General features: G+C 35.5%; 165 protein-coding genes, 1 tRNA gene, 6 pseudogenes and 1 other annotated feature (2 of these 173 running past the window's edge). Of the genes and pseudogenes, 42 read left to right on the forward strand and 130 right to left on the reverse strand.

What is annotated here, in order from left to right:
• Together Bccel_RS30190 and Bccel_RS08665 are read left to right on the forward strand one after the other, a co-directional pair.
• Window positions 1-1,963, forward strand: partial view of a glycoside hydrolase family 44 protein gene (locus Bccel_RS30190; protein WP_050753288.1) — the 3' portion only. Its footprint begins 629 nt before the window's first position; only the last 1,963 of its 2,592 coding nucleotides appear in the window; its start codon lies beyond the left edge, outside the window; its stop codon occupies window positions 1,961-1,963.
• A gap of 206 nt (window positions 1,964-2,169) precedes the next feature.
• Window positions 2,170-3,579 (forward strand): glycoside hydrolase family 9 protein, encoded by a 1,410-nt coding sequence (locus tag Bccel_RS08665; RefSeq protein WP_050753289.1) that lies wholly within the window; start codon window positions 2,170-2,172, stop codon window positions 3,577-3,579.
• Window positions 3,580-3,600: 21 nt separating this feature from the next.
• Here the strand turns inward: Bccel_RS08665 and Bccel_RS08670 are convergent, their stop codons facing one another.
• Window positions 3,601-5,364, reverse strand: coding sequence for a histidine kinase N-terminal 7TM domain-containing protein (locus Bccel_RS08670; RefSeq protein WP_036937930.1), 1,764 nt, complete (start codon window positions 5,362-5,364; stop codon window positions 3,601-3,603).
• Window positions 5,365-5,393: 29 nt separating this feature from the next.
• A complete protein-coding gene (locus Bccel_RS08675; protein WP_036937934.1) occupies window positions 5,394-6,026 on the reverse strand; it encodes a response regulator transcription factor in 633 nt (210 codons plus the stop codon).
• A 299-nt stretch (window positions 6,027-6,325) separates the two neighbouring features.
• Between Bccel_RS08675 and Bccel_RS08680 the strand changes: the two genes are divergently transcribed.
• On the forward strand, window positions 6,326-7,639 hold the full coding sequence (locus Bccel_RS08680; protein WP_036937938.1) for a hypothetical protein: 1,314 nt from the start codon (window positions 6,326-6,328) through the stop codon (window positions 7,637-7,639).
• A 239-nt stretch (window positions 7,640-7,878) separates the two neighbouring features.
• On the opposite strand, the gene Bccel_RS08685 is transcribed toward Bccel_RS08680, so the two are convergent.
• From Bccel_RS08685 to Bccel_RS31375, 4 genes are all read right to left on the reverse strand, one after another.
• Complete coding sequence (locus Bccel_RS08685; protein WP_036937940.1) at window positions 7,879-9,915, reverse strand: leucine-rich repeat protein; 2,037 nt, start codon at window positions 9,913-9,915, stop codon at window positions 7,879-7,881.
• 361 nt (window positions 9,916-10,276) lie between these two features.
• Window positions 10,277-11,593, reverse strand: coding sequence for a phenylacetate--CoA ligase family protein (locus Bccel_RS08690; RefSeq protein WP_036937942.1), 1,317 nt, complete (start codon window positions 11,591-11,593; stop codon window positions 10,277-10,279).
• Window positions 11,594-11,797: 204 nt separating this feature from the next.
• Window positions 11,798-11,998: a hypothetical protein gene (locus tag Bccel_RS08695; protein WP_036937944.1), complete on the reverse strand. Its 201-nt coding sequence runs from the start codon at window positions 11,996-11,998 to the stop codon at window positions 11,798-11,800.
• A 70-nt stretch (window positions 11,999-12,068) separates the two neighbouring features.
• Complete coding sequence (locus tag Bccel_RS31375; protein ID WP_081926791.1) at window positions 12,069-12,242, reverse strand: Rpn family recombination-promoting nuclease/putative transposase; 174 nt, start codon at window positions 12,240-12,242, stop codon at window positions 12,069-12,071.
• Window positions 12,243-12,720: 478 nt separating this feature from the next.
• Between Bccel_RS31375 and Bccel_RS08700 the strand changes: the two genes are divergently transcribed.
• Genes Bccel_RS08700 through Bccel_RS08715 form a run of 4 tightly spaced genes read left to right on the forward strand, consistent with a single transcriptional unit; the run spans window position 12,721 to window position 16,164 of the window.
• Window positions 12,721-13,989 (forward strand): pentapeptide repeat-containing protein, encoded by a 1,269-nt coding sequence (locus Bccel_RS08700; RefSeq protein WP_036937948.1) that lies wholly within the window; start codon window positions 12,721-12,723, stop codon window positions 13,987-13,989.
• Window positions 13,990-14,007: 18 nt separating this feature from the next.
• A complete protein-coding gene (locus Bccel_RS08705) occupies window positions 14,008-15,081 on the forward strand; it encodes an AHH domain-containing protein (protein WP_036937951.1) in 1,074 nt (357 codons plus the stop codon).
• Entirely contained in the window at window positions 15,078-15,629 is a 552-nt protein-coding gene (locus tag Bccel_RS08710) for an imm11 family protein (protein ID WP_036937956.1), read from the forward strand. Before Bccel_RS08705 ends, Bccel_RS08710 begins: the two co-directional genes overlap by 4 nt.
• Before the next feature lie 10 nt (window positions 15,630-15,639).
• The gene (locus Bccel_RS08715) at window positions 15,640-16,164 is read left to right on the forward strand and encodes a hypothetical protein (RefSeq protein ID WP_036937960.1); all 525 of its coding nucleotides are present in this window, start codon (window positions 15,640-15,642) and stop codon (window positions 16,162-16,164) included.
• A gap of 86 nt (window positions 16,165-16,250) precedes the next feature.
• Here Bccel_RS08715 and Bccel_RS08720 read toward each other — a convergent pair whose 3' ends face one another.
• Window positions 16,251-16,868, reverse strand: a complete 618-nt coding sequence (locus Bccel_RS08720; RefSeq protein ID WP_036937963.1) for an Imm5 family immunity protein — start codon at window positions 16,866-16,868, stop codon at window positions 16,251-16,253.
• Between the two features lie 29 nt (window positions 16,869-16,897).
• Entirely contained in the window at window positions 16,898-17,029 is a 132-nt protein-coding gene (locus tag Bccel_RS32040; RefSeq protein WP_276326222.1) for a hypothetical protein, read from the reverse strand.
• A 246-nt stretch (window positions 17,030-17,275) separates the two neighbouring features.
• Here Bccel_RS32040 and Bccel_RS08725 point away from each other — a divergent pair, with 246 nt between their 5' ends.
• Complete coding sequence (locus Bccel_RS08725) at window positions 17,276-17,635, forward strand: hypothetical protein (RefSeq protein ID WP_050753290.1); 360 nt, start codon at window positions 17,276-17,278, stop codon at window positions 17,633-17,635.
• A gap of 404 nt (window positions 17,636-18,039) precedes the next feature.
• Here the strand turns inward: Bccel_RS08725 and Bccel_RS08730 are convergent, their stop codons facing one another.
• From Bccel_RS08730 to Bccel_RS08805, 15 genes are all read right to left on the reverse strand, one after another.
• Entirely contained in the window at window positions 18,040-19,596 is a 1,557-nt protein-coding gene (locus Bccel_RS08730) for an HAF repeat-containing protein (RefSeq protein ID WP_050753291.1), read from the reverse strand.
• 8 nt (window positions 19,597-19,604) lie between these two features.
• Window positions 19,605-20,096 (reverse strand): carbohydrate binding domain-containing protein, encoded by a 492-nt coding sequence (locus Bccel_RS08735; protein ID WP_036937969.1) that lies wholly within the window; start codon window positions 20,094-20,096, stop codon window positions 19,605-19,607.
• Between the two features lie 211 nt (window positions 20,097-20,307).
• Window positions 20,308-21,474, reverse strand: coding sequence for a Coenzyme F420 hydrogenase/dehydrogenase, beta subunit C-terminal domain (locus tag Bccel_RS08740; RefSeq protein ID WP_050753292.1), 1,167 nt, complete (start codon window positions 21,472-21,474; stop codon window positions 20,308-20,310).
• Window positions 21,475-21,483: 9 nt separating this feature from the next.
• On the reverse strand, window positions 21,484-22,632 hold the full coding sequence (locus Bccel_RS08745) for a polysaccharide pyruvyl transferase family protein (protein WP_036937972.1): 1,149 nt from the start codon (window positions 22,630-22,632) through the stop codon (window positions 21,484-21,486).
• On the reverse strand, window positions 22,629-23,996 hold the full coding sequence (locus Bccel_RS08750) for a glycosyltransferase (protein ID WP_050753293.1): 1,368 nt from the start codon (window positions 23,994-23,996) through the stop codon (window positions 22,629-22,631). The genes Bccel_RS08745 and Bccel_RS08750 overlap by 4 nt, the downstream gene beginning before the upstream one ends.
• Before the next feature lie 359 nt (window positions 23,997-24,355).
• Window positions 24,356-26,908, reverse strand: a complete 2,553-nt coding sequence (locus tag Bccel_RS08760) for a nitroreductase family protein (protein ID WP_036937977.1) — start codon at window positions 26,906-26,908, stop codon at window positions 24,356-24,358.
• 41 nt (window positions 26,909-26,949) lie between these two features.
• The gene (locus Bccel_RS08765; RefSeq protein ID WP_036937979.1) at window positions 26,950-28,152 is read right to left on the reverse strand and encodes a polysaccharide pyruvyl transferase family protein; all 1,203 of its coding nucleotides are present in this window, start codon (window positions 28,150-28,152) and stop codon (window positions 26,950-26,952) included.
• Entirely contained in the window at window positions 28,145-29,395 is a 1,251-nt protein-coding gene (locus Bccel_RS08770) for an O-antigen ligase family protein (RefSeq protein ID WP_036937982.1), read from the reverse strand. Before Bccel_RS08770 ends, Bccel_RS08765 begins: the two co-directional genes overlap by 8 nt.
• A gap of 3 nt (window positions 29,396-29,398) precedes the next feature.
• Window positions 29,399-30,289, reverse strand: coding sequence for a glycosyltransferase family 2 protein (locus Bccel_RS08775; protein ID WP_050753294.1), 891 nt, complete (start codon window positions 30,287-30,289; stop codon window positions 29,399-29,401).
• 39 nt (window positions 30,290-30,328) lie between these two features.
• Window positions 30,329-31,414, reverse strand: a complete 1,086-nt coding sequence (locus Bccel_RS08780) for a glycosyltransferase family 4 protein (RefSeq protein WP_036937984.1) — start codon at window positions 31,412-31,414, stop codon at window positions 30,329-30,331.
• A gap of 79 nt (window positions 31,415-31,493) precedes the next feature.
• Window positions 31,494-32,828 (reverse strand): glycosyltransferase WbsX family protein, encoded by a 1,335-nt coding sequence (locus Bccel_RS08785; RefSeq protein ID WP_050753295.1) that lies wholly within the window; start codon window positions 32,826-32,828, stop codon window positions 31,494-31,496.
• Window positions 32,829-32,856: 28 nt separating this feature from the next.
• Complete coding sequence (locus Bccel_RS08790) at window positions 32,857-33,999, reverse strand: glycosyltransferase (protein ID WP_050753296.1); 1,143 nt, start codon at window positions 33,997-33,999, stop codon at window positions 32,857-32,859.
• Between the two features lie 184 nt (window positions 34,000-34,183).
• A complete protein-coding gene (cps2T, locus tag Bccel_RS08795) occupies window positions 34,184-35,347 on the reverse strand; it encodes a beta 1-4 rhamnosyltransferase Cps2T (protein WP_036937987.1) in 1,164 nt (387 codons plus the stop codon).
• A 231-nt stretch (window positions 35,348-35,578) separates the two neighbouring features.
• Window positions 35,579-36,226 carry a hypothetical protein gene (locus Bccel_RS08800; protein WP_036937991.1) on the reverse strand — a complete coding sequence of 216 codons (648 nt, stop codon included), beginning with the start codon at window positions 36,224-36,226 and terminating at the stop codon, window positions 35,579-35,581.
• An 83-nt stretch (window positions 36,227-36,309) separates the two neighbouring features.
• On the reverse strand, window positions 36,310-37,869 hold the full coding sequence (locus Bccel_RS08805; protein ID WP_036937994.1) for a hypothetical protein: 1,560 nt from the start codon (window positions 37,867-37,869) through the stop codon (window positions 36,310-36,312).
• Window positions 37,870-38,182: 313 nt separating this feature from the next.
• Here Bccel_RS08805 and Bccel_RS08810 point away from each other — a divergent pair, with 313 nt between their 5' ends.
• From Bccel_RS08810 to Bccel_RS32045, 4 genes are all read left to right on the forward strand, one after another.
• Entirely contained in the window at window positions 38,183-38,653 is a 471-nt protein-coding gene (locus Bccel_RS08810) for a VanZ family protein (RefSeq protein ID WP_160317707.1), read from the forward strand.
• 181 nt (window positions 38,654-38,834) lie between these two features.
• Complete coding sequence (locus Bccel_RS08815) at window positions 38,835-40,229, forward strand: mannose-1-phosphate guanylyltransferase/mannose-6-phosphate isomerase (protein ID WP_036937999.1); 1,395 nt, start codon at window positions 38,835-38,837, stop codon at window positions 40,227-40,229.
• A gap of 276 nt (window positions 40,230-40,505) precedes the next feature.
• Window positions 40,506-43,478, forward strand: a complete 2,973-nt coding sequence (locus tag Bccel_RS08820; protein WP_050753297.1) for a CBM35 domain-containing protein — start codon at window positions 40,506-40,508, stop codon at window positions 43,476-43,478.
• Between the two features lie 5 nt (window positions 43,479-43,483).
• Window positions 43,484-43,633, forward strand: a complete 150-nt coding sequence (locus tag Bccel_RS32045; RefSeq protein WP_276326133.1) for a PD-(D/E)XK nuclease family transposase — start codon at window positions 43,484-43,486, stop codon at window positions 43,631-43,633.
• A gap of 105 nt (window positions 43,634-43,738) precedes the next feature.
• Here the strand turns inward: Bccel_RS32045 and Bccel_RS30905 are convergent, their stop codons facing one another.
• From Bccel_RS30905 to Bccel_RS08835, 4 genes are all read right to left on the reverse strand, one after another.
• On the reverse strand, window positions 43,739-44,374 hold the full coding sequence (locus Bccel_RS30905) for a glycosyltransferase (RefSeq protein ID WP_201781950.1): 636 nt from the start codon (window positions 44,372-44,374) through the stop codon (window positions 43,739-43,741).
• Window positions 44,368-44,952 (reverse strand): glycosyltransferase, encoded by a 585-nt coding sequence (locus tag Bccel_RS30910; RefSeq protein WP_201781951.1) that lies wholly within the window; start codon window positions 44,950-44,952, stop codon window positions 44,368-44,370. The genes Bccel_RS30905 and Bccel_RS30910 overlap by 7 nt, the downstream gene beginning before the upstream one ends.
• On the reverse strand, window positions 44,918-46,231 hold the full coding sequence (locus Bccel_RS08830) for a nucleotide sugar dehydrogenase (protein ID WP_036938003.1): 1,314 nt from the start codon (window positions 46,229-46,231) through the stop codon (window positions 44,918-44,920). The genes Bccel_RS30910 and Bccel_RS08830 overlap by 35 nt, the downstream gene beginning before the upstream one ends.
• A gap of 78 nt (window positions 46,232-46,309) precedes the next feature.
• Complete coding sequence (locus Bccel_RS08835) at window positions 46,310-47,545, reverse strand: phenylacetate--CoA ligase family protein (protein WP_036938005.1); 1,236 nt, start codon at window positions 47,543-47,545, stop codon at window positions 46,310-46,312.
• Window positions 47,546-47,980: 435 nt separating this feature from the next.
• Here Bccel_RS08835 and Bccel_RS08840 point away from each other — a divergent pair, with 435 nt between their 5' ends.
• The 6 genes from Bccel_RS08840 (at window position 47,981) to Bccel_RS08865 (ending at window position 53,584) form a co-directional block, all read left to right on the forward strand.
• Window positions 47,981-48,622: a polysaccharide deacetylase family protein gene (locus Bccel_RS08840; RefSeq protein WP_050753298.1), complete on the forward strand. Its 642-nt coding sequence runs from the start codon at window positions 47,981-47,983 to the stop codon at window positions 48,620-48,622.
• Window positions 48,589-49,041 carry a polysaccharide deacetylase family protein gene (locus Bccel_RS08845; RefSeq protein WP_276326241.1) on the forward strand — a complete coding sequence of 151 codons (453 nt, stop codon included), beginning with the start codon at window positions 48,589-48,591 and terminating at the stop codon, window positions 49,039-49,041. The genes Bccel_RS08840 and Bccel_RS08845 overlap by 34 nt, the downstream gene beginning before the upstream one ends.
• Before the next feature lie 15 nt (window positions 49,042-49,056).
• A complete protein-coding gene (locus Bccel_RS08850) occupies window positions 49,057-50,100 on the forward strand; it encodes a glycosyltransferase (RefSeq protein ID WP_036938010.1) in 1,044 nt (347 codons plus the stop codon).
• A gap of 13 nt (window positions 50,101-50,113) precedes the next feature.
• On the forward strand, window positions 50,114-52,066 hold the full coding sequence (locus Bccel_RS08855) for a heparinase II/III family protein (protein ID WP_050753300.1): 1,953 nt from the start codon (window positions 50,114-50,116) through the stop codon (window positions 52,064-52,066).
• 187 nt (window positions 52,067-52,253) lie between these two features.
• A complete protein-coding gene (locus Bccel_RS08860; protein ID WP_036938015.1) occupies window positions 52,254-52,895 on the forward strand; it encodes a CpsD/CapB family tyrosine-protein kinase in 642 nt (213 codons plus the stop codon).
• Window positions 52,896-52,918: 23 nt separating this feature from the next.
• A complete protein-coding gene (locus Bccel_RS08865) occupies window positions 52,919-53,584 on the forward strand; it encodes a YveK family protein (protein ID WP_036938017.1) in 666 nt (221 codons plus the stop codon).
• 25 nt (window positions 53,585-53,609) lie between these two features.
• Here Bccel_RS08865 and Bccel_RS08870 read toward each other — a convergent pair whose 3' ends face one another.
• The 7 genes from Bccel_RS08870 to Bccel_RS08900 all read right to left on the reverse strand — a co-directional run bounded on the left by Bccel_RS08870 (window position 53,610) and on the right by Bccel_RS08900 (window position 61,818).
• Complete coding sequence (locus tag Bccel_RS08870; RefSeq protein ID WP_036938020.1) at window positions 53,610-55,055, reverse strand: O-antigen ligase family protein; 1,446 nt, start codon at window positions 55,053-55,055, stop codon at window positions 53,610-53,612.
• A 36-nt stretch (window positions 55,056-55,091) separates the two neighbouring features.
• Window positions 55,092-56,246, reverse strand: a complete 1,155-nt coding sequence (locus Bccel_RS08875) for a glycosyltransferase family 4 protein (protein WP_036938022.1) — start codon at window positions 56,244-56,246, stop codon at window positions 55,092-55,094.
• A gap of 31 nt (window positions 56,247-56,277) precedes the next feature.
• Complete coding sequence (locus Bccel_RS08880) at window positions 56,278-57,072, reverse strand: DUF2334 domain-containing protein (protein ID WP_050753301.1); 795 nt, start codon at window positions 57,070-57,072, stop codon at window positions 56,278-56,280.
• 33 nt (window positions 57,073-57,105) lie between these two features.
• Window positions 57,106-57,855 (reverse strand): peptidoglycan bridge formation glycyltransferase FemA/FemB family protein, encoded by a 750-nt coding sequence (locus Bccel_RS08885; protein WP_050753302.1) that lies wholly within the window; start codon window positions 57,853-57,855, stop codon window positions 57,106-57,108.
• Window positions 57,856-57,943: 88 nt separating this feature from the next.
• Window positions 57,944-59,068: a glycosyltransferase family 4 protein gene (locus Bccel_RS08890; protein ID WP_036938025.1), complete on the reverse strand. Its 1,125-nt coding sequence runs from the start codon at window positions 59,066-59,068 to the stop codon at window positions 57,944-57,946.
• Window positions 59,069-59,086: 18 nt separating this feature from the next.
• Complete coding sequence (gene murJ / locus Bccel_RS08895) at window positions 59,087-60,649, reverse strand: murein biosynthesis integral membrane protein MurJ (RefSeq protein WP_036938027.1); 1,563 nt, start codon at window positions 60,647-60,649, stop codon at window positions 59,087-59,089.
• Complete coding sequence (locus Bccel_RS08900; RefSeq protein ID WP_036938030.1) at window positions 60,637-61,818, reverse strand: glycosyltransferase family 4 protein; 1,182 nt, start codon at window positions 61,816-61,818, stop codon at window positions 60,637-60,639. Before Bccel_RS08900 ends, murJ begins: the two co-directional genes overlap by 13 nt.
• A gap of 463 nt (window positions 61,819-62,281) precedes the next feature.
• On the opposite strand from Bccel_RS08900, the gene Bccel_RS08905 reads away from it, so the two are divergent.
• Complete coding sequence (locus Bccel_RS08905; protein WP_050753303.1) at window positions 62,282-64,546, forward strand: stalk domain-containing protein; 2,265 nt, start codon at window positions 62,282-62,284, stop codon at window positions 64,544-64,546.
• Window positions 64,547-64,691: 145 nt separating this feature from the next.
• On the opposite strand, the gene Bccel_RS08910 is transcribed toward Bccel_RS08905, so the two are convergent.
• The 14 genes and pseudogenes from Bccel_RS08910 to Bccel_RS08975 all read right to left on the reverse strand — a co-directional run bounded on the left by Bccel_RS08910 (window position 64,692) and on the right by Bccel_RS08975 (window position 82,034).
• Complete coding sequence (locus Bccel_RS08910) at window positions 64,692-65,666, reverse strand: SDR family oxidoreductase (protein ID WP_036938033.1); 975 nt, start codon at window positions 65,664-65,666, stop codon at window positions 64,692-64,694.
• A 5-nt stretch (window positions 65,667-65,671) separates the two neighbouring features.
• Window positions 65,672-66,985 (reverse strand): nucleotide sugar dehydrogenase, encoded by a 1,314-nt coding sequence (locus Bccel_RS08915; RefSeq protein WP_036938035.1) that lies wholly within the window; start codon window positions 66,983-66,985, stop codon window positions 65,672-65,674.
• A 151-nt stretch (window positions 66,986-67,136) separates the two neighbouring features.
• Window positions 67,137-68,534, reverse strand: coding sequence for a sugar transferase (locus tag Bccel_RS08920; RefSeq protein ID WP_036938036.1), 1,398 nt, complete (start codon window positions 68,532-68,534; stop codon window positions 67,137-67,139).
• Window positions 68,535-68,913: 379 nt separating this feature from the next.
• Window positions 68,914-70,308 carry a tyrosine-protein kinase domain-containing protein gene (locus Bccel_RS08925; RefSeq protein ID WP_036938038.1) on the reverse strand — a complete coding sequence of 465 codons (1,395 nt, stop codon included), beginning with the start codon at window positions 70,306-70,308 and terminating at the stop codon, window positions 68,914-68,916.
• A 175-nt stretch (window positions 70,309-70,483) separates the two neighbouring features.
• The gene (locus Bccel_RS08930; RefSeq protein ID WP_036938040.1) at window positions 70,484-71,179 is read right to left on the reverse strand and encodes a hypothetical protein; all 696 of its coding nucleotides are present in this window, start codon (window positions 71,177-71,179) and stop codon (window positions 70,484-70,486) included.
• A 199-nt stretch (window positions 71,180-71,378) separates the two neighbouring features.
• Entirely contained in the window at window positions 71,379-72,155 is a 777-nt protein-coding gene (locus Bccel_RS08935; RefSeq protein ID WP_036938043.1) for a tyrosine-protein phosphatase, read from the reverse strand.
• 112 nt (window positions 72,156-72,267) lie between these two features.
• Entirely contained in the window at window positions 72,268-74,079 is a 1,812-nt protein-coding gene (locus Bccel_RS08940; protein ID WP_036938046.1) for an S-layer homology domain-containing protein, read from the reverse strand.
• Between the two features lie 493 nt (window positions 74,080-74,572).
• A pseudogene (gene larE, locus Bccel_RS08945) lies at window positions 74,573-75,387 on the reverse strand (ATP-dependent sacrificial sulfur transferase LarE).
• Window positions 75,388-75,539: 152 nt separating this feature from the next.
• Window positions 75,540-76,442 carry a pilus assembly protein TadG-related protein gene (locus tag Bccel_RS08950; RefSeq protein ID WP_050753305.1) on the reverse strand — a complete coding sequence of 301 codons (903 nt, stop codon included), beginning with the start codon at window positions 76,440-76,442 and terminating at the stop codon, window positions 75,540-75,542.
• Window positions 76,443-76,576: 134 nt separating this feature from the next.
• Window positions 76,577-77,881 carry an Nramp family divalent metal transporter gene (locus Bccel_RS08955; RefSeq protein ID WP_036938051.1) on the reverse strand — a complete coding sequence of 435 codons (1,305 nt, stop codon included), beginning with the start codon at window positions 77,879-77,881 and terminating at the stop codon, window positions 76,577-76,579.
• Window positions 77,882-78,166: 285 nt separating this feature from the next.
• Window positions 78,167-78,637, reverse strand: coding sequence for a metal-dependent transcriptional regulator (locus tag Bccel_RS08960; protein ID WP_036938055.1), 471 nt, complete (start codon window positions 78,635-78,637; stop codon window positions 78,167-78,169).
• A gap of 36 nt (window positions 78,638-78,673) precedes the next feature.
• A complete protein-coding gene (spoIVA, locus tag Bccel_RS08965; protein ID WP_036938057.1) occupies window positions 78,674-80,152 on the reverse strand; it encodes a stage IV sporulation protein A in 1,479 nt (492 codons plus the stop codon).
• 115 nt (window positions 80,153-80,267) lie between these two features.
• A complete protein-coding gene (locus Bccel_RS08970; RefSeq protein WP_050753306.1) occupies window positions 80,268-80,600 on the reverse strand; it encodes a hypothetical protein in 333 nt (110 codons plus the stop codon).
• A gap of 192 nt (window positions 80,601-80,792) precedes the next feature.
• A complete protein-coding gene (locus tag Bccel_RS08975; RefSeq protein ID WP_036938061.1) occupies window positions 80,793-82,034 on the reverse strand; it encodes an MFS transporter in 1,242 nt (413 codons plus the stop codon).
• Window positions 82,035-82,190: 156 nt separating this feature from the next.
• Between Bccel_RS08975 and Bccel_RS08980 the strand changes: the two genes are divergently transcribed.
• Both Bccel_RS08980 and Bccel_RS08985 read left to right on the forward strand, forming a co-directional pair.
• Window positions 82,191-82,607 (forward strand): EamA family transporter, encoded by a 417-nt coding sequence (locus Bccel_RS08980; protein ID WP_036938064.1) that lies wholly within the window; start codon window positions 82,191-82,193, stop codon window positions 82,605-82,607.
• Between the two features lie 177 nt (window positions 82,608-82,784).
• Window positions 82,785-83,954, forward strand: coding sequence for a class I SAM-dependent rRNA methyltransferase (locus Bccel_RS08985; RefSeq protein WP_036938066.1), 1,170 nt, complete (start codon window positions 82,785-82,787; stop codon window positions 83,952-83,954).
• 106 nt (window positions 83,955-84,060) lie between these two features.
• Here the strand turns inward: Bccel_RS08985 and Bccel_RS08990 are convergent, their stop codons facing one another.
• From Bccel_RS08990 to Bccel_RS09035, 12 genes are all read right to left on the reverse strand, one after another.
• The gene (locus tag Bccel_RS08990; protein WP_036938069.1) at window positions 84,061-85,032 is read right to left on the reverse strand and encodes a stalk domain-containing protein; all 972 of its coding nucleotides are present in this window, start codon (window positions 85,030-85,032) and stop codon (window positions 84,061-84,063) included.
• Window positions 85,033-85,186: 154 nt separating this feature from the next.
• Entirely contained in the window at window positions 85,187-85,918 is a 732-nt protein-coding gene (locus Bccel_RS08995; RefSeq protein ID WP_050753307.1) for a flavodoxin family protein, read from the reverse strand.
• A gap of 471 nt (window positions 85,919-86,389) precedes the next feature.
• The gene (locus tag Bccel_RS30195) at window positions 86,390-86,566 is read right to left on the reverse strand and encodes a hypothetical protein (protein WP_154673437.1); all 177 of its coding nucleotides are present in this window, start codon (window positions 86,564-86,566) and stop codon (window positions 86,390-86,392) included.
• 277 nt (window positions 86,567-86,843) lie between these two features.
• Window positions 86,844-86,917, reverse strand: a tRNA-Val gene (locus Bccel_RS09000).
• Window positions 86,918-86,977: 60 nt separating this feature from the next.
• Window positions 86,978-87,682, reverse strand: a complete 705-nt coding sequence (locus Bccel_RS09005; RefSeq protein WP_036938072.1) for a hypothetical protein — start codon at window positions 87,680-87,682, stop codon at window positions 86,978-86,980.
• Window positions 87,683-88,478: 796 nt separating this feature from the next.
• Window positions 88,479-89,273, reverse strand: a complete 795-nt coding sequence (locus Bccel_RS09010) for a cysteine peptidase family C39 domain-containing protein (RefSeq protein ID WP_036938075.1) — start codon at window positions 89,271-89,273, stop codon at window positions 88,479-88,481.
• A 121-nt stretch (window positions 89,274-89,394) separates the two neighbouring features.
• Window positions 89,395-89,532 carry a hypothetical protein gene (locus tag Bccel_RS32330; protein WP_338053602.1) on the reverse strand — a complete coding sequence of 46 codons (138 nt, stop codon included), beginning with the start codon at window positions 89,530-89,532 and terminating at the stop codon, window positions 89,395-89,397.
• A 137-nt stretch (window positions 89,533-89,669) separates the two neighbouring features.
• A complete protein-coding gene (locus Bccel_RS09015) occupies window positions 89,670-90,689 on the reverse strand; it encodes a glycoside hydrolase family 18 protein (protein WP_338053603.1) in 1,020 nt (339 codons plus the stop codon).
• 250 nt (window positions 90,690-90,939) lie between these two features.
• Window positions 90,940-91,503 (reverse strand): carbohydrate-binding protein, encoded by a 564-nt coding sequence (locus tag Bccel_RS09020; protein ID WP_036938079.1) that lies wholly within the window; start codon window positions 91,501-91,503, stop codon window positions 90,940-90,942.
• Window positions 91,504-91,726: 223 nt separating this feature from the next.
• Window positions 91,727-92,920 carry a class I SAM-dependent methyltransferase gene (locus tag Bccel_RS09025; protein ID WP_036938081.1) on the reverse strand — a complete coding sequence of 398 codons (1,194 nt, stop codon included), beginning with the start codon at window positions 92,918-92,920 and terminating at the stop codon, window positions 91,727-91,729.
• A complete protein-coding gene (locus Bccel_RS09030) occupies window positions 92,913-93,671 on the reverse strand; it encodes a pseudouridine synthase (RefSeq protein WP_036938083.1) in 759 nt (252 codons plus the stop codon). Before Bccel_RS09030 ends, Bccel_RS09025 begins: the two co-directional genes overlap by 8 nt.
• 155 nt (window positions 93,672-93,826) lie before the next feature.
• Window positions 93,827-95,212, reverse strand: a complete 1,386-nt coding sequence (locus Bccel_RS09035) for an RsmF rRNA methyltransferase first C-terminal domain-containing protein (protein ID WP_036938085.1) — start codon at window positions 95,210-95,212, stop codon at window positions 93,827-93,829.
• Between the two features lie 271 nt (window positions 95,213-95,483).
• Between Bccel_RS09035 and Bccel_RS09040 the strand changes: the two genes are divergently transcribed.
• Window positions 95,484-96,113, forward strand: coding sequence for a copper amine oxidase N-terminal domain-containing protein (locus Bccel_RS09040; protein WP_050753308.1), 630 nt, complete (start codon window positions 95,484-95,486; stop codon window positions 96,111-96,113).
• An 80-nt stretch (window positions 96,114-96,193) separates the two neighbouring features.
• On the opposite strand, the gene Bccel_RS09045 is transcribed toward Bccel_RS09040, so the two are convergent.
• Window positions 96,194-96,877 carry a GntR family transcriptional regulator gene (locus Bccel_RS09045; protein WP_036938088.1) on the reverse strand — a complete coding sequence of 228 codons (684 nt, stop codon included), beginning with the start codon at window positions 96,875-96,877 and terminating at the stop codon, window positions 96,194-96,196.
• Window positions 96,878-96,981: 104 nt separating this feature from the next.
• Window positions 96,982-98,360, reverse strand: a pseudogene (locus tag Bccel_RS09050) (2-isopropylmalate synthase).
• Between the two features lie 473 nt (window positions 98,361-98,833).
• Here Bccel_RS09050 and Bccel_RS09055 point away from each other — a divergent pair.
• Window positions 98,834-100,093, forward strand: coding sequence for a methyl-accepting chemotaxis protein (locus Bccel_RS09055; RefSeq protein WP_036938091.1), 1,260 nt, complete (start codon window positions 98,834-98,836; stop codon window positions 100,091-100,093).
• A gap of 111 nt (window positions 100,094-100,204) precedes the next feature.
• On the opposite strand, the gene Bccel_RS09060 is transcribed toward Bccel_RS09055, so the two are convergent.
• Both Bccel_RS09060 and Bccel_RS09065 read right to left on the reverse strand, forming a co-directional pair.
• Window positions 100,205-101,833: a glycoside hydrolase family 9 protein gene (locus tag Bccel_RS09060; protein WP_036938093.1), complete on the reverse strand. Its 1,629-nt coding sequence runs from the start codon at window positions 101,831-101,833 to the stop codon at window positions 100,205-100,207.
• A 345-nt stretch (window positions 101,834-102,178) separates the two neighbouring features.
• On the reverse strand, window positions 102,179-102,715 hold the full coding sequence (locus tag Bccel_RS09065) for an ECF transporter S component (RefSeq protein ID WP_036938096.1): 537 nt from the start codon (window positions 102,713-102,715) through the stop codon (window positions 102,179-102,181).
• A 260-nt stretch (window positions 102,716-102,975) separates the two neighbouring features.
• On the opposite strand from Bccel_RS09065, the gene mgrA reads away from it, so the two are divergent.
• Window positions 102,976-103,983 carry an L-glyceraldehyde 3-phosphate reductase gene (mgrA, locus tag Bccel_RS09070; RefSeq protein ID WP_036938098.1) on the forward strand — a complete coding sequence of 336 codons (1,008 nt, stop codon included), beginning with the start codon at window positions 102,976-102,978 and terminating at the stop codon, window positions 103,981-103,983.
• A 91-nt stretch (window positions 103,984-104,074) separates the two neighbouring features.
• Entirely contained in the window at window positions 104,075-104,380 is a 306-nt protein-coding gene (locus Bccel_RS09075) for a hypothetical protein (protein WP_036938102.1), read from the forward strand.
• A gap of 102 nt (window positions 104,381-104,482) precedes the next feature.
• Here the strand turns inward: Bccel_RS09075 and Bccel_RS09080 are convergent, their stop codons facing one another.
• From Bccel_RS09080 to Bccel_RS09120, 9 genes are all read right to left on the reverse strand, one after another.
• Window positions 104,483-105,367 carry a YegS/Rv2252/BmrU family lipid kinase gene (locus Bccel_RS09080; RefSeq protein WP_036938105.1) on the reverse strand — a complete coding sequence of 295 codons (885 nt, stop codon included), beginning with the start codon at window positions 105,365-105,367 and terminating at the stop codon, window positions 104,483-104,485.
• A gap of 182 nt (window positions 105,368-105,549) precedes the next feature.
• Window positions 105,550-107,844, reverse strand: a complete 2,295-nt coding sequence (gene recJ / locus Bccel_RS09085) for a single-stranded-DNA-specific exonuclease RecJ (protein WP_036938107.1) — start codon at window positions 107,842-107,844, stop codon at window positions 105,550-105,552.
• Window positions 107,845-107,851: 7 nt separating this feature from the next.
• Window positions 107,852-108,664, reverse strand: coding sequence for a PD-(D/E)XK nuclease family protein (locus tag Bccel_RS09090; RefSeq protein ID WP_050753309.1), 813 nt, complete (start codon window positions 108,662-108,664; stop codon window positions 107,852-107,854).
• Window positions 108,665-108,669: 5 nt separating this feature from the next.
• Window positions 108,670-110,928 carry an ATP-dependent helicase gene (locus Bccel_RS09095; RefSeq protein ID WP_036938109.1) on the reverse strand — a complete coding sequence of 753 codons (2,259 nt, stop codon included), beginning with the start codon at window positions 110,926-110,928 and terminating at the stop codon, window positions 108,670-108,672.
• Between the two features lie 179 nt (window positions 110,929-111,107).
• The gene (locus tag Bccel_RS09100) at window positions 111,108-113,462 is read right to left on the reverse strand and encodes a S9 family peptidase (RefSeq protein WP_036938111.1); all 2,355 of its coding nucleotides are present in this window, start codon (window positions 113,460-113,462) and stop codon (window positions 111,108-111,110) included.
• A gap of 197 nt (window positions 113,463-113,659) precedes the next feature.
• Window positions 113,660-114,907: a sensor histidine kinase gene (locus tag Bccel_RS09105; protein WP_036938113.1), complete on the reverse strand. Its 1,248-nt coding sequence runs from the start codon at window positions 114,905-114,907 to the stop codon at window positions 113,660-113,662.
• A gap of 6 nt (window positions 114,908-114,913) precedes the next feature.
• The gene (locus Bccel_RS09110; RefSeq protein WP_036938116.1) at window positions 114,914-115,594 is read right to left on the reverse strand and encodes a response regulator transcription factor; all 681 of its coding nucleotides are present in this window, start codon (window positions 115,592-115,594) and stop codon (window positions 114,914-114,916) included.
• Window positions 115,595-115,683: 89 nt separating this feature from the next.
• Window positions 115,684-118,179 (reverse strand): ABC transporter permease, encoded by a 2,496-nt coding sequence (locus tag Bccel_RS09115; protein ID WP_036938119.1) that lies wholly within the window; start codon window positions 118,177-118,179, stop codon window positions 115,684-115,686.
• On the reverse strand, window positions 118,176-118,859 hold the full coding sequence (locus Bccel_RS09120; protein ID WP_036938123.1) for an ABC transporter ATP-binding protein: 684 nt from the start codon (window positions 118,857-118,859) through the stop codon (window positions 118,176-118,178). Before Bccel_RS09120 ends, Bccel_RS09115 begins: the two co-directional genes overlap by 4 nt.
• A 218-nt stretch (window positions 118,860-119,077) precedes the next feature.
• Here Bccel_RS09120 and Bccel_RS09125 point away from each other — a divergent pair, with 218 nt between their 5' ends.
• The 3 genes from Bccel_RS09125 to Bccel_RS09135 all read left to right on the forward strand — a co-directional run bounded on the left by Bccel_RS09125 (window position 119,078) and on the right by Bccel_RS09135 (window position 121,813).
• Entirely contained in the window at window positions 119,078-119,743 is a 666-nt protein-coding gene (locus Bccel_RS09125; RefSeq protein WP_050753310.1) for a hypothetical protein, read from the forward strand.
• Window positions 119,744-119,948: 205 nt separating this feature from the next.
• On the forward strand, window positions 119,949-121,127 hold the full coding sequence (locus Bccel_RS09130; RefSeq protein WP_242853068.1) for a HAMP domain-containing sensor histidine kinase: 1,179 nt from the start codon (window positions 119,949-119,951) through the stop codon (window positions 121,125-121,127).
• Window positions 121,124-121,813 carry a response regulator transcription factor gene (locus Bccel_RS09135; protein ID WP_036938124.1) on the forward strand — a complete coding sequence of 230 codons (690 nt, stop codon included), beginning with the start codon at window positions 121,124-121,126 and terminating at the stop codon, window positions 121,811-121,813. The genes Bccel_RS09130 and Bccel_RS09135 overlap by 4 nt, the downstream gene beginning before the upstream one ends.
• A gap of 4 nt (window positions 121,814-121,817) precedes the next feature.
• On the opposite strand, the gene Bccel_RS09140 is transcribed toward Bccel_RS09135, so the two are convergent.
• From Bccel_RS09140 to Bccel_RS09165, 6 genes are all read right to left on the reverse strand, one after another.
• A complete protein-coding gene (locus tag Bccel_RS09140) occupies window positions 121,818-122,555 on the reverse strand; it encodes a L,D-transpeptidase (protein WP_050753311.1) in 738 nt (245 codons plus the stop codon).
• Window positions 122,556-122,563: 8 nt separating this feature from the next.
• Window positions 122,564-123,199, reverse strand: a complete 636-nt coding sequence (locus tag Bccel_RS09145) for a YdcF family protein (RefSeq protein ID WP_050753312.1) — start codon at window positions 123,197-123,199, stop codon at window positions 122,564-122,566.
• Entirely contained in the window at window positions 123,168-124,412 is a 1,245-nt protein-coding gene (locus tag Bccel_RS09150; RefSeq protein ID WP_036938127.1) for a TolB family protein, read from the reverse strand. Before Bccel_RS09150 ends, Bccel_RS09145 begins: the two co-directional genes overlap by 32 nt.
• Window positions 124,413-124,763: 351 nt before the next feature.
• Complete coding sequence (locus Bccel_RS09155; protein ID WP_050753313.1) at window positions 124,764-127,358, reverse strand: sugar-binding protein; 2,595 nt, start codon at window positions 127,356-127,358, stop codon at window positions 124,764-124,766.
• Window positions 127,359-127,653: 295 nt separating this feature from the next.
• Window positions 127,654-127,926 carry a hypothetical protein gene (locus Bccel_RS09160; protein ID WP_036938128.1) on the reverse strand — a complete coding sequence of 91 codons (273 nt, stop codon included), beginning with the start codon at window positions 127,924-127,926 and terminating at the stop codon, window positions 127,654-127,656.
• A gap of 92 nt (window positions 127,927-128,018) precedes the next feature.
• The gene (locus Bccel_RS09165) at window positions 128,019-129,230 is read right to left on the reverse strand and encodes a dockerin type I domain-containing protein (RefSeq protein ID WP_036938130.1); all 1,212 of its coding nucleotides are present in this window, start codon (window positions 129,228-129,230) and stop codon (window positions 128,019-128,021) included.
• Window positions 129,231-129,427: 197 nt separating this feature from the next.
• On the opposite strand from Bccel_RS09165, the gene dinB reads away from it, so the two are divergent.
• Together dinB and Bccel_RS30200 are read left to right on the forward strand one after the other, a co-directional pair.
• Window positions 129,428-130,669, forward strand: a complete 1,242-nt coding sequence (dinB, locus tag Bccel_RS09170; RefSeq protein WP_036938132.1) for a DNA polymerase IV — start codon at window positions 129,428-129,430, stop codon at window positions 130,667-130,669.
• A gap of 9 nt (window positions 130,670-130,678) precedes the next feature.
• A complete protein-coding gene (locus Bccel_RS30200) occupies window positions 130,679-130,816 on the forward strand; it encodes a hypothetical protein (RefSeq protein ID WP_154673438.1) in 138 nt (45 codons plus the stop codon).
• 45 nt (window positions 130,817-130,861) lie between these two features.
• Here the strand turns inward: Bccel_RS30200 and Bccel_RS09175 are convergent, their stop codons facing one another.
• The 6 genes from Bccel_RS09175 to Bccel_RS09200 all read right to left on the reverse strand — a co-directional run bounded on the left by Bccel_RS09175 (window position 130,862) and on the right by Bccel_RS09200 (window position 136,009).
• Window positions 130,862-132,586: an ATP-binding protein gene (locus Bccel_RS09175; RefSeq protein ID WP_036938134.1), complete on the reverse strand. Its 1,725-nt coding sequence runs from the start codon at window positions 132,584-132,586 to the stop codon at window positions 130,862-130,864.
• 15 nt (window positions 132,587-132,601) lie between these two features.
• Window positions 132,602-133,297, reverse strand: a complete 696-nt coding sequence (locus Bccel_RS09180) for a response regulator transcription factor (RefSeq protein WP_036938136.1) — start codon at window positions 133,295-133,297, stop codon at window positions 132,602-132,604.
• Window positions 133,298-133,485: 188 nt separating this feature from the next.
• On the reverse strand, window positions 133,486-134,439 hold the full coding sequence (locus tag Bccel_RS09185; RefSeq protein WP_036938139.1) for a stalk domain-containing protein: 954 nt from the start codon (window positions 134,437-134,439) through the stop codon (window positions 133,486-133,488).
• A gap of 368 nt (window positions 134,440-134,807) precedes the next feature.
• Window positions 134,808-135,449, reverse strand: a complete 642-nt coding sequence (locus Bccel_RS09190) for a TraR/DksA C4-type zinc finger protein (protein ID WP_036938141.1) — start codon at window positions 135,447-135,449, stop codon at window positions 134,808-134,810.
• Window positions 135,442-135,642, reverse strand: a complete 201-nt coding sequence (locus tag Bccel_RS31385; protein ID WP_242857000.1) for a DUF5665 domain-containing protein — start codon at window positions 135,640-135,642, stop codon at window positions 135,442-135,444. The genes Bccel_RS09190 and Bccel_RS31385 overlap by 8 nt, the downstream gene beginning before the upstream one ends.
• Before the next feature lie 127 nt (window positions 135,643-135,769).
• Window positions 135,770-136,009: a hypothetical protein gene (locus Bccel_RS09200; protein WP_036938143.1), complete on the reverse strand. Its 240-nt coding sequence runs from the start codon at window positions 136,007-136,009 to the stop codon at window positions 135,770-135,772.
• Window positions 136,010-136,221: 212 nt separating this feature from the next.
• Between Bccel_RS09200 and mtnA the strand changes: the two genes are divergently transcribed.
• Window positions 136,222-137,253: an S-methyl-5-thioribose-1-phosphate isomerase gene (gene mtnA, locus Bccel_RS09205; RefSeq protein WP_036938145.1), complete on the forward strand. Its 1,032-nt coding sequence runs from the start codon at window positions 136,222-136,224 to the stop codon at window positions 137,251-137,253.
• 24 nt (window positions 137,254-137,277) lie between these two features.
• Here mtnA and Bccel_RS09210 read toward each other — a convergent pair whose 3' ends face one another.
• The 11 genes from Bccel_RS09210 to Bccel_RS09260 all read right to left on the reverse strand — a co-directional run bounded on the left by Bccel_RS09210 (window position 137,278) and on the right by Bccel_RS09260 (window position 150,216).
• Window positions 137,278-137,877, reverse strand: a complete 600-nt coding sequence (locus Bccel_RS09210; protein ID WP_152965970.1) for an S-layer homology domain-containing protein — start codon at window positions 137,875-137,877, stop codon at window positions 137,278-137,280.
• Window positions 137,878-137,900: 23 nt separating this feature from the next.
• Window positions 137,901-139,913 carry a leucine-rich repeat domain-containing protein gene (locus Bccel_RS09215; protein WP_050753315.1) on the reverse strand — a complete coding sequence of 671 codons (2,013 nt, stop codon included), beginning with the start codon at window positions 139,911-139,913 and terminating at the stop codon, window positions 137,901-137,903.
• A gap of 362 nt (window positions 139,914-140,275) precedes the next feature.
• Window positions 140,276-141,355: a 3-dehydroquinate synthase gene (gene aroB, locus Bccel_RS09220; RefSeq protein WP_036938150.1), complete on the reverse strand. Its 1,080-nt coding sequence runs from the start codon at window positions 141,353-141,355 to the stop codon at window positions 140,276-140,278.
• A gap of 24 nt (window positions 141,356-141,379) precedes the next feature.
• Complete coding sequence (ileS, locus tag Bccel_RS09225; protein WP_036938153.1) at window positions 141,380-144,169, reverse strand: isoleucine--tRNA ligase; 2,790 nt, start codon at window positions 144,167-144,169, stop codon at window positions 141,380-141,382.
• A 154-nt stretch (window positions 144,170-144,323) separates the two neighbouring features.
• Window positions 144,324-144,563 (reverse strand) — a binding site (T-box leader).
• A 41-nt stretch (window positions 144,564-144,604) separates the two neighbouring features.
• A complete protein-coding gene (locus Bccel_RS09230; RefSeq protein ID WP_036938156.1) occupies window positions 144,605-145,072 on the reverse strand; it encodes a DivIVA domain-containing protein in 468 nt (155 codons plus the stop codon).
• A gap of 15 nt (window positions 145,073-145,087) precedes the next feature.
• Window positions 145,088-145,882 carry a YlmH family RNA-binding protein gene (locus Bccel_RS09235; protein WP_050753316.1) on the reverse strand — a complete coding sequence of 265 codons (795 nt, stop codon included), beginning with the start codon at window positions 145,880-145,882 and terminating at the stop codon, window positions 145,088-145,090.
• A gap of 3 nt (window positions 145,883-145,885) precedes the next feature.
• Window positions 145,886-146,188: a YggT family protein gene (locus Bccel_RS09240; protein ID WP_036938160.1), complete on the reverse strand. Its 303-nt coding sequence runs from the start codon at window positions 146,186-146,188 to the stop codon at window positions 145,886-145,888.
• Window positions 146,189-146,200: 12 nt separating this feature from the next.
• On the reverse strand, window positions 146,201-146,659 hold the full coding sequence (locus Bccel_RS09245) for a cell division protein SepF (RefSeq protein WP_036938163.1): 459 nt from the start codon (window positions 146,657-146,659) through the stop codon (window positions 146,201-146,203).
• Window positions 146,660-146,862: 203 nt separating this feature from the next.
• Window positions 146,863-147,561 (reverse strand): YggS family pyridoxal phosphate-dependent enzyme, encoded by a 699-nt coding sequence (locus Bccel_RS09250; protein ID WP_036938166.1) that lies wholly within the window; start codon window positions 147,559-147,561, stop codon window positions 146,863-146,865.
• Complete coding sequence (locus Bccel_RS09255) at window positions 147,558-148,814, reverse strand: biotin/lipoyl attachment domain-containing protein (RefSeq protein WP_036938168.1); 1,257 nt, start codon at window positions 148,812-148,814, stop codon at window positions 147,558-147,560. Before Bccel_RS09255 ends, Bccel_RS09250 begins: the two co-directional genes overlap by 4 nt.
• Before the next feature lie 109 nt (window positions 148,815-148,923).
• Window positions 148,924-150,216, reverse strand: coding sequence for a methionine gamma-lyase family protein (locus tag Bccel_RS09260; protein ID WP_036938170.1), 1,293 nt, complete (start codon window positions 150,214-150,216; stop codon window positions 148,924-148,926).
• Between the two features lie 355 nt (window positions 150,217-150,571).
• Between Bccel_RS09260 and Bccel_RS09265 the strand changes: the two genes are divergently transcribed.
• Together Bccel_RS09265 and Bccel_RS09270 are read left to right on the forward strand one after the other, a co-directional pair.
• Window positions 150,572-151,477 carry an RluA family pseudouridine synthase gene (locus Bccel_RS09265; RefSeq protein ID WP_036938171.1) on the forward strand — a complete coding sequence of 302 codons (906 nt, stop codon included), beginning with the start codon at window positions 150,572-150,574 and terminating at the stop codon, window positions 151,475-151,477.
• Between the two features lie 187 nt (window positions 151,478-151,664).
• A complete protein-coding gene (locus tag Bccel_RS09270; protein ID WP_036938172.1) occupies window positions 151,665-152,246 on the forward strand; it encodes a MerR family transcriptional regulator in 582 nt (193 codons plus the stop codon).
• A 104-nt stretch (window positions 152,247-152,350) separates the two neighbouring features.
• Here the strand turns inward: Bccel_RS09270 and Bccel_RS09275 are convergent, their stop codons facing one another.
• The 6 genes and pseudogenes from Bccel_RS09275 to Bccel_RS09300 all read right to left on the reverse strand — a co-directional run bounded on the left by Bccel_RS09275 (window position 152,351) and on the right by Bccel_RS09300 (window position 160,271).
• Window positions 152,351-154,495 carry a copper amine oxidase N-terminal domain-containing protein gene (locus Bccel_RS09275; RefSeq protein WP_152965971.1) on the reverse strand — a complete coding sequence of 715 codons (2,145 nt, stop codon included), beginning with the start codon at window positions 154,493-154,495 and terminating at the stop codon, window positions 152,351-152,353.
• Window positions 154,496-154,768: 273 nt separating this feature from the next.
• Window positions 154,769-155,452: a DUF4956 domain-containing protein gene (locus Bccel_RS09280; protein ID WP_036938174.1), complete on the reverse strand. Its 684-nt coding sequence runs from the start codon at window positions 155,450-155,452 to the stop codon at window positions 154,769-154,771.
• A 443-nt stretch (window positions 155,453-155,895) separates the two neighbouring features.
• Window positions 155,896-157,089, reverse strand: a pseudogene (locus Bccel_RS09285) (MFS transporter); the annotation flags it as partial.
• Window positions 157,090-157,135: 46 nt separating this feature from the next.
• Window positions 157,136-157,726 carry a TetR/AcrR family transcriptional regulator gene (locus tag Bccel_RS09290; RefSeq protein ID WP_036938178.1) on the reverse strand — a complete coding sequence of 197 codons (591 nt, stop codon included), beginning with the start codon at window positions 157,724-157,726 and terminating at the stop codon, window positions 157,136-157,138.
• 193 nt (window positions 157,727-157,919) lie between these two features.
• Window positions 157,920-159,062, reverse strand: a complete 1,143-nt coding sequence (gene nspC / locus Bccel_RS09295) for a carboxynorspermidine decarboxylase (RefSeq protein ID WP_036938180.1) — start codon at window positions 159,060-159,062, stop codon at window positions 157,920-157,922.
• 9 nt (window positions 159,063-159,071) lie between these two features.
• Window positions 159,072-160,271: a saccharopine dehydrogenase family protein gene (locus tag Bccel_RS09300; RefSeq protein ID WP_036938183.1), complete on the reverse strand. Its 1,200-nt coding sequence runs from the start codon at window positions 160,269-160,271 to the stop codon at window positions 159,072-159,074.
• Between the two features lie 264 nt (window positions 160,272-160,535).
• Between Bccel_RS09300 and Bccel_RS09305 the strand changes: the two genes are divergently transcribed.
• Together Bccel_RS09305 and Bccel_RS09310 are read left to right on the forward strand one after the other, a co-directional pair.
• Window positions 160,536-161,519 (forward strand): hypothetical protein, encoded by a 984-nt coding sequence (locus Bccel_RS09305; protein ID WP_036938186.1) that lies wholly within the window; start codon window positions 160,536-160,538, stop codon window positions 161,517-161,519.
• Window positions 161,520-161,537: 18 nt separating this feature from the next.
• Window positions 161,538-162,296: a protein-glutamine gamma-glutamyltransferase gene (locus Bccel_RS09310; protein ID WP_036938189.1), complete on the forward strand. Its 759-nt coding sequence runs from the start codon at window positions 161,538-161,540 to the stop codon at window positions 162,294-162,296.
• 19 nt (window positions 162,297-162,315) lie between these two features.
• Here Bccel_RS09310 and Bccel_RS09315 read toward each other — a convergent pair whose 3' ends face one another.
• Complete coding sequence (locus tag Bccel_RS09315; RefSeq protein WP_036938191.1) at window positions 162,316-163,146, reverse strand: Cof-type HAD-IIB family hydrolase; 831 nt, start codon at window positions 163,144-163,146, stop codon at window positions 162,316-162,318.
• 261 nt (window positions 163,147-163,407) lie between these two features.
• Here Bccel_RS09315 and Bccel_RS31390 point away from each other — a divergent pair, with 261 nt between their 5' ends.
• From Bccel_RS31390 to Bccel_RS30205, 6 genes are all read left to right on the forward strand, one after another.
• Window positions 163,408-165,042: a glycoside hydrolase family 9 protein gene (locus Bccel_RS31390; RefSeq protein WP_050753318.1), complete on the forward strand. Its 1,635-nt coding sequence runs from the start codon at window positions 163,408-163,410 to the stop codon at window positions 165,040-165,042.
• Complete coding sequence (locus tag Bccel_RS31395; RefSeq protein WP_242857001.1) at window positions 164,937-165,944, forward strand: cellulose binding domain-containing protein; 1,008 nt, start codon at window positions 164,937-164,939, stop codon at window positions 165,942-165,944. Before Bccel_RS31390 ends, Bccel_RS31395 begins: the two co-directional genes overlap by 106 nt.
• Window positions 165,945-166,168: 224 nt before the next feature.
• The gene (locus Bccel_RS09330) at window positions 166,169-166,957 is read left to right on the forward strand and encodes a nucleotidyltransferase domain-containing protein (RefSeq protein ID WP_036938193.1); all 789 of its coding nucleotides are present in this window, start codon (window positions 166,169-166,171) and stop codon (window positions 166,955-166,957) included.
• A gap of 155 nt (window positions 166,958-167,112) precedes the next feature.
• Entirely contained in the window at window positions 167,113-167,424 is a 312-nt protein-coding gene (locus Bccel_RS09335; RefSeq protein WP_050753320.1) for a hypothetical protein, read from the forward strand.
• A 128-nt stretch (window positions 167,425-167,552) separates the two neighbouring features.
• On the forward strand, window positions 167,553-168,071 hold the full coding sequence (locus Bccel_RS09340) for an SGNH/GDSL hydrolase family protein (protein ID WP_050753321.1): 519 nt from the start codon (window positions 167,553-167,555) through the stop codon (window positions 168,069-168,071).
• A 179-nt stretch (window positions 168,072-168,250) separates the two neighbouring features.
• On the forward strand, window positions 168,251-168,445 hold the full coding sequence (locus tag Bccel_RS30205) for a dockerin type I domain-containing protein (protein ID WP_338053628.1): 195 nt from the start codon (window positions 168,251-168,253) through the stop codon (window positions 168,443-168,445).
• A gap of 128 nt (window positions 168,446-168,573) precedes the next feature.
• Here Bccel_RS30205 and Bccel_RS09345 read toward each other — a convergent pair.
• From Bccel_RS09345 to Bccel_RS09460, 25 genes and pseudogenes are all read right to left on the reverse strand, one after another.
• A pseudogene (locus tag Bccel_RS09345) lies at window positions 168,574-170,445 on the reverse strand ([Fe-Fe] hydrogenase large subunit C-terminal domain-containing protein); the annotation flags it as partial.
• 313 nt (window positions 170,446-170,758) lie between these two features.
• Entirely contained in the window at window positions 170,759-171,334 is a 576-nt protein-coding gene (locus tag Bccel_RS31400) for a DUF4080 domain-containing protein (protein ID WP_242857002.1), read from the reverse strand.
• Between the two features lie 5 nt (window positions 171,335-171,339).
• Window positions 171,340-172,506, reverse strand: a complete 1,167-nt coding sequence (locus tag Bccel_RS09350) for a B12-binding domain-containing radical SAM protein (RefSeq protein ID WP_242857003.1) — start codon at window positions 172,504-172,506, stop codon at window positions 171,340-171,342.
• 56 nt (window positions 172,507-172,562) lie between these two features.
• Entirely contained in the window at window positions 172,563-172,949 is a 387-nt protein-coding gene (gene spoIIIAD / locus Bccel_RS09355; protein WP_036938200.1) for a stage III sporulation protein AD, read from the reverse strand.
• Between the two features lie 91 nt (window positions 172,950-173,040).
• Window positions 173,041-173,235 carry a stage III sporulation protein AC gene (spoIIIAC, locus tag Bccel_RS09360; RefSeq protein ID WP_036938202.1) on the reverse strand — a complete coding sequence of 65 codons (195 nt, stop codon included), beginning with the start codon at window positions 173,233-173,235 and terminating at the stop codon, window positions 173,041-173,043.
• Between the two features lie 77 nt (window positions 173,236-173,312).
• Complete coding sequence (spoIIIAB, locus tag Bccel_RS09365; protein ID WP_036938207.1) at window positions 173,313-173,834, reverse strand: stage III sporulation protein SpoIIIAB; 522 nt, start codon at window positions 173,832-173,834, stop codon at window positions 173,313-173,315.
• Complete coding sequence (gene spoIIIAA / locus Bccel_RS09370) at window positions 173,824-174,840, reverse strand: stage III sporulation protein AA (protein ID WP_036938210.1); 1,017 nt, start codon at window positions 174,838-174,840, stop codon at window positions 173,824-173,826. The genes spoIIIAB and spoIIIAA overlap by 11 nt, the downstream gene beginning before the upstream one ends.
• A 273-nt stretch (window positions 174,841-175,113) precedes the next feature.
• Window positions 175,114-175,527, reverse strand: a complete 414-nt coding sequence (locus Bccel_RS09375) for a CD1247 N-terminal domain-containing protein (protein WP_036938213.1) — start codon at window positions 175,525-175,527, stop codon at window positions 175,114-175,116.
• Window positions 175,528-175,562: 35 nt separating this feature from the next.
• A complete protein-coding gene (gene efp / locus Bccel_RS09380) occupies window positions 175,563-176,120 on the reverse strand; it encodes an elongation factor P (RefSeq protein WP_036938215.1) in 558 nt (185 codons plus the stop codon).
• 229 nt (window positions 176,121-176,349) lie between these two features.
• A complete protein-coding gene (locus tag Bccel_RS09385) occupies window positions 176,350-177,438 on the reverse strand; it encodes a M24 family metallopeptidase (protein ID WP_036938218.1) in 1,089 nt (362 codons plus the stop codon).
• Window positions 177,439-177,536: 98 nt separating this feature from the next.
• Window positions 177,537-177,968 (reverse strand): type II 3-dehydroquinate dehydratase, encoded by a 432-nt coding sequence (aroQ, locus tag Bccel_RS09390; protein WP_036938221.1) that lies wholly within the window; start codon window positions 177,966-177,968, stop codon window positions 177,537-177,539.
• A 3-nt stretch (window positions 177,969-177,971) separates the two neighbouring features.
• Window positions 177,972-178,832, reverse strand: coding sequence for a TIM barrel protein (locus Bccel_RS09395; protein WP_476748355.1), 861 nt, complete (start codon window positions 178,830-178,832; stop codon window positions 177,972-177,974).
• 276 nt (window positions 178,833-179,108) lie between these two features.
• The gene (locus tag Bccel_RS09400) at window positions 179,109-181,439 is read right to left on the reverse strand and encodes a PilX N-terminal domain-containing pilus assembly protein (protein WP_036938227.1); all 2,331 of its coding nucleotides are present in this window, start codon (window positions 181,437-181,439) and stop codon (window positions 179,109-179,111) included.
• A 44-nt stretch (window positions 181,440-181,483) separates the two neighbouring features.
• Window positions 181,484-182,311, reverse strand: coding sequence for a type IV pilus modification PilV family protein (locus tag Bccel_RS09405; RefSeq protein ID WP_036938229.1), 828 nt, complete (start codon window positions 182,309-182,311; stop codon window positions 181,484-181,486).
• Window positions 182,312-182,325: 14 nt separating this feature from the next.
• The gene (locus Bccel_RS09410) at window positions 182,326-183,693 is read right to left on the reverse strand and encodes a hypothetical protein (protein WP_036938231.1); all 1,368 of its coding nucleotides are present in this window, start codon (window positions 183,691-183,693) and stop codon (window positions 182,326-182,328) included.
• 70 nt (window positions 183,694-183,763) lie between these two features.
• Window positions 183,764-184,450, reverse strand: a complete 687-nt coding sequence (locus Bccel_RS09415; protein ID WP_036938235.1) for a PilN domain-containing protein — start codon at window positions 184,448-184,450, stop codon at window positions 183,764-183,766.
• Window positions 184,451-184,466: 16 nt separating this feature from the next.
• Window positions 184,467-184,961: a PilW family protein gene (locus tag Bccel_RS09420; RefSeq protein ID WP_036938238.1), complete on the reverse strand. Its 495-nt coding sequence runs from the start codon at window positions 184,959-184,961 to the stop codon at window positions 184,467-184,469.
• A gap of 27 nt (window positions 184,962-184,988) precedes the next feature.
• Window positions 184,989-186,074: a type IV pilus assembly protein PilM gene (gene pilM / locus Bccel_RS09425; protein ID WP_036938241.1), complete on the reverse strand. Its 1,086-nt coding sequence runs from the start codon at window positions 186,072-186,074 to the stop codon at window positions 184,989-184,991.
• A gap of 27 nt (window positions 186,075-186,101) precedes the next feature.
• The gene (locus Bccel_RS09430) at window positions 186,102-186,890 is read right to left on the reverse strand and encodes a prepilin peptidase (protein ID WP_036938244.1); all 789 of its coding nucleotides are present in this window, start codon (window positions 186,888-186,890) and stop codon (window positions 186,102-186,104) included.
• A gap of 58 nt (window positions 186,891-186,948) precedes the next feature.
• Window positions 186,949-187,383, reverse strand: coding sequence for a type II secretion system protein (locus tag Bccel_RS09435; RefSeq protein WP_050753322.1), 435 nt, complete (start codon window positions 187,381-187,383; stop codon window positions 186,949-186,951).
• 54 nt (window positions 187,384-187,437) lie between these two features.
• The gene (locus Bccel_RS09440; RefSeq protein WP_036938246.1) at window positions 187,438-188,652 is read right to left on the reverse strand and encodes a type II secretion system F family protein; all 1,215 of its coding nucleotides are present in this window, start codon (window positions 188,650-188,652) and stop codon (window positions 187,438-187,440) included.
• Window positions 188,653-188,955: 303 nt separating this feature from the next.
• Window positions 188,956-190,010, reverse strand: a pseudogene (locus Bccel_RS09445) (type IV pilus twitching motility protein PilT).
• Between the two features lie 85 nt (window positions 190,011-190,095).
• A pseudogene (locus tag Bccel_RS09450) lies at window positions 190,096-191,786 on the reverse strand (GspE/PulE family protein).
• 352 nt (window positions 191,787-192,138) lie between these two features.
• A complete protein-coding gene (aroE, locus tag Bccel_RS09455; protein ID WP_242853069.1) occupies window positions 192,139-193,020 on the reverse strand; it encodes a shikimate dehydrogenase in 882 nt (293 codons plus the stop codon).
• A 90-nt stretch (window positions 193,021-193,110) separates the two neighbouring features.
• On the reverse strand, window positions 193,111-193,701 hold the full coding sequence (locus Bccel_RS09460; RefSeq protein ID WP_050753323.1) for a YqeG family HAD IIIA-type phosphatase: 591 nt from the start codon (window positions 193,699-193,701) through the stop codon (window positions 193,111-193,113).
• Between the two features lie 308 nt (window positions 193,702-194,009).
• On the opposite strand from Bccel_RS09460, the gene Bccel_RS09465 reads away from it, so the two are divergent.
• On the forward strand, window positions 194,010-195,083 hold the full coding sequence (locus tag Bccel_RS09465; protein ID WP_036938253.1) for a branched-chain amino acid aminotransferase: 1,074 nt from the start codon (window positions 194,010-194,012) through the stop codon (window positions 195,081-195,083).
• Between the two features lie 77 nt (window positions 195,084-195,160).
• On the opposite strand, the gene Bccel_RS09470 is transcribed toward Bccel_RS09465, so the two are convergent.
• Both Bccel_RS09470 and Bccel_RS09475 read right to left on the reverse strand, forming a co-directional pair.
• Window positions 195,161-195,910, reverse strand: coding sequence for a PilZ domain-containing protein (locus Bccel_RS09470; RefSeq protein WP_036938256.1), 750 nt, complete (start codon window positions 195,908-195,910; stop codon window positions 195,161-195,163).
• A gap of 191 nt (window positions 195,911-196,101) precedes the next feature.
• On the reverse strand, window positions 196,102-230,686 hold the 3' portion of the coding sequence (locus Bccel_RS09475) for a fibronectin type III domain-containing protein (protein WP_050753324.1). Its footprint extends 104 nt past the window's final position; 34,585 of the gene's 34,689 nt are visible here — the last part of the coding sequence; its start codon lies beyond the right edge, outside the window; it ends in the stop codon at window positions 196,102-196,104.

The raw sequence follows: 230,686 nt of genomic DNA on the forward strand, positions 1-230,686 counted from the left end.
ATTAGACAATGAACCTGCTCTGTGGCAAATGACCCACCCTTTGATTCATCCTGAAAAGCCTACTTGTAGCGAGCTTGTAAACAAGAATATAGAGCTTGCAAAGGCGATTAAGGCAGTTGATCCCGGTGCTGAAGTATTTGGTGGTGTTATGTACGGATTTGACGAGTTTAGGAGTTTTCAACTGGCACCTGATTGGGACAGCATAGAAGGAGATTATCCATGGTTCCTCGATTATTATCTGGATAGTATGAAAAAAGCCTCCGATACTAATGGTCAAAGGCTGGTGGATGTGCTTGACCTGCACTGGTATCCGGAAGCAACAGGTGGTGGATCCAGAGTTTGCTATGATCCTTTCGATCCCGACAATATAGATTGTAACAAAGCCCGCCTGCAGGCACCAAGAGGGTTATGGGATCCTACATACAGAGAAGAGAGTTGGATCGGGGATGAGTGTCCGGATGGCATTTCATTAATACCTAGAGTCAAGGAAGCCATAGGTAAATATAACCCCGGAACCAAGCTTGCATTTACAGAGTACAGCTACGGAGGGGATAATCATATTACTGGAGGAATTGCCGAGGCTGATGTTTTGGGGATATTTGGCAAATACGGTGTTCATCTTAGTACTTTCTGGGCATTAAATTATTATTTGCCAGATCGTTCAGATGACGATTACAGCTATGTACAATCAGCTTTTAACCTTTATACAAATTATGACGGTAACGGTTCACAATACGGGGATATGAAAGTCAAATGTGACGATTCTGATACCGTGAACAGTTCTGCTTATGCATCCATTACAGGCAGTGATGATAAGAAACTGCATATTATGGTTCTAAACAAAAATTATACCGATTCTGTGAACTTTAACTTCAACATAAACAGTTCAAGCAACTACTCTTCAGGAAGAATATGGGGCTTTGACTCAAGCAGTGCCGAAATAAAAGAGATGCAGTCCGTTTCAAACATAAAAGACAACAAGTTTACATATTCTGTTCCTCCGCTTACAGTCTTGCATATTGTACTGGAGGATACTCAGGGAAACGATATACCAACACCCACACCAAAACCTTGCCTATATGTAAGTTCTGTCACAGCTAATCCGGGTGAAGATGTTACTTTAAAATTGACAATGAAAGATATGAAGAACGTAGCAGGAATTAAGGCAAACTTGAAATACGATTCAAGTAAATTATCAATTAAAAGCATAGTTTTAGATTCTGATCTGTCCTTGAATGCTTTAAATAAGAATTTATCAGGTGAGATATATTTCAATGGGCTAAATTCAGAGGGTATTACTAAGGATTTGCTGGACATAGCTACTGTCACATTTACAGTTAATTCAAGAATACCAGCAAAACTAATGCCCATAGATCTTCCAATCAAAATTGCTTCTATTGATGCCTGTGATGTAAATGCTCAAAATATTTCAATCAGCTGCAATGACGGAAAAATTACAGTTGTGCCACCGGTTCTACCTGTTGCCGACAATGTAACCTTCACAGGAGAATGTGTAAATGGTCAAAAATTGACTGCCAGCTATACCTATTCAGATGGCAAAAACAGACCGGAATCAGGAACTAAATTCAGGTGGCTTGCTGCTGATCATGGCACAGGGAACTTTACAGAAATTCCAGGTGCTGTAAATAAAACCTTCGTTATAACTAAAAGATATGTTGGAAAGGACATAAAAGTGGAAGTTACACCTGCCAATTCAGAAGTTACCGGCATTGCAGCAACAGGGAACAGTAAATTTAATACTGTTATTCTTATTGGAGATGTAAATAAAGACCGAAAAGTAAACTTTATAGATGCCTTGCTAATACTTCGGTCAATTACAGGCAAGATTATCTTTGACCAGCAGCAGCTAATATCAGCAAATGTGGATGGAACCGAAGGTGTTACAGTAAATGATGCTGTACTTGTGTTAAAGGCTGATATTGATTTGGTCTCATTAAATTAAATTATTTCTGTAATCAGATGCAGGAAACTATCTTGCATCTGATTCAATTCCAGGCATACTTTGAAGGATTGATAAAGATATATATTTCTTAATGTTGACGGTGATCCTATTTGCACAAGAACCGGCTTTCTTTGCAGTCTACGATATGATATAATTCCATCAAGTATGAATTATAAATAAACCCGTTAACTTAAGAGGTATTACTAATGCGTATTCCCAAAAAGAATGAATTAATAATTATGGTTATAATACTGATTAACACCATCGTCATTGCAGTTGCTGTGTTCACCATGTTTTCTCCAAAGGACACCCCATCTTCAATAAAAAAGGCTGACTATCAGGAGGCTTTAAAATATTCAATTTTCTTTTATGATGCCAATAAATGCGGCAGAGATGTTGCAGTCGATAACGTTTTTGACTGGAGAGGCCCCTGTCATGTTGGTGACGGCAAAGATTTGAATCTGGATCTTACCGGGGGTTTTCATGATGGGGGGGATCATGTAAAAGTGGGCATAAACCAGGGATATACTGCTTCCATACTGGGTTGGAACCTGTACACATACAGAGATATATTTGACAGTACCGGGAATACAAAAAAGCTTATATCTACCCTTAAATATTTTACTGACTATTTTCTCAAGTGCCATACAAACGAGTCAACTTTCTATTATGGAATAGGTGATGAAATTGAAGACCACAATTACTGGGGACCTCCGGAAAACCAAAGCCTTGACCGGCCCACTCAATTGGTAGCAGACCTTAATCATCCTGCATCTGATGTGTGCGGTGAGACCTCTGCCGCACTATCACTTATGTATTTGAATTACAGGGATACGGACACCGGTTATGCCGTTAAATGCCTGACGGCTGCAAAAGAATTATACCGGATGGGAAAGGAAAACCGCGGATATGGACAAATACAATCTTCCTACCATTCGGGAAGCTTTTATGATGATTTGTCATGGGCTGCCCTTTGGCTCTATAAGATAGAACATGACAAGCAATACCTAAACGATGCGGAAGAATTCGTAGTTAAAAAGAGCAAGTATAATAACAACCCTTTGAAAAACAAATGGACTCTTTGCTGGGATGATGTTACCCTGGCCTGTCTTGCAGAACTCTACACCATCACCAAAAATCCAGAATACAGGGATGCTCTTGATTATAACCTGAATTACTGGAAAAACGACTTAAAACAGACAAGAGGCGGCTTAAAGTACTTGGATAAGAGTGGGGTTCTAAGATATGCTGCGAATGCATCTTTGATAGCTATGAAATGGTATAAAACCACCAATGACAAGTCTTTAAAGGTATTTGCAAAATCACAAATCGATTATATTCTTGGTGCAAACCCTTCAAAAACCTCATATATCATAGGGTTTGGCAAAAAATATCCCCAAAACGTTTCCCACAGAGCCGCGAACGGATACGATTCAACTGAATGGGATAAACAAAAAAGGTCCAAATATGTTCTTTTAGGAGCTATGGTAAGCGGGCCTTCCGATAAAGATCAGTTTATTGACAATGTGAAAAATTATGAATACACTGAAGCAATTATTGATTTCAATGCAGGTCTGGTTGGTGCTCTTGCGTCTATTATTCAGGATGCCGGTTAATAATATGTACCCGGATAATCGCTATCTTGGAATCTCTACATGTATACTGAAGCCTTTTTCTCCCCCTGAACCGAAAGAAATCCTTCCGTTCAATATGTTGATCCGGTTTTCCATGCCTTGTAATCCCATGTTTTTAACAATGGTATTACATCCGTTGCCGTCATCTATGATATATAGTTCAATAAGCTCCTCATCAAACCTGAGAATGATAATAACATTTTGAGCTTCCCCATGCTTTAACGCGTTAGTCAAGGCTTCTCGGCAGGTATTATATAAAGCAGACCACAGCATATCGTTGATTTCCGAAGGCGGATCGCCCTGAATGGTCAAATCCACTTTGATTCCAGTTGCTTCAAAACCTTCAATCATGGATTGTATGGATTCCAAAAGATTGTTTCTCTGCCGTTTAACTGTAGAAAAGCTGGAAACCATATGTCTTAATTCTGAAAGTCCGTTTTTAGCTATGTTGTATGCACTGTTGATCTTCTCTTTCACAATATTGGTACTGTCTGCAGGTGTTGCTTCACTAACCGGCATACATGCAGTTGTCTTCGGGTATGTCATTTTAATTACCTCAAGCATGGCAACGAGTATCGAAAGGCAGTGTCCCACCGAATCATGGATTTCGCCTGCCATCCTGTTTCTTTCACGGGATGCCGACAGCTCTTCTACAACATTTGCATGCTCTACCAGCTTTGTATACGCTTCGGATAATTTCATATTCTTTTTACTCAATTCATCAGTAAGGTTTTTGTGCTCATGGATATTATAAAACGAAACTACCCATCCAATTAACAGTTTTGTGTGTTTAAGTGGCTGACAGTGAATTTCGTATTGAATTTCATCGTTATATTCGATTATTCCCTTTACTTCCTCCCATGTGCCTTTGCCAATAGCTAAAACAGCCTCCCTGCTCTCATCATTATATTTCCAATTCCTGAGTATAAAATCCGATATATCGGATGCATTACTTTCCAGCAGCTGTTCTTTGTTTTTACCAAGAATTACTTCTAAGATGTTATTGACACTGGCGATTTTCCCTTTCCCGTCAACAACCATAATTCCTTCCTGCAGTCTGTTTACTATTTCGGACAGTGCCATTGGAAGTATATTCATAAACTGGTAGCGGTAAATGGCAATAAAGAAAGTAACAAGTATAATCAGGGTAGCCCCCGGAACTATATCCATATAGTTAAAAGAAAAGTAGACACGAGAACAGTAATATAAAACCGTTATACACTGGGATAATGTGTAACCTGTTGTTATCAGTATGGAAAGCTGTTTAGCCTGCTTTGTAAAAGCATTTCGCATTACTATGATTAATCCTGCAAAATGGTAGACTGATTGAATAATTATTAGAAGCCATAACCCATTGGAATAGATGATCTTTCCCTCTTCATCAAAAAAGTATAATGAGTAATCAGGACCTTTTGTCAAATATATGGTCAGTAATACCATCATAGGAAAAAATATTGCCAGGGTTTTTTTAAGTTGAAGTCTTTGTTTTACCCATGTACTTCGTGAAAAATAAAGATAGAATATAAACCATACGGGACCGAGTGAAAAAGCTGAAATATATTTTAAAATAACAAATAGATAAGCTTTAGAGCCTACATTGAAAACCAACAATATCAGTGTACAGGAAGCCCAGCAAAAGTATAAGGTATGGAGTGCAATAAAGGTTTTCACAAGACCGTTTTTTTGTTTTCGAAGAGCCATGAACACAATAGTCACAAAACAGATCTGTGCTGTAAGAAACGACAGAATAATATCCATCCACGCCATAAAACATTAGACCCTTTCGCTTTTTTTACCTAAATAATTCTATTCTTAGCCGCAAAAGCAACAAGCTGGATTCTGTCATTCAAATTGAATCTTCCCAGAAGGTTATACAACATGTTACGGATAGTTCCCTCCGACAAATAGAGTATTCCTCCGATCTCCTTATAGCTTTTTCCGTCTGCAATCAGCTTGATTACCAATTTCTCTTTTTCTGAAATATTTATTTGTACGGCATCATCTTTAGGAAGTTCGGCATTCCTTCTGGCAAAATTTTCGAGCACCTTGTCCTGAAAAATCCTCAGACCCAAATACACACTTTTGATAGCTTGATGGAGTTCCTGAACCCCTGAATCTTTAGTAATATAGCCGTCAGCTCCGTATCGTATCGCTTTGGATACGCTCTCTTCGTCATCAAACGTTGAAAGAATCATTATTTTTATTGATCTGTATTTTGATTTGATTAGTTTCGTTGTTTCAAAGCCATCCATTTCAGGCATCTTGAGGTCCATGACTATTAAATCAGGACTTTCCTTCTCACAAATCGACAGAATTTCTTTTCCATTTTGTGCAAGCCCTATAACCTGCATTTCAGGATTGCTTTCAATCATAAATTTCAAGCTGTCCCTGAGCATGTGCATATCTTCAGCTATTACAATTCTTATCATTGTTAAAATCCCCATATAATTGATTCTCATTCAATAATATAGGATTTACTCAAATTGTTCAATATAAAAGGGAACGTTTCTTCACATAATTCATAATAGAGTATTCTCTCAAGCCCGATAAAAAATTGCTATATTAATTTCTAAATAATTCCGATAAATGATATAATTAAACAGAAAGATTAGTTGTATTAATTATATTAATGTATATAATCTTTGGTATTATCCTATCGCAAAGGCTTCTCAGATTGCAATCCTTTTTTTGTGTGACTTAATCTTATAATTTCAGGAGGAACAACATTATGCTGAGAAAAGATATTGTTAGAGTTATTTCTATAATGATAGTGTTAATACTTATTTGTGGAAATTGGGTAGGAACATTTGCTGCTTCCCCAAAGGACACTCAAAATCCTATCTCCGCATCAAATGACTACAAGTACGATTCTAAATCAGGCATTTACAAGATCGACAAAACAAAACCATACAGCGTGGAATTCAACTGGGACAACCAATCAATAAAGGGAATCCGTAAAGATCCTCATGGTGTAATCTGCCACGAATACACTTGCTCTCCCAATAACAGCCTTACAGTCACAATGGGTGACAACCTGTCAGGCATCCAGGAGGCCAGGTATTTATGGACAGAGAATAAAGATGTTCCTTCATCTGATATTATGATTCTTGTACATGGATTCCAAACAACTGAAGGCAAGGATGAAAAAAAGAGCTTTACCATTGACATCCATGATCATAAAAACGATTATTCATCCCTAAAAAAAGGACTGTGGTATCTTCATGTATACCTTATAGACAGGGCCGGAAATGAAACAAATACATGTTCTGAGCCGATTTATATCAACAAAGCATATAATCTTAAGATAAACACCATATATGATTTCGGCTGGAAAAAATATTTCAGGAAAGCCGACAACACTCCTACAAAGCTGTCATCAGATGGAATAGGTGTAGAGGATATGCCCGTTTACAAGAATAAGGAAGGCCTGGGTATAAAAATGGGCTACAGTATTGATTTAAGCCTTGATACTGTGGGTCTTGACAAGCCTGACAGCAGAGTTAGGGTTAAGGCGTTATTCTATGGGCTGGATAAGACCAACACCCTTACACCTGTTGATGTGTATGCATGGAATAAGGACGGAAAGCTTATAAATATATCAGATATCAAAAGCGAATATTATACTAAATCCAAGCTCCTAGAATTAAGCCGTAGCAGCATTATTACTCCGGACAATACAAAACCTGACTATAGCACCTGGAAGTTCTCGTATTTCATTCCCTACAATGCCCGTATAGTAAAACATGGTGCCAATGCTCCAGAGCTCAATTATGAAAAGAGGTTCACAAAGCTTTTAGTGGTATTTGACATAATCGGATATAAGGATTATGGAAGCCATACAAAAACATTGGAATTCTCAAAACTGGAAAACGGCTGGTCCCACGGTAATGGGGGCATATATGGCGAGAACTACCCTGTTGACAGCGACCTCCTGACGGAAGAACCACCTTACAGGGATGAACTCAAATACCATGGTCAAGTATTTTGGTATGATCTTAGTCATACAGTTATGGATGATGTTAACAAAGGCAGGAAGTGGTAGGCTGAATTATCCAGATTCAAATTTAATAATAAAAGCCATTAATAGCCATATCCAACACCTCCTTGGGCGAATCATCCAAAAATAAAAGCCACCTGTCCAAAGGTTTACTCATATCCGGCTGTATTTTTCTAAACTTGGGAAGCTCTATAAACCTTACTACTTTTTGATGACGCTGCGGATAGGATAAAAAATAGCCGATTGAGATTTAGTCAATCGGCGGTTTCTTTTGAAACTTTATATTATTCGTCCATATCGCCACTTACAACAACCAAATATGACTCATCAGACCTTACCCATGTCCATGATTTTTCATTATTATATTCTTCAGGTTTACCAAAACCTATTGCATTTGGTGAAACATATAATTTGAAATCACTTTTTGTATTTGTAAAAACACTATTGCCAAAAACGGGTTCATTGCCCAAAAACACCGCATTATTTAACTCACTGCATCCCATAAATACACTATCACCAATACTCTTAAGACTATTGGGCATTATTATAAATTCAAGCATATCACAGCAGTAAAATGCATAATTTCCAATACTTGTGACAGTATCAGGCATTGTAATACTTTTTAGTTTTGTGCAACAGAAAAACGCCCCTTGACCAATGGTTGTTACACCTTCAGGTATTACCACACTTGTAACAAGGCCTTCACAGTTGGAGAATGCCAAATCTCCAATTCCGGTAACATTAACTCCATTAATTGTATCAGGTATAACAACATTTCCACCCAATCCCTTATATTTTATAATGGTTCCTGTGGCAGTATCAAAATCAAAATCTGCTTCATCTGCAGTTTCCGGCATCACTCTTGGATTTAGTGTTGGAGTTGGTGTTGCTGTTGTTGTTGCTGTTGTTGTTGGCGTTGGTATTGGTGTTGCTGTTGCTGTTGGTACTGGATTATAACCATTTATATCATCAGATACAACTACCAAATAAGATTCATAAGGTCTTACCCATTTCCACGATTTTTCATTATTATACGGTTCAGGTTTGCCAAACCCCACTGCATTTGGTGAAATGGTTATCTTGAAATCACTTTTTGTCTTCATAAAAATATCATTACGAACATAAGGTTGATCTCCAAAGAATATAACATTACTTAACTCACTACATCCCATGAATGCACAATCGCCCAAGCTGGCTAATCCTTTTGGTATTATTATTTCGGTAAGACTACTGCAATTACTGAATGCACAATAGCCTATTTTAGTTTGCCCTTCTGCAAATACTATGCTTGTTAGTCCGCTGCACTCAGAGAATGCATGGTCAAATAAACAGGGTGTCCCTTCAAATACCAAACTTTTTACTCCGGTACAACTACCAAATGCAAAAAATCCTATATATGTTACCCCTTTGGGAATTGTCAAACTGGTTAACCCGGTGCAATTTTTAAACGTACCGTCAAAAATACATGTAATTCCCTCAGGAATCGTTATACTTCTTAAAGATCTGCAGCCCAAAAACGCCTCTTCTCCAAGTGTGGTTAGCCCTTTGGGAAGGGATATATCGGTTAGTTTAGTACAGCCTGAAAATGCTCTATCTCTAATTACTGTTACACTTTCTGGAATTGTTACACTAACAAAATCACAACTTATAAATGCACTGGTGCCAATGCCAATAACTTTTACTTCATTTATTTCGCTTGGTATTATAACATTTTCATCAGAACCGTTATAGCCATAAATCATTCCGGTTTGAGCATCAAAATCAAATTCAGCTATATCTTCATAATGTTTATCAGACGCAGGTGTGTTCGTCGGTGTGTTTGTAGGTGTGTTTGTAGGTGTGTTTGTAGGTGTACTTGTTGGTATAGGTGTTGGTGTAGATTTTACATTGGACACTATTACTGTCTTGGACTTAAGAGTCAATTCCGAACCGCTTTCCCCTTTTCCCCTTACGGTTATCTTATGACTTCCATTTTTCAAGGTCTTTGTATCCAGATAATAATGAAAACCTGCGTTTTTATTATTGTATGCAGGATACGCTTTCAATACATCATTCCTTAAATCACCATAAACTGCTGTCCCTTTAACAACTGAATCAACCAGTACTTCCACTTTACTTACTCCACTGCTATCCAGGAACCATCCAGACACTTTATAATTTTCACTTATGGTCTGTTTTTCCTTTGGATAATCAAGATAACCTCGTGGCTGTAAAGCTGCTTTTGTATACCCCGGTGTTGCTGCTAATACAAACACATTACCAGCAAAGGATAATTGGAATATCATGAGTACTGCCAGCATAACTGCCGCTTTCTTTTTCATAAAGATATTCACCCCTATTAATTAAATTTTAGTCATGATCAAAAAAATACTCCGCTATAAATTTCGATCATGTGCTGACTTAACTGGTCAACACCCGCTCATAAGCGGAAGCAATATTTCGCTCATGCCTTAACTCACAATATATATTTAAATGAATTCTAACAAATAAATGTAATACAGTCAAATATTATTAATGTATTGTATGCAAATAACTCAATAAAGTATATTACTAAAATATAAAAAATAAAATATGCCTTTTATGACAGCTTCTATTGCAAAAAAATAGAAATTATGGAGCAGCATACACCATAATTTCCTATCCATCAAAAAGAATTCGTTATAAATACCCCTCCAATAAAAATTAATCGGAATCAATATTGCTTATGAGACCGACAAACTTACCATTTGGTCCTCTTGGTATTTCGCTTACAGTCTCAACTTCAATTTTCATTGTATCTGATGTGTATTTTTTACTTAAATAAATTAAATCTTTGAGATCAGAGTCTGTAAATTTATTATTTGTTACAACTTTTACAATCATTTCACCCTTTTTATTTTGTATGAATTGTGCTTCATCAATGTTATTTGCATAATCCGTAATAAATGAAAGTATGATAATAGGGATTTTTATGCCTTCCGGTGTAATAACATGTTTGCCGCTTCTTCCGTTTATTCTCTCTATTGATCTAAAGGACCTTCCACAACTACATTTTTTTGAAGATAATTCAACAATATCCCCTGTTCTATATCTTAAAAGAGGCATCAAATAATTATTAAGACTGGTTCCCACTACTTCCAACCCCTGCTCGGTTTTAATCAACTCTGTAATTGAATAATCTTCTACTATGTGATATGTTCCTTCTTCACAGTGTGCTATAGCCGAAACCCTCTCTGCCTGTCCATACCAGTCAAAAACCTTGCAGTTAAAAACCTGCTCAATTAATTTTTTTTGTTTATTCCCCAGGTTTTCAGAGGAGGTAAATACCGCTGTTAATTTAAGGGGTTTATTAAATTTATCAAAATATAATGCCATTTGATAAACTATAGAAGGATAGGCATATATAACCTTAGGGTCAAATTCAATTATTTTGTCAATATATAAACTTGCGGTCTCATCATTTAAGTGGTAGGAAGACATTTTAAGCTCCCTGGTAGCCGGTGAATACTTCCAAAAAGGTGGTGTCTTGCATTCTAAAGGAACAATATCTTCACCTCTTAAAGTTACCCTTTTCAAGCTGTAATCCCCTGCATGGAGCCAATTTCTCCATAAGGAAGCATTTTCAAAATTTATGGAATAATAGTCACGGAATAAGGATAATGGAGTACCGGTACTGCCCCCAGTCCGTGCTTTTTTCATGAATACCCTATCAATTAATCTTTTAGAAAGGAACTTATCAAGATTATCTCTTACAATACGCTTTTCCAAAAACGGCAGCTTTTCCAAATCAGATATTTTTGTAATATCATCAGGCTTAAGCTTTAGATTATCAAACAATTCTCTATAGTATGGAACATATTTATAACTATGTTCTATAATTTTTTTTAATTTGATATTGTTATAGTTGTCAAGCTGTTCCATTGAATAAAATTCAGTTTGATTTAGCTCCTTCAGAATTTTATTATATGTAACACCCTTACGGATAAATTGCTTTAAATATGAATTAAAACTATGAAACATTTGTTAAACCCTTCCACAATCCCTAAATATAATTATAAAAACCGATATATTCTATATTATAATATACCATTATAATTATTGCATTATTTATTTTTGCTTCTTAGGGCAACAAACATTTCACTTATTGAATGGTGGAGAAATAATAAAAAGCTAACTTGTTAATCATCAAAGTTAGCTTTTATGAAGTAATATTTTAGTCATTCCTTAATTAAACAATTTTTCAACTTCTTCTCTTGGTAAATCTGTAACTTCAATAATTTTATCTATACTCAATCCCAACACAATAAGCTTTTTAGCTACCTCTATCTTTCCCTCTATCTTTCCTTCTATCTTTCCTTGCTCAATCCCTGCAACTTTTGCCTTTTTCTTCATTTCTTCTATAGTATTTGCTAAATTATAAACCATATTTTCCACCTCCATTGTGTTTGCCTTTTCCAATATTTCATCTATTTTAGGCTGTAATTCTTCTGATATTCTAGGCTTTATTTAGCGGCATTTGATAATCTACTGAAGATTGTAATTCAAGCAAACAATAAAATATAATGTCTCTATCCTTTATTTTTAACCTGTATACTATATCTGACTCTTTTTCTTTAAAATCCTGAAGTACATAACTTTTATTAATCAGTACTGCCTGACTTTCATCTATATCATTTGCCCAACTTTCTTTTCTCTTTTTTTACTTGCCATTTTGTGTTGCCCATTACATCTATATTATAGCATATGGTCAAATTGCTATCAACTTAGGTGATTCCAAAATAATAACTGGTAACTCTATATAAATTATATCATAAAACCAGCTCATTTCAAACGTATGTTCTCTATTTCTTTGTTTATTTTTTACATGTTGAAGTTGAATCCTCAAATAACCTTGCATATAATTTATCAAACATAAACTAAAATACAATAAACAAATGTATATTTTACATCCTCATTGTTAACTCTGGAAATATTTGATATAATCATCATCAGTCATGTTGAAAATATAACTTCCCTTATAATTTCGCTTTCGTGTTTACTTAACTCGTGAACATACGCTCAAAACGGGAACTAATATTTCAATCATGCCTTAATCAAAAAATGATTTATATGATAAGTATTCAGCTTGATGTAAGGAGATAAATTTTATGACTAGAGAAGAAGCATTGGAGCATTTTAAGAAAGAGTATTGTGACAAGTATTTTCTTGATATGGATAAAAAAATAGCTGCATTCATTAAAGAAAACGAAGAAAAGCTACTATTGGAATTTATGGGAAATTTCAGGAATTTATGCTTAAAGGTTAAAGAAATGCAGGATAAAGGCCTAACACCCAAGATAGCATATATAACATATTCTTTTGGTATTGATAATATTAATGGTGAAAGCCAGGAGTATGAAGTTCAGGCATACGGTAAAGAGTGGTTTTTTGAAGATAGTGAAGAATGTAAGATACCGTATGATGTTAGGTGGCTTTATAGTTTTATGGAAGAAACCTATAAAGAACTTTCAGATATAAGCAAGAAATATATCGGACAAATAACAAAGGGCGACCTTGCGGCTGTAAGGAAAGTAGGAGTACTTAGATGTGATATAAGTCTTGTTAAGTTTGCAAAAATTGCAATAGAAAAAGCTGTCGGGATAGATGAATTTAAACTAATTGAAAAGGAAGAAGTATTTGAAATCAGAATCGGAGAATATAAGGGCTTTAATGAAATAATCTACAAAGAGGATATCCGAAAAAAAGACTCAAAAGAAATAGTCGCGTGGCTGGAAGGCAAAAACGGCACATATTCATATGAGATACTCCGTGAATTAGACCTTTCAGGCGGCGATTATGAAAAACTCACCATGCATCACGCAGATTTATCAAAATGTGATTTGTCAAACGCTAACTTTGAAGATGCAAGCCTCATTGGAACAAAATTTATAGCTGCTAAAATAGATAACACCAATTTTAAAAATGCCGTACTAGCTGAATCAAATTTCAATTCGACAGCAATAAAAAATTCAAATTTTCAAGGTTCATCTTTAAGAGCCTCAGATTTGAGTAATACAAAAATTGATGGCTGCAACCTTCAAAATGTAAACTTTTCAAAATCAAAATTATCAAATTGTATCATCAAAAATGCCAATTTAGAAAACGTTAAATTTGTCTTTACATGTTTGGAAAACTCGGATTTGAGTGGACAGGACCTTAGAAATTCAAGATTTTCAATAGCAAATCTTAAAGGTGCAAACTTATCAGATACAGATTTGAGAGGAGTAGAATTTGCAAAGGTTGATTTAACGCAAACAAATTTAGATAATGCCAAATTTGGTCAAAACAAAATCATAGAACTAAAAATACTGGCTAAAGATGCAGCAAAACTCAACGTAACTGAGGAACAAAAAAAAGAACTAATTATTGTTAATTGAATGCTGGGGGGATAGTTTATGGGGAATGATGTTGCAAAAACAGGTGCCTCAAGTGCTGTTCTTGCTGATTTAATAATTTCAAAACCAAAATCAAGAGATGAAGTCAAAGCAGAAATTGAAAAGCGACTAGAAGCATGGAAAGCAGGATTGACCAGTCTTGCAGAAGGTGCTCAAAGGCTCATGAATACTTATCTAGATAAAATGGATGCTCTTGAAGATAGACTCGGTATTGGAGATGATGTCAGCCAGGAAATAGCTGAATTAGAAGCTCGTATAGCAGATCTTCAAGTAAAGAAATACACAAGTGAAGACCTTGAAAAGCAGAGACAAGCAGCACTTCAGAGTGTAATGAAAGATTGGGAAAGCAACGTATGTCCTTTCTGCGGCAGAGTCTTCAGTGATGCAGGCGGCGTTGGAGCTCATTTGAACATAAGCGATAAACAAGTGGAAGAAATGAATACAGCCGCTACCAGAAGCAGCAGTTACGCAAGGACTTTTAAAAATAACAGAGACAAAGAAGGTGGGGAATCAATATCTGGGACTGTAGACGCAGGTCTTAAGAAAGAAGTGGCATATAGTGAGGAGATACATCACCTTATATCTGTAGACCCTTACGCCACTACCCTAAGGCTTTCTAGAGTAGGTAACTTAGCCGGGTTTAATGTTAACGGTATTTCAAACTTAATTGCACTTGCAACAGTAGCTCAAAGCTTCAAAGCTGACCATGGAAAGTCATTTACAAAACTTCCACAGGAAGTCAAAGAGAGAATATATGAATTAATCACAGATAAAACAGGCAATCAAATTCATCAAGGGGCACATGACGGGCCATATGAAGAAAGGTTAATTCAACGGTTATCGGAACTTGAGCAGAAAATTATGAAATTAAGTGAAGGCGGCTGCATTGGGCAGACAAAAGATGGACAAACACAAGCTAAAGATATGTTTGATAGCGAAGTAGCAAAACTTCAGGAAGAGATTAAAAATGATTTGGCAGAATTCGATCCTAAGGAAATTGACCCCGAAACTGCATGGATACTATCTCAGATCAACATGAATATAATTGCTAAGAAAAAGGGAGAAGCAATATGAAAAAGTTTTACACAATTGAATCAGATTTTATGGCACAAGATTACAAAATAAGATTGGGAAGATTGCCTGACAGCATAAACAAGAGAGCTTTCCTTTTGGATGAATGGCAATATATTGATGATTCAAGGGTTTTTTTGCAGTATGAAAAAGTCGGTTCAAGCTTACCTGATGTCTATACATATAATGTTCCACTAGTTTCATCTAAATTCAAAGAGGTACTTGATGATGCCGGCATAACAAATTGTTTCTTTAAACCTGTATGCTTATTTGAAAACAAAGAAGATATAGCAGAATATTATTTGATGCTTGTTGAGCCTCTGGATTGTGTCATATGGGATAAAAGTCAGCATACCGAAGATTGCGGTCTTAGGAAAATTACCGGAGGGTTTGAAATAGATCAAAACAAAGTTGGCAACTTTAGAATATTTAAAATTAAAGATGTTTTAAACAGGTTTTGGATAATCGATGAACACCTCAAAGTCAGGCTTGAAGAAGCAGGAATAAACGCCGCAAGAATTCTGGAAATCGGCGAATATTGGGGTTTATAGGAGTCATTACATGAAAAAGTATTATATTCTTCAAAGCGATAAAAATTTGACAAATGTTATAGAGCCTAAAGGAATTACAAAATCAATCAACCCGGATTATGTGAAGGAGAACAAAATTCAATTCATTAATCCTGAACCCGAACAATTTTATATTGAGCCTAAATCATCCAGCATTTATCCTGACTATATTAAAAAGCCTCTCCCCTTTATCTCAGATAAACTATACAGGATTTTTTTCGGATTAAATATTAACAGCATATTTTACAAGCCTGTTGTTTTTGCCGACGTTAAAAAGATGAAGCAGGACTTGTATTGGCTTATTATACCAAGGAAGATAAATTGCTTGTCAGATAAGACGGAATTCAATGTGGATGGTTCTGTTAACAAGATGGTAATTGATAGCAGTAAAGTTGGCTGCTATAAGGTGTTTAAAGTTAAAGGAATTGCTGAAGATTTTATAATTTTAGATGAAGATATTGTTGCATTGCTTACTGGTGCTAATGCCATAGGATTAAGTTATGTAAAAATATGTTAGAAAAAGACCATACTAAGAATCTGTTAAAATTATTAACATGGTCTTGTTTCTGAATAAAGCTTAATTTAAAAGTGACTCAAGGAATACTATGCTTTGGCGGCAATTAAAACCGCTTCATTCAAATACCAGTTCCAATAATCTCTTCTTTTTTCTATATCATTATCATCGTCACTCCAGTACAAGCCAGATAAAGCTACTGAAGCTGCAAAACTTGCATCCCACAAATCCACATCACGATCTTCTTCATCATCGTCTTTGTCATATGCTTCATCCTCATCATCAACTTCTTCATCAAAAAGAGCAGTTCCGAGCACAAGTGACACACAATTCCCTGCTGCAAAGGGTCTTAATGGCCCACTCTCCAAATTTGTCAAACGAGCACTAAATTCATTAAACATGTTGTAGCATCTTTCCCATGATCTTAACCCATCCATGTATTCCTTCACATATTTTAATATATGTAATGCATCATACTTGTCTGAATAAACCTCCTGCCATATTGGAAGAACTTTTTCGGCACACAAAAAAGCAAGCTTTAGTCTTTTTATTAATGGCTTTGTTATTATAGCTTTTTCTTCATCCATTTCACATGGTCCAAAAGCTGACCAAATCTTTTTTCTATAACTTAAAATTAACCGACCATTAGGTTCATTTTGTAAAGCTTCTTTTGCTTTATTTATTTCTAAATTCAACTTATTATTCATCTAAAAATCTCCTCATTAAATTTACCATCTTAATCCGGAAGGAAAAACATATTTCCATTTTCGTCAAAAAGATTAACTCCTCCAGGCTCAGCTACTATTTGGGTCATGCCATCATTTTTAGTCATGATCAAAAAATAACTTCCGCTATAAATTTCGCTCATGTGTTGACTTAACTCGTCAACACCCGCTCAAAAGCGGAAGTATTTTTTTAATCATACCTTAGCATCCCTTCGAAAAAATTCTCATCAATTACTTGAAAGTCCCGTCCATTTTTTGTTTGTAATTTTTCTGCTTTCTCTACATTTATGTTCCTGTTACATTTCTTGAACCAGTAAAATTTTTATCGTTTGACATTTTCATATCCCCTGTCAATAACTTTATTGGACTGATTATGTTATCTTACTTGAATGTCTATATCAACTTTATCAGATTATTCCATTAGTGCAAATACTTTTAAAATTTATATCTCGGATAAACTATACAGGATTTTTTCCGTTTTAAGTATAAATAGCATGCTTTATAAGCCCATTGTTTTTGCTAATGTAAAAAAGATGAAACAGGACTTGTATTGGCTTTTTATACTGAGAAATATAAATTGCTTGTCAGGTAAATCGGAATTCAATGTGGATGGTTCTGTTAACAAGCTGGTTATTGATAGCAGTAAAGTTGGATGTTATAAGGTATTTAAAGTTAAAGGAATTGCTGAAGATTTTATAATTCTAGATGAAGATATTGTTGTAGCACTTAGTGGTGCTAATGCCACTTGAGTAAGTCATGTGAAAATAGGCTAGGTATTTATATTCACTTACGCATAGGAGTTAATTAATGGGTAATAAAAAAGCAGGCATGGACACGGCTTATAGTTAAAACAGTAAAACACTATAGCTTTGCACAAAAAGTTGATGTTTGACTTAATAGAAGCTTTGGTACACAAAATCAATTTTTTGCAAATCACTATTATCATGCCAACCCCACAACTCACGACTCCATTATTTAAGGTACTAACTTAAAATTAATTCTGCTTTCCTGTTAATATAGTTATAATTTATCAATTTATACAATAAGCATGCAATAAACCTCGCACTATAGCAAAGAAATCCCAAAGAAAATTATATCTCTGGAATTTCTTTGCTACTAGAACAGATAATTTTAATACACTTCTACCTAATCGTCATTCGATAGGTTTTACAGATACTGAATCCAAATACAGCTCAGTGCCTTGCGGCATTGATTCCCCTAAGAAAAATGTAATCCTGCCGTTTGGATCGGTTGTATTTGATTGCATTATATAAGAATACTCAGTCCATTCATTACATACATCTGCAGTAACCGAAGCCGAATATGAAGTCCATGGACTGTTTTCCTTCATTAAAACGATTGACGGTATAAGAAATTCCTTACTAGCCTTAGCTTTGAAGCTTACCTTATAAGTTTTTCCTACTTCTAAATTTAACCCGTATGTATAAAACTGGATGCTGTAGATTCTTGTTCCGCTGCTATTACATGTTATCCTGTATCCTGCGGGAGCCGAATCAAAGTTCATTATATCCCTTTGTCCAGATGCATTTCCACCTGTATCGGTCCATAGATACCATTTTTTTATATTGTCTGAGAAGCTGGGGTTTTTTAGAAGTTCCGGTGTATAATGAGTCATCTGAGTTTCACATATAAAAGCTTTTCCTTTTTTACTTCCAACCATTTGACCTCTATTATTTATATCAGATGCAATTGGTAATAAATCGGGCGAAAAATACATTACTCCATTTTTCCATAGGAATCCACCAAAGTCAGAATCTCCGATAATATCCCCTTTTTCGTTTATACAATAAGCATATGAATTTCTTACTGTAAGAGTCCCTAAATTTTTCATTGCTCCATTTTCCCATATGAACCCATAGCATCTTTCGTCTCCTATAACATAAGAGCGCCCTACAACTTGTCCTTGATCATTTATGTCTTCAGCCTCTGATGTAGTTCCTCCAAGGGTTCCTAAATCTTTCATTACTCCATTCTCATATATAAATGCATGCCATGCACTATTCCCTAAAATATCAAGCCAACCTACAACCTGCCCTTTTTCATTTATGGCATAAGCCTTTGACTGTGACCCTCTTCCTCCAAGAGTTCCTAAATCCTTCATCACTCCATTTTCCCATATAAATGCATGAGATATGCTCTCCCCTGGTAGAGTAGAATATCCTACTATCTGTTCCTTTTCATTAATAGCTAATGCTGCGGCCCACTTTCCACCTAAACTTCCCAAATCTTTCATAACAACATTAGGGAGAAAATTGGGCGTTCTGATTGGAGTATTAGTCGAAATATTTGTAGGTGTAACAGTGGGTGTAAAGTAACCGGTGATGATTTTAAAGTTGTATATCCTAGCAGCTTCCCCGTTGTAGTATGAGGTATATATTTTAATTTCTGTCTCTCCTTGACCCGTAGCTACATATTTCCATACTTCAGCATATACAGTATAACCACTATCATCTTTAAATAATGGCGTTTGTGAGAAACCTCTCTGAGTAAGAACTTTCCCATCTGGACCTGATATAAGTTTACATAAAAACTTGGGGTGATTCATGAAAGATATATGAACTTCCTGACCCAAAGAAACATTAAGAGTTTGACCGTCGTTTTCATATGTAATTATTAATGGATCAATTACCGAACTGGTAACTTCCGTAAAAGAGAATGTGTCAAAATAAATCTTGGCTCCGTCATCCATTTTATTCCCTAAAAAAAGGTTAACCTTGCGTTATAGTCAGTTGTATTTAATATAAAGTATATTTCCTGGGTTGCCCAATCCCCTGCTATTGTTACTGTTTTGCATGGAGCATACGAGTTCCATGGCTTGCAAGATTTCATGAGGTATATCGTTGGATTTGCTATTCCATCTTCACTCTTTGCCCTAAATGTCAGCTTATATTTCTTCCCAACTTCCACTTTTAAGCTTGTTGTATAAAACTGTGCATCTGAAAATATATTTCCTTTTGAAATACAATCAACTCGGTAACTTGCAGGAGCACTATCATAAATTGCTGTATCCCTTACCCCTGAGACTTTTGCAGTTCCCTCTTGACACAAACTCCAATATACTTTATTGACAGTGAAGCTTGGGTTTTGCAGCAATTCGTTTGAAGTATCTGCATAAACTGGCATAAAACCGAAAAGTAAAACTGAGTAGAAAACAATCAGGACCTTTGCAATAAACCTAAAACCTTTCATACTCCTTCCCCCTTCTCTGTTCTCTTTTTTGTGTATTTGTATGGAATTATATTACTCTAATGTAATTATATATAATTAGCATAAAAATTACAAGTACACAATAGAAGCATCTAGAAAGTATAGGCATTGCAGGTTGATCTTCTATGTAAAATATGGCAAATTACTCCAATTAACAATCTTAAGATTTATTACATTTCATCGCTTACACAATTTATGCTCTTCCCAAATAGAACATCATCTTTTTTATATATGCCTTCAATCTATTCTTTAAATAATGTTTTTTCATTTTATGTTTTACAAACAAAAATGCACTCGCAAAACCTTTGTCACTGAGCATGTGAGAAAATAGTGTTTTGTCTTCTTTCGGAATAGGGGAAATGTGTCCACGTATATTAGAAATGGCAATCTTACTTTGATCCAGATTTAACTCTTTTTTAATCATGTTAGATTTAATGTTCTCAAACAAATTATTGCCTTTTTCACTATTAATCGTTAGCAATGACAATCCTTTTCCATAGTATTTCTTTAGTTCATCAATATGGATTCCCCACAAATCACCAATTGTAATATCTCCAATTCTATCCTCATCCTTATATCTACAGGTACTACAGGCCTCCAAAACATTAAACCCATATAAATAAGACTGCATATATGGATCTGCATTCATAACCTGCCTATATACTTTTCCGTTTTCAAATTCAATACATACAGAATAAGAATGCCAACCATACTTCTTATCTCGAAAATTCACAGATGATATTTGGGATTGGTATTTACGACATAGATATTCTTTATATTTTTCCCATGCTGTCGGTGATGGTGCTCCATGACATACAATCTCAACAGTCGTAAGCAAATCTCCATTTCTGCAATTTTTAACCGACAAGAAATTATATAAACCAGAAATTTGGCAGCCCGTTCCCACGAAAAGTGTCACCTTGGCATCATTCAAATCAGAAAGAACGCTTTGAAATATCTTATCTTTACCTAAATCACTCTTAACATACTTACTGCTACATAAATCCATTATTCCACTTATATTATCAACTCTCTTATGTACAACACAAAAATCATTATCAAAAGATGCACCGTAAACAACTCCACCATTCTCTAAAACCGACTCTGCTATGCAACCAAAAACACCACCGGATGAACAACGATCTACATAGGAAGCAGAGTATGCAGCATAATATTTCCTTATCTTGTTTATTGGAACATGCTTAATTACGGGGCATACTTTATCACATAAACCACAACTGCAACACGACGCCCCTCGGTTTTGCTCCAAAAAGCCACCACTTTTATATTCAATTGTTATAGATTTCACCGGACAAACGATTTCACATGCACCGCAGCCATAACACACATTATTATCCATAACTGCCCCCTAGTTAAAAGAATTCCTTAAGAAATGTTCTGACTTTAATCTCTCATCGTTCAGAACAGTCTGAACCTTATTATAATCAATTGTCTTCTTTGAAGCATCACCAATACTATCTTTACTATCAATCAGTCTGTCGCTTAATCCGAACAAATCTAATACATCATAGATTCTCGAATTCATTGAAGCTGCCGAATTCTTTTTGTCGCGTTTAAAAACAAAAAACTGTTTTTGAAAATTAATAGAAAGTGCTACTCCGTGAAAAGAGTCGGTAAAAACATATTCGGCATCGTAAATTAATTTGAGGAACTCTTTAGGACCAGCTTCATTAATTCTTTCTCCACTTCCAGCATTATCTGTTGAAACATACTCCTGCTTTGCATATGGCAGATACAACAAATCCAAATTCTTATCTTTGCAAAAGTCATATATTTTCTCACGGTATTCAATACTGTCTGAGAAGAAATAGCAGAATACATACTTTCTGCGTGCTCTTGAAGTATCAAGAAGAGTTTCCCATTCTTGCTTAGTAATAAGAAATGTCGGATCTATCACAACTTCAACTGATTCAATGCCACTATCTGTCAGCAGTTTTTTTGCAGTTTTTTCTCTAACAGAAACTGATTTAAATCTACTTATATAGGGTATTAATACATCTTTCTCATGTTCAGATAGGACGCTTCGGCTAATACTAGCTGCATAGGATATTTTTTTACTATCACTTTCAGTAAATCCTTGCAAAAATAACAGAAACGCACAGTTTGGGTTCCAGACCTGATCAGAACCGCTTACAAAATAATCAAATTCCCCATCAATATGTCCCAATTCCTCATCCGAAAACACAGATGTACAGGGAATATTCTCTTTTTCAAATTTAAGAAATAGTTCCTTGCGTTTATTTACAATATCTTGTATTTTCTTTCCTGCCAATTTACTCTCTACCTTAAGTAGCAGACGTTTTGCAATTTCTCCAACATTGTACTGTGATAATTTATCCTTTCGACTATGATATACTACATTATTTTCTCCAGAGTATAAAACAACTTTTGCCTCATATCCAAGTCCACATATATAACGTGCCAAAGCGTATGCCTGTAAAACGCCACCATAATTATAGTTGTTATACAGCAACGTCAAGATTCCAATTCTCTTCATTTTTGTTCACTCCCTTTATAAAGAGCTTCTATTTCCGCTTCATGAATAATCATTGTCTTAATGGGAACATTTTCGACAATAAATCTGTTCATCTGCTGGATTTTTTCAGGATTGTCAAATAACTTTTTCAAAATTTGTTGCAACTCATCTTGCGTACGATATATAAAACCCGAACAGTTTGGTTGTATTAAATCCTTGGCACCAACCGTATCGCTCACAATAGCCGGAATCCCATAACTAAAGGCTTCAAGTACTGTGAATCCAAAGGTTTCATTCCATTTGCTGGGCACAACCAAAAAATCCATATCATGCATTACATTAGGAAGTTCACTGTAACTATATGGCTCATGGCATTCTGCATACTCCCTATCGAGCAATCCACTATAGGTAACCAATTTGAAGTTTTTATAATCAGCAGCAAGTGCATCCAAACAATCAACAAGTTCAAAGAACCCTTTTCTTATAGATTGGGGACCAAGATAGCCGATTCTAATTTCTTTGTTTTGAACAATTCCTTTCTTTAAAGCTTTGCGATCTTCTATTTCTCCATTAGAAATTGTCACTACTGTGCCATTCCTAGATACATCAAAATATTGTTCAAAGATTTTCCTGGTATTATTGCTGTTAAAATGAATCACATCCATCTGCTCAAAAATGGATACATAATATTGCCTCAATCTAGCATACTTATTTATATCACTCTGGTTGACTGAGCGTCGGTCAGTTATCCATGAAACAGCTTGATAAGAAGCATTAACGCTCTGAATATGCCGTCTCCTCAATTTCTTGATAATAGACAATTGCTTTATTTGCTTATAGAGTGCTGATTGCATTAATTCTATCTTTTTCTGCGACAAAGCCGTTTTGTTGCACTGAGTGCAATCAATACAAGTCTTTCCCTCTTTACACGCAATGTCGCCAAACATAAAACTACACTTCGGACATAAACCAAAGTAATCATGAGATGTAAATACGGTTCGTACATTTGCCTTTTTTGCTGCTATGATGCATTCCTTTGGCAATCCCATAAGAGTATGCACATGCAAAACATCAAAGCTATTTTTTTTGAAAAACCCCAGAAAAATATCTTCACTTCTAGATTCTATAAATGGCTCTATATCTTTAATGCCATCCAATAAAGGAACTGGCATAGGATTAACAAGCTCATAATTAAAGCAACCTTCTATAGCATTGTGTTTTTTGATGTGCAATGTGCTTTTATCTAATATAGCAAAATGCCCAGGCCACATCAAACCTACTTCATGGCCATTGCCCTTTTCTGCTTTCATCAGATCTATACAATATTTCGTCATCCCACCCGTTCTGAACGGTGGAAAGCCCAAACTGTAATGCAATATTTTCATATTTCAATTACTCCTCTCTGCTGATGAAAGCTTTTCTAGTCAAAATCGCACCTATTTTATAATTTGGTTGATGAATCTATCCTAGAATTCCCAATACTAGTGAATTATCTGGAACACCAAAATTCACAAATGATCCTGGTTGAATATGTACTATATTTCCTATTCTGACACAATTATTTTTAACAATATCTCCATAGTGCAGAATTCTAAAATTATCACCAATTATTGTACTTGCTGGTATAGTCAGCAAATATATTTCTAAATTACTGTGCATAGTCCACGGTTAACATAAAATCGATTAAAACTCATATTCATTTGACTTATCAACCGTGTTGAAGTCATCCACCAGACATCATTCTTTAAAACTTGATTAACGTTTCCTCTACTGAACGTCTCTCAGCAGCAAGCCATTTATTGGATTCTGTAGGATAGCCAAAACCGACCGCGGCAACAATTACTTCATTTTTTGATACTTGTGCGATTTCGTACAACTTTTGAGTATTCGGATGAACAGCTGGAATCTGAAAAATACAACTGCCGATAGCATTGGCATGAAAGCTTTCTACAAGGTAAGATAGATAAATACCACCATTCACATACCACTGCATCGGTTCTGTTACTCCAAACATTAAACGATCTGCAGTCACCAATGCCCAATTTGGCACTTGATCTTCAAATCCTTCGTTTCCAGGAATCAACTGATTGATCTTTGCAACCACTTCCAAATCAGATGTCCAGTAAACTTTTATCGGCTGTCTGTTACATGCACTTGGTGCAAGATTTGCCATCTGAATCACTTTATACATAACATCGTCATCAATTGGCTTTTTCTCATAGGAACGAATGCTGTGTCTACTTTTTAAAAAATAGGTTATACTCTCCATATTTAGATTCTTATAAATCTGAGACATAGATAAAACAACAGTCGTTCCAGCTTTCACATTATCAAACGTAGTAACTGTGCGAATCTTATCAAACTTTCGAATGAGTAATTCTACATCACAATGCTGTTCTACAGAGTATTTCAAGTAGGCATCCAAAATTGCCATAGACTCCACAAAAGCAAAGCGACTAGTATCTCCATTTTCAGCTATATATTTTTCTAACTGCAAAATAAGATTTTCCGCTTTCTCTTTTCCGAATCCTACACGAGGAGTTGGTAGTCCCATTCCCTTTTCTAAAGAATGAGCCAAAAGTAGAAGAATCACTTCATTATTAGTCTCTCCCTTTGATTTATTTCCACCACTTACACAGTATTCTAATTTTATTACTCTCCGTGCAGCTCTTTTTTCGTTCGCGTTCCTTAGAATCCGATTTACTTTTCGCTTAATTTTTTTAACCATACTCAATCTCCTCCTAACTTTAGCTTTCTTGTTCCGTCTTAGCTTCTTCAAAACCATTTTATCAATACGCATATATAGAGATCTAAATACATTTGATTTAAATGTAGCAGCAACGAAAACAATATTAAAGACAACAGTTAGCACAACCGCTCTCAATAGGAATCCTACAAATCCATCAACCGTTATATATGCAGCGATACGATAGCTAATCAAGCCATCTACAATTATAAGTGCACTATAAGTTATGTACATTATAAAGTAATGCAGAACGTTTTTATGGAAAACTCTTCTGTAAATCAAAACTGGGTCAATAATTTCATATGTTAAAAATCTTGAAATTGTAGATGCCCAAAGTATTCCAGCTAATCCAAAATTCATTCCAAGTATAAGAATAAAAACAATATTAAGAATCGCAGCAAAGATCGGCACGTATTTCCCATAAATAAAAAGTCCTGCAGTCGTTCTATAAGTGTAACATGGGAAGTGCATATTTGACATATAATAATATACACAAGCTGCCAACACAGCATCAAAACCAATAATATATTTGCTACCAAGCCAAACACTTACCAACTCAGAAAGGAAAGCACATAAACCTACTGCTGTGAATCCGTAAAACCAGATATTCAGGAAAAACATCTCATTAAACACGGCTTCTTTCTTCTCATCGGTTCCACTTGCATTCAAGTTACCAACACTTGCAACCACAGAATTCATGACTTGGCTACCTACTGTCTTAAAAATGTTAACAAGCATTTTATAATTTGAGTATAAGCCTACTGTAACCACGTTAATTAAAGTTGAGATAAATATTGAATTCGTGCTTTCTAGAACAATTCCGCCAACTTTATAAACTACTAGTGCTTTGATATTCTTAACAATATCTGCAACTTCTGATTTCTGAAGTGGTTTTGTATTCTTATCCTTAAGATAAGGATAGAGTTTATCTGCTTTTAGTGCAACGTAAAAATTATTTAAAAAAGTGCATGCAACAACAATTATCAGATAAATGATAAACTGCTTCGTAATAATTAAGAAAACCGATTGAAGCAGTACCTGTGCAGCAAAGAATACTTGCTGATAAACTTCAATTATATAGTTTTTCTGATCTGCAATAATTAATGACTTCTTATAAACAAAGAAATAAGATAAAACACTATTCAGCAAAAACAGGGAATATAATAGTGTTATGTTTTCTTTGACATATGCGACGTCACCTACAATATATTTCAAAAATGGAATAGCAAGCACACCTAAAATTGCTACAACAATACCAATAACTTGATATGATCTAGCATATAAATGCATCAATGACTTAATCTTTTCCTGATTCCTCTCAGCCAATGGTTTATATAAACTGAAGACCATTGCATTACCTATACCCAACTCTGCAAAAGAAAGTACTGTGAGAATTTCAGTGAACAATCCATTGACACCTAAATACTCAGCACCTAAAACCTTAACAAATACCGTCCGACTGATAAAGCCGAGAATATTTCTGACAAGCTGCATTATTAAAGAAACAGCAGCGTTCTTCATTACATATTCACTTCGAGACTTTTCTACCATAATTAACTCCTTTACCTATTGTCAAAATAAGTAGTACAGCATCATCGTACTACTTCCGATAAGGTATCTCTCAAGATTTCTTTCAATGTATCATGTTTTTCCATGACTTCTTTCAAGCACGTCGATACCTTATTTTGTAGACAATCATATTGCTCCACGAGTTTCAATGTCTTGTCAAGTGCATCCTGGGTAGTCAGTTCTGTCAAATCCACAACATATGGGTAACCTATATTATTATATAGCCCAGAAAACTTTCTACTATATGCAACAGGAATTGTTGCTACACCAGCAGAAAAAGCACCAATCGTCGCATGCATCCTTGAACCGATGAAAACATCCATTGTTGCAATACAATTTTTCGCATCAACTGGAGTACTAAAGGCTTCATGACAAACTACATTTGGATAATCCTTAAATAGCTTTACCGCATCATCTCCGACATGAGGAATTAGATGTATCTCATATTGAGAGTTCTGTGAAAGTATCTGTATCAGCCGCTGAATATATTCATCATAATTGACTTTCAAGCTAGTTTGCAGATTTGTTCCTTCGGTCTTTTGCGAAACAAGCAATCCTGATGGATTTATCCCAACAAGAATAGATTTATTATTTTTGCGGTTCACCTTATCAAATGGTAAACCAAAGGCGAGATCAGTCGTAACCTTAACAGTTTTGTTGCAAAACGATGCAATATATTCTTTTGATTCATAATCTCTTGAAATAACATTTGATGCCTTTTCAATAATACCTTTTGCACGCATCTTCACGATCTCGTCCAGAAAGGGACCATAGGTCTGTGGTCCTAAAATCAAAGGAATCCCCATCTTAACAACAATCTCTTTAATCACTGTCAGTCTAAGGAACCGATCCCTGCCATAAATATCTGTAAAACTATCACCCTGTGTAATATCAATTACCAAATCACATGAATGGATTCTTCTCAACATTCTAATATTCATAGGAGCTTTTTTTACAATTAATTTCCAACATTCAGTATAGCAAAAACCTATAGGAGCAAAGTCTATTCTGCTCACATCAATACTTAAAAATTTTGCAAGCTGAATGTATTTCTCTTTTTGGTATTCATACTCAAAAATGGTATACGAAAATTCATAATTGTTCTCATGGGCAATCATTTCAAGCATTTTCATAAGAGAATATGTTAGAGCAACACAACCCATATTCTCATTACATATCAACCCTCCCATGATTCCTATCCGCACTTTTTTATGTTCCTTATTCATAATATCTGCTCCTCACCAATTCTTCATAATATGCAAACACTGCTACGCAAAAAGGCCATATGAAAATCAAAGCCTGATTAATGCAAAGCAAAGTTGGAGTTGAAAATAAAATGTAAGACATCAGACCTATCAAAAAAGGGTCTGTCCTTTTATCTTTCATATTTTTTCTCAATAGCTTTATCCAATGAATGACAGGCCAGACATAAACTCCAACTGCCAACAAACCTAGCTGAGCAAATAACCCCATAATTCCCGTATCAGCATAATGATAAATGCCATACGGACCAGTACGAATATTCATAAGCATCTGAGACCCCGAGTTAATAATGCCATGTCCAATTAGAGGATTAGCTAAGAACTCACTCCAAAAATACCCAAATGCTCCAGTCCTCGCCAATGTTCCTGCGTATTCTGCACTGCTTGAACTAAAACTAGCCATAAAAATATCTGCTACACCAGTTCCTAATATTGCAATGCCAACAGATATTACAATTAAAATATTTCGAAGCTTCTTTGCAGCCTCAGTTTTGTAGAATAAAAGCACAGCAAATATTGAACCGCCGATTACCAAGTAATACGCCCTTGTCTGCTGAATAAATAATACGCAGTATATGCCTAAAACCAATTGAACTATATGAAACCAACTGTTTTTGTTAATTTTATAACACCATACTTGGCAGAAGTTATATACAACCATTAAGCATCCTACGCTTTTAAGTGTAATACGTATCATATCACTTCTCTCGTATACACTTATATTTAAAAAGACCCTTCCCGCTGTATTATATGCGAAACTTTGAGCTATAAAAATGATATAAGTAATAAACGCAATATAGTTTAAAACTTGAAAGACTCTGTCATAACCATTACTTCTCTTAATGAATCTAAGAAGAGGAAACGCTAGTACAATTAATAAATAATGATTAGCTTCCAATATAACATTATGCAGAATATTATTATAATATCGCAAAGTACTTATAACAATAGCAACTCCGATTGAAACGAATACACAGATGCAGTATTTCTTCATGAAACTCGTTCCATTTTTCCATCCTCCAGCCCATAAAAACAACAAAAAGGATATAATTACAAGTAAACCTTTCTGATACACCCCCCAAATTCTGCTTAGTGAAGATGGTATTTTGATTAGATAAAAGCAATTCACATCTAAAATCGCAAGTAAAACTATAGCAATAATATATACTGCATTAATCTTGCTGATTTTCACTCGTAATTCTTTCATTTCTTACGCCTTCTTCCCAAATTTTTTTCCAAGAAAATCAGACCATGCACCCGCTGCAACAGATATTTTTATACGTTTCCTTAGTACATCTTTTAACGTCTTGATCATTTTGTTGAAATACATAGCAATAACTTGCAATTTAGTACAATACTTGCTAATAAAGATCAAATAATTTCTTGTGTTATAATAATGATATAGATCGCTTCCTTTTCCCGTTGAACGACTCTCTTTGTGGTAAATAACAGACTCTGGGACATAACATATGCGAAAACCATTCTTTTTTATACGTTCACAATAATCCGCATCTTCATAGTATAAAAAGTAATCTTCGCTCATAAGCCCCACCTTCTGGATAACACTTACAGGAATTAACCATAAGCACCCAGTTGCAAACGGAATATACTTTTTTTCATTATGCCGTTCTTCTTCTTTTTTTCCAATCCCATCTATTTTGCATTCACAAAGTTTTGAATCAAAATAACTCCCCCCAAACCAAATCAATTCTCTCTCATCAAAATAATAGATTTTTCCTGTAGCAATACCATTTTCAGAACTTTCATTACAAGCATTAATCAATGGAGAAAGGAAATTCGGTTCAACAACTGTATCGTTGTTTATAATCAAAACATATTCAGGTTTATATTGCAAAGCATGACGTATACCGACATTATTCGCCCCAGCAAACCCAATATTCTGTTTCATATACAAAATATCACACTTTTCATTTCTGATTATATCATCATATTCAACTCGTCCTTTTTGTGAAGCATTATCCACTATAATAATATGAAGATTTTCATAATTTGAGGCAAGTAAACTTTCCACGCACTCCCTAGTATCTTCCACGCCATTATAGTTAACGAGTATTGCACATACCAGTTTTTCCAAGACCAAAAATTCACTCCTCACCTCATGCAATTAATGTTACCTTTATTATAATTGATATATCTCTATAAGCTTGGACACCATTTTCTGAATTGAAAAGCGTTTTAAGACATTATCCCGTATCGCTTCAGGAACATATTCATCATAGTGCTCTATAACATAAATCAACTGCTTAGCAAGCTCAGTATCGTTTCCAGCTTCAAAGACTCTGCCTAATATCTCGTCGTTTACAACTTCATTTAATCCGACCACGTTACTGGCAACACAAGGAATGCCAACTGACATTGCTTCAACAGCAGAGATACCAAATCCTTCATACCTAGAAGGAATACAGAAAATATCAACATTCTCTAATAACTGAGCAATGTTACTAACATTTCCGAGAAAAGACACATAATCACTTACCCCAAGTTCTTGAGCTAGCTTTTGCATTTCACTCATAGCAGAATCATTCGGATTCAGCATACCTCCAGCAAAAAGAACTTGAATGCAATATCCGCTTTCTTTCAACTGTGAGGCAGCTCTAATAAGGACATCTTGTCCCTTTTTGCTAGGTATAAAACGTGCAACATTGACGATTACAATCCGATCCTTATCGAAAACTTTAGTATTTAGCTTTCTGAACTCAGTAAAATCCACACCATTGTATACTCTTTCAATTTTGTTACGTTCAACTCCAGTGCTTGTTATGTTATCGACTACCGCATCAGAAATCGCAATAATTTTATTGCAAATAAGTTTTGCTATCACTTGATCCCTTCTGGGCAAGTCGGTAAAAATATAAGTATCATGAACTGTATAGAAAATTTTAACGTTTGGGCAAAAGACTTTTACTAATAAATAGAAGTTCATTATTGTACCTTGATGAACATGAAGCACTTCGATATGATTTTTCTTTATAAAAGCAATAAGCTGTTTCAGGTATCCTAATTTACGAGCCTTTTTCTCTTTTTTCAGAATTCTCAAGTGTACCCTTGAATCCAATCTCTCTATAAGGGTTGCGTCATATTCTCCAGAAATAATACAAAAGAATGCATTATGACCTTGCTGTACCATCTCGTTAGATACTGTAATTGCCAGATGCTCTACTCCACCTTGGTACAAATCATATAATACATTTAAGACATTCATCATATCACCTTTATCCCTTCGGCAGAATATTGTTTAGGATTGTATAAATAATCAAATCACAAATACAACAATACCAAAGCACTTACCTTTCAATTGTTTTTTCCTGTATAGCCGTTTCAACAACTGCCTCATAAGTAGCCTGTAGATAAGCATATCCATATGCATAATCTGGCTCTAAATACGCTCCCTCGCCCCATTCATTCCAAGCATTAATATAAACTCGTTCTTCTTCCAACTCGTTATTTATTGCCAAACTATGAAAAATATCTTTAAGCCACTCCTTATATAGTGCAGGTGTTGCTCCATGAAAAATGGTCCCCCTTGCATTGCGACGTGCTGTATTATCCCACATAGGCATGACTGCTGGATAACATTTCTCCTGCATTTCAGATAAAAAGAGTTTACGCCGAACCATATCTTGATAATCGTAAACTTTCCCAGAAAAATCTTTTCTTAGTGTGCCTACGGAATCTGATATATCTTTACATTTACGTTCAATACTTCTTGGTTGGAATTCACTTGTTGCATCAAATCCTACTTCAATCCAATTTGTCGTGCTGTTAGCTTCTTTAATAGCAATTAAATAAATATCGCTTCCAATTATAGATTTTGCATAATCTCTCCATCTTTTGAGAACAATTAAAGGCTCTGGAATATGACTGGGTCTATACACTGACAACACTGGTTTACCATTAATTCTGTGATATCTTACATCTTTCATATCGTCGACAACAGCCTCGATAAACTTAGAATAGCTTTCAACCGTTTGTGTTATCTTCATAAGAGCACCAGAATCCGTTCCAGAAAACCGTTTTGTCCAATTTTCATTAGCCCAACAGTAACTAAATTCAATGTCCATGCCCTTATCTTGTAAAAACATATTAAGCGGACGTTCCAGTAACCTAGCCCCATCAAACCAGTAGTAATAAAAACAGAACTCAGTTACACCGTAATTCTTCGCAAGTTCAATTTGGCGATACATATTTTCTTTTAGGCGTAAATCATAGTATCCTAGTTCTCCTGGTTTTCTAGGTTGGTAATGATCAACAAATTGTGGGACTGCTTGGTTTACATTATTCCATTCTGTAGTACCTTTTCCCCACCATTCATCGTTTTGAGGATTGGGATGAAATTGTGTTAGATAATAGGCAACAACTGATCTTTTCGCCTTAATAGGTTGATGTTGCTCAAAAGAACAATACTCTGGAAAACGTTTTCCATACTGATCAAGCACATACAATACATATTTACGCAACCGTGCCTCATCCTCTTTAATTGCAATCGTTCCAATTTTATCTTTTTCTTCTTCCATCCTTATTTTATGTTCAAACCATTTACGCCCTATGGCTTGCTTCACTGCATCACTAATTGGAAGTTTCCAGAATATGTTTTTACATTTCCTCAGTAGAGCTTTCAACAGTTAGACCTCCTATGCAACTCGTATATTAGGACAATACTTCGCTATAAATTCTCTCCATCTCTGCAAAAGAAAAGCATTTATCAAATTTTTTTGCAGTTTCTACACAAGATGGTTTCATATTTTGCCGAACTTCTTCTACTTGCAGTTTTCCAATAGCAACAGCAAATGCATGACTATCAAATGGATCACACAGAAATCCATCAACTCCATTTTCAATATAATCAACAATCCCGTGAACATCTGATGCTACCACAGGTAAACCAGAAGCCAGCATTTCAATACCCGACAAGCCAAGACCTTCTCTTGTAGATGGCATTACTCCAACATCTGCACATTTACAAATTTGTGGAATGTCATCACGCAGCCCCATTAATCTCAAGTCAACTTGCATTTCCTTTGCCAAGCTTTCCAATTCTTCTTTTGTATTTGTGCTTGTCATTGCGTTACCACAAATCATAAATAGTGCATTCGGGATTTTACACTCAGCAAGTGCTTTTATAATAATCTGGTGATTTTTCCTCTGTGACAATTCACCAACAGCTAAAACTAAAAAGTCTTCCTTAGATACACCCAACCTTTTGCGATATTCATCACGATCCACACCCACAGAAATAAACTTTTGAGTATCTACACCTACGCCAGGAATATAGTATACCGATTTGCAATGCATCTTTTGTGCATTAGCATAATCTTCTTTATTAATAGTTATTATTGCATCAGAATATCTTGACATGAAATCTTCTACTGTATGAAACACTAGCCAAGTCTTCTTGCTTGAATGTTTATGGAAATAAAAACCATGGGTAGTATAGATTACTTTTGCCCCTTTTTTTCTCTGCTTTGCACAAGTCATTCTAGCGATAGCTCCGGCAATTGGGGTGTGGCAATGAATAAGATCAAATTTGGTTTGCTTATATAATTCTCTCATCTGTTTGTAAGAAACCAAAGTTTTTCTCGACAAAGGTTTGTTTGATGAGAAATCAATCTGGTGGAATACTACATTCATATCTTTAAAGTATTGTAGCATACATTCTGCACCTGCATGGTTAATGTTTGCAGCACAATGCACCTCATACCCCATTCGTTGTAAAATCAAAATATCATTTGTTAAAAAGCTTTTTATAAACCTTGCAAAAGCTGTTATTATGATTGCTCTTTTTTTCTTCATTACAAACCACCTATAGACACTTTCTCCCTAACTTACGACTATTCAGCAAAAATCCTGCTTCTAGCACTTCTAAGTGAAAAAGCAGGATTTTTCTCAAAGCTGTACTATCAAAACAGAAAATTCCTGTATCTAATCTATATAACGCACTAGCCATCGCTTCATACCCTTATATCTTGTACAAATCTCACTGCACACCATTCAAGAAAACATCCTCATACAAATCCACGATGTGCTCCCAACTATATTCGTCAGATATTCTCTTCTTAGCCTTCACGCCAAGTGCTGCAATTTCTTCTTCACTCATGGCATCAGTTTTTTCGATGATCTTTGCCAAATCACCAAAATCCTTATTCCAATAAATAGCCCCATCTTCGCCAACCTCTCGATTAAAACCAACGTTAAGCAACAAATTAAGGTTGGTGCTGCCTAACGCTTCCAATAAGCTCGGATTGGTCCCCCCCACCTCATGACCATGAAAATAGCCGTAGGCATTTTCACGGATTTTCTTCAAGAGCTCCTGGTCATATACGGTGCCTACAAATTTGATTCTTGGGTCGCTTCTGAAGTGGAGTTTCTGCTCCAGTTCCTCCAAAAAAGCATCATTAGCAGTCGTAATAATGGCAAAATCACGCTTTGATTTTGAGACCATAAACTCGCGTATCATCGTTTCAAAATTATTCTCTGGTACAAATCTACCAACGACCAGATAATAACCTTTAGGAGTCAACCTCTTTGTCTGATACCAACTCAAAAGTCTGGAATCATCACCAGCTAGAATAGATGGCTTTGTGTCAGAACCATATGCAATAAAGGTAGTCTTTGGATGATATTTTTGGTATTCTTTCTGTATGTATTTCTCGATGTTCTTACTATCGCAGATAAGTAAATCTGCATTCTTGATCATCATCCTTTCAGACACTTTCCAATATTTACGAACCAGAACACTCCATTTTTTGCGCATCCATTCATGTCCGTCCGGATTTACATATACTTTGCCACCAAATTTGTGAATTTTGTTCTTATAATGAGCTGCAAAAGGTCCGATTCGACAAGCAAGAATATATACAATCGGATTTTTTATATTATGCTTTTCAATATATTGGCAACATTGTTTCAATGCAATTACATCATAATAGATAGCTTGTGCAGGTCCAATATTAGGAACATTAACTTTAAAACAACGGGCATTCTGGTATTCAAAATCTCCCGTTTCTTCGCTTTTGCATGCTACATGATATTTTATTTCTCTATTATTCTGATGGTACTCTGTCAGCCTGTCTACAAAAGTTTCATATCCGCCATAAGCTCCCGGAATACCTTTCGAGCCAACAATAAACACGTGCTGCATGAATTTTTCCTCCGATAGCTCAAAACTAAAATGTATATATAAACCAACCCATTTTTTATCTTAGTCATACAGGTTAATTTTGTTTCATCCTCAATAATGCAACGTTCTGCAAATGCAGAACCTTGAGTTATAGTATTGAGTAAACCACATACCTATTTTAAATTCATATCAATTGATTGTCAATAGCAAATAGTCCTAATATTTTACATATTTCTCTTTTTGTATATTTTTCTATGAATTTTCGTCAATTTTGTCAACTATTATCTCCAATCTGTCAAAATGAAGATTTAATCTGTCTTTCAAAGGTTCACTAAGTACAAGAGTAATTACTGTACCCACAGATAAATTCTTAAATGAGTAAAAAACATTTGTGTAATTATTGTATATCTGAACCTTCTTTTCAAAAGGTATATCTGATTTAATAATCATATGATCATAAAAATTGTCTTTGTCATCACCGCTTACAAGGCTGCCCTTCTTATGCATTGATATTGGAAGCACCTTTTCCTCCTTCTGGCTCTCTGTCAAAGTAAGTACTATATCTCGTGAATGTATATATATATGATTTTCAGTGAAAGGAGTCTCATTTGCTTTTAGTGAATACTTCCATTGTGCCTTTTGTAACGATATTATTTGCTCCGCTCCAAGAAGCTTGGACAACTTATCTTCATAATACCTTTCGTTAAGCTCATTAATTCTCTTATCTACCGCCTCTATTTTATTTGAAAGCTCTTTATTTTTATCCACGTATGAGTTGCTTACATGAATAGCTCTCTTATCTGCAGCCTTATAGTCAATATAAAATTTGACAGCAATCCCTAGTACTACAGCTAACAAAATAGATAAGGCTATTACTATCCTTTTTTCTTTTCTATGCATAATATACCAATACCCCTTAGTTAACAAACAATCTCAAGAACAAAGCTAGCTTTGTTCTTGAGATTGAGCAAATTTTGATTCTTTTATTTTGAAACAACTATTTCCTTTGTATATGAAGCTATATGAGAACCTGAACTTAAATCCTTTACATATACAATAATCTTATAATCTCTTGCCTGCTTTGGTATCCACATACAAGTATTACTAGGTGAATAATTCTGCAATGTAACCCAGTCAAAATTATCATGTTGAATTCCAATTTTGTACATGAGTTTATCATTTCCTGAAGCATTTACAGTTATTTTTTGAGCCTTCCCCACCTTAAAGCCGCCTTCAACATTGATAGTATCTATTGTTACTTGTGGTATCGACCGATCTAGGATAGTATATGTAAATCTATCTTCAGCCTCATAAGAGCCTGACTTTATATCCTTTATCCTCACCAATATGGTATATTTTCCTGCACTATCAGGTTTCCAACTAAGAATGTTATTTGTTGAGTAATCCTGTAAAACCACAATCCCTTTAGCTTCATGCCTATAAAAAGCATATAAAAGTTCATTTCCGCCTGATCCACGAGCTGTAAACTTCATTGTAGTATTAATATTCTGAACCCGGTCCGGGTGACTCAGCTCAACTGAATCAAGGCTAACGCCTGTAACATCCTTTGTCTCAACCTTATATGTACTTGTACGGAATGCATCGTCAAAATTTGTTGATGAAATGTCTTTTATGTATGCAGAAACTTCATATATACCTGACTTGGGTGAATTCCATGTATACTTGTCACTGGTTTTGTATCCATTAACTATTTGCGGCTTTCTGTACTGTTCACCTATTGTAAACATGTAATTGCTCTTATATTCGCCTCTTGGAGTACTTTCAGTAGCAATCCTGTAGTTTCCGGATTTGCCTACCTGTGTAACATCCAACTTCCTAAACTCAGGGTATGTATAATCATCAGCCTTTATTTCAAATGGCTTGTCTATGGTGTCACATTGGGTTCCCGTAGGATCATTAATATCCAGTATATCTACTTGTAAAGCAAATGTACCTGGATCACTCGGCTTCCAAACAAACAGATTGGACTTGGTGAAGTTTTGCCTTACAACCCACTTTTTACCTTGCTTTACAGTGAAGCTGTAACGTATGTCTTTATTTTTAGTGCCGCTGGCAATAACTTTTACATTAATATTTTGTCCTACGGTTCCATGCCCGTCAATTTCAGCATCTGTTATTACCTTTTCAATTCTCAATACATTAGGATCATGAACAACAATCATATCCATCTTTTGATCAATAAACTTATCTGTTGCTTTGTCCTTAATTCTCACCTGTACATAATATATGCCGTCCTTTTTCTCTTTTGGATTCCAGGTTACAACAGAATTTTCACTATAAGCACTCACAAGCGTCCATCCGCTTGCATCCTGTCCCCATACCTGATACAGCAGATCGTCACTGCTTGGATCTATTGTAATCTTAAGCTTAAGAGGATTTAAACTCATCTGTTTGATATCAATACCTGTTTTATCTTGCGGCTCGGATGTAACAGAAGGTGAAGAAACTGCACTTGATACATTGAAAAACACTGAGCTTACTAGGAATACTACTAAAAACAACCCTACAAAAACTCTTCTCATTTAAAATTCCCCTCCTAAATCTGAAATGATTTTAATTAATAAGCAATAAAAGACTTGCTCAAACGAAAAAGAAAAAGTAAAACATACTACTGAACTGTATATATCTACTATTATTGCAACATTATATTATAAGATATCTTAAAAATCAATATTTATATAAAATGTTTCCATAAAATTACCAGTACACTTTATAAACTTTATAAAAACAAGTTTGAATTTTTGTCAAGTATTAAGTATAATAGTGGTGGCTTATTTGCAATAAAATGCATTTTTGAAGTAATTTACAAATGTAATGAAAGGAACCAATCTTATAATGCTCAAAAATAAGAGAAAACTTTTGCTCTACTTGCTTATTATACCTGCATACCTTCTGCTAATCTATTTCTTCTCACATCAGACGGGCCATACTTCAAATGAAATATCTGAAGGGATGATAAGGCGTGTAGTAGGAAAACTATTTAGCCTTACCGGTAATGAATTAACCGGCAATACATTAGATACTTTAAACTTGCTTTTTAGAAAATTTCTTCACTTTACCGAATACATGATACTGGCTATGCTTTTTTACAGCATGCTTAAAAACTTGCCTTTAAATATCCATAAAAGACTGGCATTTTCAATATTGCCGGCTGTTTTATACTCTGCATCCGATGAGTTTCATCAGTTATTTGTACCGAAAAGAACCGGAAAGATTGCTGATATTCTTATAGATTCATCCGGTGTCATCGCAGGAGCATTGTTGATGTATTATGTTGAAAAGAGAAAAGCAAAAAAAATTGTATAATTTTTCAAAAATTATTGATTTAAGTCTTGAAAAAATATATAATTATTACTGTAATAAAGCCACATTATGAAAATTATAGAAATTATAGAAATAACCAGTTTAAATGCATTGTAATTACAAGCTATACAAGCAAATGGTTATGTATGAAAAGTTTGATTATTTAGTTTCAGGGGAGGTTCATATGAAAATAATTATTCTCGCAGGAGGCGGGGGTACTCGTTTATACCCGTTATCCAGGTCAAATTTTCCTAAGCAGTTTTTAAGTATCGATTCAGACATATCCTTATTGGCAAAAACCATAAACAGGTACAGGTTAATTGTTGATCCTAAGGACATACTTATTGTATCAAACCAAAAGTATCTTTTTCATATTAAAGAAGAGCTGGCTAAATGCAATGCTGAGGATTGTCACATAATTTCAGAGCCATGTCCCAGGAATACCGCACCTGCTATTGCTCTTGCAGTGAAGTATTGTATGGATAAGTTTTCTTCAACCGGTAAAGAGCAGTTTTTTATAGCTCCAGCCGACCACTTGATTGATCCTGAAGAAGACTTTGCTTTGAGGGTTTTGGAATGTATGGATTACACACGTGACGGTAAAATCGTTACTATCGGAGTCAAGCCAACCAAGCCGGAAACCGGATATGGATATATTAAGGCATCCGAAAAGTATAAAAATGGTTTTGAAGTCGAATCTTTTGTTGAAAAGCCCAGTATTGATAAAGCAACTGAGTATCTTGAAAAAGGCAGCTACTATTGGAACGCAGGTATGTATTCATTTACACTGAGTACATTTTTAGAAGAGCTTAAGCAGCATCATGTACAGCTTTACGAATACCTTTCAACCAAGAGCTATGAGCTTTTTATAAAGGATTTCGAAAAGCTGAAAAGTATATCAATTGACTATGCTGTGGCAGAAAAATCTTCAAGAATAGTAACAGTTCCCCTCGACATTTATTGGAATGACGTAGGTTCATGGGATTCCCTTTATGACTACATGGATAAAGACACTGATGGAAACGTTCAGCTTGGGGATTGCAAATCAATTGATTGCAAAAATTCATTGCTTATGTCCAACCAAAGGCTGGTTGCAGCTGTGGGGCTTGAGGATACAATAGTTATAGAAACCGATGATGTTATTATGGTGGCAAAGAAAGGTGAATCGCAAAGGGTTAAGGAGGTTTACGAATCCTTAAAAGACCGAAGCGAAGCCCATGAACACACTACCGCCCATCGCCCGTGGGGATCATACACCATTCTAAGCCAAGGCGAAAAGTTCAAGGTAAAGCTTATAACGGTAAATCCCGGTCAGGCATTAAGCTTGCAGCTTCACAACCATCGCAGCGAGCACTGGGTTGTTACCAGCGGACAGGCCTCTGTTATAATAGGCTGTGATGATGAGCGGGTTATACATAAAAATGAAAGTATTTATGTTCCTAAAGGAACGAAACATAGACTGATGAATAAGAGTGATTCTCTCCTTACTATTATTGAGGTACAAAACGGTGATTATGTGGGAGAAGATGACATTGTAAGGTTTGATGACGTTTATGGAAGGCTGGAATCAGCCTGCTAATGTAGCATATAACACAAACCCTTTGATTTTTGTGGAATAATAAAACAAACAGCCGATAAATTTGTATTTTATTGACTGTTTGTTTATTTTATATTGTATTATGCCCCCTGTTAAGCAACTATTCTACACTGACACATATAAAAATTAGTCTAAAGTCCTATATAAAATCAGCCTTCCTGCATATAGCAAAGATATCCAACCTAACATAAAATATAATTATGATGTTTTTCTTTCTCGATTATCTCCATCAACCATCGAGTACACAGGAGGTACAATATGATTTATTATGCAAAGAAACTCTTTCTGCCATTATTTCTTGCTCTTTTTTTGTCACTTTTCCTCAGTTCCTCATTATATACTTCATTGCCGGCATCTTATGCTGCCCCCGATTTAATAACATCTACGCCTCAAGAAATATCCGATGTACTCTACAACCCATATATGGGATGGGTTCCATGGGCACATACCGGCAACTATTACTCAAAACAGCCATTCAAGCTTGTTTATGCTTCTATTACATGGAGAGAGCTTGAACCGCAAAAAGGCACCTTTGATTTTGCCTCTGTCGAAACACATAACCAGTTTGACTATTGGACCTCAAAAGGTGTTAAGATTATTCTCCAGTTAAATATGGATTACCCTGATGATTTTGAACACACGAATCTTCCCGATTGGCTTTATAATGAGATTGGCGGAGACGGCACCCGGTATAATTACCAAAACGAGAACACAAAAATGGGCTTTAGCCCCAACTATAAAAACCCAATTCTAATATCCTATCACCAAAAACTAATCCAGGCCTTTGCAGCCCGTTATAATAAAGACCCCAGGGTATTCATGATTCTAATAGGAAGCTGCGGTCATTGGGGCGAATGGCACACAACCTATATTGCAAATGTTGATCAACCTGCAGGAATATTTCCTCCTATCCAGTATTCAGACCAATATGCCCAACACTATGCAGATTATTTTACAGATAAACCCCTTGCAATGAGGTATCCATCACAGGTGGGAAAAGATAACAAGATGGGGCTTTTCAATAACTGCTTCGGTGACTATAACCAGACCCAAAGATGGTTTCTGGACTGGATCTATAACGGACACGAGGATTCATACAACCCCGGCTATACTCATCCTACAATGCCCGATTTTTGGCTGAATGCTCCCGCAGGCGGTGAATTCGGTTACTATCCGGGAACCCAATTCCTTCAAGACTCTGCAATGCCTGAGACATTGAGACAGCTTAAGGAAAACCATATCAGCTGGCTTGGTACATGCTGCCCCGTACACCTGGAAGTTGGAGATCCACTTCAGAAAAATATAGACAAGGTTATGGCTTCAATGGGCTACAGATTCGTTCCAACCAGCATCACTCACCAGAGCACTGCCGCAGCAGGTTCCTTTCTTTCACTGAGCATGACTTGGGCAAATAAAGGTGTTGCTCCATTTTACTTCAAATGGCCTTTGGAATTATCGCTAGCCGACAGCAACGGGAATATTGTTGCAAAATATCAGTTCTCGGAGGATATCCGCAAATGGCTGCCCGGGAACAAAACATTTCAAAGTATCTTTCCAATACCCCCAAATCTACCTGATGGAAATTACTCCATTTGTGCAGCAATAATTGATCCTGAGACTGGAAAACCTGGCATTGACCTTGCAATTACAGGAAAAAGAGCTGATGGAAGATACCCTGTTAGCAGCATTATTGTTTCTTCCGGTGCTGTAACAAGCACACCAACTCATACCGCAGCACATACTCCAACATATACTCCTACCCATACTCCAACTGCTACTGCATCTACCCCTGTAGCAACACCTACCCCAGTGCCTACTGCAACATTTACCTCAACATTAACGGCAACACCTGCCGCAACTCCCACTACAGTGCCGCATATGATATATGAAGCCGAAAATGCTTCACTTTCAGGAAATGCACGGGTTGCAAACGATCATCCTGGTTATTCCGGAACAGGTTTTGTTTGTGGATACGGTAACGTAAATGCTGCTGCAACTTTCAAAATAAACATTGCAAAATCCGGACAATATAGGCTTACAGTCAGGTATGCAAATGCCAGCGAAGCTGATAAAACACTAAGTCTGTATAATTCCAGAACATTTATCAAAAGGATAAGCTTTACAAGGACAGTAAATTGGAGCACATGGTCCAATCAATCACTATTGGTAAATTTAAAGGCAGGAACAAATTCAATCATACTGCGAAGAACAAGATCGGACGGAGGTTCGGTTAATATTGATTATATTGGCATTGCAAGTATGAGCACGCCAACTCCAATAAGAACTCCTACAAGAACACCGACTTCTACTGCGACACCTACAAATACTCCTACACCCACAAATACTCCCACACCTACAAATACTGTAACACCGACTTCTACAGCAACACCCACATCTACAGCAACACCCACAAATACTTCAATGCCATCTCCAACAATATTTTCTCAAAAATATGAAGCAGAAAATGCTTCACTTTCAGGAAATGCACAGGTTGCAGATGATCATACAGGTTATTCAGGCAGCGGTTTTATATGCGGGTATGGCAATATTGGTGCAAAGGCTTTGTTTACATTAACTGTACCGCAGGACGGAGACTATTCGGTCAATATCCGTTATGCCAATGCCAGCGAAGCTGATAAATCTCTTAGTATTTATGTTAATGGAATTAAAATAAGGCAAACGTTTTTCACCAGACTTTCCAATTGGGATACATGGGAAAATAATTTGGAAGTGCTCCGCTTAAATAGCGGTATAAACTCTATCTCTCTCCAGAGAGATGATGATGACGGCGGCACGGTGAACCTCGACTATATAACTGTAACCAAGACTTTAGCAGTGTTTTCTCAAAAATATGAAGCAGAAAATGCTTCACTTTCTGGGAATGCAAGATTTGCAGATGATCACACAGGTTATTCAGGAAGCGGTTTTATATGCGGATATGGCAATATTGGTGCAAAGGCTTTGTTTACATTAACTGTACCGCAGGACGGAGACTATTCGGTTAATATTCGTTATTCCAATGCCAGCGAGGCTGACAAATCTCTTAGTATTTATGTTAATGGGATAAAAATAAAACAAACATTTTTTCCCAAACTCTCCAATTGGGATACATGGGAAGATAGTTTGGAAGTGCTCCACTTAAATACTGGTATAAACTCTATTTCTCTCCAGAGAGATGATGATGACGGCGGCACGGTGAACCTCGACTATATAACTGTAACCCAAATCTGAACAAGATTCCTTGGGATTTTGTATTCCAGAGAATATTTGGCAGACAAGAAAATAAAGAGATTCTCATAAGTTTTTTAAACGCAATATTGATGCTTGAAAATGACAGTATTGGAAATAAATTTGATAGAAAAATTTACCGGCCTATCAAAGAGTGAAATTGAGGATTTGAAAATGTAAAAAGCAGTACAAATAAATGCCATGATTATTTTAAACTCATCATGGCATTTACACTATTTCACTTGATATTATAATATTATTTTTTATTTGCCAAAAAAAACTTTTTTATAAGCTCTTATTAAGTTATGCTTTTCTATTTCCCAATTCAGTTCCTTTTCTATTCTCTCTCTGCCTGTTTTACCCATTTTTTTCCTGAGCTCCTCATCATCAAGAAGCACTAGTATTTTCTCTGCCATATCAACGGCATCATTCCTTTTTGCATAAAGCGATGCGTTCCCGGCCGAATATTTGCCTTCAGTAAGGTCAAACTGCACTATGGGTTTTCCTAATGCCATATATTCCATTACCTTATTCATAGTGGATTTGTCATTCATTTCATTGTATTCATCAGGATTAACGCAAACATCAGCTGTATTTAAGTATTCCAGTAGAACCTGGTCCGAAACCCTGCCTGTAAATGTAAAGTAGTTTTCAAGGCATTTTTCCCTTACATACTGCTTGATATTTGAAAGCTCTGTCCCTCCTCCTACACAGGCAAAATGGACATCTTTTCTTTTTTTAACGTTTATTATGTGTTCAGCCGCATCTACAAGATAATTAAGCCCTTCCTGCTTTCCTATAACTCCTACATAACCAACCATGTATTTGCATCCCTTTTTCAGTTCATCAACAGGAGGCACTATTTTAAGTCTTTCAAGACTTGGCCCGCTCCTTACCACAAAAACATCTTCAGGCTTTTTTTGCCCCTTCTCATGGCAATCTCCCTATAGCTATTGTTGGTAGCAATTGAAACTCCTGCACATTTAAAGGTTCTCTTTTCCAAGAAAAGCATTAATTTGTAGAAAAAATCCTTTCTATTATATTTGGCAATATATAATTCCGGATTTATATCATGATGGTCAAAAACAAACTTTTTACCCAAGAGTTTATACGGCCTGGCAACAAGATAAATAAGGTCTGGAGGATTACATGCATGTATAACATCAAACCCTCTTGTAAATAGGCATCTCACAGAAAGAACAAATTCCCAGAAAAGGGCACTTCCATATTCAAGAAGATAACCCAAAGCTCCATCAGCTTCGTATGCCAATTTATGCCTGTAAATTGCTATATCGTCAATTATCTCAAACTTCTTCTCATAACCTTTTCCTGTGGGGCAGATTATTGAAACCTTTGCTCCATAATTCCTAAGTGTTGTGGCCTCTTGCCATACTCTCCTGTCAAAAGGGCATGGCAGGTTTTCAACAATAATAAGTACTTTCTTACCAGCAAATACCTTCGTAGTTTGCTCGTTCATATACCTTATCCCCCATTCTAACCAGGTCAAAGATCATTTGGTCATCTCTGGCCTCTTCAATAATTCTGATAAATTCCGGATCCTTATTTCCAATAATAATAAGCTCTCTGTCCTCCAAAATTTCATCCAAAGAATCCACCATAAGGGCTGATATATGAGGAATATGTTTTTCTATGTAATCCTTGTTCGCACCAACCAGCTTTGCAACATATACGTTCCTGTCATACAGCTTCAAATCATATCCCTTGCCTATTAAAGCTTCAATTATGTCAATCATAGGGCTTTCTCTTAAGTCATCCGTTCCCTCTTTGAAGCTGAATCCGGCTATGCCTATTTTATTTTTGCCTTGTGAAATTATCCGCTTGATTGCAGACTGTATTTGATTGTGATTACTAGGAAGTAAAGAGCTTAAAAGCGGTAGTTCCAAGTCAAGAGTCCTGGCAAGATAGTTTATAGCCCTTAAGTCCTTTGGAAGGCATGAACCGCCAAAAGCAAAACCCGGTTTTAAGTAATAAGTGGATATATTAAGCTTGGTATCTTTCATAAATATGTTCATAACCTCATGACTGTCAAGTCCAATACTTTTACAAATGTGGCCTATTTCATTGGCAAAAGTAATTTTTAAGGCATGAAAATTATTATCAACATACTTAACCATTTCAGCCACTTCAATCTTAGTCTTTATCATAGGACCCGGAAGCCCCTCATAAAGAGAAAGAACCTTTTGAGCTATTTCCTCCGAATCGGAACCTACAACCGTTTTAGGAGGATTATAAAAGTCGAAAACCGCTGTTGATTCCCTGAGAAACTCAGGGTTGAAAACAACATAAAAGCCTTCGTTTTGTTTTTTTCCAGAAGAGCTCTCCAGAATAGGTATTACTATGTTTCTCATTGTCCCCGGCAGCATTGTGCTCCTAAACACAAATATATGAGGACTAACCTTATCCCTTATACTTTTTCCAGCTTCCTCACAAGCATTTTTAAGATATTTTGTATCCAGATTGCCGTTTGGCTCACTTGGAGTACCCACACATATAATAGACAGCTCAGTTTTACCGATAGCTTCTGCTGCATCCACAGTAGCCGATATAAGACCTTTATCCTTGGCATCTTTAAGCATTTCGGGAACATCCTTCTCTACAATAGGACAAATCCCCTCATTGAGCATTTTTACTTTCAAGCTATTCACATCAACGCCAACCACATTATGGTTTCTAGAAGTAAGATAAGCAATAGTTACTACGCCTACATAACCGAGTCCAAATACACTTATATTCAATTGATACACCCCCAAAAAAAATGAAATATTAATGCAAAATATTTATTTGTAAAATATTAGTCGGTTCTATCTGAAAATTTATTTGTGTACTACGTAATTAAGCTTGCCGCTTGGATTTCTTTCCAAACAAGATACGTACTGTATTCTAAACATTCCTTCCGGCAAATGACTTCCAATTGTTTTTATAAGTAACTGTTCATCTTCTTCATTAAAGCACTCTTCCCTGACAATTTTAACAACTATCTTATTGTCTTTGTCAATACAAATCTGTGCTCCATTAATTCTCCTTGCATCTTTGAAAAATGCACAGTAAAGACCTGTTGCTGTTTTAGTATCTGTTCCTGTATGAATAAAATCACCTATTCGCCCATGAATCACTTTTATATTAATTCCCTTGTTTCCGCACGGACATTCTGTTTCGTTAAACTCTACAAGGTCATGGGTATTATACCTTACAAGAGGCATTATTCTGTTATGATATTGTGTACCGGCAATCTCAAAAAGACTGCCATTATATTTACAAAACTCTATATGTGAGTAATTCGGCACTTCATGATAATTTCCATTTGGGCATCTATAAAGTGCTGCCACTCTTTCAGCCTGACCATACCAGTCTTTAACCTGGCATTTGAAGGCTTTTTCTATAGCTTCAATCTGCCAATCAAAAAGCATTTCCGATGAAGTTGCTACAAAATCAAAATGTATATCTTTGTTGTTTTTTATGCAGTACTGTGCCAGAATATATGCCGTTGACGGATATGCCCACAGGCATTTGTTCTTTATCCTGGAAAGCTTCTTAACAGCCATCTCAAGCCCTGCATCGCTTATATGGTATGAAGAAATATACATTTCCTTTATAAATGGGATACACATATAAATCTTATGGGGCTTATATCCGGATCTAAAAATTCTTTCCCCCCTGAACACAACCCTGTATTTGTTTTTCCACCCAAAGTACAGGTTCTGAAAATGCTGCTCGGCTACCATACACCTCAAATCCCTTAAAAAGGAAAAAGGTGTACCTGACGTACCCGCTGTTGAACCCTTGTGCTTAATTTTATATCCATTATTTATGAAATCCAAATGACTGCCTTTTACATCACGCTTGTCGATAAACCTGTATTTGGATATATCATTTCCTTTATTTCTATAAAATTTTATTTTCCCAGAACAGTAAGAGAGGGTATTTTCCAAAGAAGTATTTTGAATCCAATTACCCCAAAAAAGGGAAATTATTAAGCAAAATAATCTCCTTGTAAAAAAATCTATATACTTTTTGAAATAAAACCTTATGATAAATTTGATATCGTCCATATACAACCCTGTGTTCAGAAAAAATAAAACAACTGAAATAACTAATGTTTTATAGTAATTATGATCTATGATTTCTCTATATTTTGTTAATTACTAGATCAAAATTATTTTATAACAAAACTTAACAAAAGTCTACAATTAAAATCACAAGATTTATTTGTTTATATTTTATTTATATTTTATCAAATTAATTGAACTGACAAAAAAAATAGTATATAATTCTCTTGTATACATAAATTGTAATAAAATTATTAGTTTTTTGTATTTATTGTTTTGTATTTATTGTAGGGGAGAATGATTCATATTCGACTGTTAATAACAGATAGGTTATTAACTTTCTTGTCGTTTATTTTCTTCCATATTTTTCAGTAGATTTCAGTTGATTATTTTTCATAAATGAAGATTACTTTATAAAAAGGTTGTGTGATTATAATCATGGTAGAAACAGATATAAAAGAGAAAATCAAGAGATCAGTCAACAAGTTCATATGTTTTATGATTTATTGTACCGGTATTTATTTTATTCTTAAAAAGTTATTTTTAAAAAAGGGTCTTTATATTTTCTTTTACCACAGCTTTGTGGATACAGAAAAATGCAAGAAAGACGGCAGGCTTATATCTTTAAGTTCAGTTGATAGAAAGGCCTTTGAAAGCCAATTGAAATATTTTAAAACGGATTACACCGTGATTACCTTGGATGAAGCCTATGAGCTAATGAAAAGCAACAAGCCCTTGGATAGAAGATACCTTGTTTTAACAATTGATGACGGTTACAAAGACAACTTTATATATGGTTATGAATTATTCAAAAAATATCAAATTTATCCTAACATATATCTTACTGCAAACAATGTAGACAAAAGCACTTATTTATGGCCTGACCTATTAAGAAATATTGTCTATAATTCCCAAAAAGCTCATGTTGATATTGATATATATGACATCCACTACTCTTTCAGCTTAAAAGGAAAGTACAGCAAGATTATTTTCCTTGATTACATAAAGGAAAATATAAAAAATACGATGAAGAAAAAAAATATAGAATACTTGAATATTTATACCAGGTCTTTGATGTAAATGTCGAAAAAAAGTGCGATTTAATGCTGAACTGGGACGAGGTACAAAAGCTTTCTTCAATCGGAGTTACTTTTGGTGCCCACACACTCAACCATCCAATCCTCGGCAATTTGTCCGAGGATGAAGCAACAAATGAAATATACGGATCAAAAGTCCTTATTGAAGAGAGGACAAATAAAAAAGTACGTCATTTTGCTTACCCCAACGGAAGGATTTGTGATATAAATGAGTTCTGTGTAAGCCAGGCTAGAAAGCACTTCGATACAGCAACCACTACAACTCCCGGTATAAATCAACCCGGTGATGACTTGATGAGACTTAAAAGAATTGGACTGGCTTATGATTATAATATTATAGATTTCAAAGTCAAGGTTTTGTATTTTTGCATATTAGAAAGCATTAGGAGGTTTATGAGATGATACAGAGGTTTATTTATGAGTTATAAAGTATATTTTATAGGCCCATCTCTTGATACTCAGGGTGGGATATCATCTGTTCTTAAATTGTACAAGGAGAACTTGACAGGACTGGAAATGGCATTTTTAGGCTCATATTCCGGCAAGAACCGTTTCAGGGATTTATACTGTTTTATATATGCACTTATTAGAACCTTCATAATATGCCTGACGGATAAAAAGGCTATTTTTCATATAAACACGGCATCAAACGGCAGCTATTTTAGAAAATCAATTATCGCAAGGATGTGTTTGTTGTTTGGCAGGAAAGTTATTCTACATATACATGGCGGAGGTTTTATAGATTTTATTGAAAGCTCCAAGCCTCAAAAGAAAAAAGCCATTATTACTTTATTACGCAGAGTTCATCATATAATAGTGCTTTCGGATTTTTGGCTGGAGTCTTACCAAAAATATACAGCTAAAGATAAAATATCGGTATTGTATAACCCTTGCGGTATTATTGATAAGGTTTATAAGCCACGCAGCAACATGAAAACAAGAATACTTTTTGTCGGTGCTATTTGCAAAAACAAAGGGGTTTATGATTTGATCCAATCAGTCAGACCTCTTGATAAAAACAGCTATATTCTTGATCTCTACGGAAACGGAGAGTTAGATCAGGCACGAAGCCTTACAAAGACTTTTGCCCTCACCGATAATATACATATATATGACTGGGTAAGCCGCAGAGAACTGGATGCTGTCTACGAAAGATCCGATATATTGGTATTGCCTTCATATGCCGAAGGAATGCCCATGTGCATATTGGAAGCCATGGGAAAAGGTTTGCCCATTATTGCATCAGATGTTGGAGGTATACCTGATACTATTGTTGACGGACATAACGGATATATTATTTCACCCGGTAATACCAGTGCTCTTAAGGATAAAATCAGCCTGCTTATTTCTGATAAACTCCTTAGGGAGCAAATGGGCAAGGCCAGCCTGGAACTGGCTGCAACCAGATACTCTGTAGAGAAAATTGCAGAGAAATTAAAAAGAATTTATGATTCATTATAAGGGAGAATCTCAAGTGAAAAACATAGGGTTTTTTTATAACAGATTAAAAAGGATGTCAGTTCCTGAAATAGCATATAGGGTAAGGCAAAAAGCAGTAAGCTTAAAAGATAAAAGTGTTAACCCAAATAAGCTGATTAAAAGCTGTTTATCCTCTGACTTGCCATGTAAAAAGCTATTTGACAGAGAAATAGATATCAACGATTTGGATGGTTTTATTAAAAAGGCTGATTTAGTATGCAGCAATGTTTTTGATATTTTCTCACTAAAAAGCTTTTATGTTGGTGAAAAGATCAATTATCACAAGGATTATTCCTCCGGTTTATCAGCCTGTTCAAATAAGTATGCAAAAGACATCAACTACAGGGACAGCTCTAAGATTGGTGATATTAAGTATATCTGGGAGCTAAACAGGCATTTGCATTTACCGATTCTAGCCATGGCCTGGCATAAGACCGGTAACAATAAGTATTTGGATTCATTACAAAGTCAACTAAATGAATGGCTCATTCAAAATCCATTTTTGAGAGGCGTTAACTGGTCAAGCGGCCTTGAGTTGGGTATACGTCTTATTAACTGGACTATATGCTGGCACCTTTTATCAGACCATATAAGCCCTCAATTAAGGCAGGAATGGATCAATTCCATATATCTTCACTGTTGGTATTTAAGCAGAAATTTCAGCAGGTATTCCTCAGCCAATAACCATCTTATCGGTGAAGCCGCAGGTTTGTTTATAGCTTGCACTGCCCTGCCCCAGTTTCCTAATTCTAAAACCTGGCAGAAGAAGGCTTATGATATATTGATAAAGGAATGTGAAAAGCAGAATTATGATGATGGGGTAAACAAAGAGCAAGCCATATCATATCAGCAATTTGTGTTGGACTTTCTCCTTCTTTCAGGCATAATAGGAAAGGCTTACGGTATAAATTTCCCTGCAACGTACTGGAACAGGCTGGAGAAAATGATGGAGTTTCTAGCATCACTGGAAAACTTCCAAGGAGATTTTCCTCAGATTGGTGATGAGGACTTTGGCTTTGTTATAAATATAAACCAAATAGAATATAGCCCATACAGGTCTCTTCTTAACACAGGTGCTTTTATTTTTAACAGGAAGGATTTTTTAAAGGACAATTGGCCTATTGATGACAAAACACTTTTTCTGCTTAATATAGGCGGATTTGCCCCAAGCTGCAAGCCCCAAGAAGCAAAGCCGCTCCGCTTCAGGTTTGATGAAGGCGGTTATTATATTTTAGGAACAGGCCTTAATACCGACAAAGAACAAAAATTGATTTTTGACTGCGGCCCCTTAGGCTATTTATCTCTTGCTGCACACGGTCATGCCGATTCCCTGTCATTCTATTTTTCCGCAGGCGGCATGCCAATATTAGTTGACCCAGGTACATATGCTTATCATGCCAATAAAAAATGGCGTAATTATTTTAGAGGTACTTGTGCACATAATACAGTGGCCATAGATAGTTGCGACCAATCCGTTATCACAGGCAATTTTATGTGGGGTAAACGGGCCAACTCAAAGCTTTTGGGGTACTCTGAACTTACAAGTGTGAAGGGCAGCCATGACGGTTACATACGACTTAATGGAGGTGTAATTCATACCCGGCAGATTTCATATCAAAAGCCATCAAATAAATGGCTCATAGAAGATGAACTGATATCCGAGGATGAACATTTAGCTGAAGTACATTTTCATATTCATCCCAATTGCAGGGTTACTGAGAAAAACAGAAAAATTGTTATTGAATTTGAAAAAGGGATCTGCACATTAGAACCTGATTCAGCTTCAGATATTTCACTGCATCATGGCAAGGAGGAATCTCTCTTAGGATGGTATTCACCTTCATATGACACCAAAATTCCTTGCAGCACACTAAAACTCAAGCGAAAAATCACTAAAGGGACAAACAAGCTACTAACTAGCTTCAGCGTGGAATTTCATATGGATTGACACTTTTTATATAGATAAAAAGTGAATAATCTTTTACATTTGTCTATCGCAAATCACGCTAAAACCATTCGTTATTTGCTCTGTCAAATGTAAGATTATTAACACTTTTAATATAGAAAGAACTTTTAATATATGATAATATAAAATTTGTAACTTTTGGCTGTGTTAAAGCTACAGGAGGAATAACATGGATTTTAAAGAAATAACGAGTGCTCCCATTAATGAAGCTTATAAAGCTTTAAGAACCAACCTGCAGTTCTGCGGATTTATAAAAAAATTCAAGACACTTGCTGTTGTGAGTTCAAATCCAGGTGAAGGCAAGACAACTACCGTATCTAATCTGGCTGTTGTAACTGCAAAGTCTGGGATAAAAGTTTTGGTTATTAATGCGGATTTAAGAAAAGCATCCTATGTACAGGGTTTATCAAACTACATTTCAGGATTTGCGGACCTTAAGGAAATTATAACCCCTTCGAGAATCGAAAATTTGACTTATATCGACAGCGGTTCAAAGCCTCCTAATCCAACGGAGATTTTAAACTCAAAGGTTTTTTCAGATCTTGTTACAGAGCTCAAGTTGGTCTATGACATTATAATAATTGACACTCCTGCAATGGGCAGTGTTATCGATGGTGCCATTGTAGCATCATTAACGGAAGGGACCTTGATTGTTACTTCTCCAAACAAAGTAAGCTTTAATGAATTTGAACGTTTAAAAATACAGCTGGGAAAAGCAAAAGCCAATATTCTTGGAGTAGCTATGAACAATATCCCAAAAGATGAGTACAAAAAGTACTACAATAGATATTATGACATGATTGAATTATAATTTTTAGGGGTTAGGTGAATTATATGAATTATGAAAGATTATTACGACTATTTATAAAAAAGCTTTGGCTTATAATACTTCTGCCTGTTCTAACAGGAGGGTCTGCAGCATTCTATGGTTTTAATTTTATTAAACCCTTATATGAAGCCAGCACTACACTTTATGTTGTCAGTAAGACCAGTACCTCTGTGAATGTGAACCAATATACAGATAATCTCGTCACCTTTGACATGGTAAAGGATTATGAAGAACTAATGAAAAGCGATGCAGTAGTCGGCAAGGTAATAGAGGAATTAGGCTTGCCTTACGATGTAGGCGAATTATCCCAAAAACTCAGTGTGGGATCCAAAAATGATACCCGTATAATGGAAATTGCTGTTTTAGATAACAATCCCAAGCTTGCACAGGATATTGCCAACAAATTTGCAGTGGTATTCATGCTTGAAGCTATAAGGCTCATAAGAGTTGAAAATGTTGATATTGTAGATATAGCCAAACAGCCCAAGACGCCGATTAACTCCAACAAGCCGATAAAATATACATTGCTGGCTATTATGGCAGGTTTTGCAACCGCTGTAGGTGTTATATTCAGTCTTGAGTATTTGAATAATAAAATCAGAACACCTGAAGATATCGAAAAAAAATATGGTATACCTGTTTTAGGCAATATCCCCAATCTAGATATCTAAGACTAAATGAAAAGTGAGAAGTCAATCACTTTTCATTTATAGATTGATCGTTATTTTGGGGATACAGGTAACTTATTGTAAAACCTAGTGCCAGCAACACCTGAATATATGCATTTGTAGCGGCGGGAAACAGGCTTCTTCCGGATAAACCACTGATAAAATACCCTATAGATGCGACTATGATGGCATATATGATGTCTTTATGCAATCGGTTTTCATATAGCTCGTTTGCCACTCCTGCAAGCTTTTTAAGAAGCTTTGTATAAAACAAAATATAGATTACAAGTCCGATAAGGCCGGCATCCAGCACCATTTCAATGTACATATTGTGAGGATGCCCTACTTTTAATATCTTGCCCGATATAAATGCATCAGTCTGTACTATAGAATACCGCCCGCTGCCAAATAACATGACCAAGGGCTTGCTGATATACTCATCAATAAGAGGCTGCCATATATCCTTGGTTCTGCCTGCTGTAATATCATTCATATTGGACATTCCACCACTAAGCCCCATCATAATCCTGTTTATCATGGACCTTGGAATTAGAAATACTCCTGCACAGGTGCCAAAAAACAATAGTGGGGGCAATCTATTTTTCCTTCCGGAAATAATAAAGAAAATTATCGTACACAAAGCAATTACAAGATAAGCAGTTCTCGAATACAAAATAGCAACTGTTGCAAGGGACAGTACCAGGCTGCACTTGATTAAAAAGCTCTTTTTATTCAGTAAAAAGGCAATTGTAACAGGTATTGTTATGATATAAAAATCTGCAATATCATTTCCATGCATGTTAAGACTCTTACCTATCTGATTTCTTACCATTTCAAAATCTGTTTTGTTTTGCACAAAGAATACATAGTTAATTATTATGAATATGGATAAAGCTGTTACTGAAGCAAAAATGCCGTAAAATACCGTCAAAATGTTTTTTTCACTTCTAATATAATAAATAATAAGAACAAACATAAGAAAGAACAATGCAGGCTTTAAAAGGTATGATAATAGATATCTAATTGTATCCAGGTTCTCAATAGCAAAGGCATTAAAATTGTGGAGGAATGTCAATGTTCGCAGGTTGCTAAGTACAAGTATTGCAAATATTATTATACAAAATGACTTTTCCAGCTTTCCAATAGGTTCCGGCTTTCTGCTTGTTACAAACAAAATCAATACCAATATGGAAATTATATTCTGAGGCTTAAAACCCGGTATTCCTCCCAGCTGTATGTTCAAATTTGGAAGTCCCACAAAGGGAATCATCAAAATAAGAACTATGACACCATAGACAGGTTCTTTGATTATTACCAATAGAGTAACACACCCTACTACCATAATCATGCCGGCAATGGGATTAATAATATCCACCATCGTAATAATCGCTACCATCAATATGGTTATTATGAGCTTGAATAAATCTGCCCTTTTTGTTTTTACAAGAAATGATTTAAATTTATTTAATCCCACGATACCTCTGACCACTTTCGTATATTTTAAATTATATTAACGCTCCAATAGCTTTTTTATATTCTCCTTATATTTATCGGCACTTTTTATTATATCATGTTTTTTTCTTACATAATCCAAACAGTTTTTGCCCAGATGCTTGATTTTTGTATCATCAAGACCTTTTATAAAATCAACTGCATCATCGATATTGTTGTTGCATAAATAACCCAAATCATATTTAGTTATGATTTCATCCGGATTTACATTAAATGATAGTATTGGAGTTCCCGCAAGGAAGGATTGGATAAATGAATTGGGAAACCCTTCATATACCGAAGTATTTACAAACACCTTTGCCTTTTCATAATAATCTTGAATTTGAGAAAAAGGTACAAAATCCAATATCTCAACATTTTTAAGCTTTTTAGCTTCACTGACCGCCTTTGTTTTTGTAGCATTATCTCCGGGTATAATTATTACAAACCTTTCATGAGGAAGCCTTGCCGCCAATTCTAAAAACAACTCCGGCCTTTTGTTTTCATCAGATCTCGATACCCATAACGTGAATGCTTTTTCAGTAACATCTGCTTGGTCCTTTATAAAAAATCCATTACTTATTACAACACTTGGAACTTTTATATTTTCATTGAGCATCTTTTGTTGTTTTTCTGTTTGAGCAACAACAAGGCTTGTGCTCTTTAAGGATTTGGTGTATATCCATGATTTAATTCTGCCAAACCTTCCGTTAAACTTAGAACATTGTGCATCGGAATCGCTAGCCATTCTGAATATAACTTTCTTTCTTCTTATTAATTTTCCCAGCAATACCAGTTGGGTTATCATCCCCCCACCGCAAGTGTTTATATATACATCATAGTCCTTTAATACCAGTTCTTTTATGAGGAAAATCTGCCTTAAGATCTTGTATGGAATTGTCTCATATTTTTTGTTATTGGCACCAAAAAGCATTGGCTGGTATTTCAGCTTTCTTACCTTGACCCCATCATATAATTCCAATGGTTTCTGATTATAATCTCCAACACATACTGTGACATCAAAGTCAGGGTCTTCCGCTATTTTTTTTGCCAGGTAATACATGTTTACCTCGGCACCACCAAAGAAAGCATTGCTATTCTTGTTAAAAAGCGGATAGGCAGAAGTGGAAACAAAACAAATCTTTATTTTTTCTTCTCTCTTTAAAACAGACATTTTATTTTCCCCCAAGCAATTGTGCCTTCCTTTATTGCTTCCCGATAATTCTTTTAATCGCTCTTTTAAGCTTTTTAATTATTTCATTTTCATTGAACTTAAGCCTTAGTAAAAAGAAACAGCAGAATATTTTATTAATTAATAACCCTAATACGGTTTGACTGTATTTTGCTGCATCACTAAATGATATAAACTGTGCACCGGATTTTAAGTGTGCTTCTATCTTTTCATATAATGACTCCCTGACAGTATCTGTATGGAGGCATATAGTTACAACCCCTGCAAAAACTCTTTGAGGCTCCCAGAACTGCTGTGGTACAAAAACCATATTGTTGTGCTTATATGGGTATAATGCAATTCCATCAGTTACAGCTTTAAAACCAAGATTGGACAATGCTTTCAAGGTATTGGCATCAAATGAATGGGAAGGTGCCATCCATATATCGGTATATATGCCTTGCCCCTCCAGTATGTCCTTGCCGGCTTTTAATTTATTATATTGCTCATCATATGAGAGGCCTGCAAACTCCGACTGTGCCTTAAAGCCAAACTTGGGCCCTAATATTCCGCCTTCGGAAGTAACATATCTATGTTGAAAACCATGCTGGCAAATTTCGACACTTCCCTCTAACTGAAGCTTTCTTAGTATTTCCCAGAAATCAGGGCTACTTTCTTCAAGCATCAGTTTGGGATCCCTGTTGTCCGGCACCACGCCTAATAGAGGCTTTACATTATATTTTTTGAAAAGATTTATATACTGCCAAAACCTTTTCCAGTTCATTGTGGGAGTGATGTCATCCATCCTGTATATGTATTTTGCGGCCATATCCCCTTACACCTCAAATCCTTTAGTCATTCCTTAACTGACTTCTTTTTTTATAATGGAAAGCAGTATCTTTCCAAGTAATGTCCTTGGCTGGTAAAACTCATATTCCTGTACGATAGTACCGCCGAAACTCTTCTTAAACCTATCTATATTTGCAAGTACCGGATCATCTTTTAATGCCAGTCCGCCAAAATCATAAATTGAGTAGCCTTTCTTTTTAAACTCCAAAATATCCTTCCAGTGGAGCATCCTATTTGCCCTGCCTACCAAATACCGGTACTCCCTATCATCTGTGTTTCTAAATTGCGAACATGAATGCTGTGCCCTCGCTCGATATCCATCAATGATATATGTGTGGTAGCAGCATGTATTTCCACTCTCGTCAAGCATTTGTGTTATTATGAATGATTTTTTATCCAATAGAGATCTGTAGCTTTCCGGATCAATTTCTGCTATTTCTTTAGTCTTAGCAAAAGAGTTATAGAACTCGGAAAATTTCTTTAACTCTTCCATAGTAGGATTTTCATTAAAAATATATTTTAAATTATAATTCCTTGCTTTTGTCAACTCACGCTTAGTATGATCATGAATCTCAGAATAAAGGGTATCCTCATCCTTTGATAAATCTATATGCAAGGTATTCTTTAATTTGCAAGGTTCGTAACTTTTAACCGATTGATAAAATAGTATGATATCCGCATCTGTCATATAACTTGTATAATCTTGTGCATAGTATACTTCTTCAAGCTTTAAAAACAGTTTTCTTTTCTTTAAAACCACCATTTTCATACTCCCCATCTCATGTTAAATTAAAAGTGATAAATGTTAGATTATTAACACTTTTAGTATAGATAAATATATTTTATGTCTGCTATTTTAGCAGCTTTTTTATTATCTCTTCATACTTTAAAGCATTCTTCTCTATGTCGTGATTCTCTTGTATATATTTAATGCCGTTGTTGCCATAAACCTTTATCTTTTCAGAATCAAGATCTTTAATAAACTTTAATGCCAAATCGAAATCATCATTACAGCAAAACCCAATATTATTTTTAGTAAGGAACTCATCAGGGTTAACATTAAAGGATAATATGGGAGTTTTCCCTAAACACGCCTGAATAAAGCTGTTTGGAAATCCTTCAAACTCAGATGTATTAACAAAAAGCTTAGCTTCATCAAAGTACTTTTGTATCTGAAAAAACTCGACATAATCCAGCAACTTTATATTCTTAAGCTTTGATGCCTGTTCCCTGGCCCTATCCTTTACAGGGTCATTCCCGGGAATAATTATTACGAACTGTTCTTCGGGGCATTCTTCAGCCAACCTTATGAAAAGTTCAGGCCTTTTCATATCTACAGCCCGTGATACCCAAAGTATATGTTTCTTATTTGTTATGTCGATATTGTTATCTATGAAAAATCCGTTTTTAATTATTGTACTATCAAGCCCAAGCTTTTTTTTGAGCTCGCTTTTTTGCTTTTCTGTTTGGCTTACAATCACATCGGAATTAAAAAGTCCAAGTCTGTATAATAAATAAAATTTCAGGCCCTTTGCCCTTGCGTGCTTCATATCAATATTTGAATCGCTTGAAATCCTGAAAATTACCTTTTTCCGCTTTATAAACTTGGAGCATAATACAATCATTCCAATAAGCACCCCAGAGGTTGAATTAATAATAACATCACTTTTATTGGAAATTAGAGTCTTAAAAAGATGTAGGTTTTTGGATAAAAAGTAATGCATAGTATTGTACTTATCCATATTTGTATATTTGATTTTTTTAACGGTTATACCATCATAGTGCTCCTCGTCGTTTTGCCCATAATCACCAACATAAAACTCAATATCATATAAACCTTTCTTTGAGAGGTACTTTGCAAGATAAAAAAGATTGACTTCAGCACCTCCGAAAACCCTTTTACAATTAGGATTAAACAGGGGATAGGCACTGTGAAGCATAAAACATATTTTAATTTTTCTTGTTTCAGAAAACATTTTTTCCAACTCCAATAACTATACTTTTTTAAATATAAGCTTTTTAAAATTACTTGTAAAAAACCTGAATATTTTTGTTTCTATCTCTCTACTATCCTTTATAAAAAAGCTTGCAGCAATATAAACAACCATATACACAATGCTGATACACGCTACAGCCCCAAACCTGCCAACAAGGCTGTTAGAGACAAACATGTTTTTTATTGTGTTCCAAATCACGACAGTAATAATTACATTAAATAAAGCATTTTGAAAAATAAATCTGAATATTGCTTTTAGGTCTATAAACTCAAATTGCTTTCTTACAAGGAATGATAAAAACAGCAGCATATAAATGATATTGCTTATCAAAAGGCTTAATGGGTATCCTATATAACCCATTGTATTTACTAATACAAACATTATAGAAAGTGTCAAAACATTGGAGAAAATACTCCATATGAAGCTTATTTTCTGTATCTGCTTGGCAATTATAAGCCTTACAATCATTGAATCAACAAAGAGTGCAGGAAGATTCAAAATAAATAACCTGAAGAAACTTCCGGTTACTTTTACATCATTCTCCGTCATCTTTCCCCAGCCAAATAATATGGAAATTATGTATTCAGCATTCAAAAACATAATAAAGCAAAAGGGCAAAAGGAAAAACAGGCATAATTTAAAGTACTTTAAAAATTCATGATTCATTTCGCCGAATTTCTTCTTTGCATACAAGTCTATAAAATTAAGGCCTATGACTGTTGATATCTGCCCAATAAGTACAGAGGCTACAACTGTATTTATTCTTTGTCCATAATCCATAGCTGTATATACTCCAGCTGCAAATCCTGACAGAAGAAAAATTACAATATAATCATTGGCAATTTTAGTAATCTGGCCAAGAACCACGAATCTTATATTCCTTTTTGCTTGGGTTTCCAGCCTAAAACGCTTAAAGGACAATCGGCATTTGAGTTTAAAAAACAAAAGAAAGTTGACAATAACAAACTGTGCTAAATTTCCCATAAACACGCCCATGGCGAGGCTTAAAACCGACAGCTTGTCTTTAAACACAAGCACAAAGGCAATTATTAAAATATTTTTTAGCATATCTAAAAGCATGGGCAGTGTAAAATATCTGTATGATGTAAAAACATCCAAAATATACTGGTTTATTATAATTAACAAAAATGTAGGAATTATAAAGCGTATTATATCTATGTTATTTTTAATTTCTTCTGTTGAATACTTTAACGCACTATCAAACAATTCAACTGGAAACATGAACAATATGGATGATATAATTGCAGCTGCGATAAAGTAAATTAGATATATGTATGAAATAAAGCCCTTTGATTCATCCTCTGATTTGCTGGTTCGGATATTTATAATGGATGGTACCATGACAGATTGGTTAATTGTGTTTACAAATGAAGTAATGAGCATTATCATCGATAACACACTAAACAATATGTCAGTGCTCCTCTGCATGCCAAAGGAATATGAGATTACTTGTGATTGCAGTAATGTCATTATTTTTGCTATTAAACTCAAAGACATTGAAAAAACAATGGCTTTATTGGTACTCTTTATCTGCAGCATCTATTTTCCTCTTTCTTCGGTGCTTCGATCTTCAGTATGTTGTAAAAAGCATCTTTCATGTTATTTATCCATACATCCCTTGAAAATTCTTTATTAAGTGTTATATAGGCATTGCCGCCTAATATTTTTCTCTTTTCATCATTTCCGGCAAGTTCCAATATCTTCTTGGTAAAATCAACAGTATTTTCAGGCTTTACAAGGTAACCGTTAAATCCATCCTTGATAATTTCTGCCGGTCCTCCAGAAGAATATGCAATAAATGGCAGGGAATAATTGAACGCCTCCAATATGGTATAGCCAAAGGCTTCACCGATTGATGTCAACATGCATATATCCGATATGGAATAATAATCTCCAATATTATTTACATGCCCAGGCATAACAACATAATCCGCTAATCCTTCCTTTATGATTGAACTTCTTATGGAATTATAAAGCACTCCTTGCCCGAGGAATACAAACTGGATGTCTTTCCTTTCTTTAACCACATCCCTGCATATCTTTAAAGCAAGATCATGCCTCTTAATGTCTGTAAAAGAAGCAACCATCAGGATTATAATTTTATCTGAAGCAAGACCTAGAGTTGTCTTCATTTTTAGCTTTTCTTCATATTTAATATCTTTTGGTTCACTTAATTGTAAACCGTTTTTTACTGTTATAATGTTGCTACCTTTAGGTAAAGTAGATGTTATAAAATCTGATACTGATATGTAGTAATCTATAAACAGCTTATAAAACAACTTCTTTAAAGCTGTAAAACGGGTCCCCAGAGAATGCCAATGTTCATTTAACACAGCTTTTTTTCCAAATATGAAGGCATACAGAGCAGAATAATATCTTTCAAAACCAAAGTGTGAATAAACTATATCAATATTATACTTTTTAAAAACCCGGTAAAACAAAATAAAATTTGAAAACATATTATATTTTGATATATTACCTTTATAAAACTCAACACCCTTTTCTCTCAGAAACTTTACATATAAAGGTTCGCTAAGGCATTCCCCGCCTGATACATTTGCATAGCGGTTATACCTTGAATCCATATGCGGTACCAGCCAAATAAACCTTATATTATCATCCCTGTAAGAGGAAAGTTCTATAAAAGATGCCTCAATTTGGCTATAAGTATCAACAACAAACCCTGGAACCAATAAAATATTTTTCATTTAAAAGCCCCTTACCCAAACTTCACTATTTCGCAATAAAACACCCAAATAATAAATATTAAAACAAATATATCAAATGCGTTTCTATGCAATTGTTACAAAAGTTACAATAATAATCAAATATTTTTTTGTTTGTCAGGATTTAAAGGAATGAATATAGAAATTAGAGTAACCTCATTAATCTTGCACATTAACTTAACTAAAAAATGTAATATAATCAATCTTCCGATTTATATGTTACTTAAAAATTGAACTACTCATTCCCTATAAAAAATAATAAAAAATTATTGTAAATTCCTCGTTATTATTTTACATTAAAAATTTACGTATTGCAATATTACACATATAAAAGAATTGAAGTTGAAATTATATTATAATATAATATAATAAAAATATACAAATGGAAATTACCAGACACTCTAGTATTTTGTGTCTTGATATGAATTCACAAGGGGAGAATGATATGAAAATTACTAGGAAAAGCAGTATTATAATTACAACTTTTATTATTGCTATATTGCTTATTACTAATTCCTGTTCCTACAGAAACGGCACTTCAAGCGATACACCAGACAATTCTCCAGACCTTAAAACATTTACTCCCAAAGAAATTGATTCAGTTTTATATAATCCCTTTATGGGTTGGGTACCTTGGGCACATACAGCAACCAACTATGCCGAGCAGCCTTATAAGCTTGTATATGCGTCGGTCACCTGGAAAGAGTTGGAACCCAAATATAAGGGGACTTTTGATTTTGCTTCTGTAGAAAAGAAAAATAATTTCGATTATTGGAAGTCAAAGGGAGTTAAGATAATTCTTCAATTTAATATGGATTACCCCGACAACGTGGAACACGAGGATATTCCCCGTTGGCTTTTTGAAGAAATAGGAGGGGAAAAAGGCGGCACAAGGTACGACTATAATAATGAGCATACAAAAATGGGTTTTAGCCCAGACTATAAAAATCCAAAACTTATACAAAACCATGAAAGATTAATAAAAGAGCTTGCTAAAAGATATGATAATGATCCCAGAATTTTCATGATATTGATAGGAAGCTGCGGACACTGGGGAGAGTGGCATACTACATATATTAGCCCTGATGGAAACCCTGCAGGCATATTCCCTCCCATCAAGTACTCCGATCAATATGCTCAGCACTATGCTGATTACTTTGATAAAAAATTCCTTGCAATGCGTTATCCGAGCCAGGTAGGAAAAGATAACAAATTCGGGCTTTTTAATAATTGTTTTGGAAGTTATGATCAAACTCAAAGATGGTTTCTTGATTGGATATACAAAGGCCATACCGATTCTTACAACCCCGGTTATACCCATCCCGATATGCCTGACTTTTGGCTCAATGCCCCTTCAGGCGGAGAGTTCGGTTATTATCCCGGCCTTCAGTTTCTGGAAGATTCAGCTATGGATGAAACTCTTCGTCAAGCAAAAGAAACTCATGTTTCATGGCTCGGTACATGTTGTCCTGTACATGTTGAAGTAGGTGATAAGCTACAGCCCAATATAGATAAAATGATGAAAACAATGGGGTACAGGTTTGTAATACAATCAGTTACCCATGCAAACACAGTTAAGGCAGGAAGCACTCTGGATATTAATATGGATTGGTATAATAAAGGGGTTGCACCATTTTATTTCAAATGGCCTATTGAGATTTCATTGGCAGATTCATCAGGAAAAATTGTTGCAACAAGTGTCACAGATGATGATATAACTACCATATTGCCAGGAGGACCTACAAGTTTTACTCCGAGTATTCAGGTTCCTTCAAGCTTGCCTACAGGTCAGTATAAATTATGTGTTTCAATACTTGATCCTGATCCTGATCCTGATTCTAAAACTGAAAAAATGCGTCCTGGAGTACAGTTGGCAATTGAAGGCAAACGCAGTGATGGGCGGTATGCCGTAAGTACTGTTAATGTAACTAATAGCAGCGTAACTTCTGCTATTACACCAATATTTTTTTTTACACCCAGCAATAACAGGAATACACCGACTGCTATAGCTACGCCTGCAAATAAAGTTACTCCAACATTGAGAGTTACCCCAACTATTACTACGACTTCAACTATTGGAGCAACTCCGACTATTACTGCGACCCCAACTATCACTGCGACTCCAACCGGTACCTTAACAACTAACAGAACTTCAACTCCTGGAGCAGCTGCCTATATACCGGCAAGCCAACCAACATTATTAGTAGCAGTAACAAATACTCCTTCAGTAATGCTTAATACTCCTATAGCAATATCATTTGAACCGACAAAAACTGACGAAAGTATTAATAACTTCCCTAGCTCAGATATTTTAAACAAAGTTATATCTTTTACACTTAATAGCAATCTATTCCAAGTAGATAATAAAAAGTACAAAATGGATACCACTCCTACCATATATCACAATAGAATGTTTGTACCGATAAGATACCTTTCTGAAGCAACAGGGGCCAACGTTAAATGGATTAAGGCTCAAAAAAGCGTTGTAGTAAAAAGTGGTGATAAAGAATTGAAGCTTTGGATTGCCAAAAACACTGCTACACTTAATGGAAAAACCATTAAAATTGATAAAAATGACCCTAGTGTTTATCCAATAATTGTTAACCCAGGCAGAACAATGCTCCCCCTAAGATTTATCACCGAGAATCTAGGATATAATGTAGAATGGCTATCCCGTACAAAAACAGCTAAACTTACAGCAAAAAAATAGAAAAACAAAAAATATTAATACAAAAAATAAAGGCCTGAAAATAGAACAACTTCTATTCACAGGCCTTTTACAATCTTATTTACAATTAACCAATTAATTTTGACAACCTCATGATTAGTTAACACTTATAAATCTCAATAATATGTTACAAATTTTCCTTATACCAATCAATACATCTTTTAAGTCCATCATCTACGCTAATTTCCGGATTATACCCAATGTACGTCTGTGCCTTCTTAATATCTGCATTTGAGTGCTTAATATCGCCTTTTCTGTCAGGACCATAATCAGGCGTAATGTCCTTCTCAAGAAGTTTTAATATGCTATTATACAAGTCAATCAGATATACTCTTCCTCCATTTGCAATATTGAAAACATCACCGCATGCTTCATCACCTGCAATACATGCCTTCAAGTTAGCCTGAACCACGTTGTCTATATAAGTAAAGTCTCTTGATTGCTTGCCATCACCATTAATCCTTGGTGCCTCGTTATTTATGAGTGCTTTTACAAACAGTGGTATAACAGCAGCGTAAACCGAATTAGCATCCTGCCTTCTGCCAAATACATTGAAATAACGCAGACCAATCGTTTGAAGGCCATAAAGTTCGAAGAAGTTTCTTGCATACAGCTCATTTACCTTCTTGGTAATTGCATACGGAGACAATGGTTTTCCTACCTTATCCTCAACCTTGGGTAGATTAACCTCATCACCATATACTGACGAAGATGATGCATAGACAAATCTTTTTACTGAATTATCCCTTGCAGCAATCATCATGTTTAACATACCTGTTATATTTACATCATTAGATGTTCTTGGATCATCTATTGAACGTGGGACTGAACCTAGTGCAGCTTGATGCAGTACATAATCTGCATTTTTACACGCCTCATTACAAGCTTCGAGATCCCTTATATCCCCTTCAATTAGTTGAAAATTCTCGTTATTCTGCATGTGTAGAATATTTTCTCGTTTTCCTGTTGAGAAATTATCTAAAACTCGTACCCTGTAACCCATATCAAGAAGTGCTTCTGCTATATTTGATCCAATAAATCCGGCACCTCCAGTAACAAGGAAAAGACTGTTCTTTGGGAAAATAATATTATTAAAGCTCATAATTTTTATAACCTCCAATAGCTAAATGTAGATGTTATTGCTTCTTCCCTATCATATAACCCTTTAACATCAACAAGAATATATTTATCATTCCTGTATAGCTTTTTAAGGTCATCTAAGGTTAATGAGCCATACTCATTATGATTTACGGCTACAACTATAGCGTCATAAGATTGATGGCTATCTAAACCGACAAGGTCAATACCATATTCATGTTTTACTTCAGCAACATCAGCATTTGAATCGGTTACCGAAACATCTATACCATATTCCTTAAGCTCATTTACAATATCAATAACCTTGGAATTTCTAACATCAGGAACATTTTCCTTAAATGTAATTCCCATTACAAGTACCTTACTGCCCTTTATCTGAACATCATTTTTTATTAAAAGTTTGACAGTGTTCTCAGCAATATATTTGCCCATTCCATCGTTAATTCTCCGTCCTGCCAATATAACCTGAGGATGATACCCCAATTCCTCCGATTTGTATGTCAGATAATATGGATCTACTCCTATGCAATGTCCACCAACAAGTCCAGGCGAAAACTTCAAAAAGTTCCATTTGGTTCCTGCTGCTTTTAAAACAGCCAAAGTATCAATTCCCATTTTATTAAAAACAATTGAGAGCTCGTTCATAAATGCTATATTTAAATCCCTCTGCGTATTTTCTATAACCTTGGCTGCTTCAGCAACCTTTATGCTTTCAGCCCTATAAACGCCTGCTTTAATAATGAGCTCATACACATTTGCAATAATCTGCAAAGATTCATCATCCATGCCGGAAACTATTTTTGTGATGTTTTCCACAGTATGGACCTTATCACCGGGATTTATTCTCTCAGGTGAGTAACCTACCTTAAAATCTATTCCACATTTAAGACCTGAACATTTCTCAAGTATCGGAACACAAACATCCTCTGTGACACCAGGGTAAACTGTAGACTCATAAACCACAATAGCCCCTTTGCAAAGATTTCTTCCAACTATCTCACTGGCACTCCGAACGGGAAACAAGTCAGGAGTCTTGTCTTTAGCAATAGGAGTAGGAACTGCAACTATTATAAAACTGGAACTCTTTAAATCCTCCTCATTGCATGTGAATTGTACTTTAGTATTCTTCAGTTTCTCGCTTCCTACCTCTTTAGTAACATCTATTCCTTGTTTATATGATTCAATCTTTTTTTCGCTTATGTCGAACCCAATCACATCGGCCTTTTCAGATAAAGAAACTGCCAAAGGCAAGCCAACATATCCTAATCCTACGACAGAAATCTTTTCTTTTCTGTCCCTGATTCTTTCAAATAAATCTCTCAAAATAGCTACCTCCCCTGTAAATATTACATAATATTGTAACATAATAATAACCTTTTATATTATAACACTTTCCTTGACATTAAATAAAGATAAAACACCCAGATTTTGAAGTGTTTTATCCTTGTTATCAAAGTAATTTTTCATTCATGCCTTAATATGCTCCTCTTTTCTTAAAAACTACAAGTACTGTCTTTAATATGATTTTTATGTCCAGAAAAATAGACCACTCATCTATGTACTTGGTATCAAGCCTTACAACTTCATCAAAGTCCATTATACTGCTTCGTCCGGATACCTGCCACATTCCTGTCATACCAGGTTTAATACTTATTCTCCTGCGCTGGTAATTCTCATACTTGCTGACCTCATCAATTGTAGGCGGTCTTGTCCCAACCAGACTCATTTCACCCTTCAATACATTTAAAAACTGGGGCAGCTCATCAATACTGGTTTTTCTAATAAACCCACCAACCTTTGTGATTCTTGGGTCATTTTTCATTTTAAACATCAATCCGCCTTCAACCTGGTTAAACTTCTGCAATTCATCTTTTTTTGCTTCAGCATCCACACACATGGACCTGAATTTGTAAAGCTTGAATGTCCTTCCATTAAGACCTACTCTATTCTGAGCAAAAATAGCCGGACCGAGAGACTCAAGCTTTATAGCTGCAACAGTAAATAATGCAACTATACTTGTAAGCAATATTCCTATTGAGGCCCCAACAATATCCATTAACCTTTTTAGAAAAAGCTGTGCCTGGTTAAGAGATACTGTATCAAAAGTGAGCATTGGAAGTGTTCCAACGTTGCTTATATAAGTCTTTGCAATTTTTAAATCGTATAAATCAAGTATCATTCTAACTGTCAGTCCCATTTCCTCACACATCAGAACGTACTTTTCCACTTCTCCCAGGTAATCTTTAGGAAGTGCAAATATAACTTCATCAACAGCATTATCCTTAATGATTGATTCAAGGTCTTCTATCACCCCTAGCTCAGTATGGCCCTTAAGGGGTTTGTTTTTAGCCCTGACATATCCTAATATGTTTATGTTTATCTTACTTCTTTCAACGTATTCTGTAAACTTTTTAGCAACTCTTGGAGTTCCTACTATAATAACCCTTGATACACGTTGAAGATTCATATGCTTTTCCATAGCAGAATACTTATATAGAAATTTTTCTATGAGTAGAGTAAGAACTATAATTATACAAAATACAACATATAATCCTCTGCTAAATAAATTTTCCTTTATGAAAAACATCATAGCAGCCAGAAAAAGGTCAGATATTATTGCCGAGAAAAGTACAACTCTTAATATTTTGTCATAATTGTAGAAAACAATTTTCTCATATATATTTGCATTACCCATCAAAAATAACCATACAGGAATGTATACAATAAGAATCCAGAAATACTCCTTTATACCAAGGAGATTTGTATACTGTTTTGTGATTAGATAAGAAATAACAAATGTCAAAGTAATTACAATGATATCAACAAATGCTTGAATTATATGACTTGCTGAAAAAATGTTTGCTCTATGCATAGTTCTCTACCCCCTAATATCAGTTAGTAATACCTGATATAATCAATTAAATCCATATTAAATGAGCTTTGGAAACCTTATGGCACTCCAATAAATCTAGACAAGCTTAATAATGAAATAATACACTATTTGTAACAATATAACTGAGGCTAATTCAAATAAACATTGCTGCTCACTTCAGATAATATTACTTCAATTGATCAAACCCTTGTTTCTCTATAATTATTTATTAAGAAAGTAAATAAATGAAATAAAATGTAAAATAGTTCTTCAAACTAAAAGAATAATAAATTAAGATAACTGATAAGCAATAATTACTGTTTTTACATTTTATCACATTATTATACTTTTGAAAATGCTTTTTTTACTTTTTCAAAGTTTATTCATACTTGTAGTAATGGTAATATGCCGATCTACTGTCTATCTTTGTCATAACAATTCCAATGATATTTGCATTTATAGCAGTCAAAGCTTTTTTAGCTCTCTTTGCCATATCAATTCTTGTCTGACCGCCTGCAACAACTACGATTGAACCGTCTGCGATACCAGTTAGTATTGCAGCATCAGTTACTTGTCCTACTGGCGGCGTGTCTATAAAAATAACATCATACTCACTCTTTAGCTTCTCAACTAATTGTCTCATCTTGTCTGAACTCAATATTTCAGAAGGATTTGGAGGTATAGGGCCGCTTGGTATTATAAATAAGTTTTCGATACCTTCCTTATTCTGGATCATTGACTTCTTTAATTCTTTTTCAGTTGCTAAAATATTAGTCAATCCCTCAGTGTTTTTGACGCCAAAATAATGGTGCACTTTGGGCTTTCTCAAATCCGCATCTATAACAAGAACCTTTTTTCCTGATTGAGCTAAAGTTATAGCCAGATTAACAGTTGTTACAGTTTTACCGTCTCCTAACGAAGGACTTGTAAGCAAAATAACCTTCATGTCCTTATCAACACTCTTGTACTGGAGATTTGTACGCAATTCTCTGTAAGCCTCAGATGCTGCTGCCTTCGGGTCATTTGCAGTTATGAGGTTTTTAAGGTATTCTTCTTCAAGCTGTTTCTCATCTTTAGCCTTTTTATTTCCTCTTTTACCGCCTTCAAATGCAGGAACTGTACCAATTACATTCAATCCCAAATGATGTTCAACATCCTCCGGCTTTTTAAACGTATGATCAATAAATTCCAACAAGTATATTAGTGATACCCCTAGAAGAATTCCCAGAAAACCTGCCAAACCCACATTCATTTTTTTGTTTGGCTTAACTGGATCTTTAGGGTCTTTTGCTGTATCTATTACCTTTACATTCTTTACCTCTATTATGTCTGAAGCAAGCTGCATTATAATGGTCCCAAGTTCATTAACAACCTTGGCTGCCAGCTTTGGATCGTAGTCTTCGTAGCTTATCTTAAATATCCTTGAATCTTTAATAGTCATAACATCAACATTATTCTGAAATGCTTTGGCCTCTACACCTAATTGGGATTGAATTTTTTCAGCAACCAGTCTGGACTTTAAAATTTCTCGATAATCTACAACAAGCTGGCTGTTTATCTGTAAATCCAACAGACTCAATGCGCCTATCTTATCCTTTTCCTTACCTAGAAACAAGGTTGTTTCTGCTCTATAAACAGGCTTTAGATAAAATGCCGTAACCGTATAGGCTGCACCTGTTGCAACAACAAGACAGATTAACAATATGTACCATTTCCTTAATAGAATAAGTATCAGTTCTCTTATGTCTACCTCTACAAAATCTTTATCCTGCATTTACAATTCTCCCTCTTCCATTCTAGAAATTGAATTTTAAATAATATAAGATCATTGCTGCCTATAAAATTTTAACGCTATGAAAAAACTTTTACCATATTTCTACATAATCATTACCTCCTAAAAAAACTTGCAGCTTTTTAAATCCAGGAAGTTAAAAAACATTCTATAAACACTACAGCAAATAGCTATATGTATAAAACAACTCCTTTGCCCTTTCATAATCAGATCCCAGCGTTTTTCGCAGATATTCCTTAATTTTATTTGTTGCCTCATCAGTCATTCCATTTTCACTTAAGCCTTGTACATAACCAATATCGATCTTTGAGTATATACGCTTAATATCAGGTACATCTGAAGGATCTATGTCGTTTTTATACTCGTCCAATTTTTTATCAATCCAACTTTTTGGTTCAGATGTATTTTGATCATCCTCTGATTTATCATTAATCGGCTTGGTATCACCGTCATTATTTACACTTTTAGAGGTTGTTTCCTGAGGCTTTTTGCCTTTGTCGTCAACATTTGGGCTCACCTGACTTGTAGCCTTTGGATTAACTGGAACACTTGTATTACTTTTTATACTTTTATCACCTGTACCTACACCTGAGTCTTTGGATTTGGCAGGCGTATTTAACCTATTAGTCTCAAGTTCTTTACCTAATCCTGTCGTATTATTGCTTACGCTTGAATCTTCCTGACCATCTGTCGCATTATCCGGATTGCTGTCATTATCGTTTTTTGTAACATCACTTACTTTAAACTTATTATTCTCAGAAGTACTTGCTTCTCTATTCAGCAAAATCGGCACTATCAATCCTATAGATATAGTCAAAAGAATAGCCATCGTAATTATAATTAACTTCTTCATTATAAATCTCCCTAAAAAGGCACTTACACACTTTGTCTAATAAAAATATAAATCACATGCATCAACAAAAATATTAATAATAAATCACAAATACAAAAAATATATCAAATGTCACACTCTAATTATGGAATAAAATTTCCATTTTGTCAAACTATTGTCATAAAAATATGAGTTTTAAGAGCTAAAAATTATTACAAAGTTAAAGCTTTAATAACTTTTTCAAAAAAAATTTCTTTTCAATAGCAGGAATAATTTTCTCTACTTCACGATTTTCTAAAATCCTTGAAGGATTGATGTTAATAATTTTTTCAGTATTCTCATTACCGATTAGTTCTAATAAAATTTTTGATAATTCTCCAGTTCCCTTAAAACGTTCACTTACGCAATGTGTATCAGTAGCTATAAAATGAACCAATCCTTTTTTCAAAAGAATTTCAGTGAATTTTTTTACATCTTTGCCATACCTACCCATCAAGCTGTCGTAATTAACCTGAATCAAGACTCCATTAGATATAAGTCTCTCTATTAATTTGAAATCCATATTAATTTTTCTGTTTCTTTCAGGATGAGCAAAGATTGGAATATAACCTTCTAACTGAAGTTTATAAAAGATATCTTCCATATATGTGGATATATTATTAAGAGATGTCTCAATAAGTATATACCTGGTGCCGTTCAAAGTAAGAATTTCGTTGGACTTTATTAAATCAATTATATCTGGTGTGATAAACACTTCCATACCAGGCATAATCTCAAACTCAGGGACCTTCTGTAATAAAACTTCATTTAACTGCTGAGTTATATGTGTAACAGAAGCTGCATTAGTTTGATAAGTGCTTCCTACTATGTAATGGGGTGTTGCAATTACTCTGTTGACCCCTCTGCTTTTTAACATGCTGCATACTTGAACGGACTCATCCAATGTCTTTGGTCCATCATCAATGCCCCATAACAAGTGGCAATGAATATCAATCATTTAATCACCTTATTCTTTTGTTATAACCATACAAGGGACAAATCCGCTTGGCCAAATACTCCGATGCTAAGAAATGTCCCTTATATTTTTTATCTGGATTATTATTTCAATATCATTTTTTTGCACTAAGAGTTATGCATTTATCAATTATAGTCATAACTTCAGCTCTTGTAATTTTCTTATTGGGCTTAATAGTATTATCTTCTTTATATCCTTCGATAATTGTTGTTTCAACAGCTTTTGCAACATAACCGAGTGCCCAGGATGGAATGTCCTTTGTATCTTTGAACTTCAAAGCTGTATTCTTTGATGCTTGATACGTAAATGCTTTCATTGCCATAACCAGAAACTCTGAACGTGTTACTTTGTTATTCGCTTTATATGTATTATCAGGGTATCCGGCAACAATTCCTTTATCCAATGCTACCTGAATATATCCATGAGCCCAATCTGGAATAGATTTAATATCTGCAAATTTAAGTTTTGGATTTTTAGAAGGCTCCAAACCAATAGCCTTTATCAATGAAGTAATAACTTCTGCTCTTGTCATATCGATATCAGGTTTAACTGATCCATCCGGATATCCTGCTATTGCTCCATTTTCAATCATGCTGATAATTCTTTCTTCAGCCCAGTGACCAAATATATCACCAAAAGGCCCATATGCTGTACCAGGTACAACCTGACGCGGCTCTATAACAACCTTATCTTTATCCGTATCCTTTACCGTCTCAACCATAACAACGTATTTTATTTTTGACTTATCAACAGCTGTTACAGTATAGAATACAGGATTCTTAAAGTTCTTCTTAACTCCGGACTCCGGTCTGATAGATGCTCCCTTGAACTCAACAACCGGTTCAAGTGTCTTAAGGTCTGTGCCTTCTGGTACTTTAACAACTATTGTATGTATTCTTTCAAATATTACGCCTTTTGAACCCGGAACATTTTTAAAACTAAATGATGTAATTTGCTTTGTTGTTGGTCCTACAACTATTGTAGGTGTTGCAGTAGGTTTGCTTGTTGGTGTTGGTGTTGATGTAGCTGCAGTTGTAGGTGTTGCTGTTGCCACCGTAGTTACAGTAGGTGTTGCAGCTATACCACCGCCTCCGTTACTGCCGCCATTATTGCCAGTTGTAGGTGTTGGAGTTGGTGCTGGAACAAATTGATTTTCATCATATATAAGCGAGTTTTCTTTTTCAAGAAAAGCTTTAAATTCCTTTATCTCATCTCCAACATTAAGTTCATTAAGTATAACCTGCGCTTTATTAAGGAAATCATCTACATTTCCCTTATTAAGTCCATCCTCACGCTCTTCTAAAAATTTTAACAAACCAGATAACAAACCGTTTGTAGTTGCCTTTTTATTTGAATCTAAGATTGCAAAATATATTTTAGATTTATCACCTTTAAAATCATAAACAGTTGATAGTTTATATTCTATTGCCAATTGCTCCAATAAAGTGATAAAAAACTTTGTACCATCATCATTAGATATATCATTTGTTATGGCACTATTAATCCTATTAGCTAAAGTTCTAAACTTTGAGAAATCATCATTTTCAAGTGTATAACCACGTATAACTAATGCACCGATCACTGATTTTTGAACAAAAGTCAAACTTCCAAACGCTTCCTTCAAAATATTTATATCGTTTTCAGTTAAAGTGATTCCAATAACACTTTTGATATTTTCTTGTGCTTCTTTGATACTCATGGTATCGATACTAGTCAAATATTCAGCTGCATCTTTTCTCTTATTTACATCATCTACTGCTAACGCTGCTGTTATGACTTTCTTAATTTGTGATACTTGTGCTGGCGGTTCTTCTGATTCTGAGTAAGCTGTAACAGCTAATGAGCTAAGTGCTAAACAAAGAATAACAACGCAAGACAAGACCCTTTTTGAAATAATTTTTAACATTAAAATACTCCCCTTGTATACTTATACTTAAGTAGTAGCTAACAAACAAAGGACTATACATATTTAATACTAAAAACAATCTGCGAGAATTTTGACAAAATGCCAAGGTTTGTTAATTTGATCGTAAGAAAACTACCCTCAGTAATCAATATATTACGATTATAGCAGATGATATATGCAAATTCAAGAAAAATAATGGATTAAAAAAGAAATTCCTCATTGCTAAAACTATTTTTTAATTGAAATAATGCATAATTCAGCTGTTATAAATTTTTATATTTATTTTACTGATTGATTTCCTAACTATACATATACTACCATAAAATATTTTAACATAAAATTATTTAACGCAACACTCGTATATATCAGCAGACACAAATCCATATTGGCTCAATCAATTACAACCAATTAGGTTCCATCATTCCTGTAAACTGCTGCATAATTCTTTCCTGTGTACGGGCACATAGTAAAAAAAGGCCTCAATCGGCCTTTTTTATAAAGTAAGATTTAATCCTTCATTCATACTTCCGGTTCTGTATCCCTTCAAATCCAGTGCAGTATACTTAAATCCTATTTCCTTAAATCTGTTATAAATCTTTTGTCTTATATCCTTACCAATTATTTTTCAAGTTCTTCCTCATAAACCTCTATTCTTGCAATGTCTCCATGATATCTCACCCTAACCTGGGAAAACCCCAGATCTATCAAAAACTGCTCGGCCAAATCCACCTTCCTAAGACCTTCAACTGTAATTTTTTGACCATATGGAAATCTTGAGGACAGGCATGCAAAAGAAGGTTTATTCCATGTTTTCAACCCTAGCTCCTTGGACAACACTCTGATTTCTTCCTTTGTAAGCATTGCTTCACGAAGAGGACTTACAACTCCATGCTCGGAAACTGCCACAGAACCTGGTCTATAATCCCCTAGATCATCATAGTTTGATCCTTCAGCAAGATACTTTATATTATTGTCTTTAGCAATACCTTTAATTTTGGACATAAGCTCATATTTGCAAAGATAGCATCTGTTGGTGGGATTATCAGTAAACCCTTCAACTTCAAGTTCTTCTGACACTATTACCATATGCCTTATTCCAGTAGAATTAACGAACTCCATAGCTTCATTAAACTCCCGTTCAGGATATGTACTTGAACGTGCTGTAACTGCAAGCACATTAGTACCAAGAACTTCAAAAGCTACCTTCAGCAAAAAGGTGGAATCTACACCTCCAGAAAAAGCAATTGCCACACTTTCCATGTCTTTAAGTCTATTCTTCAGCAAATCCAGTTTTTCATATATATTCATTGTGCTGCTCCATTCATTATCAATTTTGCAAACAGTTATATTTAATACTATTCCTATTTGTTTCATAATATATCAGTAGTATTTGAGTGTCAATACATATATTTCTCATCTGTATTAAAAGTGAATAATCTATTACCTTTATAATATAATAATTACTTAACTAATTTAATCCCATATGTACCAAAGTCCGATATAGTGCTTGATGTCTCTCCATCCATGCAATACGTAATGAATCTCCCTATAACATCAGCTTGCCCTGTGCTTGAATCAATTGTTACCCCTTCAAGAAAAAATGTGGCAAACCCTAAAACCTGTATTGCCTTCTTTCCGTTTACCATAAGAGTGTTAACAACCGGAAGAAAGATTACTCTCGGACAATTCAGGCTGTAGTTATAATAAGTGTCACTACACTGGCTAGTAAGATAATTAATCGCAGTTTGGGTAGATCCCGCTATATTTCCTGTTTCAGTTAATATAATATCACCAACGTTGATAGTTCCGCTATATCCGTTTAATAGATTGCTCTTGTATACATTTGCTCCGTTACCACCTAAACCAATAGGTGCATAATTTCCTGTGGTACCTCCTCCACCGCCTTCTTTAAGGCTATAGCGTTTGCCATAGATAAATGTTTGCTGGACAACAGCTATCGGTCTGACGCCGCTCAATGAAGAAATATTTTCTACTCTTGCTTTTGCAACAGCTTCTATATTCTTTTTCCTAATACCAAATATATTTGCAAAATAATAATCGACATCTTTTGCAGCTGCAACCTCAACCCCTCTATAATCAATATCAATAGTACATGATGCATTTTTGTAGTTCTGATTATTTCTATAGAGGTATTCATAAGCTAAATTTTGTACATTCGTTTTTTCTGTGACCAACTCCTGTGCAGCGGCCAAGGTTGCAGCATCAACAGCTTTGGATAATTTTGCCTTTTCCAGAACAACAACACCAATATCAAGCACGCAAGCAGTAATTCCTAACAAAATCGTAATTGTCAGAATAAGCAAAATTACAGATGAACCCTTTTTACTTTTCAGCAAGCCCATGATAACCCCTCCAATTCCAGATCCTTTAATAAATTAATCGCGATATTAATCACTTTAAATATTAATTCGGCATCCTTTTTATAATAATTGGGGTCCTGGAGTGGTTCTTTAGTACTACTAACGGTCCTATCTTTTTACCAACCCAAAAAAGTTGAAGCCAACAATACCAAATTTGCTGTAACAATAATACTTGTTATTATGCATCCCGCAAAATTGGTTATTGGTTTATTCACAAGGTCACCCATAATATCCTTACGTTTTGTAATAATTAGCATTGGAATTATTGCAAAAGGCAGTATAAAACTCAATACAACCTGGCTCAAAACAAGTGCTTTTATGGGATTTAGTCCTATAAAAATAATTATCATTCCAGGCAGCATGGTTACAAATCTTGTTACATTATCACTAATTTTGATCCCTACAAATCCCTGCATTATTGTCTGGCCAGCCATGGTTCCTACCGCTGAAGATGAAAGCCCTGAAGCAATCAAAGCAAGCCCGAACGCACCGCTTGAAGCAGCACCCAGCAAAGGATACAAAGATTTATGAGCTTCCTCTATGGAATTTACAACTACTCCATTTCTAAAAAATACAGCAGCGGAAACCATAACCATTGAAGCATTTACGATAAAGGCGATATTCATGGCTATAGCTATATCAAACCTCTCCATCTTAAAATGCCTTTTTCTGTCTTCTGCCGTTAAATCTTTATTTCTATGCTGTACAAGTTGAGAGTGTAGATATATTACATGGGGCATTACAGTTGCACCAAGCATCCCTACTGCTATAAGAACTGCTTCACCATTCGGCAGGGACGGCATCAATACATGCAATCCGGCTAAATTCCACTCAGGTTTTGCCAGGAATATCTCAATAGTGTATGATATGCAAATAACAGCCACTAACAATGAAATTATAACTTCCACAAATCTTTGCCCATATTTTCCGATATAGACGATAAAAAAAGTGAGAATTACTGTGATTAAGCCTGCATAAACCATCGGAATACCAAATAGCAGATAAAAGCCAAGAGTACTACCAATAAACTCTGCAAGGTTGGTAGCCATTGCAGCAAGTTCTGCCATAACCCATAAGCACCAGTTTGTTTTTCTTGAAAACACCCTTCCGCACATTTGCGGCAGGTTATATCCTGTGGCAATACCAAGCTTTGCAGATAATGACTGCAAAAATATTGCCATAATATTGCTCCATAATATAACCCATAAAAGGTTATAATTGAATTTAGACCCTCCGCTTATATTTGTCGCAAAATTTCCTGGGTCTATATAAGCGACACTTATTACAAACGCGGGTCCAAGAAACTTCAGCATAGATCTTAAATTCAAAGCATTAGTGCTAAACCCGGCAAGCGGAACACTTTTTTTAATAAGCTGCTCATGCTTGGCATCAACCGCCTCGGCAAAACTTTCTTCATACATTTTAAACACCTCTTTAACTATATGTGTAGATCTTAACTATTCCCTTGAGAATAACTAAACTTGAACTTCCGCTATAATTTTGCTTTAGTGTTGACTTAACTCGTCAACATCCGCGTAAAAAACGGAAGTAATTTTTTATTCATGCCTTAGTCAAGACTAATATTGTTTACTTAATCTACAATATGTGCAAGAGGCCAAATATGTTACTTGCTGCAAAACTTTATAAACTCAGAAATGACAATAAAAAAAGAAACTTGTTAAAAAGTTTCCTTTTTATGAAATGCTCTAATTCAAAGAGAATTTTTCATATTTCTCCTTAATGTCCGGATTATCTCGGAGAAATTTATTAAACTTATCGAATTTATCCAGAGTTGTTGATGAAATATTATGTTCAATAAGCTCTGTTTCAGCAAGTATATCTTCCTTAACACCAAGATTATCAAGGAAATCCTCAATAATAGTATGCCTGTGCAATAAAAATTCTCCAAGTTCCTTTCCATTATCAGTAAGGAAGATTATCCCATACTTTTTATATTCAATTAATCCCAATTTATTTAACTTTTGAACCGCTTTAGTTGCTGATGGAGCTGCTACATTAAGAAGCTCTGCAAGGGTATTTATACGCATATAGCCATCCACCATAACATTCCTGTAAATCATCTCAAGATAGTCTTCCATGGCGGAAGTAAGTAACTTTTTATTATGCTCTAATAACTGATAGCCGCGAACTGTATGAAATTTTGATCCTTCCTCCATAAAATCACTACCTTATATGTACTTAGAATTCCTTAATTACAGTATAATGCAAATTAGACCTCCGCTTCCTTCATTAATGATTTTTGTCAATGTCTCCTGGAGCTTTAATTGTGCATCCTCAGGCATCTTACCCAACTTATTGTTAAGGCCTTCAGTCACCAATTCATGAAGTGATTTTCCAAATATATTGGATTCCCAAAGCTTCTCAGGATCACTTTCAAATTCCTGCAGCAAATAATTTACCAGTTCTTCAGACTGCTTTTCAGTTCCTACCAAAGGAGCAATTTCAGTCTCAATATCCGCACGTATCATATGCACTGAAGGAGCACTTGCCCTAAGCTTTACGCCGAAACGGTTGCCTTGTTTGATAATTTCCGGCACTTCAAGGGAAAGTTCATCAAGCTTTGGAGCCACGACTCCATAGCCCTTCTCCTTTACTTCATGCAAAGCATATTCAAGTCTGTCATATTCCTTCTTTACTCTAACCAGCTCTTTCATTATTCCAATCAGCTTATGTTCTCCTTCAATGCGCATACCTGAAGCTTCGCTGAGTGTATTGTAGAACAATCCATCAACAGCAAAAATATCCACAAACACACTTCCGTCTCCAGGATTAATCCTGTCTATGGAAGCCTTCTTTACAAATTCATATTTCTCAAAAAGAGCCATATTGTTTTTCAGCTCTCTCATTTTTCTGACATCAGCAAAAGTGTCTTTTACAGCATTAATCATATCTGCTTTTATTCTGTTTCCCTCTTCCAATGTCTCAATCCAGGCAGGTATGTTTATGCTTATCTCCGTTACAGGAAATTCATATAATATCCTTTCCAGGATAACACTTATATCTTCTATTCGAAGCTGTGCACAGTTTACATTAACAACAGGCACTTTATATTTATCTTCCAATTCCTCTTTTAACCTGATAGTTTCCGAATCATATGGCTTAATTGAGTTTAAGACAATTACAAAGGGCTTGTTGATTTCCTTAAGCTCATTTATAACCCTTTTCTCGGTTTCAACATACTCCTCCCTTTCCAAATCGGTTATAGTACCATCAGTAGTAACAACAATCCCTATTGTAGAATGTTCGTTTATGACTTTTCTGGTGCCTATTTCCGCTGCCTCTCCAAAAGGAATCTGGTAATCATACCATGGAGTTGTCACCATACGGGGAGCATTGTTTTCAAGATATCCTAATGCACCTTTAACTAAATATCCAACACAATCAATCAATCTTACTTTAAGCTGGATATTTTCATCAACTACTATTTCAACTGCTTCGTTCGGTACAAACTTGGGCTCAGTGGTCATTATAGTACGACCTGCTGCACTCTGTGGGAGTTCATCTCTTGCCCTTTCTTTCTGGTACGAATTCTCTATATTGGGTATAACCAGCAAATCCATAAACTTTTTGATAAATGTTGACTTACCGGTTCTTACTGGTCCCACTACTCCCAGATATATGTCACCCTGTGTTCTTTCAGCTATATTCTGATATATGTTGTATTTCTCCAAACCCAATCCCCCCTACATAATTTACATATAAGCTATAGCTTATTTTGTACTTTGTCTATATAAATATATGCCTGTTATTGGGTTATATTACAAAAATTATACAGAAATTATTTCTTTAATTTTCTTCTATCTGGTTTGAAAGTTTATACCATCTCTGCACACCATTTTCAAGCCTAAAATAATGAATAATATAAGGAACCAAAAGCATCATCATAAATATGTCAAGTAATAAAAATGCAAAATGAGGATGCATTACCGTAATACCGAAAGAAATCATCAGGAACAAACCAAAAAAGAGTGTTACCAGCAAATGAACCAATCGTTCATGCTGCATAAATTCAATCTGCTTTTGATGGTATTGCTTTATATTGCTCCAATCGCAGTTATTATTTTCACTCTCCAGCAGTTTCAGGATGTGTTTCTCATGAGAAATAAGATACTCGTACATAAACGCCTCCACATGTATTAATTTCTTTATTTTACACAATTATACTTTTTATTGATTTATTTAGTTTTTTATGTTATTATATACATATTATTTATTTCCTGTAAATAATTTATAGCTTATTGCAGTTTACCTCACCTTTACCGCTTATTTAGCGGTATTTTTTTGTTCAGAAAATTATGCAGTTTTTTAATTTTAGAATTTTATAACTTTATAGAATACAAATAGAAACAGTAAGATCGCATTTAATAAAAATACAGAGCTTTCAGCAAAGCTTCCGAGCAAGAGATATGCAACAAATACACCTATAATTCTGCCGGCATTATTTATCACATCTCCAATACTCATTACTCTTGCCATATAATTCTTATTTATAACTGACTGGAGTCTGGTTCCAATCAATATACTGCAAAATGCAAGAATTGTCCCTTCAAAAAACTGAAGCATCAATATGGTATAAAGTTTTTCAGTAATGCTATAAAAGAACCATATCCATGAAACTACAATTGCAGAAATAATTATATAAATATCCATCCTTTTATTGATTTTTTTATTCAATAAAAAGGCAAGGAGCATTGCCAAAAAGTTTGTGCCGTTGAAAATGGATATCATAAGCCCCCACTGCCTTTCTGTTATCCTTAAGGTATCGAAAGCAAATGGAAAAAAAGCTATATTTATTGATGCTCCTGTTGAACAAATAACAGTGCTCAAAAAAATTAAGTTCTTTATTTGCGGGACACTTTTAAAATAACTAAAGCCATTCTTTATATCGGCTATTACTCCCACAGTTTTATTTGTTTTTATATTTCTACCTGTATTGCTATCATGAATGTTTTTATTTTTAATAATAAGTATTAGTACAGCTGAAAAAACATATGAGAAGCTATTCACATAAAAAGCTATATCCGTACCAAATTTAACCACAGCCAAACCCGCAGCAACCGGGCCTACAAGAAATGCTACACCTGAAATACCCATTATTAAGGAATTTGTATAAAGCAGCTCACTTTCCCTTACAATACAGATTATTAACTTTCTTTTTGCCGGGTTGTAAAATATATCCACAATAGATAAAACCAGCAACAATACATACAGTTTTTCAGAGCTGTGATTTCCAATAAAGAGCAGAACAATCCCGCTTCTTAGTGCATCCATAATCAGACACACATATTTTGATTTAAACTTATCTCCCAGATACCCTGCAAATGGAGACAATAAAAGACATGGAAGCTGGGATAATATTATTCCAATTATAGCAGATAATCCCGAACCTGTCACCTTGACCAGCATTGTAGTTGATGCGATAAATTGAAATGCATCGCCTATATTGGAAATTACCTGGCCTAATAATATCATAATAAAAGATTTGTTTCTAATAAGACTTTTCAAATTAGTATTTATAATAAACGCATCCCCCGGTAAATTATTGTTAGTCATGATCTTTATATTCTTATTTTAGTCGGTAAGCCTTTATTACCATTTTGCTTCAAATGGAATATTGCTTATGTTTTTATCATATTCTCTCAATGTACCAATGAATACGGATAAAAAAGGATATATAACTATGAGAAGAAAAGGCTCGGGGGGAAAAATATGTCTGTTTTCTTTCTTGCATTATTCGGAATGATATGCTGGGGCATTGCTCCCATTTTTGCAAAGATTGGCCTAAGCAATACAAATCCAACAGCCGGTTTAGCCATTCGCACTTTATTCGCTGCCGGTCTTATATCCAGTTGGGTTATATGCAGTGGTTCTTTACCTCAGTTAAAAAGCATTACACCTAATTCATGGATCCTTATAGGAATTGAAGCTATCCTTGCAACTTTAGTGGGTGATCTGGCCTATTTTGCCGCAATAAAGAAGGGTGAAGTTTCATTTGTTACTATAATAATGTCCAGCTCACCTTTAGTTACTCTGGTTTGTTCAACAGTGTTTCTGGGAGAACAGCTCACATTGTTAAGAGTAGGCGGTGCCCTTCTCATATTACTTGGGATAGTACTTATAATGTAAAAACGGAATCCCTTGCGATTTTGAAACCTTGATTGTTGTGGTGAGAAATTGTGGTGTATAACACACCATAATTTTAATATATTAAATATTTTCAATGTATTTTTTAAAATGCCCATATATATGCTATAATCATTATGCATTATTGATAATGGAACAAATACCATACATGGAGGATTTATGGCAAAAGCATATTTGGTCAAATCAAAAGAAAAAAGGGTGGAATATGGACACCCATGGATATTTAAAAGTGATATTGAAAAAATTGATGGTGATTTTATAGGAGGGGATGTTGTAGATGTCTACAGCAGCAAAAACAAATTTCTCGGAAAAGGTTTTATAAACCCAAAATCACAAATCACCATAAGGATGCTGACTTATGAAGATGAGTCAATAGATTATGGATTCTTATATAAAAGGATTTCCGATGCCTGGGAATACAGAAAAAAAGTAGCTGATCCATTAAGCTGCAGAGTAGTTTTTGCCGAATCGGACTTTCTGCCAGCATTGATAGTGGACAAGTTTTCCGACTATCTTGTGGTTCAAACATTGGCACTAGGCATTGATCGCTATAAAGAACAAATTGTAGATATTTTAAATGATATCATAAAACCGGCTGGAATATTTGAAAGAAATGATGTTCCCGTAAGAGAACTGGAAGGCCTGGATCAAAAAAAGGGATACCTCTCTAAAGAATTTAACACCAAGGTTCTGATGGTTGAAAACGGTGTTAAGTTCAATGTTGATTTGGAAAACGGTCAAAAAACCGGTTTCTTCCTTGATCAGAAGGAGAACAGAGCATCCATAAAGCCCTTTGTAAAAGATGCCAAGGTTCTGGACTGTTTCTGCCATACAGGCTCTTTTGCACTGCATGCAGGTTATTACAATGCCAAAAGTGTTCTCGGAATAGACATATCCGAGCATGCTTCACAGTTTGCATATGAAAATGCTTCACTAAACGGATTGGAAAATGTCTGCCGCTTCGAGACTGCAAACACATTCGATAAGCTAAGAGAGTTTTATGACAATAAGGAAAGGTTTGATACCATCGTTCTAGACCCTCCTGCATTTACCAAAACAAAAGGGGCTGTTGAGGGTGCTGTAAGAGGATACAAAGAAATAAACCTCAGGGCTATGAAAATTATTGAAAGCGGAGGTTACCTGATTACCTGCTCCTGTTCTCACCATGTAGATCCCGACCTGTTCATGGACATAATATACAGCTCTGCCATTGATGCAAAAAGAAAGGTGCGTCTGGTTGAATACAGAACGCAGGCAAAAGACCATCCAATATTACTTGCATCTCCTGAGACCCAGTATCTCAAATGTGCAATTTTACAGATAGTATAGCATACCCATAATTTCCTAAACATTAAAAAAGAGCTGGCAGCATATCATTTCTGATCCGCTGCCAGATTCTATATTATCAATTCGTTTTAAATTCGTTTTAAATTCGTTATTTATTCAGCTCTGCAGCACCCTTAACTTTATAGTTTGTCAAGGATGTTCCATCCCAGTTGAAAAGCATTGTTCCATTCTTAGCATTTGTCATAGCTGAAGAGTTTTGGAAGTTTAATGTAGTTTGCTGCTTCTTTAATACCTTGAAGTTAAATACAGCTACTGAGCCTGTAGACTCAGATTTTCCGCTCTTTTTATAAGCTTCCATATTTATGTATGCAGAACCGTATGTTAAAGTTCCATTAGCCACATCGTTGTTTGCCATTGCTGTCGGTGAAAATTTACCTTTTAAGAGTGTACCTTCGTCTGGAAGGGATGTATCTGTAAAAGCTGCATTTGAAGCAGTGTCTATAGGTTGAATAACTTCAGGATCATATTTGAGGTTTACCTGAAAACCTGCAAAACCATAGAAATTTTTAATATTTACTGTAGCTTTAACAATATCGCCAACTTCTGCATTATTTTTATCAAGAGTTATATAGACTTCAGGAGTATCTATAGTAATCTTTTTTGTTTTTGCATCCCAATTAACTCCCATTTCCATAGCTTCACTTACAAAGCGAAGAGGTACATATGTACGGCCAGTTGCAATCTTGGCTGGAACATCCAACTGAACCTTATTGCCGTTTACTTCGGCATTTTTTTCACCGATTATTATTTTTATGTTCTTTGAACCATCAGGAGCATTCGATGCATAAACATCATCAGTAACTGCAGTTGTGTCTTTAGAATCCCCCTTAATGATAGTAACAGTCTTAGTGCTGGCATCCCAGCCAACCTCTGCCCCTAAAGCTTCAGCTATTGCCCTGAATGGAACCAACGTTCTGCCACCTTCAATAAAAGGTTCAGCATCTTTGAAATCAAGCTTGTCCCCGTCAACAAAGACGGTAATTTGAGAACTTGCCGAAAAACTCATTAAACTTAGTGATAGAATTGCAAAAACAAGAAATATAGAAGTGATCTTTTTCATATAACCTCTCCTTTAGATTAATTTATTAAATTTACATGAGGATAAAAAGACTAACAATATAATTTTATCATTAAATTGCTTCCAAATCAACAAAATAAAGACATACAATTACCTCCAGCATTTTCTTATCCCATGTTTAAATCCAAATAGCATCCTAATCCTCAATCTTATTAATTTTTTTGATCCAACCCTGGTTTTCTGCAAATTTTCTAATCTTTAAAGCTATTTTGTCAAAAAACCTTATGACTTTAATACATAATACCTTAATCCACTTTGTAAATACTATCCTTTTTAGAGTATAAAATTTTGCCTTCCTTTTTATCTTAATATCTTCGATGAGATCTAATCCTACAACTTTTGCTTTGGCTTTTAGTTCTTCATTATCTGCAAGGTCCCCCATAACTACCTTATCGACAGTACTCTCATAAAGTAAACCTGATACTATACCGTTTCCCATAAAGCTGCTATGGCCTAAGGTAGCACAGAACCTGGCTATCTTTTTACTGTTGCTAACAGCACTGGTAGAAACTCCTACTATGTATTTATTCTCGAAAAACCTGTTATTTACACTGGTATAAGCTATTCTGTTAATAAAAGTTTTTATTTGAATAGTGGGTTTTCCGCTATAGTAAGGACTGCCTATAACTATCCCATCTGCATCAAGCATTTTTGCTTTTAACTGCATAAAGTCATCCTCTTGACCCTGACAGTACTCACAGTCCTTTAAATACTTTATGCAGGCAGAACACTCGCCTATAACATAATCCTCCAAATGTAGACTTTCACATTCTGCACCTGCTTCTTTACAAACATCTAAAACCATGTCGATCAGTTTTGCTGTAGAACCGTTCCTGTTTGGACTACCGTTTATAGCAAGAATTTTCATCTATTCCCTCCAGTTGATATGTTACAAACTACATCTTTTATGCCTCATATCTCATTAATCAACTAAATGTCAGCATTAATTACAATCCTTAGAAACTCCCACAATGCACTAATCAGATCAAATCAAAAAATTATTTATTATTTTAACCATAAACCCTATATTAAACGTTGCTTATAATATACGGATTCGTAGTTTTTCTTATAATTCTATATAATTATATCAATAACACTTATTAACTTCAACAAATAATTAGGAGGTTCTACCCGCTTAAATACATTTTTTCTACAAATTAACAAAATTCAAGTATTTTCTTGAAGCAGGTATTAGCTGTTATTATTCTATTTTGCAGAAATTTAAGTTAAAACAGTTCTTAAGAATAAGTGGAAGAAATACTTTTTGTACTTAAGTCTAGTATGGATAATCCCATTGGTAAATTTACATATTGATTTTAATATTGATTTTAATATTATTTCAAACTTTTTTAATGTTTTTTCTATAAGCAACTAAAAGTAATAAACAACCTAGAATCAGTATAACAAAGTTAAGATATGATATGCGTTGGGCAGCTATAGCTGATACTATACTAAATATGATTAATGTACCTCCTGCTGTTGCTATAAAGCTCTTAGGCTTAGCACTTTCACCCATAATAACACCTCTCATGATATTTTTATTATTCATTATGGCCATTTACAGAAGTGTTTAATCCTAATTTATATATATTCGAGAGTTCTTGTAATAAATCCTTTTGATGTACATTTTTCATTCGAAAGTTATATCTTTTTTGTTTTCTTATCCCCCTTACACTTATCCCCTTTCAATAAATTTATTGTCCCATACACAAATGAAGTTTAAGCTTTTGTACAGCAAAAGAAAAAGTCCTCGAAATCGTTTAATTTCAAGGACTTCCACATTTTAATACTGATGGTCACTACTGGAATCGAACCAGTGACCCCTTGCATGTCAAGCAAGTACTCTAACCAGCTGAGCTAAGCGACCAGATACATTTACTATTATATATACCTTTAAATCTTTGTCAAGATAAATTTTTCTGCATAGTTATAGATCTTCTTCCTTTAAATCCAGCTCAAACCCATAATAGAGTAAAGCTATTATTCTTTGAAACATAAACATGGAAATAGAATAAGCAAATGACAAAACAAATGGAAAAATAAGCACCTTGCTTGATGAACCTGCTACCATCAGAGTCAAAAGCAAAAGCACAGTTACAGGAAATAAAAATTTGGCTATTAGGCTTAGTAATCTCATTTTATAACCTATTGTAACATTTTTGCTTGCAATTATCGATTCAAATAAACCGCTACTTTTATCTGATATATAGCAAGGACAAAATATAACAGTTAAATAAATCAATACTGCCGGCAGAAGGAAATATATAGTAATGGAAGCAACAAATAAGACAATATTTATAATTGATGCAGCAAATAAACCGATAAACTTTTCCCAGCCGGGAATCATCATTTCTTTTAAGGAGTATTTTTCCCCTTTTAAGTCTTTGATATATGCTGATAAATAAATTAAATAGCATATATTTGCTATAATCAATCTTATGAATATAAAAACACCTTTATAATAACTCAGTGCTTCAGGAAAAGGAATATATTCGAAGGCAAATAAAACTATTAAGGTTATAACGAATAAAATGGGTGTCAAATACTCATTCTTTATACTATAAAACCTGAATGCTTCGGGTATATAAAACCTTAAATCCTTTATCTTATCTTGGTTTGGCTCGTTGCTCATATTTTTCCCCCACAACATAGGATAACCAATTAACCCAGTTTAATTCTAAATTATTATTATATAAATCATAAAATGTTATGTCAAGGAATTATATGGAAAATAATAAAATCACAATGTGAGAATCCTAGACATAAAAAACACTTTAAGCCTTTTTATCTTAAAGTGTATGTATAATTTAATTAATCTATCATTTTCCACTAATTGGTATAGTATATAAATTCAATCAATATCCGTATCAGCTGTGAATATTAGCTATAGTAATTATAAAATATGTAGAGAGTATGAGCATTACTCCAAATATAAGTGCAATAGTTCTATGATAAATAATTCTTCTAAATCCAAACATAAAACCTGCCTCCTTACAACAAATCCAATCCTCGGGTGTGTAGCATTCACCATAATTTCCTAGAAATAAGCAAAAAACAAATAAATACTTAAGTACAAAAACATCCTCAAATAATAATAATTAATTATAATAAGATTTTTATTTTTTAACTATAAATATTAATGGATATGTGACAAACTAGTTTATTGAAATGGGAATAAAATTGAAGAAGCAAGTGCGAACCCCTGGAGGTCAAAGAAAAGTAGTATTTGAAGCTTTGATAAGTCAATACTATCTAATTTGCAGGGCTCAAAATAATGAATTAATTTCCACTCTATAATTATTGTATCACTTTTTTATAGTTTTTTCAATTGTACATTTAGTCATATTTGCTATTTAACTTTCAAATAGTCCATAAATCATATAAAAAGTTCCGTTTTTATGGTTCCCTCAATAAGAAAAATTAAAACTTCAAATATGTGTAAATTCCAGTAATAATCCCTTGAATTTATAAGCACTTTGCAATTGATCCTTCGAAATCTCAACTCTGCCTACAAGCGGATCACCAATTATAAATTTGTCTCCACTCCTCCCCAAAAAAACAACTACATGTCCAATCCCTGAAACTTCAACATCAAGGATAGCAGGAGCACTGATGCCTTTCAACTCTTTAGATACCTTGCAGCTAACTCCCACCCCATTTTCCCTTGCATATCTTACAATCTGGGAGAGGCTTGTACCAGACCTGCTGGTATATAACAGTTTTGCCATCTGGGCTTCTGTCTTTTTTTGTCCAAAATAATAATGTACAGTAGCCATACATGACGGAGCACATGTGAAACTCTCAGATTGGATGCAAACATTATCTCTCCACTCATTCTTAAAGCCGTTGTAATTTACCATTACAGGAAAATAATTAATATATTGAGGTATAATTATTAATATGCTTATCATGTAAAAGTACTTTTTATACTTATTTAATATAACATTATTTTTGAGGTTTGTTTCATTAATTGCAAAACCAATAAACAATCCTATAAACACTGTTAAAAGCTCTACTCCCTTTACGGCTTTAAGTTCAATCATCCATGCTGGTGTATAGAATACCGGTAATATTAGAATAACAATAGATGGTAGACTCACAAGAAAAAATATTGTCCATAATAAAATTTTAACCTTTTTGTCTTTTGTCTTTTTTGAAACCTTGTTTCCTGCTATAATCATAGCTAATGACAAGGCAATGTTAATCAAAAATTGTATCCCCATATATCTTCCTTTTATCCCCACTAAGTATATTACAAGCAATTAATCTTTAAGTGATTAATCTTTACATTTGCGTATATGCCAAATGCAAGATTAATCACACTTTTCACATTTATGCAATATTTTAGCTATTCCTTAGCACTTTAACTATATTGAACATATTGTCTAACACCTGCCAGTTTTGAGGAAATGACTCGCCTAGTACCCAGTAACTTACTCCTCTTAGCCCATACTCAACTGCTGTCAGGAATTTAGCCCTCACACTTCTTGCATCCTCAAACCAGACTATGTGCTCTTTTCTGTCTTCGTCATAATAATTGAAGTATGGTGACTGAGCTTCTCTATCATATTTTACTATAGAACCGTACCTGGATGCAGTACTTAAAGCTTCCTGCAGACTTATCCTCGGGCAAAAGGCCCTCCCTGTACGAATGGAAGCTTCCAGTCATAACCATATAAAGGCATACCCATCATTATCTTCTTTCTCGGTATTACAGAAACTGCATAATCCAGCACCCTTCTTACTGAATCTATTGGTGCTACAGGTAAAGGCGGCCCTCCTGACCATCCCCACTCATAGGTCATAATTATAACAAAATCCGCTATTTCTCCGTGGGCAGGATAATCATGTGCCTCATACCATTCCCCAGCTTGCTCTGCTGAAGTCTTTGGTGCAAGTGCAGTTGAAAGAACGTAATTATTTGCATGCAATCTATCTGCGGCTTTTCTCAAAAAACTATTGTACAATTCTCTGTCTGCAGGAAAAATTCTCTCAAAATCTACGTTCAACCCATAGAAGCCTTTACTCTTCATTATATCTATTATATTATCCAACAGCTTTTGGGAAACAGCATCATCTGCCAATATTGAGTGTGCAATTTCACTACTGAAATTACCATCACTAAAATTGGTTATTGCCATAAGGGGTGCAGCTTTATAATTTGCTGCTGTGTTCCTAATGGCCGTATCGTTTATATCCTTAATTGTACCATCACTGTTTACCATATAACTAAAAGGAGTAATATAAGTGAGATATTTACCTACCTCATTTACAATTTCAGTCTCTCTTTGGGCTGTAGAAGGCTCAATATAGGCATTAACTTCTATATAACCGTAGTTTTTTCTTAGTTCCGGGATTCTTAATGTCATTCCCACTTGAAGCACATAAGGGTATGATATACCGTTATACTGTGCTAATGCTTCATATCTGATTCCAAATCTGTTTGCGATAGACCAAAGACTATCGCCAGGTCTTACTGTATATGCTGTTTCTGTCGTTGGAATAACCAGTGCCTGACCTATTACAAGAGCAGGAACTTCATATAATTTATTAACAGAACTGATAGAATCCATACTAACTCCAAATCTCCTTGATATGGACCATAAGGAATCTCCAGGCTGTACAACATATATTGTCAATATTTCCACTTCCTAATCAATCTTTCCCATATCATAATATTCACAAGTTGAAAAAATGACAATAATTAATGGTGTAATATACACCATAATTTAATAAACACAAATAAAAAACACTTTATACGTTGATTATCAGCCATTCAAATGTCCAAATAATAGCCATTCACCAACTGTTCTTTAGTATAAAGTGTTTTATCATTTCTATGAATTATATACTTTAAAATTATTTAGTAATTTTTAATCATACCTTAACTTATTTATCTTTTACCGTTTTTGAAGCTTTTGAAGATGGTTTAGTAGAAGCTTTTGCTGTTGATTTAGGATCTTTTTTAGCAGTTGAAGCCGCCTTTGTCTCCTTTATTTCATCAGTAGATTGACTCTTTGACTTAGTTGAACTTTTCTTTTCAGTTGTAGCTTTTGCTGTCTTTTTTACTTCTTTGGGTTCATCTTCATTTTCTTTTTTAGTAGTGGATTTAGCTGTAGACTTTTTTGCAGCTTTCGCCTTTCCTGTAAATACAAACGAGTAATTCATTGATGAGTTATTGTCCCAGTTGTCTGCACTGTCTTTAAATGAAATATTCAGATCATCTGGAAGTGCTATTTTGAATGTCCCTTTAAAAACGCCGTTTTCATTTTCCATTGGTAAAAAGGCTTTATCCAACCACTCTTTACCATACCCAATATGCAGGAAAATCTGATCTGCACCGCTTTTTGCCAATATTCCTTCGTAAGTTATTGTTACCTCGTCCCCAACACTCAAGGAATAGTCGGAAATTAAAACACCGTTTTCTGCATATGGTTGAGAATTTAAACTCATTAAGATCACCTCAACATTAGTATTGTAGTTAATTGCCTAGCATTTCATCCATTCCTTACTGCCTTTTAAACACTGATAAAACCAAACTTAAGTGTTAACGTTATAAAGTTTTCAAAATACACTTACAAATTATGTGCACTGACCTATATTATTATACCATAAATCTAATAAAAAACAAAACATTTTTGTATATGGAATAAATATATATGTCCACATCAACTGTCTAATAAGTCTCAAAACCCTTATATATAACCCTTTCAAGAGTCGGATTTATGCCTAATGCTTCTTTTAATCTTCTATACTCATCCATGGCTTTCCTATTCTCGTTCTGTACTTTCTCCGCAATAAGCATAAGGTTTTTAGGGGTTTCAAGGGGTGAGATATATTCGAGCATAGAAACTTTATATCCCTTTCCCTCCAACAGTAGAGCCCTGATACCATCAGTCAGCACATCTGCCATTCTTGCCTTTAAAATACCATGCTTCAATACCTGGGAGAAAGGCTCATAAGTATATTGATTCAATATTTCTTTTTGGCAGCATGGCACCATAACTACAGCTTCAACATCATTATTCACAGCAACACCTATTGCATGATCGGTTGCAGTATCACATGCATGGAGGCTGATTGCCAGATTTATCTTGTGGTCTGGCCTGTAATTTCCAATATCCATTATTTTGAATTCCATGTTGTTATAACCAAGGTTTGAAGCCATTTTTCTTGAGGCATTAATAACCGTTTCTGAATAGTCTATACCGATAAAATAAGACTTTTTCTTAAGCACCTCAGTTATGTAGTAGTTTAGTACAAATAAAAGATATGACTTTCCGCACCCACAGTCAAGAACTGTAATAGTTTCATTTTTTTCCGAAAGCCTTTTTAATAAACCATTGAGTATTTCAATAAAGTGGTCTATCTGATTGTATTTGCGAATCATATCGTTTTTAACTTTTCCATTATCGCTTAATATTCCAATTTCCTTTAAAACATCGTCAGCTTGACCAATTTTTACCAGGTAATCACGATTGGCAATTTTGGATGTCTCGTTGTGATACATATTCTTCTCATCATCTGTATTTTCTTTAGCATTAGTTTCCTTAACGCTCATTTTTACATTCTTATTATCAGCTTCAATATAGATGGTAGTTCCTCTTTCTTCATATAACACCAGTGCCGTCTCATAATTTTCAGCAAACTTGGCTATCCTTGCAGAGAGCCATTCTATCTCTCCAATTTCAGTCTTACCATTAAAATTTATTTTAAGTTTGCCATTTTCCAAAGAGATGCTTGCCTGATATTCCTTAGTTCCTGACTTAAATTTAACATTTATTCCTTTAAAAAAATCAACTCTGTCCTTTATCCTTTGCTCAAGCCCTGATAAGAAGAGCGACAGCTTTCCAATACTTTGCTTATTCATCTTTATCCTTCTCCTCCAGTCCTTTTCCTGCAGAATTTCTTAAAACAGTCAATTCCTCATCTGTTAGTTCTCTGCACTCACCGGGCTTCAAACTTTCATCAAGTAGTATTCCTCCCATTTCAATTCTCTTTAGAAACTTAACTTCCTTTCCTAAAGCCTCAAACATTCTCTTAACCTGATGAAATTTGCCCTCAACTATGCTAAGCTCAATTTCCGAAATACTTCCAGATCTTATAATATGTAAAAGAGCAGGCATTGTCTTATATCCGTCATCTAGTGTTATACCTTTACTGAATTCATCCTTGTCAGACTCTGTAACATTGCCGTCAATTAAGGCATAATATTTCTTCTTCACATGTTTTTTGGGTGATAACACCTCATGGGCAAGTTCGCCATCGTTAGTCATTATGAGCAGTCCTTCCGTGTCAATATCAAGCCTGCCAACAGGAAAAAGGTCGTAGTGCAAAACCTCCTCCGGCATAAGCTCAACCACTGTTTTGTGTCTTTGATCAAATGTTGCACTTATAACACCCTGAGGCTTATTTAACATAAGGTATATAAACTCTTTATAGTTTAAAACCTCACCGTTAATTTCAATGACACTTGAATTAGGATCAACGTGAATACCACTGTCCCGTGCAACCTGCCCATCTACTTTTATCAAACCGTTTTTAACCATTGCCTTTATTTCTTTTCTTGTCCCATATCCAAAATTGGAAACAATTTTGTCCAAACGCTGCGTATTTCTCATTATTGGTCCTGCTTTCTGTAAAGTTTATTTTGGAAGTAATATTTCGATCATGACTTAGTCATGTCGAAAATATAACTTCCCGTATAATTTCGCTTTCGTGTTCACTTAGCTCGTGAACACACGCTCAAAACGGGAAGTAATATTTCGATCATGACTTAACACATTCTTCTCCATCCCTTGGGGTACTGGTTCTTTATGACTCCCCCACTGCATTTGGCCCAACCCAAAGTATACCCGTCAACACAAACGCAGGTTAACCCATCATCCTGTTCTTCCCTTATAAGTGTTTCGCCCTTTAAATAGCTTAACACCTCGTTTGATGATGAGCTAAGTTCTAATACATTATTAATATCTTCTTTTTTCAAAGAAATAACCATGGAATGGGAAGGGTTAAATTTCCCTTTGTTAAACTCACCTAAATACCAACCGAATTTGGCAATCTTAAGTCCATCAAGGGACGGGGTTTCAAATGGCAGGCAGTACAAATGACTTCCCATCAGTTCAAACCTTCCTTTTATTTCACAATTAAAATTATTTGCTGTGAATCTGAAAAACTCATCCAATAAAGCCTTATCCAGCTTTCCAGAGGCATTCATCCCTAGCCTGTCATGTTTTCCATCATCGTCAATACTTTCGCCTTTTCTAAGCATTGCTGTAAAGTGGCCTTCACCATCCAGCTTGTGGGGCCACAGTCTGGAAGTCTTTAATAAACTTATGTCTCCATCAGACCACTCGGGCCTCCCGTCATCTATACCTCCACACTTGGGAACATCACATATTGTATAGTCGCTGTGCTTTTGCAAAAACTCTGAAATCATCATTTCATCCTCTTCTGGAGAAAATGTACAGGTAGAATAAATCAAATATCCACCAGGCTTTAAGAGCTTATCTGCACTTTCCAGAATATCTCTTTGCATTACAGCACATTTGTCGGATTTAAAATTGCTCCAGCTTCTCTGGGCTTCCTCATCCTTTCTGAACATACCCTCACCTGAACAGGGGGCATCTACCAGCACCTTGTCAAAGAAGGCACCAAACCTTCTTGCCAGATTATCCGGAGTTTCATTGGTAACTACAGCATTCTTAATCCCGCACAATTCAATGTTCTTTACCAACGCCTTTACCCTGTCGGCATTTATATCATTTGAAACCAAAATTCCTTTTCCTTCTAATCCTGCTGCCAGCTGAACAGATTTTCCTCCAGGTGCCGCACATAAGTCAAGGATGCGTTCACCAGGCCTGGCATCAGCTACAAATCCGGGATACATGGCACTAGGCTCCTGAATATAATAAAGCCCTGCATTATAATATGGATGCTTTCCGGGAGAGTAGTCTCCACTGTAATAAAAACCATCTTTTGTCCAGGGTATTGGTGTAAGCTTAAATGGAGAAATTTTTATAAAATCCTCAATACTTACTTTTAAGGTATTTATTCTTAATCCATAAAACCTGGGTTTTTCAAAGGAATTCATGAAGAGTTTGTATTCCTCTTCACCCAAAAGGTTTTTCATTTTTTCCAAAAACTCTAAAGGTAATTTCATATATAGCTCCTATAAGATTATCTTAAGATTATATTTGCCAAGTTAATTTTCATTATTTGTCCAAAACTGCCCATGCAAATTTTCAATATATTATAACATATAATGCACCAGCAGTTACAATTCAATATTATAAGTAATTAACCTTATAATGTATATTATTTATTATTAAAATAAAAAGGAATTTTAATTATGTCTGTAGAAATTTAAGAGTGTGTAGAAAGTGATTAATATTAATATAAGTAAACCATTTAATCCGGAAGGGGTATTTTTTATGAAAAGAGTTATACCTTTTGTTGTGATTTTATTCCTTTTTATAACTGTTGTAGTATCTGCTGAGAACCTCAATAAGTACAACGGATATGATATTGTCAAAGTAAATATCAATAATAAGGAACTTAGTCTTGATGTTCCAGCCATTATAATGAATGGAAGGACTCTTTTACCTTTAAGAAAAGTAGCTGAGGCTGTAAATGGTATAGTTACATGGGATGGTGCCAGTAGAACCGCCAGTATATTAAAACCTCAAGTAAATATCATTTTTGCTGAAACTAAAGACGGGTCTACTGTATCCGGAGAATTATCCGAAATCATTCCATTTTGGACAGCAAATGACAGATACTTATCCCATATAAGCATAGGTGGTTTACCAACCGGAAAATATGTATTATACTGTGGAATTTACAAATCTGATAAAAACAATAATATAGACTTAACCGCTCCAATAGACACCAAACCGGAATACACTATAAACGCAGCCGGTCCAAATACACCTGCCTGGTTTGCTCTTGCATGGGACAAGGCTAATATTAAGGAAGCCGGGGTATATTCATTTGTTGTTAATCTAAAGGATAATGAAGGCAATTTTAACCCCATTGCCATATACAATATGGAACTTAAATAAGGAATCACTAAAATGTTAAATACATAAAAAAACCGGGAACTGTAAAAAGTTACCCGGTTTTTTTTAATCATTGATAAGTCTTAAATTTCCTGAGTTTCACTAATTTGCTTTATAAGGTTGATACTTGCATTCCTTACATGTTCAGTAGTAAGACTTTCTGCCATATCTGCGTTACCTTCACTGATAGCCTTAAATATGGCCTTATGCTCTAAAAGAGCCTTCTGTGCCCTTCCAGGAGAACTTATTGATATGTTCCGAGCCCGTCGTATATAAAGATGGAATGTTCCAAGCATAAATACCAGCGGCTTACTTTTACTTGCCTTGAATATCATTTCATGGAATTTTGTATCAAGCCTTAGTACTTGCTCGGTGTCGTTCTTAATAGTATAAAATTCCTCCAAATCAAGGCACTCTCTCAATTCACTTACTTCATCCGCTGTTATGTTTTCCGCTGCCCATCTGGCAGCAAGACCTTCTATCATCATTCTTATGGCATATATATCCTTAATATCCTTCGTTGAAACACCGGTAACCACAGCACCTTTATTTGGTATAGACTGTACAAGCCCTTCAAGCTCAAGCTGCCTAAGAGCCTCCCTTATTGGAGTTCTGCTAACTCCCAGGTCCTCAGAAAGTCTTGTTTCAATAAGACTATCCCCAGGCTGATATTTACCGTTTAGGATATCATTTTGAATCTGACTGAATACTTTGCCTCTTAACGAATGTAAAATGCTATCACTTTCGTTATGTTCAATTTTTGACATTTGTGCCCTCCCTCTTTGAAGAGCCATTAACCAAATTACATTAAAGTGGTTTCTGACACCCTTGATAATTGTAAAGTTCTGTCACAATACCTGATTATATGCCTTTATAGTGCAAGATCCAATATTTCAGGTGTAAGCTCGCCTATAGCTTCTAAAAGCTCATCATCTCCTATAGCCGTAACACGTCCGTCTTTATATTGATCATCAATCCAATCTTTTAGCTTTGCAACTCTTTCATCCTTTTTATCGATCTTTTTGACACCTGAAAGTCCAAAGTAGGTGTTAATCCAATGTGCTATTCCAGCAAGACCTGAGTGGGAATTTATTGCAACACCAACTGGCCTATTTAAGAACTTGCTTGTGTCAAATATGTTATAGATTTCCTCATCCTTCAAAAGTCCATCTGCATGAATTCCAGCTTGTGTTACATTAAAATGCTTTCCTACAAACGGAGTACGTGAAGGAATTGAATAGCCTATTTCCTTTTCGTAATATTCAGCTATTTCAGTAATTACTGTAGTATCCATTCCATCGGTTGTTCCCCTTAGCTGTGCATACTCAATAACCATTGCTTCTAAAGGTGTATTTCCTGTTCTTTCCCCGATACCAAGAAGAGAGCAGTTAACGCTCGATGCTCCATGCATCCAGGCAATGGCAGAATTGGATACAGCTTTGTAGAAATCATTATGCCCGTGCCATTCTATAAGTTCACTTGGGAAACCGGCATGATGCCGCAAACCATATATAATTCCAGGTACACTTCTCGGAAGTGCCGCACCTGAATACGATACACCATAACCTAATGTATCACATGCACGTATTTTAATAGGAATACCACTTTCGTCCATAAGCTTTTTGAGTTCTAATGCAAATGGAACTACAAATCCATAAAAATCGGCTCTTGTAATATCTTCAAAATGGCAGCGTGGCTTTATTCCTACATCTATAGCACTCTTTATAATGCCCATATAATGTTCTAACGCTTGCCTTCTCGTCATATTAAGCTTTTTGAATATATGGTAGTCTGAGCAGCTTACTAAAATACCGCTTTCTTCATACCCATATCCCTTGCAAGTATAAAGTCACTTTTGGTAGCCCTTATCCAGCTCGTTACTTCAGGATACTTATAGCCCCTCTCCATACATTTATAAACCGCTTGCTTATCCCTATCACTATATAGAAAAAACTCACTTTGCCGTATAATACCCTTAGGTCCGCCTAGTTTATGTAACATATCAAAAAGAGTTACAATCTGCTCAACAGTATAAGGGGCTCTTGATTGTTGGCCGTCTCTAAAGGTTGTATCTGTTATCCATATTTCATCTGCTGGAAACATTGGAACCCTTCTATGGTTGAATGCACACTTTGGTATCTCATCATAGCTGAATATTTCTCTGTAAAGGTTAGGTTCCGAAATATCCTGAAGACTATACTTATATTGAGTTTGTTCTAATGTATTTGTTTTTTTATTAAATTCAATCATTTAAAAACCCCCTTTTTGAATTTGCCAATTTTATACTATATATAATACAAGTAAATAATTGCATTAGGCATTATACTCTTTGTATAATTGTATACAATTATACAACTCATGTCAATACATTAATTTGGTAAGCCCTTTCAAGTATCTTTATTTTTTAAAGGAAGTTATTTCTTTTAACGCAAGAAGGATTTTTAATTTTTTTATCGAATTAATTTAATATATATTTAGTGATAAATATTTTACTTAATATGAAAAGTGCTTAATCTTATACATTTATCTATAACAAATCAAGCTACCCCGTTCGTTATTATACTCTAACAAATATAAAAATGTAAGATTAATAATACTTTTCACATTATTACCTTTAATCAAAAGTCATTTCTAACATTTCACAAGAAACTCTATTATTCTACTTTAAAGCAACGAAGCATGGAAACTATCATATTAAAATTAATAGGTACGGAGGTAATATTATGTTAAAAGATCAAGTTTTAAAATTTTTCCGTCTTGTATTCATTTTATCTGTTATTATTGGTATTGGTGCATTTCTATTAAGCAATTTTGTATTCAAAAACAATACTGTTGTTTCATTAATTATCTTTTTATTTGCATCTGTCGGTTCCTCGATTATTACAGAACTTGCAATTCGTATAAAACTCAAAAAATTGGTAAATTCATTTTCCCATGAGCTGGAAATAATTAAAAATGGGGATATTTCTCATATAATTGAATCCCATAGCTTCGAAAACTTAAAAGGTGTTGCTACATCAGTCAACTCAGTTTTTACTGATATTCGTTTACTGATTGAAAGCTTCTTCTCATTGTCTACTTCCATTATAGCAGCATCAGGAAGAGTAAGCAAAACAGCCCAGGAAGCCGCTGCTGCCATGGAGGAAATAGCAAAAACCGTAGATGAAATTGCCAAGGGTGCATCAGATCAAGCTGCAGATGCACAACAAGGCGTCTCAATGGTAGAAAAGCTTTCTGAACAAATCACCTTTGTGTATGAAAGTTATACCGGTATAATAAATGAAACCAACAAAATTAATGAACTTAATTCAATTGGTTTAGATGCCGTCAGTACCCTTCGTGATAAGTCTTCACTTAACTTTGAATCTTCACAAAAAATATTCTCGGTTATAGAAAAATTAACCACAACTACTCAAGACATAGGACTTTTTGTTGAGTCAATTGAAAACATCGCAGAACAGACAAACCTCCTTGCACTTAATGCGGCCATTGAAGCAGCAAGAGCCGGTGATGCAGGTATGGGATTTGCCGTTGTTGCAGAAGAGGTTAGAAAACTTGCAGATCAAAGCAGAAAATCAACTGAAGAAATTATCGGATTGATGCAGAATATCAAGGAAGAATCACAGCTTGCCCTTAAAGCTATGGATATAATGAAAAAAATATCTCAGGAACAGAACAGTGCAGTAAACATGACCGATAATGCCTTTACCAACATAGCAGGTGCTATTACAGGGATAGTACAAAAAATTAATGAAGTAAATAATTCCGTAACCAGAATGCAAACAGATAAGGACCAAGTAATAAATGCTATTGAGAATATCTCATCTGTCTCAGAAGAAACTGCAGCATCAAGCCAGCAGGTTGCTGCAACTACCGAGCACCAGCTAAAAGCCATAGAAGATATGAAAGATGCATCAAATTCCATGGAAAAACTTGTTCAGGAATTGGATGTTCACCTAAAGAAATATAAGGTGAAAATTTAATGCTGATTAATTGGAGCAATTAACTAAAAAAAACACTTTAGACCGGATTTACAAGGTCTAAAGTGTTTTTTATTAATGCAAAATAAATATTTGTTTTCTTTTAGTCATACATTAATATGTATAGTTAAATTTCTGTGCAATCATCATTACATCACTCATATTAATTGACCCATCTTTATTAATGTCACACTCCTGCTTATAACTTGAATCGTTTCGCACTTTTCCAAAACATGATGCGAGTGCTATAACATCAGCCATATTAACAGCTCTGTCCTTATTAACATCTTCCAAAATAAAGTCATTCTTAATAGTTGGAGTTGGGGTTGGATTTGCCGATTTAGTAGGGGTTGGTGTAGGTGCCTTGGTGTTTGAAGGAGGTACTGACGGAAGATTTCCATAATATTTTGTCATACCTGCCAAAGCAGCAACCAAACCTGCATTGTAATCGATACCTACCTCAGTTGCCTGGAATTTATCAACCACATCAGTGTAATTGTCTGACATATCAGGCCCACCAACTAACGCACCTGTCAAAGTGTTTTTCGCAGGTGACTTCCAATCTCCCCATCCCATAGATCCCTGAGCAGCTCTGTGATGCGGGTGCTGTGGCCACTTGTTTCCAAAGCCTACCATATATGACATATTAGCAGGATTGTTACCCAATATATAATCTATTTGGCTTTTAGCAAAAGTTTTAAGCTTTTCGTCGTTTGTAAGCTTATATTGCAACAATGCCAGCATTGATGCCGATGCACTGTAACGAAGCATTCCCCACTCTGTCAGGAATTTAACTCCGCCCGGTGTCTTTGGTATGCTGTTCTGCCAGTAGTTAAGGTTTGATGTAACAGCATCTTTGTATTTTGCCTGACCTGTAACACTTCCTATAACATATGCAGCAGCAAGTTTCATATCATTCCAGCATATTGCCCAGTTAGTTCCAGGTGAGCTTAATAGGCTGTTTATGTCTGTAAGATAGGAGTTATTCTTTTCTATAACATACAGCCAGATTGCTGCCCAAGCCATGTCATCATCACCTGATGTTGATGTATAGAAACCATCTGCTTTACATGTACCTTTATTTTTTCCTAATGCATAAAGTTCTTTTGACAATTCAAGACACTTGTTTGCGTATGTAGAATCAATTTCTTTGTAGTTGAGGTACATTAAACTTAAAGCACCTGAGTACAACCCGCATACATCAGAAGCTGGGCTTGATGGATCTACGTAATATACCTTATCCCTGTCACCCGGCTGTTGTTCAGGCGGTCCCCAATATTCATGGTCTGACGGAGCTCCCACATGATAATAATACTTGGTTGCACTTACCCTGGATTTAATAATATAATCAGTAAAATACTTCAATGTAGATAAAACCTTGTTAGTAAGGCCTGCTCCATCATATGCATCCTTAAATTCGTATAAGGACCAACCTAAAATGGATGATGCATAACCGTTTGTAATACCAAATTTGATGTGGTCTCCACAGTCATGGAATCCACCAGTTAAATCAGCACCTATAAATTTACCGTCATTGGTATGACAAGCTGATCTCCAACTAAAAACGTTATCCTTGCCAACATCCGGACCGCATTTGTTTGCATCATAAAACCATAAGGAATCTTTGAATGCAACTGCATAATCGGAGCTGGAAATTGTAGCAGCCGACACATTTACAGATGGAACTACTGTACTGGAAAAGATAGTTGCTGTAGTCAGTACAGCCGCAAGTACTTTTTTCATTATTTGACACACCCCTTAATAATATTATTTTACCACTGGAATAAATAGGCATTGTACACTTACACCGCTTTCCTCCCTTCAATAATTTAGTCATGATCAAAAAATAACTTTCGCAATAAATTTCGCTCATCAATACTCGCGTAGAAAGCGTAAGTAATTTTTCATTCATACCTTAGCATATATATTCCAATAACTCATCTACCCATAAGGGTATATTAATATAAGCTTATAATAATATAATTGATAAAAAAAGACAATTGCATGAATTGTCTTTTTTAGGTCTATATCTTTTATCTTTTTTCTAAATTAAAAATATACTAATATACTAAGGCACTTGCATCACTATCAAATATCTCTTGGATCTAACTGAAGCAAATTGGCCTTAGCCATGACCTTAAATAAAAAAAACGCTGTTACACCGCTAAGACATCCCTGTACAAGATTAAAAGGAAGATTTGTTACAGCAGCAGCCAATCCAAGGTTCTTATCTACAAAGCTTAAGATATAGCCCTCTGCAATAAAATAACCTGCTACCATAATAAACGCACCTATTGCTACTGCTGCAGCAGTCTTTATACTGTTTTTAGCTCCTTTATCTCCTAGTAATAAAGCAACAACAAATGCCTCCAAGCCTTTAACAATTAAAGTAATGGGTGCATAATAAGTATATCCCATATATAAATCTGCCATTGCAGATCCAACACCACCTACAAAGAAACCATAATATCTCCCTAGAAAAACAGCAGATATCATTACAAAGACATCTCCAAGGTTGAAATATCCTCCTTTAGGCAATGAAATCCTTGTAAACACAGTAGTCACAAAAATCAATGCCATGAATAATCCACCTAAAACTATTTTTTTTGTACTAAAACCTTTCAATAGTTCTCCCCCATTTCACTAACTGTATCGATACACATTTAATCCATACATAAAAATCATACATATATTAATAGTATTAATTCTCTGTGTCAATAATATTTTATATATTTGTAATTTGTAAATGACTTATATTTAATCTATTGAAATATCCACTTAATAACCTTATAATTTCATTGTATATTAAAAATTGTCAACAAGATATTAACTAATAATTGACTGGTCAATGGGTCATTTATCAATATTTGAAAGGATATCACATTATGAACTATTTAGCAGACTCAAATCGATATGAAAAAATGGTTTACCGCAGGTGTGGCAGGAGCGGACTTAAATTACCAGCAGTTTCACTCGGTCTTTGGCATAATTTTGGCGGTATCAATAATCTTGAAACGTGCAAGAGCATGGTTAGGAAGGCATTTGACCTTGGTATAACACATTTTGATCTTGCAAACAACTATGGACCTCCTCCCGGATCTGCCGAAGAAAACTTTGGAAGAATAATGCAATCGGACATGCACTGTTACAGGGACGAACTTATTATATCTACCAAAGCAGGATATGATATGTGGCCTGGCCCATATGGAGAATGGGGATCAAGAAAGTATCTTATTGCAAGCATTGACCAAAGCCTTAAAAGAATGGGGCTTCAGTATGTAGATATTTTCTATTCTCACAGACCCGATCCAAAAACCCCACTTGAAGAGACAATGAGTGCCCTTGATCATATTGTGAGAAGCGGTAAGGCCCTTTATGCAGGAATATCCAACTATAATGCAGAACAAACAAAAAAGGCGGTTGAAATTCTTAAATCTATAGGAACTCCCTGCCTTATACACCAGCCGTCTTACTCCATGCTCAATAGATGGATTGAGCCTCAACTATTAGATGTTTTAGAAAACGAAGGTGTAGGCTGTATAGTATTTTCGCCCCTTGCCCAAGGACTTCTAACTGACAGGTACTTAAAAGGAATACCATCAGACTCAAGGGCTGCAAGCTCAAGTATATTCCTTAAACCGGAAGATATTACTGAAGACAAGATAAGAAAGCTTAACCTTTTGAATGAAATAGCTGCCAAAAGAGGGCAAAAGCTATCCCAAATGGCTGTTTCATGGGTGTTAAGAAAAGAAGCAGTAACCTCAGCCATTGTCGGTGCAAGCTCGCCAAGCCAGATTGAGGACACAGTGCTCGCTGTAAATAATCTCAAATTCAGTGAAGAAGAATTGAAGCTGATTGATGATATATTTTCATCATGCCTAAGGAATGACTAATTATATTGAGTAGTTTAAAAACTTTCTATATTTATTTTGGCCGTCAATTATAGTATAATATAATCAAGTAAATATTGGAGGTGAGGGTATATTGGAAAAGCGTCGTTTATCCTGTAGCAGAGATTGGACAACTTTGACAATAGCGAACTTTGACGAAAAAAAGACACTCTACCTTAATTACTATGATATTAACAGAATTGAATTTGACGAAATGCTCATAAGCAAACTTTTTAAAAAGGTACGTTCGGAGAAAATCCAAATTTTCACAAACACATTTAGCACACCCATTGAGTTTACTAAACATAAAGATGAAAAGTACTTTGAAGAATACAAACAAGAACTTACGAAATTTGCACGTGACAATAAAATATCCCTTATAGATAGAATTATTTCATAAACATCTTATTCTTTTGACATATACCACCGCTTTAGACAGGTATCAAGCCGTTTGACAGCGGTTTTTTTATTGGGGGGATATGCTCTATTAATTTTATTATAATTATACTTTGGCAAAAACCTTTAGGCCTTTATTTATAAATTCTATCTTTAACGGAAGTCCTTGAGCTTTTTCTCCATCTACGCTTATACCCACCTCGCTGTCGCTTGTTATGGTACAACTTTTTGCTGTGAGCTTATAAACATGCTTGTCGTTTAGCGAATCGTTGCTCAAAACCTTGAAAAACAGTGATGCCAAATCAATGTGAGAACAGCTTTTTATCATGACTATATCCATTAACCCATCGGAATAATCCGCTTCTTTTATTATATTTGAAAAACCTGCTGCATGCTTGCCGTTCAATACCAAGAATAGCAGGCTCTCTTCCTCAACAACATCATCTTCTGTTTCTATTCTAAGGTTAAAGGATTTGATATTTGTAACCTCATTTAAGGCTTTGAGATAATATGCAAAGGGTCCAAAGTTCTTTTTAAGCTCATTGTGGGTGCTGAAGGAAACATTGACAAAAAGCCCTCCGGCACATGTGCTTAAGAAATATTTGGAATTGTTAATAAGACCCACATCAACATCTACCATATTATCCGAAAGGATGACATCCAGACAATCATTCAGATAGTGGGGAATATTAAGGCATCTTGCAAAATCGTTACAAGTACCTGAAGGAATAATACCCACAGGGACATTAACCTTATTTTTAAGCATTTTATTAACTATGCTGTTTAAAGTACCGTCTCCACCAGATATTATTAATTGGTCAAAAGCCCCTTCCTGAAATATGTTCGTCAGTGTTTTGTCTTTAACACTGTGCAATCTGTATGGTATAAGGGTTATATTCTTTTCCTGGAACCTTTCAAGTATATAATCAAGTTTGGTTGGTATTGTCCTGTCACCTGACATTGGATTGTAAATAAAAAGTGCTTTTTTCATTGGGTTCCTCTCCATAATATAAATTAAATTAGGTTAGTAATGGCTCAAAATCAGAAATGATATTTTAGTCATTCCTTAGCATCTTTCCTTAAGTATATTATACATATTAATTGCTTTTTTGAATACAAATTTAATAATTTTATTTTTTCCCAATTAACATAACAAATTCCCAAGCAACAAAACTAAACCTTTAAATACTCCTTGAACATATGGCATTCAAGGTTTTTTATAAAGCTCTGGTATGCATTTTTCTCCAATAGAGCATTCGTCAATTTTTTCTCACATACAGATATGTCTAAACTTGGAGCTGCATTTTTTCGCCAAACTGTCACCATTATATCATCCGGTTCATATATATAATCAATTTTGCCGGCAGCTTTCAAATACTTAAGTGCAGTCCTTACTATCTCCTCTTCAACACCAAGAAGCATGGAAAGCTCATACATCTCTAGACAACCTTCACCTGTTGATGTTGATTCTTTCAAAACTCCAAATAATAAAGTAAGGAATCCCTTAAAGGTATAATCTGATAATATAGAGAAATTCAATATAACTCTCTTGGGGTTTACCATGAATACAGCTTCCCTGAACACATTTGAATTAACAGGCACTGACAGAAACACCAGGTTATCAGCCTTTTTAAGCTGCATTCTTGTCCTTGTTCCATCTACAGGGCACCTTTGGCTTATTCCCTCATAGAATACTATTGAATTCTCATGAACTTTTGCAGCTTCCATTACATCAAGATTTCTACAATCTTCTATAACTCCTTCAAATGCTCTTCTGATTTTTCCATCGGTTTCAACAATGTGTTCAATAGTGAGCTGTAGAGTCGTATTATTTTTATATGAATTAAGCCCTACTTTATATACTATATCACAAACCTTACCCTTAAAGCTGTCGCTTCCTCCAAACCACTTTACAGCAGCCAATCTTACGTCATTTATATCAGAAACTACCATTATATGATGGTTTTTTGGTGTTATCCTGTCATTTAAAATTGATACACTGCGTGTAAGGAATAAGGGTGCTTCAAAACCTTCACCATATGGTCCTGCTTTTTTCAGCCTCTCATAAAAATCCTCATCGATATTTTCAAATGAAAGCTCACTGTCTACAACAATTTCCATACTGTTGTCAGTGTATATAAGGCGTTCAGCCATATCTTCAATCTCATCGGTAAACGCTTTAATATCTTCCTTTTTCAAGGACAAACCTGCTGCTTTAGAATGTCCGCCATACTTCAAAAGTTTCCCTGAAGTCTCCTTCAAAAGCTCATAAATATTTACATCATCCGTTGACCTTGCCGACCCCACAATAGTTTGCCCATCTTCTTTAAGGGAGAGCAAAATAGCCGGTTTTCTATAAGTCTCACAGATCTTTCCAGCAGCAATTCCAATAATTCCGTGATGCCAAAATTCACTATACAAAACCAGCACGCTTTTCATTTTTTTATAGTTCTCAACAATCTCCTGGGCCTCTTTGATTATTTGCTCCTGAACTCTTTTCCTCTCTTCATTGAGTGAATTAATCCTACCTGCCATGTCATCAGCTATTTTGGCTTGCCTTGATAGAAGCATTTCAACGGGAAGCCTTGCAGAATCCATCCTTCCTGCGGCATTTATTCTCGGTGCAATCTGGAATGCTACATCCTCCTCAGTTTGAAGCTTGCTGTTTTTTTGTATAATATTAAAAAGTGATTTTAAGCCTGTACGCTTTGTATTAAACAATATGGGCAACCCATTTTTCAAAAGATATCTGTTTTCCCCATTGAGACTGACAACATCAGCAATTAGAGACATCGCCACAAGATCCATAAACAACTGTGATTTTTCTTCCATGTCAAAGCTTTTTAGCAGTGCCTTACTCAGAAAATAGGCCATAGCACATCCTGATAGGTTTCTGGCCTTATGGCCTTCCTTTAAAAGCTTGGGGTTTAATATAACATCCGCTGGCGGAAGCACATCGGGTATGCTGTGATGATCTGTAACAATAACCTTCATCTCAAGCTCTTTAGCCAACGTTACTTCATTCACATTTGATACGCCGCAGTCACAGGTAATGACAAGTGAGACTCCTTTTTCATGGAGTCTCTGGATTACCCCTTCATTCATTCCATATCCTTCTGTAAATCTATCAGGTACATGATATAAAACATTGGGAGTTAAAAATCCCAGGCATTGAACCAATAGAGCCGTACTGGTAACCCCATCCACGTCATAATCGCCGTAAACTGCTATCTTTTCTTTATTGCCGATTGCATTTCTTATTATATCCACAGCATCTTTCATATTTTGAAATTCCCATATATCTGTTGGAACATATAGCTGATCATGTAGCATTTGCTTTACAGTATGCGGGTCTTTATACCCTCTGTTATAAAAGAGCCTTGCTATTAATTCGTCTCCATCGGCAGCATTTATTAATTCTTCGGGAATTTTTACACCATTATTTTTTATATCTATATTTACTTTCATTTTTGTGCTAATCCTCCCATCTTAAGCTGTCAAGGAAGTCCTCATCCTCTTCTAATGCCTTGAAGTCAACCTTTTGGTTGTTGCAAAACCAGTTAAATTCACATATTTTACAGTGTTCAGTATAATTTGCCTTATCAAACTCTATATAATCATAATCCATAATTTTTAGTATTCTACTTTCAATCTCTTCCTTAAAAAGCCTGTGCCTTTCCTCGCTGTATACAATTTTTTCGATAATGCCAGGCGGATCAGGCTGCCAGTAATTCATTGAGATTTGATGGCACTGGGTATTGCTCCCGTTTATAAGCCTAGACTGCTCTTTTAAAACAAACATATATACAATTGTTTGCAGTTTATTAAGAAAACTGGCTCTCTTTTTAGCCTTAGCATGTTCAGACTTTATGGAATGGGTTTTCCAATCCCAAATCTCAATTTCTCCATCCTTAACCATTATTAGGTCATAGTTAGCCTCAAGCCTTATAACTGTATCTGCCATTCTTATCTTGTATTCCGGCAGATATATATTATCCTTGTTAATGGGAAAGCTGCTCTTTAAGTTTTGCACCCATCTATTTAGTTCTTCGTCTTCAATCCATTCATCATTAATACCTAAAAAGTATCTATGGGCAATTAAGTGGAAATCATTTCCCATATCAAGCCTTTTCTTCACATCTTCATCAGGATAGCTGTTCCATTTAAGGTTTTCTATGTACCTTTTTCTAAACTTCAAAGGGCAGTTGGAAAATGTAGACAGGGATTGCTGTGTAAAGAGAAAGCCCTCAGGGATGATATTTTTGTTTTTATCGGCGGTTGATCCCATATAAGTCATCTCCCATCTTCTTGATCAATAAACTTTTTTATCTCCATCAGGTACTGGCATGGAATAACCTCATTCCTTTTCCCTTGATTTGAATGCTCACCCGACAGGAAAAGGTACTGCTTGGCCCTTGTTATACCCACATAAAGAAGCCTTGCCTTTTCAGATATTGTCTCAATTTTGGCTTTCACAAGAGGGTCTCCCGAAAAGCTTCCCTCGATCTTTTTCTGCATCTCGGCTTTTATTACAGCCTGAGGATTTTTATACTCCTCCTTTAAAAACCAGTATTCCCCGATAAACTTGTCCTTCAATGTGACCGGAAAATCCGCATAATTAAGCCCTGTAAGAAAAACTACATCCCACTCAAGACCCTTTGATTTATGGTAAGTAGCTACAGTTATCACACCGGGTCTTGGCTCATAGCCCTTAAGCTCCCACACAACCCCGGCAAAATAGTTAAACATGTTCTTAGGGCTTAGAAGCTCCAGTGCCAAATCCCCCATACGCCATGCCGGGCTCCTGTTCATTAGGTATCTCACATCGCCTGCAACCTTTTGTGCAATAGCCCTCTCTTCCCTGCCAAACTTAAGCTTTTCCGATATATATAGAATAAGCTTTTCAACTATTGTATCAGGAAATTCCAAAAGCTCCCTTACAAGATCCATGTAACTTAAAAAATCAGACCAAATCTTACTATCCAGCAGGTCTTTTGGCACATCCCTATGGTTTATTTCGCCGCCTTTAGGATATAGAATATTTTCTGTAGGATATCTTTTTAGGAAGCTTAAAAGCATTTTCTTCTGATCAATCTTTTTCTCATCTTCATAAGAAGCACAATTATCTTCCATATCTTTTAAGGTTTTATCGCCCGCATCATACCTTTCGGTAAGAAAACATTCAAGCATCATGTTGGCCAGCTTCTCACCGTCTTCAGGATAAGCAATATAATCAATAACCCTGCCTAACATTCTAACTGTCTTGTTTTTTTCAGGGGATGAATTGTCAAGCTGCTCATACGGTAAATCCCAGGAATCCAGGATTTTTACAATTTCTTTAATTTTCCACGCACTTGGTGCCAAAATGGCAATAGTCTTGTCAGGGTACAAATTTATAAATTCTTCAGCCTTCTTAACTATTCTCCTTGCTTCATCCGGCCAGGACGGGAAAACCCCAGTCTTAATTCCGTACTCATTTATTACAGGGTTACTTCTCTCATCATCATCACTAACCGGCTCTATATACTGGGGCAGCAAGCTATCCCTGCATTCCAATACCGGGTGCTGCTCCCTCACATATCTTACAAAATAATTTGCAAGGTTTATAATGTCTTTTGTGTTCCTGCTGGACTGGGTAATATTGTAAACCGTGGTGGAAGGATTCTCACAAAAGCTTTTAAACAGGGTAAAATCACTGTTTGAGAAGCTGCCGCAAATAGCCTGGTTACTATCCCCAACCCTTAAAAGGTTTCCATTTGCAAGCATAGTAAGAATTTCGCTCTGTATTAGGTTTGAATCCTGGGCTTCATCCTCGCAGACAAAAGTATACTTTTTCTGATACTTCTCCAGCAAACCGGCATCTTCTAAAAGTATCTTCTTTGAGCTGTACAGCATGTCGTCAAAATCGAGAAAGCCGGAAATTTTAAGCTTTCTGTCATATAACCCGTAAACTTCTGAAGCACATTTCAAAAAGGAATTTGCAGGAAGAGACCTGCACTTTTGGAGTGCCTCCTGTGGTCCTATGCCGCGGCACTTAAAGTCACCTATCGCCCCTAGAACCAAGCCACAGAATTTATCATGCCATGTCTTATATATATCGTTTAATTTGTTTGAACTGAAATTCTGCTCATCAATAAAGAATGCGAGTCTTCTTTCATTACCTCTACTCCATTCATCAACCGCACTGTTAATAATTTGAACCTTGGTTACCTCGTCAACTATTCCAAATTCCTCATTTGCAATTATATGATCAGGTTTCTCTTTGATTATTTGAAGGCACAACCCATGAATTGTAGAAACAAAATATCCCTTATTCCCCTGGATACCAAGTCTTTGAAGCTCTGCACTTATTCTCTGCTTAAAATTGTTTACTGCACTGTTCATGTATGTAACAATCAGTATTTTACCAGGCTTTGGAATGCCCATGGCAATCATATGGGCAGCCCAAACAGACAGGCAGTAGGTCTTGCCACCGCCTGGAATTGCCGGCACTGCACAATATCCGCCTCTGTAATCCTCTACAAGCTCTTTTTGACCTTTTCTAAGTCCCATGCCTGATCACCCTTTGTATATTATAACATATAGGTGATATGCATCAAGGTTGAAAAAAAGTGATTCTACTATAATATCAAATTTACGGTACTTATGTTGAAATCTGCACAAGTCCAAGTAAATTTTGTTATTTTACAGTAGAATCACTTTATACTGGCTCTATTTAAATATTATAATATTTAGCAATCAACCGTTAGCAAATGCTTTCTAAAGAAGCTTTCCATGGATTTGTAAAAATCAAATTTGTTTTCCTCATTTGCAAAACCATGCCCCTCGTTGTCCTTCACCATATATTCAACTTTGATATTCCTTTTTTTCAATGCTTCTACAATCTGATCGGATTCTGCCTTATTTACCCTTGGATCATTAGCACCCTGTGCAACAAATAAAGGAGTCTTTATTTTATCTGCATGGAACACAGGCGAAACCTTTGTGAGAAGCTCCTTATCCTTTTCAGGATCTCCTACCCTTTCATAAAACATCTTAACTTGGCCTTCCCAATACGGAGGAATGGTTTTTAAAAGTGTAAATATGTTGGAAACCCCGCAATAGTCAACCGCTGCTGCATACAGATCAGGTGTAAAGGTTATTCCCGCCAATGTAGCATACCCGCCGTATGAAGCGCCATATATACCAATCCTTTCGGAATCAGCAATGCCTTGCTTAATAAGCCATTGAACACCATCTGTTATGTCATCCTGCATTTTCAGTCCCCACTGCTTGTTTCCCGCCTCAACAAACTTTTTGCCATAGCCTGTGGAACCTCTGAAATTAACCTGCAAAACCGCATAACCTCTGTTTGCCAAAAACTGTACTTCAGGATTGTATCCCCAACTGTCTCTTGCCCAAGGACCTCCATGAGGATTTACTATGACCGGAAGCCTCTTCGGAATACTATTTGCGGGCAGTGTAAGATAACCATGAATTGTCAGTCCATCACGGCTCTTATATGATATTGGCAGCATTTTTGCCATATTTTCAGGATTGATTGAAGGTAAAACATCTCCCAGCTTTTTAATTTTATCAGCTACCGAGTCATAAAAGTAATACGCACCAGGATCCCGATCATTACCAACCGAGAATATAAATTTGGTGAAATCTTCAGACAAGTCATTTATTCCTATCAGCTTCTCTTTGTCAAATTTAGCAGAAACCTTATCTATTATATCTTTGAGTTTCTTATTGAAGTACTCATGTTTTACCTTATCTGTATTATAGGTAGCACCTAACACTTCCCTTGTCTTTGGATTGATAATTATATTTGATACATCAACATCATTTCTCTCATAAACAACCTCTTGTTTTCCGGAAGCTAACTCAAGCTTTACGATAGCAGCAGTATCCCTACCCATATTCGTTGTAGCATAAATACTCTTATTATCCTCTGCGAACATAATTGGAGTAAAGGATTCTCCAGGCTTTGTTTCAAGAAGAAGCTTAAATTCATCCTCTTCCTTTTCCCTATATAATATTTTCGCTTGAATACCATCATCAGATCCAGCCAGCCTAAGCTTACCATCGCCATCGGTGAGCCATCCTGTTATATTGCCAGGATTTTGTGCAACCATTGTTGTCTCGCCGCTTATAATATTAAGTTTATATATATCAAATACCTTAGGGTCCTTCTTATTCATTGTCATTAGAATTTCATTTTTATTGCCCTTGAGCATATCTACATAGTAGGCTAAAACCCCCGGATATGGTGTAAGTTCCTTATCCTCAGCAACGCCATCCATACCTGCCAAATAGATGTGGTAATTTTCATCGCCGCTATTGTCTTTCATGTATATAATTTTGTCATCCTTCCATGCATAGTCAATTATATCCCTGTCTTTTGAGCTTGTAATTCTTTTTGCTTCGCCTCCATCAGCAGGTATTATATACACATTGCTTCTATTTTCCCATGGTGCAAAATACGCAAGATATTTGCCATCGGGAGACATACTGTACCCTAAAGCTGAAGGAGTTTTGAAAAAGTTTTCTATGGGTACTTTTTCTACACTTCTAGTATTGATCTTTGAATTTTGTATATTTCTTGCATTTGTAAAGATTGTTGCAAGTTGTGCATAATCAACTTTATCATTCTCACCTAGCTGTCCTCTTCCATATCCCTTAATAAGACCAATTTTCACACCCTGTAACATATAGTCTTTAAGGCTTTTGTTTTCCTTGTTATCCAGCCCAATTGCCCTAATAACAATCCTTATTACCTCAGCTCTTTTAATTTGATCACCATTAGATTTTATTTCTCCATCTTTTACCCACTGAAGATCATTTACAACTTTATTAAAATCTTCCCCATGGTTGTATGTAAACCATAAAACAGCTGCTTTGAGAAAATCTTCTGTTTTTACTTTGGCAAGGGGTGATGTCCTGCTTGTGCTTATTACACCTGACTTTACCAACTGATTTACGCTGTCTTCATACCATGGCTTTTTCAATGCATATGAATTCATAGACATGGCACTGCCTAATATAGTAATAGATAGTGATACTGCTGCAGCAATCTTTACTAATTTCCTGTTACCAATCATAATATCATCCTTTCCTAATCTGTTATTTTAAATGCCGAACTGATATATAATAAGTGTGGTGTTTTAACACCACACTTTCTTATAAACTTAATTTAACCACTATTGATATTGCAATACAACCATTATTTTGATTTAAGGTTTGCAGGCCTCATCAAATAATTATAACAGATATTACCTGTAATTCCAATGTTTTTTATCTATCCCCAAACCTTTTTCATAATCCTAATAACAAATTTGCTGCCTCTTTTCTCCTCACTATATGCATATACATTGCCGCCCTGACCTTCGATTGCGTTTTTGGCTATGAACAGGCCAATACCGATATTTGTGGGACTGTTGCTGTTAGGACCTTTATGAAACCGATCAAATATCAGGGGAAGCTCGCTTTTACTTATCCCCTCTCCGTCATCCTCAATTCTGATTTCAACAAAAACATTGTTTTCCTCCCAACTTACTTTTACATTGCCGCCAGGCTTTACATGCTCTATGGAATTTTTAAAAATATTAGAAATTGCTTCTGCTGTCCAATTTATATCATGGCTTACAACTATATCAGAGGGCCCTTCCAGCACAATATTTAAACCCTTGGCTTCCGCCATCGTTTTCAGCCCTTCAATGCTTTGTAAAATTGTTTTCTCAATGGAAAACTCCTGCTTTTCAAAGGTTACCATTCTTCCTTCAAGCTTAGCCATCTTAAGAAGGTTCTTTACAAGCCATTCCATCCTTTCAAGCTGGTTTTTGCTTTCTTTCACGAACCTTACCGTATCATCCTTCGGAAGTTTGTCGTGATCCGAAAGTATTTCGTTAAACATTATAAGTGATGCTAATGGAGTTTTTAACTGATGGGATATGTCGGTTATTATCCTTTTTAGAAAAAGCTTCTCTTTTTGTAAAGCTTCAAGGGTCTCAGTCATTCTATGTGCCATTGTATTGAACTGGTAAACCAAAACCCCGAAATCCCCATCCTCATTTTCTCCTTCCATTTCTCCAAATCTTCCCTCTACAAGCCCTTCTGCTTCGGATGCAACTCTTCTGATTCTTTTAAATATTTTGTTATAACTATATATCATAATAATAACGATAAATACCAATAATAAAATTATGATAACAATTGCACTGAATAATAGTTTATTGTAACTTTCATTCATCAAAGTATTCTTATATGCTGCCTGTGATTCGTCATATGAGTACTTATTTAATATTTCCTTCCCATAACCATAATCTTTATTATCACCGGAAACTATTATCCTTACAATATCCTCCTCACTCCCAGGATATCTTTTGGCAACGCTTCCTACAAGCGATATATTTTGTCTTATCTGAGCATTATTCATGGAACTGATAAAGTGGTTCAGAAACCAGAGGATTGCTCCTGCAAAAACCAAAAGGATAAATATCAGCAATAACAGTGACTTGCGGACCTCATAATTTTTTAAAAGTCTCAATACCCTTTACACCTCATCCTTCCACATGTATCCAAGCCCTCTTAATGTCTCTATGTGCTTTTTACTCTCTGTCTCAATCTTTTCTCTAAGCCTTTTAACATATACATTTAAGGTATTTTGATCAATGAAGTTTCCGTCAATATCCCACAGCTTTTCAATAATCTGATTCCTTTCGAGCACTCTGCCCTTATTTTCAACCAACAGCAGCAAAAGCTTGTATTCCGCTGCTGTTAGGTTTACTTCATTTCCATCCATTAAGACCCTGCATTTTAATGGTTCAATTGTTACATTCCCGGTAACTATGGTATTTGTGAGCTCGATACTGGGTTGGTTGGATCGTCTCCTCATTACGGCTTTTATTCTTGAAATCATTTCACTAATCCTTACGGGCTTTGTGATGTAATCATCAGCCCCTATATCAAGCCCGAATACAATATTTGCCTCACCGTCTAAGGCTGTTATAAAAATGACCGGAACACTGCTCTTTGTCCTAAGTTCCATACAAAAGTCATACCCGCTTCCATCAGGCAACGAAACATCCAAAAGCACTAGTTCTACAGTATTGTTTAAAAGCTTCTGTGCTTCATTTATTGTTCCTGCGGCTATAACATTATAACCTTCCTTTTTCAGTGCATATTCCATTCCTAAAACCAAAGCCTTGTCATCTTCAACCAACATGATGTTCATAGATTTCACCTTTTCTTATTAGGGCACCATTGACCAGCTAATTATTTGTTAATACCCTTTCCAATTTTAAGGTATTCCTTTCATAAGGGTTAATCCTCTACCCTTAATGCTTCGACGATATTCATATCATTTAGCTTTCTGAGAGGAATAAGAGCAGCAATAAGCGTAATTGCAATAACACCTATAGTTCCTGTTATATAAGGCCAAACCGGCATTATATATCCTATGTATCCCAATGGATTTCGTACAATCACTCCAAATTTGGTTAGGAGAAAAGCAACCGGAATACCAATTATGCTTGCAAACACTCCAAACAATGTTCCTTCCAGCAAAACTAGCTTTATAAACTGCCGTCTTGTCATACCTATAGCTTTAAAAACAGCATACTCCCTTTTCTTTACCAGAAGATTTATTGTTACTGTATTTATTATATTGACGCACGCTATGAGTACTATAAGAGAAATAAAACCATACACCAGTACCAGCAGCTGAGTTATAAGATCATTCATTCTCTTTTCCTCTTCATAGATATCATAGTATTTCACAGCATATTCATCAGCTATTATACTTAACTTTTCAAAAACACCATCCCTGCTTTCCTTTGAATCAAACATAATACCAAGTGTATTGTACTTCATTATACCAGTCAGCCTTTTAAAGCTTTCATCCGACATTATTATACCAAATCCATTAGAAATTGGCGAGCCGTTAAGCGTCTCATAATCAATAACTTCTGAAACCTTAAATTCCATCATATCATTCTTTTCTACTGACTTTTTAATTGGTTCCTTATCCTTTTTATTTATATAATCACGGCTAAACTTGGGAAGTTTCAGTGTTTGGCCCTTTTTATACTGGGTAAATGCATCATAAAACAAGCTCCCTCCTTGTTTTCCCATAGCCTTATTGACTATAATCACCTCTTCACCGCTTTTAAATTTATCATAATCAATACTCTTTTTGCTATCCTTATTGAATAATTCCAGGGCATGCTTATCATAGCTAATAATTTGGATATTTACAAAATAATAATCCTTGTATTCCTGAATTTTCCCTTCTTTAATAAGAGAATCTATAAACTTTTTATTGACAGCCTTTTTGTCTACTACCATAGGCACTGTTACATAGTTTAGCTGGTATATATCCTTGATTCCCTTAACTTTTGCAAGCTTATCGGTAATCTCATTACCCATGCTGTAATTATCAGATGTATAAACTCCTTGGACTTTTACATTGACGCTTACTATTTTATATGACTCAATAACAATATCAATAAGATTGGAGAAAAAAATGAACATAATCAGCGAGAGGGATAGTGATATACATGTAACATAGAATCTCTTTCTGCTTCTTTTAATATTCTTGTAGGCTACCTGACCCTCAAAACCAAAGAACAGCTTTGCCAATATCCCCCTTCTGCGTTTTATCTTTTCACCCTTTATAACATTGGTTCCTTTTATTGCATCAACTGGAGAAACCCTTGATGCGGAAAACGCCGGAAGAAGGATGGAGATAAAAACTGTTGCTACACCTAAGGCCGCAGCCACTATAATCACTTTTGGATAGAAGCCTATTTGAAAGGAGCCTAAAAAACCTGACATGAAAATATCAAATACAATATACGCACCAAGATAACCGATTGCTATGCCTAAAGGGACTGCAATGCTGCTCATAATTAATGCTTCAATGACAACAAGTTTACTTATCTGACTCTTGGTTGCCCCTATGCTTCTTAAAATTCCAAAATGTTTTATCCTCTCCATAACCGAAATGCTGAAAGCATTATAAATAACTACAGCTGTACATAAAACAACAAAAGCAAATATGAAAAAGAATATTGTCCAAACATCATCATTTTTCTTTTTATCCGGTCCCTGCCCCATATAATACAATAGTCTTGAGTTTGGATCAATCTTTGTATTGGTAGTTTTTGCAATATTTTCAGCAACCTTCATTTTGTCATTTTTTTCTTTTAAGTTTGCATAATAAATATACTTATCGGAAGTATTAATGTTGTCATCAATAAAGCTTAAAGCAATATTGTTAATGGTCTTGCTTTCATAAGCACCTACTATTTTATAAACCACATCTTTTTTACTGTTGTCCATGCTGATTGTGCCTTCTAAGGTATCAGCAATTCCCTTTTCTTTTAAAACATTATAATATTTTATATCTACAATGACTTCACTGTTTTTCTCCGGCAATCTGCCTTGTGCCATTTTAATTGTGAATATGTTTTTATATGCATTAGTATCATATTCCTTAACAAATACCGTCCTTAAAGATTCAGTAAGGAGTTTGGTATTAAGCTTAATACTTCCGGCTTCTTTTGAAGTTCCGCCATTTTTCATTTCTGAATTATTGCTTATTTGTTTAAGCTTATCCCACGATAAATCATAGAAAGCTATCTCATAATTGCCAATAGTATCTTTTATATCTTGAATTTCACTTTCCTTGCCGCTAAAGTAAATTCCTCCTATGACAGTAAACATGGATATGGCTATAACTATGCCGATAAGAGTCAGGATTGTTCTTGCCTTATGTTCTTTCAGATATTTTAGTGCCAGTCCGTTATAGTTATTCATTTTCTCACCACCTCATCTGCAAATATCTTTCCGTCTATTATGCTTATTACCCTGTTTGCCTGAGAGGCGATATTCATATCGTGGGTTATTAATATAAGTGTCTGGTTGTACTTTTGTGCTGAGTATCTCATGAGTTCCAAAACTTCCTTTGAGTTTTTGGAATCAAGGTTTCCGGTGGGCTCATCTGCTAAAATAACCGCAGGCTTATTTGATAGTGCCCTTCCTATGGAAACCCTTTGCTGCTGTCCTCCTGAAAGCTGGGACGGCAGGTGATTTCTTCTATCCTTTAGACTTAGAATTTCCAAGAGCTCATCAATATAATTCTTGTCCTGCTTCCTGTTGTCTAAAAGCAGCGGCATTAGTATATTCTCTTCAGCTGTAAGCACAGGTATAAGGTTGTATGACTGAAAAACAAATCCAACCTTTCTTCTTCTCAATATTGAAAGCTGCTTTTCCTTAAGCCCGTATATGTCTACTCCCTCTATAAATACCTTTCCTGAGGTAGGTTTATCCACTCCGCCAATAAGGTGCAGCAGCGTACTCTTTCCCGAACCGCTTGGACCCACTATAGCTACAAACTCGCCTTTTTCCACTGTAAAGTTAAGATTTTCTATGGCAACAACCTCATTATCACCTTTTCCATATGTCTTAGTTAGATTTTCAACTTTTAGTATTTCCATTTTCAGCTACTCCTTTAAATTGATATTGATTTTATAACTTTATTTTAAATGTGCAATATTACATAGCGATTAAAAACAAAATTACAATTTTGTAATTTTGAAATCATCAAGTTTATAAAATTTTTAAAATTATTTATAAACCTTTTAAAATTCCTTTATATGGGTTTTAAAAACTGCCTTCATAATGAACACATAAAATCAAAAGGAGGCATACAGCAATGAATAAAGTAAAATTATTGTACGACATTGTTAAAACAATGAAAGAAAAGGACGTTTTTCAAGGGCAGCTTGAGGTTGCAGTCAATAAAGGCAGTGAGGCTATTTTCAAAATGAATAACGAGTTTTATAAAAACTTATCTAGCGGCCAGTCTAAAATAAAACTAAATACCGAAGCTTTACATGATGGCAAAAAAGTAAAGCACCAGAGTGAAACTGAGTTTACTGGTGATTGCTGCGAAAAACATCAGGCGTTTTTTAAGCATATTCACCAACTACACCATGAGAAATGTGCAAATGGAGAATTCGCAAAGCAATGCGGTATTAAGTGGAAGCTCAGTAAACTTGCAAGCATACTGGGCATATTACATAATCTTAAAGTCTCGGAATCGGAAAAAGGATATCAGATATCATTAAATAAAGATGACATACCTCAAGATATGAAAACATGCCTGCACGAAAAATTGTCTCAGAAAATGATGGAAAAGCACAACCAATGCTGTAGTAAATTAGATGGACTGGAGTTTACCGATATGAATCTCGTTATAACAATAAGCAAAAGCAATGACATTGAAAACATACAGCTAAGTGTAAAAGGAGAATGCAGCTGCAATGAATCAGGAGAGCAAAATGTAGATATAGATGCTAACATAAGCTTTATATGGTAGTTTTTAATAACAATCCCCCTTTATGAATGCTGTATTTATATGCAGCATTCATTCCCATGTCTGCAGTAAAAATATCATTTCTATTTTTTCCATGTATGGTATAATCAATAAAAGCAATTATCTTTTACAAAAACTAATTTGTAATTGTATTTGTTGTGATAATTAAAATGTAAAATGCTTATTGCAAAACATATAGGTGGAAGCTATGTACAAGTACTTTAAATTCTTTTGCCGTAAAAGAAGGCATATTGTATGCACCAATGATGAAGAATTGAAAGATTGCGTAATAGAAAAAGAAAAGGAAATAAGAAAATATTATAAAAAGCATTTTCACGAGTTCCAGCGACTCCATAGATTTTTGATTTACTTTAAGCCTGGAATATTTGTACTTAATCTGTTTGTTATATACCTGCTTTTTAAGTGGATAGGAATGCAATCGGTGGGGTTGTTTTTAGTAATTCTTCTGTTGATAAAAGAAGTAGGTCAATTCATATTCCTACACCGCCTGGAAAAAAGAATCCTAAATCCCATTGTTGAGCTAAAAAGCGGGGTTGATGAGATAGCTAACGGTAACTATAATGTTCATGTTGAGTGCAGTGTGCAAAACGAAATAGGTACACTTGTGGAATCCTTTAACGATATGGCAAAAAAGCTCTATGAAGGAGAAAAGCTAAAAAACGAATATGAGGAAAACAGAAAGATGCTAATAGCCAATATCTCCCACGACCTTAAAACCCCCATAACATCTATTCAGGGTTATATTGAAGCTCTTCAGGACTCATCATCTGTACCTCCTGAAAGCTTGGGGAAATACTTACAGGTAATTTATAGAAATACCGCTTACATGAACAATCTTATTGATGATCTCTTTTTATTTTCAAAGCTGGATCTTCATAAACTTGAGTTTAATTTTCAAAAGGTGCGAATTAAAAGATTTATGGCTGATTTAATGGAAGAATTCAAGTTTGATCTTGAAGAAAAACATGTAGACTTTAAATACAAAGATAATGTTAAGGAAGATATACAAATAGATGTTGATGGTAAGAGACTTAACCAGGCCTTTGGAAACATTATAGGAAATGCCGTTAAATACAGTGATACCAACCACTTGACACTTGATGTAGTTATGGATCACATAGACAGCATTATAAAGATAAGTATAACCGATAACGGCCCCGGTATCCCGGAAGATAAGCTTCCCTTCATCTTTAACCGTTTTTACCGAATTGACCATGAGAGAACAAAGGATCTTGTCAGTACAGGTCTTGGACTGGCCATAGCAAAAGAGCTGATTGAAGCACATAACGGAACTATAGATGTATGGAGTACCGGAGAAGTAGGAACGACATTTATAATAACATTTGGTGCAAGGAGCCATACATGAAAAAAATACTTATTATTGAAGATGATATTAATATAGCTGAACTTGAAAGAGATTATCTGCAGCTAAATGGATATAGAGCCCAGATCACCGTTAATGGCACTGAAGGTCTTAACTGGGCTCTAACCGGTGGCTTTGATGTGGTAATTGTAGATTTGATGCTGCCTGGAAAAGATGGGTTGGAAATTATCAGGGAAGTACGAAAGAAATTTGAGATTCCCATCATTGTAGTATCAGCCAAAAGTGAAGATATAGACAAAATAAGGGGTCTGGACTGTGGTGCTGACGATTACCTTACAAAACCTTTCAGTCCTGCTGAATTGATGGCAAGGATAAAATGTCATTTAAGAAGGTATGAGAGACTTAAAGGTTCACATACCCCCTATGAAATAATCGGCTGTAAGGGGCTGGAGATAAATACGGCTTCCCATAAAGTTTTCGTCAATGGAAAAGAAATAAACATGACAACTAAAGAATATGAACTCCTGCTTTTTTTAGCATCAAATCCAAATATGGTCTTTACAAAGGAGCAGCTATTTGACAGGATATGGGGAGAGGATTATATCGGTGAAACCGCCACAGTACCTGTTCATATTCAGAAGATCAGAAAAAAGGTAGAAAAGAATCCTTCCGATCCACAATGGATTGAAACCCTCTGGGGAACCGGATATAGATTCAATTCCAAATAAAGATCTATTGTATTACAACCCTTGTCCCATTTTTTACATACTTGTATATTTCTTCAACATCCTGATTATACATTCCTATACATCCTGCCGTCCAATCCCTTGGATAATCCGGTCTTGCACCACCATGAATCCCAATATAACTTCCAAGCTTAGTGGTCTGCGGAGGCATAGTTTTGTCCTGATAGCTTTCTTTGATCATGTTATATACTTCTTTATTAATCATCTCTTTCTTAAGACCTTCCTCCGCTGCTTCCAAGCCCGGATAGCTCAGCATCATCCACCTGCTTCCAAGGTAAGTCTTAGGCGGGTTATATACTTCCTTCTGGCATATAAAGAAATTGCCCACTGGTGTTTTATAATCCCCTTCCTTCTCCTTTTTCCCTTCTTCCGACTTTTTACCAGCCGAAATTACGTATTGTTTTATTATTTCTTCATTGTATTTAAAGAACAGTGTCCTTTTATCAAGATCAATAAATATATTAAAGCTATCTTTATTATCAATATTTTTATCCTTCAAAAGCTCATCCAGCGGTATATCCGGCTTAACACTACGCAAATGCACCCTATTAGACGGTTCCTCATTGTTTTTCCATTCGTTGTCCGGCTTTACAAAAACCAATTCTACCTTATTCTTTGCATAAGCACTCGCATCCTGTACCCCTCTAGCCACATTCTTTAAATTTAGCATGCCAATTATAATTACAGGAATCAAAACCAATACAGCAATATAACCTTTCCTCATAGTTTCACCTACCTATCCAATAAAAAACTTTTTATATTTGATACAATTTCTCTAGAGTAATAATAAGGCTTTAGGTGGTCTACAGTTTTGGACGGAGCACCATGTGCTTCAAAACCAAGCCTTTTGGATAACCAAAGAGATCTATATACATGGAAGTCACTGGTAACAACTACTGCATCCTTAAATCCATTCTTATCCATTATCGCCTTGGAAAGCTTCAGGTTTTCATAAGTGCTGGTAGACTTGTCCTCCTCATAGATTACACTTTCACTAACACCATTTTTTACAAACCACTTTTTCATGGCTTTAGCTTCAGTTATTATCTCATCAGGACCCTGGCCGCCGCTTACAATGATATGCTTTGATATACCTTTTCTATAAAGCTTTAAGGCATTCTGAAGCCTGTATTCCAGCATCTCGCTGGGACCCTCCCCCCATATCTGACATCCTAATACTATCATAACATCTGTATTTTGAGGCTTGGTATTTTTTGCTCCATTAAATATAAGCAGAAATAGTATTATAGACGGAACCAATATTATTGTTATTACAGCAACAAGTATATTTCTTATCACCCTAAGAATCGAACGTTTATCCTTTTTAGTTCCATGTTCACGTTTTTTTCGAACTGCTCTTAATAACATCCTGTGTTACCTCCCTCATAAGCCTTACAAGCTGTGATGCTGTATTCTGTCTTTCCGGCTCAATGTTTTGTGAATTGGCTGTAACTTTACCGGAAGTGATATTGAGACTTATTAAATAAACCCTCTTATCCTTATATACCTCATTTCCATTTGTCGTAAAAGCAAGCTTGTCATTGCTTTGAGCCCAAGATATACTCCCATCAAGGTTCATTCCCTGGGTCAGCTGCTCTTTATTTGTCCCGTCAGCCTTTACGATATTCATATCATTTTTGCTATTTTCTCCACCTGAATATGCTATCCACGTTCCATCAAAGGACCAGGAAACTCCGGAAATATCCTCCTGGTTATCCAGCTCTTTCTTCTCATTGCCCAAGATATCTGAAACAACTAATTTTTTCCCTTTATTATCACCGATTTCATTCTTTACATAAGCTATACTGCTTCCTGCCGGGTGTAGTTCAAACAAACCTACATCGGTATCTATTTGAATAAATTCCTTCTTAAAAAGATCAAGTATATAGAGATCATCTCTGTTTTCTTTGACGGATGTGCCTAGGAATATATACCTGCACCTATCAAAATCCAGAACAGCATTTTTTATTCCCTTAATATCGGGAGCCTTTATATTTCTAAAGTCCGGCTCTTGCTGTTTTCTTATATCTCCTGTCTTTTTCAGCTGTATTCCGGAAGTACCGGTATAACTCATTAAACCATAAATCTTTGATCCTAAATATCTGTTCATATATATTACAGGATTTGTCACCAACACCTCATGATCACCATAAAACCAATAGTCAGGTACACCCGATATGGGAAAAACATTTTTAACCTGGGGATTTACCGGAGGCAGAGTCGAAATACTGTTCTTTTCAATATCCACAAGTGTTTTATCATAAATAGCATATTTAAAATCTTTTGAAATATTTAATTTGAAATTATCTTTATAAGATGAAGAAAAAACTAGCTTTTTCTCCTTTGTTCTGACATCCATACTATAAAACTCTGTTCCGCTGCTATTTTTATCAGCTCTTATCAAAAGCTTTTCACCTGCAAAACCTTCAACATCCCCCTTACACAGCTCACTCAACCCTATTAAAAGACTGTTATTTGAAATACCAGGGCCTTTTATGACTGTCACCTTATCTGAAGAACTGCATCCTGACAGCATTATAATCGAAATACCTGTTACAATAGCTGATAATCTTATATTCAAGTTTATGCCTCTCCTTATTCTTAATAAACTCTCAAAACCTATAAACATTTTTATCATACTTATATAAAAGTGATTAACCTTTTAATGTAATAATAATACATCATAGTTATTATAATAGGGTAAACCCGATGTAACAAAATTGTAAAAAAATCAAATTTACCACAGTTACAACAACATTATCACTTGGGATTCTGCTTCCTTACATTAACAAAAAGGCCGGAAATCTCCGACCTTTTATATAATCTGTAATCTGATAAATTTATTACATTATTGTCATTTACATTTCGCTCATATGTTGACTTAACTCATCAACACTCGCGTAGAAAGCTGAAGAAATTTCTCATTCATGCCTTAACCAATTGCTTTATTGAAGTTTGATGCTATAGCAATAACATCTGACATATTAATTGCTCCATCACTGTTAAGGTCATATGCTGCTTTGTATTTACCATCCCCCGCTACAGAATTGAATGTCTGTGCCATAAGAATAACATCTGCCATATTAATTACCCTGTCACCGTTCAAATCCGGTGTTTTAGAAGACGGTACCGGTGTTGGAGTTGGTTTTTGTGTTGGTGTTGCCACTGTGCCGAAATCTACCAACTTTATAGTATCAAACAAGCCGGCATTTTTCCATGCAACATTTTTGTCTGTACCAGGTATGTCAAAAGAACCGATAAAGCTTTCACGTGTCATTTGATTATCATTGTCATTATATGATACACCAAAACCCATGATTTTGTCCTTCGTCAGTGTAACAGGTACATTTGATGTACTCTTCTCATTATATTTGTCATCAAATACCTTCATTTCTATCTCCCAAGTATATACGTTTCCATTTTTGGTACGCAAAACTTTTGCATGATCATTGTAAAGGCTTTGGGTTCCTGAAGTATTATTATCTATGATATCATAGTCCAACTCAATATGATATGCAAATGCATTATAATTGTTCTGATGTTCTCCTCCGGAATGATTTTCATCTATGAATAATTCCACGCAGTCATTATCATAGTAATTCTTAAACTGAGTAGTATTTGGTGCGGACAGTTTATCATCAGTTATTTCAACCAGATAATACAGCCTCTCCGGAGTCCATACTAATTTGAAACGCCCGGTGAAATCATTGGGTGATGGAGTTGCTCCAAGCCATACATACTTTATATCCTTCCACTGTGCCTGCTGCCAGCAGCTTTCATTTCCTAAACCGTCTATTACTGGTGCCTGTGACGCTCTTGGAGCACTATAGCCTACACTAGGGTCATTGGTAGGAGTTGCAGGTGCAATAGGCGTAATGCCAGGGCTGGAAGTGCCATTGGCTGCAAACTGAGCTGTCTTGGTTGTACGGTTTAAGTAACGGTCATATGCTTCCACAGTTAATTGATGGGTTCCACTTAATCCTGCAATATCTACATTGATGTTACTAGTACCGGTTGTCGATGAAGGATCATATAATTTTCCGTCTATATAAACCAGTTCTTTTACCGTTTCGCTGTCTGTAGTTAACTGTATATTCAGATTGTTGCCGTCTGCCCGTGCTGAACTTATAGTTAGCTGTGGTGCTGTTTTATCTGTAATTTTAGTTACCCCCATAGTTGTAGTTCCTGCCAAATATTTTCTTACTTCATCAACCTTTTTACCTTTTAAATTTATGCAAGTTGGATCAATGTTACCCAGTTTACTTGTATTAAGATAACGCAGATAACCTATAGACTCGGGATCGTAACCTACAGTAAGTGTTGCAATACTGTCAACAGCTACAGCATCCTTACCTGCAAGTATAACCCTCATGTTCATCTGATTACCGTTAGCACCTGCAGCGTAGAACGGGAAGGGACCATTTTGGTAGCCCTGTAGTCCATCCATAATTACCAGGTCTACAGGACGGCACTTATAAAAGTCATGTATCCATTTATGAAGGTCGTCAGTATCATGATTAACCATATCATTACGTGCAGGATCTCTTGATGATCTTCCATATATATTACCTGGTGTTGCACCTATGCCGACATTCTTAATAGCACCTGTAAAACCGGCATTCCAGTGGGTTTTCATTGTAGGCAGGCTTATAACTACATCTGCTTCCTTATACTTTCTGTTAAGGTAGTACTCATTATGTAAAAGTCCATCAGGAAGATTTACCACAGACACTCCTGATGAATTTTTATCCTGCCATGTACCGCTGTCTTTTTCTATTGGTAAGAATCCATCAACACCTGGAATATTTGCAGGTGTATACTTATAATAATTAAATATGGTAGCGGTATCGGTAATAGCCCCTTCCATAACATATACTTTTCCGGTCGGATTAACACTGCGTACCAGTTCAACTGTCGCTTTTGTTATACGCCAATCTGTTGTCACGCCATTTGCCTCGGTAGCCAAACCGTTTGTTACTATAAGGTTGGGCTTTAGTACAACTGTATCTCCATCCTTTACAACACTGTCAATCCCTCCAACTGCTGAAACAGCATCTGTAACCATCTGCTTTATTTCGTTGTAATCTATTTGCTTTACATCGGTTTTTGTTGATTGTATCATTGCAACATCCGATTTGGGCAACTTTACAGAAGTAAAAGCAGCTGTAGTATCATTAACTGGTATTATCTGAAAATTCCATAGTACTGCAGCTATAAAAGCAACTGCACCAGTACCGATCATAACATAACGTGATCCTGCAAATCTTTTATTAAGTTTCTTGAAAATTGCAATTCCACCTAAAATACCTGTTAGCCAAATAACAAAAGAAGATGCTATAGGGAAAGCAGCCCTCTGACAAGGATAAGTTGCCCTACTTGGCTTTGGAATAACACGTATAAAAAACCAAATTAGTGCAATAAGTCCCATAATTGGATATAGCAACTTTCTAAAGCTAAAACGCTTCTTTTTTGCCCTCCCACAGGTGCAAGACATTTCATTTGTCTTTTCATTAAAATGATCTGACATTTTTTCTTCCCCCTAATATAAATTTTTATTAATTAAAAATCTTAATTTTAAATTTGGCTTAGAACTAGATAAATAGAATCATTACACAGCTAAGCATAAGAAAATATTAAAGTAATTGATTCTTTAGTCATGTTCAAAAAATAACTTTCGCTGTAAATTTCGCTCATGTTTTGGCTTAACTCGTCAACACTCCACTTAGAAAGCGGAAGTAATTTTTCATACATGCCTTAATATAAATTACAAATATGTAGAAGTTTTTTAGTCAGTTATATCCATTTTGAACCTTGTAATTAAATTATATCAGAAATATGATTTTTCCAACATCATATTTCTGTATTCTGCTCACTTTAACCGACATTATCACTTCTTTTAGTTTGGCTGAGCTTTTTGGGCCAAACTTACCTTTGACCCTAGCAGTGATCTGATTTCCCATACAGGAATGTGGAGTCTCACCTGCCAGTTTGTCAGGATAGGAGCTGGGATAGTTTGAGGCATACTTTCCACAGGGTTCAATCAAAGGAACCATTGATATTTGATTACTGTTTGGATCTAGAGGGTAACCTGTCATATTTCCTACTGAAAGCATGATGTTATTGTAAGGTTGTTTGGTGGTCTTTACAGGCTTACCCTGTTCACCAACAGCAAGACTTTGCCCTGCACCTATAATTCCAGACCAGTCCTATGGAATATCCAGCCCGTTAGTTGGTGTGGGGTAGGCTTGCTGGTTGGGGTTACAGTGGATGTACCGGTGCTTTGAACTAACTTGTTAAAATTCGATGCAATTGCTATTACGTCTGCCATATTTATCGCTCCATCTCCATTAAGATCATATGCAGGTATATATTTCGAATTCTCAGATGTTGTATTAAAGACCATAGCGATGAGTATTACATCAGCCATATTTATCGCTCCGTCTCCGTTCAGGTCCGGCCCCTTTGACGGTAAACCATTATCTATGTAAGGCAGAACAGAAAGACTGAAATCCACCCACATTATGCCGATTTCCTGGTCTTTGTTTGATTGAGCAGCCAATGCATCACCCATTGTCTTGGGTGCATCATCATATTTTCCCCACCATGCTTTATCACTGGGATATCCAATTTGATAAATAACCGGATTTGGATAGAATCTATCTGCTACTTCCTTATGCTCTTCCAAAAATACGTCCAGGCTGCCGTTTTGTTCATCATCACAGCAGAATACAATATCGCCGCGATATGAAGGCGGCAAATATTTCGGATCATAATGCTTCAGTAAAAGAGTAAAGTTGTTATCATATGATTTGACCAGGTCCTCCCAATTTTTTGCTTCTGAATCGGTAACATAGGCATTATCCCCTTCATCGGAAGCTTTTCTATACCATTCTACATCAATAGCCAAACCTAGAACACTCTTATGATGACCCAGCTTTTTAAGAACTGCATTTATTTGATCAGGTACATTTGCAAAACCTGGCTCTATCTGGAGCCATACTTTTATTCCATGGGTATCGAAATAGGTCAGGCATGCTTCATGGTTTACTCCATTGTATTGATTGGGGTCAAATTCGATTTTTGAATCATATGTACCGCCTGGTGAAGTAAATTGTAATGTTGTACCCTTTGTACCGTAATCAACCTCTCCAACAAGCCAAATTGCAGAAGGAACTGCCCCTTGCCACCTTGATACCATTGAATTCATGGCCTTCGACCATCCTGCCGGATCTGGAAACTGGCTAATATCTGCCATTTTGACTCCGTATGCCGATTCTCTTACACCAGCCCATTTTACTTTGTGCGGTGCTGCACCTATACCTTGAGAGACTGTAATAAAGGAAAAGGTAAGAGCTATTAATAAAAATATCGAAAAAATTTTCTTTTTAGTTAAAACCATATATGCCTCCTTTGTAAATTTATAGATCTGTATAAGTTATATTATACTAAAAAGCAAATGCATTCAATTGTAATATTTTGTATTGATAAACTCTACTAAAAAACAATACCTAAGAATAGCAATTAGGCCTTTACAAGAATAATTTTCCGCCATATAATCATTATAGAACACATGTTCGCAATGAATGGTGGAATCGTATGGAAAGAATAATACTTCATTCTGACCTCAATAGCTTTTATGCCAGTATTGAATGCTTACATAGTCCTGAAATAAGGGATAAACCGGTTGCAGTTGGGGGCTCCGTTGAGCAAAGACATGGCATTATATTAACAAAGAATATTTTAGCGAAAAAACATGGGGTTAAGACTGGTGAAGCTATCTGGCAAGCAAAACAGAAGTGTCCAGATTTAGTTGTGCTACCTCCAAATTACAGGCTTTACTTGTATTTTAGCAAAGAGGCAAGAAACATATACAGTTATTACACAAACCTTGTTGAGTCATTCGGCGTTGATGAATGTTGGCTCGATGTAACGGAATCATCAAAATTGTTTGGTTCAGGAGAGAAAATTGCAGATGAGATCCGAGAACGAATGAAAAATGAATTAGGTATAACATGCAGTATTGGCGTTTCATACAATAAGATTTTTGCAAAGCTGGGTAGCGATATGAAAAAGCCAGATGCAACTACTGTTATTACTTATGATAACTTCAAAAAGAAGGTTTGGCCACTACCGGTGTCAGATTTACTCTATGTTGGGAGGTCCACAAATAAAAAGCTTACGAATATAGGAGTTTATACAATAGGTGATCTTGCAAACTTGAATATAGGCTTTCTTAAAAAGTACTTAGGTAAATGGGGCGAGTATCTCTGGACATTTGCTAATGGTTTTGACGAGGCACCTGTTGCAAAGTCAGATTTTGATTCAGTCATTAAGGGCATAGGCAATAGCATGACAACACCCCGTGACCTTGTAAATAATGAAGATGTAAAAATACTTTTATATGTATTATCTGAAAGCGTGGCAGAACGGTTGAGAAGGCATAATTTTAGAAGCAGAACTATTCAAATTTATATACGTGATAAAGAACTGCAGAGTTTTGAGAGACAAGCGAAGTTATCAGACTGTAGTTGCATCGCAAATGTTATAGCGGAAAAGGCTTATGAAATATTCCTTAAAAACTATACTTGGGAAAAGCCCATCCGCAGCATTGGAGTGAGAGCCACTGATCTTGTTACTGCTGATACTAATGTACAGCTAAGTATTTTTAATGATGAAAAACAGAAGAAAAAGAAAGAGCAGTTGGAATACAGCATTGATGAAATAAGAAAAAGGTTTGGCCATTATTCTGTGCAAAGGGCTCTCTTGCTTAAGGATAAAGCCTTGAATGCCAATCCAATAGAAGATAATGTTATTTTTCCAGTATCATACTTTAAGTAGGTGCTTCATATGAAGAAAATAAGTGCCGAGGTAATTGCTCATTTTAATCTGGATGGGGAAATTATACCTCTTAAAATAAAAATGAATATTGATGGTGAAGAGAAGGCATATAGTGTAGATAGGCCAAGCATGTCGTTGGGATCATAGTTAAAAACCTTTCCAACCCCATTAGATGTAAAGCTTATCAGTCTTTTACTCATAAGGAAGAATAATGCTTACCGTTGTACCTTCACCCTCTATGCTGTCTATAATTATCTCTCCATTATGTTTTTCCACTATCTCCCTTGTAATAGAAAGTCCCAGTCCATTTCCGCCTATCTCTCTAGATCTGGCTTTATCTACTCTGTAAAAAGGCTCGAATATTTTCTCTATCAAGTCTCTTGGTATCCCACAGCCTTTGTCCTCTATATCCAATTGTACATTTCCTTCATTATCATATAGCTTCACAGATATTTTTCCTTCTTTGGAGTGCTTTATCGCATTATCCAAAATATTAACAATAGCCTGTTTTACTCTTATTGGGTCTACCATTATAGGTTCTAAATGGGGCAGGTATGTTTCAATTTCAATGTTGAACTTTTTTGCCTTCAAAGCCATTTGACCAACTGTATCTTTAATAAGTCCCGTTATATCTATGCTTCTTTTTTCTATTTCAAACTCGAATTTCTTAAGGCTGGATAAATCAATGAGATCATCAACCAACCTTTTAAGCCGTTCCGCTGAGCTTTCCAAATACGCAATTGATGTATCAAATATCTTTTTGTCTTTTCCCTGTTCCTTTAATAAATCAACATAACCCAATATTGTTGTAAGGGGAGTTTTAAGTTCGTGTGAAACATTAGTTATAAAGTTTTTTTGCTTTTCCTGTAAGTTTCTTAGCTCTGTTATATCGTTAATAATTAAAACCACTCCATCTTTTAGCTCATCATGGTTTAAAAGTGTGGCACATACAAGAAGGTTTCTTTTATTAAAATTTATCTCAACTACCAGTCTCTGTCTACTCTTCCTTACTTGTTTAACTATTCCACATGTCCAATCTTCCTGTTCTTCCATAAAGAGATTTCTGGATATTGCATTATTGGCTATAATTTCATTATCCCCATTATAGGCCACAACACCCTCACCCATACTTTCCAATACGGCACCAAGTTTAGCCTTCTCAAAATCTATGGAATTTATTTTATTGGCAACCTCATCCATCATCAAATTAAAAGTATTGGCAAGACTCCCCAGTTCATCCCCTGTTTTTATGTGAATTTTTTTAGAATAATCTCCCTTGGATATATTCATGGCAGAACGGTTTAATACCTTCAGGGGCTTTGTGATTGTCCCCGATAGAATTATGCTGACAATAAGTATAATTATTGTTCCTGCCAGAAAAGCTATCAGGACCAGAATTGATATATTTCTTTTATTTTTTTCAATGTCGGAAAGGGAATTAACAAATAACACTCCGCCAATTATCTTGCCGGAATGCATAATTGGAAATGCGAAGAAAAGCTTTTGCTCTCCATCCATCTCACGCTGACTGTATGCCCTGTTACCGGCCTCCTTAAAGGCTTCTTCCAATTCAGCCAAACTAAAGGCCTCATTTTTGGAATTCTCCGAATCTGCTAAAAGCTTTTTCTGTGATGAAAAGATCACTACCCTAATGCCAGATTCCTTTGATAGCCTTGACGCAAAGTCACCTGCCCTCAGGTTAAATTTTCCTTCCACATTATCAGCATCTGAATCCATTAAAAGACTCTGCTTAATAGTTCTCACAGATATCTCTGACTGGTTAACCAGATTATTAATAAGCATTTCCCTGTTAACCCTGTCCACCCCCTCTATCAGGACCAAGGCTACAATAAGAAATGTCAAAAACAGAACAATCACATTAGTAAATAAAATTTTATATCTAAGTCCAATCTTCACTAAATCACCACTTTGTCATTGTCTGGCCATTTTATAGCCAACACCGAATACGGTTTGTATTATGTTATTTCCCCCACTTTCAATGCTTAGCTTCTTTCTTAGTCTTTGAATGTGAACATCAACCGTCCTGGTATCTCCATAATAATCATATCCCCATACCTTTTCCAAAAGAGTATCCCTTGTAAAAACCTGCTCCAAATGATTTATAAGAAAGTAAACCAGCTCATATTCCTTCGCAGACAACTCAACCTCACTACCTGCCAATATAACCTTTCTCATATCAGAAAATACTTCCAGCGAGCCGTTAATTAGATGGTTTCCTAAATCTTCAATATTCTTTACTTCCTTAGAAACCCTTCTTAAAAGTGCCTTTACCCTGGCTACAAGCTCCCGGGCGTGGAAAGGTTTAGTTATGTAATCATCTGCCCCAAGCTCCAATCCTAAAACCTTATCAATGAGGTCTGTTTTTGCTGTCAGCATTATTACAGGTATACCCTTCTCATATGTAACCTTTTTACAAATATCATAACCATTAATTTTGGGAAGCATAATATCTAAAATCAAAAGATCCGGATTTATTAATTCAATACTTCTTAAAGCAGCTTCTCCATCCCCTGCAGTACTAACCTCATAGCCTTCCAACTCAAGGTTAATTTTCACAAGATCACAGATGGAAGCTTCATCATCAACTACAAGAATTTTAGGTTTCATGATTCACCATCCATAATTTTATATATGAAATTATACCAGACTGAAAGAAAATATGAAATGTTTTTAATGATGTAGCATATAGAGCATACCATAAATTCTTAGAAATAACAAATCCAGTTTTCAAAGTCTGCCACTTAGGCAGCTGAAAACTGGATTTATTTACAGGTAATACAGAGTAGATACTATTTTTATTTTAGTTTAAAGAATGCATGCCTAACCGAATATTCCAGGCTGCTGTCCTTAGTTAACCACAAATAGTTTTCCTGACCTTTTGCCAAAGGCAATATAACTTTGCCCTCATATTTATAATTATGTACTTCACCAGCTTTTATCTTTTTTAAAAAGCCTTGACTATCCTTATTAACATTTTCAGCTGCTTTTTTCAAGCTACCTTCAAAACCATAATCTGTGCCTCCAATAATAGAAGCTCCTGATGGTGTTTTTGAACCCGAAACATATCTCATAAATGGTAAATGTAGATAAGCATCTCCTGATGTAATTTTAGCATTTGAAACACTCATATCCAAAGTGATCATTGCATACTCAATCTTATCTTTATCAGAAGTAACTTTAAATCCCAACTTTGTTACTTCTTCATATGTGATAGGCTCTACTTTTTTGACAGTACATGTATAATCTGCTGATGCTGTAGTATTTATATACTTCTCAGTTGCAGACCATGAAAAAGTTTCCCCCAATTTAATCGGATCTTCTAAAGTTCCTGCACTTTTAGAAGAATTCACAGGAGCAGGTGTACTTGAAACCGGTGCTGTTGTTGATGGTGCTGTGCTGGCACTTGGCTGAGTTTGAACAGGTGTATTATCCTTATATGGTATACCGGAGTTATTAGATGTAAGCTTGATTGACTGTGTATCACTTACCCATTCAACCCCAAGACCTACCAAATCTGCAACCGCTCTTAATGGCAAATATGTTCTGCCACCGATTATAACAGGTGATATCTTTGAACCATCAGTCTCTGTAAAGGCTTTTAAATTTCCATCATAGTAAATCTTAATGTTGTCGTTTGCTGTGGCATCAACTTTTCTTGTTGCACTAACGCTCCAGACCATACCTGCAGCAATAATGCTTATAATTAAAACAACCACAATTGAAGATGATACCTTTTTAAATTTTTTCATAGTTTTCCCCTCTTTTCACTTTTTTTATGTAAACCTACAATAAGCAACAAAGAATATTATACCATAGTCATATTTTTTTATAAAATTTAATAAAAGCCTAATGCAGTTGAAAATAACCTAAAATAGAAAACTATAGATAATAAACGCCAAGTAAGATATTAATTCGCCAAAAATGACTTTATTTCGACATTTTTTACTGAAAGAATTAATCTTTTACAGTTGCTTAGGAATGACTAAGAAATAGCATCCGATTCTCATCCTCCAAAACCCCGTTAAATCGTCTGGATTTTGTCTTTGAGAATACAAAGTTATTTCCAAGGCATTCCTTAGGAATGTTGAAACAATATTATTTTTTGTATCTCATCCGATTAATCAGGCAATTGTCTTTTATATTGCTCATTTGATATACGATCCATCTTATCTACAATACCCTGTGTATCTATTTCATTGGTGTAGAACTCCTCATAATCGTAATACCCGCCCATATCCTGAGGCCCATCGGATGTTCCATACTTAACCAGATCATTGAGATAGTCCAGACCTTCATTTTCATCATCTTCTCTTTTATTAAGGTACTTCCTTCCAAACGGTGCATCCCATACCAACTCCTCATTTGGTCTTTCCATCTTCAAAATCCCAAGGGTTACCGGTTTATCCTCCTCACAATCTATACAAAGTTTTACTGAAGGAATTGCCTTTAACCTTTCAATTTCTATATCTTTTCCACAGAATTCGCACTTTCCATAGGATCCATCATCAATCTTTTTCAAAGCATCATCAATATCTTTAAGCTCATGTTCCTCATGAACCCTTAAAGCATTGTTAAATTGAACCTGGTACATCTCTGTGCCCATATCCGCCGGATGGTTATCATAATTTGAAAGCTCAGTAGGTGAATACTTGTCCTGCTCAGCTGTTTTATTTTCCTTCATTATTTCAATAGTATGCTGTATCTCACTCTGCCTTTTGGCTAAAGTTTCTTTCAGGGAATTTATAATTTGATCATCCATTTATTTTTCCTCCCGCCCTTTTCATATTATCTTGAACAATATTCACTATGTCTGTAATAAACTCTCCTATCAGAGGCAATTTCCAACGTACAATTATTTGAAGAAAATATATTACGACGGCACCTAAAAGAGTGAATCCAATAGCAATACCAAATCCCCTTGATAATCCTCCAAGAAAATTTGCCCATAGCATTTTCCTGGGGTTTTCGAGATAATATACATAATCTACTAGTTTAAACTTTCCATGTGTAATGAGATCTTATCCAATTTTTTATTTATAACTTCAATTAACCTATTTTTATCATTCATAATTATCACCATTAATGAATATCACACATTATGCTACTTAAAATTTTACCTTTAGAAATCAAGTAATCACATGTAAATATATCCTTCTGAAGTATTGCTTCCATATCCAAAATCTTAAGTCTTATTTCCCTCATAACTTCAGCATCAACAAGCCTGGCGTTCTCCAGATCCATTCTAGTTAAAATGTCTCCAGTCATTTTATACATAGCCTCAAGATCACTTTTCAACTCTGTGCCTACTATAATTGACATGTTTTCTCCTTGTTAGTTTTTATATTTTAATATACCTAAATTTCATATTAATATTTACTTCGAATGCAGGTTTATAATGGAACATAACGTTTAATCCAATTTTTTCAAAACTAAAATATTGCTAAAACATTTTCAGTAATATATAATAACACTGGTTACAGAAGGGTTTACAGCAAGAAATGCCATTAACGAATTCATAAAGGAGCTATTATATGAGACCATTAGAATATAAAGATGGAGCTTTAAAGCTTATCGATCAGACAAAGCTTCCAACTCAAAAAATATATGTAGAATGTACAACATATATGGAAGTAGCAGAAGCAATAAAAAATATGATAGTAAGGGGAGCACCTGCTATTGGTGTAACTGCAGCATATGGCATAGCTATCGGAGCCCAGTCCATAAAAACACAATCCAAAAGCGAATTTATGCAAAATATCGAAGAAATCTGTAATATATTGCGTAGCACACGTCCAACTGCAGTAAACCTTTTTTGGGCAGTTGACAGAATTTATAAAACAGCACTTTCACATATGGAAAAATCCTTGGATGAAATAAAGCAAGCAATTCTAAATGAAGCTATAATGATGGATTCTGAGGATGTAGAGGCTAATAAGGCAATAGGTAAAAACGGATTGAGCCTCATAAAGGATAACTTTACAATACTAACCCATTGCAATGCAGGTGCCCTTGCAACATGTGATTATGGTACTGCTCTCGGAGTTATCCGTGCAGCTCATGATGCCGGCAAGAATATAAATGTGTATGCAGATGAAACAAGACCATATCTCCAGGGTGCAAGGCTTACGGCTTGGGAACTTACTCAGGATGGTATTCCTGTAACATTAATATGCGATAACATGGCAGGACATTTTATGAAATCCGGTGTAATAGACTGCGTTATTGTAGGTGCTGATAGAATAGCAATAAACGGTGATACAGCTAATAAAATCGGCACATACTCGGTAGCGGTATTGGCACATGAGAATAAAATACCTTTGTACGTAGCAGCACCTCTGTCAACAATTGATTTTTTGACAGAATCGGGAGATAGCATTCCTATTGAGGAAAGGGTATCAAGTGAGGTTACACATATAATGGGTGTACAAATCGCCCCATCAGAAATTAAGGTTGCAAACCCTTCATTTGATGTCACTCCCAATAAATACATCAGTGCAATAATAACTGAAAAAGGCATTATATATCCGCCTTTTAAGGATAATATAATTGCCTTGGCACCATAATTCCCTAGAAAAGAAAAAAAGCCGCTAAGGGGCTTTTTTCTTTTCCATTATATTTATTGAATTCTCTAGAATTGTTGCAGCTTCTGCTCTTGTAACATGCTTGTAAGGCATAAAAGTATTATTCTCATAACCTTTGATAATTCCTAATTCTACAGCGGAAATAATGCTGTCTTTAGACCATTTTGGTATTGTGCTTGAATCAATAAACGCAATTCCTTTGCCTTGCTTATGATCGAAACTAAAAGCCCTGACTATCATCGAAACGATTTCACTTCTTGACACCTTCTGCATAGGCCTGAATGAATTATCATCGTATCCTTTTATAATGCCCTTTTCAACTGCTCTCTGAATATATCCATATGCCCACGAAGGCAGCTTGCTATCATCTTTAAACTTGTACTTTTTGCTGTTTAAAGGGTCCAAGGCTAGTGATTTTACCAATATGACAGTAGCCTCCGCCCTGGTAATTTCCAATTGGGGCCTCATGCTTTTATCCGGGTAGCCTGATAATATTCCCCTTTCAAAGAGCTTCATAAGACTATTCTCTGCCCAATGCCCTACTATATCCTTAAACACGATACTTGCTTTTGTGCTTGGTATGGTAGTCGGTTTTGGTGTAATCACAGGATTAGCCGGTAAAGGAGTTACTACAGGACTTGAAACACTTGGGTACTTGTTGTCGCATCATTCCGTGTCCTGCTATCAGCAATTATTACTGGATTTGCGATCACAGTTCTTTCTGTCTGTTGAGGTGCTACATTAGTTGGAGTCTGACTGACTGTATTGGTTTGGCTAGGGACTGGAGTAGATTTCTTGATAAAATCAGCACCATCAGGACCTAATCCTTCAATTATAGCATCATCAATCACATCGTAATCATCGGATTTATTACCGCTAAGGAATAAGCACTCCAATTTATTCATATTATTTACAAAATTAAAATCATTAATTTCATTGTGGTCAAGATATAAAATTCTAAGGCTCGTTATTACTGACAACCCCTGTACTTCAGCTATTTCGTTATAGCTTAAATGCAGTTCTTCCAAATTTTCAAAACTGCACAACAAACTTAATGAATTGGCATCGTTTATTTGGTTTCTGCTTAGATCCAATATTTTTAATTCAGGCAGATTCCTTAACGGATATATACTTTTAATCCTATTTCCGCTTAGATATAAGTTCTCCAAATTCGTAAGCTTACCAACAGCTGTAATATCTTCAATCTTCTGATTCGTTAATTTCAGCATCGTAAGCTTATAGAAATACTGCAGACCTTGAATACTAACTATATCTTTTCCCTCAGGTATACTAATACTCTTCACATCTTTTATTTCATCAAGGTATATCACTGTCCCCGAAACTTTATTTGGTAAAATCCCCCTAATAGCCTCTGCAAGGTTTTCATCAGGAAAAAATACAGGTTTCCTGGTAGGTACAGGTGTATTGGTTGGTTTAATAGTATCCGACGGAATAATTATTGGTGTAGATGTTGGCTGCACAGTGCTAGGTGGAACAATTGTAGCAGTTGCAGTAGCAGTAGGTGTAGTCCTCGGCGGTGTTGCCGTTACTACCGGCATTGTAGCTGTCGGTGCCGACCTAGTTGGTGTTGGAGTAGCCTTAGGTGTAATTCCTGCCTTAGTTGGTGTTGGACTTATACCCGCTGTAGGCACTACTGAAGGAGTTACTGTAGTAGCCGGAGTAGCTGAGCCAGCTGTTACAGGTGTTGGTGAGAATACAACTGCTGCTGTAGGTGTGGGAGTAGTCCCATATGTAGATGTTGGTGTTATAGTTGGTATCGAAGTTCCATCTGGAATTTTAGTAATTGTTGGTGTTGACGTTTGTATTGGTGTTGATGTCTGCAGTGGTGTTGGTGTTTCCTTAACTCCAATATCAGTATCCTTTAAACATGGAAAATCTTCTTTTTTTAAAGGGAATCCGGGCTTATTACCTCCAATATACAGCGTAATCAAGCTATACCTCAAAGAATTTATTGGAGACTTATTACTTATTTCATTATTATTTAAAATTAATGTTTGAAGATTATAGTAACATTGAACTATACCTATATCTTCAATTCTATTGTCATTCAACACTAAAGTCTCTAGATTCTCCAAGTTTCCAAGCATAGAAATATCCTGAATTTCATTGTCACCAAGATTCAAATGTTTTAATGATATTAATTTTGCCAATGGAGTTACATCTGCTATTTTATTTCCGCTTAAATCCAGAAACTCCAAATTAGCAAGCCCCTCAAGTCCAGAGATATTTGAAATATTATTATTGGACATTTGAAGACAGATCAACTTGTTGAGGCTTTTAATCCTAGATATATCCTCTATACTATTGTCGTTCAAGTACAAATAATTAAGCTCCGATAAAAGCTCTATGCCCTTTAAATTACTTATACCAGCGTTGTCAGCATTTAACTCTTTTATTTCCTTTAACTCTTCAAGTTTAACTTTATCACCTGTATCCTTATTTAAGGAATCTCTAACAACTTGATTGAGTTTCTCATCCTCAAACCTTATATCATCATAATCGATTGATTCTGCATAAGAACTACTAAAATCAAAACTTATTGGGATAAAACCTATTCCCCCAAAATTCAAAATAGTTAAAAAGGCTAAAAATACACAAATAACCTTCTTAAGTCCACTCATACTCATTTCCCCACAATACAAAAATTTTAATATTATAAGTTGTTATTATATATATAATTAATATTAATTTTGTTAAATAGTTTACATATTCTTATATTTTAATAATACATTAAAATTTATATTTGTTCAAGATAGTTAAATACACTTTTTTACAGTTAATTGGTTAATAAAAAATACTTCACATAATCATGGATGTGCATATTAGTAATAACTAAAATATAACTTCCGCGTAGAAATCTGAAGTAATATTTTAGTCATTCCAAAGAACGTCCAGTAATATGAAGTACTTTTAAATAGCCAATGTTAAATAAATAACTTAGTAATATTTTATTAATATTTTAGTCAGGACTTAAATCATCCTGTCAGGACTGTAAGTGACTAATTGCCTTTTTAATACGGGCTTCATCCTCAACAACGCACTGAATGACCTCACCAATGGATTTAGGTAATACAAAAGTTATCTTATTGTCCTTAACCTTTTTATCAAAAAACATTCTCTCATATACCTCATCCACATCTATATGGTCAAGTCTAACTGGAAGCCCTATTTTATCTAAGGTTTCAACTACCCTTTGCACATCGTTTTCTTCTATCATTTCCAAATCACAAGCCATTTTTAGAGCTGCTACCATACCTAATGACACGCATTCACCATGCAAATACTTGAATTCATATACACTCTCTATTGCATGGCCTATAGTATGCCCGAAGTTGAGTATTGCCCTTAAGCCGCTTTCCTTCTCATCCTGTTCCACTACTGATCCTTTAATAGTGCAGTTAACCTTGGCCAGATATTGAAGCACATCTTCATCGAAATTGAATATCTTGCTTACATTATAGTCAATAAAATCAAAGAATTCCGGATCTCTGATAACACCATGCTTTACAATTTCAGCCATTCCAGCCTGGATTTCACGGACAGGAAGCGTTTTTAGCGTATTGACATTCAAGTATACAAACTTGGGCTGATAAAAAGCACCAATTATGTTTTTCTTTCCTTCAAAATCAACCCCAACCTTTCCTCCTACACTACTATCAGCTTGTGCTAATAGTGAAGTGGGGATCTGGACAAAGTTAACCCCTCTTAAGAAGGTGGCGGCGACAAAACCTGTAATGTCACCTACTACTCCACCTCCAAGAGCTATAAGAACTGAATTTCTCTCAAACTTATTATCAATGAGAAACTTATAAATTTCCCTGATTGTATCTAAATTCTTACTCTTTTCACCGGCTTCAATAACATACTTGTATACCTTAAGCCCATTTGACTTTAAAGCCTCAATGCATGCTTCGCCCTGAGCCTTATCTACATTATTGTCTGTTATTAATGCCAGCTTGCCGTTTAATCTGGCTAATGACATACTTTTAGCCAAACTGCTGTAATCAGTTGTAATATAAATGGGATAGCTTCTTTCTCCCAGATCTATATTAACTTTAATCAACCAAATCACCTTCTTTTAAGTAAACTATAGAACAGAGCAGCATCTTTCACAAAGAGTCGGATGATTTCCATTTTTGCCTACGCTTTCACTTTGCATCCAGCACCTTTCACATTTTTCACCTTCAGCCGGAACAACCACAACCGAAATTCCATCCATATTTTCCCCTTTTTGTGCACTAGAAGGGGCTTCATCGGCTTTTTTAAGCTCGAAGCCTGATGTAATAAATATTGTTGACAGCTGATCCTCAATGCTTTTTATAAATCCGTATACCTTTTCATCTGCATAAACTACAACCTTTGCATTTAATGAAAGACCGATCGTTTTCTCAGCCCTTGCTATTTCAAGTGCTTTAGATACATCAGATCTAAGGTCTAATATTTTACTCCACTTCTCTTCCAGCTTGCTGTCAAGATATTTTTCATTAACTACAGGCCAATTGTTAAGCTGTATGCTTTCATTATCATCAGCTGCTCTATGGGGCAGGTACTGCCATATTTCTTCAGACGTAAATGCCAATACTGGAGCCAGCATTCTGACTAATGAATCAAGTATCTCATACATTACGCTCTGTGCAGCCCTTCTATCTTTTGAATCTGCTTTTGATGTATACAGCCTGTCTTTTATAATATCAAGATAGAAATTACTCATATCAACAACACAGAAGTTATGGATGGCATGGAACATCATATGGAATTCATAGGAGCCATAAGCTTCATCAACCTTCTTTATAAGCTGTGAAAGCTTCATAAGTGCCCACCTGTCAAGCTCTCCCAAATCCTCATATTTTACCATATCATTATCAGGATTAAAATCATATATGTTACCTAATATATACCTGCTGGTATTTCTGATTTTCCTGTAAACTTCCGAAAGCTGCTTTAATAATTCCTTGGAGATCCTTATGTCTGTTTTATAATCTGAAGATGCAACCCAGAGTCTTAGAATATCAGCTCCGTACTCTTTTATAACATCCTCCGGGTCTATGCCGTTTCCTAACGATTTTGACATTTTCCTTCCCTGTCCATCAACAACATAACCATGGGTAAGAACTGTCTTAAATGGTGCCTCTCCCCTTGTAGCAACAGATGTCAAAAGGGATGACTGGAACCATCCTCTGTGTTGGTCACTTCCTTCAAGATACATGTCTGCAGGCCACCTTAAGTCGTCTCTTGTTTCAAGAACTGCTGCATGGCTTGAACCGGAATCAAACCATACGTCCATAATATCGTTTTCCTTTTCAAACTCTCCACAGCCACATTTACATTTTGTGCCGGCTGGAAGTATATCTTTAGGGTCAACCTCATACCATGAGTCGGAGCCCTTTTCTCTAAATAGTGAAGCAACTGCAGCAATTGACTCATCATTTATAAGCTCATGGCCGCAATCCTTACAGTAGAATATAGGTATGGGAACGCCCCAGATTCTCTGTCTGGAGATACACCAGTCTCCTCTATCCCTAACCATATTGGTTATTCTCTCTTCTCCCCATTCAGGAATCCATCTTACACCCTTTATTTTTTCCAGTGCTTCATTTCTAAAACCTTCAACAGAAGCAAACCATTGCTCTGTAGCTCTGAATATTATTGGATCCTTACATCTCCAACAATGTGGATATTGATGAACAATCTTCTCTGATGCAAGAAGGAGATTTAAACCTTTAAGTTCTTCTAAAATCGCCGCATTGGATTTTTCATAGTAAAGGCCTTTAAATTTACCTGCTTCTGAAGTCAAATGACCCTTGTCATCAACAGGTACTATAACAGGTATCTTGTATTTCTGACATACCTGGAAGTCCTCGGCACCATGTCCTGGAGCAGTATGAACGCAGCCTGTACCAGCTTCTAACGTTACATGGTCTCCTAATATAACAATTGAGTCTCTATCAAGGAAAGGATGTGAACACAGAATCCCTTCAACGTCACTTCCCATAAGCTTTGTTGCGATTTCATAATTTTCTATCCCGGCAGCCTTCATTACGTTTTCAACAAGATCTACTGCCATTACATAATATTCATTTCCAACCTTAACAAGTCCATACTCAAAATCAGCATTTAAACAGATGGCCAAATTGCCTGGCAATGTCCACGTTGTGGTTGTCCATATGACAAAGTATACATTTTCTTTAGTCCCAATAGCATTTTTTATAATACCTTTATCGTCTTTTACAGGAAACTTTACATAAATGGAAACCGTAGTATCCTCAGCATACTCGATCTCAGCTTCTGCTAATGCGGTCTCACAGTCAGGACACCAATATACCGGTCTTAATCCCTTATATATATATCCTTTTTTGGCCATTTCACCAAAAACCTCGATCTGCTTGGCTTCAAACTCAGGATTTAAAGTAACATATGGGTTTTCCCAATCAGCCCTGACACCCAATCTTTTAAATGCATTTCTCTGTAAATCCAGATACTTTAATGCAAATCCCTTACATGCCTGCCTGAATTTAACCGGCCCAACCTCGTGCCTCTTAAGGCCTAATTCTTTAATTGCCCTCTGTTCAATCGGAAGGCCATGAGTATCCCAACCAGGAACAAATGGTGTCTCGTAACCGGACATACTATAATATTTTACAACTATATCCTTTAATATCTTGTTCAAAGATGTTCCTAAATGTATTCCTCCATTTGCATAAGGAGGTCCATCGTGAAGAATAAACTTAGGCTTTCCTGCATTTTTTTTCAACTGCTTATTATAAATGTCCATCTCTTCCCACTTTTTCAACATATCAGGTTCTTTCTGGGGAAGATTTGCCCTCATAGAAAAATCGGTTTGTGGTAGATTTAGTGTTTTTCCATAGTCAACTGACATACGAACTCGCCTCCAATATATTTTAGGTATAAAAAATAATTAACTAGTCAAAGAGGCATTTCAAAAAGCTGAATTAATGACCTTATACAAAAAATACTTGAATAATGTATTTTTTGAAATGCCCTTAAACAATTATAAAACCCTCTCAATCCTTATAAGGGACGAGAGGGTAATTTACTCACGCGGTTCCACCCAAATTATCACCATACAAAATAAAATATAGTAATCACTTGTTAAATAACGGCTTTAACCGGCACTCCTTACTTACTTTAAGATTTTAACGTTTCAGGATGCAACTCATGGATGATTTTCAAAAGTTAACCCTGCAGACTCCCACCAAACTCTGCTCTCTTTGAAGGTATGGCTTCCTACTCTTTCCAATCATAGTCTTTAAAAAGTATTTTTTTGTATTATACATCCTATCATCGTTAGATGTCAAGAAATTTCATCTTCAAGCTCAACGGAATGCTTCAACATTTCCATTTGTGACTGAAGCATGGCCTCAGCTTTACTTTTATAAACCTGGAGCTTCTTTCTTGTTTCTTCATATTCATATCTTATGCGAATAACCTGCTCATTGGCACCTTCTAAAAGCTTTTGAGCTTTAAGCTCCGCTTCCTTATATATATTCTCAGCCTTAGAATATGCGTTTCTCTTTATTTCCTCCGCAGTCTGCTGTGCTATAAGAAGTGTGCTTTGCAATGACTCTTCTATTCTCTTATAGTGCAGCATACCCTCATTTAAAACATTGAGCTTGTCTTTAAGTTCCATATTTTCATGTATTAGACTGCTATAATCCTCAATAATCTTGTCAAAAGTTTCATCAACTTCAAGCTCATTATAACCCCTTACCAAGCTTTTACCAAAGGAAATATTCTTTAGTTCATTTGGAGTATAATTCATCCCGCAATAACCTCCTTATAAATACTTTAGCAGGGTAATACTTATCCTTCCTTTTTTTGTAATAGCACCAACTTTGTCAACAATCAATCTTCCCTTGCCTCTTATGGATATGGTATCGCCTTCACTTACCTGCTTAGTAAGACTGGTAGTTTTTTCCCAGTTTAATGAAACCTTGTCGCCTTTGATAAATTCTCCGATTTTGCTTCTTGAGATACCAAAGCCTGAGCTAGCTATACAGTCAAGCCTTAATGAGGCTACCGATGCTTTGATCTCACGGAAGCTTGGGCCCTGGTGCTGGATTTCCCCAACATCTGTCAAAGTCACTTCCACATTTGCATTACCAACTTTTAAGAGATTGTATTCCAAGTACTCTGCTATTTCGCCGATAACAATTATCCTGCAAATATCATCTTCCAATAAAATATCTCCAATTTTTTCTCTTTTAATACCTAATCCCATCAATGAACCTAAAAAATCACGATGAGTAAGTGTTATGCGGCTTTTTGTTTTAACCTCAATAATTTTTAACGGGTATTTGAAGCTATGAAAATCTGAAAGAGACATGCCTTGCGGGCAGAAAATGGCAATCTCCCGTTCTGCCGCAGCGTATCCACCATAAAAGACACAATTGACTTCTAAACTAGATGCAATTGACTTTTTGATAATATTAGACTGGTATGGATCCAAAAAATCCGTACTTATTATACAATGGGAATTTTGAGCCTTTAAGGCTTTATCAATTATCTTTGAAACGAATATTTTATCATCAATTCCTGTAATTCTCTTTAAAATTGCTTCTCTGTTTATCATAGATTATAATATCGAAGAAATTGCCTGTACTCCGAATATGGAAGATACAGCTGAAGCTACCACCCATATTAATACAATAGCAATAATAGGGGATACATCAAGCATTGAATTTCTCCCCCATTCAGTCCTTCCTAAAAATGTTCTTATTGGAGCCAAAACCGGCTCTGTGATCTGATATAATATATTAATAAACTGGTTATCCTGCCCAATAGGCAAAAATGAAAGCAAAGCCCTCAAAATAACTGCATACTTTACAATCTGCAGAACAACTAAAATTGCCAATCCAATAATATTAAACACCTGCATTACATGCCTCCATTATTTTGCCCAGGGAAACACACCTTTATTTCTAAGCTCTTCTTTAAAATCAGCCATAATGTCTACATTATTAGGTGCAATAATAAAGATATTTGTAGATACCCTTTGTATGCTTCCATCTAAAGCATATACAGCACCGCTTAAGAAATCCACAACCCTGCGTGCACTTTCCTTCTCAAGGCCTTCCAAGTTTACAACTATAGGCTTTTTATTTTTAAGATGATCGCCTATGTTCTGAGCATCTTCAAAGTTTTCAGGCTGCATAACAACCAGCTTGTACTGTGATGCAGAATGAATGTTTACAACTTTGTTTTGTTGAGACTTCTTGTTGGAATTAAAAAATTGCGGCTGTACAATCTCTTCCCTTTCAATTTGAACTTCCTTTTCGTCAACTAGTTCGTCTTCCTCTTCAGCTTCCCAGCCAACAAAATTAAGAACTTTGTTTAACAATTTAGCCATGGTATTTTCCTCCTGTTTTATCATTAGTAATTATATAAAAAGTAATTATATAAAAATCAATTAACTTTTTACATTTGTCTATCGCAAATACAGTTTAATCGTCTTCATTTGCATTATAAAAATGAATTTTTCGAAACTTAACACATCATCAACCGCATAGAAAGCGGAAGTAATTTTTCATACATGCTTTAAAACATGCAAAATTATCTTTTACCAAAAATAGCAGTACCAATTCGAACTATATTTGCACCTTCTTCAATAGCTGCTTCGAAATCGTTACTCATGCCCATAGATAAAAGCTTCATATCTATATTATCAATATTTTCCTCCCGTATGTCAACAAATATTTTATATAATTGTTTGAAAACTGGTCTTACAGCCTCAATGTTTTGGAGAAATGGAGCTATTGTCATGAGTCCTTTTACCTTTACAGCATCGAATTTATTGATGGTTTTTAGAAAACCTTTCACTTCATGGAGAGACAACCCAAATTTGCTGTCCTCTTCAGCAACGTTGACCTGAACAAGAATATCCATTACTCTACCTGTCTTTTCAGCCTTTTTTTGTATCTCCTGCACCAGCTCCAAACGATCAACAGAGTGAATAAGATTTACCTTGTCAATTATATACTTAACTTTATTTGTTTGTAAATGTCCAATCATATCCCATTTACAATCCCTATTAACATTATCGTACTTTTCGCACAATTCCTGAACCCTATTTTCACCTAAAATATTAAGTCCTTTATCAATTGCACAATTTATTTTTTCTATTCCAACTGTTTTTGTTACTGCAATTACTTTTATATCGTCAACATTCCTTCCTGATCTTTGTGCTGCCAAAGCTGCCCTTCTTTTAACCTCTTCAATATTTCTTTTTATATAGTCAAATTCATCTGTCATTTTATTATCAGCTGCCCTTCTTTAATATTACTTGGATTTATGACATAAGTATCATAAAGACTGACTATTTCCTTCTTATCAATACCGGTTATTATCGCAAATTCCCCATTTCTGCCAACAATCTCAACATTCCTGATTGTTGCATCATTAGCCTTTACAAGTACAATTCTTCCTTTCTTACCATCCGGACTGATATCAAAAAGACTTTTGTAAGAAACTTCAAGACCTTCATATGAATTTTTAATAACATCGATATTTATTTTTCTTAGGAATGTAGTCTCACTAAGTGCTTTGTCCGTCTTAAATATTACGGCACACTTATTTCCATCAGCACCTGAAATACTTATAGGAACAGCATTAACAATCTTATTGATATCATTTATTCTTACATTCACATTTTTACCTAATTTTAACATATCTGCATTTGTCTTGTCCATAACAACAGCTATATAAATATAAATACCCTTAATAATTTTTGCAAAAGGCTTATTTACCTGCACATTTCCAATATTTACTGCAGGTTTTATATCTTTTTTAGCGAGCTCTATAATATCATTAACTTTTATACTGCTTATTCCCATTGGATTAAGCGTTCGCTCCATCCCATCAACATTATAGGAAATTATACCCGGTGAGTTAGCATATATTTGTTTGGTCCCGCTATTAATTAGTGCCTGCAAATTATTTCTCTGAAGCTTCAATGCATCTATCTGGCTGTCGGAAGTACCCAAGCTGCTTAAAATTTCCGCCTTTTTATGGATAATAGAGTCAATTTCATCTCTGACATCATTCAATTTTTCAAAATTACTTTCGTTGCATGCCATAGCTATAGAAACAACTTTTTCAGAGATATTGCCGTCAAGTTTTATAAGGTCCTGAGAAAAAAGACCCTGTTTCTCACTCTTATCCTTTTTTAATTTAAGAATATCAGAGTCAAGCTTCGAAAGCCTCTCCAAATCTTTTGCTGATGTATCTTTCAATACTGTAGCAATTTTATATTTTACAGGGATTTTCTCCCCCTCCCCGACCTCCGGTATATATTTACCTTCAAAAGGAGATTCTATAGGCTCTTCATCCCTTATTATAAAGCCATCCAGGTTAATAGAATCCTCGATGGCACCTGACCTTATAATATCTGTAGCAATATCCTTACCGTAAATCCAATGAAACAATGATGGAATATACATCAGCAAGAACAAAACAATCATAAGAACACCAAGTTTTATACCTTTATTTTTATTTCCTTCTTGCATAACTCACCTCCATTTATATGTTTTGAAATAATCATTTTACATTTTTAATTATTTCAAAACATTTTCCTTGATTCATATGTTTCGAAAAAGCTTTATTAACGTATAAGCACTATATCTTAACAATCCCCTGCTCAAGGAGTTTTTGGACTGCAATGGTAACCCCAAGCTTAACATGCTCATAAACAAGCCCACCCTGCATATATGCTATGTAAGGTTCCTTGATTGGGGCATCTGCACTCAATTCTATAGACGCACCCTGTATAAAAGTTCCGGCCGCCATGATAACGGGTGATTCATATCCCGGCATGTCCCATGGCTGTGGTGTCACGTAAGCGTCAACGGGTGAGCCTTTCTGAATACCTTGGCAAAATGCTATGAGGCTTTCCGCATTATTAAACCTGATTGCCTGGATTATGTCTCCCCTTTTTTCTTCAGGGCCCGGTGATGAAATAATACCAAGACGCCTCATAATTTCAGCACAGTATACTGCTCCTTTGAGACTCTCCGCAACTACATGGGGTGCCATGAAAAGCCCTTGGAATAAAAGCCTGTTATGCCCCAGAGTTGATCCCACATGCTTGCCAAGACCTGGACATGTAAGCCTGTAGGCCGCTTTTCTAACATATTCCTCTTTACCAACTATATATCCACCTGTAGGTGCCAATCCCCCGCCAGGATTCTTTATAAGTGAGCCTGCCGCTATATCTGCTCCTACTTCGATTGGCTCCTTTTCTTCTACAAATTCGCCATAACAGTTATCCACCATAACTATTATATCACTCTTCAATTCCTTAATAAAGCTGATAACCCTTTCCATCTGATCAAGCTTAATTGAGCTTCGCCAACTATATCCCCTCGATCGTTGAATTAGAACCATCTTTGTCTTATCGGAAATCGCTTCCTTTATACCCTCTATATTAATATCTCCCTCAGGGAGCAATTCAACCTGTCTATATGTTATGCCGAATTCTTTAAGAGAACCGCCGCCTTCTCCCCTTATGCCAATAACCTCTTCCAAAGTATCATAGGGTTTTCCTGTGACACTTAAAAGTTCATCGCCAGGCCTCAAATTTCCATACATACATAATGCAAGTGCCTGTGTTCCTGATACAATATTATGCCTTACAAGTGCATCCTCAGCCTTGAAAACGTCTGCATATACCGAGTCCAAGACTTCTCTTCCTCTGTCATCATACCCGTAACCGGTTGTTCCCCCAAAATGAGAATCGCTTACATTGTTTGACTGCATAGCTTTAATAACCTTTAGCTGATTATATTCCCTGACTGATTCTATTGATTTAAATACTCTTTCAATTTCCTTTTCTGCCATATTTGATATTCTAAGAACACTCTCATCTATACCAAATTCACTCTTTAAGAACGCTTCAGATCTAAAACTCATCTTTTCCACTCTCTTTCATTTTAGTTGATTTCTAAAAAACAACTGGTCAATTGGAGATTTCAAAAATATTGATTTTACTGTTCTCCATAAAAATTGACCAAGGTAATTTTTGAAATCTCCTTAGTTCTTATTCATTTTATACAAGAGCAAGGCCAATTTCAACCATAAAATTAACTATAAAATTAAATGTGATTGATTTAATACACCATTAACTTTATAATTAGTAATAACTAAAATATAACTTCCGCAACAAATTTGGCTTATGAGTTGACTTAACTTGTCAACACTCGTGATAAGCAAAAATAATATTTAGTTATTCCTTAAAAATGTGATTGGATTGAAAAGGTGATTTGATTTGATTTTAAAATATACAGTACTTAATGCAGATAACGGCAAAAAACTGAAGCACATATTAAAGAACAATATGGGACTTTCAGAGAGATTGATTAAAAGGCTCAAAAACAATAAAAAAATATTGGTGGACTCTGTATTAACCTTTGTAAACCATATAGTTTCTGCAGGTGAAATAGTTGAAGTACACATTGATTTTGAGGAAACCGCTGAAGATATTATTCCCGAAGATATACCAATTGACATAATCTATGAAGATGAATACCTTATTGCACTAAACAAGCAGCCAGGCATTGTGGTTCACCCTACCTGCAGTCATCCTTCTAGAACTATTGCCAATGGAGTTATGCTACATTATCTAAATAACAACCAGCATAAAAAAATCCGCCCTGTAAGCAGACTTGACCGTGACACCTCAGGTGTGATAGTTTTCGCGAAAAATGAGTTTATCCAGGAATCACTAATAAAACAAATGCATCAAAACAATTACATTAAAGAATACATAGGAGTTGTATCGGGAGTTGTAGAAAACAATTCAGGTACAATTGACCTTCCCATTGCAAGAAAACCCGGCAGTATAATGTTAAGGCATATTTCAGAGGAGGGGGTTAGATCTGTTACCCATTATACTGTTATAAAGCACCTTAAAAACGCAACACTCCTTAAATTTCAACTTGAAACCGGGCGTACACATCAGATAAGAGTTCATTGCCAAGCTATAGGCCATCCGTTAATTGGTGATACATTATACGCTGAACCAAACGCCGACTACCAATTAATTGGAAGACAAGCTCTTCATTCAATTGAGACTGTTTTTATCCATCCTGTCCTAAATCAACAAATTCTTATAAGAGCAAATATTCCCCAGGATATTAAAAATCTTATTGCTTCCAAAGAACCTCAAGCTTAAAAATGCTCTTAATATAACTTCAAATAGTATCTTTTCTTGCCTCCTCTACATTAAGTATTAATTTTGGGAAATGATCAGCGAGTTATTTACATATTTTAACACTAGTGTTATTATATACATACTGAACAAATACTTAGCAATAACTAAAATATTTGAAGCTTTAAAACAATCAGGTCGGAGGCATAAGATGGATGTACTGAAGGAACGATATTCTATAACTGAATTGAGCCAATATCTAAATGTTACGGATCATACTCTAAGATTTTATGAAAAGGAATTTCAGATAAAAGTTCCAAAGGATGACCGTGGAAGAAGGTATTATAATACCGATCTTGCAAACATTATGTATCAGATTAAGACAATGCGGGATGAAGGCCTTGAGATCAAAGCTATCCGCAAAATATTGCAAAGAGATAATGTTATCAGTGAACCGGATGTTATTACTCCTGAAGTGTCATTAACGGTTCCTTATAAAATCAATGAAACTGCATATGCTGAGTTCAAAAGCATCTTTTTGGCCTTAAAGGACGAGATTTCATGCACTGTAACCAATGAATTTGCTTTGACCAAGGAACATATATCAAAAGAACTGACAAAAAACAAATTGGAACTTGGTGCATGTATAGAAAATAATATGCGAAAACTTGAGACAAAGATGGACAAGCATTTTCAAGATGTCGATGATTGTTTGACAAAATGGAGAAAGAAAAATCAGTCAGGAATATTCAAGAAGCTTATTGGAAAAGCATTTCAAAAAAACACTTTATAATTTGTATAATCCCCCTGAAATAAATCTTAGTGTTGCTGCGAGAAATTGTGGTGTATTTTTGCACCATAATTTCTCACAAATTTCATTTAGTAATGATCATACTATCATTGTACATATAACATCCCTGTTATCTGTAATCCCGCCTTTACCCTGTAAAAATCACGTGACACATCATCGTAAATTAGTAAAATTCTACTTTCCAATGTCTTGGAATTAGGATCTTTATCTACGGCATCTATGAAATAATATGGTCCCTTAGCCTTTATTATATTTAAGACCTTAATATTGTCTTTTAAAAACAAACTGTTTTCATCCTTGAACTTATATAGCTGGGATGAACCGTTCTCTTTATTCAACCCGCTTATAAATAAATTGTCACCAAACTTCTGCCAATAATCCGCATCAAAATTACCCAGTTGTTCAATAAATTCAGATTTCAGTGAATACACTTTATTTCTTTGTCCCGAGCTTTCATAACCGGTAAAGATTAAACTTCCATTCAAATCAGACCACCTTTTTGTTTCAAACCCTACAACCAGATTGGAAATTGCCAAGCCATCCTGTATGATAATAGTGTTCCTCTCGGTGCCATCCAACCTATTTTTATCTCTTACATCAAGAAAGGTTTTGCCTCCTGCAGAAATGATATTATTTATTTTAACTATGTCTACCATCCTGTTAACTGTCGATCCATCATATGTATATAATATCATATCAAATGTATCGGAATCCTTACCCCATGCCATCAAAATATTTTCCTCAATCCTTATTTCCATAGGCTCAAACTTTTGTATCAGCTTTCTATATGTCCCAAGATTAATAGTTATATAAGAATTTGCATTAATTATATCAATTTCTGAATTGGCAACATTAAAAATTTCAACAATTCCGCCTTTTTGCTCTATAAAGTGGCCAGGTTTGTTAATGGAAACATAATCTTCATTATAAAAATATGCATTAGGTGCTGTTCCTAAATACAATTTATTATTGAAGACTTGAATAAAACTTGCTGCATAACGGACTTTAGCACCTATATCCTGAAAAAAAATCTTAATTGGGACCTTGTCGTCTACAATACATAAAACACCATCAACAACCGCAAACAATCTTCCCTGGAACATAACTACCTTGCGGATATCTACATTGGCGTCATCCAAAACCACCTTAAAGCTGAATGAAGAAACTCCATTTCCATCATAAATAACAAGAGGCTTTTTTATTCCTTCCTGCTCATTGCCGATAATATATACATAATTGTTGTCCATAGCATAATCACTGATAATAAAACCATCCTTTAACACAGTTGGCTCCCACGAAGTTTTATCTATTACAACAACGGAGTATCTCCTGTTATTATCATATTTACTTATTACCATCTTATCTTTAAATATAAATCTTTTTCCTACAAAAAAATTGTCTTTGACAACATAAAATGATTTGCCGTCAAATCTGCACAATATATCATATTGCTTAACCCTATCATAGCCAAGTATAACAAGATTATCATTATACTCGAAGGAATCCTTCATTTCAAAATGTTCAAGTAAAAGCTGTAGATCATTACCTCTCAATAAATAAAGCCCTTTATTTTCTTTGCCTTGTTCGGATACTGTCAAAAATACCTGCCCCTTAAAAGTGTACCAGTTTTGTATGTCTTTATTCTCCAGGGAAATACTGTTAATTCCATTTCCGTCATATGTATACAAAGTATTTTGATTGTTTTTTTTCTCGTTATACAATACTTTGCCGGTATCAAACTTACCATATTGTGTTATATGTATTGTTTTTTCCTCTTCATCCCATGAGACAAATGCACCTGAGCACTCGGAAACAAACCTTAATGGTACAACTGTTCTCTCCGACACAATCTTAGGTGCAACAGCCAATATCCTAGTCTCACCATTTACTTCTGCATAGATGCTGTTTATCTTTAATATGATTGTTGTAGATTCATTTGAAGCTGTTATTGTTTTACTCCTCTTATCCCATTGAACACTATATCCTAATTCCTCAAGAATAGTCCTAAATGGAATAAGTGTTGTATTATGTTGAATAAAAGGTGCTAAATCAACGGTCTTATTTTCACTCTGAGAAGTATATTGTGTAGATCCTATATGAAAAAGCAGATCAACAAATGATGAATCCGCAAAGCATTTATTTTGGTTGATAATAAAGAACACAATAAAAATATATGTAAACAAAAGCACTTTAAATAAATAAAAACCTCTTTTATTTATTTCACAACTCATTTCAAATGCTACCTCCCTAACCATTTCTTCCTCTAATATATCATTTCAAAACCCTGGGGCTATTCATATTTCAATCATTAAGTTAACATATAAAAATTTCAAAGTCAATTGAAAACCTTGAATTTCAATGTTTTGAAGCATTATTCATATATACCCGTTCTAGCAAACATTAGTATTTTGATAAAAATAAAAAACCACCTTCATAATAACCAAAGTTAGTTATCATGTAGATGATTTCTATGTAATAATCAGTTGATTTTTATATTAAAATGCTTAGTAATCAGCTCTTTCTGCATTCAGAATAAGAACTATGCTAAGATTTCCATTCCTGCATCTCAATTCATCCATAAAATCCTTTTCATTAGCTTCAAACCTCATATTAACCATGTAGACGAGCTCAAAAAGCGACCCTAATTCAGTGGTTTTTACCCTTCTTAATTCATGAGTTATCGTATATTTTTCAAAAAGATCGTCAAAAACCCCATGATAATCGAGGTCTTCCGGTATAACTATCTTAAGAGCCTTTTCATGGTGCTTGTTAGCTCCAAAGTTGGAAAAAGATAAAATCGCTGTCAGTATACATAAAAATATTGTAAACAATGCAGCATAACCAAACATACCAATTCCACAAGCCAAACCTGCTGCCATAGTAAAAAATACATAAGCTATATCTTTTGGATCTCCTGCCTGACTTCTGAAACGAATAATGGAAAAAGCTCCTGCAAGGCCGAATGCACGTGCCGCATTATCACCAATTAACAATATTATTATGGCTATTATGGGTGATATCATTACCAGTGTCAATATAAAGTTCTGATTATGAATCTTCTTGGAATTTGTCTTTATATAAGTAATGCTTATTATGAGTCCGAGTATAAAGGCTATAACTAAAGTTAGCATCGCATTACCAACTGTAAGATTTATCTGCTCTGATGTTTTGAATATCGAATCAAGCATTTACATTGTTCGCCCCCTAAATATTTTTACCAACATATTTTGAATTCGGTATTGTATAAATCACCATCCCCTATAATATTTATCTTAAAACACCTTAATCAACATATCGTGCTTGTCCTTAGACATAACCTTTGCTATTTAAACTCCCTTCTTAATTAATTATCTAATATGAAAGCACTTATTAAATTAGTTTTACATTTGTATATGTCCAGCAGATTATGACACAAACAGTACCATAATCTCTCGCAACAACTTCAACATTGCAAAATTGCAAGCAATTTTGTTATGCCAGATGCAAACTAACAATTTTTTATATATTATAATTATACAGAATAATATGGCTTTAAACTATATTTGATTTTAAATTTTTAACTTAGTAAAATTTTTGCAGGTTACTGCAATAGTTTATCAATTTCTATACATGTAACAGAAAAATTAAAAACCTATTTATCTTTATATAAAAGGCTGACAAATGCACAAATAATCATGAGAATAGATGAAATGAGAAATAAAGGAATAATAGATATTTGTTTTGCCAAAACACCTGACAAACTTGAGCCAATAAGTATTCCACCTGTTAAAAGAGGTGTTACAAGTCCGCTTATCCTCCCTATAAACTCTTCACTAACACTTTTTATCAATGGAGAACTAAGGGCAACTTGCAAAAATGCAAGCACCGCACCTGCAAAAAAATATGTAATTGATGTTATTGACACAATTGTTGATAATGCTTCTAATGTTGTAGTAAAAGAAAAAACAATCATACCCAAAAACAAAATTAATTTTATTTTAAACCTATTTACAAATAAAGCTGCCATGATTGCTCCGATTAACAAACCAACACCAAAAATGGAATAAAGCCATTGCAAGTATTCCTTTGCAATACCCAATCTTTCAGTTACTATATATACCGCAAGGGGCTGAGTCAGACCTTGTGCAAATCCTAATAATATGTATAGAATACTGATTACCTTAAGTCCTGAATTATACTTAACATATCGGATTCCTTCCTTCATATCCTTAAATACGCTTGTTTTTAAAATGCTAACCTCCTTTTTAGAATCGGGCAGTAACAGCTGAACCATTGAAGAAATGAAGAACATAACAGCAATAACAACCAAAGACGCGGTTATACCAGCTTTCCCATATAATAGTGTTCCAAAAACAGGACCAACTATCAGGAAAATCGACTGCCAACATTGGGATAAAGATATGGCTGAATTTATTAGTTTTTCATCAACATGCCTTTTGAACATGATGTTTGAAGACGGGATAGAAAATTGACTAACTAAAGAAGACATCAGCGTTGCTGCAAATACCATCTGCCACAACCCTTGTGAAATGAATAAAAGTATTAGAAATACGGATACAGAGCTCAAAAAATCTCCAATAATCATTGTCCTCTTGGGATTCCATTTATCTGCCAGGGTTCCTCCAATATAAGAAAATACAAACATGGGTAAATACTCAAAAACAGTGATTAAAGATACCGCAACAGGATCCGCATCTGTCTTTTCTATAATAAAAAACAAGACAGATATATTTCTTATCCAAATACATAGCTGCTGTATGATATCAGTGGTCATTATTATTCTAAACACTCTGTTGCCAAATAATTCTTTCATATTACTCCTCCATCTGACTGACCGTCCGGTTTTTTATACTTTAAAAAAATTTTACACATTATTCTTTACTTAAGCCATCAAGAAAAATTTCTACAGACTTTTTGTACATATGAGACATATCTGAAGCGTTAAAATTTTGAAATATAGCCCCTACCCCCGCTAAAAAACCATAAGTAATTAGTGTTAAATCATTTATATTATCATTGATAAATTCATTGTTATCAATACCTTCTTGAACAACTTCCTGTATAACCGGAATGTACATACCATTTAATTCATCAAGCTTGACTTTTACTTTGGGATCTGCAGATTCACTTCCTGAAAACTCTGTGGCAGCTCTTAAAAGAGGGCTTTCAAAATCCAATGCAAAGTGCTCTGCCAATACAAAAAGTTTATCTTTTGCTGTCTTAAGGCCTGCTGATTTTTCTCTCCATTTCGAAATCCACTCCTCAATATATAACTCCAGTATATAGATAAAGAGATCTTCTTTACTTTTAAAATGATAGTAAATACTCCCTTTGCTCATACCGGAGTGAGACCTGATGTCTTCCATTGAAGCTTGGAAGTATCCTTTCTGTATAAAAACTTCCTTTGCTTTTGTAGCAATCAGGTTTTTTGTTTGTTCTGCTTTAATGTTAGGACTTACCATATTAATTCCTCCTTCTCACTAAACTGACCGTTCAGTTTAATTATAATCGTTAAAGATACCTCATGTCAATTATTTTTTACTTTTGTTTCTTCTAATATAACCTTTCCCAGAAATCAAAAAACCTCATTACCTGATTGAAAGTTAACACAAGTAATGAGGTCTCTAATTTATAATCTCAATTGACAAACGTTCTTTAAGATAAACGTCCTTCAAAATCTTCATATCCGAATCTTTTGACTATCTTAATGCCATCTTTCTCGGTATAAAGTGCTATGGAAGGCAGGTTTACACCATTAAACGTATTGTTTTTCACCATAGTATAATGGGCCATATCACAGAACACCAGCCTATCACCCGGCTTTAAAGGCTCTTTGAAAGAATAATCCCCTATAATATCTCCTGCAAGGCAGGTTAACCCACCAAACCTGTAAGTGTGGGGATATTCCTCCGGTTTGCCTGCACCTATTATATTAGGCCTGTATGGCATTTCTATAACATCAGGCATATGACAAGCTGCCGAAGTATCCAAAATAGCAATATTCATACCGTTATTGACTATATCAAGAACCTTTGCTACAAGATATCCAGTATTTAATGCAATGGCTTCTCCAGGCTCAAGATATACATCTACACCATACTTGTCCTTAAAAAACATAATGGATTTTACAAGGGTTTCAATATCATAGTCCGGCCTTGTAATATGATGTCCTCCGCCTAGGTTAATCCATTTCATTTTTTTGATATACTCACCGAACTTTTCATCTACTACTTTTATAGTACGCTCTAATGTGTCGGAATTTTGCTCACACATTGTGTGAAAATGCAGTCCGTCAATACCGTCTAGCTCATCAGGCTTAAAGTTTGGCAAAGTAACTCCAAGTCTAGAATATTTATAACATGGATTATATATAGGTGTCTCAATTTCCGAATACTCAGGATTTACTCGAATACCGCACTCTATTTTTTTGCCTGCATTTTTAACTTTGTCCTTAAACCTTTTCCACTGATCAAAGGAATTAAAAACAATATGGTCGCAATACTTTACTATCTCGTCAAACTCCTCATCAATATAAGCTGGAGCATAGATATGGACTTCTTTTCCCATTCTTTCATAACCCAATCTTGCTTCAAATAAAGAGCTGGATGTAATTCCCTTAAGATATTTACCTACCGTAGGAAATACTGAAAACATGGAAAAACCCTTTAATGCAAGCAAAATATTGCAGCCTGTGCGTTCCTGCACTTTGTTCAAAGTTTCAAGATTTTTTATTAAAAGTCTTTCATCAACAATATAACAAGGTGTTGGAAGTGCCTTAACATCTATATCATTATTCATATATTAACCTCAATCCAGTAGTGTAGGTGAAAACTCTTCCTTCCAAGGAAGTCCACATTTGTTAAGCTCGTCCATAAAAGGATCGGGATCAAACTCTTCAACATTGAAAACGCCTGGCTTATTCCATATGCCCTGCAGCATTAATTTGGCACCAATCATTGCCGGAACACCAGTTGTATAAGATATCGCCTGGGAACCTACCTCACGATAACACTCCTGATGGTCGCAAACATTGTAGACATAGTATGTTCTAGGCTTACCGTCTTTTGTTCCTTGAATGATACATCCTATATTTGTCTTTCCTTTTGTCCTTGGTCCAAGGGATCCAGGATCCGGAAGTACCGCCTTTAAAAATTGCAGCGGAATAATCTCCTTGCCTTCATAATTTATTGGCTCAATTGATGTCATTCCCACGTTCTGAAGTACAGTCAAATGATTTATATAATTGTCGGAAAAAGTCATCCAAAATCTGATTCTTTTAACTCCCTTTATATTAACTGCAAGAGACTCCAGTTCTTCATGATACAGGAGATATATATTTTTAGGACCTATCTCGGGAAGATCATAAACATGCTTGTACTCTAAAGGTTCTGTTTCCTTCCATTCTCCGTTTTCATAGAACCTGCCCTTTGCTGTTATTTCACGGATGTTTATTTCAGGATTAAAGTTTGTTGCAAATGGATAGCCATGATCTCCTGCGTTTGCATCAACTATATCTATATAGTCTATCTGGTCAAAATAATGTTTCTGGGCATAAGCACAAAACACACCTGTTACACCGGGATCAAAACCGCTTCCCAACAAAGCCATTAAGCCAGCTTCCTTAAACTTTTCCCTGTATGCCCACTGCCATTTGTATTCAAACTTCGGCGTATCGGGTGGTTCATAGTTTGCAGTGTCAAGGTAATGAACGCCTGTTGCAAGGCACGCATCCATAATAGCTAAATCCTGGTAAGGCAAGGCCACATTTATAACAATATCAGGATTAAAGCTCCTAATAAGATCAATAACCTGATTTGAATCATCTGCATTTACTCTAGCCGTATGAATTTTTGTTTTGCTTCCTGCCAATTTATTTTTTATAGCATCGCATTTTTCCACTGTCCTGCTTGCCAGACAAATTTCTTCAAAAACCTCCGGGTGCTGACAGCATTTATGAACTACAACGTTGGAAACCCCTCCGGCACCGATAATTAAAGCTTTTCCCATTATAAGCCCTCCAACTTCAATTAAATTAATAAGAATGATTATACATAAAAACTATCAAGTAATCAAGAAAAATGACAAAAATTCGACTTTATTATATTAAATCGTAATCACAATAGTTTCTAAACAAAATTATACCCATTAATGTTAAAGAAATTACTTAATAATATTTTAGCCTTTCCTTATTTCCGCTAATCTTGTAACACATTATCAGAAATATCATATTAATAATATTAGCCTGTTAAATATAGGAGATGAAGTTACAAAATGAGGAGATACACTTCAAGTTCCTTACACATGAATTATCTTGACAAGTACAGATTAAAAAATGGAGCTGACAAACTTAGAATCCATTTTAATCACCTATGTTCTAAAAATTATAACTATGCATTAATGCAGCTTAACTCTTCAACCCTCAGGTATCCAAGCCTCTTCGCATTGAAGAATGAGATAAGAAGCTTAGGTATTTTTGATAAATTGAATGCACGAAACAAATCCGCACTTGATATTACTGATAAAATTTATAATAACAACATAAGCCTTATCTATGATAAAGAAAATTATAATACATTAAGCTGGATGTTTAATACAGGATATATGGCTGATGGTATGAGCCAACGTTATGATGAAGTACTTGATAAGACAGCAATACTTTTAATAAAAGTTCATAAGGATAACAGCTGCCTTAATGTTGTAGAAAAATTAATATACAACAGGCACAGAAAAGGTTCATTTATATATGACCTTGTTTGGGCATTTTTAGAGTCAAGAAATCCAAAATGCATTGACTTGATGCTTAAACGGCTGCTTTCCAATAATGAAAAAGATATTTTACTTTCTAAAAAACTTCTGGGATTTATACCATGTATTACGCCGGAAAACACCCGTAAAAAAAATACAATTTATTGTAAAGCCGCTAAATGGATTAAGGATAATTACAATTTTATATACTACAATGGTGATCATTTTCACCAAACCCCAAAACCATCCACATTTCGTTTGTCATTAGAAAACAAATATCTGCAAAACACAACGCATTTAAAATCTCATGAAAACAAGAGATATTACACTGATTTCGAAGCTTTAGCAATTGACAGCTTTAGAAAACTGGAGTCTGATAGTCAGAAGCTTCTTTCAGATTATTCACATTACCTGCATAAGCATAACAGGAATATGTGGAATAGCTGGATAGTAAAGAGCATACCCGAACAGTTAGAAATAACAAAATCCAGTAAGAATTTTAGAATATAATAAAGGTAAGTGATTTGAATGATAAAAATCAATTCCCAGATTATTGCCCCTGATGTTCTAATTCAAAAGTACCATTTAAACTCCATAGGACAAATAATTGTCAATACATTGTCAGCAAGCGATCATACATACAGGTACGCTTCGGAGAACCAACTAGTTTTCGAGCTGGATTTGAGAAACAGCATTATAAAAGCTGCTATAGCACTTTATAACAGCAATTTTTCCTTTATGGTATTCAGAAAATCAGAGTGTAACCCCGATTATTGGCATAGAACAAACGAGGGCGGTTTTCTATTAAAAAGAAATGTAACGCCGTCAGATGCTGTAAAAGACATATATATAAACAGCTCCCTCTACGGAACAGAGTGTTCCACCGCCATGGTAATTGTATATTACAAAGCCCTTGTGGATACCCTGCCCGTGAGCACATTCAACAGGGTTTTTCCTGAAATCTACCTGATGAACTGGCAACACCTTGATAAGGATATTGGAATAATGGATTATCCAAATGTTAATGACTATCTTCCTGGTGACGGACGATACTTTAAAAACCCGGATGTAAATCCGCTAACACCGGAATGGCAAGGTGAAAATGTTTTTGACCTTAGTAACGGGATGTATTACGGTCATGGTATAGGAATAGGAAATGCAAATAAATTTATTGCAGGGCTTAATGAAAACAGGGTCCCCGGCTCAACAACATCCGCATATTTAATGGATTCGGCAAAAAGGCCCAACTTTAAACACCTGGCAAATATAGCAGAACAATTGGGGTAAGATTGCTAGCCATAAAACCTTATATATTTTCCCTGCTTGCTATAAACTTTGCAACCCCATTGGAATTATTATCTTCAATAACACCTGTAGCCAGTTCCTTAAGCTCTCCTACTGCATTATCAACAGCATAAAACTGGTTACAGGCTTTTAGCATTGGTATGTCATTATAGTTGTCACCAAAACCTATCACTTCATTAAAGTTATATTTTTGCCTTAGATACTCAACTGCATTATGCTTTGACGCATTACTGCTGTATATCTCCAACAAATACGTCTTTTCGGAGTATACATCCTTATAGAGGGATAACTCAATATCAGGCAAGTCTTTTAGCAAATCATGAACTTTTAAAAGCGGCTCATATTCATCCAACAGTGTAAAATAGATGATTTTATTTCTTCCATTTATCTTATCCAGGAGACTTTCTACCTTTTCAAATGTTTTATTATATTTCTTAATCCGTTCATCAACAAATTCCTGCAAAACTTTAGAAGTCAACTTTTCGTAATAGGTATTCAGCCTGTTTTCCGATATTGTATACATAAATCCCTCTATTTTACATGCCCTAAGAATATTAACAATTTTTTTCGTGGTATTGTCACATAATGCCTCTACTTTTTCATATTCATTTGTTGAAGTGTCATATATAACCACTCCGTTCATCAATGCTATAGGAACGTTCAACTTTACCTCTTCCAAAATCTTTAGTGCAGTAGCCGCTGTTCTTGCAGATGCAATAGAAAAATACCCGCCCTTTGATATAAGTACATTTATAATGTCCTTTGAAAAACAGCTTATTTCCTTATCCCCGTTTAGAAGGGTTCCATCCATATCGGAAATGTATAGTTTCATTCTTCACCTCAAAAACAGTAATGTTGACCAATGGTAAGCTATATTTTAGTCATCACTAGTCATTCCTAAGTATTATATCAATAAGTATGATAAAAGTGTCAATAATCTTACATTTGGCGGAGAAAATAACTAACTGTTCAACATAATTAAAATCAATATTATATGAATAGTGTGTATGCATTATTTCTGGTAAAATATAAATATAAGAATAGATTAGTCTTTTACATTTTAATATAAATTATGATAATTTAGGAGGAATTTATGAAAAGAATCTTTTACTACCTTATGTCTGTCATATTTGTCTTTGGCAGCATACCCAGCATTCAATCTGCTGCAACTGCATCATTCAATTATGGTGAAGCTCTGCAGAAATCAATTCTGTTTTATGAAGCTCAACGATCCGGTTACCTTTCCAAATCAGATATCCCTACAAGGATTGTTTGGAGAAGTGACGCACAAACAACCGATGGACAAGATGTAGGACTAGACCTTACAGGAGGGTGGGTTGATGCCGGCGATAATATGAAGTACAATATCACCAACTCGGCAGCTGCCACACTCATGGCTTGGAGTGCCATAGAATACAGACAAGCATACGAAAAAAGCGGACAGTTAAAATGGCTTATGAACCAGCTAAAATGGATCAATGACTTCTTTATAAAATGCCATCCTGAACCAAATGTTTTTTATGGGCAAATTGGAATGACAAAATCCGACCATGATAACTGGATACCCATTGAGTCAAGCCAGTTTATAACTGACCGGAAAGCAATAAAGATGGACCCGCAAAACCCTGCTACCGATCTGGTATTGGAGGTAGCTGCAGCAATGGCAGCATCATCAATGGTTTTTCGGCCTACAGACCCTTCATATGCAGATACCTTGCTAAGCCATGCTGAACAGCTATTTGCTTTTGGCGATAAATACAGAGGTACATACTTTGATGCAGTAAAAAAGATTGATGCAGCAACGCCATACCAATCCTGGAGCGGCATAAATGATGAGCTGGTTTGGGGACCTGCATGGATATACAGGGCTAAAGAAGCAAAAGAACCTGGAAGCGGTTCATCATACATTGCCAAGGCTGAAGCCAATTACAGTGGTCTTGGTAATGAGAAGGACCAGAAGGTTCATAAATACAAGTGGACTCATAACTATGACGATGCCACCTTCGGCAGTTATGTCCTCATGTCCCAACTTAAGCCCGATAATGCCGACTACAGATCTGATGCAGAAAGATGGCTCAACTGGTGGACAATTGGCGGAACAGAGCACGGAGCAGATGGAACAAAAGTGAAGTATACTCCTGGAGGACATGCCCGTCTGGACGAATGGGGATCGCTCCGTTATGCAGCAAACACATCCATACTTGCCTTTATTTATTCCGATAAATTGACAGACATAGCAAAAAAAGCACGTTACCATGATTTTGCTGTTGGACAGATAAACTATATTTTAGGACAGAACCCTAGGGAATCAAGTTATTTGATAGGCTTTGGCGATAACTATCCAAAGCATCCTCATCACAGAAGTGCCCATGGTGCATGGGGCCGTAAAGATGATACTCCCTCCGAACATCGTCATATACTGTATGGTGCCCTGGTTGGAAGTCCAACAACATCTGACGGTTTCAACGATTCTATAACAGATTATGTGGCTAATGAAGTGGATGTGGATTATAACGCAGGGATAGTTGGTGCTTTTGCAAGAATGTACCAGGAATTTGGCGGTACACCCATACCTGATAGCAGTTTTCCCCTGCCTGACAAGGCACATACTGCAAAGGATGAATGGCCAATCTTTGTAAAAACCTACTGGCAAGGCCAAGGGGAATTCAGCTTTCATTTACAGTTGAAAACCGGTCCGGCTGGCCAACTCGTCCAAGCAACAAATTAATGGCCAGATATTTCTTTACACTTGATGCTGCCGATCCAAGTGATATAAGTATTTCGCTTGGTTCGGGAACAGCCGGTCCCAAGATTACTCCTAAAATATACGGTCCTACACTTTGGGATGCTTCCAAAAAGGTTTATTATGTTACAGTTGATCTGACAGGCGAATGGATTTTCCCTGGCTACATGTGGAGCTTTGGAGGCCCGGAGGTAATTCTTAACATAAATTCAAAATCAAATAATTGGGTTTCCAGCAATGACTGGTCTTACCAGGATTGGGACTCATCATACGTAAGTGGTGACCGCAAATATGCTCCTAATATGCCTATGTATGAAGACAATATAAAGCTCCAGGGTAACGAGCCATCCGACGGTCCTTCCAATACGCCTGTTCCAACAGCTACCCCAACCAATCCTTCCGGCGGTTACAAGATTTCAGGCTATATCTCACCTGATTTTGCAGTTACACAATCTGCCGTTAGCCTTGTTAAATCCAATTTTAGTGTTGATATTATGGGGCTTAGTGCCAAAACTGATTCAGCCGGATACTTTGAAATTAACAATGTACCTTCAAATACAGAAGGTGCTGTTTTAAAAATCAGCAAACCAGGATTCCTGGCGATGGAAAAGAACATCAAAATAACCTCAAATATGATACTGTCAAAAGAAACTTCACCAATATATATTTGGGCAGGTGACATATCAAAAAATGGAGTTCAGGACGGTGCCATAAACATGTCTGACATAATTGAACTGGCAAAGGGTTTTAACTCTATTAAGGGAGATTTGAAATATTCTTCGGAATATGACTTTAACCAGGATAACTCGGTTAACATGAATGACGTTATAATAATTGCAAAACACTTTAATGCAGTATCAGCAAGTTATTTTCTGATCATGACTTAACTTGGATAAAATGATTCAAAGTAATTATTTTACATTATCTATTTATACTTTTTAATCTTGATTAAATGGCTATTATCTGCTATAATATAAATAATTAAAATGAAACTGATTGACAACGCGGGTCAAGTTATTGAGCCGCGTTTTGTGTTTTTATCGAACTTATTAATACACTTAATAACACATTTACTTACATTTGATACACTTTTTAGAAGGAGGGATTTTTAATGCACAATTCATTACCTATGGAGTTGCAGCAATTATTTCAATCTTATGCCCAAACCCTATCATATGAGCTTGGCGATTTAGTACATGGAGTTTATATTTATGGCTCTGTAGCACTTGGCTACTTCAATAATGAAAAAAGCGATATTGACTTTATGACCTTTTTAAAAAGAGATTTATCGGAAGATGAATTTAAAAAAATAAAAGCTATCCATGAAGATTTGATTTCGTCAAATATATATGCAGATAGACTGGAAGGAGAGTATATCAATATTCAGGATATACAAAATCAAAATTATTCCAAGGAATGTCCCTATTTTGCTTTTGGGAAATATCATGGTGTAGTCGCAATAAAATCCTTCTCTCTCTTTCAGGTAAAAGAAAAAGGGTTAAAGATATATGGTGAAGATTTTAGTACAATAGTTAGTGATATCGATTGGAATGATATAAAAAAAGATCTTGGTAAAAGGCTCAACGAGTACTGGATTAAAAAAGGCAACAGTTCACTGCTTTTAATGATTGATGCATGGATATCATTAATCGTTCTCACCTTATGCCGCATATATTATGTGCTTGAAAAAAAGACAGTTGCTTCAAAAATGGAAAGTGCAGAATTTATTATGCGAAATATTGACGAAAAATACCATACACTAATAAAAGAAGCTCTCAGAATACAGTATGATATATCAAAAAAATCACTGTTCACTAAAAAGAACGAAAGAAAAAAGCTGACAAGACAATTTGTCGATTATATAATTAATACCTGCAATGAAAGATTTCAGCTTATCTAGATTATTTGTTGTCTATTTTTACATTTCTTATAGCCTGAGTAAAAATATCTTACTTATAAATGCAGGCATATCATAACTTTCCAACATTATTTTTGCTATTGATTGAAAATATTGGTATAGTCCTATAATATATTTCTATACAGATAAAACCCCTATTGATATCGGCATTTCTAATAATTTCAATCACAAAAGGAGTAGATGGTACTGAAGGCATCAAAAAAGTTATCATTATTTTTATCGTTTTGGCTATTATTACCTCCATTCTTCCAGTTGCTGTTTCGAAGGCAGCACATAAACCCATACCTTTAATCAGTAAAGGAGTTCCGGCTTTTGCCTCTGTAGGAACTGCTTCAGATGCGAATGACGAAAATTACGGTACAAGCTGGAAGGGCAATCCACCAGGCTGGCTGGCATATGATCTGTCAATAGTTCCTGAATCCCAACGCATAAAGGTTCAGGATGGGTGACACTTGCCACAGTAACAAACAATGTTTATCACTCCCGTCAGCATGTTGTCAACCTTACAGGATATAATTAGGTACGTATTAACGTAACTGCTTTTAATGGAAGCGGTGGAAGTTATATAAGTCTTAATATGGATGTTCATGATGTAAGTATCGGGATTGAAGATAACTGGATATTCTACGGAGATTCCATAACAGCCGGGGGTATGGCACCAAACGGGACAGGTACTGGGACCTTCGCCCAAATGATAAACAAAATAAAACCCGGCAATTTCCCAATCGCTGAGGGCGGTAGTGCAAGAGCCATTCTAAGCTCCCACGGTGCTGCTAATATCTCTACCTGGCTCAGTGTTTTTCCTGGGAAATATGTAGGACTTACATATGGAACCAACGACGCCTGGGGAAATCAGGCAGGTGCATCAACTTATTGCAAAAACATGGAGACAATGGTAAAAGCTATTATTGCTGCAGGTAAAGTTCCTGTAATCTCCAAGATACCTTATTCAAAAAATCAAGACATCTCAAAGTATGCACCTTCATACAATGACCAGATCGATGCAATTTATAAAGATTATCCGGCAATAGTAAAAGGACCTGATCTGTGGACTTATTTTCAGAGTAATCCTAACTTCCGCCACCCCAACTCCTAACGTTATAAAGGTATCAGGTTATATTGCACCAGAGTTTTCAGCCGATGCATCAAAATCCGGTTTTATAGTTGAAGTAACAGGTGATAATTATAGCAGAAAGGCTGAAACCTTCCGGTCCTGATGATATCATCCTTGGAACATCAGCATTCCCGGTAGATATGTAGGGAGGTGATGTAAGAATAGACGGCGTATCGGACGGTAAAATTAATATGGCTGATGTAATAGAAATTGCAAAAGGCTTCAACAGCATCTTGGGAGAAACAAATCACTCTACTAACTATGACCTCAACCAGGATAAATCCATTAATATGTCAGATATAATAATAATTGCAAGGCACTTCGGTGCAATTGCATCAAACCATCCAGGTTTATAGAACAAAATTATTTTATTAATTTGCAACCAGCTTAAAACAAAGCTAGCCAATTGCATACACCCTCGGTTAGCTTTATTTTTATAGCTGTCTATTATATTTTACTCAGCAGTCTGTTCCTCCAACATCAAATGGGCTGCTGATAACGTCTCTTGATTTTTTGCAGTTATCTCCTGAACTGTAGAAGAAATATTCTGTATATCCCCATTAACACTTGAAACACTGAATTCTAAGTCGCTGGTAATCTTTTTTATCTGCTCAATCATATCAAATATCACTTTCTCATCCTTATCAGTCGACTCAGCAGATCTTCTGGATTGCTCTGCAAGCTTTTTGACCTCCTCCGCAACCACCATAAACCCTTTTCCAGCTTCACCAACTCTAGCTGCTTCAATAGACGCATTTAATGCCAATAAATTGGTCTGATCCGATATGCTGACAATCTCATCTGTAACATTGCTAAACTTCCTAACGCTTTCTTCCATAACGTTCAATTGCTTCTTCAGATTGGTTGACATATCCAGAAGTACCGATATATCATTACTGATATTGGTTATACTTTTGGCATTTTCCATACTTCCTGCAGCAACTTCATTCAAAGACTTTGTTATTTGCTCTACTCTGCTTTTTAGAAGTAAAAATCTTTTATTCTTCTCTTCTCCTAGTGCCTTTATCTTTTCCATGTTATTGGTAACCTCTACTTTTTGAGCCTCGATGGCATCCCTTTCGGCTGACTTTTTCAGATTGTAATCAATACAATTTTCAATATGGTTATCATTATTAAAAACAGCTAAAGCCATATCATAACAAAAACCATACCCACATGCATTGCAGTTTCTCATCCTTGATTCCTGGTCATACTTTCTCATGCTGATAAATACTTCATCAAGTTCTTTCTCTGTAGGCATAATATATTCCTTGGCATATTGAGAAGAATAATTTCTTTCAAAATCTTCAATTTTAAGACTTTTATCAAAATGCTTTATAAGCTTTGATGGATTTTTGTGCAATTTGCCCCTTGATTTAACCCTCAGGCTATTGGTAACTTCATCCACATCAGTTATATCCTTGTTTTTGCATGTTCCTGAACCATAGTTACAGCCATGTGCACAACTTAATATATCTACCACAAGCGGCAATGCTTCCTTGTTTCTATAACGCTTTGCATACTCATCAAGATAACTGTATGCACTTTCGGTGCCCTCAATCTGTTTAACCCAGGCATCTTTATTATAGTGGTATATATTTTCTTTTAAGCCACCTGGAACACTATATATATCGCCAAGGGAATAGGCAGTTATTTGAAAATCCGCATCATCATATGAACTTAAGTTTATTTCTTCCTTTTCTATATAATCCATCAATTTTTTAAATGTCAGATTATATTCAACATATCCGGAAGTGTTATCATCCTCAAATTCAGTCTTTTTTGCTATACACGGAGAGAGGAAACAAAGTTTATCAGTTACCTTCAGATACTTCTTAATGTAAATGGCAGTGCACATTGCTGGACTGTGTACAGGTGCCAGATTTACCATAACATCCTTGTGGTATTTTTGTATGTAGTTCACTATTGATGGACATGGTTGTGATACAATTGTGCTAAGTTTTTTATCTTTAATTGCTTTTAAGTACGCCCATGTAGTTATATCAGCACCTAATGAAACATCATAGATTTCATTGACACCTAAAGCTTTCAAAAATCCTAATATCTTTTTATAATTTCTAAAATTTGTTTTCAAAGCTGGTGCTGCAATAATAGATATCTTTTGGCCTCTCTTTAGGTCACTCATGATTTCATCTATATCATCTTTAAAGCCTCTTGCATTATGGTCACAAACCTCAATACATTTGCCGCATGAGATACAGTTTTCCTTGTTAATCAAGGTCTTACTTACCCCATCCTTCAAATATGATGTATTGGCACTTTTAACCGGACATGCATGAATACACTTGTTACAGCCTGTACAATTTTCTTCAATAGCAAATACAACAGAATCCATTATCTGTTCGCCCCCTTCGTATTAAACCATCTGTATTACTTGACAATAAACACATATATTAATCGACTGACAGAATAAAAAATCTAAGGATGATAAAATAAAGATGAAAAAACTATATATTGTTTATATTTTAGTATATTCTTATTAGTAAATTTATCGGAATTAATTATAGAATAATTTACATAGAAATGAAAATTTCAGCTGATTTAACTTTATTAAGGCATGACTGAATATTACTTCCCTTTTTGAGCGTGTTTACTTGTTAAGTGAACATGAAGGCGAAATTACACGGTAAATTATATTTTCAATATGCCTAAATGCTAATTTTATGGTGTAAAAAAAGATTGGTAACCTTATCTTTAAGATTATAATCATATAGAATTGCAGTTTTGTCCGGTGGTAATTCATCTTCTGTTATATCAAACGAAAACAGTTCCACATGGATGTGTTTAAATATATTTTTAGGCAACATACCTTCTAAGTGCGGTAAATACTTTTTGATATTTTCGTCATTTCTTAAAAACGCAAATATACGGTCATTATTTATTTCACTATAGCAGCGACTTATTTCCTTAGGTAAATTGTTTGTACTCTCGGTAGATAAAAAATCAAATTTCATAAGCTCATTTGCCTTATGTATATCAACAGTTGCTTTTTCTCTTAAATAATTTATAAGTATAGTATAAAGCTCCCTGCTGGAAATTGACCTGTCATATAATCCATGTGCCTTCCAATACGAAGAAAGGTCAGCAAAAAATTCAAAAGGAGTTTTTCCTGATTCTTTCATTAAATACTCCAGAGTCCTTTGGAATTTCCCGGAATTATAATACCTTTCTACAAGCTCTTCGATTTCCTTCAAGCTTATTATTTCATCATAGCTTAAAAACATGCTGCTTAAAATCTCGTAGGGTGCCTTTTCTTATACACATATTGAAAGACTCTTGCCTCATTTCTTATTTTAGAGCCCTTCAAAAGTTTGAGAAACCCCAGTTGCAGCTGATGTGAATTAAGGTGATATACGCTGTTAAAGGAATTTTTAAAAGAATCATAATTTTCCATTGGAAGGCCTGCAATAAGATCCACATGTATATGAATATTACCTAAATCAATAAGCCTTTTAACCTGATAGAAAAGCTTATTCAGATCGGTTTTCCTGGAAATAGACTCAAGACTTTGAAGATTAACCGTCTGGATGCCGATCTCAAATTGAATTAAACCTTTCGGTGCTTTTTTTAGAAGATTTAGCATCTTTTCATCAAACAAATCACCGGCAACTTCAAAATGGAAATTGGTATCACCAGCATTTTGTATCACAAATTCAAGTATTTCATAAGCCCTTTTATTATTGCAATTAAAAGTCCTGTCAACAAACTTTATCTGTTTTACCTTTCTGTCAACAAACTTAAGTATGTCATCTTTGACCCTGTCCATATTAAAATAACGAACGCCCTCAAAGGTTGATGAAATGCAATATGAACATGAAAAAGGACATCCCCTTGAAGACTCATAATACAAAATCCTGTTTGGTCCCAAATTGTTTATCATCTCATCGGAATACGGGGATGGAATACTGTCCAGGTCAGATACCATATTGTAGCTGTTATCAAAAAAGACCTTCCCACCTTTTCGGAATGCTAGTCCTTTGATATCTGTAAATTCTTCGTTCTTTTTTGCCAGGGAAATATGCTTAAGAAGCAGCGGAAATACTTCTTCCCCCTCACCGGCAATTATGTAATCTGCACCATCAATCTCATTCAAAACTTCAGCCGAATTATATGATACTTCCGGGCCGCCGAGGAGTATTTTTATTTGGGGCATAAGTGCCTTTAAGTCAGCAATAATATCTTTGATGTATTCATAATTCCATATATAGCATGAAAATGCCACAACCTGGGGATTTTCGCTATAGATAGATGCCAGAACCTGATCTTTTTGATCGTTTATTGTATATTCAAGTACCTTTACATCCCCTACATCCTCACCGCATACTGATTTTAAATAATATACCGCAAGGGAAGAGTGAATAAATTTTGAATTAACCGCTACAATCAAAGTCTTCATATCAATACCTCAAAAAATATTTCGTCAGGTAATTATAGCAGTATTGGTATGTATTTTCAAGGCATAACTTTTATTATTAGATCCAGTAATGCCGTAATAATAGGAACAGCAAGAAATATTATAGCTACCTTTCCTGCCAGTTCTATTTTTGAAGCAATGGCACTTTCACCTGCATCCTTGCAAATTTCAGCACCAAATTCAACTATATAGGCAATACCGATAATTTTAAGGAGTGTAGATAAATAAGCCGTATCAACCCCTGCTTTACCGGCAATATTATTTAGTATTTCAACTATACTTGAAAGCTTTCCTGCTACAACGATAAAAATGGCTACTCCTGTTATTATGCTTATAAGCATTGCAATCTCAGGCCTTAGAGACTTTAACAATACAATAAACACTGTAGCAATTATTCCTAACCCAACAATCTGTATTATATCCATCTAAGTCATCAACCTTTTAACATATGTATTTATAGATAACGAACTGATATATAACTTTACAACTCCTTATCTATATAAATATCTATTGGTTCTAAAAATTAAAAATCGTCTTGACTGTATCAAAGAGCCCTGCTATTTCCTTTACAATCATCAACAATACTACTATAAGCCCTGCTAACGTCGTCATCATAGCCTGCTCTTCCCTTCCTGATTTATTTAATACCGCATTTAAAACCGAGACTAAAATACCAATTGCAGCTATTCTGAAAATTAAATCAATCCCCATACAAACTCCTTCCTATATATGTATATATTCTGTATAATCGCTCAAAATTGGAATTAATATTTAGCATTCTATAATGCTTAAATTAAAACTATGACTACTGCAAGACCGCCAAGAACTCCTAAATTTCTATACATGGTTCTGTTTTTTTCTTTTACTTCTTCAGCCTTTTCTTCCTGCATCTTTAGCTGAGTAAGCGTAAGCCTTATATTGTTTATTTGCCCTTCCAAATCAGATGCACCTAATATTTTGCCAAATGATAACAGTATAGCCTCATCTTCCTTTTTCAAGGCTGTTTTTTTAATATTCTCCTTAACTGCTTTTTCCCAAGCATCAAACGCATTGATGCCATTTTTATCTTTTAAAAGCTCTGCTGTTCCTGAAAAGAACAGTCTGGTACTGCTTTCATAATAGTTTGACAATTTTGTAAAAGCCTCTGTTACTGTGCTGGAAAGAAAACTTATTTCATTTTCAAACATTTGAAGTAATCTTTGCAGCTCCCTTAACTCACTTGGTCTTCTTGTGCATTCCTTTGAAAAGTAAAAGCCTAAAAAACTGGATGAAATCAATATCAGTATGCTTCCAATAATTTTAAAAAGCACTCTGCTGCACTCCCTTCATTGTAGTACCATCAATAACCTCTTTTAAGGTACCAGGCCCCTCAGAATTATCAAGAACTATATATCTTTCGAAGGCTCTTTGCTCTATTAACCCTAGAACCTCTTTCCTCGTCTTTAATTCAGATATGTTATACCCATGGGCGGAAGCAATAATTCTTGTGCCGGCATTTATAACCTGCATTACAGCCTCCATATCTCCACTATTGCCAATCTCATCAGTTATAATAACTTTCGGAGACATTGACCTTAGCATCATGGTCATTCCAACAGCCTTAGGACACCCATCCAGTACATCTGTCCTAACCCCCACATCATTCTGCGGGATGCCTTTATGACAGGAACCAATTTCAGACCGTTCATCTACAATCCCAACCTTAATGCCATGAACCCCCATGCTCTTTATACCATTACTTAAGTTTCTTGCTATATCACGAAGCATTGTGGTTTTTCCGCATTGTGGAGGAGATACAAGGAGAGTGCTGTATATATCATTTTTATTTTTTATAATATATTTCATCAGCTTTTGAGAGCACCCTCTTACCTCCTTCGATACTCTGATATTAAGTGCGGATATATCCTTGATATTCTTTACTGTTCCCCCTTCAATAACTGCCCTGCCGCATATACCTACCCTATGTCCCCCTTTTAAGGTTATATATCCATTTCTAATGTCCTCTAAAAAAGCATAAATTGAATTCTGACTTATTAACTCAAGTGCTTTTATAATTTCATGCTGGAAAACCACTCTCTCATTTGTGCTATACTTCTCAAGTCCACCGCTTTGATTAACAAACCAATCACCGCTACAGCTTTCCAGCATTAATGGTTTACCTGCCCTAAGCCTTATCTCTTCTATTGTACTTAATTCTTTAGGACTAATACTTAAAATGAGATTCCTAAGCTCCAAAGGTAAATAATTAAATATTTCTTCCTTAAGCACATTATAAAATGATTTTTTCTTATTAATTTCTTCATCTTCAGTAACCAAGATAGAATTCCTCCTTTGTGCAGCTTTTTAAGTAATTAGTCATGATCAAAAAATAACTTCCGCTATAAATTTCGCTCATGTATTGACTTAACTCGTCAACACCCGCTCAAAAGCGGAAGTAATTTTTCATTCATGCCTTACTTATAAATATTAATATTTGTCCAATGATATGACAAAAAAATATTTTCTATATAAAAAAAGATAATGGCACATTAAAATGCATCATTATCTTTTTTTATATCAGAGACTATTCAATTTTTATAAAATTAGATTTTAGTTCTTCTCTTCATCGCTGCAGTCTTCGCAGTCACATTCACAGTCCCAATTAATCTCAATCTTTTTATTGCAATTGGGGCATTCAATTTCATCACTGTCTTCATCCAATTCACATGGATCCAATTCAAATACCTCATTACAATATGGGCATTCTACTTCATGAACATGTCCATCGCATGAATCTTCATCATCAAATAATTCCTTTGACAAATATGACAAATCCTCATCCATCTCATCAACCTGCTCAGAGATATCATCAAAGGATTCTTCCAACTCTTCAACGGAAACTGCCATATCATCCATAACTTCCAACATAGCCTTTAACAACTTACCTTCACTAGATGATTCACTTATGTTGAGACCTTCTGCAAGGCCTTTCAAATAAGCAACCCTTTCTTTTAAATAGCTCATATAAAGCACCTCAAATTTTTATTTTATTATTCCACTTAAGCTCTTTCCATATACTCACCGGTTCTTGTATCAATCCTGATTCTATCACCTTGATTAACAAAAAGCGGAACCTTTATAACTGCACCTGTCTCAACTGTTGCAGGCTTTGTAGCACCTGTAGCAGTATCTCCCTTGAATCCCGGCTCAGTTTCGATGATTTCCAACTCAACGAATGTTGGAGGTTCAATACCGAAAACATTTCCTTTATGGGAAAGTATTTTAACTATCTCATTTTCTTTAACAAATTTGAGAAAATCACCAATTGAACTTTTATTTAATGGCATTTGCTCGAAAGTTTCCATATCCATAAAATAGTATAGATCACCATCATTATATAGATACTGCATGTCCTTTCTTTCTATATGAGCCTTTGGCATTTTATCAGTTGGATTAAAAGTTCTTTCAACAGTCGCACCGGTTATTATGTTTTTTAATCTTGTCCTTACAAACGCTGCTCCTTTTCCAGGTTTTACATGCTGGAATTCAACTACCTGAAATAAATTCCCATCCAGCTCAAAGGTCGCACCGTTTCTAAAATCTCCTGCTGTTATCATTTATTATTCCCTCCACATTTTATATAAGTCTTGTCTTCAAATCCATTTGTAGGATTACAATACTTAATTCGCAAGTATTATTTTGTTATTCCTTATAAACTATATGAACATACTTATCAAACACAAAAATTATGAATTATTTACCAATAATATTCACTAGAAAAATAAAGAATTTCACATAGTTAATATTAAAATAAATTCATACTTATTTCAAGAAAAATTTTCTTATTTACAAAATTATTATTTCCTTTGTTGATGAAGTTAAAACCTCAGGTTTTTGGTCATTTATAACTATAATGTCCTCAATGCGCACTCCGCCTAAACCTTCAACATATATTCCAGGCTCCACTGTGACAACCATGCCGTTTTCCATAATTACCTCTCCTCTTATGGAAAGCCTTGGCTCCTCATGAATTTCGATACCTACACCATGACCCAATGAATGGCCGAAATTGGGGCCATAACCCCTTTCTGCTATTATACTTCTGGCAATATTGTCAATATCCTTACCTTTTAGTCCTCTATACGCTGATGTTGATGCTTCATATTGAGCTTTTTTTACTATTTCGTATATCTTTAAAAGCTCTTTATCCGGCTCTCCCACAAAAACAGTCCTGGTCATATCAGAGCAGTAGTTATTATAAATACAACCATAATCAAGAGTAACAATATCCCCCATCTCAATTACTTTTTCCGATGCTACGCCATGGGGCATTGCCGCTCTTTTTCCCGATGCCACTATAGTATCAAAGGATGGACCTGATGCACCAAGCTTTTTCATATGGTATTCAATCTCAGCGGCAATTTCTATTTCCTTTATTCCCGGCTTAATAACCTTGATTATATGAGCAAATGCTTCATCGCCTATTTTCACAGCTTTTCTTATTACTTCCAGCTCAACCTCATCTTTTACAAACCTAAGCTCATCAATAACCCTTCCAAACGGTAAAAGTTCACTTACCAAAAGACTGCTTTTATACTCGCTAAAAATTTTGTAAGTAAGATAATTTTCCTCAAAACCCAACTTTTTTATACCAATTTTCTTAATTATTTCATTTAAAGCATCTATGCTATTTCCATTACATTCAATAACCTCATACTTGGAGGCTTGATTTCTTGACTGCTCCACATATCTGAAATCCGTTACGAGGTAAGCATCTTCCTGCGATATCAAAAGGTAGGCAGAGGATCCGGTAAAGCCGGATAAGTAAAAATAGTTTTCCCTTTTGTTAATGAGAACTGCATCAATATCCTTTAATTTAAGCTTTTCTCTAAGCCTCTTTAATCTATTTTCAATAATACTTGATGAATTATCCATCCAGAACTCGACCCTTTCCAATAAAAATCAGTATTAATCTTATATTTGCGATAGACAAATGTAAAGATTAATTGATTTTTATATAATAAAAATCAGTATTAATCTTGCATCTTTGCCGCATGCATTGCAAGTATGTAGCTTTTACTTCCAAAACCGCATATCTGGCCTACGCATACCGGTGCAATTACCGATTTGCTTCTGAATTCTTCGCGACCATGTATATTTGAAAGATGTATTTCAATTGTAGGTATTTCAACTGCTTTAACAGCATCCCTTATTGCATAACTGTAATGTGTGTATGCTCCGGGGTTTATGATTATTGTATCATATTTCCCCCTTGCATCATGTATCTTGTCTATGATCTCTCCCTCGTGGTTTGACTGAATAAAGTCAAAATCCATACCTAATATTTTTGCTTCATCACTTACCTTCTGTGCTATATCTTGAAGTGTCTCCGCCCCATATACCGACTTTTCCCTAATTCCCAGCATGTTTAAATTAGGACCGTTCACAATCAGTACTTTCTTCATGTATTAAACCTCCCTTGCCTCTGCCATATATATTTCTTGAAGCTTTATGGCATCTTCAGCCATCTTTTCTCTTGATTCACATATAATAACTGGTTCCATATCTCTTTCATACATCAACTGAGCAAGTGGATGAAACTCCGGTCCATATTGAACATCATCCAAAGACCAGTGCCTTTTCTCCCCTCCCTTAGTATATTCTATCCTGCTAAAATGTATATGTATTTTTCTCATTCTTTCATTGCCAATTTCATTCTCAATTCTATCTAATACATTTTGAAAATCTAATTTGGTATTTAAAGCACCTAAACCCCTGGCATGAATATGTCCAAAATCAACAGTTGGTATAAGCCTTTCATCGATACTACACATTTTTAATATTTCATCCAGATCTCCCAGCTGGTTGACTTTTCCAAGAACTTCAGGACAAATGGTTATATGACCCAATCCTAAAGCATCAGCCTCACATATTGCCCTCTTGAGATTTTCTATTGCCGTATCAAGTGCCAACTGCCTATCAATTTTGCTGCAAGACCCTGTATGAACTACTATTCTTGAAGCATTCATCCATCTTGCAGCTTCCAGTGTTTCAATTATATACCTGATTGAGTTATCCTGCTTATCTTCCTCCTGGCTTGCCAAATTTATATAATAAGGTGCATGAATACTTAAAAAAATATCATGCTTCAATGCTTCTTCACCAAGCTTAACTGCCATTTCATTTCCAATCTTGACACCTTTGCTGCATTGGTACTCATAGGCACTTAATCCCTTTTGCCTGAGCCATCCCGGCATTTGCAACGATGACTTATAGCCTGCATCATAAAAGCTTTGGGAATTGCCTGACGGTCCAAATCTGATCATCATTAATCTCCTTATATTAAAATACCTCATAGAATTATAAAGTTATTATATACTTGAAAAGGGAAAAAATAAAGGGAAGATTTGCCAGAATGTAATTATCTCCATAATAAAAACAAGTGATATTACTGCAAATACAGTAAATCACTTGTTTTAGTAGAATGCCTTAGTAATATTTCAATCATGGCTTAACCATGTTGAAAATATAACTTCCCGTATAATTTCGCTTTCGTGTTAACTTAATTCGTGAACACACGCTCAAAACGGGAAGTAATATTTCAATCATGGCTTAACCTCTTTCCATTCTGAAACAGATATATTTCGCTTATCCACCCTCTGGCTGCGTATTGTTTCATTTGGAATCTCATACTCAAGAAGGTTAAAAAATCCTTTGAGGTTTATGTCATTCCTAAAAAGATCATCAATAAGAGGCTTATTCTCATTTATTTCCGAGTTGCCTAGAAAAATTATATTCCCGGTTGCCAATATTACCCCATCGAATTTGAAGTCGCTTTTTATGTAAATGTTTCCTTCCACATATATTATTCCCTCTGGAATGGTTTCTTTTCCTCCAATGATACAGTTTGAGCCGTTTGGAGTTATCTCAGTATCACCTATGCCATAATAGAACATCCCTATATCATTATCATATGTATCTTTTATGATGTACGGCTCATTAACAACTATTTTATTAGGACCTGTATACTTGCTGACATCACCCTTATAGGTATCAAGAGTTTTGGTTGGCCTGGCGTAATCCAGTTTTGGAGCAGTCCCAGACAATTCTCCTGTCAAAAAATCCTTTATTGCATCATGATATTTTTCTATACAACCAACCTGAATGTTATGAAACATGGTAGAATCGTAATTTCCAGAAAAATCATCAACTCCATAAACATGTCCGTTTGCCACAATAGCACCATTTGAATACCCTATTATCCTATTTCCATCTATTCCGCTTTCCATTATGCTAATATTTTCAGTATCTAAATAGCTGGAGCGGATATCATCAGGATTATTCCACAGGTTATCCCATAAACGCTTAAAATGCATACCCCTGGTTGTAATGGATGGAAATGGAGTTAATACCCCGTTTTTATTTCTTCCTGCCATAAGCTGTACAGGCGTTCCTCCAACATTATATAAGGAAAAATATGGCGTCTCGGTAGTGTATGTTTTGCTCTCATACCAATATAATGGATTGGGTTCACCGGTTTCTTCATCATTTTCCATAAAGGCATTCATAAATCTCCTTCCTGATTTTAATGCTGAAATCCCAGTCATGAAAGGGTCACCGTCTGCATTTTTTATAAAAGTGCTCCCTCCCAAGAACAATTTATTTTTAATATTTAAAATTGAATCTCCGTTAACGGTTATACTGCTTGATCGCTTATATTTTGAATTATCTTCTAATGATGCCCCTTCCTTACCATTTATCATATACGCTGCATCAACAAAACCGTAATACTCGCCTGAAACATTGACCTCCGATTCATTTGAATCAATTTGGAGATTATCTGTAACATATACATTTCCATTTAAATTTATTTTAGAATAGTTTGATTTCTCATCCAATCTTATTGACCTTGCATAAGTCTCACCATTAATTGTTATATCAGATGATTGTGTAACGCCATCACCATATATGGAATGAATATACCCCATAGTTGCAGCATTACCGTTTATTTGTATTTTACCTTTTGAAACAGATCCGGTCTTTGCCAGATCGAAACCAAACTCATTACTATACTGAGTTACATCAGTACTCATACCGGCAATTATTCCTCCATACCGATTAATGTCCGCAGTCTGATCCTCTTCTCCCCCTGAATCAACCGGTACGGTGCCAAAACATAGAACATCTCCTTTTACCATGATCTCTCCTGAAACAGCAAATATATTTTTTTCAGCTACAAGTTCCTTATCAAATATCCCTGGTATTTCTCTGACCTTATTTACGGATACCTTTCCAATTCCCTGATAAGGTATGGAGGTTGAATCCGGAAGCAATTCAAATGTAACCTCAAGCCTCTTTTTGTAGTCATTAAATACACCTTTGGTAATAACTTTTAAATTATAGGAAATGTTGTTATACTCCGCCGATTCTAAATACATGGTACCCTGATCAAGGCCTAAATCCTTGTAAACATTGCCTAATGAATCAGTAACTCCGCTACCTAAAAGAGTTTTCTTGTATTCACTGTCAATGCTTCCAAACTCGGTATTAAGACCATCATAAAAAGCCTCTAAATATTTAACTCTGAATTCATTCTCAGTAACAGACTTTATAATATTACCATCAATAGACCTGAACCTTTCAGGCTCTTTTTCCATCAATTCCTGTAAGTGCGACGATGCCACTGCTCTTGCCTGCTCCTGCAATAATGCAACTTTTTCATTCAATACACTTGCCACCTGCTCAACAGCAGATTCTGCAGTATAAAATGCCTTGTTTAAATCGCTGTGAAACACGCTCATCTGAAGTCCGCTGGTTGTCAACATCACTAAAGATACCCCAAGCAGTGACATTACCACGAGCATAAGCAATACAAGCACCAATGCGGAACCCTTATTTTTACTTTCTTTTATAAAAAAGCGTAATTTAAAATCCATACAATACCTCATTAAAATACATAGGCCTGATAACAAAATCGCTTTTACTTGTTTACATATGAAATAAGCCTGTTTATAACATCCGGGCCTTTATAAACTGTAACCTCTATTTTATACAACGAATCGGAATAATTAACCTGATCGCTTACTGCATACATATAACGGTTAAAGCTTTTATTTCCGTCATTAACAAGGATTAACCTACTGTTATCATCATCAACTATATAAAAATTCACGTTTTTATCGACAGTATCATCTACGGTTACATGGAGTTCAAATTTATCAGTACCCCCTCCAATGAAGCTAATCTTTTCATTAATTTCTGTATCAGGGGTAATCAGGCCATCATTTTGAAAAATGCCGCCCTTTTTAAATATATAATTATATCCATCTGAACTTTTACTTATATAAAGTTGATATTTCTCCGGCACTCCACCATTTACAAGGCTGTATGAAAAACCATTTAGCTTTACCGTTGAGCCCTCTACCACAAATTCCTGACATATATTTTTACTATATAGATCAAAGTCAAATTCATTGGTTCCTTCAGGAAGTTCATCCGTCTTAATACCATCTATTTTATAATAAACCTTATATAGACCTTCACTTTCGTAAAGCTCCGCAGGTTTACCAGCCTTATCAGTAAGCAGTAGAGGTCTTGCCTTAATATCATCCATTGCTTTTTGTGAAATAATCGAAGAATATAATATATCTTTTGATACCACATTGTTATTGCTGGCAGACAAAAAAGTGCCAAGAAAAGGAACAACGATAACAGAAAAAATGCTCACTGCAACAAGCACTTCAGGAAGAGTCACTCCTTTTGATCTTCCATGACTTAATGAAAACAATCTCTTAAATGGGATTTTCACTGCTATCCCCCCATCTATCTATATGATACCGATATATTAGGCTGAAGGTTTTCAAACTTCACCCTTGGGTTGTTTTTATCTTCATTAATAACATCGACCTTTACATTTTTCTTTGTCTTATTAATTATCTTTATAACTGCTGAAGACTTATCACCTAGATACTTCCTCGGAGTAGAGTCAACCAGAAATGTTAGTCCGTTACCCTCAGAAAGAAATTCATGAGTACCAATATATTGTGGATCCGGAAAAGCCTCCTGACTGGTTTTAAACTTGAAATAATACTTTCCCTTCAGCTCTTCAACATAAAGCTCTACATTAACTTCATTGCTGCTATCTCCATATACGACAGGCATGTTTTTGATTACACCTGTCAGTACCGCTTTCTTCGCAGTCAACGAAACAGTTGGAGGTGCCATATTATCACCATATGGCATTACCCTCATGGTAAAATCATACTTCTTAATCTCATCTATAGTAATATTTGTTGTATTTTCCTTATTAATCGTGCTTTCAGTGCTAATATTCTGTCCCACATACCCCTCGTAAGGGTTAAAAATATCTTGCCTGACTTCCTTCTCCGCAACAGGCAAATCCTTATCTTCAATAATTTTACTTCCACCTGTATTGTTATAAATACCCAGAAAACTTAGGCTTAGGTTAAAAATAAGATTCTCATCGGTACCCTTGTTAATTTGAATTTGGTTATATAATGTTTTGTTCTTCATATCTTCAACGCCTTTTAAAAAGCCTTGAATTTGATTCATTTTTCCTTTCCCGGCCAGCATTAATCCAATTTTATAGCCTTCTCCATTATTAAATGGTGCTTTGCTATCCGAACCTCCAGAAACCGGCATGCCAAATTCATTTATAAATTGCTGTATTTTTCTCCCATCGGAATCCAAGGTATTGTTTTCTATTGGCTGCCCAACAGCTGCAGTTATACTACTGCTCGAATTTGCTTCGCCTTTATTTTCTTGGCCTGTATTTACTTGGCTTGGATCTGCTGGGACTTGTTCCTGTGGTGATTTTACATCTGAACTCCCAGACTTTACGTCAAACTTTATGTTGCTGATACTTACCCCTGATGAAGAAGCAAGTTTTTTTATAATCATAAAAATTTCATCATAATTCAAATCAGGAGGATATTTGACTTTAATATCCTGCAACCTCTGGTTTAAAAATTTCAGCTCACTTTCTAAGTTATTACTCTTGTCCTTATAAATCATATTAGTTGAATATATGTCCTTTTTCTCTTTAATTTCCTTTTTGAGAGCAGAAATGGAATTTAGCTGAGGACTAAAGAAGAATTTCCATGAAAAAAACAGCACTAAAAAAATTCCTACGATAGTCAATGTTTTTTTATCTTTAGCCGTAAAATTCATTTAATCACTTCCTATTTCTATTAGACATAATTAAACTACTTGCAATTTTGCAGCATTGACATAAAAAATCTTATCTTACTGTATAATTCAAACTCATATCAAAGCTATAGCTTACCGTTGTCTCAACAACCTGAGCACTTAAAGCATTTTGAGTCGCAGGTATTGCGATGTTTTTTGCCTTGCTGTTGGCAGTAATCTTTTTATTTTTAACCGGCGTAGACATGGGTGCAGGCGTACTTGGTGTGCTATTTGATGTTTCCCCAATCTTCTGAATTGTAGAGATATAAATATTATCAAAGAATTTGTCTTTTCTTAAGCTGTATAAAAAGGTTACTATATCCTCTTCAGAAGCACAGTTTCCTTTTAGGGCAATATTCACGTTGCCATCGTTTCTATTTCCAATGCTAAAATCAGTTATAAAAAGCTTCTTTGGCATAAATTGTGCTATTCTCTCAATAACATTTATGCTGCTGAATGAATATTTTGAAAGTTTTTCCGATTCCGTTTTAAGATTGAAGAACTTCAAATTGGCCTCTGCCAATTTGTCCTGATTTATCTTGTAGCGTGCAGTATCTTCTACCTTCTTTTTGAGGTCATTTAGCTGGGCATTGAGCCTCATCTTGGTATACACAGGATATGCTACAGATACAATAACCACAAAACTCAATAAAAATACAGAAAGGAATATCAGCTTCTTCTTTTCTTTCTTTTTTTTATTTTGATAATAGCTTTTCGGAATAAGATTTAGATCTTTCAACCCTCTCCCCACCTTTTTATCCAGTCTTTCTTCGATAGCTACCTTCCAGCGTAACAGGGTCACTTTTGCCTACTATAATACTAAGTATTACTTTTATAATTTGACTGTCATAATCTGCTGTCTTCTCCTGAATTTGTGCTTTAAACTCCAGTATACTAATGTTTTCCTCGGGTTTAAATACATTTTGGGTGTTTCTTAACAATACATTGCTCCCACCAATAGTCTCCAATTTGTATATAAGATCTTCCTTAATGGGATCATCTTTAACAATGTTAAGAATTTTACCGCTGTCTTCAATACTTATATTTGAGCTGTCATTCATCCTTATATCCTCAATAAGCTTATCCATAGCTTCCCTGGCCCTTTGTGTCGCAATAAGCATGTCGCTTTCAACATAGTAATTTTTGAAACCTTGATATAGAACCGTTGATATCGGTACCATTATAACTCCCAGTATCGCTATGGAAATGAGCAATTCAACCAATGATGTACCTTTTCTCCCACGAAGCATATATCATCACCCTTTGAAGGCAGCATGTTATTCCCTGATTAGGGTTCCGGTAGCATTTATCATATAAACAAAATCAGCAGTAAACTTGTCCATGCCTTTTTTGCCCTTATACTCTATATTTAAAAATTTATGTAAATAATCAACAGGAATATTAAAGTAATTTCCTATGTACTTGCCAAGGCCTTGAAGCTGACTACCTCCGCCACATATATACATCTTTTTTATTCCTCCAAATGATGACCTTGACACATAAAATTCAACAAGCCTGTTTATATCAAGAATAAGGTTGTCAACAGCAGGCCTTATATAATTGCATAGATTTATGTTTTCAATAGTTTCATTAGCCTCTTCTTCTTCATTAAAAACCCTGCCCCGGTCAAGTTTAATCTTTTGTGCATCTAAGTAATCAATTTCCATGCTATTTGAAATATATCTGTCAATTTCTCCACTGCCTATGAGTAAAATCCTATTAAACATAAGCTTTGAATTTTGAAATATATATACCCCAGTTGTATCCGATCCGATATCTAATACTACAAATTCTTCTTTAGCTGATATATTGGAACAGGCACTTTTTGTACTGCCAATTCCAAAAAGCAGCTTGGTTATTGAATTTGCAGGTATATCAATAGCTTCCATATCCAACTTCAGCCTCTCGGCTATCTTCATATATTCATCTGCCTGCTTTATAGGAACAGCAACCAGTAAAACTCTGCACATATTATCACTGCCTATAGGAGCATCATCAAGAACACGAAAATCCATAACATAATTCTCAAGGTCAACCGGGAAATACTGCTGAGCATCATATTTGAGTATGTTTTCGAGCTCCTCATCCGTTGACCTTGGCAGTTGTACCTCTCTTGTAATAACTCCTGTACCTGAAATGTTCATAATCAATTTGTTAACCTTAATTCTGTTCTTTTTGATTATGTCTTTAAGCGTTGTAGCCATCATTTCCACATCTGTTATTTTTCCATCTTTAATGACATTTTCCGGTGCCTTGATAATGTCATACTCAAGAATACAAATTGTTTGCTTATTATAATAGCCCCATACCGCTTTTACATTCGTATTACCTATATCTACTGCAAGAAAGGTCTTTTTTAACATAATCTCACACAACCTTTTGTTGTAATATTAAAAGAGCTTAATAATTTCCCCTCCAAACAGGAATGTAATATAAGTTGCAATAGCTATAAAGCTTCCAAAAGGTATATTACCTTTATTATTATCTTTTTTCAGTACTGCAGTAGACAAAACTGCCACGGCACTTATAACTAGGGATGCACAAAGGACAATAAGACCCATTTTCCATCCAACATAACCGCCTATAACAGCAAGTAGTTTTATATCACCAAATCCAAATGCTTCCTTCTTTGACAAGCCCATACTTATTAATGACACTATCAATAGGAAACCCGATGCCATAATTATCCCCAAAATAGGATTCCACCAGTTTCCATCGCCATAAATATCCAGGGGTTTAAAGAAATTATACGCTATGAGTGCTATACTTCCAACCAATCCTGAGATTACAAGGCTGTTGGGAATTTTTCTGTGCTTTAAATCTACAAAGAATACAACAATAAGTATGGACACCAGATAAGCCGCTGCAAAGAATTCTATGTACTGCCCGTTCTGACCATACTTATAAAACAATGGCAAATAAATTAGTGCTGTCAGCACTTCCATCAGGGGATACTTAATGGAAATTTTTGCTTTACAGTATCTGCACTTTCCCCTTAGAAACAAATAGCTAAACAGGGGTACAAGGTCGAGCACTGTCAACCTTGTACCGCAATTGGGGCAATGTGACGGTGGTTTTACAACAGACTCACCTAAAGGCATTCTACATATGCAAACATTTAGGAATGAGCCTATAATTAAACCGTAAGTAAAAACAAGAATGTAATAATAAACTGTCATAATTTTGTCATACGTCCTCTCTATTAAGTCTAATTATTGTTTAAATTTATAAATAGTATTATGTAGTTGGAGATGGTGCTGCACCCGGATTTAATATTATTCTTACATTGCTGCCTGCAGCAGCTGTTGCTTCCTGAGTTACCCATATAGTAGTTCCACTAACTGCATCTTTATTTATCGCCCATTTTGTATTTGTCTCACTGGAAGTACTGGGGATAGGATTAATTTCCTTGGCTACTGCTGCTCTAATATTTGATTGTACTGTAGCATTAGTCCAATCAGAAGTTAAACTTATTGTTCCTTTAGCAGCAAGCCTTTTTACGCAGCTATCAATAGTTGCCAGATTAGCTTTATCAGCATTGTCCTTTGCATCTGACAGATAACCCATTACTGAAGGAGTAACAACCGCTGCCAATACGCCCAAAATAGCCACTACAACTATCAATTCCGTTAATGTGAAGCCTTTTCTGTTTTTAATGAACTTTTTAATCATCTTAACATCCTCCTTGAATTATTAATACTTTTCATGCAGTTTAGTTAAACATGCCTATCCCATATTTTTATACATACCGAAAACAGGCATGATCATTGCGATTACAATAAACCCCACTATTAACGCAAGTACCAGTATCATAACTGGTTCTATCAAGGAAATTAACTGGCTTATGGATGTATCCAACTCTTCATCATAGAAATCTGCAACTTTTCCTATTATTTCATCCAAAGAACCGGCTTCTTCACCGATGCTTATCATCTGAGTTACCATTACCGGAAATATTCCAATACCTTCAAGTGGACTTGCCAGGCTTGATCCTCTTTTTATCTCTTCTTTAACTTTCACCAATCCATCAGATACCACCTGATTATTTACTACCTTCTCAACTACTTCAAGTGCCTGTATCAAAGGAACGCCTGTTTCAAGCAGGAGGCTCAATGCCCTCGAGAACCTTGATGCAAGTATCTTTCTATAGTTTTTTCCAACCTTTGGTATCTTGAGAATTATGCCTGTAATTATCAACCTCCCTTTTACCGTCCTTTTAAACTTTGAGAATAAATAATAAGCTACTGAAATAAATGATGCTGCACCTATTAAAAACCATATATTCGATATTGTATGGCTTATGCCAAGTAATATTTTTGTAGGTAAAGGAAGTCCTGTACCCATAGAAGAAAACATGCTCATAAACTTTGGAACTACAAATGCCAGCATGAAAATTACAACCGCTACTGCAATAAAACCGATAATCATAGGATACATCATAGCCGTCTTGATTTTCTGTCTGATCCTGTTTTCTTTTATAAAGTGTGCTGCCAGCTTGTCAAGAACCATGTCCAAGGTACCGCTTACCTCTCCAACTTCAATCATGCTGATAAGAATTACCGGCAATGTATTAGAGTGTAAACTTAACGCTTCAGATAATGAATTACCTTTTTGAACATCATCATAAACTTCATTTATGAGTTCTGCCAGCTTGGTATTTTCTGTTTGCTTTCTTAAAAGATCCAAACATCCGATTACCGAAACCCCAGCATTAACCATTGTATAAAACTGCCTGCAAAAAATGGCCAAATCGTTGGAGGAAATCCTTTTTCTAGATTTTGAAGTTATTCCCTTTCTGACTGCCGTTACTTCTTTTATATCCATTGGGAACAGGCCTTTATTTCTCAAAAAAGATACCACATTATCAACATCATTTGCATCAAATTTGCCTGTTACAATGGCTCCTGCCGATGTTTTGGCTGTATAAGCAAACGAAGCCAATTTTTTCCCTCCCTGCTTATAACATATATATTATATTTTTATGTATGAAATAAAACAATATAAATTTTACACATGGTACATCATCAAAAAATGTTAGTCGGGCATTTCAAGAAGATTAATAATAACTGAAAAATTACGACTTCAATATTCTTAAGACCATACTTCATAAAACAACTAAGGTAATGTTTTTGGATTTGAAAAGTTAGCTTTTAGAAATGGAAGAAACTAGCCGCTTCTTCATTTATATTTTATCATATTTTACTTTATCTTTCAACATATTTCTTATGTGATTAATTTTTCTATCTAGATACTTGCCAGTCTCATTATGTTTTCCTGATCAGCCGCATATACCATTGCATCTTCATAACTTATAATATTTCTTCTATATAAATTTAAAAGACTGTTATCCATAGTCTGCATGCCAAATTTTGCACCAGTTTGTATAATAGAATTAATCTGATGGGTTTTCCCCTCTCTAATAAGATTCCTTATAGCAGGGTTTGGAATCATTATTTCAAGTGCTGCCGCCCTTCCATGCTTATCCCTTCTGGCTAACAACTGCTGTGAAATAACCCCCTGAAGAATTGTAGAAAGCTGTACCTTTATCTGCTGTTGCTGATAAGGCGGAAAAACATCTATAATTCTATCAATTGTGTTCGCTGCTCCAATTGTGTGCAAAGTAGAAAATACAAGGTGACCTGTTTCAGCCGCAGTTATGGCTATGGATATAGTCTCCATGTCCCTCATCTCTCCTACCAATATAACATCAGGATCTTCTCTTAAAGCAGCTCTTAAGGCATTTGCATATGAATTTGAATCGTGACCTATCTCTCTCTGATTGACAATAGACGTCTTGTGCTTATGTAGATATTCGATAGGATCCTCAAGTGTCAGTATATGGCAATCTCTTTCTTCGTTTATTTTATTTATAATTGCCGCCAAAGTAGTTGATTTACCACTTCCTGTCGGGCGGTAACCAAAACTAAACCTTTTGTTTTTTTTGAAAATTCCTTTATCACATCAGGCAAACCCAATTGTTCAAATGTCGGTATAGTTATATTAACAGGCCTTATTGCAATACAACAAGTGCCTCTTTGCCTGAATATGTTAACCCTGAATCGACCAACACTCTGTAGTGAATATGACAGGTCTATTTCCCCCTTCTTCTCAAATTCACTGAGTTTATCTCCGTTTAACATCTTCTTGGTATAATACTCCGTATCATCAGCGCTGACAGGAATATCACCCAACCTTACCAAGCGTCCGTTTTTTCTTATTGTCGGCGGTATTCCTACTGTAATATGAATATCCGATGCTCCTTGTTCAATTGCTTTATACAATAACTCATCAAATTCCATAAGTGACCTCCTTAATATAGTCATTCCTTATAATATAGTTAATCCCTAAGTTTAGTTAGAATAAACTCAAGATTATACTCATATTTTAGTCGTTTGTATGTGAAATCCTTATCATTTCACTTAATGTAGTAGAACCCTCCAAAACATACCTCCTTACATTTTCCCTCAAAGTTACCATACCTGATTTAATCAGTTCGGTTCGCAGTGCATCTTCAGAACACCCTTTATTTATAAGCTCTCTATGAATTTTATTAAGGACCATTATTTCATATACTCCGATTCTGCCCTTATACCCAGTTTTATTGCATACAGTACATCCTCTTCCCTCATAAAGCAGTACTTCCTCTGACGTCTTAATTCCAAGTGCTTCCAGGTCCTCATCATTTGCTCTGTAGCTATATGAACAATTAGGACATATCTTTTTAACAAGACGTTGTGCAATAACCCCTACAACGGATGAAGCAACCATGAATGGCTCAATTCCCATATCTATAAGCCTTAATACAGTTCCTGGTGCATCGTTTGTATGAATTGTACTTAATACAAGATGACCTGTTATAGCTGCTCTGACAGCTATTTCAGCAGTCTCAGAATCTCTTATTTCACCTATCATTATAATATTTGGATCCTGCCTCAATATTGACCTTAAGCCGACTGCAAAGGTAAATCCTGCCTTGGCATTGACCTGAACGTGGTTGACCCCATCTATTAGGCATTCCACAGGGTCCTCAACCGTTACAATATTGAGGTTTGGTTTGTTAATTGCACTTATGGCACTGTATAGGGTTGTAGTTTTCCCGCTTCCGGTAGGTCCTGCAACCAATATGATACCATGAGGATTTTTCAAAATACTTTCAAACTTAAAAAGATCTTCCCTGCTAAATCCCAAAGCTTCTTTTGTTACAACAAAGGCTTTTTTGTTAGCTACCCTTATAACAATTTTTTCGCCATAAACTGTTGGCAGTATTGAAACCCTTAAATCATATTCATCGCCATTGACCATAACTGAAATCTACCGTCCTGAGGCAACCTTTTCTCTGCAATATTTAATCCTGAAATGATTTTCATACGTGTAACTACAGAAGGCATAATCTCAATTTCCGGCCGCATAGCTTCCATAAGCTGTCCGTCAATCCTGAACCTTATCTTTATGTATCTTTCAAAGGGCTCGATATGTATGTCACTGGCATTATTATTTATAGCCTGTTCAATAATGGAATTTAATAATTTTACAGCAGGCGAATTGTTTATTTCATCTGATGCTTGCTCATCCGATTCATTCCCAATTTTAACTGTCCCATGCTCTTTTTTGAATTCTTCCACTGCCTGCATGGCCTTCTGAGCGGAATAATATTTATCTATCGCATTATTTATATCTTTAAGTGTTGCTATAACAGGCTGAACATCCATGCCAGAAAAAATTTTTATGTCATCAATGGCAAAAACATTTAAAGGGTCGCTCATTGCAACAGTCAGAACACCATTGGTTTTCTGTATGGGTATTAGGCCGTACCTTTTGGCAAGGTTTTCAGAAATAAGCAAACAAGCTGATGAGTCAATATTATACTTTTCAAGATCAACATGAGGAATTCCAAGCTGAAACTCCAAAACCTGGATTATATCCTGCTGAGTAACAAAATTTTGATTCAAAAGGACCTGGCCCAGCTTCTCTCCCGTCTGCTTCTGGATTTCCAATGCTTTATCCAATTGTTCTTTTGAAATCAGTCCAACCTCTAAAAGCAAATCTCCCAGCCTTTTTCTGTTTTGCTTGTTCATAAAGCCCTCCAATAAAAGCATATTCCCATGGGCAATAAAAATCACGAAGTGATTTTGTCAGCCTTGATGGCCGTCATGATAAATTATGATACAGAATACACCATAATTTCCTAGATAAAAAACTTCAGAATTACACTAAAAGAATATAAATATTTCACTTTATTTTTATCGGATTATTATAGAAAAAACATAAGAAAAAAATCACTCAATAATCTTGAGGTTACTCTGCCGAATGTAAGATCAGGCAATAACCAATAATCAACTGATCAATTGTGCATTTTATGTATGAAAAGCAGTTTGGCATCAGATAGCCATAACTGCTTCCTTGAACCTCATATAGATTAGATTAGCATTAAATCGCCATAACTGTTTCCTTAAACCTCATATAGAATTGTTCAATCTCGTTTTCTAAGAATTCAATGTCCATCCACTTTTCATATGCATATATACCTTGGTAGAATAACATTCCCATTCCATTAACTGCAATGCTTCCTTTCTCCCCGGCAGCTTTCAAAAGTTCTGTTTTTACAGGATTATATATTATATCATAAACAATATGCTTATCATTTAAAAGGCTATAAGACTCAATAGGGCTTTTATCAATCTCGGGGTACATTCCTACCGATGTAGTGTTAATAACTATACGGCAGTTCATAACAGCATTTTTAACGTCACTATGCTCCATACCTGCAAATGAAGAACAGCATGATATATTGTTATTAATATAATCTGACAGTTCTTTTGCCTTATCTACACTTCTGTTAAGGATTACCACCTCACTTGCACCTTCTAGAGCAACTTTGACCGCTACAGCCCTTGCTGCACCCCCTGCACCGATAATAACAACTCTTTCACCTTTAAATGAATGTCCCGTTTCTTCTTTAAAAGACCGTAAAAATCCATCTCCGTCGGTATTGTATCCCCATAATTTACCGTCTATATTTTTAACTGTGTTAACGGCTCCAATCAGCCTGGCTTCTTCTGAAATACAGTCTAAATACTCCATTACTTTATTCTTATGGGGAACAGTAACATTAAATCCAACAACATTAAGTCCTCTAAGACCTCTTACTGCATCAAGCAGATTATCCGTATGGACCCTAAATGGCACATACACTGCATTTATATTTTTAGAGGCACTTATATAATTATGTAATATGGGAGATTTTGAATGTTCTATTGGATCTCCTATAATACCTATAATTTTAGTACGTGCATTTATTGATAATTCCACATTAATCCCCCCGTTTATACATCTGTACACTAACATAAGGAATAATTAAAAATTCCTGTTATCACAAACAATATCATAATTCGTTACATATTAAGAATTTCCACCCTTACTCGAATTTGAAGAAGAATGTCTTACAGCACTTTTTTCCTTCCATCTGGTCCTTTTAAGTTTGCTGTTTTTATTATAAGCCGCCTTGCTGTGTCTAAAAAGAACAAACCTTTCTACATGCCTTTTGAGTTTTACAAACAGTATTTCTTTCTTATCTATTGGCTTAACAAGTATAGTATACATATTAATCCTGTTACCTCCATAGATATCAGTAAATATCTGATCACCTACTGCAGCAATCTCGCTGCATTTTATCCCTAAAAGCGTTGCCGCCCTTAAATATGAATTTGGTGAAGGTTTATAAGCTCTATGAATAGCGGGTATATCAAGCCCAGTATTAAATGCTGCCACCCTTTTTTTTGAAGCATTAGAAATGATACATGGAAGAAATCCCATATCCTTAACCCTTTGAATCCACTCTTTTATATCTTCACTCGCATTCATTGTAAACTGTGCAACCAGTGTATTATCAATATCTAATACAAGCCCTTTTATTCCTTTTTTCCTCAAATCGTCCAAATTTATATCCTGTACCTTGTCTACTATTACATCAGGAAAGAATTTTTCCAGCATTTTATTCCTCCGAAATTTAAGATTAACTTTATAACTTTACTAAATAATAACAAACAAACATAATGATATCAATATTTTTAGCATATTAAACAATAATATAAATAATATGATTAAAAAGTCTGGATTTTTCAAATAAAAAGTGTCATAATAATTTATGAGTTTGGACAAGTTTTCTATATTGTTAGATGCTAATCTTGCATTTGGCAGGGTACAATAATATGACCTATTTTGCATTGCCAAATGTAAGGTTAGAAATAAATTACAATGTATTTTAGTTAACTAAAGTAATCTGAAAGGGAGTCATATTTATGATAGGTCAAATTAAAATTGAAAAAACAAATTCTCCAAAAACTAAACCCGACCAAAGCAATCTTGGGTTCGGCAACTATTTTACTGATCATATGTTTATAATGGATTACACAGAAGGAAAAGGATGGCATGATCCTAGAATTGTTCCCTATGCACCTTTGGAAATGGATCCGGCAACCATGGTTCTTCACTATGGCCAAGCAATTTTTGAAGGTTTAAAGGCTTATAGAGCTAAGGATGGACGGATATTGCTTTTCAGACCTCATAAAAACATGGAAAGGGTTAACATATCCAATGACAGATTATGTATCCCTCCAATAGATGTTGATTTTTGTATAGAAGCCCTTAAGGAGCTCATTAATATTGAAAAGGACTGGATACCTACAGAAGATGGTACATCACTCTATATAAGACCATTTATTATTTCCACAGATCCTTTCCTCGGCGTAAGACCTTCCAAGACATACAAGTATATTGTAATCTTATCCCCTGTAGGTGCTTATTATCCCGAAGGAATCAATCCTGTAAAAATATACGTAGAAAGTAACTATGTAAGAGCTGTAAAAGGCGGAATCGGCTATGCCAAAACTCCTGGAAACTATGCTTCAAGCCTTAAGGCACAAATGGAAGCAAAAAAGAAGGGATATACTCAGGTTTTATGGCTGGATGGAGTTGAAAAAAAGTATATTGAAGAAGTTGGTACAATGAATGTCTTCTTCAAAATTAATGGGGAAGTTATCACTCCTGCATTGGAAGGAAGTATTTTAGCAGGTATAACAAGAGACTCAACGATGGAACTCCTCAAGTCATGGGGCGTTAAAGTAACTGAGAGAAAAATTACTATTCAAGAAATTTATGATGCACATGCCAACGGTACTCTTGATGAAGCTTTCGGTACCGGAACAGCTGCAGTTATTTCTCCGATAGGTGAATTGAATTGGAATGATAATAAAATAACTATAAATGAAGGTAAGATAGGTGAGCTTTCCTCAAAAATCTATACAACTATAACCAATATTCAAAATGGAGATCTTGAAGATACTTTAGGCTGGACTACAGAAGTTAAGGCTTAATAAAGCTATTTTAAAAAATGTATTCAGGGGATGCATACAAGTGATGTGAGCATTCCCTGAATCTTTTGTAAATGAATTTATATAAAATCAAGAGGGGTAATGTTATACTTCTTACACAAATCCTGATAGGTTATAATTTCCTTATTTTTTTCATTATTAATAAAATTATCAATAATTTCACATAGCTGAGGCGTCATATTGCTAAACCTTGTACCATATTCGAACTTCTGATCGTGATGCCTTTTACTCCTTACTATGTATGAATAGAAATCAATTCTTTTAGACTCGCTAACAAAAATAGATATTTTAACACTACTTCCAACCCTAAGGTTTTCTCTGCATATCAATCCAGTACCAGACTCACTAAGATTAATAAAGTAGCCTGAAAATTTCTCGTTAAGTTCTGATTCTCCCCTGCATAAAAACCCGGCATTATGCCTTGATGATGCTCTTTTATTTTTCCATATATCTGCTTTCAATATTCTAAGTGATTTTGTCGGCAGGAAGTCGCACTTCATCCTATCTATGGTGCAAAGCATGTTTACATCATAAGTATCAACTGCAAATCTGCACCTTATATTGTCGCCTGGCAATAGAGCAGGTATTCCGTCATCTTCAATAAAGGCAACTTTTAACATATTATTGGTATTATCCAAAACCAGGTTAACATTCCATTTATTCGATCCGTAAAACTGAGTCTTAATGAAAGAGCCTTTTTGCATGATATTAATAATCTTAGTTTTATCTACTGACATACCACCTGTTTTATCATATAATTCCTTTATTTCATTCAGAATTTGTGCTTTTTCCAAAGTTTCAGCTGTCATAGTGCAAAGACCTCCCTGAATTGATAGACGTTATAGATTATATCGGCAAGTTTTATATAAATCTTCAAGTAGAATTTTTAGGTTTTTAGCAAATTAGTAAAAACAAAAATCCCCAAGTCAAGTAGTCGTTCTACTTCGACATAGGGGAATTTTAAATGCATATTGACCAATGCGTTTTTCCATTTGACTAACTAATTTGTAATATTTACCATTACCACTCTTAGTAAAGTTTGTATGCCATTATTACCCGTTCCTATTGCAGATATTGTATGTGTTCCTACACTATGCTTTGTAGTATCTAGCTTATAACTAAACCCCGAATTATTACCAACTTCAGGATATACTAAAGGTACATCTGTTCTCGCAGCTCCATATAAAGCTGTGCCATTAAAGATACCATCAACAAATATCTCGACCTTGGCAACTCCCGATGCATTATAGAACCAACCATAAACATTAGTTAATCCTGATATATTATCACCCGATCTAGGCGAATCCAAATATCCTACTTCAGTAGCTGTTGTTCTTACATTTAGTCCACTAGTTGGTGCTGATATGTTTTTTGTTGCATCATATGCTTTTACTGTGTATACGTACAATGATCCTTGGGCCAAACCTGCATCAGCGTATACCGTTCCTGTTACGCTTGCCAACTTGATTCCGTTTCTGTACACCTCATAGCCACTTACTCCTACATTGTCAGTTGATGCTGTCCAGCTTATATTCACTGTCTTGTCTGTCTTTGCATCTACCTTCAATCCTGCTGGTACTGTTGGTGCTTGGGTGTCACTAATCACTTCTTGCAGAGATATATCGTCAATATTTAATGTCTGTCCTGATGGTAATGAGTTTCCAACAAAGAATGTAAGTCTGCCATTATAATCGGTCATATTTGATGTAAATAAACAGTTATAAGTCTTCCACTCAGTACTAATATTAACATTTGTAACATTTGAGTAAGAAGTCCATGGGCTATCTAGCCTCATAATCTGTATACTAGGAATTGTAAATGTAACTGATGCTTTTGCTTTAAATGTTAGGTTATATTTTTTACCAGCGTCAAGTTTTAATCCATAAGTATAAAATTGTACATCTGATACTCTACTTCCTATAGTGTTACAAGTTATTTTATAACTTGCAGGCATTGAAGCATATTGGATAGTATCTCTAGAACCAGTGGCATTACCAGAAGTTTGAGACCAAAAGCTCCAATTGCTTGTACTTACGTTGAAATCTGTATTGGAAATCAATTCAGCTAAAGTATTTACACTCAAGTCTGCACTTGCTGCTGATATGTTGCTTGATCCATCATATGCCTTCACCGTGTATACGTACAATGTTCCTTGGGTTAATCCTAAATCGGCATATACTGTTCCTGTTACACTTGCCAGCTTGGTTCCGTTTCTATATACTTCATAGCCTGATACTCCCACATTATCCGTAGATGCTGTCCAGCTTATATTCACTGTCTTGTCTGTCTTTGCATCTACCTTCAATCCTGTTGGCACTGCCGGTGCTTGGGTATCGTTTGCTATTACACTCAACCCTACACTTGCTGCCGATATGTTATTTGTTGCATCGTATGCTTTAACCGTGTACAGGTACAGTGTTCCTTGGGCCAAACCTGCGTCAGCGTATACCGTTCCTGTTACACTTGCCAACTTGCTTCCATTTCTATATACCTCGTACCCTGCTATTCCTACATTGTCTGTAGATGCTGTCCAACTTATGTTTACTGTCTTATCTGTCTTTGCATCTACGTTCAATCCTGTTGGTACTGTCGGTGCCTGGGTGTCATTTGTTCTTACACTCAAGCCTGCACTTGCTGCCGAAATATTATTTGTTGCGTCATATGCCTTAACGGTGTATACATAGAGGGTTCCTTGAGTAAGTCCTATGTCTGCATATACTGTTCCTGTTACGCTTGCAAGTTTGACTCCATTTCTATATACTTCGTATCCTGTTACTCCTACATTATCAGTTGATGCTGTCCAGCTTATATTCACTGTCTTGTCTGTCTTTGTATCTACCTTCAATCCTGCTGGTACTGTCGGTGCCTGGGTATCATTTGTTCTTACACTCAACCCTGCACTTGCTGCTGATATGTTGCTTGTTGCATCATATGCCTTCACCGTGTATACATACAGCGTACCTTGGGTTAATCCTAAATCGGCATATACTGTTCCTGTTACACTTGCCAGCTTAGTTCCGTTTCTATATACCTCGTATCCACTTACACCCACATTGTCAGTTGATGCTGTCCAGCTTATATTCACTGTCTTGTCTGTCTTTGCATCTACCTTCAATCCTGCTGGTACCGTTGGTGCTTGGGTATCATTTGTTCTTACACTCAAGCCTGTACTTGCTGCCGATATATTGTTTGTTGCGTCATATGCTTTTACTGTGTATACGTATAGGGTTCCTTGAGTGAGTCCTATGTCAGCATATACTGTTCCTGTTACACTTGCCAACTTGCTTCCATTTCTATATACCTCGTACCCTGCTATTCCTACATTGTCTGTAGATGCTGTCCAACTTATGTTCACTGTCTTGTCTGTCTTTGCATCTACCTTCAATCCTGTTGGTACTGTCGGTGCTTGAGTGTCGTTTGTTCTTACACTCAATCCTGCACTTGCTGCCGATATGTTGCTTGATGCATCGTATGCTTTTACTGTATATACGTATAGAGTTCCTTGGGTAAGTCCGCTGTCTGCATATACTGTTCCTGTTACACTTGCCAGCTTGGTTCCGTTTCTATATACCTCGTATCCACTTACTCCTACATTGTCTGTAGATGCTGCCCAACTTATATTCACTGTCTTGTCTGTCTTTGCATCTACCTTCAATCCTGTTGGTACTGTCGGTGCTTGAGTGTCGTTTGTTCTTACACTCAATCCTGCACTTGCTGCCGATATGTTGCTTGATGCGTCATATGCCTTCACTGTGTATGTATATAATGTTCCCTGGGTCAAGCCTATATCCGCGTATACTGTTCCTGTTACGCTTGCCAGCTTGATTCCGTTTCTATATACCTCGTACCCACTTACTCCTACATTGTCTGTTGATGCTGTCCAGCTTATGTTCGCTGTCTTATCTGTCTTCGCATCTACCTTCAGTCCTGTTGGTACTGTCGGTGCTTGAGTGTCGTTTGTTCTTACACTCAAGCCTGCACTTGCTGCCGATATGTTGCTTGATGCATCGTATGCTTTTACTGTATATACGTATAGAGTTCCTTGGGTAAGTCCGCTGTCTGCATATACTGTTCCTGTTACACTTGCCAGCTTGGTTCCGTTTCTATATACCTCGTATCCACTTACTCCTACATTGTCTGTAGATGCTGCCCAACTTATATTCACTGTCTTATCTGTCTTCGCATCTACCTTCAGTCCTGTTGGTGCTGTCGGTGCTTGGGTATCATTTGTTCTTACACTCAAGCCTGCACTTGCTGCCGATATGTTGCTTGATGCGTCATATGCCTTCACTGTGTATGTATATAATGTTCCCTGGGTCAAGCCTATATCCGCGTATACTGTTCCTGTTACGCTTGCCAGCTTGGTTCCGTTTCTGTATACCTCATACCCTGTTACTCCCACATTGTCTGTTGATGCTGTCCAGCTTATGTTCACTGTCTTATCTGTCTTCGCATCTACCTTCAGTCCTGTTGGTACTGTCGGTGCTTGGGTATCATTTGTTCTTACACTCAAGCCTGCACTTGCTGCCGATATGTTGCTTGATGCGTCATATGCCTTCACTGTGTATGTATATAATGTTCCCTGGGTCAAGCCTATATCCGCGTATACTGTTCCTGTTACGCTTGCCAGCTTGGTTCCGTTTCTGTATACCTCATACCCAGTTACACCCACATTATCAGTTGATGCTGTCCAGCTTATATTCACTGTCTTATCTGTCTTTGCATCTACCTTCAATCCTACAGGTACTGTCGGTGCTTGAGTATCATTTGTTCTTACACTCAAGCCTGCACTTGCTGCCGATATGTTGCTTGATGCATCATATGCCTTCACTGTGTATACGTACAATGTTCCTTGGGTAAGTCCGCTGTCTGCATATACTGTTCCTGTTACACTTGCCAGCTTGGTTCCGTTTCTATATACCTCGTATCCACTTACTCCTACATTGTCTGTAGATGCTGTCCAGCTTATATTCACTGTCTTATCTGACTTCGCATCTACCTTCAATCCTGTTGGTACTGTCGGTGCCTGGGTGTCATTTGTTCTTACACTCAAGCCTGCACTTGCTGCCGATATGTTGCTTGTTGCATCATATGCCTTCACCGTGTATACGTACAATGTTCCTTGGGTGAGTCCGCTGTCTGCATATACTGTTCCTGTCACTCTTGCTAGCTTCGTTCCGTCTCTATATACCTCGTATCCACTTACTCCCACATTGTCTGTAGATGCTGTCCAGCTTATGCTCACTGTCTTATCTGTCTTTGCATCTACCTTCAATCCTGTTGGTACTGTCGGTGCCTGAGTGTCGTTTGTTCTTACACTCAACCCTGCACTTGCTGCTGATATGTTGCTTGTTGCATCATATGCCTTCACCGTGTATACATACAGCGTACCTTGGGTTAATCCTAAATCGGCATATACTGTTCCTGTCACACTTGCTAGCTTGGTTCCGTTTCTATATACTTCATAGCCTGATACTCCTACATTATCAGTTGATGCTGTCCAACTTATATTCACTGTCTTATCTGTCTTCGCATCTACCTTCAATCCTGTTGGTACTGTCGGTGCCTGAGTGTCGTTTGTTCTTACACTCAACCCTGCACTTGCTGCTGATATGTTGCTTGTTGCATCATATGCCTTCACCGTGTATACATACAGCGTACCTTGGATTAATCCTAAATCGGCATATACTGTTCCTGTTACGCTCGCAAGCTTGGTTCCGTTTCTATATACCTCGTATCCACTTACTCCTACATTGTCTGTAGATGCTGTCCAGCTTATATTCACTGTCTTATCTGTCTTTGCATCTACCTTCAATCCTGTTGGTACTGTCGGTGCCTGGGTATCGTTTGTTATTACACTCAAGCCTGCACTTGCCGCTGATATGTTGCTTGATGCATCGTATGCTTTTACTGTATAGACGTATAGAGTTCCTTGGGTAAGTCCGCTGTCTGCATATACTGTTCCTGTTACACTTGCTAGCTTGGTTCCGTTTCTATATACTTCATATCCTGTTACTCCTACATTGTCTGTAGATGCTGTCCAACTTATGTTCACTGTCTTATCTGTCTTTGCATCTACCTTCAATCCTGTTGGTGCTGTCGGTGCCTGAGTGTCGTTTGTTCTTACACTCAACCCTGCACTTGCTGCCGATATGTTGCTTGATGCATCATATGCCTTCACCGTGTATACGTACAATGCTCCTTGGGTGAGTCCGCTGTCTGCATATACTGTTCCTGTTACACTTGCTAGCTTGGTTCCGTTTCTATATACTTCATAGCATGTTACTCCTACATTGTCAGTTGATGTTGTCCAGCTTATATTTACTGTCTTATCTGTCTTTGCATCTACCTTCAATCCTACAGGTACTGTCGGTGCTTGGGTATCATTTGTTCTTACACTCAACCCTGCACTTGCTGCTGATACGTTGTTTGTTGCATCGTATGCTTTTACTGTATATACGTATAGGGTTCCTTGAGTGAGTCCGCTGTCTGCGTATACGGTTCCGGTTACACTTGCAAGCTTTGTTCCATTTCTATATACCTCGTACCCTGCTACGCCTACATTGTCGGTGGATGCTGTCCAGCTTATATTCACTGTCTTGTCTGTCTTGGCATCTACCTTCAATCCTGTTGGTACTGTCGGTGCTTGGGTATCGTTTGTTCTTACACTCAAGCCTGTACTTGCTGCCGATATGTTTGATGCATCGTATGCTTTTACTGTGTATACGTACAATGTTCCTTGAGTAAGTCCGCTGTCTGCATATACCGTTCCTGTCACACTTGCTAGCTTGGTTCCGTTTCTATACACCTCATATCCACTTACTCCTACATTGTCTGTAGATGCTGTCCAGCTTATATTCACTGTCTTGTCTGTCTTCGCATCTACCTTCAATCCTGTTGGTACTGTCGGTGCTTGGGTATCATTCGTTCTTACACTCAACCCTGCACTTGCTGCTGATATGTTGCTTGTTGCATCATATGCCTTCACCGTGTATACGTACAATGTTCCTTGAGTAAGTCCGCTGTCTGCATATACCGTTCCTGTCACTCTTGCTAGCTTGGTTCCGTTTCTGTACACCTCATATCCACTTACTCCTACATTGTCTGTAGATGCTGTCCAGCTTATATTCACTGTCTTGTCTGTCTTTGCATCTACCTTTAATCCTGTTGGTACTGTCGGTGCCTGGGTATCATTTGTTCTTACACTCAAGCCTGCACTTGCTGCCGATATGTTGCTTGATGCATCATATGCCTTCACCGTGTATACATACAGCGTACCTTGGGTTAATCCTAAATCGGCATATACTGTTCCTATTACACTTGCTAGCTTGGTTCCGTTTCTGTACACCTCATATCCACTTACTCCAACATTATCTGTTGATGCTGTCCAACTTATATTCACTGTCTTGTCTGTCTTCGCATCTACCTTCAATCCTGATGGTACTGTCGGTGCTTGGGTATCGTTTGTTCTTACACTCAAGCCTGTACTTGCTGCCGATATGTTGCTTGATGCATCGTATGCTTTTACTGTGTATACGTACAATGTTCCTTGAGTAAGTCCGCTGTCTGTATATACCGTTCCTGTCACACTTGCTAGCTTAGTTCCGTTTCTGTACACCTCATATCCACTTACTCCAACATTGTCTGTAGATGCTGTCCAACTTATATTCACTGTCTTGTCTGTCTTCGCATCTACCTTCAATCCTGTTGGTACTGTCGGTACCTGAGTGTCGTTTGTTCTTACACTCAACCCTGCACTTGCTGCTGATATGTTGCTTGTTGCATCATATGCCTTCACCGTGTATACATACAGCGTACCTTGAGTTAATCCTAAATCTGCATATACCGTTCCTGTTACGCTACCTATCTTAGTACCGTTTCTGTATACCTCGTATCCACTTACTCCCACATTATCTGTTGATGCTGTCCAACTTATATTCACTGTCTTGTCTGTTTTCGCATCTAGCTTCAATCCTGTAGGTACTGTTGGTGCTTGGGTATCGTTGGTTCTTACACTTAATCCTGTGCTTGCTGCCGATATGTTACTTGTTGCATCGTATGCCTTTACTGTGTATACGTAGAGGGTTCCTTGAGTCAAGCCTATATCAGCGTATACTGTTCCTGTTACACTTGCCAGCTTGGTTCCGTTTCTATACACCTCGTACCCTGTTACTCCTACATTATCGGTAGATGCTGTCCAGCTTATGTTTACTGTCTTGTCTGTCTTTGCATCTACCTTCAATCCTGTTGGCACTGTCGGTGCCTGGGTGTCATTCGTTCTTACACTTAATCCTGTACTTGCTGCCGATATGTTATTTGTTGCATCGTATGCCTTTACTGTGTATACGTAGAGGGTTCCTTGAGTCAAGCCTATATCAGCGTATACTGTTCCTGTTACACTTGCCAGCTTGGTTCCGTTTCTATACACCTCGTACCCTGTTACTCCTACATTATCGGTAGATGCTGTCCAGCTTATGTTTACTGTCTTGTCTGTCTTTGCATCTAGCTTCAATCCTGTTGGTACTGTTGGTGCTTGGGTATCGTTGGTTCTTACACTTAATCCTGTGCTTGCTGCCGATATGTTACTTGTTGTATCGTATGCCTTTACTGTGTATACGTAGAGGGTTCCTTGAGTCAAGCCTATGTCAGCGTATACTGTTCCTGTTACACTTGCCAGCTTGGTTCCGTTTCTATACACCTCGTACCCTGTTACTCCTACATTATCGGTAGATGCTGTCCAGCTTATGTTTACTGTCTTGTCTGTCTTTGCATCTACTTTTAATCCTGTTGGTACTGTTGGTGCTTGGGTATCGTTTGTTCTTACACTTAACCCTGCACTTGCTGCTGATATGTTGCTTGATCCATCATATGCCTTCACTGTGTATACGTACAATGTTCCTTGGGTGAGTGCACTGTCAGCATATACTGTTCCTGTTACACTTGCCAGCTTGGTTCCGTTTCTATATACCTCGTATCCTGCTACTCCTACATTGTCGGTGGATGCAGTCCAGCTTATATTCACCGTCTTGTCTGTCTTTGCATCTACCTTCAATCCTGTTGGTACTGTCGGTGCTTGGGTATCGTTTGTTCTTACACTCAAGCTTGCACTTGCTGCTGATATGTTGCTTGTTGCATCATATGCTTTTACTGTATATACGTATAGGGTTCCTTGGGTAAGTCCGCTGTCTGCATATACTGTTCCTGTTACACTTGCCAGCTTGGTTCCATTTCTGTACACCTCATAGCCACTTATTCCTACATTGTCAGTTGATGCTGTCCAGCTTATATTCACTGTTTTATCTGTCTTTGCATCTAGCTTCAATCCTGTTGGTACTGTTGGTGCTTGGGTATCGTTGGTTCTTACACTTAATCCAGTGCTTGCTGCCGATATGTTACTTGTTGCATCGTATGCCTTTACTGTGTATACGTAGAGGGTTCCTTGAGTCAAGCCTATATCAGCGTATACTGTTCCTGTTACACTTGCCAGCTTGGTTCCGTTTCTATACACCTCGTACCCTGTTACTCCTACATTATCGGTAGATGCTGTCCAGCTTATATTCAGCGTCTTGTCTGTCTTTGCATCTACCTTCAATCCTGCTGGTACCGTTGGTGCCTGGGTATCATTAGTTCTTACACTCAACCCTGTACTTGATGCCGATATGTTGCTTGATCCATCATATGCCTTCACCGTGTGTACGTACAATGTTCCTTGGGTGAGTCCGCTGTCTGCATATACTGTTCCTGTTACACTTCCCAGCTTGGTTCCGTTTCTATATACCTCGTACCCTGTTACTCCTACGTTGTCTGTTGATGCTGTCCAACTTATATTCACTGTTTTATCTGTCTTTGCATCTACCTTCAATCCTGTTGGTACTGTTGGTGCCTGGGTGTCATTTGTTCTTACACTTAACCCTGTGCTTGCTACAGATATGTTGCTTGAAGCATCGTATGCTTTTACTGTGTATGTATATAATGTTCCCTGGGTCAACCCTATATCTGCGTATACCGTTCCCGTTACGCTTGCTAGCTTGGTTCCGTTTCTGTACACCTCGTACCCTGCTACTCCTACATTGTCTGTAGATGCTGTCCAGCTTATATTTACTGTTTTATCTGTCTTATCATCAACCTTTAATCCTGTTGGTACTGTCGGTGCCTGGGTGTCATTTGTTCTTACACTTAATCCCGTGCTAGCATCAGACAAATTGTAGTCTCTGTCAAATGCCTTTACTGTATATACATATAGAGTTCCTTGAATAAGACCTGTATCACTATAAACGGTTCCAATAACACTTCCAATCTTAGTTCCATTCCGATATACCTCATAACCAGTAACTCCTACATTATCTGTTGAAGTTGTCCAGCTTATATTTACAGCATTAGCTGTTTTGGAAACCAATTTCACTCCAGTAGGAACAGATGGCTTAATATCGTCATTTTTTATGTTATATATTTTCTTGGTAACTTTATCACCAGCGGTAACTTCAACAACCATTCCTGTGTCAACATTTCCTGATGTAACCTGAGTTACATTATCATTCTTTAATAATTTTACTGTTGCAATCTTATTAATTCTTATGTTATTAAAGAAATCAGTAACAGTCGTCTCATACGGAATATTTGTTATTTTACCAGAGTTTACATCAACTGTGTATAAGTATGAACTTAGGCTTACATCAGTATAACTGGCAGTATCTATTGTAAAATTCCAATTAGAATCACACCTGTTATTTACATTATCATAAACAGTGGCTGTAACAGTGTGATTACCATCTAGCAATGTATCTAGCAATAGTTTGTAACTACCGTTTCCACTATCAACCAGTATATCATTTGAAATAACTTTGCCATCTAAAGACACTGTTAAAGAGCTAGTATCTATTCCTGAATCAGTGTCCATAGCATTAAATTCAATTTGTTTTGGTCGCACATACAATGTCTCTCCATCTTTAGGCAAAACTGGTACTATAACTGGCTCAGTTAAATCCATAGCTACCATTTCTGTTTTATAACTGCTTAAACTCTTCACACCTAAATAATTGACAGATACAATTTCCATCTGATGCTTACCTGGAGCTATTTCTATTGTTGTGTCAAACTTCAAATTATCTTGAATATTCTCTTTTGAACATAAAACTCCATCTATATATGTCTCTATTGATTCACCTTTTTGACCATGACCCTCAACCCAAACATAATTCTTACCATTCATCTGGAATTTTTTAATTTGATCAATTTGAGGCATTGTTGGCACTGAAGAATTGATATTTACCGCAATAGGTACATCAATAAAATACTCTGAAATGCCAGTTGTGTAAGGCCCAGTCCCCGATCCTTCAATATATTGCCAACCATAAACTTTCTCAATTACAGAAACATTTTCTGTATAACATCCAAAGTCTGGATTTAAATTAATTCCTTTAACATTTATTCTTGCTTTACCAATATACCATCCATCAGGAATGTCTTTTTCAAACTCAACACTTCCAACAACTGAAGCAACCATTCCAGAAGGTATTCCAGTAACAATTCCCCCAGTAACATCGGTTCCATCATGAGCTTTAAATGAGGATGTTAATACATTCACAGGCTTTCCGTTCATATCCTTGAATTCAAGCATTTTTAATCCAACAAAATCAACTTTATTTTGGAATGAACTCTCGTAAATATTCAAATCAATATCGACATTATTAGTATTACTCAAAACATATTTAACGGCTTCAACTTCAGGCACAGCACCGATATTGCCAATTTCTGTAACTTCAAGACTGTATTCCTGATCCTTTTCTCCCTCTGGAAGCTTAACTACAATTCTGTATGGACCACTAATAGGATTATGTATGACTACCATATCATTTATATTACTTAATGTAATCACTTCTGATTGTAATATAGTATTCTCAAAGATACCATTAACAGCATTTCCAATATGTTTACCATCCTTGTCATACACATGAAGTTCCATTTTTGACAAATCTTTTGAAGCTAAAATGATTTTAATGTCTTTAGTCGAGTTTCCAACGGTATAAAGTATTTCTTCTGCTTCCCCACCTTCCAGTTTTTTACCCATAGGTTGACTAACTTTTATTTGTTTTCTGAAAGCATTTATCTGTGCCTCAGTTCCAGCATAAAAATGTGCAATAAATGGTCCCTTTGGATCACCAAGTGTCATTGTACCAGGTTCTGATATATTTATTGTAATTATGCTTCTATAACCAGTAACATCACTTAATGTTGATTTCTGAACTTCAAATGGTATTTTTATTATTTTAGTCTCACCAGGCTTGATTGAATATTGGTCTGAGTTGAAACTACCAACTTTCATCTTTCCTGAACATAAATCCATATCGACGATTACAGATATATCACCAGAATGGGTATTCTTTAAGGCAATCACTGCTTCACCTTGTGAATAATTTTCACCTATGTTAGTTATCAAATCTGGTACTGATACACTTTTCACTTCTACAGGTATTGGTGGATCAATCTTTCTCCATCTATCAATGTTTGTTATTAAGTTTTTAACTGACTCTGCTATACTAATTTCTCTGGTATATGCTATACCAGTACCAGTTATCATGTTAGCTAAATCTGATGCTATTCTTTTCCTTGAATTATTCTCCAATGTCAAAATATCACATTCGATTTCCCTAATCCTACTTGTAGTCATTCCATATAAAATACCATATGGAATGTTAATTAAGGATAAAACAGGACTAATTCCTATTGCAAGGGACATTGGCTGCCATAAAGCATTAATACTATATATCCTCCCTTTAAGAATGTTATTATTTGCTCGATCAAGTATTACACCATACCCACTTGAAGTATCTTTTAGCATCTTAGAATATGAATCATTCAAAAATTTCAAATCTTTAATAGCAGGATGTACTTCATCTGAATTACTATCAAAAATATTTATCTTTTTATATTTTGCAGGTCCTTTATATGGTTTGTCTACTGTACCTGATATTGCTTCAATTTGATCATTTAAATCTTCAAGGTACTGAGCTAGCACTTCAACTGGATAATAAGAGGGATAACTATTTGAGTTATTATATCCTTTTATAATAGATATAGACTGATCAATCATCCTGTCTGTAACAGTTTTTAATGAAGCAATATCTTTTATTTCAGTTGTTGTCTTAAGCATCATACCCGGGCTTAAATCAAGGTTATCATCTTCAACATCTTCATATGGACTGTCAACATATAAATCGCTGTTAAGGTAATTTTCATATGATTCAAATATTCCGCTTTTGGTAAGTATTTCAAATTGTTGCTTTCCAAGAATTTCATATGCTACAAGCCTTATTCTTTCATATGTATTTCCTTTAGTGTTTTGAATTATAGGCTCTAATTTGTCTATACCTATTAATCCTGATAACTTTTGTCGAACATCATCATCATTTCCAAATTTTACTTTCTTTAGAGAATCAAAAGTTTCCTTATTCCATGTTTTGTAATTATTTAAATTTTTAAGGGAAGTTCTTGAGTCTTGCTCTTTATCAATAAGACTACTTACTTCTTTTAGGTTAACATTGCAGGAATATAGTATTCTTTGTACATCCTCTCTATCAACCCAATTATCACCTTGTTTTACTTGATATTGAGTAACAATCTTAAGGTTTCTAGGCTTTTCGTCTATTATGCTTGTTGCAGTGTAACTTTCAAGCGGCCCTGCTACAGCTGGCGTACTTATGGTATCATAACTTCCAAACCCTATTGGTATTGATAAATTCATTGGAACACTATTATTTTTTCTTGGAGTATAGATCATCTTTAAAACAATTGACGAATTGTTACTAGCATCTGATTTACTACCTTTTTCATCATAATTTTCTATTGGTCCAAGAACTTTAAAACATAATTCCCTGTTGCTATCAAGGTAAAAAGGTTCAGTACCATAGACCCCTTTACCATATTGGATTTTTATAGGCTCCCCATCTCCTATTTCTATCCTTTTTGGGTCTTTTAAATGATTAATCAAATTAGAATATGAACTTGAATACTTATCAAAATTCGTGACATTAGGTATTAGTACATGTTTTGCCTTTAACTTTCTATCTCCAGGTTCATTAACATTCAGTCTTGTGTTAAGGTAGTTATAGTGGTCTAAGTCTGGGTGAGTGATTACCAGATACTCAAATTCATTTATACTTTCTATTTCCTTGAATAATTTATTGATATTTTTTCGTGCTATTGTTTGGCTTGTTCCAGAGCCTGCATCAATAAGCATTTTTTTGCTCGTGTTGTTAATTTCATCTATATCCGTTTCAATCAATATGCAATCACCATCTTTAACATCATACATAGTGACTTTTGCAACAGTCTTATTATTAGATTCATCGATTATTTTTGTTACAATCTTCCCGTTAAGCGATGTTGCATAGATATGATCACCATATTTCAAATCAGCACTTTTTGCTTTGTCCTCAAGCAAAACACCATATCCTGGTTCTGTAATACCTGCCAGCTTATTTGCTTCCTTTGTCACTTTATCCAGTTCGTTTATTACTCCTTCAAACCCCTTAATATCCTTTTCTCCATCAGGATATCCGGTGATTTCAGCTTGTTGAGCCTTATGATAATCTTTATCTCCTGGTGTTGACAGTAGTGCTTCTTTTGGCATTACACTATTTAAAAATGGCTGAGTTGAGGAAGTAGAGCTTCCATGATGTGATACCTTTAATATATCACTCTTTAATATTCCAGTACCACTAAACATCTTGTACATTAAATTTTCTTCTTTATCTTGCGAATCACCTTCGAAGAGTATTGAAACTTCCTTTAAGCCTTTTCTTTCTTCTTCCTCCTCTTTCTTCTCTTCTTTGTTAGTTTGCTCCAATTCAGTCTGTGTTTCAGTTTCAGGATGAGTAAGACTATACTCAGTCTCATTCTTCATAGCATCAATATTATTACAGTTTTTCTTATATTCGTTTGCTATATTAGTGATATCTTTTGCACAAGTATATAAACCTATAACACTTTGAATAGCCGTAATAATATTAGCTGTTGTTTCGAGAAAATTTGCCCCTGCTCTTTTTGTCTCCTCAAAATTATCTACTTCCTCCTGAGGCCTAATTAAACCATCCTCGGCTTTTCTCTGGTTTTCCATAGTTATGTATAACTCATCTAAAAGAATGTCAATTTGTCCCATTCTATTTCTCAAACTGGTTTCTATCTCTGATAACTTACTTTCTCCTACTTCCAGATCATGTAGATATTTTGTTATTAATCTCTCATTATAAGCGATTCTTTCATTGATTTCTGTAGCTGTATACATTGGCTTTTCAAGTGTTAATGTTCCGCCATCTGGTCTGCCATTACCTACTGGTCTTGAATTGCTATCATAATCATAATTTCTCAGTTGCTCCTTGTATTCATTTATTAATTCTCTCGTTAAAGCTATTTCTTTATTTATATCACTTATACCTTGTTCATAATATCTCATCAGTGCAGTATCATCTTGTATTGACTTTTGTATATCAGTTATTTTCGCTTTCAACTTATTAGCCGTTTCATCGTGATACTCCTTAATTCTATAATTCAATTCTTCAAAGCTGTTGTTAAATTCATTAATTAATTGCGAAGTACCAAAAATCACCTGTCCCCAAGCTGCAAATTTATTTAATTTGTCAATGAACTTAGATAGCAATCCAACTGATCTATTATTTGCAATTCCTTGAGCAATTTTTGAAGTATTAACTTTACCACTAGCTATCCTCTTAGTAGCAGATACAGCAATATCTTTCAAACTTAAGTAAAGGCTAATGCTATTAAACATGATACCAAAACCATCATTTAAAATATCAAGAATTGCTGATAATTTTCTATTATCATCCAAATCATTTGCAAACTCAAGTGCATCTGCAAAAGGTCTTGCCAAATCATTTTGTGTCTTATCCAAAAGATTTGACATGTTCTTTTTAAGTCTGCCAAGTTCTGATTCTATTTTGTTAAAATCACTACTATCAGTAACCTTATTAAACGCAAGCGGCGTCAGTACAACTTTTCCAGATGAACTTTCAGATATTACTCCAAAAGTTGTGCTTAATCCTATATCCACCGCTTTTGATGAGTAAATCTTATATTTACCAGAAACCGTAGCTCCAGGCAATATATCGCCAAACTCTAGGTATGACAAATCTGAAATCCATGGACCATTTTCAACTTGCCCTGCAAGTATCTTTATACTTTCTGAGCTTCTTATTGTAGGAGGCATCAATTTTAATCCCTTAGCCTTACCTAATCCAGCATTAGTAGCTTTTACAGTTATTTCAAAAATATTATCTGATAACCTTTTAGTCTCATAGCTTAGATAAATCTTTGCAGGTGGCTCTATCTCAACACCCTTTGGTTTTGTAAAGCCTGAATATGTTTTTCCGCCCTTATTAAAATTATACTTTATATAAACATACGTCTTGTCCATTTTGCTGGCTGTATCTTCATAATCCTCTGAAAGTGGCTTTCTCTGTATTTTAAAATTTATAACTTCTTTACCACCCGGTGCTACGGTATCAGCATATACAACAGCCCCTCCAGTTCCCGAACCTGAAATATTAAATTTGTCATTTAATATTTTTCCACCTTCAGGTAACCTTCCTTCACTATCAAGCTCCATGTCTGTAACAATTAATTCTACCTCAGCATCTTCCAATTCTTCGATAGGAGAAGGATTATACAATGTGAAGCTTGCATTTGAAACCTCATCAGCCAGTATAGCATCCTGATTAAAGTCGAAGCTTCCCAGAGCCTCACCAGTTTCTTCAATCTGATTGTCAATTTTTGTACCAATCTTAGTCATGAAGTTATTACTAAACTCCATACGAGGATAAATTTCTCGTTCATCCTTTGAATATCTTGCAGGTACAAATGCAGATGGCACTTTGGTATTCATTTCATCATAAGGGTTTCCATAATCTCCAAAGGTACTAACCGGTGTAAAATGAATCCTAACAGGTACTGTAGTAGTTATTTCCTCCATCTCTCCAAGCCAGTTAACTACCTCACCTTTAATCCTTAATTCCATGTCATAATAAGTTCTCTTATTGCCAATCTTAGATATTCTGTTATCCGGCATTTTTACAGTACCGTCTGAACCAGCTATTATCTTAATGGTATAAACTTTTGTTTTTGGCTCATAAACTTCCATCTGAACCGACTTGGAATATGTATTAGCACTGGTAAACCAGCTATTAATCTTATCTTCTGTCATTCCTTCTGGTGCTGCAAATGTGTACACATCTTTATCTACAGTTGGCTCTAACGCTAAATCATCAAACAAACTCTTATCATCAATCCTAATCTTGAAATCTTTTACTTCATTGCTTGAAATATCTCCAAGGTTTATTGACTTAGTTGTATTTACCTTAGTCTGTCCAATATTTAAATATACTCCGGTTTCAGGCAGCTTTGTATCGATGTTAATAAGCTCCGCCTGCACATTATAAACCGAACCAAATACTGACGGATTTTTTACTGAAACAAATTGGAATGTGTTTAATAACATATCTGAATAATACAACTCATAACCAGGAAAATCTGTAACAAGGCTTGGATTTTTATAATCAAAATTAAGCCTGTTATCCATTATTATGTTGGGTTCTAACCCTTTATTTGTATCAGTCTCCTTTACGTCTTCGATTGTTTCCATGTTCCAATCAAGCATAAATGGCATCATTTCCATAATATGCTTTTGCGGAATCATATCAATTACTGCTGGCACATCTATACTTTTTTCTAGCGGTTTGAATCCGTTTGCTTCTGCATGGAGTGTATATACTCCTTGAGGTATATTCTCAAATTTGAAAGTTGATTTTTCAAGCTTAGATCCTTCATAGACAGAAGACTTTTCAGGAATATTACCTTCATTTGCCATAGGCCCTATAAGTTGTAGTTTTACATCTTTAACTGGAATTGAATCCTCATCTACAAGCTGGATAAGCACAGTACCTACTTTAGAATATCCAACATTTATACTTATTGGTACTTTATACTCTCCTGCATTTGAAGTTATATTTATATAATCATCATACTGTCCAGGACGAACATACTCATTAGGCATGATATTTACAAAGATCGTAGCCCTTGCATTTGAAGCTTTAAATGATTTTACCTTGCTTATAGGCTCAACCAAATCAGTCCCAGTCAGAGTTAAATAAACCCAAGGTAGCTTTGATGGTGGATTAACCTTTATATCTTTTATTGGTGTATTTCCTGCATTCATTATATTGATAAATTGTGTAGCCTCTTCTCCAGGCCTTACAGATGTTATTATTTGAGTTTTACTTTGGCCTGTTTCTTCTTCACTTGTAAATTGGCCATTAACATTAATTCTATATTCAGCTTTAGCTTCACTAATATTGACTTTTATACTTGACTCTGAATAATAGCCTTCTTTAGTTCCCACCTTGAATCTGATATACTTACCATTAAATGATGCATTTTGTGGAATGTGTACCTTAACTTTAAAGTCTGCTGATTGTCCTGCAGCCAAGAAAGTTGGTACAGTTCCTACATACTCTACCGTATACCCCTCTGTGTTTGATCCAAGTAGCTTTGAAACATTAATATCATTAGCATCAATCGTTCCTACATTTATTAGATTTACAGAAAGCTCTAAATCATTACCAGCTACTGAGTATACAGATTTGGTAATAGACAATACCACACCTTCTACATAAAACACAGTAGATTCACTCTTCTTTGTTGCACCATTGACAACTGCAGTAGATGTTACACTGTAAGAACCGCCACAATAGCTCGGTAATTTAAGTTCAGCAGTGTATGTACCGTTTGTACCAGTTTTTGCTTCTAATTTCCATTCCTCTTCTCCTACAATAGAAATCTTCACAGCAGCACTTTCAATTGGTGTTACACCATCACCCTTTGTTACCTTGCCTGTTATAATAATAGGTTGACCTACATCATAAGTTTGTTTGCTGCAAGCTACATTTATTTTATAATCATCAATTACAGTAAATTGTTTATAAACAGACTTGCTTACACTTAACTGTTCAGCTTTAAAGAATACCGTGAAACTTCCTTTTGGTAAATTGAGATTTTCTGGTGTTACACCTTTTATTGTGTACTTTCCATCTTCCAAAGTATAGCTCATCTGCTTTATGCATACAGAATTTCCAACTGGCATGCCTTGATCATCTACATTACCGTTGTAGATATAAACTGCTGCTGTAACACTATCTTTAGGCTCAAGCTGCATCCATGGAGCATCTGTAGAATTAATCTTTAATCCTAAATTCATTGCTTCTTTTAAAGTATAAACAGGTTTAATCTCTGGAGTCAAATTCAATTCTGCTTTTACTTTAAAGTCAGATTGCAACTTTGAATGACTGCGATCTCTTAAATATAACGCATTTTTAGAGTCAGCATAAACTGTCTGGTGGTATATATTTGTAGGTGTATAATTTGCATTCCAAACAATACTTTCAGTTATTACCTGACCAGGTGCCATTCCTCCCTTAACCTCAAATTTACCTGCCAGCTTGTCATTAACATACAAGCTATTTTCGAATGGTTTATTTACAGCTGCATCCCCGATATTTTTAATTGTTATTTTTGAAGTAATCACATCTCCAAAAGATGGAACCTCATTATCCGAACTATTTTCTATGCTTACTACCTCTATATCTGGTAAACATACTTTAAGAGTCTGATTTAACAAATATTCACTGGTATTATTATCTTCACCGTTTATGGACATACTTGCTGCATTTCCATCTTGAATAATCTGACTTTCTGAGTTTTCAAGCATAAACGCGTATTCTTTAAGTTCCTTATCCGGCCCTGATACTTCAGGAATATCACATCCTTCATCAGCTACAACCTTAATTTTTTGTATACCTTCTATTGGTTTGTCCCAAGATACCGATACATTGGCTCTATTAGCCTTTTCTAATGTTTTTATTTTTCCACAGCCTATATAGCGGTCGTCTGCATAAAAGCTTATCTTAAACTCCTTATTAATATCCGCATAGCCGTTATTTACAATTGTAGCACTTAACACAATTGGTTGTCCTGATGCAATAAGGTTCATATCAGAAGGCACTTTTATTGATTCTACTGCAATGTCTGGATATAAAATATTTAAATCTCCTGTTGAAACCTCACATGCATTATCTTCTTCATTAGTCTCAGCTATATGGGATAAAGGCCCATCCGCGACAACTTTAATCTTATGAACACCTTTACCTTTTACTTTCCAATCAAAATATACCTCTGTTGAATTACCAACTAAAAGATTAGCTACTTCTTTTGATTCAATAAACTCTCCATCAGCATATAGTGCAACACTAAAATTGTCAGCTGATTTTGTACCATTATTTTTTATGTTAGCTTTAACATTAACTGATTGGTTCCAGCCCATATATCTGCCTGTACAATCTAGTCGAACATCAGTTGTTACAAAATTCGGGAAGTTTGTTTCGCCAATTCCCAAAATCATACTCTTGCTATTGTTATCAAAATCAGCCTCGTCTACAGAATGTCCCATATCATTTGCAGCAACTGTAAGTGTATGGCCTCCGCTCTGACAAACCCATTCAAAAGTTACATTTTTTGATGTATGGGGAGTAATATAATCTGTAACTCTAATAAAGTTCTGATACTTTTCATCAACATAGAAGCATACCAAAAATGGGTTCTTCGTCGAAGCATCCTTTTGGTTGTATACAGAAGCAGTAACAGTTATCTTTTCACCAGGTAATGGATTCTCTTTGCTTAATTTTAATCCGCTAATTACTAGGTCAGGCCTTGTTTCCCTGACTTCGATAACCACTGTATCACTAGAAGTTGAATTATTGCTATCTATAGCAGTTAACTTAACCTGGTATGTTCCCGAATCTTTGTAAATATGGTTAGGTGTTACACCATGACCCGACTCTCCATCTCCAAATTCCCATATTAGATTCTGTATATATCCATCCCTGTCATATGACTTAGAGCCATCAAAATGAGCAGGCTTCATCACATCAACCTTGAAAGATGGCCCTGCATCAGCTTCTGGAATATAATTGACCTTTAGAGGTGCCTCAAGTCTGGAGTTCTTTCCATCACTTCCGCTTATCTTTGCAATTATCTTATAGGTACCGCCTAGTTTGGGTGTCCATTCTTTATAAACAAACTTTGAACAAAGAGGATCAATATTTGCAAAAGCAGTTTCACCTATTCTTTCTTCAGTCAAACCACCATTTCTTAAAGCAAAGAATTCCACTTTGCCGCTTTCTCTAACCATTCCTGTATTTATTACTTTTACCCTTAACTTTGTTGTATTTGAGTCGCTAAGAACATAGCCATCCTTCAATTCATCAGGGTAATGTCCAATATCGTAATAAACATCATACTTTTTAGGATCTCCTTCAGGCTGCCATTGATAAGCAATTTGTGAGTAACCTAAGTCACTTAGCTCAGCACCTGATGTAAAATCAACACTGTATGTAGCTTTTACATACTTTCCACCAATAACTGGTATTTCATCAATTATATATATATTCCCATAACTCTTCCAACTGTTGTATCCGCTTAAGGCAGCATCTGACTGTCCATATACCGATCTGGTAACAGAATGGATACTCCAAAGTGAATTAGGATCTTTAAGCATCAGAACCTGATAACGTGGAGCCCCTTCACTCGAAGGATCTTCTTCCGGAGTCGGCACATCAAGCTTTAATATTGGACTTATTTCGTCTGGCTGTTTAATTACATGTAAATCCTTTGGTACATAAATCGGAAGCCTCATTCCGGTTTTTAAGTTCAGCAGATAACTTGGAATACCATTCTCCTTGGCATCAATTAATGCCATACTGTTCTCGTCAGTGACACCTTCATATGTATTTACAACGTTATCCTTTCCGATAATTTCAGTTGTGACTTCAATGATTAATGGATTAAGTTTCACACCTTTATAGTCCTGATGATTAAGGGTTGCTTTAAAATCAATAAATTTACCTTCTAAAGGCTCTTCATCTTCACGTTCCTCATTCATAACCCATTTAACAATCCAGTATCCTGAGACCTTACTATGTGGTTCTATATTACCCAATGTCAATTTAAAGGTATTATCCTTTTTACTCCCAAAGGAAGTACCAACTATTTCAAACCCCTTAACCAATTCAGATTGTGTTGCAGACACATTAAGCTGACCTGATTCAATTGTAAGATTATTTGCAGTACCATCACCAATATTTTCTGCAATTACTCCAAGTCTGAAAGGTTGATTTGCTTTAATCTTCCCAGGAATGTAGTAACTTAGCTTAATTTTAGGCTGTGGTAAAATCTGTATTGGCTCTCCCTTTGTCTGAGTCTCAATGTAAACACCATTTAGGAAGTAGGATATTACAGCTTTTGCATAGTAGGTTTTTCCTGCTTTATCTGTACCACCTAATCCATCGCCAGGTATTATTTGCCATTTTGCAGTCATACTCTTACCAGAAGCAAGTGAACTGCTGCCATCAGTAGAGCTCATACCGCTTAACTCAATAGGGACAAGATAGTTTTTATTTGTTACATCCTTACCGTCCTCGTCAGTTACAACTACCCTGACAGACATGTTTTGAAGGGATTGTGCCATATAACCATTACTTACCTTGAGGGTAGCATCAAAAGCTTGTCTTTCTAATGAGGCAGTTTGGTTTAATTTCAGAGTAATTACTTCATTAGATCCTGCATTACTCTTAGGTATTCCTCCACCGCCTCCAAAAAGATCCATCTCGCCAGATAAATCGCCGTCTCCCTCGGGCATGCTAATGTCTTCTTTTACTTCACTACCATTTGGCAATTTTACAGTCGTCTTAACAACAGTATCACTTGGATTATAAAAAGGAATTACACCTGTTACTTCTGCTGGTGGATCCATTGGTAATCCAGTATCATCATCATATTTAACAAAATTTCCATGAAGTATTAATCCATTTAGTGGGATCTTAGTGCCAGGCTTAACACCTGGTTTTAGATTATATGCTCCTGGTTGGATCAAAAGTTTAACCTTAGCAGTGCCATGAGCAGGCAATTCTCCTATATATCCTCCACCTACAATGCTTATACCTGTGTCTGTAGCGTTTTCTCTTGTTATGCTTGCAACAACATCAGTAATATTTATTAGTCCAGTATTTACAATAGTTGCTTCCGCGTACATAGGTCCTGTAACCTGCTTTGGTATTGTTACCCATGGTATAACAGAACATATTTCAGGGTCGGGAATGTTTGGTACAAAAGTAAGTTCCATTGTAATATCATATTTGTCCACTATTGTAGTAGGTTTAACTATCCATTGAATATTTATTGGTTCACTTGTCAAAGTAATATTTACAACTGCAGCATCTGTGTTTGGCATTACATTCGTAGTGCCTGTAATACTCCTCCGACCGCTAGCACTTACATAATATGTATATTCTCCCAAAGGTTTATCACTAAAAGCAACTACACCTTCATTATTGGTTTTTCCAATAAAGTTGCTGTAGTAAGTTATTGTCTCGTCTCCCTTTTGTTGAACAAGTGGTAACTTACCTATTATAGTTACTTCTGCATCTCTTACCTTGGCACCTGCGTTATCCATTACCAGGAATGAAATAGAACCTGTGTTGCTGGAACATACTTCCGCACCTACTGTTAGGATTGTACTGTATTTACCGTCTGTAATTCGTAGTTCATCCTGATATTGTCCTAATGGAGTACCTTCTAGTGGAGCTAATTCTAACTCAAAGGTTGTAGATTCTCCGGGAACAAGCTTATCTTTTCCAAGGTTTATTGCCTTGATCCAGTTTATCCTGGAAAGACCTTCCAACCTAATATCGGACATAGTCCCAAGGCCTTTATTTGTCAATGTAATTAGTTTTGTCATACTGTTCCCAGGATTAATTCCTACCTTTACAAATTTAGGATCTGTAACTGGCTGTGGAATTGCTGGTCTTAAATTAAGCTTGATATGTGAAACTGCATTAGCAACCTTGCCTGAACTGCTAAATTTCACATCAAACTCTGCTGTATCTTCAGCATCTAGTGGTGCACTGAAGTTTACAACAACTGTAGATGACTGACCTGGTCCTAAAGTTGATTTAAGTGTTGATGAATCAATAACAGCTTTAACTTTTGTATTTTGATTTAATGGCACAATTATCGCACTAATGCCTGTTAATATGTTATCACCACTGTCTGCGGCATTTTTCACTGTAATAACTTTTGAGAATATTGAGTTTTTAGATGCAGTTAAATTAATACTTGATGGAGTAGCTGCAAGACCAAGAACGTTAAAATCGGTTTTTGCCATGCTTCCAAAAAGACTCTTGTACGGGCTCACATTAACATGCCATAACCCCGCTTGACCCATTCCAGGTGTAAACTCATATTGGAAGTGTCCATTAGCATCTGTTTTTAATGGGACAAGAATTTCTTCCTTCCATGGCTTAAGAGGGTCGCCTGTTTCAGGTTCAAGTTGTAAATCTAAAAGTATACTGGATCTAGCAAATGGAGTATTATTGACATCTTTTAATCTGAAATCACCCGTTATTACGACCTTGTTCCAAAGCTGATATATCTCCCTATCGGTATCAACATTAGCGTTTATATCCTGAACTATACAAATATTACAAGTTTCTGAAACTGTCTGATATTTATCACCTGCAGATAATTTCAAAATATAATTTCCTGTACCAATGGTATTTATTGGTATCTGACCACTAAAAGTTCCAGAGGCCCTATTAAAGCCGATCGCACCTTTTACTATGGATGCTTCACCCTTAGATATCTCATAGGATGCAGTAATATCGCTTTCGGGTCCTAAAAGCTTGGTGCTGCTTGCTTTCTTAACAGCAGCACTTACAGGAATATAACCTTTTGTACTAGAAAACATTACCGCCAAAGTTGTATCATCCTGATCTTCTTTCGAAGGATGGAAATCTGCTATTAATGTATCTGCAATGGTAAATTTATTAGACCATACACGATTTGTTAAATCCAGAGCTTCGTCTTTTATTTCATTTTTAGGATCGATAACTATCTTGAATGTCCGTTGTCCTACACCATTAACTTTATATGAAATTGGAAGATGAACAGTACTGTTACCTCTTAAACCTTCAAGGGTTTTACTTGCTACTTGCTTATCATCCATAAGTAATACAACATTAAAGCTCTTAAATATTGATGCAACACTTGAATTACTTACAGCCACATCAAATACAACATCATCACCAAATTTCATATCTACCTTTGATAATGTTACATTAGATACCTTTAATTCAGGATAGATAACCTTAATACTGTCGGTTTCCTTTTCTACGAAAACATCATAAATACTATCAGTTACAGATCGTTCTCTATCAGTTATAACTTTAACATTATGCTTACCTGGCTGAACCTGCCACCTTGCTCTAACTTCAAACTCTTCTCCAATTGACAATTTATCTATTGTAATTGTCTTAATAACGCTGTTATCCACCAGGTATTCTACCTTAAAAGGATGTGTTATACCTACATTACCCTTATTCCTTACCTTTGATGTAAACATAAATGACATTCCCTCAGCAAGGGTTGTTTCCTTTGGCAGCCAATCAAGGCCTGTAATTTCCAATTCGGGATATATAACATTAAATGCAGGAGTTGTAATAGATAATTGGTTATCATCCCTGTTCTTTTCAATTAATGTTGGCACAGGATCATCAGCCTTAACCGAAATCAGGTGACTCCCAGACATAGGTTTAGCAATAAATGTCACGGTCTGGCTGGCTCCTGGAGCTAGTAAACTAATATTCTGTTTTGCAATCCATTTTCCATCTACATATAAGGAAACAAAAAACATTTCCGCATTTGCATTTCCGTTATTCTTAATTAATGCAGAGTATTTAAATGGATCTTCACTTTTTAATTGAACTGTATTCACAGGGTCAATCGTGATCCCTTCAACTTTAACATCTGGGAAATTAACCTGCAGAGTTGTCATAGCTTTTGTCAGGCTATTATTTGTTTTATTTATTTCTTTTAGATTATCAAGCAAGTCATTTGCTACAGCTTTAACTATGTGTATGCCTGGCGTTGCTACCCATGTGAAGGTTACTTCTTTAATCCCACCTACCGGTATGCTGTCTGCAACTCTAGTATAGCCTACATATTTGTTATCAATATAGAAGCCAACTAAAAATCCTAAACTGCTGTTTCCTTTACCTGTATTTTTAACTAAAGCTTTTATATTTACAGCATCCTTCTCTGTTGGATTTTCAGGAGACCAAACTATATCGCTTACGATTAGATCCGGTCTGTTATCATATACATTTACAGTTACTGATGCCTTTGTCTCCGCTTTGCTGTTATCGATTGTTTTTAATGATATACTATAATTACCTGGTGTCTGGAAAATATGAGTTATTTCTGCTCCCTCTTTTTTAGTTCCATCACCTAAATCCCATTGATAAGCTGCTATATTTCCGTCCGAATCCCCTGACGCCTTTCCACTTAATATAAAAGTATCTCCTGACGGTATTATAGTATTCGTTGTGCTTATTATAGCTGTTGGTGCTTTATTTATTACACTTACTATGTACTTTTCATTATTTGCTGTAGTATCTTCTTTCGATTGATCTGTAGTCCGTACAACAACCTTCAAATTCAAATTATTGGGTATATCTAATGGAGGTATCCAAGAAATAGCAGCATTAGAGCTTCCCAATCCAGTAACCTGAATATTTGCTGTTCCTATGCTTTTGAAACTTCCACCCTGTTCCATAAAGAAATCAACCGTACCAGATGCCTTACCTACATTAATATTATTAACTGTTGCAGTAATTGTAAGACCATGACTATATGTAGGTATCTCAGGAGTTAACTTTATACTTGATAATGATAAATCACTTATCCATGTTGGAGCTTTTGAAGCTAAAGTGCATTGTTCGCTTATATTCCCAGCAATATCAACTGCTTTAACTATGAAGTAATATGTCTTTTCATTGGTAAGGCCACTAACTTTATATGATAGTCCACTAGTTGTTCCCACCTTAACATATCCAGTATCATTTTTGTCTGACACATAGATTTCATATTCATCTACATCATCCGAAATGCTTTTTACCCAATTTAAAATAATCTCTCCACCACATTTAGTATCAGTAGCCGTAAGAGAAAGAGGAGCATTTGGTGCAAACTTATCTAGAATATATCTTTTAACTAATTGGTTTTTTATATTACCTTTATTTATAGCTGTTACCCTTACTGCATATGTACCGCTAACCAATGCTGATGCATTCCAAGTGAAGCTGGATAGAAAACCTTCTTGACTCCAATTGGTATTAACAGGCGTTTTACCGTCTATCATTTGATCAATTATTTCGTCGTAATTATCCCCTTTAAAAACTGGATTCAAATCATTTCCAATCAGGTTCCATGTTTCGCTACCTGTTAGTATACTATCTGGGTCTACACCAAGGTAAGCATATTCATATTGAAGTGTTACGCCAACTTCATCACCAACAAGTGTCTGTAGATTTAATTGACCATTTGTTTTGGATAATTCACCAGGTTTCATTGCAATAATATTTGGGCTGGATGTTTCTTGTAGGGATTTATACTTAAGAGTTTCAGAAATAGGATTATCAGATGAATAATCTTTAGTATAATCACTTACAAGTCCAAGATCATTAACACAAGCCAGTCTGTAATAATATTCTTTCTGTGGATCCACCATTGAATCTATATACATGTTTGCTGATGTCTTAGCTAAAACAGTAGTCCATGTTCCGCTCTTTCCTTCTTTTCTTTGAATGGTATAGTGATCGAAATCAGCTCTTTCTACTGGATTCCAGCTTAATATCAATTTCCATTCATCAGCATCAACTCTTAATCCCGAGGGAGCTTTTGGCGGATTATTGGCAATTGTATATAGATGTACTTTTTCTCCAACATTTCCTGAATTATCTGAAGCAGTAACCTTCACTTCATAATTACCATCAGGATAAACGCGAGTATTATCTGTTTTAAGCTCTGTTGTTTTCCATGTGAAAGTAACATCTCCTGTAGAATTTGTAATAGAAGAAATTTTAAGCCAATTTCCTTCACCAATAGGTTTATTCAAATCATCTAGCATTCTATATTGAACAGTATATTCCTTAATAGCAACATTGTCCTTTGCATGGAATAATAGCTGTGACGTACCCCTAATAACACCGCCATCAACAGGATTAAACTTGTCTATAACAGGTGCTGTAATATCTAGCCCCGGTCTAACAGTTACAATGTTTGACTTGATACTTTCATTTCCAAGGTTGTCTAGAGTAGTTATGTAATAATAGCTCTCCTTGTCTGTCGGTGCATAGTAATCTGCATAAACATTAGCGTCTGTTCCATAGATATAGCTATAATTAATACCATCACTGCTTCTGTAAATCTTATATTGATAAAAGTCTTGAACTTGTGTTATTTGATTTATAACAAGATTTACCTTAAGCTCAGAAGAGTTTGCAGATAACTGAGGCACTGGTGGTGCAGTATTATCTATGGTATAGTTTACCAAAGCTTCAGATTGGTTATTTGAAGTATCCTTTGCAGTCACCTTAACCTGATAGTTTCCATCTGCTGCCAAACCCTTAGTACTCCATGTTATTGTTCCAGTCGAACTACTTCCTATATAATTCCACTTATCAGAACTATAATAATAAAACTCAATAGAAGCTACTTTAATATCATCAGTAACAACTACACTAAGCTTTATGTCTTTATTGATTCTACTGTAGTTATCAGGAATGAATCTTTTTATTTCAGGTGGTTGTTTATCTGCATAAATCAATACCCCATAACTGCCTGTACCAGTGCTTTGTATGTGTTTAACAAAAAGATAATAAGTCTTGCCTGCTTCCAATCTATATGGAATGTTAAAATTATGTCCATCAGTTCCATTATCATTTGAGGTTTTAAATACTTTACCATAGTCATATAAAAATCCAACAGTGTCTAGATTTCCTGTACTCTTTATATAATAATCGGATGTAGCATCTGGAATAAAACTGTAGACATCTACATCCCCCATGCTTTCAATTGCTTGAATATACTCATTTCCTATTATTATATTCTTAGCAACTGTAAAATCATTGCCGACATCATCTACACCTTTGTGAATTGACAAATTATATGTGCCAACTGCTGAAAAATCACAATCTTCAATACTATTTACAGCCAGCTTCAGATAGTAGTACTGATTTTGTGTTAAAGTTACATGAATGCTATTTACAGAACCAGAATATATTAAATTCTTTTGATAATCGTATAATGATGCAATAAGGTTTACATTTCCAGAATAATCAAATAAATAGTGACCAGTTGTAGTTGGCTTAAATTTAAACAAATCAGTGTCGCATAAATAATCGATTTTCCCAGATACAGAAGAATCTATAAGTAATTCTCCTGCCAAGTCGTAAGTATTACCAAAATCGTCCTGGGCTTTCCTTAAATCCAATTGATACTTTCCAGTAGCAGCATTATTATAACTTTTTACTTCTATATAATATGTTTTATTTGCATCCAAATAAGGTGTTGTGTAAAAATTATCTCCCAATCCTGAATTATCATTAGAACCAATTCTTATAAAGCTTTCATTATAAATAGCTCCAAATGTATTGGTAGATCCTGTAGTCTGTATGAGATAAATACCCGCTCCCTGATCAGTTGTAAACTTAAAGAAGTCTGTATCCTCAGGATAATTAATTTCTCCATCTTTTAATACGCCAGTTAAGATGTCTGTTGCGGTTGAAAAGGCATTACCATGATCATCAGTTATATTCCCTGATAATGATACCTTAAAAGTATAGGCTCCCGATCCGTTTTCAAAGTCATTATGCCTGATCTTTAAATAATAATATCTATTAGTCTTTAATGTCTGAATAATAGAAAGGTTAGAGTTTTCATTGCTACTGTTAAACCCTATCAAATTTCCTGCACTGTCATACAACTCTCCATAAAGACTTAATGCACCATTGCTGGAGATTGTATACAAACCTTCGGAAGGCACTGTAAATTTGACCCAGTCAATATCACCTGTATAATTTATCTTACCAGTAACATCAGAATTAGCCTGAACCGTATTAGCACTTGCCAATTGATTTGAATAGTCATCTGAATCTTTGTAAATTCTAAATCTATAATTCCCTATGACACTGCTGCTACTATGATATACTCTCAGGTAGTAAACAGTATTTGCACTGAGGCTGTATGTAAATTTAAAATTATTGTTACCTCCACTGTTATAATCATATGCCTTCTGCTGCTGAGCCTGATCATATAAGAACCCCTCAACATTAGTTGTTCCGTCACTTTCAAAGGTATATGTTCCTGGGTCTGTAACAGTAAACTTTATATAATCGTTATCTCCCCAGAAATCTATTGAACCTGGTAGCTCCCTTCCAGCAGATATAAGTGTGGCATTAGCAAAAGAATCTCCATAATCATCAACCACCGGTGAAATATATAGAGTATATTTCCCAACTCCTTCAGAATCAAGATCACTGCTATTCTGATGCCTTACATTTATATAGTAGGCTTGGTTTGCTGTAAGTCTGTAGCTTATTCCAAAATTTAAGTCTCCGTCAGCGTAATTGCTACTACTACCTAAGCTGCTACCACTGCTATTTTCCAAATAACCATATGTATCAGTTGTTCCTATGGTCCTTATAAAATAAGGCCCAGTCACCGAAGGAATAAATTTAAACACATCAATATCACAAGTATAATTGATTTCTCCAGAATAATATACATTATCATATACTGCTGATGATACAGTTCTTTCGTTCATGTAATCATCAGTTAATTCTGTTACTTTTACACTATAGGTGCCAATTGATGATTCACTGTTATTCGATAATTTTATATAATAGTCCTTACTTGTATTTAAATACTTAATCATATACAAGTTATTTGACTTACCAGAATAGTTATCACTAGCCAAAAGCGTATTTTTATCATCATACAACCAGCCATCAACATTAGAGCTTCCTGTACTCTCAACGCCATAATATCCAGACCTAGAAGGTGTAAATTTGAAGAAATCAATATCCCTTCCTGTTTCAATATTTCCTGCTACTTCCTGATCAACTTGGATAAAGGTTGCACTTGCTGGTGCATTCCCATGATCGTCAGTTCCTGGCATGATTTTATATGAATATGTACCAGTCCCAGGATTATCTTTATCAATACCATTATTGTGGCGTATATTTAAACAATAAGTAGTGTTTGCATCAAGAGTTACTAATATATAAAAGTTTTTATCAAAGTTGCTAATGTCATTTCTCAAATAACAGGATACGCTATTACCTGCAATATTTGTTAAATAACATGATACATCTGTTGTTCCAGAGCTTTGGATAATATATGGTCCGGTCACCTGAGGTATAAACTTGAATACATCATTATCTCCAGTGTAGTTTATTTCGGCATTTACATCACTTTCCACACTTACAAGTGAAGCATTTGCATATTCATTTCTGTGATCATCATTTAAAGAAGATACTCTTACTTTGAACGGTCCTACTCCATTGGAAGAATTGTGGATAACCCTAACATAATAAATCTTATTTGACTCAAGGTAACTTATTATATAGAAGTTATTATTACTTCCATAATAGCCATCACTTGCTATAAGGCCATTCTGATTATTGTACAACCACCCATCAACATCCGTAGTTCCTGAACTTTCGATACTATAATAACCATTAGTAGATGGCACAAATGTGAAATAATCAATATCACCTGCTGCTTCTATGCTACCGTCAATATCCGCACCAATACTAATACTAGTTGCAGTTGCACTGGTATTACCATGATCGTCTGTTCCAGCCATAACCTTTATAGAATATGTTCCGGTACCCAGATTATCCTTATCTATTCCATTGTTATGACGCACATAAACGCAGTATGTCTTTCCAGCTTCAAGAGTTGCAACTATTTTGAAATTCTTATCAGTAGTACTTATATTCTGCTGTGTGCTCGCAGATATTCCGCCTCCTGTTGCATTTGTCAATGATCCAACCAAATCTGTTGTTCCAGAGCTTTGAATAACATATGGACCAGCAGATTGTGTAGTAAATTTAAATATATCACAATCTCCAATATAATTTATATCACCAACAGCTGAATTTCCCAATGCTATTTGAGTTGCATTTTCATATTCATTTCTATGCTCATCACTTAGAGCAGTTACTTTTACAATATATTCACCTATACCTGAACCAGAATTATGAGCGACCCTTAAATAATAAGTTTTGTTTGCCTCAAGGTAACTTATTATATAGAAGTTACTACCAATACCATAATAACCATCACTACCTATATTGTTATTCTGATCATTATACAGCCATCCGTCTACATCTGTACTCCCAGAACTTTCAAAACTATAGTACCCACTAGTATTGGGCACAATCTTAAAGTAATCTACATCTGATGCTGTTTCAATATTTCCGGCTACATCTTGTCCAATATTTATACTTGTTGCATTTCCAATACTGTTACCATGCTCATCCTTCCCAGTCATAACCTTTAAAGAATATGCCCCAGTACCCGGATTATCCTTGTCTCCTCCATTGTTATGGTATACATATACACAGTATGTCTTTCCAGCTTCAAGAGTTGCAAGCATCTTAAAGTTTTTATCAGCGGTACTTATATTCTGCTGAGTATATGTATTAACGCTATTTCCTGTTGCATTTGTTAGCCGACCTATTAAATCTGTAGATCCTGCACTTTGAATCGCATAGGGACCAGCATCCTGTGCATTAAACTTAAATATATCACAATCTCCTGAATAGTCTATTTCACCATCGGTTTCACTTCCTACTGTAACAAGAGTAGCATTTTCATATTCATTCCTATGATCATCAGTCAATAATGTTATTTTAGTTGCATATGAGCCAATACCAGAGCCAGAGGTATGCCAAACTCTTAGATAATATGTTTTATTTGCCTCTAAATAACTTATTACATGAAAATTACTCCCAACCCCATAATAACCATCACTTCCTATTGAAACATTCTTATCCTTATATATCCCTCCATCTACATCTGTAGAACCCGTACTCTCAGCACCATAATATCCTGATACCGATGGTATAAACATGAAATAATCTACATCACCTGCGGTTTCAATATTTCCTTGAACATCCTGTCCAATTTCAATACTAGTTGCAGAATCCGAACTATTACCATGATCATCTGTTCCTGCAGCTATTTTCAAGGAATAAACCCCAGTACCTGGATTGTCTATATCCGATCCATTATTATGTCGTATAAAAACACAATAGGTTTTATTAGCCTCAAGAGTAGCAATGATCTTAAAGTTTTTATCTGTAGTACTTATATTTTGTTGAGTGTTAGCTGATATGTTTGTTCCTGTTGCATTTGTCAATGTACCTACCAAGTCAGTTGTTCCAGAGCTTTGAATTATGCAAGGACCTGATGCTATAGTAGTAAACTTATAAATATCAATATCACCTGTATAGTTTATCTCACCATTGATATCACTTCCAACGCTTGTTAAAGTAGCATTTTCATATTCATTCCTATGATCATCTAAGAGTGCCGTTACTTTAACTGCGTATGAGCCTATACTGGAACTTGTATTGTGTGCAATCCTAAGATAATAGTTCTTCCCTGATTCCAAATAACTAATAGTACGAAAGTTATTTCCTATGCCATAATAACCATCACTACTTATACTGTTATTCTGATCATTATACAATATACCATCAACATCAGTAGTTCCAGTACTTTCAAAAGCAAAGTAACCTGAAGTTGAAGGAACAAATTTAAAGAAATCGATATCTCCAGCAGTTTCTATGCTTCCTGCCATTTCTTCACCAACTTGGAGCATAGATGCTGAATCAATATTATTGCCATGATCATCTGTACCAATTGAAACCTTTATTGTGTATGCCCCTGTTCCAGGATTATCCTTATCACCTCCGTTATTATGACGAACGTTTATGCAATAAGTCTTATTTGCTTCAAGTGTTGCAATCATTTTAAAGTTCTTATCTGTACTGCTTATATCTTGTTTGGTATTGGTAGAAACACCAGAAGTTCCTGTTGAATTTGTTAAAGAAGCATATAAATCTGTAGTTCCAGCACTTATAATTTCATAAGGACCAGTAACTTGGGGAGTAAACCTGAATATATCAACATCTCCAGTATAATTGATTTCGCCATTTATATCACTCCCAATTGTAATAGGTGTTGAAAAGTCATATTCATTTCTATGATCATCTGTAAGTGCTGATACTTTAACCCCATATTCACCAATACTTGAGGATGACTCATGTGTAACCTTCAAGTAATAGATTTTACCAGAAGTCAAATAACTTATTATATAAAAGTTACTTCCTATACTATAGTTACTATTATTACCTAATTGTACATTCTGATCGTTATATAATATACCTTGCACATTTGTGGTTCCTGTACTTTCAAAACCATAATATCCGGTTGTTGTTGGTACAAATTTAAAATAATCCTGATCTTGAGCCGTTTCAATATTACCGTTAAACTCTTGACCTTGCAATAGGTTTGAGGTTGTAGTTGAGGAGCTATTTCCGTGATCATCTATTCCTGACATTACCTTTAATGTATAAGCACCTGTTAATGAGCTATCTTTGTCAGTGCTATTGTGCCTTACATATACAAGATAGGAAGTATTTGCTGCTAAAGTAACCTTCATTCTGAAATTCTTGTCAGTAGTACTTATATCTGAAGTATGATTAGTTGTTAATGCATTTCCGCTAGTATTGGTCAAATTACCATATAAATCATTTGCTCCTGTACTTTCAATTATGTAAGGACCTTCTTTGGAAGTGGTAAATCTGAAGTAGTCTATATCACAAGGGTAGTTTAAAACCCCGCTAGTCTCACTATCGACATTTATTAATTTCGCTGAATCAAATTCATTTCTATAATCATCAGCTAATTCGGTCACTTTTACTCCATACGCTCCTGTAGCATTTGAACTGTTGTGCGAAACTTTTAAATAATATGTCTTATTTACATCTAAATAGCAGACCATATAAAAGTTGTAACCAGTTCCTGTATCTCCATCATTTTTTATTTCAGTATTAAACTCACTGTATAAAAATCCACTAACATTTGTGGTACCAGTACTTTCTATGCAATAATAACCTGAGGTACCAGGAACAAACTTAAAATAATCAACATCTCCGGCTTTCTCAATACTGCCTGATCTTTCCTGTCCAATTTGAAGTAAGGTAGCAGTACTTATATCATTTGCGTGATCATCTCCCCCTGCCTGAGTAGGGTTTATCATTGTACGAGTAGGAGTTGGGGTTGGGGTTGGTGTCGGAAGTACTGCCGTAGGCGTATTAGTAGATGTAGCTGATTCTGTCACTGCAGCAGCGTACGCCGATATCCCTGCATTAAGAACCTTTGCTGAAGTAGGTACCACTGTGACCACACCAGTTGTGGTTGGCTTAGATGCTGGAGTTGAGGTTAGTTTTGAAGTTGGAGTTACATTGGGAGATGTGTTATAAACATCTTCAATTACACTTTGAGTTGCCAGTGGGCTATTTACTACTTCCTTAAGATTGCTTGAAACAGAA

Origin of the sequence: Pseudobacteroides cellulosolvens ATCC 35603 = DSM 2933, assembly GCF_001262605.1 — a bacterium.
Lineage (GTDB): Bacteria > Bacillota > Clostridia > Acetivibrionales > DSM-2933 > Pseudobacteroides > Pseudobacteroides cellulosolvens.

Excerpts from the sequence above, each read along its gene's own strand:
- Bccel_RS08665 (WP_050753289.1), top strand. The coding sequence starts at position 2,170 with ATGCGTATTCCCAAAAAGAATGAATTAATAATTATGGTTATAATACTG.
- Bccel_RS08670 (WP_036937930.1), bottom strand. The coding sequence starts at position 5,364 with ATGGCGTGGATGGATATTATTCTGTCGTTTCTTACAGCACAGATCTGT.
- Bccel_RS08675 (WP_036937934.1), bottom strand. The coding sequence starts at position 6,026 with ATGATAAGAATTGTAATAGCTGAAGATATGCACATGCTCAGGGACAGC.
- Bccel_RS08680 (WP_036937938.1), top strand. The coding sequence starts at position 6,326 with ATGCTGAGAAAAGATATTGTTAGAGTTATTTCTATAATGATAGTGTTA.
- Bccel_RS08685 (WP_036937940.1), bottom strand. The coding sequence starts at position 9,915 with ATGAAAAAGAAAGCGGCAGTTATGCTGGCAGTACTCATGATATTCCAA.
- Bccel_RS08690 (WP_036937942.1), bottom strand. The coding sequence starts at position 11,593 with ATGTTTCATAGTTTTAATTCATATTTAAAGCAATTTATCCGTAAGGGT.
- Bccel_RS08695 (WP_036937944.1), bottom strand. The coding sequence starts at position 11,998 with ATGGTTTATAATTTAGCAAATACTATAGAAGAAATGAAGAAAAAGGCA.
- Bccel_RS08700 (WP_036937948.1), top strand. The coding sequence starts at position 12,721 with ATGACTAGAGAAGAAGCATTGGAGCATTTTAAGAAAGAGTATTGTGAC.
- Bccel_RS08705 (WP_036937951.1), top strand. The coding sequence starts at position 14,008 with ATGGGGAATGATGTTGCAAAAACAGGTGCCTCAAGTGCTGTTCTTGCT.
- Bccel_RS08710 (WP_036937956.1), top strand. The coding sequence starts at position 15,078 with ATGAAAAAGTTTTACACAATTGAATCAGATTTTATGGCACAAGATTAC.
- Bccel_RS08715 (WP_036937960.1), top strand. The coding sequence starts at position 15,640 with ATGAAAAAGTATTATATTCTTCAAAGCGATAAAAATTTGACAAATGTT.
- Bccel_RS08720 (WP_036937963.1), bottom strand. The coding sequence starts at position 16,868 with ATGAATAATAAGTTGAATTTAGAAATAAATAAAGCAAAAGAAGCTTTA.
- Bccel_RS32040 (WP_276326222.1), bottom strand. The coding sequence starts at position 17,029 with ATGAGCGAAATTTATAGCGGAAGTTATTTTTTGATCATGACTAAAAAT.
- Bccel_RS08725 (WP_050753290.1), top strand. The coding sequence starts at position 17,276 with ATGTCTATATCAACTTTATCAGATTATTCCATTAGTGCAAATACTTTT.
- Bccel_RS08730 (WP_050753291.1), bottom strand. The coding sequence starts at position 19,596 with ATGGATGACGGAGCCAAGATTTATTTTGACACATTCTCTTTTACGGAA.
- Bccel_RS08735 (WP_036937969.1), bottom strand. The coding sequence starts at position 20,096 with ATGAAAGGTTTTAGGTTTATTGCAAAGGTCCTGATTGTTTTCTACTCA.
- Bccel_RS08740 (WP_050753292.1), bottom strand. The coding sequence starts at position 21,474 with ATGGATAATAATGTGTGTTATGGCTGCGGTGCATGTGAAATCGTTTGT.
- Bccel_RS08745 (WP_036937972.1), bottom strand. The coding sequence starts at position 22,632 with ATGAAGAGAATTGGAATCTTGACGTTGCTGTATAACAACTATAATTAT.
- Bccel_RS08750 (WP_050753293.1), bottom strand. The coding sequence starts at position 23,996 with ATGAAAATATTGCATTACAGTTTGGGCTTTCCACCGTTCAGAACGGGT.
- Bccel_RS08760 (WP_036937977.1), bottom strand. The coding sequence starts at position 26,908 with ATGGTAGAAAAGTCTCGAAGTGAATATGTAATGAAGAACGCTGCTGTT.
- Bccel_RS08765 (WP_036937979.1), bottom strand. The coding sequence starts at position 28,152 with ATGAATAAGGAACATAAAAAAGTGCGGATAGGAATCATGGGAGGGTTG.
- Bccel_RS08770 (WP_036937982.1), bottom strand. The coding sequence starts at position 29,395 with ATGAAAGAATTACGAGTGAAAATCAGCAAGATTAATGCAGTATATATT.
- Bccel_RS08780 (WP_036937984.1), bottom strand. The coding sequence starts at position 31,414 with ATGATGAATGTCTTAAATGTATTATATGATTTGTACCAAGGTGGAGTA.
- Bccel_RS08790 (WP_050753296.1), bottom strand. The coding sequence starts at position 33,999 with ATGAAGAAAAAAAGAGCAATCATAATAACAGCTTTTGCAAGGTTTATA.
- cps2T (WP_036937987.1), bottom strand. The coding sequence starts at position 35,347 with ATGCAGCACGTGTTTATTGTTGGCTCGAAAGGTATTCCGGGAGCTTAT.
- Bccel_RS08800 (WP_036937991.1), bottom strand. The coding sequence starts at position 36,226 with ATGCATAGAAAAGAAAAAAGGATAGTAATAGCCTTATCTATTTTGTTA.
- Bccel_RS08805 (WP_036937994.1), bottom strand. The coding sequence starts at position 37,869 with ATGAGAAGAGTTTTTGTAGGGTTGTTTTTAGTAGTATTCCTAGTAAGC.
- Bccel_RS08810 (WP_160317707.1), top strand. The coding sequence starts at position 38,183 with ATGCTCAAAAATAAGAGAAAACTTTTGCTCTACTTGCTTATTATACCT.
- Bccel_RS08815 (WP_036937999.1), top strand. The coding sequence starts at position 38,835 with ATGAAAATAATTATTCTCGCAGGAGGCGGGGGTACTCGTTTATACCCG.
- Bccel_RS08820 (WP_050753297.1), top strand. The coding sequence starts at position 40,506 with ATGATTTATTATGCAAAGAAACTCTTTCTGCCATTATTTCTTGCTCTT.
- Bccel_RS30910 (WP_201781951.1), bottom strand. The coding sequence starts at position 44,952 with ATGAACGAGCAAACTACGAAGGTATTTGCTGGTAAGAAAGTACTTATT.
- Bccel_RS08835 (WP_036938005.1), bottom strand. The coding sequence starts at position 47,545 with ATGGACGATATCAAATTTATCATAAGGTTTTATTTCAAAAAGTATATA.
- Bccel_RS08840 (WP_050753298.1), top strand. The coding sequence starts at position 47,981 with ATGGTAGAAACAGATATAAAAGAGAAAATCAAGAGATCAGTCAACAAG.
- Bccel_RS08850 (WP_036938010.1), top strand. The coding sequence starts at position 49,057 with ATGAGTTATAAAGTATATTTTATAGGCCCATCTCTTGATACTCAGGGT.
- Bccel_RS08860 (WP_036938015.1), top strand. The coding sequence starts at position 52,254 with ATGGATTTTAAAGAAATAACGAGTGCTCCCATTAATGAAGCTTATAAA.
- Bccel_RS08865 (WP_036938017.1), top strand. The coding sequence starts at position 52,919 with ATGAATTATGAAAGATTATTACGACTATTTATAAAAAAGCTTTGGCTT.
- Bccel_RS08875 (WP_036938022.1), bottom strand. The coding sequence starts at position 56,246 with ATGTCTGTTTTAAAGAGAGAAGAAAAAATAAAGATTTGTTTTGTTTCC.
- Bccel_RS08880 (WP_050753301.1), bottom strand. The coding sequence starts at position 57,072 with ATGGCCGCAAAATACATATACAGGATGGATGACATCACTCCCACAATG.
- Bccel_RS08885 (WP_050753302.1), bottom strand. The coding sequence starts at position 57,855 with ATGGTGGTTTTAAAGAAAAGAAAACTGTTTTTAAAGCTTGAAGAAGTA.
- Bccel_RS08890 (WP_036938025.1), bottom strand. The coding sequence starts at position 59,068 with ATGTTTTCTGAAACAAGAAAAATTAAAATATGTTTTATGCTTCACAGT.
- murJ (WP_036938027.1), bottom strand. The coding sequence starts at position 60,649 with ATGCTGCAGATAAAGAGTACCAATAAAGCCATTGTTTTTTCAATGTCT.
- Bccel_RS08900 (WP_036938030.1), bottom strand. The coding sequence starts at position 61,818 with ATGAAAAATATTTTATTGGTTCCAGGGTTTGTTGTTGATACTTATAGC.
- Bccel_RS08905 (WP_050753303.1), top strand. The coding sequence starts at position 62,282 with ATGAAAATTACTAGGAAAAGCAGTATTATAATTACAACTTTTATTATT.
- Bccel_RS08910 (WP_036938033.1), bottom strand. The coding sequence starts at position 65,666 with ATGAGCTTTAATAATATTATTTTCCCAAAGAACAGTCTTTTCCTTGTT.
- Bccel_RS08920 (WP_036938036.1), bottom strand. The coding sequence starts at position 68,534 with ATGCATAGAGCAAACATTTTTTCAGCAAGTCATATAATTCAAGCATTT.
- Bccel_RS08925 (WP_036938038.1), bottom strand. The coding sequence starts at position 70,308 with ATGCAGGATAAAGATTTTGTAGAGGTAGACATAAGAGAACTGATACTT.
- Bccel_RS08930 (WP_036938040.1), bottom strand. The coding sequence starts at position 71,179 with ATGAAGAAGTTAATTATAATTACGATGGCTATTCTTTTGACTATATCT.
- Bccel_RS08935 (WP_036938043.1), bottom strand. The coding sequence starts at position 72,155 with ATGATTGATATTCATTGCCACTTGTTATGGGGCATTGATGATGGACCA.
- Bccel_RS08940 (WP_036938046.1), bottom strand. The coding sequence starts at position 74,079 with ATGTTAAAAATTATTTCAAAAAGGGTCTTGTCTTGCGTTGTTATTCTT.
- Bccel_RS08950 (WP_050753305.1), bottom strand. The coding sequence starts at position 76,442 with ATGGGCTTGCTGAAAAGTAAAAAGGGTTCATCTGTAATTTTGCTTATT.
- Bccel_RS08955 (WP_036938051.1), bottom strand. The coding sequence starts at position 77,881 with ATGTATGAAGAAAGTTTTGCCGAGGCGGTTGATGCCAAGCATGAGCAG.
- Bccel_RS08960 (WP_036938055.1), bottom strand. The coding sequence starts at position 78,637 with ATGGAGGAAGGATCAAAATTTCATACAGTTCGCGGCTATCAGTTATTA.
- Bccel_RS08970 (WP_050753306.1), bottom strand. The coding sequence starts at position 80,600 with ATGTACGAGTATCTTATTTCTCATGAGAAACACATCCTGAAACTGCTG.
- Bccel_RS08975 (WP_036938061.1), bottom strand. The coding sequence starts at position 82,034 with ATGACTAACAATAATTTACCGGGGGATGCGTTTATTATAAATACTAAT.
- Bccel_RS08980 (WP_036938064.1), top strand. The coding sequence starts at position 82,191 with ATGTCTGTTTTCTTTCTTGCATTATTCGGAATGATATGCTGGGGCATT.
- Bccel_RS08985 (WP_036938066.1), top strand. The coding sequence starts at position 82,785 with ATGGCAAAAGCATATTTGGTCAAATCAAAAGAAAAAAGGGTGGAATAT.
- Bccel_RS08990 (WP_036938069.1), bottom strand. The coding sequence starts at position 85,032 with ATGAAAAAGATCACTTCTATATTTCTTGTTTTTGCAATTCTATCACTA.
- Bccel_RS08995 (WP_050753307.1), bottom strand. The coding sequence starts at position 85,918 with ATGAAAATTCTTGCTATAAACGGTAGTCCAAACAGGAACGGTTCTACA.
- Bccel_RS30195 (WP_154673437.1), bottom strand. The coding sequence starts at position 86,566 with ATGGGTGAAAGTGCTAAGCCTAAGAGCTTTATAGCAACAGCAGGAGGT.
- Bccel_RS09005 (WP_036938072.1), bottom strand. The coding sequence starts at position 87,682 with ATGAGCAACGAGCCAAACCAAGATAAGATAAAGGATTTAAGGTTTTAT.
- Bccel_RS09010 (WP_036938075.1), bottom strand. The coding sequence starts at position 89,273 with ATGGGGATACAATTTTTGATTAACATTGCCTTGTCATTAGCTATGATT.
- Bccel_RS09020 (WP_036938079.1), bottom strand. The coding sequence starts at position 91,503 with ATGAGTTTAAATTCTCAACCATATGCAGAAAACGGTGTTTTAATTTCC.
- Bccel_RS09025 (WP_036938081.1), bottom strand. The coding sequence starts at position 92,920 with ATGAATAAGCAAAGTATTGGAAAGCTGTCGCTCTTCTTATCAGGGCTT.
- Bccel_RS09030 (WP_036938083.1), bottom strand. The coding sequence starts at position 93,671 with ATGAGAAATACGCAGCGTTTGGACAAAATTGTTTCCAATTTTGGATAT.
- Bccel_RS09035 (WP_036938085.1), bottom strand. The coding sequence starts at position 95,212 with ATGAAATTACCTTTAGAGTTTTTGGAAAAAATGAAAAACCTTTTGGGT.
- Bccel_RS09040 (WP_050753308.1), top strand. The coding sequence starts at position 95,484 with ATGAAAAGAGTTATACCTTTTGTTGTGATTTTATTCCTTTTTATAACT.
- Bccel_RS09045 (WP_036938088.1), bottom strand. The coding sequence starts at position 96,877 with ATGTCAAAAATTGAACATAACGAAAGTGATAGCATTTTACATTCGTTA.
- Bccel_RS09055 (WP_036938091.1), top strand. The coding sequence starts at position 98,834 with ATGTTAAAAGATCAAGTTTTAAAATTTTTCCGTCTTGTATTCATTTTA.
- Bccel_RS09060 (WP_036938093.1), bottom strand. The coding sequence starts at position 101,833 with ATGAAAAAAGTACTTGCGGCTGTACTGACTACAGCAACTATCTTTTCC.
- mgrA (WP_036938098.1), top strand. The coding sequence starts at position 102,976 with ATGAACTATTTAGCAGACTCAAATCGATATGAAAAAATGGTTTACCGC.
- Bccel_RS09080 (WP_036938105.1), bottom strand. The coding sequence starts at position 105,367 with ATGAAAAAAGCACTTTTTATTTACAATCCAATGTCAGGTGACAGGACA.
- recJ (WP_036938107.1), bottom strand. The coding sequence starts at position 107,844 with ATGAAAGTAAATATAGATATAAAAAATAATGGTGTAAAAATTCCCGAA.
- Bccel_RS09090 (WP_050753309.1), bottom strand. The coding sequence starts at position 108,664 with ATGGGATCAACCGCCGATAAAAACAAAAATATCATCCCTGAGGGCTTT.
- Bccel_RS09095 (WP_036938109.1), bottom strand. The coding sequence starts at position 110,928 with ATGGGACTTAGAAAAGGTCAAAAAGAGCTTGTAGAGGATTACAGAGGC.
- Bccel_RS09100 (WP_036938111.1), bottom strand. The coding sequence starts at position 113,462 with ATGATTGGTAACAGGAAATTAGTAAAGATTGCTGCAGCAGTATCACTA.
- Bccel_RS09110 (WP_036938116.1), bottom strand. The coding sequence starts at position 115,594 with ATGAACATCATGTTGGTTGAAGATGACAAGGCTTTGGTTTTAGGAATG.
- Bccel_RS09115 (WP_036938119.1), bottom strand. The coding sequence starts at position 118,179 with ATGAATAACTATAACGGACTGGCACTAAAATATCTGAAAGAACATAAG.
- Bccel_RS09120 (WP_036938123.1), bottom strand. The coding sequence starts at position 118,859 with ATGGAAATACTAAAAGTTGAAAATCTAACTAAGACATATGGAAAAGGT.
- Bccel_RS09125 (WP_050753310.1), top strand. The coding sequence starts at position 119,078 with ATGAATAAAGTAAAATTATTGTACGACATTGTTAAAACAATGAAAGAA.
- Bccel_RS09130 (WP_242853068.1), top strand. The coding sequence starts at position 119,949 with ATGTACAAGTACTTTAAATTCTTTTGCCGTAAAAGAAGGCATATTGTA.
- Bccel_RS09135 (WP_036938124.1), top strand. The coding sequence starts at position 121,124 with ATGAAAAAAATACTTATTATTGAAGATGATATTAATATAGCTGAACTT.
- Bccel_RS09140 (WP_050753311.1), bottom strand. The coding sequence starts at position 122,555 with ATGAGGAAAGGTTATATTGCTGTATTGGTTTTGATTCCTGTAATTATA.
- Bccel_RS09145 (WP_050753312.1), bottom strand. The coding sequence starts at position 123,199 with ATGTTATTAAGAGCAGTTCGAAAAAAACGTGAACATGGAACTAAAAAG.
- Bccel_RS09155 (WP_050753313.1), bottom strand. The coding sequence starts at position 127,358 with ATGTCAGATCATTTTAATGAAAAGACAAATGAAATGTCTTGCACCTGT.
- Bccel_RS09160 (WP_036938128.1), bottom strand. The coding sequence starts at position 127,926 with ATGACAGGTTACCCTCTAGATCCAAACAGTAATCAAATATCAATGGTT.
- Bccel_RS09165 (WP_036938130.1), bottom strand. The coding sequence starts at position 129,230 with ATGGTTTTAACTAAAAAGAAAATTTTTTCGATATTTTTATTAATAGCT.
- dinB (WP_036938132.1), top strand. The coding sequence starts at position 129,428 with ATGGAAAGAATAATACTTCATTCTGACCTCAATAGCTTTTATGCCAGT.
- Bccel_RS30200 (WP_154673438.1), top strand. The coding sequence starts at position 130,679 with ATGAAGAAAATAAGTGCCGAGGTAATTGCTCATTTTAATCTGGATGGG.
- Bccel_RS09180 (WP_036938136.1), bottom strand. The coding sequence starts at position 133,297 with ATGAAACCTAAAATTCTTGTAGTTGATGATGAAGCTTCCATCTGTGAT.
- Bccel_RS09185 (WP_036938139.1), bottom strand. The coding sequence starts at position 134,439 with ATGAAAAAATTTAAAAAGGTATCATCTTCAATTGTGGTTGTTTTAATT.
- Bccel_RS09190 (WP_036938141.1), bottom strand. The coding sequence starts at position 135,449 with ATGGATGATCAAATTATAAATTCCCTGAAAGAAACTTTAGCCAAAAGG.
- Bccel_RS31385 (WP_242857000.1), bottom strand. The coding sequence starts at position 135,642 with ATGCTATGGGCAAATTTTCTTGGAGGATTATCAAGGGGATTTGGTATT.
- Bccel_RS09200 (WP_036938143.1), bottom strand. The coding sequence starts at position 136,009 with ATGTCAATTATAGTAGGCACAGAGTTGAAAAGTGATCTTGAGGCTATG.
- mtnA (WP_036938145.1), top strand. The coding sequence starts at position 136,222 with ATGAGACCATTAGAATATAAAGATGGAGCTTTAAAGCTTATCGATCAG.
- Bccel_RS09215 (WP_050753315.1), bottom strand. The coding sequence starts at position 139,913 with ATGAGTGGACTTAAGAAGGTTATTTGTGTATTTTTAGCCTTTTTAACT.
- ileS (WP_036938153.1), bottom strand. The coding sequence starts at position 144,169 with ATGTCAGTTGACTATGGAAAAACACTAAATCTACCACAAACCGATTTT.
- Bccel_RS09230 (WP_036938156.1), bottom strand. The coding sequence starts at position 145,072 with ATGAATTATACTCCAAATGAACTAAAGAATATTTCCTTTGGTAAAAGC.
- Bccel_RS09235 (WP_050753316.1), bottom strand. The coding sequence starts at position 145,882 with ATGATAAACAGAGAAGCAATTTTAAAGAGAATTACAGGAATTGATGAT.
- Bccel_RS09240 (WP_036938160.1), bottom strand. The coding sequence starts at position 146,188 with ATGCAGGTGTTTAATATTATTGGATTGGCAATTTTAGTTGTTCTGCAG.
- Bccel_RS09245 (WP_036938163.1), bottom strand. The coding sequence starts at position 146,659 with ATGGCTAAATTGTTAAACAAAGTTCTTAATTTTGTTGGCTGGGAAGCT.
- Bccel_RS09250 (WP_036938166.1), bottom strand. The coding sequence starts at position 147,561 with ATGACAGATGAATTTGACTATATAAAAAGAAATATTGAAGAGGTTAAA.
- Bccel_RS09255 (WP_036938168.1), bottom strand. The coding sequence starts at position 148,814 with ATGCAAGAAGGAAATAAAAATAAAGGTATAAAACTTGGTGTTCTTATG.
- Bccel_RS09260 (WP_036938170.1), bottom strand. The coding sequence starts at position 150,216 with ATGAGTTTTAGATCTGAAGCGTTCTTAAAGAGTGAATTTGGTATAGAT.
- Bccel_RS09270 (WP_036938172.1), top strand. The coding sequence starts at position 151,665 with ATGGATGTACTGAAGGAACGATATTCTATAACTGAATTGAGCCAATAT.
- Bccel_RS09275 (WP_152965971.1), bottom strand. The coding sequence starts at position 154,495 with ATGAGTTGTGAAATAAATAAAAGAGGTTTTTATTTATTTAAAGTGCTT.
- Bccel_RS09280 (WP_036938174.1), bottom strand. The coding sequence starts at position 155,452 with ATGCTTGATTCGATATTCAAAACATCAGAGCAGATAAATCTTACAGTT.
- Bccel_RS09290 (WP_036938178.1), bottom strand. The coding sequence starts at position 157,726 with ATGGTAAGTCCTAACATTAAAGCAGAACAAACAAAAAACCTGATTGCT.
- nspC (WP_036938180.1), bottom strand. The coding sequence starts at position 159,062 with ATGAATAATGATATAGATGTTAAGGCACTTCCAACACCTTGTTATATT.
- Bccel_RS09300 (WP_036938183.1), bottom strand. The coding sequence starts at position 160,271 with ATGGGAAAAGCTTTAATTATCGGTGCCGGAGGGGTTTCCAACGTTGTA.
- Bccel_RS09305 (WP_036938186.1), top strand. The coding sequence starts at position 160,536 with ATGAGGAGATACACTTCAAGTTCCTTACACATGAATTATCTTGACAAG.
- Bccel_RS09310 (WP_036938189.1), top strand. The coding sequence starts at position 161,538 with ATGATAAAAATCAATTCCCAGATTATTGCCCCTGATGTTCTAATTCAA.
- Bccel_RS09315 (WP_036938191.1), bottom strand. The coding sequence starts at position 163,146 with ATGAAACTATACATTTCCGATATGGATGGAACCCTTCTAAACGGGGAT.
- Bccel_RS31390 (WP_050753318.1), top strand. The coding sequence starts at position 163,408 with ATGAAAAGAATCTTTTACTACCTTATGTCTGTCATATTTGTCTTTGGC.
- Bccel_RS31395 (WP_242857001.1), top strand. The coding sequence starts at position 164,937 with ATGGCCAATCTTTGTAAAAACCTACTGGCAAGGCCAAGGGGAATTCAG.
- Bccel_RS09330 (WP_036938193.1), top strand. The coding sequence starts at position 166,169 with ATGCACAATTCATTACCTATGGAGTTGCAGCAATTATTTCAATCTTAT.
- Bccel_RS09340 (WP_050753321.1), top strand. The coding sequence starts at position 167,553 with ATGGATGTTCATGATGTAAGTATCGGGATTGAAGATAACTGGATATTC.
- Bccel_RS31400 (WP_242857002.1), bottom strand. The coding sequence starts at position 171,334 with ATGTTTTTAAGCTATGATGAAATAATAAGCTTGAAGGAAATCGAAGAG.
- Bccel_RS09350 (WP_242857003.1), bottom strand. The coding sequence starts at position 172,506 with ATGAAGACTTTGATTGTAGCGGTTAATTCAAAATTTATTCACTCTTCC.
- spoIIIAD (WP_036938200.1), bottom strand. The coding sequence starts at position 172,949 with ATGGATATAATACAGATTGTTGGGTTAGGAATAATTGCTACAGTGTTT.
- spoIIIAC (WP_036938202.1), bottom strand. The coding sequence starts at position 173,235 with ATGGGGATTGATTTAATTTTCAGAATAGCTGCAATTGGTATTTTAGTC.
- Bccel_RS09375 (WP_036938213.1), bottom strand. The coding sequence starts at position 175,527 with ATGAGCTATTTAAAAGAAAGGGTTGCTTATTTGAAAGGCCTTGCAGAA.
- efp (WP_036938215.1), bottom strand. The coding sequence starts at position 176,120 with ATGATAACAGCAGGAGATTTTAGAAACGGTGCGACCTTTGAGCTGGAT.
- Bccel_RS09385 (WP_036938218.1), bottom strand. The coding sequence starts at position 177,438 with ATGGATAATTCATCAAGTATTATTGAAAATAGATTAAAGAGGCTTAGA.
- aroQ (WP_036938221.1), bottom strand. The coding sequence starts at position 177,968 with ATGAAGAAAGTACTGATTGTGAACGGTCCTAATTTAAACATGCTGGGA.
- Bccel_RS09395 (WP_476748355.1), bottom strand. The coding sequence starts at position 178,832 with ATGATGATCAGATTTGGACCGTCAGGCAATTCCCAAAGCTTTTATGAT.
- Bccel_RS09400 (WP_036938227.1), bottom strand. The coding sequence starts at position 181,439 with ATGGATTTTAAATTACGCTTTTTTATAAAAGAAAGTAAAAATAAGGGT.
- Bccel_RS09410 (WP_036938231.1), bottom strand. The coding sequence starts at position 183,693 with ATGAATTTTACGGCTAAAGATAAAAAAACATTGACTATCGTAGGAATT.
- Bccel_RS09420 (WP_036938238.1), bottom strand. The coding sequence starts at position 184,961 with ATGCTTCGTGGGAGAAAAGGTACATCATTGGTTGAATTGCTCATTTCC.
- pilM (WP_036938241.1), bottom strand. The coding sequence starts at position 186,074 with ATGTTAAAAAAGACCTTTCTTGCAGTAGATATAGGTAATACGAATGTA.
- Bccel_RS09430 (WP_036938244.1), bottom strand. The coding sequence starts at position 186,890 with ATGACAGTTTATTATTACATTCTTGTTTTTACTTACGGTTTAATTATA.
- Bccel_RS09435 (WP_050753322.1), bottom strand. The coding sequence starts at position 187,383 with ATGATTAAAAAGTTCATTAAAAACAGAAAAGGCTTCACATTAACGGAA.
- Bccel_RS09460 (WP_050753323.1), bottom strand. The coding sequence starts at position 193,701 with ATGCTGGAAAAATTCTTTCCTGATGTAATAGTAGACAAGGTACAGGAT.
- Bccel_RS09465 (WP_036938253.1), top strand. The coding sequence starts at position 194,010 with ATGATAGGTCAAATTAAAATTGAAAAAACAAATTCTCCAAAAACTAAA.
- Bccel_RS09470 (WP_036938256.1), bottom strand. The coding sequence starts at position 195,910 with ATGACAGCTGAAACTTTGGAAAAAGCACAAATTCTGAATGAAATAAAG.